Source organism: Propionispira arboris, from assembly GCF_900109225.1.
GTDB classification, from domain to species: Bacteria; Bacillota; Negativicutes; order Selenomonadales; family Selenomonadaceae; genus Propionispira; species Propionispira arboris.
Genome location: NZ_FNZK01000002.1, coordinates 57,672 through 288,357 on the forward strand (window position 1 = coordinate 57,672; position 230,686 = coordinate 288,357).

At 36.9% G+C, this 230,686-nt stretch carries 229 protein-coding genes and 1 pseudogene (2 of these 230 only partly in view); 191 read left to right on the plus strand and 39 right to left on the minus strand.

The annotated features are described in order from the left end of the window. Nucleotides 1–1,058 carry the 3' portion of a phosphoethanolamine transferase family protein gene (locus BMY14_RS02175; protein ID WP_091828810.1) on the plus strand. It extends 655 nt beyond the left edge of the window, so only the last 1,058 of its 1,713 coding nucleotides appear in the window; its start codon lies off the left edge, out of view; the stop codon is at nt 1,056–1,058. Nucleotides 1,059–1,111: 53 nt separating this feature from the next. On the opposite strand, the gene BMY14_RS02180 is transcribed toward BMY14_RS02175, so the two are convergent. Further along, nucleotides 1,112–1,897, minus strand: coding sequence for a tRNA 2-thiocytidine biosynthesis TtcA family protein (locus BMY14_RS02180; protein WP_091828812.1), 786 nt, complete (start codon nt 1,895–1,897; stop codon nt 1,112–1,114). Between the two features lie 166 nt (nt 1,898–2,063). Between BMY14_RS02180 and BMY14_RS02185 the strand changes: the two genes are divergently transcribed. The 9 genes from BMY14_RS02185 (at nt 2,064) to BMY14_RS02225 (ending at nt 13,412) form a co-directional block, all read left to right on the plus strand. Further along, on the plus strand, nt 2,064–3,710 hold the full coding sequence (locus BMY14_RS02185) for a putative manganese-dependent inorganic diphosphatase (protein WP_091828814.1): 1,647 nt from the start codon (nt 2,064–2,066) through the stop codon (nt 3,708–3,710). 129 nt (nt 3,711–3,839) lie between these two features. Continuing rightward, nucleotides 3,840–6,089, plus strand: a complete 2,250-nt coding sequence (gene pcrA / locus BMY14_RS02190) for a DNA helicase PcrA (protein ID WP_091828815.1) — start codon at nt 3,840–3,842, stop codon at nt 6,087–6,089. A gap of 42 nt (nt 6,090–6,131) precedes the next feature. Further along, on the plus strand, nt 6,132–8,123 hold the full coding sequence (ligA, locus tag BMY14_RS02195) for an NAD-dependent DNA ligase LigA (RefSeq protein ID WP_091828816.1): 1,992 nt from the start codon (nt 6,132–6,134) through the stop codon (nt 8,121–8,123). Between the two features lie 280 nt (nt 8,124–8,403). Further along, a complete protein-coding gene (gene gatC / locus BMY14_RS02200; RefSeq protein WP_019553349.1) occupies nt 8,404–8,694 on the plus strand; it encodes an Asp-tRNA(Asn)/Glu-tRNA(Gln) amidotransferase subunit GatC in 291 nt (96 codons plus the stop codon). A 22-nt stretch (nt 8,695–8,716) separates the two neighbouring features. Then, nucleotides 8,717–10,189, plus strand: a complete 1,473-nt coding sequence (gene gatA / locus BMY14_RS02205) for an Asp-tRNA(Asn)/Glu-tRNA(Gln) amidotransferase subunit GatA (RefSeq protein WP_091828817.1) — start codon at nt 8,717–8,719, stop codon at nt 10,187–10,189. Further along, entirely contained in the window at nt 10,186–11,628 is a 1,443-nt protein-coding gene (gatB, locus tag BMY14_RS02210; RefSeq protein WP_091828818.1) for an Asp-tRNA(Asn)/Glu-tRNA(Gln) amidotransferase subunit GatB, read from the plus strand. Before gatA ends, gatB begins: the two co-directional genes overlap by 4 nt. Nucleotides 11,629–11,697: 69 nt before the next feature. Then, a complete protein-coding gene (locus BMY14_RS02215) occupies nt 11,698–12,093 on the plus strand; it encodes a divergent PAP2 family protein (protein WP_091828819.1) in 396 nt (131 codons plus the stop codon). Nucleotides 12,094–12,195: 102 nt separating this feature from the next. Beyond that, entirely contained in the window at nt 12,196–12,669 is a 474-nt protein-coding gene (locus BMY14_RS02220) for a methylated-DNA--[protein]-cysteine S-methyltransferase (RefSeq protein ID WP_091828820.1), read from the plus strand. Nucleotides 12,670–12,749: 80 nt separating this feature from the next. Beyond that, entirely contained in the window at nt 12,750–13,412 is a 663-nt protein-coding gene (locus BMY14_RS02225) for an HAD family hydrolase (protein WP_091828821.1), read from the plus strand. Between the two features lie 123 nt (nt 13,413–13,535). Here the strand turns inward: BMY14_RS02225 and tatA are convergent, their stop codons facing one another. Continuing rightward, the gene (tatA, locus tag BMY14_RS02230) at nt 13,536–13,706 is read right to left on the minus strand and encodes a twin-arginine translocase TatA/TatE family subunit (protein WP_091828822.1); all 171 of its coding nucleotides are present in this window, start codon (nt 13,704–13,706) and stop codon (nt 13,536–13,538) included. 111 nt (nt 13,707–13,817) lie between these two features. After that, nucleotides 13,818–15,188, minus strand: a complete 1,371-nt coding sequence (locus tag BMY14_RS02235; RefSeq protein WP_091828823.1) for an MATE family efflux transporter — start codon at nt 15,186–15,188, stop codon at nt 13,818–13,820. Between the two features lie 306 nt (nt 15,189–15,494). Between BMY14_RS02235 and BMY14_RS02240 the strand changes: the two genes are divergently transcribed. From BMY14_RS02240 to rlmD, 5 genes are all read left to right on the plus strand, one after another. Next, nucleotides 15,495–16,520: a molybdopterin-binding protein gene (locus tag BMY14_RS02240; protein WP_091828830.1), complete on the plus strand. Its 1,026-nt coding sequence runs from the start codon at nt 15,495–15,497 to the stop codon at nt 16,518–16,520. A 167-nt stretch (nt 16,521–16,687) separates the two neighbouring features. Further along, the gene (locus BMY14_RS02245; protein ID WP_091828831.1) at nt 16,688–17,122 is read left to right on the plus strand and encodes an MOSC domain-containing protein; all 435 of its coding nucleotides are present in this window, start codon (nt 16,688–16,690) and stop codon (nt 17,120–17,122) included. A 12-nt stretch (nt 17,123–17,134) separates the two neighbouring features. Further along, nucleotides 17,135–17,623 (plus strand): MogA/MoaB family molybdenum cofactor biosynthesis protein, encoded by a 489-nt coding sequence (locus BMY14_RS02250; RefSeq protein ID WP_091828832.1) that lies wholly within the window; start codon nt 17,135–17,137, stop codon nt 17,621–17,623. Between the two features lie 43 nt (nt 17,624–17,666). Then, on the plus strand, nt 17,667–18,737 hold the full coding sequence (gene mobB, locus BMY14_RS02255) for a molybdopterin-guanine dinucleotide biosynthesis protein B (RefSeq protein ID WP_091828833.1): 1,071 nt from the start codon (nt 17,667–17,669) through the stop codon (nt 18,735–18,737). Between the two features lie 242 nt (nt 18,738–18,979). Beyond that, a complete protein-coding gene (gene rlmD / locus BMY14_RS02260; RefSeq protein ID WP_425438901.1) occupies nt 18,980–20,350 on the plus strand; it encodes a 23S rRNA (uracil(1939)-C(5))-methyltransferase RlmD in 1,371 nt (456 codons plus the stop codon). A 370-nt stretch (nt 20,351–20,720) separates the two neighbouring features. Here rlmD and BMY14_RS21155 read toward each other — a convergent pair whose 3' ends face one another. Further along, nucleotides 20,721–20,798 carry a putative holin-like toxin gene (locus BMY14_RS21155; protein ID WP_425438907.1) on the minus strand — a complete coding sequence of 26 codons (78 nt, stop codon included), beginning with the start codon at nt 20,796–20,798 and terminating at the stop codon, nt 20,721–20,723. Between the two features lie 320 nt (nt 20,799–21,118). On the opposite strand from BMY14_RS21155, the gene BMY14_RS02265 reads away from it, so the two are divergent. The 10 genes from BMY14_RS02265 (at nt 21,119) to BMY14_RS20455 (ending at nt 25,869) form a co-directional block, all read left to right on the plus strand. Then, nucleotides 21,119–21,658: a DUF6933 domain-containing protein gene (locus tag BMY14_RS02265; RefSeq protein WP_177177441.1), complete on the plus strand. Its 540-nt coding sequence runs from the start codon at nt 21,119–21,121 to the stop codon at nt 21,656–21,658. Between the two features lie 419 nt (nt 21,659–22,077). After that, nucleotides 22,078–22,428 (plus strand): GIY-YIG nuclease family protein, encoded by a 351-nt coding sequence (locus tag BMY14_RS02270; RefSeq protein ID WP_091828836.1) that lies wholly within the window; start codon nt 22,078–22,080, stop codon nt 22,426–22,428. Nucleotides 22,429–22,430: 2 nt separating this feature from the next. Next, nucleotides 22,431–22,703: a DUF2087 domain-containing protein gene (locus BMY14_RS02275; protein ID WP_091828837.1), complete on the plus strand. Its 273-nt coding sequence runs from the start codon at nt 22,431–22,433 to the stop codon at nt 22,701–22,703. A 9-nt stretch (nt 22,704–22,712) separates the two neighbouring features. Next, nucleotides 22,713–23,384: a flavodoxin family protein gene (locus BMY14_RS02280; protein WP_091828838.1), complete on the plus strand. Its 672-nt coding sequence runs from the start codon at nt 22,713–22,715 to the stop codon at nt 23,382–23,384. A 642-nt stretch (nt 23,385–24,026) separates the two neighbouring features. Beyond that, nucleotides 24,027–24,257: a DUF6088 family protein gene (locus BMY14_RS20980; RefSeq protein ID WP_143063130.1), complete on the plus strand. Its 231-nt coding sequence runs from the start codon at nt 24,027–24,029 to the stop codon at nt 24,255–24,257. Continuing rightward, nucleotides 24,248–24,631, plus strand: a complete 384-nt coding sequence (locus BMY14_RS20985) for a DUF6088 family protein (protein WP_091828840.1) — start codon at nt 24,248–24,250, stop codon at nt 24,629–24,631. Before BMY14_RS20980 ends, BMY14_RS20985 begins: the two co-directional genes overlap by 10 nt. 538 nt (nt 24,632–25,169) lie before the next feature. Further along, nucleotides 25,170–25,376, plus strand: a complete 207-nt coding sequence (locus BMY14_RS02295; RefSeq protein ID WP_143063131.1) for a chorismate mutase — start codon at nt 25,170–25,172, stop codon at nt 25,374–25,376. A gap of 44 nt (nt 25,377–25,420) precedes the next feature. Continuing rightward, a complete protein-coding gene (locus BMY14_RS20450; RefSeq protein WP_177177442.1) occupies nt 25,421–25,573 on the plus strand; it encodes a hypothetical protein in 153 nt (50 codons plus the stop codon). Between the two features lie 29 nt (nt 25,574–25,602). Continuing rightward, nucleotides 25,603–25,698 (plus strand): hypothetical protein, encoded by a 96-nt coding sequence (locus tag BMY14_RS21160; RefSeq protein WP_425438902.1) that lies wholly within the window; start codon nt 25,603–25,605, stop codon nt 25,696–25,698. 3 nt (nt 25,699–25,701) lie between these two features. Beyond that, nucleotides 25,702–25,869 carry a hypothetical protein gene (locus tag BMY14_RS20455; protein WP_177177443.1) on the plus strand — a complete coding sequence of 56 codons (168 nt, stop codon included), beginning with the start codon at nt 25,702–25,704 and terminating at the stop codon, nt 25,867–25,869. 41 nt (nt 25,870–25,910) lie between these two features. On the opposite strand, the gene BMY14_RS02305 is transcribed toward BMY14_RS20455, so the two are convergent. After that, the gene (locus tag BMY14_RS02305) at nt 25,911–26,813 is read right to left on the minus strand and encodes a DUF6685 family protein (RefSeq protein ID WP_143063132.1); all 903 of its coding nucleotides are present in this window, start codon (nt 26,811–26,813) and stop codon (nt 25,911–25,913) included. Between the two features lie 287 nt (nt 26,814–27,100). On the opposite strand from BMY14_RS02305, the gene BMY14_RS20460 reads away from it, so the two are divergent. The 17 genes from BMY14_RS20460 to BMY14_RS02380 all read left to right on the plus strand — a co-directional run bounded on the left by BMY14_RS20460 (nt 27,101) and on the right by BMY14_RS02380 (nt 44,004). Beyond that, entirely contained in the window at nt 27,101–27,448 is a 348-nt protein-coding gene (locus tag BMY14_RS20460; protein ID WP_091828844.1) for a hypothetical protein, read from the plus strand. A 23-nt stretch (nt 27,449–27,471) separates the two neighbouring features. Then, a complete protein-coding gene (locus tag BMY14_RS02315) occupies nt 27,472–28,131 on the plus strand; it encodes a helix-turn-helix domain-containing protein (protein ID WP_177177445.1) in 660 nt (219 codons plus the stop codon). A 58-nt stretch (nt 28,132–28,189) separates the two neighbouring features. Continuing rightward, nucleotides 28,190–28,582, plus strand: coding sequence for a transposase (locus BMY14_RS02320; protein WP_091828846.1), 393 nt, complete (start codon nt 28,190–28,192; stop codon nt 28,580–28,582). Nucleotides 28,583–29,217: 635 nt separating this feature from the next. Then, nucleotides 29,218–31,383 (plus strand): hypothetical protein, encoded by a 2,166-nt coding sequence (locus BMY14_RS02325; protein WP_091828847.1) that lies wholly within the window; start codon nt 29,218–29,220, stop codon nt 31,381–31,383. A gap of 615 nt (nt 31,384–31,998) precedes the next feature. Beyond that, the gene (locus tag BMY14_RS20990) at nt 31,999–32,124 is read left to right on the plus strand and encodes a hypothetical protein (protein WP_281246411.1); all 126 of its coding nucleotides are present in this window, start codon (nt 31,999–32,001) and stop codon (nt 32,122–32,124) included. A 197-nt stretch (nt 32,125–32,321) separates the two neighbouring features. Beyond that, a complete protein-coding gene (locus BMY14_RS20300) occupies nt 32,322–32,453 on the plus strand; it encodes a hypothetical protein (RefSeq protein WP_281246412.1) in 132 nt (43 codons plus the stop codon). Between the two features lie 105 nt (nt 32,454–32,558). Continuing rightward, nucleotides 32,559–33,473 carry a hypothetical protein gene (locus BMY14_RS02330; protein WP_091828848.1) on the plus strand — a complete coding sequence of 305 codons (915 nt, stop codon included), beginning with the start codon at nt 32,559–32,561 and terminating at the stop codon, nt 33,471–33,473. A 694-nt stretch (nt 33,474–34,167) separates the two neighbouring features. Next, the gene (locus BMY14_RS02335) at nt 34,168–34,464 is read left to right on the plus strand and encodes a hypothetical protein (protein ID WP_177177447.1); all 297 of its coding nucleotides are present in this window, start codon (nt 34,168–34,170) and stop codon (nt 34,462–34,464) included. Between the two features lie 498 nt (nt 34,465–34,962). Next, the gene (locus BMY14_RS02340) at nt 34,963–35,466 is read left to right on the plus strand and encodes a cysteine hydrolase family protein (RefSeq protein WP_091828849.1); all 504 of its coding nucleotides are present in this window, start codon (nt 34,963–34,965) and stop codon (nt 35,464–35,466) included. A gap of 103 nt (nt 35,467–35,569) precedes the next feature. Further along, a complete protein-coding gene (locus BMY14_RS02345) occupies nt 35,570–36,520 on the plus strand; it encodes a helix-turn-helix transcriptional regulator (RefSeq protein ID WP_091828850.1) in 951 nt (316 codons plus the stop codon). Between the two features lie 50 nt (nt 36,521–36,570). After that, nucleotides 36,571–37,149: a type 1 glutamine amidotransferase family protein gene (locus BMY14_RS02350; RefSeq protein WP_091828851.1), complete on the plus strand. Its 579-nt coding sequence runs from the start codon at nt 36,571–36,573 to the stop codon at nt 37,147–37,149. 29 nt (nt 37,150–37,178) lie between these two features. Then, entirely contained in the window at nt 37,179–37,838 is a 660-nt protein-coding gene (locus BMY14_RS02355) for a GyrI-like domain-containing protein (RefSeq protein WP_091829245.1), read from the plus strand. Nucleotides 37,839–38,137: 299 nt separating this feature from the next. Next, a complete protein-coding gene (locus tag BMY14_RS02360; protein ID WP_091828852.1) occupies nt 38,138–38,677 on the plus strand; it encodes a GNAT family N-acetyltransferase in 540 nt (179 codons plus the stop codon). A 124-nt stretch (nt 38,678–38,801) separates the two neighbouring features. Next, nucleotides 38,802–39,416 carry a TetR/AcrR family transcriptional regulator gene (locus BMY14_RS02365; RefSeq protein WP_091828853.1) on the plus strand — a complete coding sequence of 205 codons (615 nt, stop codon included), beginning with the start codon at nt 38,802–38,804 and terminating at the stop codon, nt 39,414–39,416. Between the two features lie 250 nt (nt 39,417–39,666). Beyond that, a complete protein-coding gene (locus BMY14_RS02370; protein ID WP_245741226.1) occupies nt 39,667–39,891 on the plus strand; it encodes a TolC family protein in 225 nt (74 codons plus the stop codon). Continuing rightward, nucleotides 39,866–40,975 (plus strand): efflux RND transporter periplasmic adaptor subunit, encoded by a 1,110-nt coding sequence (locus tag BMY14_RS02375; RefSeq protein ID WP_091828855.1) that lies wholly within the window; start codon nt 39,866–39,868, stop codon nt 40,973–40,975. Before BMY14_RS02370 ends, BMY14_RS02375 begins: the two co-directional genes overlap by 26 nt. Continuing rightward, nucleotides 40,972–44,004, plus strand: a complete 3,033-nt coding sequence (locus BMY14_RS02380; RefSeq protein ID WP_091828856.1) for an efflux RND transporter permease subunit — start codon at nt 40,972–40,974, stop codon at nt 44,002–44,004. Before BMY14_RS02375 ends, BMY14_RS02380 begins: the two co-directional genes overlap by 4 nt. A 243-nt stretch (nt 44,005–44,247) precedes the next feature. On the opposite strand, the gene BMY14_RS02385 is transcribed toward BMY14_RS02380, so the two are convergent. Continuing rightward, nucleotides 44,248–45,102, minus strand: coding sequence for a LysR family transcriptional regulator (locus BMY14_RS02385; RefSeq protein ID WP_091828857.1), 855 nt, complete (start codon nt 45,100–45,102; stop codon nt 44,248–44,250). 253 nt (nt 45,103–45,355) lie between these two features. Here BMY14_RS02385 and BMY14_RS02390 point away from each other — a divergent pair, with 253 nt between their 5' ends. Both BMY14_RS02390 and BMY14_RS02395 read left to right on the plus strand, forming a co-directional pair. Further along, nucleotides 45,356–45,766, plus strand: coding sequence for a nucleoside recognition domain-containing protein (locus BMY14_RS02390; protein WP_091828858.1), 411 nt, complete (start codon nt 45,356–45,358; stop codon nt 45,764–45,766). A gap of 17 nt (nt 45,767–45,783) precedes the next feature. Next, nucleotides 45,784–46,251, plus strand: coding sequence for a nucleoside recognition domain-containing protein (locus BMY14_RS02395; RefSeq protein WP_091828859.1), 468 nt, complete (start codon nt 45,784–45,786; stop codon nt 46,249–46,251). Nucleotides 46,252–46,334: 83 nt separating this feature from the next. Here the strand turns inward: BMY14_RS02395 and BMY14_RS02400 are convergent, their stop codons facing one another. From BMY14_RS02400 to BMY14_RS02410, 3 genes are read right to left on the minus strand one after another with little or no spacing between them, the layout of a single operon-like run. Next, entirely contained in the window at nt 46,335–47,033 is a 699-nt protein-coding gene (locus BMY14_RS02400; RefSeq protein ID WP_091828860.1) for a hypothetical protein, read from the minus strand. Further along, nucleotides 47,027–47,725, minus strand: a complete 699-nt coding sequence (locus tag BMY14_RS02405; RefSeq protein ID WP_091828861.1) for an ABC transporter ATP-binding protein — start codon at nt 47,723–47,725, stop codon at nt 47,027–47,029. Before BMY14_RS02405 ends, BMY14_RS02400 begins: the two co-directional genes overlap by 7 nt. Nucleotide 47,726: 1 nt before the next feature. After that, nucleotides 47,727–48,095 (minus strand): GntR family transcriptional regulator, encoded by a 369-nt coding sequence (locus BMY14_RS02410; protein WP_091828862.1) that lies wholly within the window; start codon nt 48,093–48,095, stop codon nt 47,727–47,729. Nucleotides 48,096–48,467: 372 nt separating this feature from the next. Here BMY14_RS02410 and BMY14_RS02415 point away from each other — a divergent pair, with 372 nt between their 5' ends. From BMY14_RS02415 to BMY14_RS02430, 5 genes are all read left to right on the plus strand, one after another. After that, the gene (locus BMY14_RS02415) at nt 48,468–49,034 is read left to right on the plus strand and encodes an acyloxyacyl hydrolase (RefSeq protein WP_091828863.1); all 567 of its coding nucleotides are present in this window, start codon (nt 48,468–48,470) and stop codon (nt 49,032–49,034) included. Between the two features lie 483 nt (nt 49,035–49,517). Continuing rightward, nucleotides 49,518–51,800, plus strand: coding sequence for an ATP-binding cassette domain-containing protein (locus BMY14_RS02420; protein ID WP_091828864.1), 2,283 nt, complete (start codon nt 49,518–49,520; stop codon nt 51,798–51,800). Beyond that, nucleotides 51,782–52,240: a MarR family winged helix-turn-helix transcriptional regulator gene (locus BMY14_RS02425; RefSeq protein WP_091828865.1), complete on the plus strand. Its 459-nt coding sequence runs from the start codon at nt 51,782–51,784 to the stop codon at nt 52,238–52,240. Before BMY14_RS02420 ends, BMY14_RS02425 begins: the two co-directional genes overlap by 19 nt. Next, a complete protein-coding gene (locus BMY14_RS21165) occupies nt 52,233–52,334 on the plus strand; it encodes an HAD hydrolase family protein (protein ID WP_218144860.1) in 102 nt (33 codons plus the stop codon). Before BMY14_RS02425 ends, BMY14_RS21165 begins: the two co-directional genes overlap by 8 nt. A 99-nt stretch (nt 52,335–52,433) precedes the next feature. Then, nucleotides 52,434–53,870: a nicotinate phosphoribosyltransferase gene (locus BMY14_RS02430; protein WP_091828866.1), complete on the plus strand. Its 1,437-nt coding sequence runs from the start codon at nt 52,434–52,436 to the stop codon at nt 53,868–53,870. Nucleotides 53,871–54,119: 249 nt separating this feature from the next. Here the strand turns inward: BMY14_RS02430 and BMY14_RS02435 are convergent, their stop codons facing one another. Beyond that, on the minus strand, nt 54,120–56,849 hold the full coding sequence (locus BMY14_RS02435) for a sigma-54-dependent transcriptional regulator (RefSeq protein ID WP_091828867.1): 2,730 nt from the start codon (nt 56,847–56,849) through the stop codon (nt 54,120–54,122). Between the two features lie 477 nt (nt 56,850–57,326). Here BMY14_RS02435 and BMY14_RS02440 point away from each other — a divergent pair, with 477 nt between their 5' ends. The 13 genes from BMY14_RS02440 to BMY14_RS02500 all read left to right on the plus strand — a co-directional run bounded on the left by BMY14_RS02440 (nt 57,327) and on the right by BMY14_RS02500 (nt 71,345). Continuing rightward, nucleotides 57,327–58,688 (plus strand): S-layer homology domain-containing protein, encoded by a 1,362-nt coding sequence (locus BMY14_RS02440; protein ID WP_091828868.1) that lies wholly within the window; start codon nt 57,327–57,329, stop codon nt 58,686–58,688. 91 nt (nt 58,689–58,779) lie between these two features. Next, complete coding sequence (locus tag BMY14_RS02445; protein WP_091828869.1) at nt 58,780–60,099, plus strand: PTS sugar transporter subunit IIC; 1,320 nt, start codon at nt 58,780–58,782, stop codon at nt 60,097–60,099. 118 nt (nt 60,100–60,217) lie between these two features. Beyond that, nucleotides 60,218–60,532: a PTS sugar transporter subunit IIB gene (locus BMY14_RS02450; protein ID WP_091828870.1), complete on the plus strand. Its 315-nt coding sequence runs from the start codon at nt 60,218–60,220 to the stop codon at nt 60,530–60,532. A gap of 42 nt (nt 60,533–60,574) precedes the next feature. Continuing rightward, nucleotides 60,575–60,913 (plus strand): PTS lactose/cellobiose transporter subunit IIA, encoded by a 339-nt coding sequence (locus BMY14_RS02455; protein ID WP_091828871.1) that lies wholly within the window; start codon nt 60,575–60,577, stop codon nt 60,911–60,913. 13 nt (nt 60,914–60,926) lie between these two features. Next, a complete protein-coding gene (locus BMY14_RS02460; RefSeq protein WP_218144861.1) occupies nt 60,927–62,210 on the plus strand; it encodes a glycoside hydrolase family 140 protein in 1,284 nt (427 codons plus the stop codon). A gap of 155 nt (nt 62,211–62,365) precedes the next feature. Continuing rightward, complete coding sequence (locus BMY14_RS02465) at nt 62,366–63,124, plus strand: ChbG/HpnK family deacetylase (protein WP_091829247.1); 759 nt, start codon at nt 62,366–62,368, stop codon at nt 63,122–63,124. A 64-nt stretch (nt 63,125–63,188) separates the two neighbouring features. Further along, complete coding sequence (locus BMY14_RS02470) at nt 63,189–64,538, plus strand: prolyl oligopeptidase family serine peptidase (protein WP_091828873.1); 1,350 nt, start codon at nt 63,189–63,191, stop codon at nt 64,536–64,538. A 477-nt stretch (nt 64,539–65,015) separates the two neighbouring features. Next, on the plus strand, nt 65,016–65,663 hold the full coding sequence (locus BMY14_RS02475) for a response regulator (RefSeq protein ID WP_091828874.1): 648 nt from the start codon (nt 65,016–65,018) through the stop codon (nt 65,661–65,663). Between the two features lie 41 nt (nt 65,664–65,704). Next, nucleotides 65,705–66,421, plus strand: coding sequence for an ABC transporter ATP-binding protein (locus BMY14_RS02480; RefSeq protein ID WP_091828875.1), 717 nt, complete (start codon nt 65,705–65,707; stop codon nt 66,419–66,421). A gap of 1 nt (nt 66,422) precedes the next feature. After that, nucleotides 66,423–67,556 carry an FtsX-like permease family protein gene (locus tag BMY14_RS02485; protein WP_091828876.1) on the plus strand — a complete coding sequence of 378 codons (1,134 nt, stop codon included), beginning with the start codon at nt 66,423–66,425 and terminating at the stop codon, nt 67,554–67,556. 331 nt (nt 67,557–67,887) lie between these two features. After that, complete coding sequence (locus BMY14_RS02490; RefSeq protein WP_091828878.1) at nt 67,888–69,120, plus strand: sensor histidine kinase; 1,233 nt, start codon at nt 67,888–67,890, stop codon at nt 69,118–69,120. Between the two features lie 290 nt (nt 69,121–69,410). Continuing rightward, nucleotides 69,411–70,370, plus strand: a complete 960-nt coding sequence (locus BMY14_RS02495; RefSeq protein ID WP_091828880.1) for a DUF535 family protein — start codon at nt 69,411–69,413, stop codon at nt 70,368–70,370. A gap of 102 nt (nt 70,371–70,472) precedes the next feature. Next, nucleotides 70,473–71,345, plus strand: coding sequence for a lysophospholipid acyltransferase family protein (locus tag BMY14_RS02500; protein WP_177177448.1), 873 nt, complete (start codon nt 70,473–70,475; stop codon nt 71,343–71,345). 28 nt (nt 71,346–71,373) lie between these two features. Here BMY14_RS02500 and BMY14_RS02505 read toward each other — a convergent pair whose 3' ends face one another. After that, nucleotides 71,374–71,733: a cupin domain-containing protein gene (locus BMY14_RS02505; protein WP_091828884.1), complete on the minus strand. Its 360-nt coding sequence runs from the start codon at nt 71,731–71,733 to the stop codon at nt 71,374–71,376. A 327-nt stretch (nt 71,734–72,060) separates the two neighbouring features. Here BMY14_RS02505 and BMY14_RS02515 point away from each other — a divergent pair, with 327 nt between their 5' ends. The 3 genes from BMY14_RS02515 to BMY14_RS02525 all read left to right on the plus strand — a co-directional run bounded on the left by BMY14_RS02515 (nt 72,061) and on the right by BMY14_RS02525 (nt 74,862). Further along, nucleotides 72,061–72,636, plus strand: coding sequence for a GNAT family N-acetyltransferase (locus tag BMY14_RS02515; protein ID WP_091828886.1), 576 nt, complete (start codon nt 72,061–72,063; stop codon nt 72,634–72,636). 331 nt (nt 72,637–72,967) lie between these two features. Beyond that, complete coding sequence (locus BMY14_RS02520) at nt 72,968–74,440, plus strand: MFS transporter (protein WP_091829249.1); 1,473 nt, start codon at nt 72,968–72,970, stop codon at nt 74,438–74,440. A gap of 221 nt (nt 74,441–74,661) precedes the next feature. Continuing rightward, the gene (locus tag BMY14_RS02525; RefSeq protein ID WP_091828888.1) at nt 74,662–74,862 is read left to right on the plus strand and encodes an alpha/beta hydrolase; all 201 of its coding nucleotides are present in this window, start codon (nt 74,662–74,664) and stop codon (nt 74,860–74,862) included. Between the two features lie 168 nt (nt 74,863–75,030). Here BMY14_RS02525 and argR read toward each other — a convergent pair whose 3' ends face one another. Further along, the gene (gene argR / locus BMY14_RS02530; protein ID WP_091828890.1) at nt 75,031–75,504 is read right to left on the minus strand and encodes an arginine repressor; all 474 of its coding nucleotides are present in this window, start codon (nt 75,502–75,504) and stop codon (nt 75,031–75,033) included. Nucleotides 75,505–76,077: 573 nt separating this feature from the next. Here argR and arcA point away from each other — a divergent pair. The 15 genes from arcA to BMY14_RS02605 all read left to right on the plus strand — a co-directional run bounded on the left by arcA (nt 76,078) and on the right by BMY14_RS02605 (nt 91,773). Then, nucleotides 76,078–77,364, plus strand: coding sequence for an arginine deiminase (gene arcA, locus BMY14_RS02535; RefSeq protein ID WP_218144862.1), 1,287 nt, complete (start codon nt 76,078–76,080; stop codon nt 77,362–77,364). A gap of 28 nt (nt 77,365–77,392) precedes the next feature. Next, nucleotides 77,393–78,394 (plus strand): ornithine carbamoyltransferase, encoded by a 1,002-nt coding sequence (gene argF / locus BMY14_RS02540; RefSeq protein ID WP_091828891.1) that lies wholly within the window; start codon nt 77,393–77,395, stop codon nt 78,392–78,394. A 277-nt stretch (nt 78,395–78,671) separates the two neighbouring features. After that, nucleotides 78,672–80,102, plus strand: coding sequence for an arginine-ornithine antiporter (gene arcD, locus BMY14_RS02545; protein WP_091828892.1), 1,431 nt, complete (start codon nt 78,672–78,674; stop codon nt 80,100–80,102). Nucleotides 80,103–80,158: 56 nt separating this feature from the next. After that, nucleotides 80,159–81,097, plus strand: a complete 939-nt coding sequence (gene arcC / locus BMY14_RS02550; RefSeq protein ID WP_218144864.1) for a carbamate kinase — start codon at nt 80,159–80,161, stop codon at nt 81,095–81,097. 759 nt (nt 81,098–81,856) lie between these two features. After that, nucleotides 81,857–82,666 (plus strand): TrmB family transcriptional regulator, encoded by an 810-nt coding sequence (locus tag BMY14_RS02555; RefSeq protein WP_091828893.1) that lies wholly within the window; start codon nt 81,857–81,859, stop codon nt 82,664–82,666. A gap of 557 nt (nt 82,667–83,223) precedes the next feature. Continuing rightward, a complete protein-coding gene (locus BMY14_RS02560; RefSeq protein ID WP_091828894.1) occupies nt 83,224–84,012 on the plus strand; it encodes an SDR family oxidoreductase in 789 nt (262 codons plus the stop codon). Nucleotides 84,013–84,047: 35 nt separating this feature from the next. After that, nucleotides 84,048–85,160 carry a DNA alkylation repair protein gene (locus BMY14_RS02565; RefSeq protein ID WP_245741228.1) on the plus strand — a complete coding sequence of 371 codons (1,113 nt, stop codon included), beginning with the start codon at nt 84,048–84,050 and terminating at the stop codon, nt 85,158–85,160. Nucleotides 85,161–85,253: 93 nt separating this feature from the next. Further along, entirely contained in the window at nt 85,254–85,844 is a 591-nt protein-coding gene (locus BMY14_RS02570) for a TetR/AcrR family transcriptional regulator (RefSeq protein WP_091828895.1), read from the plus strand. A 60-nt stretch (nt 85,845–85,904) separates the two neighbouring features. Beyond that, on the plus strand, nt 85,905–87,110 hold the full coding sequence (locus BMY14_RS02575; protein WP_091828898.1) for a multidrug effflux MFS transporter: 1,206 nt from the start codon (nt 85,905–85,907) through the stop codon (nt 87,108–87,110). 179 nt (nt 87,111–87,289) lie between these two features. Next, complete coding sequence (locus tag BMY14_RS02580) at nt 87,290–88,408, plus strand: alpha/beta hydrolase family protein (protein WP_177177450.1); 1,119 nt, start codon at nt 87,290–87,292, stop codon at nt 88,406–88,408. A 386-nt stretch (nt 88,409–88,794) separates the two neighbouring features. Continuing rightward, nucleotides 88,795–89,010 carry a methyl-accepting chemotaxis protein gene (locus BMY14_RS02585; RefSeq protein WP_091828900.1) on the plus strand — a complete coding sequence of 72 codons (216 nt, stop codon included), beginning with the start codon at nt 88,795–88,797 and terminating at the stop codon, nt 89,008–89,010. A gap of 241 nt (nt 89,011–89,251) precedes the next feature. Continuing rightward, complete coding sequence (locus tag BMY14_RS02590; RefSeq protein WP_091828902.1) at nt 89,252–89,860, plus strand: LysE family translocator; 609 nt, start codon at nt 89,252–89,254, stop codon at nt 89,858–89,860. A gap of 79 nt (nt 89,861–89,939) precedes the next feature. Further along, complete coding sequence (locus BMY14_RS02595; protein WP_091828903.1) at nt 89,940–90,368, plus strand: MarR family winged helix-turn-helix transcriptional regulator; 429 nt, start codon at nt 89,940–89,942, stop codon at nt 90,366–90,368. Between the two features lie 103 nt (nt 90,369–90,471). After that, complete coding sequence (locus BMY14_RS02600) at nt 90,472–91,125, plus strand: flavodoxin family protein (RefSeq protein WP_091828910.1); 654 nt, start codon at nt 90,472–90,474, stop codon at nt 91,123–91,125. Nucleotides 91,126–91,140: 15 nt separating this feature from the next. Beyond that, nucleotides 91,141–91,773 carry a DJ-1/PfpI family protein gene (locus BMY14_RS02605; RefSeq protein ID WP_091828911.1) on the plus strand — a complete coding sequence of 211 codons (633 nt, stop codon included), beginning with the start codon at nt 91,141–91,143 and terminating at the stop codon, nt 91,771–91,773. On the opposite strand, the gene BMY14_RS02610 is transcribed toward BMY14_RS02605, so the two are convergent. Next, nucleotides 91,692–92,255 (minus strand): flavodoxin family protein, encoded by a 564-nt coding sequence (locus BMY14_RS02610; RefSeq protein ID WP_091828913.1) that lies wholly within the window; start codon nt 92,253–92,255, stop codon nt 91,692–91,694. The genes BMY14_RS02605 and BMY14_RS02610 overlap by 82 nt on opposite strands. 123 nt (nt 92,256–92,378) lie before the next feature. Here BMY14_RS02610 and BMY14_RS02615 point away from each other — a divergent pair, with 123 nt between their 5' ends. The 8 genes from BMY14_RS02615 (at nt 92,379) to BMY14_RS02650 (ending at nt 99,122) form a co-directional block, all read left to right on the plus strand. Further along, nucleotides 92,379–92,717, plus strand: a complete 339-nt coding sequence (locus BMY14_RS02615; protein WP_091828915.1) for a winged helix-turn-helix transcriptional regulator — start codon at nt 92,379–92,381, stop codon at nt 92,715–92,717. Nucleotides 92,718–92,806: 89 nt separating this feature from the next. Further along, a complete protein-coding gene (locus tag BMY14_RS02620) occupies nt 92,807–93,394 on the plus strand; it encodes a TetR/AcrR family transcriptional regulator (protein WP_091828916.1) in 588 nt (195 codons plus the stop codon). A gap of 70 nt (nt 93,395–93,464) precedes the next feature. Further along, nucleotides 93,465–94,211, plus strand: a complete 747-nt coding sequence (locus tag BMY14_RS02625; protein WP_218144865.1) for an SDR family oxidoreductase — start codon at nt 93,465–93,467, stop codon at nt 94,209–94,211. Between the two features lie 62 nt (nt 94,212–94,273). Next, nucleotides 94,274–94,624, plus strand: a complete 351-nt coding sequence (locus tag BMY14_RS02630) for a cupin domain-containing protein (RefSeq protein ID WP_091828917.1) — start codon at nt 94,274–94,276, stop codon at nt 94,622–94,624. A gap of 703 nt (nt 94,625–95,327) precedes the next feature. Then, nucleotides 95,328–96,182, plus strand: coding sequence for a PhzF family phenazine biosynthesis protein (locus BMY14_RS02635; protein WP_091828918.1), 855 nt, complete (start codon nt 95,328–95,330; stop codon nt 96,180–96,182). Between the two features lie 203 nt (nt 96,183–96,385). Then, on the plus strand, nt 96,386–97,210 hold the full coding sequence (locus tag BMY14_RS02640) for an AraC family transcriptional regulator (RefSeq protein WP_218144866.1): 825 nt from the start codon (nt 96,386–96,388) through the stop codon (nt 97,208–97,210). Between the two features lie 102 nt (nt 97,211–97,312). Next, complete coding sequence (locus BMY14_RS02645; protein ID WP_091828921.1) at nt 97,313–98,518, plus strand: multidrug efflux MFS transporter; 1,206 nt, start codon at nt 97,313–97,315, stop codon at nt 98,516–98,518. Nucleotides 98,519–98,531: 13 nt separating this feature from the next. Next, nucleotides 98,532–99,122 carry a hydrolase gene (locus BMY14_RS02650; protein ID WP_091828923.1) on the plus strand — a complete coding sequence of 197 codons (591 nt, stop codon included), beginning with the start codon at nt 98,532–98,534 and terminating at the stop codon, nt 99,120–99,122. A gap of 17 nt (nt 99,123–99,139) precedes the next feature. On the opposite strand, the gene BMY14_RS02655 is transcribed toward BMY14_RS02650, so the two are convergent. Continuing rightward, nucleotides 99,140–99,472: a winged helix-turn-helix transcriptional regulator gene (locus BMY14_RS02655; RefSeq protein ID WP_091828926.1), complete on the minus strand. Its 333-nt coding sequence runs from the start codon at nt 99,470–99,472 to the stop codon at nt 99,140–99,142. A 116-nt stretch (nt 99,473–99,588) separates the two neighbouring features. On the opposite strand from BMY14_RS02655, the gene BMY14_RS02660 reads away from it, so the two are divergent. From BMY14_RS02660 to BMY14_RS02700, 9 genes are all read left to right on the plus strand, one after another. Then, entirely contained in the window at nt 99,589–100,257 is a 669-nt protein-coding gene (locus BMY14_RS02660; RefSeq protein WP_091828928.1) for a flavodoxin family protein, read from the plus strand. After that, nucleotides 100,244–101,056, plus strand: a complete 813-nt coding sequence (locus tag BMY14_RS02665; protein WP_091828929.1) for a nitroreductase family protein — start codon at nt 100,244–100,246, stop codon at nt 101,054–101,056. Before BMY14_RS02660 ends, BMY14_RS02665 begins: the two co-directional genes overlap by 14 nt. Nucleotides 101,057–101,591: 535 nt before the next feature. After that, nucleotides 101,592–102,992 carry an anion permease gene (locus BMY14_RS02670; protein ID WP_091828930.1) on the plus strand — a complete coding sequence of 467 codons (1,401 nt, stop codon included), beginning with the start codon at nt 101,592–101,594 and terminating at the stop codon, nt 102,990–102,992. Nucleotides 102,993–103,346: 354 nt separating this feature from the next. After that, nucleotides 103,347–103,640 (plus strand): DUF4990 domain-containing protein, encoded by a 294-nt coding sequence (locus BMY14_RS02675; protein ID WP_143063138.1) that lies wholly within the window; start codon nt 103,347–103,349, stop codon nt 103,638–103,640. A 57-nt stretch (nt 103,641–103,697) separates the two neighbouring features. Further along, nucleotides 103,698–104,408, plus strand: coding sequence for an EFR1 family ferrodoxin (locus BMY14_RS02680; protein ID WP_218144867.1), 711 nt, complete (start codon nt 103,698–103,700; stop codon nt 104,406–104,408). A gap of 563 nt (nt 104,409–104,971) precedes the next feature. Continuing rightward, nucleotides 104,972–105,727, plus strand: coding sequence for a hypothetical protein (locus BMY14_RS02685; protein WP_091828932.1), 756 nt, complete (start codon nt 104,972–104,974; stop codon nt 105,725–105,727). A 225-nt stretch (nt 105,728–105,952) separates the two neighbouring features. After that, a complete protein-coding gene (locus BMY14_RS02690; RefSeq protein WP_091828934.1) occupies nt 105,953–108,004 on the plus strand; it encodes a methyl-accepting chemotaxis protein in 2,052 nt (683 codons plus the stop codon). Between the two features lie 360 nt (nt 108,005–108,364). After that, entirely contained in the window at nt 108,365–109,609 is a 1,245-nt protein-coding gene (locus tag BMY14_RS02695) for a dicarboxylate/amino acid:cation symporter (protein ID WP_091828937.1), read from the plus strand. A gap of 214 nt (nt 109,610–109,823) precedes the next feature. Further along, nucleotides 109,824–110,585 (plus strand): sugar phosphate isomerase/epimerase family protein, encoded by a 762-nt coding sequence (locus BMY14_RS02700; RefSeq protein ID WP_091828940.1) that lies wholly within the window; start codon nt 109,824–109,826, stop codon nt 110,583–110,585. A 119-nt stretch (nt 110,586–110,704) separates the two neighbouring features. On the opposite strand, the gene katG is transcribed toward BMY14_RS02700, so the two are convergent. Next, the gene (gene katG, locus BMY14_RS02705) at nt 110,705–112,900 is read right to left on the minus strand and encodes a catalase/peroxidase HPI (RefSeq protein ID WP_091828945.1); all 2,196 of its coding nucleotides are present in this window, start codon (nt 112,898–112,900) and stop codon (nt 110,705–110,707) included. 293 nt (nt 112,901–113,193) lie between these two features. Further along, on the minus strand, nt 113,194–114,060 hold the full coding sequence (locus BMY14_RS02710; protein ID WP_091828947.1) for a Cof-type HAD-IIB family hydrolase: 867 nt from the start codon (nt 114,058–114,060) through the stop codon (nt 113,194–113,196). Nucleotides 114,061–114,360: 300 nt separating this feature from the next. Between BMY14_RS02710 and BMY14_RS02715 the strand changes: the two genes are divergently transcribed. The 4 genes from BMY14_RS02715 (at nt 114,361) to BMY14_RS02730 (ending at nt 119,165) form a co-directional block, all read left to right on the plus strand. Continuing rightward, nucleotides 114,361–115,386 (plus strand): ABC transporter substrate-binding protein, encoded by a 1,026-nt coding sequence (locus tag BMY14_RS02715; RefSeq protein WP_091828949.1) that lies wholly within the window; start codon nt 114,361–114,363, stop codon nt 115,384–115,386. 152 nt (nt 115,387–115,538) lie between these two features. Next, a complete protein-coding gene (locus BMY14_RS02720) occupies nt 115,539–117,092 on the plus strand; it encodes an ABC transporter permease (protein WP_245741230.1) in 1,554 nt (517 codons plus the stop codon). 53 nt (nt 117,093–117,145) lie between these two features. Then, nucleotides 117,146–118,174, plus strand: a complete 1,029-nt coding sequence (locus BMY14_RS02725; protein WP_091828953.1) for an ABC transporter ATP-binding protein — start codon at nt 117,146–117,148, stop codon at nt 118,172–118,174. Nucleotides 118,175–118,523: 349 nt separating this feature from the next. Further along, entirely contained in the window at nt 118,524–119,165 is a 642-nt protein-coding gene (locus BMY14_RS02730) for a Vat family streptogramin A O-acetyltransferase (protein ID WP_091828955.1), read from the plus strand. A 108-nt stretch (nt 119,166–119,273) separates the two neighbouring features. On the opposite strand, the gene BMY14_RS02735 is transcribed toward BMY14_RS02730, so the two are convergent. Further along, nucleotides 119,274–120,992, minus strand: a complete 1,719-nt coding sequence (locus BMY14_RS02735; RefSeq protein ID WP_091828957.1) for a methyl-accepting chemotaxis protein — start codon at nt 120,990–120,992, stop codon at nt 119,274–119,276. 438 nt (nt 120,993–121,430) lie between these two features. Between BMY14_RS02735 and BMY14_RS02740 the strand changes: the two genes are divergently transcribed. The 18 genes and pseudogenes from BMY14_RS02740 to BMY14_RS02830 all read left to right on the plus strand — a co-directional run bounded on the left by BMY14_RS02740 (nt 121,431) and on the right by BMY14_RS02830 (nt 137,666). Next, nucleotides 121,431–123,416, plus strand: coding sequence for a BglG family transcription antiterminator (locus BMY14_RS02740; protein WP_143063134.1), 1,986 nt, complete (start codon nt 121,431–121,433; stop codon nt 123,414–123,416). A gap of 25 nt (nt 123,417–123,441) precedes the next feature. Then, entirely contained in the window at nt 123,442–123,879 is a 438-nt protein-coding gene (locus BMY14_RS02745) for a PTS sugar transporter subunit IIA (RefSeq protein ID WP_091828961.1), read from the plus strand. 14 nt (nt 123,880–123,893) lie between these two features. Continuing rightward, complete coding sequence (locus tag BMY14_RS02750) at nt 123,894–124,169, plus strand: PTS sugar transporter subunit IIB (protein ID WP_091828964.1); 276 nt, start codon at nt 123,894–123,896, stop codon at nt 124,167–124,169. A gap of 14 nt (nt 124,170–124,183) precedes the next feature. Beyond that, nucleotides 124,184–125,458, plus strand: a complete 1,275-nt coding sequence (locus BMY14_RS02755; protein ID WP_091828966.1) for a PTS ascorbate transporter subunit IIC — start codon at nt 124,184–124,186, stop codon at nt 125,456–125,458. Between the two features lie 71 nt (nt 125,459–125,529). Continuing rightward, entirely contained in the window at nt 125,530–126,339 is an 810-nt protein-coding gene (locus BMY14_RS02760) for a transketolase (RefSeq protein WP_218144874.1), read from the plus strand. Then, nucleotides 126,339–127,271 carry a transketolase family protein gene (locus BMY14_RS02765; protein ID WP_091828972.1) on the plus strand — a complete coding sequence of 311 codons (933 nt, stop codon included), beginning with the start codon at nt 126,339–126,341 and terminating at the stop codon, nt 127,269–127,271. Before BMY14_RS02760 ends, BMY14_RS02765 begins: the two co-directional genes overlap by 1 nt. A gap of 273 nt (nt 127,272–127,544) precedes the next feature. Then, the gene (locus tag BMY14_RS02770; protein ID WP_091828975.1) at nt 127,545–127,970 is read left to right on the plus strand and encodes a MarR family winged helix-turn-helix transcriptional regulator; all 426 of its coding nucleotides are present in this window, start codon (nt 127,545–127,547) and stop codon (nt 127,968–127,970) included. Nucleotides 127,971–128,001: 31 nt separating this feature from the next. Next, complete coding sequence (locus tag BMY14_RS02775; RefSeq protein ID WP_177177451.1) at nt 128,002–128,493, plus strand: GNAT family N-acetyltransferase; 492 nt, start codon at nt 128,002–128,004, stop codon at nt 128,491–128,493. A 606-nt stretch (nt 128,494–129,099) separates the two neighbouring features. Further along, nucleotides 129,100–129,885, plus strand: a pseudogene (locus BMY14_RS20815) (Cof-type HAD-IIB family hydrolase). A gap of 313 nt (nt 129,886–130,198) precedes the next feature. Beyond that, nucleotides 130,199–132,103, plus strand: coding sequence for a BglG family transcription antiterminator (locus BMY14_RS02790; protein ID WP_091828983.1), 1,905 nt, complete (start codon nt 130,199–130,201; stop codon nt 132,101–132,103). A 9-nt stretch (nt 132,104–132,112) separates the two neighbouring features. Beyond that, nucleotides 132,113–133,243: an amidohydrolase/deacetylase family metallohydrolase gene (locus tag BMY14_RS02795; protein ID WP_091828986.1), complete on the plus strand. Its 1,131-nt coding sequence runs from the start codon at nt 132,113–132,115 to the stop codon at nt 133,241–133,243. After that, the gene (locus tag BMY14_RS02800; RefSeq protein WP_091828989.1) at nt 133,240–133,599 is read left to right on the plus strand and encodes a hypothetical protein; all 360 of its coding nucleotides are present in this window, start codon (nt 133,240–133,242) and stop codon (nt 133,597–133,599) included. The genes BMY14_RS02795 and BMY14_RS02800 overlap by 4 nt, the downstream gene beginning before the upstream one ends. Before the next feature lie 20 nt (nt 133,600–133,619). After that, nucleotides 133,620–133,982, plus strand: coding sequence for an SFCGS family glycine-rich protein (locus BMY14_RS02805; RefSeq protein ID WP_019552662.1), 363 nt, complete (start codon nt 133,620–133,622; stop codon nt 133,980–133,982). A 23-nt stretch (nt 133,983–134,005) separates the two neighbouring features. Next, nucleotides 134,006–134,344, plus strand: coding sequence for a DUF4312 family protein (locus BMY14_RS02810; RefSeq protein ID WP_091828991.1), 339 nt, complete (start codon nt 134,006–134,008; stop codon nt 134,342–134,344). 24 nt (nt 134,345–134,368) lie between these two features. Further along, nucleotides 134,369–135,151: a DUF4311 domain-containing protein gene (locus BMY14_RS02815; protein WP_091828994.1), complete on the plus strand. Its 783-nt coding sequence runs from the start codon at nt 134,369–134,371 to the stop codon at nt 135,149–135,151. After that, nucleotides 135,151–135,813, plus strand: coding sequence for a DUF4310 family protein (locus BMY14_RS02820; RefSeq protein ID WP_177177452.1), 663 nt, complete (start codon nt 135,151–135,153; stop codon nt 135,811–135,813). The genes BMY14_RS02815 and BMY14_RS02820 overlap by 1 nt, the downstream gene beginning before the upstream one ends. A gap of 15 nt (nt 135,814–135,828) precedes the next feature. After that, complete coding sequence (locus BMY14_RS02825; protein WP_091828996.1) at nt 135,829–136,944, plus strand: DgaE family pyridoxal phosphate-dependent ammonia lyase; 1,116 nt, start codon at nt 135,829–135,831, stop codon at nt 136,942–136,944. Nucleotides 136,945–136,946: 2 nt separating this feature from the next. Then, nucleotides 136,947–137,666, plus strand: a complete 720-nt coding sequence (locus BMY14_RS02830) for a KDGP aldolase (protein WP_177177453.1) — start codon at nt 136,947–136,949, stop codon at nt 137,664–137,666. 234 nt (nt 137,667–137,900) lie between these two features. Here BMY14_RS02830 and BMY14_RS02835 read toward each other — a convergent pair whose 3' ends face one another. The 4 genes from BMY14_RS02835 to BMY14_RS02850 all read right to left on the minus strand — a co-directional run bounded on the left by BMY14_RS02835 (nt 137,901) and on the right by BMY14_RS02850 (nt 140,458). Further along, nucleotides 137,901–138,344: a Dabb family protein gene (locus tag BMY14_RS02835; RefSeq protein WP_245741232.1), complete on the minus strand. Its 444-nt coding sequence runs from the start codon at nt 138,342–138,344 to the stop codon at nt 137,901–137,903. Next, entirely contained in the window at nt 138,313–138,654 is a 342-nt protein-coding gene (locus BMY14_RS02840) for a nuclear transport factor 2 family protein (protein ID WP_091829000.1), read from the minus strand. Before BMY14_RS02840 ends, BMY14_RS02835 begins: the two co-directional genes overlap by 32 nt. A 23-nt stretch (nt 138,655–138,677) precedes the next feature. Further along, nucleotides 138,678–139,475 carry an SDR family oxidoreductase gene (locus tag BMY14_RS02845; RefSeq protein WP_091829003.1) on the minus strand — a complete coding sequence of 266 codons (798 nt, stop codon included), beginning with the start codon at nt 139,473–139,475 and terminating at the stop codon, nt 138,678–138,680. Nucleotides 139,476–139,540: 65 nt separating this feature from the next. Then, nucleotides 139,541–140,458 carry a helix-turn-helix transcriptional regulator gene (locus tag BMY14_RS02850; protein WP_091829005.1) on the minus strand — a complete coding sequence of 306 codons (918 nt, stop codon included), beginning with the start codon at nt 140,456–140,458 and terminating at the stop codon, nt 139,541–139,543. Nucleotides 140,459–140,540: 82 nt separating this feature from the next. Here BMY14_RS02850 and BMY14_RS20465 point away from each other — a divergent pair, with 82 nt between their 5' ends. Beyond that, on the plus strand, nt 140,541–140,678 hold the full coding sequence (locus tag BMY14_RS20465) for a hypothetical protein (RefSeq protein WP_177177454.1): 138 nt from the start codon (nt 140,541–140,543) through the stop codon (nt 140,676–140,678). A 90-nt stretch (nt 140,679–140,768) separates the two neighbouring features. Next, complete coding sequence (locus tag BMY14_RS02855) at nt 140,769–141,932, plus strand: DUF362 domain-containing protein (RefSeq protein WP_245741234.1); 1,164 nt, start codon at nt 140,769–140,771, stop codon at nt 141,930–141,932. Nucleotides 141,933–142,308: 376 nt separating this feature from the next. On the opposite strand, the gene BMY14_RS02860 is transcribed toward BMY14_RS02855, so the two are convergent. After that, nucleotides 142,309–143,106: a DeoR/GlpR family DNA-binding transcription regulator gene (locus BMY14_RS02860; protein WP_091829008.1), complete on the minus strand. Its 798-nt coding sequence runs from the start codon at nt 143,104–143,106 to the stop codon at nt 142,309–142,311. 290 nt (nt 143,107–143,396) lie between these two features. On the opposite strand from BMY14_RS02860, the gene BMY14_RS02865 reads away from it, so the two are divergent. The 13 genes from BMY14_RS02865 (at nt 143,397) to BMY14_RS02925 (ending at nt 157,648) form a co-directional block, all read left to right on the plus strand. Further along, nucleotides 143,397–144,149 (plus strand): ABC transporter ATP-binding protein, encoded by a 753-nt coding sequence (locus BMY14_RS02865; protein ID WP_091829010.1) that lies wholly within the window; start codon nt 143,397–143,399, stop codon nt 144,147–144,149. 76 nt (nt 144,150–144,225) lie between these two features. After that, complete coding sequence (locus tag BMY14_RS02870) at nt 144,226–145,767, plus strand: ABC transporter permease subunit (protein ID WP_245741236.1); 1,542 nt, start codon at nt 144,226–144,228, stop codon at nt 145,765–145,767. Nucleotides 145,768–145,874: 107 nt separating this feature from the next. Continuing rightward, entirely contained in the window at nt 145,875–146,885 is a 1,011-nt protein-coding gene (locus BMY14_RS02875; RefSeq protein ID WP_091829013.1) for an extracellular solute-binding protein, read from the plus strand. A gap of 29 nt (nt 146,886–146,914) precedes the next feature. Then, nucleotides 146,915–148,012, plus strand: a complete 1,098-nt coding sequence (gene phnW / locus BMY14_RS02880; RefSeq protein WP_091829016.1) for a 2-aminoethylphosphonate--pyruvate transaminase — start codon at nt 146,915–146,917, stop codon at nt 148,010–148,012. Further along, nucleotides 148,005–148,826 carry a phosphonoacetaldehyde hydrolase gene (gene phnX, locus BMY14_RS02885; protein ID WP_091829019.1) on the plus strand — a complete coding sequence of 274 codons (822 nt, stop codon included), beginning with the start codon at nt 148,005–148,007 and terminating at the stop codon, nt 148,824–148,826. The genes phnW and phnX overlap by 8 nt, the downstream gene beginning before the upstream one ends. Next, nucleotides 148,810–150,165: a (R)-1-hydroxy-2-aminoethylphosphonate ammonia-lyase gene (pbfA, locus tag BMY14_RS02890; protein WP_091829022.1), complete on the plus strand. Its 1,356-nt coding sequence runs from the start codon at nt 148,810–148,812 to the stop codon at nt 150,163–150,165. Before phnX ends, pbfA begins: the two co-directional genes overlap by 17 nt. A 561-nt stretch (nt 150,166–150,726) precedes the next feature. Further along, nucleotides 150,727–151,572, plus strand: coding sequence for a dimethylarginine dimethylaminohydrolase family protein (locus tag BMY14_RS02895; protein WP_091829025.1), 846 nt, complete (start codon nt 150,727–150,729; stop codon nt 151,570–151,572). Between the two features lie 105 nt (nt 151,573–151,677). Then, nucleotides 151,678–152,472: an ABC transporter permease gene (locus BMY14_RS02900; RefSeq protein ID WP_091829027.1), complete on the plus strand. Its 795-nt coding sequence runs from the start codon at nt 151,678–151,680 to the stop codon at nt 152,470–152,472. Next, complete coding sequence (locus BMY14_RS02905; RefSeq protein ID WP_091829029.1) at nt 152,469–153,305, plus strand: ABC transporter ATP-binding protein; 837 nt, start codon at nt 152,469–152,471, stop codon at nt 153,303–153,305. Before BMY14_RS02900 ends, BMY14_RS02905 begins: the two co-directional genes overlap by 4 nt. Nucleotides 153,306–153,425: 120 nt before the next feature. Continuing rightward, nucleotides 153,426–154,442 (plus strand): ABC transporter substrate-binding protein, encoded by a 1,017-nt coding sequence (locus BMY14_RS02910; protein ID WP_177177455.1) that lies wholly within the window; start codon nt 153,426–153,428, stop codon nt 154,440–154,442. A gap of 83 nt (nt 154,443–154,525) precedes the next feature. Then, a complete protein-coding gene (locus BMY14_RS02915; protein ID WP_091829033.1) occupies nt 154,526–155,764 on the plus strand; it encodes a hydantoinase/carbamoylase family amidase in 1,239 nt (412 codons plus the stop codon). A gap of 100 nt (nt 155,765–155,864) precedes the next feature. Further along, nucleotides 155,865–157,061: a PucR family transcriptional regulator gene (locus BMY14_RS02920; protein ID WP_091829036.1), complete on the plus strand. Its 1,197-nt coding sequence runs from the start codon at nt 155,865–155,867 to the stop codon at nt 157,059–157,061. Nucleotides 157,062–157,105: 44 nt separating this feature from the next. Beyond that, nucleotides 157,106–157,648 (plus strand): flavin reductase family protein, encoded by a 543-nt coding sequence (locus tag BMY14_RS02925; protein WP_091829039.1) that lies wholly within the window; start codon nt 157,106–157,108, stop codon nt 157,646–157,648. A 548-nt stretch (nt 157,649–158,196) separates the two neighbouring features. Here the strand turns inward: BMY14_RS02925 and BMY14_RS02930 are convergent. Further along, nucleotides 158,197–159,120, minus strand: a complete 924-nt coding sequence (locus BMY14_RS02930) for an NmrA family NAD(P)-binding protein (protein ID WP_091829042.1) — start codon at nt 159,118–159,120, stop codon at nt 158,197–158,199. Between the two features lie 264 nt (nt 159,121–159,384). Between BMY14_RS02930 and BMY14_RS02935 the strand changes: the two genes are divergently transcribed. Then, nucleotides 159,385–160,314 carry an AraC family transcriptional regulator gene (locus BMY14_RS02935; protein WP_091829045.1) on the plus strand — a complete coding sequence of 310 codons (930 nt, stop codon included), beginning with the start codon at nt 159,385–159,387 and terminating at the stop codon, nt 160,312–160,314. Nucleotides 160,315–160,496: 182 nt separating this feature from the next. Continuing rightward, on the plus strand, nt 160,497–161,270 hold the full coding sequence (locus BMY14_RS02940; RefSeq protein WP_091829047.1) for an AAA family ATPase: 774 nt from the start codon (nt 160,497–160,499) through the stop codon (nt 161,268–161,270). Between the two features lie 247 nt (nt 161,271–161,517). Here the strand turns inward: BMY14_RS02940 and BMY14_RS02945 are convergent, their stop codons facing one another. Then, on the minus strand, nt 161,518–162,453 hold the full coding sequence (locus BMY14_RS02945) for a DUF1848 domain-containing protein (RefSeq protein WP_091829049.1): 936 nt from the start codon (nt 162,451–162,453) through the stop codon (nt 161,518–161,520). A gap of 370 nt (nt 162,454–162,823) precedes the next feature. Next, nucleotides 162,824–163,603, minus strand: a complete 780-nt coding sequence (gene scpB, locus BMY14_RS02950) for a methylmalonyl-CoA decarboxylase (protein WP_019552673.1) — start codon at nt 163,601–163,603, stop codon at nt 162,824–162,826. A 364-nt stretch (nt 163,604–163,967) separates the two neighbouring features. On the opposite strand from scpB, the gene BMY14_RS02955 reads away from it, so the two are divergent. The 8 genes from BMY14_RS02955 to hxlB all read left to right on the plus strand — a co-directional run bounded on the left by BMY14_RS02955 (nt 163,968) and on the right by hxlB (nt 170,309). Next, nucleotides 163,968–164,339 (plus strand): DUF4143 domain-containing protein, encoded by a 372-nt coding sequence (locus BMY14_RS02955; protein ID WP_218144868.1) that lies wholly within the window; start codon nt 163,968–163,970, stop codon nt 164,337–164,339. A gap of 215 nt (nt 164,340–164,554) precedes the next feature. Continuing rightward, the gene (locus BMY14_RS20470; protein WP_177177457.1) at nt 164,555–164,704 is read left to right on the plus strand and encodes a hypothetical protein; all 150 of its coding nucleotides are present in this window, start codon (nt 164,555–164,557) and stop codon (nt 164,702–164,704) included. 241 nt (nt 164,705–164,945) lie between these two features. Further along, the gene (locus BMY14_RS02960; protein ID WP_091829053.1) at nt 164,946–165,950 is read left to right on the plus strand and encodes a LacI family DNA-binding transcriptional regulator; all 1,005 of its coding nucleotides are present in this window, start codon (nt 164,946–164,948) and stop codon (nt 165,948–165,950) included. Between the two features lie 149 nt (nt 165,951–166,099). Next, nucleotides 166,100–166,822, plus strand: a complete 723-nt coding sequence (locus BMY14_RS02965; RefSeq protein ID WP_091829058.1) for a sugar phosphate isomerase/epimerase family protein — start codon at nt 166,100–166,102, stop codon at nt 166,820–166,822. Then, nucleotides 166,819–167,772 (plus strand): sugar kinase, encoded by a 954-nt coding sequence (locus tag BMY14_RS02970; RefSeq protein WP_091829061.1) that lies wholly within the window; start codon nt 166,819–166,821, stop codon nt 167,770–167,772. The genes BMY14_RS02965 and BMY14_RS02970 overlap by 4 nt, the downstream gene beginning before the upstream one ends. Before the next feature lie 63 nt (nt 167,773–167,835). Then, nucleotides 167,836–169,098, plus strand: coding sequence for an MFS transporter (locus BMY14_RS02975; protein WP_091829064.1), 1,263 nt, complete (start codon nt 167,836–167,838; stop codon nt 169,096–169,098). Continuing rightward, nucleotides 169,098–169,736 (plus strand): orotidine 5'-phosphate decarboxylase / HUMPS family protein, encoded by a 639-nt coding sequence (locus BMY14_RS02980; RefSeq protein WP_091829067.1) that lies wholly within the window; start codon nt 169,098–169,100, stop codon nt 169,734–169,736. Before BMY14_RS02975 ends, BMY14_RS02980 begins: the two co-directional genes overlap by 1 nt. Nucleotides 169,737–169,757: 21 nt before the next feature. Next, complete coding sequence (gene hxlB / locus BMY14_RS02985) at nt 169,758–170,309, plus strand: 6-phospho-3-hexuloisomerase (RefSeq protein ID WP_091829069.1); 552 nt, start codon at nt 169,758–169,760, stop codon at nt 170,307–170,309. A gap of 241 nt (nt 170,310–170,550) precedes the next feature. Here the strand turns inward: hxlB and BMY14_RS02990 are convergent, their stop codons facing one another. Then, entirely contained in the window at nt 170,551–171,363 is an 813-nt protein-coding gene (locus BMY14_RS02990) for an alpha/beta hydrolase (RefSeq protein ID WP_218144869.1), read from the minus strand. A 256-nt stretch (nt 171,364–171,619) separates the two neighbouring features. On the opposite strand from BMY14_RS02990, the gene BMY14_RS02995 reads away from it, so the two are divergent. From BMY14_RS02995 to BMY14_RS03055, 14 genes are all read left to right on the plus strand, one after another. After that, complete coding sequence (locus tag BMY14_RS02995; RefSeq protein ID WP_177177458.1) at nt 171,620–172,090, plus strand: MarR family winged helix-turn-helix transcriptional regulator; 471 nt, start codon at nt 171,620–171,622, stop codon at nt 172,088–172,090. A 212-nt stretch (nt 172,091–172,302) separates the two neighbouring features. Next, nucleotides 172,303–172,623 (plus strand): hypothetical protein, encoded by a 321-nt coding sequence (locus tag BMY14_RS03000; protein ID WP_091829077.1) that lies wholly within the window; start codon nt 172,303–172,305, stop codon nt 172,621–172,623. Between the two features lie 84 nt (nt 172,624–172,707). After that, nucleotides 172,708–173,211 (plus strand): YbaK/EbsC family protein, encoded by a 504-nt coding sequence (locus BMY14_RS03005; RefSeq protein WP_091829079.1) that lies wholly within the window; start codon nt 172,708–172,710, stop codon nt 173,209–173,211. Between the two features lie 448 nt (nt 173,212–173,659). Continuing rightward, on the plus strand, nt 173,660–174,286 hold the full coding sequence (locus BMY14_RS03010) for a LysE family translocator (protein ID WP_091829081.1): 627 nt from the start codon (nt 173,660–173,662) through the stop codon (nt 174,284–174,286). Nucleotides 174,287–174,492: 206 nt separating this feature from the next. After that, nucleotides 174,493–174,624: a hypothetical protein gene (locus BMY14_RS20995; RefSeq protein WP_281246413.1), complete on the plus strand. Its 132-nt coding sequence runs from the start codon at nt 174,493–174,495 to the stop codon at nt 174,622–174,624. 500 nt (nt 174,625–175,124) lie between these two features. Continuing rightward, nucleotides 175,125–176,846 carry a methyl-accepting chemotaxis protein gene (locus BMY14_RS03015; RefSeq protein WP_091829084.1) on the plus strand — a complete coding sequence of 574 codons (1,722 nt, stop codon included), beginning with the start codon at nt 175,125–175,127 and terminating at the stop codon, nt 176,844–176,846. 462 nt (nt 176,847–177,308) lie between these two features. Further along, nucleotides 177,309–177,866, plus strand: a complete 558-nt coding sequence (locus BMY14_RS03020; protein ID WP_091829087.1) for a GNAT family N-acetyltransferase — start codon at nt 177,309–177,311, stop codon at nt 177,864–177,866. A gap of 511 nt (nt 177,867–178,377) precedes the next feature. Then, entirely contained in the window at nt 178,378–179,673 is a 1,296-nt protein-coding gene (locus tag BMY14_RS03025; protein ID WP_091829090.1) for an RNA-binding domain-containing protein, read from the plus strand. A gap of 225 nt (nt 179,674–179,898) precedes the next feature. Next, nucleotides 179,899–180,345 (plus strand): GNAT family N-acetyltransferase, encoded by a 447-nt coding sequence (locus tag BMY14_RS03030; protein WP_091829092.1) that lies wholly within the window; start codon nt 179,899–179,901, stop codon nt 180,343–180,345. A 49-nt stretch (nt 180,346–180,394) separates the two neighbouring features. Further along, a complete protein-coding gene (locus BMY14_RS03035; protein ID WP_218144870.1) occupies nt 180,395–180,739 on the plus strand; it encodes a YbaK/EbsC family protein in 345 nt (114 codons plus the stop codon). A gap of 554 nt (nt 180,740–181,293) precedes the next feature. Continuing rightward, a complete protein-coding gene (locus tag BMY14_RS03040; RefSeq protein ID WP_091829094.1) occupies nt 181,294–182,010 on the plus strand; it encodes a hypothetical protein in 717 nt (238 codons plus the stop codon). Nucleotides 182,011–182,031: 21 nt separating this feature from the next. Continuing rightward, on the plus strand, nt 182,032–182,268 hold the full coding sequence (locus BMY14_RS20820; RefSeq protein ID WP_342741755.1) for a GNAT family N-acetyltransferase: 237 nt from the start codon (nt 182,032–182,034) through the stop codon (nt 182,266–182,268). 895 nt (nt 182,269–183,163) lie between these two features. Further along, nucleotides 183,164–184,771 carry an AlwI family type II restriction endonuclease gene (locus tag BMY14_RS03050; protein ID WP_091829096.1) on the plus strand — a complete coding sequence of 536 codons (1,608 nt, stop codon included), beginning with the start codon at nt 183,164–183,166 and terminating at the stop codon, nt 184,769–184,771. 346 nt (nt 184,772–185,117) lie between these two features. Continuing rightward, nucleotides 185,118–185,525, plus strand: coding sequence for a very short patch repair endonuclease (locus BMY14_RS03055; RefSeq protein ID WP_091829099.1), 408 nt, complete (start codon nt 185,118–185,120; stop codon nt 185,523–185,525). A 219-nt stretch (nt 185,526–185,744) separates the two neighbouring features. Here BMY14_RS03055 and BMY14_RS03060 read toward each other — a convergent pair whose 3' ends face one another. Continuing rightward, nucleotides 185,745–186,110, minus strand: coding sequence for a hypothetical protein (locus BMY14_RS03060; RefSeq protein WP_091829103.1), 366 nt, complete (start codon nt 186,108–186,110; stop codon nt 185,745–185,747). A gap of 526 nt (nt 186,111–186,636) precedes the next feature. Here BMY14_RS03060 and BMY14_RS03065 point away from each other — a divergent pair. After that, a complete protein-coding gene (locus BMY14_RS03065) occupies nt 186,637–187,689 on the plus strand; it encodes a DNA cytosine methyltransferase (RefSeq protein ID WP_091829105.1) in 1,053 nt (350 codons plus the stop codon). Nucleotides 187,690–187,989: 300 nt separating this feature from the next. Here the strand turns inward: BMY14_RS03065 and BMY14_RS03070 are convergent, their stop codons facing one another. The 3 genes from BMY14_RS03070 to BMY14_RS03080 form a co-directional block, all read right to left on the minus strand. Beyond that, the gene (locus tag BMY14_RS03070; protein WP_091829108.1) at nt 187,990–188,361 is read right to left on the minus strand and encodes a helix-turn-helix domain-containing protein; all 372 of its coding nucleotides are present in this window, start codon (nt 188,359–188,361) and stop codon (nt 187,990–187,992) included. A gap of 446 nt (nt 188,362–188,807) precedes the next feature. After that, on the minus strand, nt 188,808–189,035 hold the full coding sequence (locus BMY14_RS03075; protein WP_091829110.1) for a helix-turn-helix domain-containing protein: 228 nt from the start codon (nt 189,033–189,035) through the stop codon (nt 188,808–188,810). Nucleotides 189,036–189,328: 293 nt separating this feature from the next. Then, a complete protein-coding gene (locus tag BMY14_RS03080) occupies nt 189,329–189,649 on the minus strand; it encodes a helix-turn-helix domain-containing protein (protein WP_091829113.1) in 321 nt (106 codons plus the stop codon). Between the two features lie 227 nt (nt 189,650–189,876). Between BMY14_RS03080 and BMY14_RS03085 the strand changes: the two genes are divergently transcribed. From BMY14_RS03085 to BMY14_RS03130, 10 genes are all read left to right on the plus strand, one after another. Further along, entirely contained in the window at nt 189,877–190,086 is a 210-nt protein-coding gene (locus BMY14_RS03085) for a helix-turn-helix domain-containing protein (protein ID WP_091829116.1), read from the plus strand. 93 nt (nt 190,087–190,179) lie between these two features. Beyond that, nucleotides 190,180–190,608, plus strand: a complete 429-nt coding sequence (locus tag BMY14_RS03090; protein ID WP_091829119.1) for a PTS sugar transporter subunit IIA — start codon at nt 190,180–190,182, stop codon at nt 190,606–190,608. A 14-nt stretch (nt 190,609–190,622) separates the two neighbouring features. Continuing rightward, nucleotides 190,623–191,102 (plus strand): PTS sugar transporter subunit IIB, encoded by a 480-nt coding sequence (locus BMY14_RS03095; protein ID WP_019552691.1) that lies wholly within the window; start codon nt 190,623–190,625, stop codon nt 191,100–191,102. Between the two features lie 56 nt (nt 191,103–191,158). Further along, entirely contained in the window at nt 191,159–191,959 is an 801-nt protein-coding gene (locus BMY14_RS03100) for a PTS mannose/fructose/sorbose/N-acetylgalactosamine transporter subunit IIC (protein ID WP_019552692.1), read from the plus strand. Nucleotide 191,960: 1 nt separating this feature from the next. Beyond that, nucleotides 191,961–192,782, plus strand: a complete 822-nt coding sequence (locus BMY14_RS03105; RefSeq protein ID WP_019552693.1) for a PTS system mannose/fructose/sorbose family transporter subunit IID — start codon at nt 191,961–191,963, stop codon at nt 192,780–192,782. 39 nt (nt 192,783–192,821) lie between these two features. Then, on the plus strand, nt 192,822–193,481 hold the full coding sequence (gene rpe / locus BMY14_RS03110; protein WP_091829121.1) for a ribulose-phosphate 3-epimerase: 660 nt from the start codon (nt 192,822–192,824) through the stop codon (nt 193,479–193,481). Nucleotides 193,482–193,506: 25 nt separating this feature from the next. Next, nucleotides 193,507–194,331 carry a class II fructose-bisphosphate aldolase gene (locus BMY14_RS03115; RefSeq protein WP_091829123.1) on the plus strand — a complete coding sequence of 275 codons (825 nt, stop codon included), beginning with the start codon at nt 193,507–193,509 and terminating at the stop codon, nt 194,329–194,331. Between the two features lie 16 nt (nt 194,332–194,347). After that, nucleotides 194,348–195,040, plus strand: coding sequence for a triose-phosphate isomerase (locus BMY14_RS03120; protein WP_091829125.1), 693 nt, complete (start codon nt 194,348–194,350; stop codon nt 195,038–195,040). Between the two features lie 3 nt (nt 195,041–195,043). Then, nucleotides 195,044–195,559: a YjbQ family protein gene (locus BMY14_RS03125; protein WP_091829127.1), complete on the plus strand. Its 516-nt coding sequence runs from the start codon at nt 195,044–195,046 to the stop codon at nt 195,557–195,559. An 83-nt stretch (nt 195,560–195,642) separates the two neighbouring features. Then, nucleotides 195,643–196,113: a LysR family transcriptional regulator substrate-binding protein gene (locus tag BMY14_RS03130; protein ID WP_245741238.1), complete on the plus strand. Its 471-nt coding sequence runs from the start codon at nt 195,643–195,645 to the stop codon at nt 196,111–196,113. 67 nt (nt 196,114–196,180) lie between these two features. Here the strand turns inward: BMY14_RS03130 and BMY14_RS03135 are convergent, their stop codons facing one another. The 5 genes from BMY14_RS03135 to BMY14_RS03155 all read right to left on the minus strand — a co-directional run bounded on the left by BMY14_RS03135 (nt 196,181) and on the right by BMY14_RS03155 (nt 201,343). Further along, nucleotides 196,181–197,431, minus strand: a complete 1,251-nt coding sequence (locus tag BMY14_RS03135) for a dicarboxylate/amino acid:cation symporter (protein ID WP_019552725.1) — start codon at nt 197,429–197,431, stop codon at nt 196,181–196,183. A 328-nt stretch (nt 197,432–197,759) separates the two neighbouring features. Then, nucleotides 197,760–197,960 (minus strand): hypothetical protein, encoded by a 201-nt coding sequence (locus BMY14_RS03140; RefSeq protein ID WP_019552726.1) that lies wholly within the window; start codon nt 197,958–197,960, stop codon nt 197,760–197,762. 261 nt (nt 197,961–198,221) lie between these two features. Further along, nucleotides 198,222–198,680, minus strand: a complete 459-nt coding sequence (locus tag BMY14_RS03145) for a chemotaxis protein CheX (protein ID WP_019552727.1) — start codon at nt 198,678–198,680, stop codon at nt 198,222–198,224. Beyond that, the gene (locus BMY14_RS03150; RefSeq protein WP_019552728.1) at nt 198,671–199,531 is read right to left on the minus strand and encodes a response regulator; all 861 of its coding nucleotides are present in this window, start codon (nt 199,529–199,531) and stop codon (nt 198,671–198,673) included. Before BMY14_RS03150 ends, BMY14_RS03145 begins: the two co-directional genes overlap by 10 nt. Nucleotides 199,532–199,672: 141 nt before the next feature. Beyond that, entirely contained in the window at nt 199,673–201,343 is a 1,671-nt protein-coding gene (locus BMY14_RS03155) for a sensor domain-containing diguanylate cyclase (protein WP_177177459.1), read from the minus strand. A 385-nt stretch (nt 201,344–201,728) separates the two neighbouring features. On the opposite strand from BMY14_RS03155, the gene BMY14_RS03160 reads away from it, so the two are divergent. Beyond that, complete coding sequence (locus BMY14_RS03160) at nt 201,729–202,739, plus strand: potassium channel family protein (protein ID WP_091829130.1); 1,011 nt, start codon at nt 201,729–201,731, stop codon at nt 202,737–202,739. 2 nt (nt 202,740–202,741) lie between these two features. Here BMY14_RS03160 and BMY14_RS03165 read toward each other — a convergent pair whose 3' ends face one another. The 3 genes from BMY14_RS03165 to BMY14_RS03175 all read right to left on the minus strand — a co-directional run bounded on the left by BMY14_RS03165 (nt 202,742) and on the right by BMY14_RS03175 (nt 204,591). Continuing rightward, nucleotides 202,742–203,194, minus strand: a complete 453-nt coding sequence (locus tag BMY14_RS03165; RefSeq protein ID WP_091829132.1) for a hypothetical protein — start codon at nt 203,192–203,194, stop codon at nt 202,742–202,744. Between the two features lie 14 nt (nt 203,195–203,208). Next, the gene (locus BMY14_RS03170; protein ID WP_091829134.1) at nt 203,209–203,520 is read right to left on the minus strand and encodes a hypothetical protein; all 312 of its coding nucleotides are present in this window, start codon (nt 203,518–203,520) and stop codon (nt 203,209–203,211) included. A gap of 171 nt (nt 203,521–203,691) precedes the next feature. Beyond that, on the minus strand, nt 203,692–204,591 hold the full coding sequence (locus BMY14_RS03175; protein WP_091829136.1) for a PhzF family isomerase: 900 nt from the start codon (nt 204,589–204,591) through the stop codon (nt 203,692–203,694). A 290-nt stretch (nt 204,592–204,881) separates the two neighbouring features. On the opposite strand from BMY14_RS03175, the gene BMY14_RS03180 reads away from it, so the two are divergent. The 16 genes from BMY14_RS03180 (at nt 204,882) to BMY14_RS03255 (ending at nt 223,981) form a co-directional block, all read left to right on the plus strand. Continuing rightward, nucleotides 204,882–206,933 (plus strand): sigma 54-interacting transcriptional regulator, encoded by a 2,052-nt coding sequence (locus BMY14_RS03180; RefSeq protein ID WP_091829137.1) that lies wholly within the window; start codon nt 204,882–204,884, stop codon nt 206,931–206,933. 341 nt (nt 206,934–207,274) lie between these two features. Beyond that, nucleotides 207,275–208,414, plus strand: a complete 1,140-nt coding sequence (locus BMY14_RS03185; protein WP_091829139.1) for an acyl-CoA dehydrogenase — start codon at nt 207,275–207,277, stop codon at nt 208,412–208,414. 33 nt (nt 208,415–208,447) lie between these two features. After that, nucleotides 208,448–210,007 (plus strand): acyl CoA:acetate/3-ketoacid CoA transferase, encoded by a 1,560-nt coding sequence (locus BMY14_RS03190; RefSeq protein WP_218144871.1) that lies wholly within the window; start codon nt 208,448–208,450, stop codon nt 210,005–210,007. A 14-nt stretch (nt 210,008–210,021) separates the two neighbouring features. Further along, nucleotides 210,022–210,810, plus strand: a complete 789-nt coding sequence (locus BMY14_RS03195; RefSeq protein WP_019552737.1) for an enoyl-CoA hydratase-related protein — start codon at nt 210,022–210,024, stop codon at nt 210,808–210,810. 80 nt (nt 210,811–210,890) lie between these two features. Then, complete coding sequence (locus BMY14_RS03200; RefSeq protein WP_091829141.1) at nt 210,891–211,670, plus strand: electron transfer flavoprotein subunit beta/FixA family protein; 780 nt, start codon at nt 210,891–210,893, stop codon at nt 211,668–211,670. An 11-nt stretch (nt 211,671–211,681) separates the two neighbouring features. Next, nucleotides 211,682–212,617, plus strand: coding sequence for an electron transfer flavoprotein subunit alpha/FixB family protein (locus tag BMY14_RS03205; protein ID WP_091829143.1), 936 nt, complete (start codon nt 211,682–211,684; stop codon nt 212,615–212,617). Between the two features lie 25 nt (nt 212,618–212,642). Then, a complete protein-coding gene (locus BMY14_RS03210) occupies nt 212,643–213,926 on the plus strand; it encodes an FAD-dependent oxidoreductase (RefSeq protein WP_091829145.1) in 1,284 nt (427 codons plus the stop codon). Further along, nucleotides 213,923–214,210 carry a ferredoxin family protein gene (locus tag BMY14_RS03215; protein WP_091829147.1) on the plus strand — a complete coding sequence of 96 codons (288 nt, stop codon included), beginning with the start codon at nt 213,923–213,925 and terminating at the stop codon, nt 214,208–214,210. Before BMY14_RS03210 ends, BMY14_RS03215 begins: the two co-directional genes overlap by 4 nt. 29 nt (nt 214,211–214,239) lie before the next feature. Beyond that, a complete protein-coding gene (locus tag BMY14_RS03220) occupies nt 214,240–214,956 on the plus strand; it encodes a CoA transferase subunit A (RefSeq protein WP_091829149.1) in 717 nt (238 codons plus the stop codon). A gap of 134 nt (nt 214,957–215,090) precedes the next feature. Next, the gene (locus tag BMY14_RS03225) at nt 215,091–215,750 is read left to right on the plus strand and encodes a 3-oxoacid CoA-transferase subunit B (protein ID WP_091829151.1); all 660 of its coding nucleotides are present in this window, start codon (nt 215,091–215,093) and stop codon (nt 215,748–215,750) included. A gap of 190 nt (nt 215,751–215,940) precedes the next feature. Next, the gene (locus tag BMY14_RS03230; RefSeq protein ID WP_091829153.1) at nt 215,941–217,329 is read left to right on the plus strand and encodes a short-chain fatty acid transporter; all 1,389 of its coding nucleotides are present in this window, start codon (nt 215,941–215,943) and stop codon (nt 217,327–217,329) included. Between the two features lie 34 nt (nt 217,330–217,363). Next, on the plus strand, nt 217,364–218,317 hold the full coding sequence (locus BMY14_RS03235) for a 3-hydroxyacyl-CoA dehydrogenase family protein (protein ID WP_091829155.1): 954 nt from the start codon (nt 217,364–217,366) through the stop codon (nt 218,315–218,317). A 140-nt stretch (nt 218,318–218,457) separates the two neighbouring features. Then, complete coding sequence (locus BMY14_RS03240) at nt 218,458–218,955, plus strand: NADH-quinone oxidoreductase subunit NuoE family protein (protein WP_091829157.1); 498 nt, start codon at nt 218,458–218,460, stop codon at nt 218,953–218,955. Nucleotides 218,956–218,968: 13 nt separating this feature from the next. Continuing rightward, entirely contained in the window at nt 218,969–220,240 is a 1,272-nt protein-coding gene (locus tag BMY14_RS03245) for a complex I 51 kDa subunit family protein (RefSeq protein ID WP_091829159.1), read from the plus strand. Further along, nucleotides 220,233–221,981: an NADH-dependent [FeFe] hydrogenase, group A6 gene (locus tag BMY14_RS03250; protein WP_091829161.1), complete on the plus strand. Its 1,749-nt coding sequence runs from the start codon at nt 220,233–220,235 to the stop codon at nt 221,979–221,981. Before BMY14_RS03245 ends, BMY14_RS03250 begins: the two co-directional genes overlap by 8 nt. Before the next feature lie 32 nt (nt 221,982–222,013). Beyond that, the gene (locus BMY14_RS03255; protein ID WP_091829163.1) at nt 222,014–223,981 is read left to right on the plus strand and encodes a methyl-accepting chemotaxis protein; all 1,968 of its coding nucleotides are present in this window, start codon (nt 222,014–222,016) and stop codon (nt 223,979–223,981) included. Nucleotides 223,982–224,150: 169 nt separating this feature from the next. Here BMY14_RS03255 and BMY14_RS03260 read toward each other — a convergent pair whose 3' ends face one another. Then, entirely contained in the window at nt 224,151–224,795 is a 645-nt protein-coding gene (locus tag BMY14_RS03260) for a helix-turn-helix transcriptional regulator (protein ID WP_091829165.1), read from the minus strand. 176 nt (nt 224,796–224,971) lie between these two features. Between BMY14_RS03260 and BMY14_RS03265 the strand changes: the two genes are divergently transcribed. The 5 genes from BMY14_RS03265 to BMY14_RS03285 all read left to right on the plus strand — a co-directional run. Beyond that, nucleotides 224,972–225,355 (plus strand): RidA family protein, encoded by a 384-nt coding sequence (locus tag BMY14_RS03265; RefSeq protein ID WP_091829167.1) that lies wholly within the window; start codon nt 224,972–224,974, stop codon nt 225,353–225,355. Next, a complete protein-coding gene (locus tag BMY14_RS03270) occupies nt 225,352–226,446 on the plus strand; it encodes a threonine synthase (protein WP_091829169.1) in 1,095 nt (364 codons plus the stop codon). Before BMY14_RS03265 ends, BMY14_RS03270 begins: the two co-directional genes overlap by 4 nt. Nucleotides 226,447–226,638: 192 nt before the next feature. Continuing rightward, the gene (locus tag BMY14_RS03275) at nt 226,639–228,459 is read left to right on the plus strand and encodes a sigma 54-interacting transcriptional regulator (RefSeq protein ID WP_091829171.1); all 1,821 of its coding nucleotides are present in this window, start codon (nt 226,639–226,641) and stop codon (nt 228,457–228,459) included. Between the two features lie 384 nt (nt 228,460–228,843). Then, a complete protein-coding gene (locus BMY14_RS03280; RefSeq protein WP_091829173.1) occupies nt 228,844–229,863 on the plus strand; it encodes a zinc-binding alcohol dehydrogenase family protein in 1,020 nt (339 codons plus the stop codon). 64 nt (nt 229,864–229,927) lie between these two features. After that, nucleotides 229,928–230,686, plus strand: partial view of an amidohydrolase family protein gene (locus tag BMY14_RS03285; protein WP_091829175.1) — the 5' portion only. Its footprint extends 105 nt past the window's final position; 759 of the gene's 864 nt are visible here — the first part of the coding sequence; it begins with the start codon at nt 229,928–229,930; its stop codon lies off the right edge, out of view.

Below are 230,686 nucleotides of genomic sequence, written 5' to 3' on the forward strand. Positions count from 1 at the left end.
CATTGACGTCTAAACTCAATACGGATATCGCGATAACAGAGAATAAAAGTAAAATTAGAAATATTGTGTTTATTTTAGGTGAATCCACCAATCGGAATCACATGCATCTTTATGGTTATAATGTCCCTAATACACCGAATTTGGATGCATTGAAAGCCAAAAATGAACTTAGTGTCTTTACGGATTGTGTGAGTCCCCATTCGACAACCATAGCTGTTTTGAGCAAATTGTTTACATTTTGTGATTATGAATCGGATAAAGACTGGTATGAATATAATAATTTAATTGATGTTATGAATGCAGCCGGGTATAAGACGTTTTGGCTGTCTAATCAGGAAAGTTCCGGGGTTTGGGGTAACGTAGCTCAGATTTATGCGGAACACAGTACGAAACATGAATTTACAAGAATTCGCGATTCACGGGAAGATTATGGGATTGTTGATGGTGAATTGTTTCCACTGGTAGATCGGGCTGTACAGGAAAAAGCCGATAAAAATTTCTATGTAATTCATCTTATGGGTGGGCATGGTCTCTACTATAATCGCTTTCCGTATAGCTTTTCTAAATTTACGAAAGACGATATCAAACTCAATATACCAAATGAGAAGAAAGAAGTTATCGCCCAATATGATAATGCTCTCTACTACAATGATTATATTGTAAGCGGAATTATTGACAAATTTCGCGATGATGAAACAATTGTGATTTATGTGCCGGATCATAGTGAAGCAATTTACGATGAAACAGGTGGCTTTACCGGACATATTGAAGAAAATCCAACGCGTCAGATGATCGAAATTCCTGTTATTATGTGGGCTTCGGATAAATTTAAGGCGAATTATCCCGATAAGTGGGCACAAATTCAGGCGGCTGTCAATAAACCTTATATGACGGACGATATGATCCATACCGTGCTTGAAATTGCCGACATCAAGACACCAGAATTTGATCCAACGAAAAGTATCATTGATGAAAAATTTGATGCTACTCGCAAACGAATTTTTGGCGGTAAAGACTATGATGCAGAAATCAAAACCGGAAAAGTTCAGGAAGAATAGAGTTTATACAAAACGCCAGAAGGTTTATCCTTCTGGCGTTTTGTGCGAGAATCTTAAATGTCTCCATACATATAGGCAGCATAGATCTCTTTCATTTGATTGCGATTTTTGCTTTCCGGCCAAAGTTCTCCCAGTGAACTTTGGCGCATACCCGCAGCGAGATGTTCATACAGCCTGGGGTTATCTTGGCTGAGTTTTACAATGAGCTCTTTGACATCTTGCCTGGTCGTATGTCCATCTAGTGGGCAAGGTGAAGGTACGGGCTTGAAACCGTGAATGGAAATGGTATCGCGAATTTCTTGTTCACGAAAATAGATAAGTGGTCGAATCACGGTCAGATCCGTGCGGCTAAGATATGTATTTGGTGAAAAGGTTTTTAATTGCCCCGAATAAAATAGACTCATAAGAAATGTTTCCACAGCATCATCGTTATGATGGGCATAGGCAATTTTATTATAATTATTCTCTTTGGCAAAGCGATTTATCGCACCACGGCGAAAAAATGCACACGTAAAGCACGGATCTTTGCCAGCTTGATCTTTTATGGTTTGAGCAATGTCGACCGCATGAGTGTAATATGGAATCGAAAGTTCTTGGCAAAAAGCGGCAATACGAGTTGTATCGAAAGTTTCCGTAAACATCGGATTAATGGTGAGTGCACCAAGGGTGAATTTTTTTTTCAAGCGTTTTTGCATGCAAGCTAAGGCGTACGTTAAAAAAATACTGTCTTTGCCGCCGGATAGACCAATTAAAATATGATCATTTTCTTCGATGAGATTAAACTCAACAATAGCACGCATCAAACGGCTGAAATGGGCTTGGGGTAAATTTAGTTTCATACTGCACCTCGAATTAATTAAAGATTATGGATGTATTATAACGCAAATTAAGAAAAATATACACTAACCTCTTTTCTAAGTAGGGGGATTTGTCGTATAATATTAAATAGATACTAAAACATTCCTATTTTGTGAATGTAGAAATATAAATACTTGGAGGTATTCGATGAAAGCAACAAAGCCTATTTATATAATCGGGCATCGTAATCCAGACACGGACTCCGTTTGCGCAGCAATTGGTTATGCACATTTAAAAAAAGCATTGGGAGAAAATGTGGTCTCGGCACGAGCTGGAAAAATAAATGCTGAAACGAAATTTGTTTTAGAGCATTTTAATGTTCCAAGTCCAATGCTGCTTACCGATTTATATCCACGAGTAAAGGATATTGCGCTTAATTGTCGGACGGTTGTAAAAGCAACGGACAGTTTGAGAAAATTAGGTGCACTTATGCGGGAGTATTCCTTAAAGTCCGTACCGGTTGTTGATGAAACACAAAAAATTGTGGGGATTGTAACGGTAAGTGACTTAGCAAAACGATATTTTACGGAACTCAATATGCAGAATTTGGCCGAATCCGGGATTACATTTCGCTCGATTATTGATGTTGTTGATGGCGATGTAATTATTAGCGGTGATGCAGGACAAATGGTTAAGGGAAATGTGCGGATTGCAGCAGGCAGCTTGAAAACAATTCAAAAAATCATAAAGGCACATGATATTGTTCTCATTGGTGATCGTAGTGATGATACAATTCTTGAGTGTGTCAAACAGGGCATTGCTGGTCTTATTGTAACAGGGAATGGTCGTGTTGCCGCTGATGCAATTGAAGAAGCTGAAAAAAGACATATGTTTATCATTAGTTCACCCTATGATACATATACTTGTGCCAGACTGATCAATCAGTGTGTGCCAGTTAGTAAAATCATGCAAAAAGACGTGACGACTTTTAAACCGATGGATATGCTTAGCGATATCAAAGGCTTAATGGAATCAACCAACTATCGGAATTATCCAGTCGTCGAAAATGACTGTTTGTTAGGTGTTGTAAGCCGTGATCAACTGATGCTTCCTGAACGGGAACGGGTTATTTTAGTCGATCATAATGAACGTGGCCAAGCCATTGAGGGTATTGAGGAAGCACAAGTTATTGAAATTATCGATCACCATCGTTTGGGTAATATTCAAACGAGTGAACCGATTTTTACCCGTCAGGAACCTGTGGGTTCGACTTCAACAATTATAGCGAATATGCATTGGCATCGCAATGTTGAGATGCCAAAAGAAATTGCGGGAGTCCTTGTCTCGGCGATTCTATCCGATACGGTCTTATTTAAATCCCCAACGTGTACACCTTATGATAGACAAACTGCTGAAAAATTAGCAGCTATTGCCGGTATCAATATTCAGGAATATGGTATGGCAATGTTAAAAGCTGGTTCAGGTATCGGGGATATGACACCTATGGAAATAGCGAAAAATGATTTGAAAGAATTTCAGATTGGGCAATTCCGCATGATTGTCAGCCAACTGTCGGTTATGGATACAGACGCGGTTATGGCAATGAAAGCAGATTTGCTAATAAGTATGGACCTGATTTGCAAAAAGGAAGGGTACGATATGAGCCTTGTCATGATTACGGACATTATCAAAGAAGGTACATATCTTTTGTTTGCCGGCGATCCTAAGACTTTGATCGGTGAAGCTTTTAAGAAAAATGCCAGTGACAACGTGCTTTATCTTCCAGGCGTTATGTCGCGCAAAAAACAAATCATTCCACCTTTATCAGAAGCTGTAAAACGATATAAAGCATAAGTTATGTGAATTATAAACATGTAAATTTGAGAAGACTTAACCTCTGCTGGCTTTTGTCAGTAGAGGTTAAGTCTTCCTTATAAAAGAATTTTAAAAGCAATATAGTTTTTAATTTAGTGGAGGAAAAAATTGGATATTTTTGAAGGCTTAAATCCGGCGCAGGTTGCGGCGGTAGAACATACAACGGGACCATTACTGATTATGGCAGGCGCTGGTTCGGGAAAAACGAAAGTATTAACGTGTAAAATAGCCAATTTACTGGCGCAGGGAGTGGCACCATATAATATTTTGGCGATTACGTTCACGAATAAAGCCGCAACGGAAATGCGGGAACGCGTGGATCGGATGATTGGACCCAAAGCGAAAGATGTATGGCTTAGTACATTTCATGCTTTTTGTGCGCGCTTTTTGCGTCGCGAAATTGAAGCATTAGAAGGATATAAGCATAATTTTGTTATTTACGATTCAAGCGATTCACAAACAGTTATCAAGACTTGTTTACGTGAATTAAATCTTGATGAAAAACAATATACACCAAATAGCATTCAGGCAGCAATTTCAAATGCCAAAAATACATTGCAAGGACCGCGGGCGTTTGAACAATCGGCAGATAATTTCTTTAAGGAAAAAGTGTCAGATGTCTATAAACTGTATCAGAAAAAATTACGAGCGAACAATGCGCTTGATTTTGATGACTTATTGATGATCACGGTTGTGCTTCTTGAAGAACATCAAGATATTTGTGCCAAGTATCAGGCTCGTTTTAAATATATTATGGTGGATGAGTATCAAGATACAAATGGTGCCCAGTATCAGCTGACGAAATTATTAGCTGCACAGCATCATAATCTGTGTGTGGTCGGTGATGCGGATCAGTCGATTTATGGCTGGCGTGGTGCGGATATTCGCAACATTATGGATTTTGAAAAAGATTATCCAGAAGTGCAGACAATCAAATTGGAGCAAAATTATCGTTCAACCAAAACGATTTTGGCTGCGGCGAATGCCGTTATTGAAAACAACATTGATCGTAAACCAAAAGAACTTTGGACGGAAAATGCTGGCGGCGAAAAGATCACGTCATATTTAGCGAATGATGAACGTGATGAAGCCCAGTTTATTGCAACAACCGTTATGAAACAAAAAACGATTTTCAATTCATCCTTTGGTGATATTGCAATTTTATATCGTACCAATGCGCAGTCGCGCGTACTCGAGGAAGGGTTCATGCGGGCGGGCATTCCTTATACGATGGTTGGCGGTTTGAAGTTTTATGATCGCAAGGAAATCAAAGATATCCATGCCTACTTACGAGTGATCTTTAACCCAGCGGATACGGTAAGCTTGATGAGGATCATCAATGTGCCAAAACGTGGTTTAGGTGATGCTACAATTGCCAAAATGAATGAATTTGCGGCTATGAATGATATGACTTTATTCGATGTTGTATCAAATCCGGCACAGGTTCCGGGGCTTACAGCGCGCGTAAAAAAACCACTTGAAATTTTTGCTGAGTTTGTTTTTAAAATGATGGCCTATCAAGATAATCTTTCGGTGCATGATCTCATTGATCGTGTTATGAATGAATCGGGCTATATTGCAGAATTGGAATCAGAAAAAAAACCAGAAAATGAAACGCGCCTGGAAAACTTGAAAGAACTTTTGAGTGTGGCCAAAGACTTTGAAAAAGGTGATGAAATTCCTAATTTAGAGAATTTCCTGAGTCAGGTTGCCTTGGTGTCTGATATTGATAATGCGAATTTAGAAGAGGATCGTGTTACGTTTATGACACTTCATTCAGCGAAAGGTCTAGAATTTCCAATTGTGTTTATTGCTGGGATGGAAGAGGGACTGTTTCCACATTCGCGGACACTGATGAATGAATCGGAACTAGAAGAAGAACGCCGGGCTTGTTATGTAGGGATTACCCGGGCTGAGCGTAAACTGTATTTGACAAATGCGCGCGGTCGGATGATTTATGGTCATACCGTATCCTATCCCCAGTCACGTTTCTTAAGTGAAATTCCGGAAGAATATATGGAACGACTTGTCGTTCGTCAAAATGCCTACGGCTTTGCAAACTCCAGTGTTGTTCAGCAGCGTGGCTATGGCAGTGCATTTCGGCCATCCGTTCAAATGCAGCAAGCATCGGGTCATGGTACGATTACGACACCAGTTATGCAGCAAACAGGCACGGCCATCCGCCCCGATACCAATGTGAATTGGCATGTAGGCGATAAAGCAAAACATGGTAAATGGGGGACCGGTACGGTTGTATCGGTGCGCGGCAGTGGAGAAGAAGTGGAACTTAAGATTGCGTTTCCAGGACAGGGAATTAAAGGACTTATGCAAAAATATGCGCCGATTTCCAAAGAGTAGAATCAGTTGGAACAGCATGATTTTGTTTAAGGGGGATTGCTGATGAATCGTAAAGAGCAAATACAAACATTAAAAGAAAAAATTTTTTACCATAATAAGCGTTATTATGATAATGATGATCCGGAAATCACGGATTTTGAATATGACCAGTTAATGTCTTCACTCAGGCAGCTGGAGCAGGAATACCCGGATCTTTTGACGAAGGACTCGCCCACACAAACTGTTGGCGGGGCGGCAAAACGGACTGCTGGTGTTTTAGTCAGGCATGATGTACCAATGCTTAGTTTGCAAGATGTTTTTGCCAGGGCAGATGTGGTCCAATTTGTTGAAGCGATCCAAGCGGAATTTACCAATCCAGAGTTTGTCGTAGAACATAAAATTGACGGCCTTTCGCTGGCACTTCGTTACGAAGCAGGTCAATTGAAGGTTGCCGTTACCCGTGGTGATGGCATTGTTCAGGGCGAAGATGTCACGGAAAATGCGAAAGTCATTAAAGATGTGAAAAAAAAGCTCAAAGAAGCTGTGCCTTACTTGGAAATTCGTGGAGAAGTCTATATGTCAAAGCAGGCCTTTGCGGAAGTGAATGAGGCGCAGGAACTGCTTGGCAAAAAGCTGTTTGCGAATCCCCGTAATTGTGCGGCCGGTACACTGCGGCAGCTTGATAGTAAAATCACCAAGGAACGCAATCTTTCTTTGTTTATATTTAATGTACAGGCGGCCAAAGGTATTGAGTTTAAGACACACACACAAGCGTATGATTTCCTTAAAAAACAAGGGATTAAGGTTATTGACGATTATAGAATATGCAAAACAGTCGAGGAAGTCTGGGCTGCGATTGAACAAATTGGTGAAAACCGTGGTGATTTGCCATATGACATCGATGGTGCTGTAGTCAAACTCAATGATTTAGCACAACGGGATCAATTGGGCACAACATCGAAAGTGCCAAAATGGGCCATTGCCTATAAATATCCACCGGAAGAAAAAGATACAAAACTATTGGATATTGAATTATCTGTTGGCAGGACGGGACGAATTACGCCAACAGCGATCTTTGAGCCAGTGCGATTATGTGGTACCAGTGTAGAGCGGGCAACGCTGCATAATCAGGATTTTATTAATGAACTAGATATTCGTATTGGTGATACGATACGGGTTTATAAATCGGGTGAAATCATTCCCAAAATCCGTACAGTGATCAAAGAAAAACGGCCGCTGGGAACAGAGCCGTTTATCATTCAACCGATTTGCCCAATTTGTGGTGCTCCGGCAGTAAGGGAAGAAAATACCGCAGATATGAAATGCACGGGGGTCAATTGTCCGGCACAACTGGAACGGCATATTGTCAATTTTGTCAGTCGGGATGCGATGGATATCAAAGGGTTTGGTATCGCTTATGTCAAAGAGCTCATTGCGCAAGGCTATATCAATACGGTTGCCGATATTTATCGACTCAAAGACCATAAAGCTGAGTTGATTGAAAAAGGGATTATCGGCAAAGAAAAAAACACAAACAAATTGCTGGAAATCATTGAGCAGTCTAAAAGCAATGAACCGCAGCGACTCATGACAGGACTCGGTATTGCGAATGTTGGTAAGGCGGCAGGCCGTGAATTGATGAGGCACTTCAAGGATATTACAATATTAGCAAAGGCAGATATAGAAGCCATTAAAGAGGTACGCGATATTGGTGAAGTCAGTGCCCAGGCTATTTTTGATTATTTTTCGAATACAGAAAATCAATTGGTTCTTGAGGCTTTAGCGGCAGCCGGTGTTAATATGCAGTCACATGACGATGGCGGCGATGACCGGCTTGCCGGACAGACCTTTGTTATTACGGGAACGCTGCCGACCTTAAGCCGCGATGAAGCGGCCAAACTTATTTATCTTCATGGCGGCAGAGTTTCCGGGAGTGTTTCGAAAAAAACAGACTTTGTGTTAGCCGGGGAATCTGCCGGCAGTAAGCTAATAAAAGCACAGGACTTAGGTATAACAATTTTACAAGAAGCAGACCTGCTAAAGATGGTGGAATGATTCTCAAATTAATAGAACATTTCGCTTTGTCGTGCTATAATGATATTTAGTTTGGTTTATAGATATGCATTAAATATTTTATATCCCATTTTTGGCAGACGGATAGACTCGATGCAATTTCTTTAATGCATGATATATAATATAAATGATTAAAATGGAAAGCAGCTAAAATTGAAAGTAAAGCAGCGCAAAAGGACGAAGTGGTTCTTTTGGGAACAATCTCGCGGCTTGACTTTCAGTTTTTAACTTTTCGTTAATTTTATAAATGGATGGTGAAATAATGAAAGTTACAGCTAAAGATGTTGAGAGTGTAGCGATATTATCGCGTCTTGAACTTAAAGAAACAGATATGGAAAAATACACGAAACATTTAAACGCATTTCTTGAATATGCGGATGTGATGACCAGCTTGAATACCGATGGCGTAAAACCGACAGATCACGTACTTCCTTTGCAGAATGTTTTCCGTGAAGATGTGGTTAAACCTTCCTTGGATCGAGAATTAGCCCTTTCCAATGCGCCGCAGCGTGAAGATGGCTATTTTAAAGTACCAAAAATTCTGGAAGATTAAGCAAAGAGCAGGAGGAAAAAACGTGAGATTATTTGATAAACCAGCACATGTTTTACATGATATGCTTGTGAATAAAGAAATTACAGCAGTGGAACTTCTCAATGATGTCTTTTTACGCATAGATGAAGTGGAAGATCAGGTTAAAGCTTATTTAACCCAGACCCGTAAAACGGCTCTTGAACAGGCCCGGCTTGTGGATGCGAAAATTGCGAAAGGCGAAACGATTGGTTTTCTGGAAGGTATTCCGGGCGCCATTAAAGATAACATTTGCACAATGGGTGTGAAAACAACTTGTGCTTCGAAAATGCTGGAACATTTTGTACCGCCTTATAATGCAACGGTAGTGGAAAAACTACAGACGCAAAATCCGGTTATTTTAGGAAAAACCAATATGGATGAATTTGCCATGGGTGGATCAACCGAAAATTCCGCTTATTTTCCAACTCATAACCCTTGGAATCTTGATTGCGTTCCCGGTGGTTCGAGCGGTGGATCGGCAGCGGCTGTAGCAGCTGGAACGGCTATCTGGTCAATTGGTTCGGATACGGGTGGATCCATACGTCAACCAGCTTCTTTTTGTGGTATAGTTGGCATAAAACCAACCTATGGTCGTGTATCACGTTATGGACTGGTTGCTTTTGCATCTTCGTTGGATCAAATTGGTCCTTTGACACGTGACGTAACAGACTGCGCACATTTACTCAATATCCTTTGTGGTTATGATGCAAAAGATTCTACTTCCATTAATGCTGAGGTGCCAGATTTTACAAAATCCTTAGTTAAGGATATCAAAGGACTCAAAATTGGTCTGCCCAAAGAATATTTTGTAAAAGGGATGGACGCAGATGTTGAACGTGCTATCCGCACGGCTATTAAAAAGCTCGAATCCCTTGGGGCTGAAGTAGTTGAAGTATCGATGCCGCACACAGATTATGCAATTTCAACGTATTATTTATTGGCACCGGCCGAAGCAAGCTCCAATTTAGCCCGTTATGACGGCGTAAGCTATGGTGAACGTGTTGATGGTATCGACATTGTTGATATGATGAATAAAACACGCAGTGCAAAATTTGGTGAAGAAGTCAAACGCCGCATTATGATTGGTAGTTATGCCTTGAGTGCTGGTTATTATGATGCCTATTATGTAAAAGCGCTAAAGGTCCGTACTTTAGTAAAACAAGATTTTGATGAAGCTTTTGAAAAAGTAGATCTTATCGTCGCACCAACCGCACCAACACCAGCTTATAAAATTGGTGAAATGAATAGTGATCCACTCAAGATGTATTTGCAGGATATTTGTACGATTCCGCTCAATCTGGCAGGACTTCCTGGCATCTCGATTCCTTGTGGTTTTACAAATACAAAAATGCCGGTTGGTCTTCAGCTCATCGGTAAACCGCTTGATGAAGCAACCATTATCCGTGCTGCTTATACATATGAACAAAGCAATGAATTTCATAATAGTATTGCACCACTTGGGGAGGATAAAAAATGAGTTACGAAACAGTCATTGGGCTTGAAATCCATAGTGAATTAAAAACAAATACAAAAATATTCTGCGGCTGTGCCACTACGTTTGGTGCTGAACAAAATACAAATGTCTGTCCTGTCTGTCTTGGACTGCCAGGTGTACTGCCGGTTATAAATAAAAGGGTTGTCGAATTTGCAATTAAGGCGGGTATTGCTTTAAACTGCAAAATTAATAATTTCAGTAAATTTGATCGAAAAAATTACTATTATCCAGATTTGCCAAAAAACTTTCAGACTTCACAGTTTGATTTGCCGATTGCAGAATTTGGTTATGTTGATATTGAAGTCGATGGCAAAGTGAAACGAATTCGTATCACGCGTATTCATATGGAAGAAGATGCCGGGAAACTGGTTCATTCCGGTACTACCATTAAAGATTCTGCTACATCAAATGTGGATTACAACCGTACAGGGGTACCTTTAATTGAAATTGTTTCAGAACCAGATATATCAAGTCCGGCAGAAGCAAGAGCTTATATGGAAAAAGTGAAATCTGTTTTGGAATATCTTGATGTTTCCAATTGTAAAATGGAAGAAGGAAATCTTCGTGCGGATGTCAATGTATCACTGCGTAAAGTTGGTGCAACGGAACTTGGTACAAAAGCAGAAATGAAGAACCTGAACTCCTTCAAGATGATTGAAAATGCGTTAGCATATGAAATTGAACGTCAGGAAGAAATTCTCGATGATGGTGGTCACATCGTCCAAGAAACCAGGACTTGGGACGATGCCAAGGGCATTACACTTTCCATGCGTACAAAAGAAGCAGCGCAGGATTATCGGTATTTGCCGGAACCGGATCTTTTACCAATTATTACAACGGATGAAGAAATCGAAGAATATCGACGCGGCTTACCAGAACTTCCGGATGCCCGTAAAGAACGTTTTATGGAAAAATTTGATCTTTCTTCGTATGATGCACTTGTGCTTACGACTTCTCGTCAAATGGCCGATTATTTTGATGCGGCAGTAAGAAATGGTGCGGATGCAAAGCTCGTTGCCAATTGGATCATGGGAGATCTTTCGAAACATCTTAACTCGGAAAACAAGGATATATCAGAAAGTTTAGTGACCGCGGAAAATCTTGCGGCAATGGTGACTTTGATTAGCAAGGGAACGATTTCCTCGAAAATTGCTAAAACTGTTTTTGAACAAATGTGGAAAACAGGCGATGATCCTGAAAAAATCGTTAAAGAAAAAGGACTTGTCCAGATTACGGATACAAAAGCGATTGAAGAAATTGTGGATGCTGTGATTGCAGCCAATCCAAAACCGGTTGAAGATTATAAAGGCGGGAATGCAAAATCAATCGGATTTTTAGTAGGACAAGTCATGAAACAAAGTAAGGGTAAAGCAAATCCAGGTCTTGTAAATGAACTCTTAAAAGGAAAATTGGACGCATAATAAATTGCATAAAAAACAAATAAGGCTGCACAGTATGCAGCCTTATTTGTTTAGAAAGAGGTATACACCTTGAAATTTATCTTACTGCCATTCGTTGCCTGGCTGGCTGCCGGTTTTTTGAAATTCAGTATTCATTATTTGCGTTACGGCGAGATGAAATTTAGCGAAATCATCGGCTATGGTGGTTTTCCAAGTACGCATACTTCTATTTTAGCCTCAGCCGTATTTTCACTGGGACTTTATCAAGGGTTTTTCACTCCCCTGTTTTCTTTTGGTCTTGCTAGTTTGATGGTTTGCATGATTGATGCGCAGGGGCTTAGACGCCATGTGGGGCGGCAGGCTGTTACGGTTAATAAGCTGGATAAAACAGCAAACTTGCAAGAACGTATGGGGCATACCTGGTTTGAACTTAGCGGCGGATTGATTGTTGGCATGATCGTTGCTAGTTTGTTTTACCTTATATAAAACAATAAAAACGTATTTTAGGGCAAGTTTCTCGGAAGAAGAATAAACCAAATGGATTTGGGTTAGTTTACGTTATTTTTAACATTATAGGAGTGACTAACTATGAAAAAAGGTTTTTTTTATCAAACAGCACTGGGAACTTTTTATATTGCCGAAGAATATGCCGCGATTACTGATATGAAATTTGTAACCGCAACGATCGAAAATGAAGATGAGATTGTCGAAACACTGCTTATTCGTGAAGCTTTCATGCAGCTAAAAGAATATCTAAACGGTTTGCGTCAGCTATTTACATTGCCGCTTAGACCACAGGGAACTGTTTTTCAAAATGAAGTTTGGCAGATTTTAAAGACGATACCGTATGGTGAAACCCGTTCTTATGGACAAATTGCCACAGCAATCTGCAATCCGCATGCCAGTCAAGCCGTGGCAATGGCCAATAATAAAAACCCTATATTATTTTATATTCCGTCGCATCGTTTAATTGCGGCGAATGGAAGCTTGAATGGCTATACGGGTGGGGCAGCCATGAAAAAATATTTATTAGAATTTGAGCAGCTGCATAAAAATAAATAAAGTAAAAGCAGGAAAACATAATAATTTTGACGAAATGGATAATAATGTTTTCGAGTATAAAGAAAGATGAGGTACGTTTTATGCAGTACAAGGCGGTTATTTTTGATTTGGATGGGACTTTAATAGACTCTCTGGCAGACCTGGCCGACAGCGCCAATATAATGCTTACTGAATATGGTTACCCGACACATGAAGTGAAAGACTATCGATTGATGGTAGGAAATGGTTCACGAATGCTTATGAAACGCTGTTTACCAAAAGAGACTTCAGAAAAAATTATTGATGAAGCTTTGGCAAAATATAAAAAAATATATGAAAGCCGTTTCTTGGAAAAAACAAGATCATATGATGGGATTTTAGAATTGCTTAAAGAATTAAAGGCTGATGCAATACCTTTGGCTATTTGTACAAATAAACATAATAAAGCGGCACACACAATTGTTGAAGTTTTATTTGAAAAGCAGACATTTGATTATTTAATTGGTGAACGGGAAGGAATTCCTCGTAAACCTGATCCGACGGCAGTACTCGAAATAGCGCAGGACATGAAGATTCGTCCCGAAGAAATTGTCTACATAGGTGATTCCATGATTGATATGAAGACAGCTTTAAATGCCAATATGCTGCCAGTCGGTGTTTTATGGGGATTTCGTGATCAAAAAGAACTTGAAGAAAATGGTGCAAAAGTTCTTTTAGAACATCCAGCAGAACTTTTAGAAAAAGTTGAGTTTGTTAAAAATTAAATGATTGAATTTTTAAGATGACGAAGTAAATGATATTGTCTGTGGATGGTCAAATTTGTTTATTAGTTTACTTAAAAAAATACATAAAAAAGGAGCTTTGCATTTTGCAGAGCTCCTTTGTGCTTATTCTTTTTTATTGTCATTTTTGGGGTCCGTTGTTTTTGAAAATGCTTTTTTTAATTCGTTGACGCCATTGCCTAAGGCTTTACCAAGCTCTGGTAATTTACCTGGACCGAAAACAATTAAGGCGATAAACGCAATAATTAATAATTCTGGAATGCCAATACCAAACATTATATCCTCCCATAAATTACATGTTGTCTTTATTCCATTGTATCATAAACGAAGAGAATAAACAGCTGTTAATTTGGTGGTTCTTCTTATGATTTGTCGAAAATGAAAGGCTTATATTTCATGATGTGGTTGCAGGCTTGGCTGCCAGTAGGGACTTTGTTTCATTTGCTTCATTTTACGGAAATAACTGATTGTGACGAGTAACATGGCGCCAGCCCAGGAAATTGGATTGGAATAACAAATTCCCAAAAAACCGAACATATTGGTAATGTACAGCGCAGAAAAACAGCGAAGGACCAATTCGATGATACAAGCAATAAAAGGAATTCTTGCATCGCCCATACCTTGCAATGTATTGCGGAAGATAAATAATTGACCGAGGAAAAAGTAGCAGGTTGAACTAATCATCAGGTAGGTTTTCGCAATAGATAAGACTTCGGGTTCGGCATTACTGATAAAAATTGCAATGAGTGTTTCACCAAAATTATAGATTATGAACCCCATAAAAAGACTAATTGCAATTGAAATACCAGAACAGCTTAAAACTCCCTGGCGAATACGATCTAATTTACGGGCACCGTAATTTTGGGCTGTATACGTTGCCATGGCAATTCCGAAGGATAACATCGGCTGCGTAGCAATTTGTTCAATTCGAATGGCGGAGGTGAAAGCGGCTATGGTATTTGGACCGAAGGTGTTGCAGACACTTTGTATAATGAAAATACCAATGGCGATGATAGAAAACTGTAAAGCCATGGGCAGCGCAAGCTTTAGATGCTGCATAGCAAAAGCATAGTCAAGTTTCCAGTCCTCCCGTTTTAACTGCAAAATAGGAAATTTTTTCATAATATAAATGATGCAGCATAGCGACGAAATAGCCTGGGCAATGATTACCGCAATAGCCGATCCGGCAATACCCATGCCAAATACGCAGATAAAAAGTATCGCCAGAACAATATTGATTAACGTTGAAAAAATCAAAAAATAAAGCGGAGTTTTACTATCACCTAAGGCACGGATAATGCTCGATAACAGATTATACGCCATCATGGAAATTAAGCCGTAAATTATGATACTGATATAATCATAAGCGCCCTGAATCAAAACAGCAGGTACGTTCATTACAGCGAGTAAGGGTTTCAAACAAAGAATACTGAAAATAGTTACCACAATTGTTGCCAGTAAACTGATGCAGATAGATACCGTTACCGAACGGCGGACACCAGATTCATCTTTTGCCCCGAATTTTTGGGCTGTAATAACGGTGAGTCCGCCAGTCAGGCCATTACTCAGTGTTAAAAGAAAAAAGAAAATTGGCGATGCTGCACCGACCGAAGCTAACGCATCCACACCGATTGTCCGACCGACGATGATGATGTCAGCTATATTATATAATTGTTGAAAAACGTTTCCAATGAGTAAAGGTATAGAAAATGCTAAAATTAATTTAATCGGATTCCCGATTGTCATGTCACGAATCATCTATAAAAACTCCTTTTTTATGTACTAGGATTACGATAGTCGAAAATAAAATATTTGGCAATAGTTTTCTGAAAAAGATTGATTTTTTAATGAATATATTTATGGGATAGAGGTCTAGACGTTAGCTATGCTTATACTTTATAATAGAGACTATTACGATGAGATCGATGTAGTAAAAAGTGAATATGCTCCGTGCGAAAATATCTACGAGCATGACCTTAGATATTGAGCCTGCATAATTCTTTGGATTGTTCACGGGGTAATGAGAGAAATTTCATTGCCTTCATAGTTGAGAGGAAGAACAAAATGAATGTCATTAACACAATCGATGCCTGTGGACAGGTGCTTTGCCATGATATTACGCAGATTATCAAAGGTGTAACGAAAGATGTACGCTTTAAGAAAGGCCATGTAATTCAGCAAACAGATATAGCGGTGCTGCTTTCTTTAGGCAAAGACCATCTTTATGTATGGGAGAAAAACGAAACGCTGCTCCATGAAAATGAAGCAGCTGAAATATTGCGTCAGATCTGTCAAAATGACCATATGATCCCATCTGAAGTTAAAGAAGGCAAAATTGAGCTCATGGCAGCTTGCGATGGTATATTGAAGATTGATGTGGAACGATTGAATAAAATCAATGATCTCGATGAAATCATCATTGCTTCAAGGCATAATAATACTCCAGTAAAAAAAGGTGACAAACTAGTGGGTACTCGAGTCGTACCACTGGTTATCGATAAAGAGAAAATGCAACAGGCACAAACGATTGCCGGTGATAAACCGATTTTGCAGCTGCTTCCCTATAAAAAATGGAAAGTTGGTGTTGTGACGACTGGCAATGAAGTTTTTCATCATCGTATCAAAGACACCTTTACACCTGTGATTGAACAGAAATTGACTCAATACGATTTAAAAATGGATGGACATCGGATTGTCAATGATGAATCTGTTAATATTACGCGGGCGATTAAAGAACTGATTGCTGAAGGTATGGAAATGATTATTTGCACGGGCGGAATGAGTGTTGATCCGGATGATATGACCCCAGCGGCCATTCGTGATACAGGAGCTCAGATTGTAACCTATGGTGTACCGGTTTTGCCAGGGGCGATGTTTCTATTAGCCTATTATAATAAGAATGTGCCGGTAATGGGATTACCAGGCTGCGTTATGTATGCGAAAATAACGATTTTTGATTTGGTATTTCCGCGGATTGTGGCTGGTGAAAAAATCAAAAAATCAGAACTGACAAGTCTTGGCCATGGTGGGTTATGCCTGGACTGTGATGTTTGTACCTATCCGGCTTGTAGTTTTGGCAAAGGGGTGTAGTCAATGGTCCGGCAAATTATTTCTCGCTGCCGAAATTCAAAGAGGAACTATCATGTTTTTGAGGCAGGTCATCAAAAAACATATTTATAAAAAACCGCTGGGACATCATTTTTATGATGAACGCAACATGTTCCAAGTTGGTGGTTAAGATAGAGGAGCGATACAAAATGGGCAATGTAATGGCGGTATGTAAAAGTGAAAAAAAAGGCACACAAAAACAAAATATTAGCAAAGGGTTTTTTAAAGTAGATCATGGATTGGTGGGGGATGCTCATGCTGGAAACTGGCATCGTCAGGTGAGTTTATTATCATTTGATAAAATAGAAGATTTTCGTGCCAAAGGTGCCGAGGTCGAGCACGGTGCTTTTGGGGAAAATCTTGTTGTGGCAGGTATTGATTTTAAAACATTGCCAATTGGCACACACTTGCGCTGCAATGAAGTTGAAATGGAAGTTACACAAATAGGTAAAGAATGTCATTCACATTGTGAAATCTATAAAGTAATGGGTGATTGTATTATGCCGCGGGAAGGAATCTTTGTAAAAATATTGCATGAAGGTGAAATAACGGTTGGCGATACGTTGCAGGTCGTTGAAGAATAGGAGGATCTTATTATGTTTGAAGTGGCTATTATTACAGCAAGTGACAAAGGCTCAAAAGGGGAGCGAGAAGATATAAGCGGGCAGACAATCCGTGAAATTCTTATGGCAGCTGGCTACAAAATCCATAGTCAGATTATTTTGCCGGATGAAAAAGAGTTATTGGCAGATAAAATGCGAGAACTTATCAAACAGGATGTTGCCTTGATTTTAACGACGGGCGGAACGGGATTTTCGCAGCGTGACGTTACACCGGAGGCAACGCTCGCGGTCATTGAACGGCAGGTACCCGGTATTCCCGAAGCGATGCGTTATTTGAGCCTGCAGATAACAAAACGGGCGATGCTGAGCCGCGCTGTTGCGGGAATTTGTCAAAATACCTTACTTGTAAATTTGCCGGGAAGTCCAAAAGCGGTCAAAGAATGTTTGAGTTTTGTTTTGCCGGAACTCGAGCATGGACTCAAAATTTTACGCGGTGAAGCAAGTGAATGTGCCAGAACCTAAATAAAGTCGGTGCAATAACCGGATTTTAAAAGGAGGACTGCTTATGGAACTGGGGCTTATTATTCTGGCTGGTGGCAAAAGTTCGCGGATGGGGCGCAATAAAGTCTGGTTAAACTGGCAGGGGCAAACTTTTTTAGAAAATATGATTCATAAAGCAAAAGACTATGGTTTTACGGATATCATTGTCGTTGCAAATGATGCGGCTGAACAATATAAGGCACTGTCAATCAAATTGACTAAGGATGTTTATGCTGACTGTGGACCTCTGGGTGGAATTCATGCCGGCCTGAGCTTCGGCAGCTTGCCCTATTACGTAGTGGTCTCATGTGATATGCCATTGCTGGACTTTCACTTTGTAGAGGGACTTACAGCCTGCTTGGATGGAATAAATCAGGCAATTGTGCCGCTTACCAAAAAGCATCAACAGCCTTTAGCTGCCATTTACCATCGGGATTGTGTTCCAGTCATTGTTCAACTCCTCGAACGAGGTGAGCGAAAAATTGATTTATTATTGCAAAATGTAGAAACGAAACGGGTACAGATGTATGATTTTTCGCGAAGCTTTTTCAATGTGAATACACCAGAAGAAATGGTGATTGCCAAAGCCAAAGCCATAAATGGAAAGCGCCGCATACCGATTGTTTCGATTGTTGCCGGTATGTCAGGCTCGGGTAAAACTACCTTTATAACGAAACTTCTTCCGCTATTGAAACAAATGGGACTGCGCACGGCTGTTGTTAAAAGTGATGGACATGGCTTTGATCTTGACCAGGAGGGCAAAGATACCTGGCAATTCAGTCAGGCTGGTGCCGAGGTGGTAGCGATTGTTTCCCCACAGCAATATGCAATTATTGCGAAGACACAAGAAAAAAAGAGTTTACTAGAAGTAGCCGCTAAAATCGATGATGTGGATTTGATTTTGATTGAAAGTCGACAACATGGAGTTTTTCCTATATTAGAAATTTTTCGGGGCGATATCCATAATGAGTTGATTACGCCAAGGGAAGATTTAGCAGGAATTCTTACAGATCGGTTGAACGTAGATACAAGAATCACGGTATTACCACTTGATGAACCAGAAAAAACAGCGCTGTTTATTCAAGAATTGTTTTAAATAAAAATATATTTCGTGTAAATGAATCGGCTTTCGCTTAGAATATTAGGGCAGCGGGCAGGCAATATAAAACTAAATTCATTTAAAAGGCAAAACCTTCATTTACAAGCTATCCAAAACAAGATATAATAAAAAGTAGACAGCGTTTCGTTATTCATATGGAACGTACCTGATGCGTGAATAAAGCGTGGCGACGGCCGCGCTTTTTATATTTATAAAGGCGCAAGAATGGAGTAAAAATTTTGAAAAAAGAAATACCAGTAAACAGAGGGAAAAAATATACAATTGATATCGTAAGTATGGGGCATAGCTGTGAAGGTGTCGGAAAATATGAAGATTTTACTGTTTTTGTGCCATATGCTTTGATCGGTGAAACCGTAGAAGTCGTAATTACTGAAGTGAAAAAAAGTTATGCCAAAGGAAATATCAAAAAGATAATTACGGCAAGTCCTCAGCGTGTGGCGGCAAAATGTGCGATTTATGATGCATGTGGTGGCTGTCAGATCCAGCACATTGATTATCAAGGACAACTTGATATAAAACATCAGCAGGTTGTAGACGCTTTGAAACATATTGGTAAGCAGTCGGAAATTTTAATCCATCCAACTTTAGGTGCGGAAAACCCTTGGAATTATCGCAATAAAATGCAATTCCCAATCGGTAAAAAAGATGATAAAGTTATTGTTGGTTGTTTTGCTCAAGGCTCACATACAATTGTTGATACCAAAAACTGCCTGATTCAAGACGAAGCAAACAATAAAATTGCGAATGTAGTTCGGGATATCATAAAAGAACTTGATATTAGTGTTTATGATGAAACGTTGCAAAAAGGTGTTTTGCGCCATGTAGTCGGCAGAGTAGGTACTGCCAGTGGTGAAGTTATGGTCGTACTCGTTATTACAACGAAAGTACTGCCAAAAGCAGATCAGTTTGTTAAACTTTTGGAAAAACGCATACCAAAGCTGGTAAGTGTTATGCAAAACAGCAATCCAAATGATACCAATGTGGTTCTTGGAGAGCAGACGAAAAAACTTTGGGGCAAAGCAACCATTACGGACAAAATCGGTGATTTTGATTTCATGATTTCGGCGCGCTCATTTTTCCAGATAAATACCAAGCAGGCCGAAGTTCTTTATAATAAAACATTAGAATATGCGAAGCTTACAGGTGTGGAAACCGTTCTTGATGCATATTGTGGTACAGGGACCATTACGCTCTTTTTAGCAAAACATGCGAAAAAAGTAATTGGTATTGAAATCGTTGCGCAGGCAATTCGTGATGCGAATAAAAATGCGAAAAACAACAATATTGACAATGTTAAATTCATTGTTGGTGATGCAACTGTCTTAATGCCTGATCTGCATAAAAGAGGCGTAACTCCAGACGTTATTGTAGTCGATCCACCTCGTGTGGGTTGCGAACAAAATGTACTGGAAATCTTCGCTCAGATGAATCCAGATCGTATTGTCTATGTTTCCTGTAACCCGGCCTCACTCGCTCGCGACGTGGCTATTTTAGATGAACTTGGTTATAAGGCCGTAGAAGTACAACCGGTAGACATGTTTGCCCAGACAAGTCACGTGGAAAGTGTTACCCTGTTAGTCCGCAAATAATAAGGGTTTGTTGATGCTGATTATTTGGCATTTCATCCAACTTCCAACATTATTCCAACGGTAAATTATTCTAATATATATAAGCAGCCAATGCAGGTACAGAAATGTACAGCATTGGCTGCTTTTTTCGGTTATCCTAACACTTAACAAAGGATGTTTAAAAAGCTAGTGAACACAGTTGAAATAAAGGTTGAAGTTCTTTACCAAGAAAAACTTGACACATACCAGCGAGTGATATCCATTGATAATTTATCAAGATTTTGTTATAATATAAAAAGAGATAGTTGATGTGGGAAGCGTCGGCTCTCCTCGAATTTAGAATTCTTTGAAGAAGACCGCTCGCAACCGCTAGGCGGTTTTTTTCATGCCGTTATTTACGGGATGAAAGAATGGCTACGATCAGTATACCGAAACTTATCATTAACGATAAGGCTTCAAAAACTGTCATAAAACCACCCCCTACTTCTAGGAGTAGGAAAAACCGACACCATCAACTATCTCCAGACAATATTATAGCACAATGCAGGCAGATTAGAACCTACATCACGTGGCGTTTATGTACTTCCAGATGTGTGGGAAGATGAGTTCGTGAATCTTCAAAGCCGCTATACTGGAGCATTTATTGGAACGCGTTTGTGAATATCGATTTATTTGTTTGGATGTGTTCATTACAACATCTGTACAATACCGGTTTTTATTTAAATCAGAATATAGATTTGTTCCAGTTGAGGCATTGCGAGAAGAAATAAAAATAAGATTGAATCATTTATGATTATGGGATTGGAGGTCTTGATTTTGCAGTATGGTATTACAGTTAAATTGCAGACATATCTCAAAATGAAGAATCTGGCTGCTCCGGTCAATGAAGAACTTGCATTTTGTTGGGACATACAAAAACTGCGAGTGCAGAATCGGAATGTTTTTGTGGCCATCAATACGAGCAGTCGTTACGGAGTAGTAGCGGCTGGTATGAAGTTGGCTGATGTAAAGGACATGCCTGTTTTTATGAAAAAGATGATATCCATGGGGATGTATTGCATAGGTTATGATATGAAACAGATTGAATGCTACTTTCAGATAGCTGGGGATGCAGTATTGACAAAAACACATGGACGAAAAGCCGTCGGGGATATGAATCGGGCAATTATGGATATGGGATTTTTTGATGATACGTTTTTTAGTGACGAGTATTACCAGCCAGAATTCAGTAGTTACATTAATAGGGATATCTGTAAGCCCGCGGGGTTTGATACATATGGCTATCCAGAAGAGTTTTTTAAGTCAGATATGGAGCGGTTAAAAATATGATGTTATAGCAGGACTTTTGCCATAAGTTAGATATGTTTCCACAAACAGACAAAATCAGAAAAATGGCTCGAAATACTGATTATTATCGACAAGATTTTTCTGATGCAGTTCGGTTGATTATGGAGACAATGAGTTGGTCACCAACGCGGAGTTAGAAGGAACGGTGCACCCTAGTGATTTGAAAAAATCGCTGGGGTGTTTCTTTTTGCTTAAAGAATGTATAAATTTGCTTTTATATTGATGTGTTGGTAACTGACCGTAATTATTCATACGAAAATTTCTAAACTAACATATAGATTTGTAACTCTACGGAGCGTTTATTGAACCATGGCTGAAGTTTCGTTATAGTTATTCTACGGGGGTAAATATTATCCGTAGCGTGCTTTAAACGAGTTTCTAAAAAGGGTGGTGATTAATTGATGGACAAGCTATCAAAAGAAGATTTGAAAGAGCAGTATAAAAGCAGAGTAATTATTGGGGGAATATACTGCGTGAAATGCAGTCATATCGATAACATTTGGATTCGATCAACAACAGATATGCAAGGAGCGGAAAATCGTTTTGCATTTTTAGTATCGACTAATTCTTGCCCTGAAATGTGTATGATTGAGGCATGGAAAAAGTTTGGAGCAAATGCATTTTCTTTTGAAATACTGGAAAAAATAAAAAAGAAAGAAACACAAACAACACGTGAATTTTCCGATGATGTAAATACTTTGCTAGAACTTTGGATTGAAAAACGAAATGGCGAACGGAATGGAGAAAATTAAAATTGGAACAAATAATTGATATAACGAAATTTCTTGATAATTCCGGAAAAATCACACAGTTATCTCAAAAAAAAAAATTTAGAGTTGCGACGCTCTGCTATTTAGCGGAGAAATTTGAATTAAATCACAATTACACTGAAAAAGAGGTAAATGCCACCTGCGATGAATGGCATACTTTTGGAGATTATTTCGTACTAAGACGAGAGCTTGTTGATAACGGGTTATTATGCCGTGAATCAAACTGTTCTCGTTATTGGAAACCGAAAAATGACTAGGAGAATAAAATGAAATTTATAATATTTAATGGAAGCCCTGCCGGGGCAAATAGCAATACACATGTGATTGCAGAAGCGTTTTTGAGCGGTGCAAAAAGAGCTGATGCCGACACAGAAAATGTGTTTTTAATTGATAAGAACATTGGACACTGCAAAGGATGTTTTACCTGCTGGTTTAAAACACCAGGAAAATGCGTGATGCAAGATGATATGACAGAGCTTTTGGACAAATATAATGCCGCTGATGTAGTGTGCTTTGCTTCACCTATTTATACATGGAATATGACAGCGGCTCTCAAGAACTTTGTCGACAGACTCGTACCGCTGAAAAGTCCTCTGATTGTAAATTCGGGCGGGAATTTTGACCTTGCAGATTCCAAACCTAAAACGCAACAATTTGTGGTGATTTCAAACTGCGGCTTTCCGGGCAACAACAATTTTGAAACCATGAAAGTGGTGGTTGCTTCCTGCAAGCCTGTCCTTGAGATTTATCGTAACTGCGGCAAACTCTTAAAAAGCAAGGATGAGAAAATCAAAGAAATCGTAAATGAGTATTTGCAAGTTGTCGAGCAGGCAGGATATGAAATGGCAACGCAAAATTACGTATCGGAAGAAACAAAATCAAAACTTGAAATGCAGCTCATGTCGATACCTGATTATGTGAAATACATCGGGATGTAGCATAGAATATGAACAATTTGTAGACGGAGTGACGGTTTTCTTTGTCTACAGATATTATCGTCGTAGACCTACCACGCGTAGGCTGCGACAAAGTCGTCCTGGAAAAATTCCGCGCATATGCTCCCGATGCATCTCCTGTAATCCAGCTTCTCTAGCTATAAATATTGCAATATTATCAGAATTTGGCTATCCAGCCAAAAAAATTCAACCAGTCGACATGTTCGGGGAGACAAGTCATATTGAAAGTGTGATCCTATTAGTCCCCAATAATAAAGGCTGGTTGATACTTCTTAGCAGGAATATCATTCGACTTCCAACATTTTGCCGACGGTAAATTATTTTAAATATATCTAAGCAGTCCATGCAGGTACAGAAGTGTACGGCATTGGCTGCTTTTTTCGGCTATTCTAACATTTTACAAAGGACTTTTTAAAAAGCTAGTGAACGCAGTTGAAATAAAAGTTGGATGTCTTTACCGAGTAAAACTTGACACATACGGTTATGTTATTAAATTTGACAAATGACAAAATTATAGATATAACATTTTGTCATTTGACTACATGATAGTTGGAGTTGTTCTTAAAGGTTTTTATTGAAAAAAATGTCGCAAATAGTATATGATTTTTACGACAGGAGGCGATAATGATGGACTCATATACAAAAAAAAATTTTGATAAAATACAAACTCATGGGAACGGTACGGGTTTTACAGCGTCTGACTTTACGGATATTGCAGATTACAAGGCTGTCAGCAAAAGCTTAGAACGGTTTGAAGATGCAGGTGTGATTCGGCGTGTATTGCGTGGTGTGTATGATTATCCACGTTATAACGATCTTCTACAAGAGTATGAAGCACTTCTCCTTTGCAAATAGCTCAAGCTATTGCGAGAAATTATAATTGGACAATTATTCCTAGTGGACAGATTGTTTTGAATCAGTTAGGGTTATCTACACAAGTTGCAGCGAATTGGATATTCATTAGTGACGGCCCATATAAAAGCTATCAAATCGGTAATATTGAAATTCAGTTTAAGCACAGTAGCAATAAAAATATTACGGGGATGTCATATAAAACAGCGATGATAGTTCAAGCACTAAAAGAATTGGGAGAAATGTATATTCAGGATAATGTGATATCGAAGCTAAAAAATTTCCTTACATCAGAAGAAAAAGAACGTCTTTATAAGGAAACTTTAAAAACAACGATTTGGATGAGACCGATTATTAAGTCGATTTGTGAAAAATAAGGAGTAATATGATATATGTACAATATTGTGAAGGCTAATAATGGAGAGAGACAGACTTTGTTTCGTAATACAGCGCAAAAAATGGGGATAACACTTGATAGATGATGTTGACGTACTATCTGTTTTTGCTTACAATAAGTGTAAGTTTACAATTTAATAAATAAATCATAGAGTGGGAAGAGTAAGTGTATATACTTTTGCGCAGCGAGTCGATGACTGAATATCCAGAGGTGTGATGATCGACCAAGAGTGTATAATGAATGGGTCCTAGAGCTCACCGAAAACTTATACCATAGTGAGTAGGCTGAGACGGAATCCACCGTTATAGGGAAGGGCATGAGAGAAATCTTGTATCTGAAAAGAGTCGTTTGTTTTACAGGTGGAATAGTTGATGCATAGGATGAAATTTTCGTAAAATGAATTTGAATAAGGCTGGTACTGCAAACTCCATTTCGCCACGGTATAATGAAATATTCTTATACGAGGCCGAAATGGAGTTTTTTGATGGGAATGAAAATAAAAAGGGATGATGAAAAGCATGAAGATGGATGAAAATTGTTCAAGCGGCGTATTTAAAGTGAATGATGCGGATGTCTGGGCTGAAAAACGTGTGGAAAAGGTAATTGAAAAAGTCAGGAGAAAGGCTGAATTATATGGAGCAGATTTAGATTTAGTGGAAATGCTATATAGAGATATGATTGCCAGATTTATACAGATAGAGCAGAAAAAATTCAGAGAGAAATAGAATGAGGAGGATTTTTACAGAAACTGTATTTTAGGCGGGCAAACATGGCGATTGATATAGAAGCATCTTTGAGAAAACAGGATTTTGTATTTGAAGTGATTCACAATGAAAAAACGATTTATATGGCACAAGAAGGAGCTGCGTATTTTCAAACTGATTTAGCACAAATAGCACCGACCTTGATTTTAAAGAGTTAAAACACATACTTCATTACCACAATGTTCGAATGGCAACAGAGCGTGAAATTATAAAGGTTATAAGATTTTCTGCAGGGAACATTCCGATGTTCGGATTAGACACAGAACGGTTGCTATTAAGCTAACTAATGAAGAATATGCTATTAAACGGGCTTGAACAAGTAAAGCCAAAAGCACAGGAAAGTGCCAAAGAAGTACCGATTCTTACTAAAGCGGTTAAGGAACCGTCAAAAATATCGCCATTAGGCACGAGTTGGCGCGATGCTATGAGATGTCCATTATGGATATCCTCATAGTGTAGACAAAGTTATTAATGTTAAAATAGTAATCCCACTATTTATTTTAGATAGTAGTTTTCGATTTCATTATTGAGCACGAGAAAGTTTTTATGCTTTGATAATATTTCTGCTACATGATTATTAAAAGTTTCAGACTTCTTTAGGTAAAGTATATAAGATTTTTTTAAATTATAGTTTTTTCGGTGACTTACATCAAATTTAGCAATATCCTCCTTTTTGTCATGTGGAAATAGCTGGCAATATTGCCCGTAGAGATTACTTATATTCTCTCGATCAGAAAATACTAGCCAAAAATCATTAATTATATGTCTTACAATTTCTTTATTAATTGATATAAATTCAATTTTTTTTGCTGGTAGGGTGTATTTTTTATTTTGTTCTCTGCATTGGCGATATATAGCTGCTAATCTATGAGCACCATCAGCGTTATAGACAAATATCCTTTTATCCCACTCTTGTTGTAATAATTTCAACTTACTAGTATTATTCCATAATTCGTCCATGTTACGACAGTTATTGATAAAATCTTCTTCAGTGATGAATCTATTGTATCCATTTATATTTCCTTCTGGTGATAAGTATAAAGAAAACTCATGAAAACTATTAAAATCCTTTAGAGGTGAATGAGAATCATGTATTCCAGAAATTTGAGATATATCAATTTGAGGAGCAGAGGAGCATATTTCTTGAATTGAATTTGCAAAATAATATTCATATTTCTCCAAAAAGTAGATTAATTCAAGATATTCGTCGTGATATATATATGAAGATTGATTCCATAATTTCGGGTAGTCTGTAAAAATAGTATTTTTAAGATAACTTGAGATATACTTTTTTTTATCTAGTTGATTAATATCTTTTTTTATTATTTTTTTTAATAGTTGATAGAGTTCTTTGAATTTGCCTTTCATATTTAACCTCCAGTTTTTTTTATTAATCACTCGTATTACTCCTGTAAGTATTTTTATTTAGCTGTTTTATTTAATTTACCTCTATATTATACTTTTTGGCAAGCATAATAATATTATAAGCGCATTTGCTAAACTGAGTCTGAATGTCAATGAAAAAGTGGTTCTTTCCATAGTTAGTTGAAAATATGTTCATTTCTGGTAAAATAAAAGAAAAGAAAAACGGAAATGAGATAAAACGATGGATGAATTTATAAAATTGCTGGATGAAAGCTTAAATTGTGTAAGCCATGAAATCATAGGCGATACAATTTTCATACATGTTGTTTCGAATCGCCCAACGGTTATCTGCCCTTATTGTGAAAAGCCATCTGCAAAAACTCACTCACATTATGAAAGAAGATTTTAGGACATGCCGATGGCAAGGAAAGAAAGTGCAAATCATGTTGCATAATAGAAAGATGTTTTGTGATAATCCAGAATGCAAGTATGCTACATTTGATGAAAGATTTATCTTTCTTCCGGCCAATGCCAAGAAAACCCAAAGGCTAAAAGATGAAATTATTAATATCTCCATAAATGTTAGTTCGATAACTGCAGCGACCTTGTTAAAAAACCACATTGCTGATATAGGTAAAAGCACAATTTGCAATCTCTTAAAAAGGTAATCCGGTTATTAATAATAAATAAATTGTTAGAATTTGTATTGATGATTTTGCTAAAGGATTATTGTAAAGTTTTCTTAATGAATTATCTTCACACAAGAATAACCATTGAAGCAGATTTTGTAGAAAATGTGAATTTGGAAGAAAAGTCTCTTCAACTTCAAAACAGGCTATTAACACTGGAATCTAAGATGGAAAAAGCGAAGGAACTACTGCAAGCGGGTCTTAACAAACACCAAATATATAAACAATTAAGCATTGGCTTTTACGTATTTAATAAACTAATAGGAATGGCTGAGGATGAGCAGGAAGCCTATTTTAAAAATTCAGGACAAGCAAAACATGAAGAAAAAACTACCCGAAAACTTATATTAATAGATGAAGTAAGGAAGGCCCATAATTCTGGTCATTCAATGAGACAAATTGCAAAAAAATTTGAAATATCGAGGCAAAATGTATCTCGGTATTTAAGAGATGATGTAATCGTGATTCATGGTTCTTATGGTACTAAGCGGAAAAGTATTTTAGATTCATATTTGAATGGGATTGATGTATTAATAAATCAAGGATATACCTGCAATAGGATTGAAAAAATAATTCGTCAAAAAGGATGTACAGGTTCCAGTACACTCCTGAGACACTACCGGTCTAAATTAAAAAAATTTTATATGAAAAACATTATATGAAAAACAAAACAACAACTGTGACAAAGTTCAAAATACAGAAACCCTTAATTGTAGTTTATTGCTTAAAGCTTTATATAATCCGGTATCCAAAATCAAGAATTTGTCATCAGAACAATTAGAGAAAGTTTACGATAAATATCCTATGCTTGAAAAGATCGTTGATTTAGTCAATAAATTTAAAACTGTATTAAAATGTCAGCATGTAGAAAGCCTCGATAAATGGATTAAGGATGCAGTTATTTTAAAAAATAGAGAAGTTTGTTCATTCATCAATGGCATAACCAGGGATTTTACAGCAGTAAAAAATGCAATTCAATACGATTATAATAATGGCTTAGCAGAAGTAAGTGTCAATAAATTGAAAGCTATCAAACGAATTATGTATGGACGATGTAGTTTTGAAATGTTGCGCAAGAAAATTTTACGACGCGAAAATTGCGTATTCAACTAACTATGGAAAGAACCTAAAAAATCCACCACCTTTTCGGCTAAGAGTTGGATAGGTAGAAAAGGAATCACCCTGATCTTAAACGTTGACCGCCCCTCGCAAATAAGCATTCACCTGTGAAAGTCTGGTTGTTGGGAAAAACACTTTCGCCCAGGTATGAAACATCGTGTAAGCGGCATTTGACGAAGAAGGCAGGCGTCAAGCTTTTTAAGCAGTCACCATAAGATGCTGTAGAAAGTGAAAGCCGTAACCTTTGCTACAGATCACTAAAATCTATTGTAGCATCAGAACTTCTTAATAAAATAGTTGAAAATAAAAAATAAGCTTTGTAAGTTGGCGGATATCTGCTTGCAAAACTTATTATACGAGCAAAGCTGACACCCAAAATGCGGACAGGCAGAACGAAGAACTTTAGGGCAAAGACCCTGATCTATGGGGGGCTGCCGCAGGAAATTGGGTTACCATAGGCCATGAAAAAACAAACCGAGGACGTTCTGTTTGCTGTACCGAAAAACCTGTAATTTAGTATAAGATGTATATTAATGGCGCACGAAGCATTTTGAATTTCTTTGAACTACTGAGAAAAAGAGAGACTTTAGGAGAAAAACCTATAGTTATATGGGGAGGAGACAGTATAAATGGAAACTATTCAAAATATAGCAAGTAAACTTTCTATAGAAGATATAACAGAAAATGAACGAATATTAGTGAAATGTCCAAGTAAAATTTCAAAATCCGATCAGAAATCTTTGAAGAAAATAATATTAAAAGGGGGAAATGAACAGACTGTTTACGGTTCGCTCATTTTATATGTTTATTATCTAAGTGATGAGGGAGTCCATGAACTGCGAAAAGAAGGTTTCTTTGGGTATTGGAAAAATGATAGGGATAAAATTCAGGTAAAAAAAGCAACCTCTATTTTATTGAATCATGAAAAGATTATCCAGCTATCAGAAGAAACAAAGAACTATCTTCAAAAAAAACAGAATAATGCATGGTTGGGGCAATATTTCTGCATGACACAACTAGAAATTGATCAAATGATAAAAAGTCATCATGATGACCGAAAACAGGAATTTTATAACAGCCAGATAATTGAAACATCGTTATTGCGAGAATTGATTTCTTATATAGATTTTTTATTTATGATAAGAGATAAGAATGCCACTGAAGATGATATAGATTTGGATGACTTCGCTAGTTATCCAAACGAGGAAGTAGCTTCTGCAGTGTCATTTTTGATTTATCGCTATAATAACTTGATTGGAATAAAGAATGTAAACTCAAATAGTTTTATGGATGCGGATTATGTTTTGTCCGATGAGTTAGAAAGTTTAATTCTAATAACTTGTAAATTTCTGCGTTTACGTGAATGGGAATTTTATTGGGATCGGTATGGATATGATATTTTAGAAGATGGTTGCTTTTACTCACCAAATCCGACGTTGGAGAAAAGTATCAAGCTTGGATATATCAATACACAAGTGCAGGAAGTATTATTTTTTAACAATATAAGTGCACAATTAGTAAATGAAAATTATCCATCGTTATTCGAGTATAAAAAAATGTTGGAGACACATGAGGATATGGCTTCATATCTGACAATAAAGACTGGAACAGGTTTTTTTGAACGATATGCATTGAAAAACATTCTGGAAGTATTTCAACACATAGGAGGATCTAACGCAGAAAAATATTATTTATATTTGGAAGAAATTGCTGTGCTTAGGTATATGGAAAAGGAACTGGTAACTCCTGCCCAAAAATTGCTAGAAAGGAAGTTTGAAGAATATGCAACGATGAAGGATGCTATTCTCTTCCCAAGACTATTTTTTCTGAATCGGATGCACTATCAATACATTTTAAATCATGGAGGCGATACGAAAGCAGTAATTCGTTCTATGGGGCAGATGATTCATTACTCCGATATGGAGGCACTCATCAATACACAAATCCATGATATGAAAAAGACAAGAAACTTGCTGAATTTTTATACTTATCAAGGAGGAATATATGACATACAATATACGCCTCTTCTAAAAATAGGAGATCACTATTGTTGTCCAACAAATATATGTGCAGTATCGAATTTTATTCGAAACTCTATAGCGTACTCTTACCAAATGGGAAAGAAGAGCCTGTTTTTGGAAAATACGGGGGAGGATTTAGAGAAACTGTGTGCAGATGCTTTTAAACAATACCCGAAGCTATTTCGAGTAGAGCAAGGAAAAAAATATCAATACAAAGGACATAAAGGGGAAATAGATCTTTTTGTCATTTCGGATGATATTTTATTGTTCATCGAATGCAAAAATCCATTCCTCCCAACGAATGCATTCAGCATGAGAACTAGCTTTGACTATATAGAAAAAGCAACTAAGCAACTGAATCATGAAATGCAAGCATTTTCTGATGAAAAATTTCAGAAAATTTATTTAGAATCTATTCATATTCCATATAAAAAAAGAATCCTGTGTTCCTGTATTATCATGGGAAATCGTTTGTTTTCCGGCTATACAGGGGCTGGTCATTCGATTCGATATATCCATGATTTACTGGCATTTTTGAAGTTCGGGAAAATTAATCTATTATGCCAAAATCGTGTAATTGTCAAGTCTATTTGGAAAAATGAGCAATTTACAGTTCAGGATCTTAAGGTATACTTATCCGATGATGATTCGCCTTCGAAGAAATTTCAAATGGGTGCCATGATGCCTTATACACAAAAAATGTCTTGCGGTACTCATATTGTAGGGTTCAAGACATATAAGATTGTCATACCTGAACTCAAGGAAGAAGTTTGAGCTATGATGGTTTGCATATGCCATTAAGTGTTGTTGTTCAGTGCAATCGGAGTTTAGAATCGCATCAAAAAGGAATTTTTCCATAATGTATCGTGTTGCTGCTTGCAGGTTTTGTCATTGCAGTATCAAGACATTTGCCACACCATACTCACATGTACGGCTTAAAGTAAGCTTCTTGTTTGGCTGTGAGCTCAATAAGCTGTGTGTACAGACTTTGTTGATTGCCTTGGCGGATATCAGGAATATTTGTAGATTTCATCTACTACCTTATCCGTAAAGATTTCTTCATTGTTACCAGTATAGGTTGGCTGGACATTCATAGGTGTCTCTGTCTGCGATCGGTCAAACGCCGGAAGTTCACATTTCAGGTCTATACGCTGCCGGACAGCAGCATAAGACTGCAGGTTCAGCTTACCCGATAGTTCGTTTTGCCCTACGAGGGATGAGCACTATGGGATTGTGTTCATCCATTTGATAGTTCAGCATGAACTGGATCTCTTCCTGTGTTTTACGTTTTAACAGAAGTGCTTCATCAAGGATGGTGACGACTTTCTTATTTTTCGCTTGCCGCATTCGAGTTGCTGATGCAGGCTGAATTTGGCATCGTTGCGATAGATGTTTCAGTACCAAGCTGTTGCAGTAGGCCATTGTAGAACCAGCGCGGTGCAAGTTGCGAATCCGAAAGATACAGCACCATATAGTTCTCCGGATCTAGGCTACTTGCAGCCTAGATCCGGATGAGTGTTGTCTTGCTACAGCCTGTGCCGTCACCACTACAAAGAGCTTGCTGGTGGTTGGTCGCATAACATAAAAAGTCCTTCGCTTACAGCATCGGAAAGAAATAGGTAATCCGTGAGGATGCAACGTATGATTCAGCGAGAAGGATTCTTCATACATGAACATCCAGCTCCTTTCCGTTCGGGCAGGGCTTTAAGGATATGAGCCTTTCGACAAAGAAATTGGCTGGAAACATCAAGCCAAATAAAGAAAAATCCACAGAGAAGATTGACGGTGTCGTGGCCACGCTAATGGCAGTCGATCGGGCAATTCGCTGCGAAAATGATAATTAAGAAAGCGTGTATAATGGGCGTGGCATTCTGCTGATATAAATACACGTCATTTTCAAATATGTTATAATTATATGGTATTATGTTCTAGAAAGTGAGTGGTTGTAGATGGTTGCATCAAGAGAATGTCCGAATATTCCTGAGATGAAATTTGCATTTAATGAAGAATATTTTTGTAAGATATTAGAAGAAATTGATAAGGAACTGCAAAAGGAAGGCGTAGTTCCGAGAATGCGTCTTTTCTTGGCTTTGAAAAAGATTAGAGAAAAAATCCCTGAAGTTGGACGGGTTCCGATATTATCGGGAGGAGCAAAGAATGTAACTGCTATAGGATATACTTCTCATAATTTGGCAATAAAAATTTCAGAATGGTTTAGTTTAAAATATGAACAACGTATGCAAATGGGAGACAGTGTTGTTTATGGTAGGATGATTATAATGGTCGAAGGAGAGCCTTATACAATAGATATGACCGTAAATTTTGGTTCAATACAAATCATCTGGCAAGCTGATTACAAGCAATATCCAGATAATATATTAAATTTACCTCAGAAAATGAAACTTTCAAAAGTAATAGCTGGCAATATTTCAAGGGATGATATTAATAAATTATGTATGGTATATAAAAGGACATATGATGCATTTTATAAGTATCATGAAAGCGGTATGGAGTATGTATTGGAAGCTTTGGAAGATGAACGGAATGCGATAGATGGTATAATACAATCAGAAAGATATGGACAATCTAAGTGGGCTAGTTTGCAATTTACTGAAAAATTAATAAAAGGAATATATTTTCAAAAGGCAGGAAAGAAAGCACCATATAGCCATAAATTAGTAGAATTAGGAAAGTTGCTCTCACCATATAATTTATTTATTGATGAAGATGTTTGTCGAAAAATTGATTGTAAGCCGGGTATTCGTTATGGAGAGGATGGAGAAGTTAGTTGTCATGAAGCACTCGATGCACATATTGCCTCGATGAAGGTTTTTAGGTTTCTTACGTCAAAATTACATACGTAATATGTTTTTAGTTGGGATATCGACAGGTATGCTCATTTTTTATGAGGTGATATTAATGAACTTTTTCACAAATTTTATGGAGCTGGCGGTTAAATCCTTGTCGTATAAATAAGCCTTCTTGCAGATAATGGATATTTGAAATAGATCGATAAAAGCCCCCATTTTCATGCCAGGATTTGTAGACATTAAGGAATATTTTTTTCTGACAAACTTATAGTTTTCAAAGAGCTTAGTACATCATCCAGAACCTAAAAAACCCCAACAAAAAAACATGATTTTCGTAATAAAAAAATCATGTTTCAGCCTATTTTTACTTGCAATCGTTACGAAGTGTAATATAATTAGAGATAGGTGGAAATTAAAAAAGTCGCCGTGTCCTGAGAGTGTCTCACCACTCGCAGGCACGAGCAGGTGAACCAGCACCTACACGTAACAGCTAGCTGTCTACGACGACAATTTATTATACCGTGATTTCCCTTGAGTGACAAGGGAGATGGTTTGTTCGGTATGATGTGATTGGAGTTTTGACAGGAGCTTGCGTCTGCATGCAATTAAGATATAGCAAAGCGCATGTGTAGGTTGAATAAACCCGCGCATGCGCTTTTTTGATTTCCCCTGAAACAAACTGTAGGGTGGGTTCCTTTATTGGATTACAATAGAGAAACCCCTTGCAGAATGAGGATGGGGGATATAAATGATGATGAAAAATGTATTTGATTCGTTGGCTGCTACGAAGGAACAGGAAATTTTGGTTGGCTTAGATTTAAGAAAATATTCTAGTGAATATTTTCATGCCAGCGAAAAAGTCATTACGTATCAGGACAAAATCAAAAATGCATTACCCTTGGATTTGCAGGAAACCTTGGAACAACTTGATGATGAATATAATTGTATGATGCTGAGCGGAATGGATGTATATTATCGACAAGGTTTTTCCGATGCAGTCCGGTTGATTATGGAGACAATGAGTTGGTCACCAACGCGGAGTTAGAAGGAACGGCGCACCCTAGTGATTAAAAAAAAATCACTAGGGTGTTTCTTTTTGCTTGTTTTTTTATGTCTTTATTTTGGTTAAATTTGTGGGTTACATATACTTGCAGGTGATGAGCAAAACTGTATTCTATATGTAACATAAATTATTTCATTCTAACTTTTTGAAAGTTAAAATGAAATAAATAAAGTTAAATACAGGACTGGTGGTCTTTATGAGTATTTTGAAAGATGGATTGGATTTGAAAATTAAATGGTTCTATAATAAATGTTGGAATAAAATGAATAACTCGGTTACAATTAAAGTTATCAGACACTGACCGAACGGGGCTATCACTTAGCTGATACGAAATGTAGTAATATTTATTAGGGTCTTATTCATAGAAGTCCAATTTAAGTCCGGCTAAGGAATCGGTATAGTTTTTCATGAAATAATAGGAAAAGTGATAGGGCGTCAGGGGAACAGCTATGATGAAGCAAATGAAGCGGAGGTATTTTTATGAACGATTTAATTTTGATTATAGATATGCAAAACGATTTTATTGATGGGAGTTTGGGAACCAAAGAGGCACAGGCAATTGTACCGCGCGTTCAAAAGAAGCTTTTCACTACTGACAGTGTTATTATGTTTACGCAAGATACGCACGGACAGGATTACCTGGATTCGCAAGAAGGAAAGAATCTGCCGATCAAGCATTGTATCAAACCTGAAAAAGGCTGGGAGATTTGTGATGCACTCAAGCCATACGTGAAGGAAAGCAATGTTTTCGAAAAACCGACATTCGGCTGTACGAAACTGATTCAGGCTGTAGAACCTTATGAATCTATCACACTTGTTGGACTCTGCACGGATATTTGCATCATTTCCAATGCGCTATTGCTCAAGGCGTTCTATCCAGAAAAGATGATCATAGTCGATAGCAAGTGTTGTGCTGGGGGTACACCAGAAAGTCATGAGAATGCATTGAAGGCAATGCGCAGCTGCCAGATAAAGATTATATGAGTGTAGGTTGTTTAACTTAATCAGATAACCTGATTTGCCAAAATTTGTTGATGTTTATATACGTTTAAATTTTTAGAGTAATACTTACAGAGGTGCAAAAAAATTGAAAATAGAACGATTAGTTGCGATTCTTTCTATTCTTGCGAATGTAGATCGAATTACAGCGAAAGAACTGGCCGATCGCTTTGAAGTGTCGAAAAGGACAATTCTTCGGGATCTGGATACACTCAATGGTGCGGGGATTCCGATTATATCTTATCCTGGTATTGGTGGAGGGGTGGGAGTATCGGAAGGTTATAAGATAAATAAAAATATTCTCTCTACAAGTGATCTAGAAAAAATATTTACTGGACTGAGTGCGCTAAACAGTATTCAGCAAGATCATGCGATAACAAATTTGCTTGCGAAACTTCTGCCAGACATGAAAGAAAAAACAGATTTTCAAAGTGATTATGTAATAGATTTATCTTCTTGGTTTTTTGATAATATGATAACTAAAAAAATATCTGATATTCGACAGGCGATTATACAAAGAAATTGTATTTGTTTGGAATATATATCCATTCATACCAGGATGGAGCGTGTAATAGAGCCTCATCGATTAGTTTTTAAGCAATCGAATTGGTATGTTTATGCTTTTTGTAGGGAAAGAAAAGAATTTCGTCTTTTTAAAGTCCGGCGAATTGCATCTTATAAAATTTTGGATGAAACTTTTGAATTTCATGCTTTTGAAAAGATAGAAGTAGGTAAAGCATATGGAAATAATGTTTTTTGTCCGTCGGATCAAGAAAAACAATTCAAAATTATCTTGGAATATGATATATTGAATGAATTTTTTTTGACGGATAGAGTGGATGCTTCTTTGTGTAAAAGATCTCTGGACGGTGATGCAACGGTTGGGACAATTTGTTTCTCTGCTTCGGAATTGACGTGGGTAGCCGATTTTGTTTTCGGTATTTTGGATAAAGTGAGGGTTATCGCTCCAGCGGAGTTGAAAGTTGAAATAAAACAAAGATTAAATAAAATAAATTCTCTATATAAAGGTGACATATAGGTGTCACCTTTTCTGCTGTAAAATAAGCAGTAGAAGGAGAGTGCTAGGAAATGAAAAAAGAAGTGCTTGTATTCATTTTTGATGGATATGCTGATTGGGAAAGTGCCTATGTTTGTGCAGAACTGAATGCACCAGATACACAATACACAATAAAAACACTCAGTTTTGATAGAAAGATTAAAGTATCAATGGCAGGATTTAAGGTTTTACCGGATTATTCCATAGAAGAATTACCAGATGATTTTAGCCTGTTGATTTTAACTGGAGGATATGCCTGGATGAAGCAACTAAATAACGCAGTACTACCGGTTGTCGAATATGCAGTTAAAAGAAAGATTCCCGTAGCTGCCATCTGTAATGCAGCGAATTTTATGGCACAGCATGGATACATAGATCAAATTCGTCATTCTGGAAATACACTTTTATTTATGAAAGAACAAGCTCCAGCCTATAAAGGGGAAAACTATTTTTTAGAAAAACAAGCGGTTTGCGATAAAAATATCATCACAGCCAATGGTAGTGCATCTCTTGAGTTTGCAAAGGAAATTCTGCTTTTGATGAAAGCAAAACCAGTGGCAGACGTTTTAAAGTGGTATACGCTGCATAAAGATGGATTTTATCCAGAATGATGAAGCAAAATGATGGGAGTTTGTTTTCTATGGAGAAAATAGATTATAAAAAAGTATGTAAAGAATTATATCAACCAAAAACAAAGCCCGAACTTGTAGATGTTCCCCCAATGTGTTTTCTTCAAATTGGAGGACAGGGCGACCCGAATGATGCGGATGGAGAATACCAGCGGGCGGTAGAAATATTATATACATTGTCTTATACAATAAAGATGTTTCCTAAAAAAGGCGTACTACCAAAGGGATATTTTGACTATGTCGTTCCACCTTTGGAAGGTTTGTGGTGGATGAAAAATGAACAAAATTTTGATTTTTGCAAAAAATCAGAGCTCTGTTGGATTGCTATGATTCGTCAACCGGAATTTGTGACAGAGAATCTACTTTCCGTAGCAAAGCAGCATGTAGAAAAGAAAAAATCAAGCCTCAATTTGTCAAAAGCTTGGTTGCGTAATTTTTCTGAAGGGTTATCTGTACAATGTATGCATATGGGAAGTTTCGATGAAGAATCACTCACGATTGATAAAATGAGAAAGTATGCTGCTGCCAATGGATATGTTTTTGATTTGTCCATGGAACGACGTCATCATGAGATTTATTTGTCTGATCCGCGAAAAATTGCAGAATGTAAAATGAAAACAGTTCTTCGTTATCCGATTAACACGTTGGCTGTGTTGGGGGAATTTGTATAAAATAAAATCGATACGGAGGTTGGAAATTAATTTTTAAGAGACCCTGACTTGGTCACTAACGCGGAGTTAGAAGGAACGGCGCACCCTAGGAATTTTAAAAAATCATTGGGGTGCGCCCTTTGGCATAAGTGGGGATTTTTATTGATGTTTAATTCCGTTAGGGCGCATCACTTAACTTTTTCTTGACATTACAAAACTTATTTTATAAAATAATACTGACCTCGGTCAATTGGCGAGGCTAATACTTTATTAATCAATAGACAATTTGTAGTAATATACATATATAGGAGGTAAAAGTTATGATACAAGCTAGCAGGGAAAATACAGTTACGTTAGAGGTTGTAAATAGAGAAGAATTAACAAAATTTAAGAAAGATCTGCAAGAAGCATTTGCAGTTGCAGTGGTTGAGACATTTGGTTCTAAATTAGATAAGCCGATTCCTTCTGATGAAGATCTAGAAAAATCTTTCAATGCTGATGGAGCTGTTGTTTATCATATTTTATCAAATGGAAAAAAGACAGGCGGCGTTGTACTTATTATCAATGCAATAACACAACATAACTCGTTAGACTTTTTCTTTATATCAGTAGCTGAACACAGTCGTGGCATTGGCTTAAAAGCTTGGAAAGCTATTGAAGAAAAGTACATTGAAACTAAAGTTTGGGAAACTCATACACCATACTTTGAAAAACGTAATATTCATTTTTATGTAAATAAATGTGGCTTTCAAATCGTAGAATATTTCAATAAACATCACTCTGATCCGCATGCAACAAGTGACGAGGACTTCCCGGGAGGCGAAGATTTCTTTAGATTTGAAAAGGTCATGAAACAATAAATTTTACTTATTTATTGACAGCGTGGTTTGTTAACCATATGATTGACTGAGCTAGTAATGAAGTGATATATGGAAGCAAGTCGTTTTATTTGCAGATTTTACCCAGTTAGGAGGTAATAGACATATGAGAGTTAGAAAAGATCCAAAAGTTCGTCAAGAAGAGCTGATTGATGCGGCTTTAGCATTGTTTAGTTCTGCTGGTTATAAAAAAACAATGATTGTTGATATAGTGAAGCGGGCTGGTGTAGCCAAGGGAACCTTCTTTTACTATTTTTCTACCAAGGAAGCCGTTTTAGAAGCCATATGTTCGCGCTGGGCGATTGAGATAGCAGCTTCTTATCAGAGGAAAAGTAAAGCACACACGGCAATAAAAAAGCTACAGAGTTTCATTTCAGAATTAATGCTTCCTAGTCAAGTAGATGAGCTGATTGACAAGCTTTGGGATGAGAAGGAGTTTAATCTAGTTTATACCATTTGGCAGCAACAGGTGGAGAGCATTTTCAACCCGCTTTTGCATGAAATTATTGAGCAGGGTAATCAAGAGGGAAGCATGCAGGCACCCCATATAAAAGAAACGATTGCTTTTTTCTGGAGTACAGTGGACTGCTTATTTGACGTTGCTTTTTTAAAGGAGCCAGAGGAGGTCTTTCTTATTAAAGTGAAAATTGCTGGATCTGTTTTGGAACGAATTTTGGGAATAGAGGAAGGAAAACTCGAATTTATCGTTTCCAAAGTCTAAAATTTTAAGCTGTGTAGAAATGGACATCTTTTTCACCACACAACTGACCAAGGTCATTAATTCACAGGAGAAATGTATTGTAGTTATGATGATTCGGGCTATTTTTTTCCTTCCAACTGACCTTGGTCAGTTGTCGCAAAACGGCTTCTTGTTACGACAGTTTGAAAAGAGATTACAGGTTAGAACCTATTCATCATAAATTTTGCTTAAAATTTTGTAATAAAAAATATGGGTAGATAAGCCTCTTAGGTTGTCACTAAAGAGGAGGAGGATACATGATCGCGGGCAGGTTCGTTACCAGCCTGGTATCGCCACCAATCTGGATGTGATTGATGCACAGGGCGCATTGACCACAGCGAAATTTAACTATATTAATGCCCGTTATGATTACAATAAATATACGGTGCAGTTAGCACAAGCTATAGGGACGATTACGGAGGATGATATACATGATAAAAAAGAAGCCGCGCGTTAGAACTTTAATGCTGATATTGATGTTGATACTGTTTATCGGTACGGTTGTTTGGCGGGTTTATAGTGCTCAGCAGCAAGCAGAGCTCGATATCCAACCTTTAGCGGTTACAATGGCAGCAGTAAGCTGGACGCAAAAGCCCAATACCCTCAATTTGACTGGTACGGTAGAGGGCATAACCTCAGCTATTATCAGTAGCCGTTTTGCAGGAAAAATCGAAGAAATACGTGTCGAGGACGGTCAGGCAGTTTCAACTGGTACAGAGCTTTTGAGACTAGACACGGTTGAATTAGCGAATGCGGAGCGGATTGCCCAAAATAACATTCGTCAGGCGCAGGCAAACCTTAATACGGCGCAGACAGATTATCAGCGTTACTATAATCTCTATGCACAACAAGCTGTTACCAAACAGCAACTAGAAAGTGCGCAGGCTAAAATGATTACCAGCCAAGTGGAGGTTGATAATGCCTATGCCAATCTGAATAATGCCCAAAAGCAAATCGATGACGGTAGTCTTAGAAGTCCGGTAAATGGTGTAATTGCCAATAAAACAGTCACTGTCGGTCAAGTCGTCTCACCGGGTACTGCCCTTATGACGGTAGAACAAATCGATCAAGTGTATGTCGTGGTCAACATTGAACAAAAGGATATTGTCACTGCAAAACTGGGAACTGCGGTAACCGTTAAAGTAGATGCATATCCCGAGGAATCTTTTGCTGGCATCATTGCGGTTATCAACCCCGTAGCAGGCAGTGAGAGCCGGATGTTTCGGGTTAAAATTAAGGTTGATAATGCTGGCCAGTTGTTAAAGTCGGGGATGTTTGCCCAAGCTGCCTTAATCTCGGGTCAAACGAAATCTGTTCTGGCGGTACCGCGTGCTGCGATGATGACGCAAAAGGGTTTGCATTATGTCTATGTTGCTGAAAATGGTCAAGCAAAAAAAACATTGGTAGAAATCGGTGATTTAATTGGTGATTTGCTTGAGATTAAAGCGGGCATCGAGGAAGGTCGGGCAGTGGTAATCGACAATCTGGATAAAATTAAAGACGGTGATGCCTTAGTGGGTGAAGGAGGGGACAGTCGATGAGATTACCGGAGATCAGCATCAAGCGTCCTGTCTTTGCTACAGTTACGTTGCTTGCCTTGATTCTATTGGGAATTGTCAGCTATTTCCGTATGAACGTGGATGAAATGCCGGACACAAGTTTCCCTTATGTATCGGTTAGTATTACTTATGAAGGTGCGCAGCCGGAACAAATTGACACGCAGGTTACTAAAAAAGTGGAGGAAGCAGTCGGCGAGGCTAAAGGGGTGAAACATATCCGGTCGGCATCCCGTGAAGGTATAGCCGAAATTGGCGTTGAGTTTAATTTGGATATAGATCCAGCGATCGCAACGCAGGAGGTGCGGGACAAAATCAGTGCCATTCGCAGCGAATTGCCTGATAAGATTAAAGAACCCGTAATTGCACGTTTCGATATGAAAGCAGCGCCTGTCGTTGCGATTGCTTTTACCAGCGATAGCATCAATCTACGTGAATTAAGTGTTTTAGTGGATGATGTGATTAAACCTCGTCTGCAAAAAATTACTGGTGTTGGACAGTTGAAAATAACGGGGCTGCAAGAACGCGAGATTCAGTTGCTGATGGATCGAGATAAAATAAATGCGTTTCATTTTTCCATACCCGAAATTACCCAGCGGCTGCAGCAGGAAAACCAAGATATTCCTGCAGGTAAGCTTACGACAGGAAACCAGAATTTATCTGTACGGACTGCGGGTAACTTTAAAGATCCGCAGGATTTCCTCTCCGCTGTAATCGGTACCAGAAATGGCGTGCCAGTCTATTATCGTCAGATTGGTTCTGTTAAGGATACGATTAAGGAAATCGAAACGCTTGCGCGTTATGATAACAAACCAGCCATCGGTCTTGAAATCGGCAAGCAATCCGGTGCCAATGCCGTGAACGTAGCCAAACAAGTAAAAGGTGAACTGGAAAAAATCCAGAAAAATCTACCCGAGGGAATTACCCTGCATATGGTTCGCGATGATGCAGAGCGTATCGAGGAATCTATTCATGAAGTTTGGTTTGACCTTATCATCGGAGGCTTCTTTGCAGTTGTTACGGTACTATGGTTTTTGGGTGACTGGCGCAGTACCCTCATCAGTGCCTTGGCGATTCCAGCTTCGATTATCGCTACTTTCTTTTTTATGAAATTAGCTAATTTCTCTATCAACAGTATGTCGCTTTTGGGATTGTCGTTGTCAGTCGGACTCTTAATCGATGATGCCATTGTTGTCATTGAAAATATTATTCGTCACCGCCAAATGGGCAAGCTGGCTATTCAAGCGGCTGCTGACGGAACCAAAGAAATCGCCTTAGCGGTTATGGCGACGACCTTTACCGTAGTCGCAGTGTTTTTTCCCGTCGGGTTTATGTCTGGTGCCAGCGGCCAATTCTTCAAGGAATTTGGTTTGTCGATTGCGTTTGCCGTCTTGGTATCTCTTTTCATATCTTTTACCTTGACACCGATGATGGCAGCTTTGTATCTGCCCGTTGGCTTGCAGCATACTGGAGGGCGTCTGGGACAGTGGTGGTTAAAGTGGAATGACTGGTTTGAGCATTTTGCGGATACTTATGCTGATTTGCTGAAAAAACTGCTCCAGCAATACCGAAAGAAAGTCTTGACTGGCGCCTTCGCTTTGTTTATGCTCAGCATGATGCTGTTTCAATATCTAGGTTCTTCCTTTATTCCAAACACCGACAATTCACAGTTTAGTGTAAAAATCAAAATGCAGGCGGGTTCAACTGTAGGAGCGCTGGATGAGCATGCGCAAAAGATGCTGGAAGCACTTCGCCCGCTTTCTGAGATTCAGCATATTTATAGTACATCGTCTGATCAAGAACAGACTTTCTTTATCACCTTAGTGCCCAAAAAAGAACGACAGCGCAGCCAAACTGAGGTTATTGGCGAAGTACGTCAAATCTTAAACAATATTCCAGGAGTTCGGGTGGATATAGAGCAAGGTGACGGTAAGCCGGTTACTGTTTCAATCACAGGTGATTCCGTAGAAAAACTGGAGGAAATCTCCAATGAACTGCAAAAAAGAATGGAAACTGTACCGGGGGTAAAAGATCTTGTGACGAGTCATCGGCCTGGTACTCCAAATCTAAATATTGCAATCAAAACAGAACGGGCAAATGATTTAGGCGTTTCCACAGAAGCCATCGGCAGCAGCCTGCAAACGATGCTGGCAGGAACGGTCATCGGTAAATATAGTGACAGCGATGAGCGTGTGGATGTCCGTGTCAGGCTGGCAGAGGTGGATCGCAGCCGCCCCGAAAGCTTGAATACGATTTATGTACCAAGCGAAAAAGCAACAACTGACGGACGAAAAATGCTTATTCCTCTATCGCAAACAGCCGACTGGCAGTATGAAACCAGTCCAGCAGAAATTAATCGTTATGACCGGCAAAAGGAAATCCGCCTGACCGCCAATTTAGAGAAAACGACTCTTGGTGATTTTAATGATCAATTTTACCCTGGTGTGCAGGATATTCTTTTACCAACAGGCTATCAGATCAATGCTGCAGGGGTATCAGATGACATGGATGAATCCTTCTCTAGTATGGGCATTGCCTTAGCGCTTGCGGTATCTTTCATCTTTATGATATTAGCAGCGCAGTTTGAAAGCTATAGTGAACCGTTTGCTATTATGCTGTCTCTGCCTTTAGCCATCATTGGTGCGTTGCTCGGACTGTTTTTGGCAGGCAGTGATTTAAGTTTGATTTCAACAATCGGCATTATGATGCTTATGGGGCTGGTTACCAAAAATGCGATTCTTTTAATCGATTTTGCCAAACAGCGAATGCGAGAGCATGTCTCTTGTAATCAAGCTTTGATTGAGGCAGCCCGCATCCGTCTGCGTCCGATACTTATGACTAGTGTTGCCATGATTTTTGGCATGCTTCCCATCGCATTAGGTTTTGGACCGGGCTCAGAAGCCCGCGCTCCTATGGCACATGCCATTATCGGTGGTCTGATTACCTCAACGCTGCTTAGTTTGGTAGTTGTCCCAGTCTTTTATTCTTTGATTCATGACTGGAAAAATCGTTAAATAAAGAATGTATAAAAAATAAGATGGAATAATGGGCTGATATAGTTAGATTTAATTTATTATTGCATTATTAGGGTAGAAAGTGGTCTCAAAAAAGCAAAGCAAAACACCGATTGCCATATCGAGAATGCAATCGGTGTTTTATAATTTCATTATTTTATCTCATAACAAAAAAATGCCTGTATATCCAGAACGGCGCACCCTGGTGATTTGAAAAATCACCAAGGTGTTTCTTTTTGCGTATTATATAGATTTTAATAATAAGTCCAAAAACAATTGTTCTTGAACAGAAAAATGTTTGTTTTTAAAAAATCCTAAGGTTAATGTAACAAATGTGTTTGGTTGGCAGGGTAATTCAATTAGTTGGCCAGAATTTAGATAATCTTTAATAAGTAAATTAGGCAAAAAACTAAGACCAATATTATTTAAGACAGCATCTCTTACAGATTCGGAATTACTACATTCCATTATTATATTAGGAAGTTTAGGGAGTAGGTGTTCATATTTTTTTCGGTAAGTACAGCCTTCTTTAAATGAAATCAATGGATAATCAAATATATTTAAAGATTGATTATGTTGGAGATACAGTGCTTTGCCTACAGTCCAAATCATTTTTTCTTTACTTAATTCAATTTTTGTTATTTTTTCGCTTTTTATATCCGTATGACAAATTATAAAGTCAAATTTATTTTGTATTAATCCATTTAAGGCGCTATCGGTATTTGAGCAAATTTCTAAAGAGATATTTTTGAACTCATTTTGTGGTGATAAAATTGGAGTAACTAGATATGATGCGCAAAGCGTAGAGACACCTATATTAATCAATGAGGAATTTTTTTTGCTTGATAAATATATGTCTTTTTTTAATGAATTATATTCAAGTAGTATATTATTTGCATGTCGCATAAATATTTTTCCGTTTGGTGTCAAATATATTTTGCCTCCAATTCGTTCAAATAAGGCGGCGTGCATTTCTTTTTCTATTAGTTTTATTTGAGCGGTAATAGCTGGTTGCGTGAAGTTTAAAATTTCTGCAGCGTGAGTTATATTTTTACAATTTGCAACAGTAAGAAAAGTTTTAAATAAATTTATATCCATAAGCGACCTTCTTTAAAAATAATAAATCACGAAACATGATATTCATACCGAACGGATATATTATAGCATAATTCATAAAATTTTTTTTGGAAATCAAAAAAAATGGTGATTTTTAAGATGGCGTGATTTGCAATATAATAAACGATGTAGGTAGCACGAATATAGAATAATAAATAGGGGAATTGCTTAATAAAAGCCGGCTTTTAGAGTGGATTGCTTAAAAAAATATATTTATTATGTAGGAGAAAATTATATGAATGTTTTCTTTTCAGGATTTTTTAATGGAATTAAAATGATGATAAGTTTATCAAAAATTTTGGTTCCAGCAATTTTAATTGTTAAGATATTAGAATATACTTCTGCTTATAATTATGTATCAAAATTATTTGTCCCGCTTTGTGATGTAGTAGGGTTGCCAGGAACTGCAGCAATTCCTTTTTTTATGGGAATCGTTAGTAATATTTATGGCGGCTTAGGTGGAATGTTAGCATTAAATTTAGATTACAAAGAGATGACAATTTTAGGTACTATGATAGCTATTTCTCATGGAGGAATAATAGAAAATAGTATTGCACTAAAAGCAGATATTAGTATGGGATTGATTTTTTTTGTTAGACTAATAGTAGCAATCCTTTCTGGAATGATATTGAAATTGGTTTTATGAAAGGATGGTGAGGGTATATGGAAAATATATATTTTTTTATTTGTTCAACTATAAAAGACTGTATTTTGCAAGTACTACAATTAGCAATTGTTATTATTCCAATATCAATATTGGTTGAAATATTTAATAGATTTGGAATAATAGATAAAATATCTTTAAAAACAGAGAAAATAACAAAATTATTGAGTTTACCAAAAGAAGCAGCAATAACATGTTTTGCAGGTATCTTTTTGGGGATATTATCAGGTAGCGGTATTATTTTAGGTACAATAAAAGAAAAAGGATTGGAAAAACATGAAGTAGAAACAATTTTTATCTTAGTAGGTATCTGTCATTCAATAATCGAAGAAAATATTATTTTTATAGGTTTTGGCGGTAATGTCTTGATTATAGCTCTTGTAAGGTTTTTTGCAGGAGTATTAAGTGCATATGTATGGCAACTTATTTTTATAAAAAATCATAGCCTTTTATTGGTAAAAAAATGAACTGCCTCTGGTTTTTAATACCAGAGGCAGTTCATTTAAATAATTCAAGTAAGAAACAAAATATAGTAGTGATAGAAAAAGTTTCAGGCCAGATTTAAACGATGACTTAGAATATAATTTGTGATGATGAAAAAAATGCCACAGAGGAGTAATGAGGTGACGTAGTAGTTTGCACCAAGTATAAAAGAAAATATCTGCCCAAAAATGAAAAGCCCAAAAAAAGCTGCGAAAGCACAGAAGATACTATGCTCACGGGAGAGATGACCGATGGACACCGAAGCGTAGATGATAAGTATCGCTGTGGCATCATACATAAGTGTTCCGTAGATAAAAGCAGCAAAGTGTGTCGTGAGGTTAAGCATATCATCCGGTGTGATGGTACTGAAAGGAAACTGGACTCCCGCAAGAAGATCCGGGTTTATGGTGACAAATAGGAAAAAAACGGTAGCAAATGTTAGCAGCATACCAGTGAAAGCAAAGAGAAGTGCTGCGATGAGCTTACTTATAATGAGCTCCCAAGTCTTTACGGGCAAAGTGAAGGTCAGATAACCTTCATTGGAAAAAAAGTTACTGTAAAAGCGGCGCGTGATGACAACCAGCGTAAAAACCATGACCGCGGCAATGATGAGAACATGGAAAAGCGCCGTAAAGGACATGATTGTCGGCATCTGCATTATATAGAAAACTTTTTCAAGCAAAGCAAATAGAATAAGCGCAGCATAGAACGGAAGTAGTTGACGAAATATAGATTTTATTTCATATTTAAAAAGATGGATTAACATTTAAATTCCTCCCTAAATAGTGCATCAAGTGATACACCTTTCTTTTCACGGATTTCATCGACAGAGTCATGGAGAATCAAATTGCCCTGTTTGATAAGAATGGCTTCATCAAGAATGGATTCAATTTCAGAGATAAGATGTGTCGAGAGGATGATGGAGGCCTTCTCCTGATAGTTCGTAAGGATGGTTTTTATTATATAGTCACGAGCGGCCGGATCAACACCACCGATTGGCTCATCGAGCAGATAAAGGTCAGCTTCGCGGCTCATGACAAGGATGAGCTGGACTTTTTCTTTTGTACCCTTTGACATGTTTTTAAGTTTATCGTCAAGGCCAATCTGCAGATTTTGCAGCATATCGTGTGCCTTATCTATATTGAAGTCTTTATAGAAGTCACTGAAGAATTCAAGTATTTCTTTAACGCGCATCCAGTTGTTGATGTAAGTGTGTTCCGGTAGATAGGAGACGATTTTTTTTGTTTCTGTGCCGATCGGGTGACCGCCGATCGTCAGTGTGCCGCTTGTCGGAACAAGCAGGCCCGTGCAGAGTTTGATGAAGGTCGTTTTACCGCTACCGTTCGGGCCTAGTAGTCCGATGATGCGTCCACGGGGAATATCCAGCGTGAGATCGTTCAGGCCGCAGGTGCTGCCGTAGTGTTTTGTGAGGTTTTGACATTGTAAAATGGAATCCATATTATTCACCGTCTTTCGTAAATGTTGTTAATAATTGAAGAGTTGCTTTTCGGTCGTAACCGATCGCAGCCATTTTCTCAAGAAAATCGTTCATTTGCAAGCGTGCAGTTTCTTTTTTTTGTTTATCCAGCATCGTTTTATCCTCCGTAATGAAACGCCCGTTTGTGCGTTCTGCATAAATAATCTCTTCCTGCTCGAGTTGTGCGAGGGCACGCTGCATCGTGTTTGGATTGACGCCGGCCTCCATAGCAAGATCACGTACGGGTGGTAGTCTGTCACCAAGATTTCGTTTGCCGACAAATATTTGATTCTTGATTTGTTCGGCGATCTGGGTGTAGATCGGTCGATCTTTTGTAAAATCCCAAGCCATAGTGAATGCTCCTTTACATTGTATTATTGTATTAATTACATAGTACAATAATACAGAGAGAGTGTCAAGCAGTATTTATAAATTCGGTAGTAGAAGGCATTATCTTTGAAATTACTAATGAGAATAGATCATGACGTGATTGGAAAATAAGACAGTCAAGCTGGTTTTTTTCGCTACATTGTTTGAAGAAATTTTTTTACCTTTGTATTAATTTGGCAGGAACTTTGATTTTGCGTGAGGAATAAAATTAGTAAATCGTATTTTATCCAAGTTAGTCATGTCCTATTTGTTTGTTATGAAGAAAATAGGCAGTACGGTCACACGCTATAGGTTTGACAGTATAAAAAACTCAATTAAGGGGATGTCAATATTTTGCGTAGATTAATTGGTTTAGTATTTGCTATGACTGTTTTATTGGTTTTCATACCGGGAAAATCATATTGCCATACGGCTCCATCTAAAGTAGAAATAGATTCGGACTACTTGACGCATGTAAGTTTCAAAAATCGTTATATTAATACGGTATCAATACATATACTCGAAAATATTTCAGAAAAACATAATAGATCTTTATATAGGGGAATTACAATTACTCGACCATATGGGCACATAATAAATGATAATGGACAGACTAAAGACAGTTCGGCAGTTGGTATCGGGCCTGTATACATGATTCGTAATGAAAAAAAACTTTCAAGAAAGTTATATGAAACGTTAGATATGAGCGGTGGATTGATTATATATGATAAAGCATTTCCGACAGACGGAAGATATTATAATTTTATGTGGCGGATTGGCCCCCGATTGGTTTATAAAACGGGTGAAAACTCTTCGATAAATATTGGGTATACGTTCATGCATGTTTCTAATGGTTTTAGGACTCATAATCCTGGATATAATGGGCAAGGTCTTTCAGTTAGTTTCGAACAAAAATTTTAAATTAGAAAATTTAACGTGAGAGTACCATAAAGTAGTAGATATTAAATTCTTGTTTGTGATTATGATGAGAGTGTAGTGCGTTTTATTAAATATAGGATCAAAATATCTTGAAAATCATAAAAAAAACTATAAAAATAAAGTCTATAGCCTGGAATGATTACCAATTTCTAGATTATAGGCTTCATTTTATTCAGGGCAAATATTAAGCTAAGGTATTTCACTTTTATAAAAAACAGAATACTTCTATCGGTATGTTGGATAGAAGTATTCATGGGGAGAAGTTCTTTTATGAATGGCAATTTACTTATAGTTTTTTTCTGAATTGATTTTTATGGGGATTAATACAAATTTTGATCAGTTATTGTTTTTTTCACAATTTTATATAAATAGCCTATTGAAATTAAGAAGTAAAGAAAGTAAAATATAGTTGAGTTGGTCATATATTCACCATGTCATCTAAATAAAGACAATAAGGAGAAATTTATGTTAGACAACTGTATTTATGTTTCGGGAGCAAGAGAACGAAACCTTAAAAATATTCATATAAAAATACCTAAAAAAAGAATTACTGTTTTTACTGGCGTATCTGGTTCGGGAAAATCGTCATTAGTGTTTGATACAATAGCTGCGGAATCTCAAAGACAGTTAAATGAAACATACAACAGTTTTATTCGTCATCGTATGCCTCATTATGGTAAACCTGATGTAGATCGTATCGAAAATTTATCGGTCGCCTTTGTTATGAATCAAAAACGGTTAGGGGGCAATGCAAGGTCAACAGTAGGGACAGTAACGGATATATATTCTTTATTACGTCTTTTATTTTCACGAATTGGAAAACCATTTGTTGGATATTCTGATGTATTTTCATTCAATAATCCGGTGGGGATGTGTAATACATGTCAAGGATTAGGTGAAATCGAAACAATCGATATCGAACGTCTCTTAGATAAAAACAGGTCATTGAGCGAAGGTGCTGTCCGCTTTCCAACTTTTGAACCGGGTGGTTGGAGGCTGACTCGTTATATTTATTCCGGATTCTTCGATAATGATAAAAAAATTCAGGACTATTCCAATGAAGCATTGGATTTATTGCTTTATGCTGATAAAATTAAAGTAAAAAATCCCACTACTGAATGGCATAAAACTTCATTGTATGAAGGGCTGATTCCGCGTATCCAAAGAAGTTTCTTGAAAAAAGAAGATGGAGAAAAAGTAAAATACAGTAAAGATATTAAGAACTTTGTTATAAAACAAAGTTGTCCCCTTTGTCATGGGGCACGTCTAAATGATAAAGTACTGTCTTGCAAAGTACATGAGAAAAATATAGTTGAATGTACCGACATGCAGGTGGTCAATCTTTTAGAATTTGTTCAAACAATTCATGTTCCTGTAGCCGCTACAATTATTTCCGAGCTTATTAATCGATTAGAACATATGGTTACGATTGGATTAGGTTATTTAAGTTTAAACCGAGAAACCGCTACTCTTTCAGGTGGAGAATCACAAAGAATTAAAATGGTAAGACAACTGGGAAACAGCTTAACCGACCTTACTTATATTTTTGATGAGCCGAGTATAGGGCTACATCCATACGATATTAGTAAAATAAATACTTTGATGAAACTTTTGCGGGACAAAGGCAATACGGTGCTTATTGTAGAACATGATCCAGATATAATAAAAATTGCTGATCATATAGTCGACATGGGGCCGGGCGCAGGAACGCAAGGCGGACAAATCCTATATGAGGGCGATCTGAAAGGTTTAGAAGAAGCGAATACATTGACTGGACGTTATTTGTCATATCAACCGAAATTAAAACAAAGTGTACGCATGCCAAAGGGCTGGCTTTCCATTCAAAATGCAAAATTACATAATTTGAAAAATATTTCAGTAGAAATACCAAAAGGAGTAATGACGGTAGTAACTGGAGTAGCTGGTTCAGGTAAGAGTACATTGATCAATCAAGTGTTGCCACAATTTTACCCTGAAATTATTTTCATTGATCAAAATGGAGTACCAGCATCAAAGCGTTCTAATATTGCAACATATACAGGTATTTTTGATATAATTAGAAAGCTATTTGCAACGCAAAATGGTGTTAATGCATCTTTATTTAGTTTTAATTCAAAAGGGGCTTGTCCTGCTTGTAAAGGCTTGGGTGTTACCTATACGGATTTAGCTTTTATGGATACAATCGTTACAATGTGCGAGGAATGCAATGGAAATCGTTTTAATGACGAAGTTCTTCAATATAAATTAAGAGGGAAAAATATAAGTGAAGTTCTAAAAATGACTGTAGGTGAGGCTTTGAACTTTTTTTATGAAAAAGCCATTAGCAAGGTTATAAAACGACTCTCAGATATTGGAATTGATTATATTTCTTTGGGGCAGCCGTTGAACACTCTTTCAGGAGGAGAACTACAAAGAATAAAACTCGCATCCGAACTTGAAAATGACGGACAGATTTATGTATTGGACGAACCATCAACGGGGATGCACATGGCTGATATAAAACAGTTGATAGGCGTACTAGAACATCTTGTTGAACAAAATTCTACTCTTATTGTGATTGAACACAATTTAACTGTTATTTGTCAAGCAGACTGGATTATTGATTTAGGGCCTAATGCTGGAGGAAATGGTGGCAGAATTATGTTTAGCGGCCTGCCAAAAGATTTAATTGAAAATCACGAATCACTTACAGGTCGTTGTTTGGCACAATATATTAAGGAGGAGTGCAAATGTCCACAAAAGAATTAGAAAAAAATTATTTGCCTTTTCAATGTTTGATTATTGCTTGTTCTAATCGCTTTAATGTCGAGGGTGTATCAACAGCACAATACTATATACTTGATGTTTTAGACAAGCAAGGATCAAAGACCACAAAAGAAATGGCTGAACTAAAGGGAATATCACAATCGGGCATTTCAAAATTAACAAAACGATTGTTGGAAAAAAAATATATAGATCAAGAACGACAAGAAAAGGATCGGCGTTCTTATAAAATTGTAATTACACAAGAAGGAAAAGATTTTTTAAATCGTGTAGAGGATTTTGGCAAGGAAATAATGGACTTGATTGAAAAAGCCTTAACGTCAGAAGAAGTAAAGGGATTTTCTGAAATGTGCAAAAAAATTACGAATTTACATGCTGAAAAAGAAAGAAAAGGTATAAAATTATGGAGGAATGAAGATGTATAAACTCATAGCCATAGATATGGACGGAACGCTTTTAACAGAAGACAAGAAAATTACGACGAAAAAAAGCAAATATTGTATTTCCATCAGATTTTGATAGAATGTAAGGATATGTTAAACGGAATAGGGGGAAGGCGAGTTCTATCATAAGAGAGAACTCCATGGTAAATAGCAATAGATGAGAGAGGATAAAAAGATGGAAAATAAAACGTTGATGACAGATTTTTATGAATTGACCATGGCACAGACCTATTTTGACCAGGGGGAAAAAGATAAGAAAGCATATTTTGATGTTTTTTTTAGGGAAAGTCCTTTTCATGGAGGTTATGCTATAGCCGGAGGCCTGGATGGGCTGGTTGAATATATTAAAAAATTTTATATTTCTGAGGAAGATATAGCCTATTTAAGAAGTCTGGGGAATTTTACAGAAGATTTTCTTTCCTACTTAAAAGAATTAAAATTTAGCGGTGATATCTATTCAGTCGAAGATGGAACACCGGTATTTCCGAATGAACCTGTCATTACAGTGAGGGCAAATGTGATAGAAGCACAACTCATTGAGACGGCTTTACTTGCTAATTTTAATCATGCAACTTTAGTTACAACAGCAGCGAAAAGAATCACCACGGCGGCAAGTGGAATTCCAGTTATGGAATTTGGTGCCAGAAGAGCACGGGGAATTGATTCAGCAATTGAAGCCAGCAAATATTCTTATGTTGGAGGCTGCATTGGAACAAGCAATGTGCTTGCAGCAAAAATGTATGATATCCCAGTCTTGGGAACCATGGCACACAGCATGATTTGTGATGCTGACAATGAATATGAAGCATTTCTTGCTTATGCAAAAAGTAATCCCAATAACTGTGTTTTTCTCGTAGATACGTTTGACACTTTAAAAAGTGGAATTCCTAATGCTATAAAAGTGGCAAATGACTATCTGATTCCGAATAACTATCCGTTTAAGGGGATACGGATTGACAGCGGGGACTTGGCCTATTTGTCAAAGCAGGCAAGAAAATTATTGGACGATGCAGGCTATGCAGATGCAGGTATCTGTTTATCCAACGGTCTTAATGAAAATACGATTAAATCTCTCATTGATCAGGGAGCCTATATCAATTCTATTGGTTGTGGGGATAATATTGCAGCTTCACTGGAACGAATTGGTGGTGTATATAAATTGGTAGCAGTAGAAAGAGAAGCTAAGCTGATTCCGAAGATTAAGGTCACGAACGATATCATGAAAACAATTAATCCGGGATACAAAAAAGTATATCGGTTTTATGATAAAAAAACAGGCTATGCCTTGGGAGATGTATTGGCACTGGCAGATGAAGTGATTCCAGAAGATGGATATACCTTAATAAGCCCTACAGAAGAATGGAAAAAAACCTATATATCAGGTTATGAAGTCAAAAATCTTCAAGTTCTTGTTTTCAAAAATGGCAAGCAGGTTTATGAAGTACCAAGTATTCAAGAAAGAAAATTATACTGTGAAGAACAGTTTAGAACAATTTATCCAGAAATTAAGAGAAGTGTAAATCCCCATGAATATTATGTGGATTTAACCGAAAATTTGCTGGGGTTAAAAAAGAAGTTAATTAGAAATTCAATGAATTTTGTCCATTCGTGAATTTGAATATTTATAGTCCGTCTTTTCTAGAGACTACTCTAGCCGTTTGCCGATTAAAACTATATAGCGTTTCGCTATAAAAAAGAATAGCCCCGCAAAATATGCGAGGCTATTCTTTTTGTCCAAATTACATATGTTTTATTGTTGATTTTCAGGGCAGTCTTTTTTACAAGTGATTATAAAAAAGTAACTAAGTAATCGATTTGTGCGTGTTATAGTAGTTTCACTTATGTATAGGGTAGCATTTTTTTAACTCAAAGTGTTTTCTATTATTTGAAAAATATACCATATTTCATCATCAGAAAAAGAGATTTGATAAAATTTCTCCATTTTTTCAATGCTACTTTTAATGATTGCAAATTCGAATGAGTATTGTTCTTCTAAATGATTTTTGTAAATACAAGTTGGTGAGGCCTCTTGTCGATGCATGCGGCTGATTGCGCAAATTAAGTGCATAATGAGGCCAATCGTTACATCAGAATCATTGTGCATATTTAATTTTTTTTGTAATTTGTTTAAAAAATCAAAAAAAATGTTTCTGTAATGGTTAATATCCATTTCTTGAAATTCGGATTGCATGGCAGCAAAAACTTGTTCATAGGCATCACTATTAGTCTTAATTTTACTGATAGCTGCAATTATATTTTGTAAACCGTATTCATTAAATATTTCTGCGATAGAGAAAAAAGGAATATTATAAAGTTTTGGGTTAATACTGCCGACTACGGCAATAATATTTTTTTGTTTGGAAAGACTGTTGATTTTACTAGTTAGTTGATTTTTATCATTGATTGACATGGGGAGTACCTGAATGTTTTTTTCATCGAGATGAAGTTTGTCTTCAAGGAGAGTTTTTATCTTTAGGGCGCTGCCTTCACCAGTAGTACATAAAGCGATGATAATATTATCATTTTTTAATGAGAGGGTATGTGTAATACTATCTGTATATTTTGAAAACAGCAGTTTATTGGATTTGATATCTTCACAAATATCAAAAATATTTGTATCAATGACTGATTTTCGGGCACATTCAATAACTAATAATGTAGAGACCATATCTAAGGTTTGGATTTCAAAACCAGTCTCTTCACGAAGTAATTCTCCAAACATAGTTAGTGCCCCCATATCTACGAGCAGGATAATACCAGCACCCTGATGTTTTTTTATGATTAAGTTTTTAATTTCTTCATAAGCGATGGTGGGAGATTTGTCCATAGCCATGTCATATGCATACAGATTATCAACCTGTACTAAATTAGCGGCTACTTCAACCATAGAACTAGCAGTACTTCTTCCATGCGTAGCAACAACAATAATAGGGAGGGCAGAATTAAGTTCTGAGTTTGTATTATCGATAGACAAAAACATAGTGATGAAGCCAACTTCATCAACAGGAACATGAATATTATAAATTCTTCCCAGTTCTTTTGAAAAATCTAAGGCGATTTTATATTCGACGGGGTTTTTATCAATAATTTGGCCAATATTATGATTGATAATGGGCTTGCTTTGCTTAATCCGTTCAATACTTGAATTAATATGGAGGCATAGTCCATAAAAAACTTTTGCTGAAAAAGCCCGGTGCAACTCAAGGCTGCTAGTTTTAAAAAATCTTTTAATTAAAGAGATAAGGGATTCATCAACAAGTTGTGAAAGTTCATCTGTATTAAAGGTATCTTTAAAATTCCGGATGAATTTTTTGAAATAATTTTCGATGTCGAAAGACATAGTGAATTTTATATCGTTTTCATCAACCCCTTGTTTTTGTAAATATTGAATTCGCTTTTCAATTTGTTCATAGAAAGTATTTAATAGAAAGTCATCATGCTTAACAATAAGTGACTTGGATTTGTTAGGCGTAAAAGAAGTTTGACCATCCCCTTTAACTAAACAATCAATGATTAATGATTCTTTTTTATATAATAATAAGCCTTGTTTCACATGACTTGAAAAATCAGACATATGAACGTCTAAAAACTTTTTTTTGCTAGATATACATTTTAAAAATGCATTAGCACAGCCAAATTGGATATCACTTTTTAATTGACCAACATTCCCCTTGCAGACATATAACAGCAAGGCTCGTAGAACATTAGCTGATACTAAGATTTCACGTCCAATGCGTCGGGATTCGGTTTTGAAAAATTCATAAATGAGATGAAGTCGTTCTTCATGAGTTCGGTCTTTCAATGCGGGAATAAAAATATTCATTGGAATTCTGCGGGTAAAGGTTGTTAAGAGGGATTGTTCAATGTCTTCAGTGGTAGAACAAATAATAAGCAGGTCGCACGTTTTTTTATTATCAACATCGCCTAAGGGACTGTATAGACCTTTATCAATTAAATAGAAAAGCATTTCTTGCCCCTCTGGCGGTAAGCGATGAACTTCATCCAAAAATAAAATACCACCATCAGCTTTTGCTACAATTCCAGGTTTATCTCGATCGGCCCCAGTAAAAGCTCCTTTTTTACAACCAAAGAGATATGCAAGCAGGAGCTGTGGATTATTGGCATAATCGGCACAATTAAAAGCAATAAAAGGAGCCGATGAGGGGAAAATATTATTTTCAATAGAAAAATGATACATCATTTCGGCAAACATAGTTTTTCCAACGCCAGTAGGACCTAAAATAATTGTATGAAGACCTCGTGGTGGGTATAGTATAGCGGCTTTTGCTCTTTGAATACATTTTTGTAGGCTTTTATTTTTTCCGATGAGCATATTAAAATTTAAAGGCTCTTCTGAAAGTGTTTCAGTGGGGAGCGATATTGTATGAGGAGGAACAGCGTATAAAACAGGACGACTAATTGATTTAATTAATTTACCACTTTTGTGAAGTGAATTGAGTAGAGCACTGATATTTGAACGTTTTATACCGAGTGCCGCTGCAATTTCATTCGTAGAGCAGCCGGTTTTGCCTTGCTTCTCCGCACTTTTTTCTAAATATTCGATGATTAAGACTTCGTTTTTTCTTCCCATATAATTTTTCACCTCATGATAGATAAGTCTTTTTCATATTAAAGGCGATATTAGCACATTTCTAATAAATAATCAATAGATTTCAAATAATTAAACAATTCTTCAATGATAGTGAACTTTTTGCTAAACATGCTAAAAGCAGACTTAAATAAAGTATGGTATTAGATAGTTAGTGTATGGATATCGTGATTAGTGTATTGCAAAAAGTATTAGTGTATTGGTAAAAGTATTAGTGTATGGATTTTTTTTAGAACTTTATTTTGCATAGTATAAAAATATAGTAATTTAACGCAGCTAAAGTTAGAAATATCAATGCTTTTAACAGTTGTAATTAGTTGGCACGAAACTTGCTTATTAAAAGAGTGAAAGGGTGTGAACTATTTATCTATGGATATTCAGGTGGAAATAAATGAATATTTAATAGAAAAAACAACTTAATAGGGAGATATTGAATATTAGAACTTTAGGAGGAGACTTATGAAAAAAGGGGTAATATGTGCATTGGCAGCGATGGCTGTGATCTATGCTACAAGCAACGTTTTTGCTGCAGAAAATTTGTTTGCTGATGTTCCTAGAGATCATTGGGCATATCAATCAATTACAAAATTAACGAAAGATGGTATCATTCAAGGTGATGGCACTAATTTTAATGGAGATAGGGTTCTTACACGGTATGAAATGGCAGCACTTGTTGCTAATGCGATAACAAAAGAAGACAAAGCAGATGCAGCCTCTAAAGTAGAAATTGCTAAACTGGAACAAGAGTTTAGTTCTGAATTAGCTCAATTAGGTATAAAAATAGATAAGGTTGAAAAGAAAGTAAATAATATTGGTAATGTAAAGTTTAATTTCTGGGGCCGTGTCTTAATGAACACTTATAAAGATTCGGCTACTAAAAATGCCAATATGGATAGCCAGTATCGTTATAAATTAAAAATGACAAGTCAGCTGCAGGATAATGTGTGGGTGCAATCAAGTCTTGGCTATGATCAAGGCTACAATACAGGCAGTACATCTAATTCATCTAATAGTGTAGCTTTGCAGACGATGTATATAAAAGTGAAAAGTGGAAATTGGTATTATAATTTTGGACGTCAGGGATCAAACGCATCAAGTCCAGTTGATATGCTGGCTACCGGTATGACGATGGCGGCAGGCACTAATTTTGATGGTCTATCAACCTATTACGTTGATCCTAAAAATTCAAATAATAAATTTTTTATCGGTCAATTTAATAAAGCTGTGTATTATACGAATGCTGCGTCAAATAGTGTGAGAAATATTACTATTTTGAATGCAAATTATGATATTTTGCCAAAGGTAAATTTAACAGCAGCCTACTTTAAAGATGGGGGCCGCCGGGGGATTGATGATAGTTCATTGGCTGAAATTACTACAATTGGTGCGACTTATAAAATCTCACCAAAGTATACATTAGTCGGTGAATATGGTAGAAATCAAAAAGCAAAAGAAGCAGCAGCAGCAGAAGGTGTTAGATATAATGGTTCAAATGATGGTTGGGATGTTTTATTGCAGTATGGACACTCGAATATTGAGAAACCGAAAAGTTGGGATGTCAGTGTTGATTTAAGAAGAATGCAGCCTGGTTTTGAACCCTATGCAGGGACGGAATGGCTAGGAGGCGTATATTCTCCAATAAATGTTGGTGCAACCAGCAATGTCGATAATGTGAAAGGTGTTGGCGTATATTGGGGCTATGTTCCTTATAAAAATGTTTGGACACAACTCAGCTGGTATTATTTGGCTCCGGTTGAAAAAGGACAAAATGATGGGAAATATAGACAAGGTGTACGTTTGATGGTTGATTTTAGATATTAAAAGCAGGATCACCATTATAAAATGATAGTGGTGATCCTTATGATTTTGGGGAAAATATAAAATTAATTTATATGATTAGAAGGCGGTTATTATGCAAAAAATGATGAGGAAATTGGAAGACTCTCTCAATAAGTATTTGTTACCACTATCCGATATAGTCAATAGAAATCAAATTATTACCGCAATAAAAGAAGGTATGATTGCGACATTGCCGATCATTTTATTATCATCAACAGTGTTTATTTTAATATTTTTTCCATATTTAAATCAATTTGCGCCAGCATTGGATGCTTTCTTAAAGCAGGTGTTTCGCCCGTTGATTCCGGTTACGCTGGGTATAATAGCCTTGTTTGTTATTTTGAGTACGGCAAATAGTTATTCGCGTTTAAGGAAAATTGATTCGTTATTTGGTGTTTTTGTTGCTGTTGCTTCATTTATGCTTATTACGCCATTTTCAGTAAAAACTGAGGTTATGGTTGAAGGACAAAAAATTCAGAATGCCATGGTTTCTGGGGTTATTCCTACGGCGAATTTAGGAGCAACTGGGATTATTACGGCTTTGATTATAACGATTCTCTCGATTAAAATTTATTCTTATATTTATCATAAAAATATGATTATTAAAATGCCAGAATCAGTTCCACCGGTCGTATCAAAACCGTTTGAATCGATCATCCCAATCGGACTTACCTTGTTGATTTTTTTAGGGGCGCGTTTGTTGATTGAACAAACTGATTTTGGAACATTACAGAATATGATCTACACCTTATTAACGAAACCACTGCTTGGCTTAGGTGGAAATATATGGGTGGTATTATTCTTATTTGTTATTTCTCAGATCTTATGGTTCTTCGGTATTCATGGCACTAGCGCAGTGATTGTGCCGATTTGGAAACCGGTAGCTACCGTTATGATGGTTGAAAATTTGGACGCTTTTAATGCAGGGCTTCCATTGCCGTATTTAATGACTTATGCATTTATGGCATTGATTGCTCATTGCCGCCTTTCACCGATTTTAGCATTAACTTTTTTAGGTAAGTCAAAACAGGCGAAGTCCATTGGTAAAGTATCACTTATACCCGCACTATTTAATATTCACGAACCATTTATTTACGGACTGCCGATTGTATTGAATGTGCCCCTTATGATTCCATGGATTATTGTAGAACCGTTGCAAATTGGACTGGCATATGGCTTGGCTGTATGGACCGATTGCATACCGGTTCTTCAGATGCCATTTACTTTACCACCAATTTTGCAGGGATTATTGGCGACGAATTTTAATCTATGGTCGATTGTGATTACTCTTGCCGTTTTTGTTTTTGGCTTTATTTGCTGGTACCCATTTATTAAAATTTTGGATAAGCAGATGCTGCTAGCAGAACAATCTAATTCAGACCGTGAGGTGTAAAGGAACTTTTATAAATTAAATAGATATACTATGTTTAAACGCTTTTTTTACAGGTTGTTTTTATATACAGTCAATGATTTGAGCTGCATCATTATGATAAATAAAGGGAGGACACTAGATGAATATTTTATTGGTTTGTGCTGCGGGAATGTCAACGAGCTTAGTGGTAGCAAAAATGAAAAAATTTTTAAAACCGGAAGAAGCTGATTGGGTTATTAGTGCTATTCCATCGGAAGAACTTGCCCAGCAAGTAGATAAATATGATGTTGTGCTATTGGGACCACAATTAAAATTTAAAAAAGAGATATTGGAAGAAATTACTGCACCGAAGGGAATACCATTAGAAGTTATTAATATGATGGATTACGGTACAATGCGTGGTGATAAAATTTTAGAATTTGCTAAGATGCTTTATAATAACAAAAATCGTTAAACAAATAACGGTGCAGGTGCACTGTTTGGGAGGCAAAGAGATATGGAAGTTGGAGAAGAAGTTATTTTTAAACTTATCACGCATTCAGGGAGCGCACGCAGTAATGTTTTTGAAGCATTTCAGTTTTGTCAAGTCGGTGATTATGAGGGTGCTAAGAAACTAATGAAAGAAGCCGATGAAAATATTCTAGAGGCACATAAGGCGCAGACCAAGTTAATACAAAAAGAAGCTTCTGGGGAAGTGATGGAAGTGAGGTTATTGATGGTTCATGCGCAGGACCATTTGATGACGTGTATTTTAGCAAAAGAAATTATGATGAATATGATGAAAATACAAGAAGAATTAAATGAAATTAAAACGCACTTATCATTGAACAAATAAACGAGGAGATGAGATGATGGGGGAAATAACTATTTCAAAAAACAAGAGACATTTTCAAAAAGGCGATCGGAATTTTTTCTATTTAGCAGATACGGTATGGAGTGCTTTTACCAATGCTTCTTTTTCGGAGTGGCAGGAATATTTGGATTATCGCAAAATGCAAGGTTTTAATGCATTGCAAATCAATATTCTTCCGCAATGGGATGCCAGTGGATCAGATATTGATATACAAGCTTTTGTGGTGAAAGCAGATGGAACTTTTGATTTTTTTAAATTAAATGAAGCTTATTTTGATAGAGCGGAAAAAATGATTGCGATGGCTGTTGAACGTGGATTTTTACCAGCATTAGTCTTGTTGTGGTGTAATTTTGTTCCCGATACTTGGTCTGATAAAATTAAAAAATGTGATAAAATGCCTTTATCAGCAATAGAAAATTATGTAAAATGTGTGGCGGCTACATTTTCCAAATACAATCCGATTTATATAATCAGTGGGGATTCAGATTTTCCAACGCAGCTTGCAAAATCATATTATGGGAAAGCTTTGGCATTAATCAAAAAACTATCACCGGAATGCTTAACAACAATGCATATACAGGGACGTTTAATGGAGTTGCCGGAAGAATATACAAAGGAAGACGGAATCGACTTTTACATGTATCAATCAGGACATAATACGGATTTTCGCCATATGGCGTATGTTATGGCAAATCATTTTTATCATAAAAAGAATATGAAACCGGTGCTTAATTCAGAGCCTTGCTATGATCAAATGGGATTTAGTCGACGTATATACGGTCGATTTACAACATTTGATGTAAGAAAAGCTGCATGGCAAAGTGTTTTGTCTGGAGCTAGTGCTGGAATTACTTATGGTGCACATGGAATTTGGAGCTGGCATAAGCCGGGAAAAAATTTTGGCGCTACCGGTGAAGGTTTTGATAAACCTTATTATTGGCGAGATGCACTGAAGTTTGAAGGAGCATGGGACTATTCTTTTTTGAAGTGGATTTTTGAAACGTATGATCTATTTGATCTTAAACCACAAAATTTAATTGCTAATACAACGGAAGAAATTCGAATGGCAATGAAAACAGATCGAAGCGTAGTACTTGTTTATATGCCTTCAAATACGACGCTGACAATTAATGATGATTTGTCGGAATATAGTTTTGATATTATCGATTTAACGACAAAACGGTTTGCAAAACCAGTTATTCAATATATAAAGGGGCAAACTATTATGCAGATGCATAATTTTCATGCAGATGTATTATTTTTGGGCACGCGAAGATAATTTAGTCAATAAAACAACTTGATTGGAATAGTGATGCTTATGGATATTTACAGGACTGAAGAGAATTACAGGAAAAAAACGTTAGAGCAGCTTTGAACGATATCGCCTATCAAATTGCTGGAATTGTAAAATTAAATGAGGTGATTTTAAAGTTTATGGAATATAAACAAAGATTGTTGATTCGGGCAGATGATTTAGGATATAGCGAAGGGACGAATTATGGAATTGCTAAAACTGTAAATCAAGGAATTGTTCGTTCGGTGGGGTTGATGACGAATATGTCGGCAGCTGAACATGGCTTGAATTTATTTGACTTGGAAGCTATATGCTTAGGATTGCATACAAATATTTGTGCGGGTCGGCCCTTGTGTGATCCGGTCTTGATTCCTAGTCTGGTGGATGCGGGTGGGATGTTTAAATCTTCCCAAGAATATCATCAATCCAATATTGATTTTGTTGTAATCAATGAAGCTGTCCTTGAAATTGAGGCACAACTGCAACGCTTTATTGTAATGGTAGGAAGATTACCGGATTATATTGAAGGTCATGCGGTAAAGAGCTGCAATTTTTTTCAGGCACTGAAATTGGTAGCTGTGAAATTTCAATTAAAATACATTCCATTATCGTTGTCGGAAAAACCAATATTAGTTGGTGAAAAGAAAATATATGTTCATATGAATAGCATGCGGATTGATTATAATCCGTGGAAAACATTGGAAATGATAGTTGAGCATCCACATTTTGATGGTTGTGAGTCGATGATATGCCATCCAGGGTATTTGGATGAAGATATATTGAAGTACTCATCACTTACATTTCCTAGACCGTTAGAAGTTTCAATGTTATGTGATCCTAAAATATGTAAGTTTATCGAAGCACATAGAGTAGAATTAATCACGTATAATGATATTTGAAATTAGAATATTGAAGTTCTTATTCGTAACTTTGGTTAAATTGTATTGAAAGGACGGGATCGTAATGAGGAATATATATTGGAAAGTCTTGATTTTTATTGCAGTCGTGTTGAGTTGTAATTTTTCAGCAGGATTGGCTAAGCCAGTAGAAGCAACGTATCGTAGCGTTATAGATGTAAATGATTGGGGGCCGACGATTTCTAAAGTTATTGTGGATATAGGGAGCGAAGTCGATGAAGGAGCAGTAGATAAAGAAACTTTTAAGGTTTATGTAAAGCGAAGTGTTCCTCATAAGGAATCAGCTGGAACCAGCATGGATCTCTCTCAAAATTCATCAACGATAACAGAGGAACCCAAAATTCTGGGGGATCGTGAAGGATATCGTGAAATAAAAAATGTTTATGTATCTGATAAAAATGGACAATCTGCTAAAAAAGGACATTATATTGCGATTGAGATGCAAGTTGGACCTAAAATAACTTTAGGATTACCATTGAACTTTGATTTGAAAGCAAAACAAAATAAATGGATTGATTGCACCTATACTATTACGCAGCAGAAACCGATAAAATCTGCGCACCGTAATGTTGAAGGCCTTATTGTAACAAAGTTTGCAGGCAGCATAAAATCAAGTATAGATGCGTTTACATTTGATAAGGTAACGTACAATGATATAACATTGTCTTATGGAAGTTTTGAACCAAAGGATAAAGAAAAACATCCTTTGATCATTTGGCTGCATGGAATGGGTGAAGGTGGGACAGACGCCTCTATTGCAGTTGCAGGTAATAAAGCGGTTAACTTCGCTGATCCTAAGATTCAAGCTTATTTTGGTGGAGCGTATGTCTTAGTACCACAAGCAAAGACTTTTTGGATGGATGGGTTTCATGAATTTGGTGATGGAACCTCTAAATATGAAGATTCGCTTATGGCGCTGATTAGAAATTATGTATCGCTGCATAAAGAGATTGATTCAAACCGTATATATTTAGGTGGGGATTCAAATGGAGGGTATATGACGATGTTATTGATTCGTGATTATCCGAAAGAATTTGCTGCCGCATTTCCAACATGTGAAGCATTGAAAGACAGTCTTATCACGGATGAAGATATTGAAAAAATGAAAACTGTTCCTATTTGGTTTACAGCGGCTAAAACAGATGAAGTGGTTCCTCCTATTGAATATGTGATTCCAACTTATCAGCGCCTTGTATCGGCTGGAGCAAATGTACAGTTTAGTTTTTTTGATAATGTTAGCGATCGTACGGGTTTATATAAAAAAGCTGATGGTACACCTTTTGAATATAATGGACACTGGTCTTGGATTTATGTCTATAATAATGATTGCATAGTGAAGGTAAATGATAAACAAATCAGCCTTATGGAATGGCTGGCAAAACAACAACGTTTTTAAAGAGACCTAATAATTTGACTATAACGTACAGATAGACTTTTTGGGAAATTATCAATTATAGATCATGGGTTATTTGTATAAGCATAGCAGTCGTTCGATGGATATTCATATTCTGAGTATATATCAACGGCTGCTATTTTTATACACACTGTTTAATATGTACTTTTTATTGACAGAAGTATCAGACAACCAAACGTTCAATGCAGCAGACTCAATAGCTGATAAGCGAGGAGCGTTTTAGCTGCAGGTTGACTCAATCTCGTATAAAGTGATATGCTATACTACATAATAGCATGAAAATAGATGGTCCGCAGACCAGTCATGTGGGAGAATGCGTTCTGTTGAGGTGGAGAACTTTATAAAAAATTATTATCTGCCCGAGAGTCGGAGCGACTTGTGTTTAAAATATTACGTGGTATGTTCAATATGTTACCGAATTAACAAATTACATCAACTTACCGCTGAAGGAGAAACAGCATGCAGACGAATATCATGATCGTAGATGATCAACTGTTATTCAGGGAAGGATTAAAAGCTGTCCTGGATTTGGAAGAGAGCATAAATGTTATATCTGCAGTGGGAAGTGGCAAAGAAGCACTTTTGGGACTTGATCAAAATGCTACTTTAGATTTAGTATTACTCGACATAAGAATGCCTGAAATGAATGGTGTGGAGACTGTTAAACTTATTAAGGAAAATTATCCTGAGCTTAAAGTCCTTATGCTAACAACGTTTAATGATGAAGAATATATAATGGAAGCTTTGGCTAATGGAGCTAATGGATATGTACTTAAAGATATTGAAATTGAAAAATTAGTAGAAGCCATTCATGATGCGATTGGGGAAAAAATGATTCTACCTCCTTCTGTAGCGTCTAAGCTTGCCCAAGGCTTGCTGAAAGTTTCTCCCCCAAAAAAAAGTTCAGCATTAGCTGAACTTGAGCTGTCTGAACGAGAAAAAGAAATTGCCATTATGCTAACACAAGGTTTTTCGAATAAGCAAATTGCGATAGGTCTTTTTATTTCAGAAGGAACGGTTCGTAATTATATCAGTAATATATATAGTAAGATTGGTGTTAATGATCGGACTAATGCTGTGATATTCTTAAAAAGTTATGGTTTATAAATTAAGATGATTTTAATGAGTTTAATGCTAAGGAGACAGATATGTTAGAGGCACGAGATTTAAGTCTTATTTATTGCAATGAACGAAATGATGAGTTTTACGCGATTCATGATGTCAATTTTTTTGCAAACCGAGGCGAAATGATTGGAATCGTAGGTCCTTCTGGGAGCGGAAAAAGTTCGCTTTTATATATACTGTCTGGATTAAAAAAGCCCACGGTTGGTACGGTATATTATCAAGAACATGCATTAGAAGTCATGTCATATAATGAGTTGGCGGAGATTCGCAGAAAAGAATATGGATTTATATTTCAACGGCATTTCCTTATTAATTATTTAACCGTACTCGACAATGTTTTGTCCGTGGTTAATAGAAACGATAAATTTTGGCGTAATACGGCTATTAACCTCCTTGAAACGTTGGGGATTGCTGATTTTGCCAATCAAAAACCTTATAAAATGTCAGTTGGCGAACGTCAAAAAGTTGCTATTGCCCGTGCTTTAGTAAGTCAGCCTAAAATTATTTTCGCTGACGAACCTACGGCATCTCTTGATCACAGCAATGCTAGAATGGTGATGGATATTTTTGCGAGTTTAAAAGGAGAGATTACTATTTTGGTAGCAACACATGATGATTCAATTTTAGATCAAGCTGACAGGGTGATCCATATGTGGGATGGGCGCATTGCTAAATCTTCTATTCCAGTAAGCGCAATTGAAAATATAAAGCAATCTAATCCAATCATGCATAGGAGCTAAAATGATAAAACCACTTTCTGTTTGGAAATACTACAAAAATAATCAAAGGAAAGTTGTAGCGGTTTTCTTGGTAACTTTTCTTTGTGTTTTTTTACAATCCGTTTTGCTGGCTTTTGCAACAGCTATGATTAATTTTCAAAAAGCAACAACGCTCGGACTTGTATCATCGCTGGGCATAATTGCTACTGAACAACTGTCTCCGGAAAATCGACAATGGTTAAGGCAATCCCTTGAGCAAGGGCAAGATGTTTCTCAAGTTATACCATCTGCGATCAGAATTACATCACTGTATGGTCTCAATAATGCTTATATCCTTTTTTTACATTCAAAAGATACGGAAGCTGTAATGAACTGTTTAAATCTTTCACTAATTGATGGACAGCTTCCTACCCCCGGATCCAATGATGTCGCTTTGCACTGGAAAATTGCCGCCAATAAGGGGTTGAAAATCGGCGATCATTTTGGTAGAAAAACATCCAAAACTGAATTATTAATTGGGGATTGCCGTTTAGTAGGTCTTTTGGAAGGAAGTGCAGCTATCGGTATTGCTGATTTTGATTGCCCTGAACAGAAACTAACTGAATCGGAACTCGTAAACGTGATTATTCCTAAAAAGGGGCAGTTTCTTCAAGTTAAAAACTATATAGCACAACTTATCCAAGAAAATGACGATTTATGGTTCTATAATAGCGATGCAGAAGAATCTTTTTATCGCAATGAAACGAATAGTATTGTTATGATTTTAAACATTATTTATTTAGTAATCACAGGCATTGTAATCATTTGCGTAAGTTTTTTGTTTTATATTTATTTTTATCAAAGGCGTTCTGAATTCGCCTTATTGGAAGCGTTAGGACATTCCCGGCAAACTATTATCGGCAAGGCGTTTTTAGAAATTGCAGGCATCAATTTGCTAGGATTTATTGCTGGAATACTCATCGCAGCAGTCTGCGAAGGGGCTTTGAATCATTTTATTTTATTTGATCGCGGTCTGTCCTTGGCGTTATGGGATAGCAGCTATGCGTTTAAACTATTATCCACGCCATTGGTTATTACTTTCACTAGTTTGTTACCAGTCTGGCGTCTGCTAAAAAAAGTTGATCCACTGTCTATTATCGAAGGGGACATTGAATAAAAACCTTATTGTGAGTTCATAAATTATCGATTCTTGTCATATGACATATGTCATTTTACTTATTACTCAAAACATGATTTGAGTGAATGGTAAAATGACATTTTTTAATTTATTATTCATTATTGCATCATATTCATTCAACTTGTATCTATATTTTATGCATGGTAAAATTATAATGGATATACCATGCTAGCGGTGCTTAAGTACTATCATTATAGGAAATTCATGCCTTCTAGCAATTTTGCTAGTTTTTTTATATAAAAACTAGTTATGTGGTGCTTGTAGTAATAAAATATTAAATGATGTTAAATCGTCGTTATGAGGCAGGAAAATGAGCTCTTCGGATAGTAATTTGACTATGGATGAAAAAACTGAAAATACGATTACCCGATTAATATATTTAATATTATTAATTGGGATAGTTTTGGTTGTTATACAAAACCAAGAGCAAAGATGGCTGCTTTTTTCTATTTCTACTTTGATGGCTATATCAATAACGGTTCGTAGAGCCATAATTTATGATTCATTCCGGTATTTGTATATCGGAAAAATCAATATTATCTTTGATATGATATTGATTATTATAATTAATTATTTTGATCAAAGTTTTCTTTCCTATATATTTTTTCTGGTACTAATTATTGATGCTTCCTTATCCTATTCATCTGGTTTCACTGCTAAAATAACGCTACTGGGATATATTATACAGGGAGTTGAAAGATACTTTCAACTCCCTGACTTTAATGTTTTCGTTTTACAAATGTTAGCTGATTTTGTGACTTTTATTGGCATATATCTTTTGATGACCTTTATTCGTTACCAAATCCAACAGAAAGAACAGTTACGCCAAGTGATGGTTCAATTGAAAATTCAAGCAAAAGAATTGGAGAAAGCTTATCAAAAACTTAAAGAAACCTCTATGGATTTGGAGGATATTACCGTCTTGAGGGAACGAAACCGAATTTCTCGAGAAATTCATGATACAGTTGGGCATACATTGACCACTGTATTAGTAGAACTAGAGGCTGGAGGACGTTTAATTGCGATTGATCCAGTATCGGCGACAACCAAAGTTAATTTAGCTAAAGGTCAAATTCGTAAGGGACTGAAAGACATTCGTAATTCTGTTGAATTGATTAACTCTGGTAAGGACATGTTAGAGTTAACTTCTGCGATTAAATTATTAATTAACGAAACAATATTACATGGCAATGTACATATACATTACCGCATTGACAAATTACCTCAACTTACCCTTGATGCGGAAAGAGCAATCTATCGTGCTCTGCAAGAAGGCATTACGAATGGAATTCGTCATGGGAAAAGTACCACTTTTGTATTTAACCTGAAATGTACAAAGAAATCAATTGAGTTCATTCTCCAGGATAATGGTATTGGTACTAAAAAGATCATTCCTGGTTTTGGATTGACAACCATGGAGGAACGAATTAAAAGTCTGGGTGGAATTTTTAATATTTATGCAAAACCAGAGGAAGGTTGTCTCATTCGTATTTCAATTCCATTGGAGGAGGAATTGAATAAGAGATTTATTGTGGCTCCCTGAATTATATTTTTGTCATATGACATATGTCATTTTACTTATTACTCAAAACATGACTTGAGTGAATGGTGAAATGGCTTTTTTTTATTTATTATTAATAGTGTCTTGGGGCAGTTAACCATAAAAAACAATTTAAGTGCAGCACTTTATTTATCGTAAGCGTCAACAGGCAATGAGTGGAATGAAATAAATTATATATAATAGTCGTTTATAAGAGTAAAAAAATCGCTTCAGGAAAAATGGGTTAAATTCATTTTGAGTCTTGAATTAAGCGAAAGAAAAGGATATTGAGGATGAGAAGAAAGGATACGGATGTACTATTTTATACAAATTCTTTTACAAAACATTATATTCGTTTTATTTGTACAATAGTTACATCCAAAGGTCAATGGGGAAATGGAATAAGACAATATTGGCGTAAGTTTCTGTTTGTTGTTTGCAGTTGTGTTAATTACCAAACTATGGTTAACTTTATAGAATTTTTGACCGCACCTCAAAATAAACAAATACATATTATGGTTATGAATCAAACATTCATTCTTGAGCAAGTTACGCGGGCATGGTTATATTATAGGGCATCAACAGAAGATAGAGTGAAGGCATCCATAGCACACTTTACATTTTTTCAAAGGAAGTTGACTCCAGCGGCTTTTGAACATATTTACAATAAAAATGGCATTACCATATGGGAACAGCAATTTAAAGATAACCTCCTTACAATAAAATTAGATTATGGAAGATTTTATCGTAAAGAAGGGTTAATGGCGATTTCTCTCAACTTAGGTACATTGAGGGTTTACTCTATATCTTTTTGGATGGATTTTGACTCAAACAAACAGTTAGCATTGTGGATTGGTAGTATACAAGGATCGAAAGGTGAATTAGATGTTATTCGTTCTTTAACAAAATGTTTTTATGGTTATCGTCCCAAAAATCTAATGATTCATGCTGTACAATCTCTGACACGTGCGTTGCAGATAAAAAATATTTTTGCTGTATCCAATTATGGTTCCTATGTCAATACCCGTATTCGTAAGAATAGAAAACTAAAAACCTCTCTAGATAAATTTTGGATGGAAATAGGTGGAATGGTTAGCACGGATGCCCGTTTTTTTAAACTCCCGATTATAGAACATAGAAAGCAAAACGAAGAAATCCCTGCGCATAAACGTAATTTATATCGAAAACGTTTTGCTCTGTTAGATAACGTTGATGAAACAATTAAAGATGTAATGAATAAAATTTGCCACTAGAAAGTAATAGCTCATTGTGATCTAGTTAAATATTTAGGTATCCTTGAAGCCCGCAGTAGTATGTTGAGAGAGGAGAATGAAATTTATATAAGGAGGAACCGCATGCATTTTTTTGCGATGAGTATAAGTCGATGGTTCTTATTGCTTCCTAAAAATAGCCAGATGTTAATAACAAAACTTGTAGGTTTAGCTGTTTGGCTAGCAGTATCGGGCAGCAGAAAAAACATGATGATTAAAAATATCCGTAAAACTTTACACGTAACAGAATGTGAAGCTTATAAAATTGGAAAAGCAAGTATTACAAGATTTGGTGGTATATTGACAGATTTATTGAAGTATCCACGTTTCTCAAAAAAAAATATCAAAAATTTTGTCGACTTTCAAGGGTTGGAAAATTTAGAAAAGGCTCTTTCTTACGGTAGAGGCGTTGTTATGGTTACAGGGCACTTAGGTAACTGGGAACTTCTTGGAGCAGCATTAGCTTATCAAGGGTTTCCGATGGTTGCTGTGACAAGACGCCAGAGAAACCGCAGTTTTGATAGTTTTATTAATGTGTTTCGTCATATACCAGATGGAGGCACTGTTTTATATAAAGATAACTTACGAGCTGTCATTCGCGCATTAAGAAAAAATAAAATACCTTTAATTTTTATTGATGTCGACGGGCATGATACGGGTATTTTTGTTGAATTTTTTAATCAATGGGCTTCTACTCCACCTGGTGCAGCGGTTCTGGCCAGAATGTGTGGTTGCCCAATAGTACCTGCATTTATCAGTCAAGTTCCAAATGGAAAACATCACATTATAATAGAGGCACCTGTTTGGATAGATAAGTCCATTGACAAAAAAATGGCTATATATGACACAATACAGAGATTGTCTTCTATACTAGAAAAACATATTTGTTGCTCGCCAAGTGAATGGTTTTGGCTCCAGGACCGTTGGCGCACTAAACCTGCTAATAAAAATCAATAGATCTTTAAGGCTTGTTCCAGATAATATTTTAGATCCTTTTTAGCTTTTCTATAGTTCTTTCATTTATAACATTGCCTGTATTTAAAGTGGTCTTCGATTCTATAAGCATTACATGAACTTCTTTCTCAGCAATTGGCATATGTTCAATTCCTCTAGGTATTATAATGCATTCTCCTTCATGGATTTGTACATCTTTTTCTCTGAATTTAATGATTAATACACCTTTCACTACATAAAACATTTCATCCTCATTTTCATGAGTATGCCATATAAAATCGCCTTTTAGTTTGGCTAATTTCAAGTAGGATTCGTTAACTTCACCAATGATTTTTGGATTCCAATATTCATTAAAAAGGCTAAGCTTTTCTTCAATATTAATTTTTTCCAATTCAAATACCTCCAATTTTTAAATGTGATGTGACGAGACTAGAAAATTCTTTTTAATATCACTAAAAGAGAAAATACATAGTATAATATATAGTATAAATTATTATAGTTTATTTTCGTTGTCAATTACAGTCTATTTGCTATATACATTATGTTAATGCAAACGAAAGAAAAAATTATTATTATGGATGGGATATTACGATGAATTATAATCGTCTTGGGAAAATAGTTTTGAATTATCGGAAAAAAGGAATGACAATTTGTGAGTTTTCAGATTTTGCAGGAATAAGTACATTTCTCATAAGCCAGATTGAGAGGGGGCAGTAAAATGGAAAAAAATATAATCAGACTGGTACAAGAAGCAGATACCGAAGAAATTTTGAACATATATGAACCTTATGTAAAAGAAACAGCGATAACTTTTGAATGTGAAACTCCTTCGATTGATGAATTCAGAAATCGTATTAAGGAAATATCAGAGGACTATCCTTATATAGTTTACTTGTCAAACGGAAAAATTGTTGGATATGCATATGCACATAAACAAATGGAACGAGCAGCATACCAGTGGAATGCTGAGCTGTCGGTTTATATTGATAAATCTCACCTGCGTCGTGGAATTGGCAAAACACTTTACAGTGTCCTTATCGAAATATTGAAGTTACAAAATGTCAGAAATATTTATGGCGGAGTTACATTTCCGAATGAAAACAGTGAAAGATTGCATCAATATTTCGGGTTTAACAAATTAGGCGTATATCATAATACGGGATACAAATGTGAAGAATGGCATGATGTTATGTGGTTTGAAAAGACGATTGGAGATTATAATCTCGAACCTGGGTCGTTCGTGTCAATTAAAGAAATTGACACGAACATAATTACGAAAATTTTACGGTTATAATAACATGTTTCAATATATTTAACTGCCAAAATAAACCACCGGCTTAGCCGGCGGAATCGACGGTTTTAATCAGACATTAGTTTTTACATAGGATAATGGTTTGCAATTTTGAATGAAGTGGGAGTAATGTCCGTAAGGTGTATCGTTGGTACTGGCATCCGTCTTTTTATTAGAAAGAACAAAATATATATTCTGCTTTTATATAGATTTGATTGTAAATTGTGATATACTGAATGACAGTTGTATAGAATCGTATTATATTTTTGCTGTAACGCATTTTTTTACGTTACGGCTTTTATTTTTAGGTGATATTAATTTTAAGGGGATTTTTATGAGTAAACGAGGAATTTTTATAGTAACAATGGGACTCTTATTATCAAATGCTATGGCAGGTTTGGATGGAACAATAATCAATACAGCTTTGCCATCAATTATAAGTGATTTACATGGTATTCAATATATCGGTTGGATTATAGCTGCTTTTTTGTTAGGAATGGCAGTGGCAACTCCTCTTTGGAGTAAACTTGGTGAACGAATTGGGAATAAAAAAGCCTATCAGATAGCCACCTTATTATTTGTTCTTGGGTCAATATTTCAAGCATTGTCCAATGACATTACTTTTTTTGTAATTGCAAGGGCCGTTATGGGAATCGGTGCAGGTGGAATGAATGCGCTACCGTTTATTATTTATGCAGATTTATACACAAACTTAAGAAAACGAAGTGAAGTCATCGGGTATGCTACGGCAAGCTTTAGTGCAGCGTCAATCATTGGTCCATTGCTAGGAGGCTGGATCGTAGATTCTTTTAGCTGGCACTGGGTATTTTATATTAATATTCCTATCGCATTGTTTTCAATTTTGAGTATTCAAATTTTTTTCAAGGAACCCGTACGCATTGCTACAGGTAAAAAAATAGATTCTTTAGGCGCTTTTTTGATGATATCCGCGTTGGTTTCACTTTTAACTGGAATTCAAATGATTGGGACAGGTTCACCTGTGCTTGTTGTTGCATTGATGCTTACTGGTCTGCTTTTGTTGGTCGTGTTATTAAAAGTTGAAAAGGAAGCTGCAGATCCTATAATTCCTAACAGACTTTTTAAAAATGTTCCATTAGTAATTGATTTTTTGATGTTTGCTCTTCTATGGGGGGCATTTATTGCTTTGAACATCTATATACCAATGTGGGCACAAGGGCTATTAGGACTTAGCGCTTTAATAGGAGGAGTAACTCAAATCCCCGGCGCTATTACAAATTTTATAGGTTCTGTGATTGGGGCCAGAATACAAGGGCAGTTAGGTAAATACCGTATGGTTACTTTTGGAACCTTAGCTTTTTTAATTTCTTTTTTTTGCATGGTATTCGCTGGGGTTGATATACCATTTTGGTTTCTATTGATAGTTGGTGCATTTGAAGGTCTTGGATTAGGTTTATGTTTTAATATTTTGCAAATTAGTGTGCAGCAAGATGCTGAAAAAAGAGATATTCCTATTGCAACGTCATTTGCATTTTTATTACGGATTTTAAGTCAAACGTTTATGTCTGCTATCTATGGCGTGGTTTTGAATCATGCCTTGATGAAAGGCGTTGCAGAATCTAATGGAGAAATTTCTATTGCTATGTTGAATAAGTTGAGCAACTCGCAGAATATGACAGAATTGCCTGCAGCTTTGTTACCTGAAATGAGACAAATTATGTATGGCGGGTTGCATCATATTATGTTGATTGCACTGATTTTATTGATCATAGCCTTCATCTTTAATCTTGGAATGCAATCTAAAATGAAGCAAAGGAGAACAATTTAATGACTTTATACATCGCGTATTTTTTATGCGAGTAAAAAATAGTGGATAACATGGACAGCTTGAAACAGAATCTTTTGAGCTAAAGTAAAATTAAAATTTTATAGTAAATATATTTCTTGACCTGAAGTGTACTCCGTAGAGTAGGATAAAGTATTAGAAAAATCTTATTTTGATGGAGAGTTGGGCAGTATCATCTATAGGTCTTGGCTGTACGGGATTGAATGAACAAACCACGCCCATTGCTGTTCATTGCTGGTCAAGAAGCTCATTCATTAGAATTCAGCGAAGATGCTTATGCAAAAGCAGCTGAACCGAAAGAATTATACATTATTCCGAATGCAGGGCATGCGGATTTATATGATCGTACGGATCTCATTCCTTTTGATAAACTCATAAACTTTTTCAGTAAATACTTGAAATAAAAATAGTTTGAAGGTATTGGAGTACCTTGTTCTTTTTGTGACACTATAACTTAATCGTCATTCTTCTGTATTGTAAATATGGTAGAGTGACGATTTTTTATGTAGAAAATCTTTGTGCCCTCAGAAGACCTTCTATCATTTTGTGGTAGGAGGTCTTTTGTGTTTAAATTAAAAAATTTTAAGTGTTTGATTTTTTTGTAAATTTTGTAATTTTTCGATAATAGTTGTTGTGCTTTGATTTGTTTTAACAATAATGAAAATGGTGTTGTTGCCAGCTAGTGTGCCAATAATTTCAGGCCATTCGACATAGTCAATCAAACAAGCAACCGCTTCTGCTGCACCGGGAATTGTGTGGATGACGATGATGTTTTCGCTAAAGTTTATAGATAAAATGGAATCTTGAAATATACGCAATCTTCCTTTGACATAAGCATTATGGTCTGGATCTGGTTTGCTTACATACCGATACCGTCCATCGCCGAGAGGGATTTTCATAATCATCAAACGGTTGATATCACGAGAAATAGTAGCCTGGGTTACATCGAATCCTTCTTGATGCAGCGCATCTAACAGTTCATCTTGCGTATTGATTTCTTGCGTGGCAATAATTTGTTTGATTTTTTCAAGCCGTACATTTTTCATAAAATCACGCTCTTTCTGTTCTGCAAAAGTTGATATAAATTAAACGGAATTTCTTCTAATCATATATCCAATATTATATATTCGTCAATAAAATTATATACCATATAAGGTATATAATACTATAGTAGTTTATCTGAATATTAAAAATAAATAAAATGAATATTTAGAAATTATATTTTAGATAAATACTAATAATGAATATAACTATTGATTTTAAAGTGAATATTATGCATTGATACATTGATTTTTATTCTTTTGTATTATTTTACTGCTAAAAAATATTGATTTTTTATTTGACAAAACCCTTTGTGTTTACTATACTTCAATTGTAGTCACTACCTTGGTGGTTACCTATTATGGCGAACCATTAATAGCAAAGTGGCAGGAGTAAAAATTTTTATGAAAGGGAGTGTTTTTGGTGGTTTAAATAAACATTATCGATTTTTATTAGAGATCCTAAGTTGTTTGGGACGATAGCTTGCCACTGGTTCATAGTTTAGCGTTTCTTTTTTGGCTGGCTGTAAAGAAAATTCAAAATGTTCCAAACTGCTAGGCATTAGAGGAGGGCAAACTATGGAAACTGCACTTTTGAAAAAAACTTTAAATGAATCACCAGCAGCATATGCAGTACATAACGTATTGAATGTTACATCTGAAATCGGGCAATTAAAGACGGTTTTGCTGCATAGACCGGGTCAGGAAATTGAAAATTTAACACCGGAACTTTTAGAAAGACTATTGTTTGACGATATTCCTTATCTAAAAGTGGCACGTGAAGAACATGATTATTTTGCAAATGTTTTAAGAGAAAATGGAGTAAAGGTCCTTTATCTTGAAACACTTGCGGCAGAAGCTATTAAAGACCAAGGCGTAAAGACACAATTTATTAGTCAGTTTATTGATGAGGCTTCAGTTGAGAGTGAAAGTTTAAAGGAAGCATTGACAGAATATTTTAACAGTTTCTCCAATCAAGATTTAATTAATAAGATGATGGCGGGCATTCGGCGTGAAGAGTTGAGAGATTTTCATCGCATATCGCTTTATGATCAAGTTAATAATTTATATCCGTTTATTTGTGATCCAATGCCAAACTTGTATTTTACGCGGGATCCATTCGCTACAGTTGGAAATGGTATTACGATGAATCATATGCGAACACAAACAAGGAATCGTGAAACTATTTTTGCCAAATATATCTTTAAAAATCATTTGCAATTCAAAGATGCTCAAATTCCATTTTGGTTTGACCGTGAGGAAGATACTTCATTGGAAGGCGGCGATGTCTTAGTTTTAAGTGATACGACGCTGGCAATTGGAATTTCGCAGCGAACGGATGCGGCTTCGGTAGAGAAGGTTTGCCGAAGATTGTTTCAAAATAATTCTAAGTTTGAAACAGTACTTGCTTTCCATATTCCATCGTCTAGAGCTTTTATGCATTTGGATACAGTGTTTACAATGGTCGATTACGATAAATTTACCATACACTCTGAAATTGAAGGACCGTTAACCGTTTATGAAATGACAAAACATAATGGTAAAAATGGACTAAAAATTAAGATAGAAAAACAAGATATGAAATTAGAAGATATTCTTAAAAAACATTTAGGCAGAGATATTGCTCTTATTCGCTGTGGAAATGGCGATAAAATTGCTGGAGCAAGAGAACAGTGGAATGATGGGGCCAATACACTTGCAATTGCCCCTGGTGAAGTGGTTGTTTATTCGAGAAATCATGTTACGAATAAAGTACTTTCCGAAGAATATGGTGTCAAACTTCACATTATTCCTTCATCTGAATTATCCAGAGGCAGAGGCGGTCCAAGATGCATGAGTATGCCGCTTTATCGTGAAAATTTGTAAATTATTTTAATAAAAGGAGATCCTAAAAATGGGCTTTAATTTAAGAAATCGCAGCTTTTTAACATTAATGGACTTTACACCAAAAGAAATTCAATACATGCTTGATTTGGCAAGAGACTTAAAGAGAGCAAAATATGCGGGAATAGAACAACAAAAGTTACAGGGTAAAAAAATTGTTATTCTCTTTGAAAAAGATTCAACGCGTACGAGATGTTCTTTTGAAGTAGGGGCTTATGATCAAGGTGCATTACTTACGTACCTGGGTCCGACTGGCAGCCAAATTGGCAAAAAAGAATCCATTGCAGATACAGCTCGTGTTTTAGGACGTATGTATGATGGTATTGAATATCGAGGCTTTGATCAATCCATTGTTGAAGATCTAGCTAAATATTCAGGTGTACCAGTATGGAATGGTTTAACTGATGCGGATCATCCAACACAGGTTTTGGCAGATTTCTTAACGGCTCAGGAACATTTAAATAAACCATATGAAAAAATGGTATTTGCTTTTCTTGGAGATGGCAGAAATAATGTTGCGAATGCGCTGATGATTGGTTCCGCTAAAATGGGATTGGATTTCCGTATTGTTGCACCGAAAGAATTATGGCCAGATGAAGCTTTGCTTACAAAATGCAATGAAGTAGCTGCCGAAACAGGCGCTAAAATTACAGTGACTTCTGATATTGCTGCCGGTGTTAAAAATGCAGATGTTTTATATACGGATGTTTGGGTCTCCATGGGGGAACCTGATGAGGTATGGGGCGCGAGAATTAAGCTTCTTGAACCATATAGAATTACAGCACAAATGATTAAAATGACAAAAAATGACAAAGTTATATTTGAACATTGTTTGCCAGCTTTCCATAATACAAAAACAAAAGTTGGTAAACAGATTTTTGAAAAATTCGGCTTAACTGAAATGGAAGTCACGGATGAAGTATTTGAAGGTAAACATTCGGTTGTGTTTGATGAAGCGGAAAATAGAATGCATACGATTAAGGCAATTATGGTTGCTACATTAGGAGCATAAGATTCCGTTCTTTATTTAAAACTCAGTCATGCAACTACGACATGACTGAGTAAATCATATATGAATCTCACAGTGGTATTCGTTAGGCTAAGAGTAATTTATGATCCATTATGAATTGCATCAACAGTTTTTTAGAGACATTCCGTTGATTTTGTTGTTTATTATGGTAGATAAATTCATAAGATAAATGAAACAGTAGAGCTGTTTTCACTTTAGCAATTAATTTCTTGTGAGGTTCATCTCATCATAAATATAACAAAATAAAATGATAAGGGAGATGCTCTCTTTGGCAAAAGATAATAAATTAGGTATATTCGCGTTAGGTGCAATGGTTGTAGGTTCAATGATCGGTGGCGGTGCGTTTGCGCTGCCAGCGGATATGGCAAAAGGTGCCGATGCAGGTGCAATTCTGATAGGTTGGTTAATTACAGGTATTGGAATGATTGCGTTAGCACTTGTGTATCAGACGCTTTCATTAAGAAAACCTGAATTGAGCGGTGGGATTTATAGTTATGCCAAAGCAGGATTTGGTGATTATATAGGTTTTATTTCAGCATGGGGTTATTGGTTTAGTGGACTGCTTGGTAACGTATCCTACGCAGTTATGTTATTTGGTGCTCTCGGTTATTTCTTTCCGATTTTTGGTTCAGGAAATAATATCGTTTCGATTATTTGTGCATCCGCTCTTATTTGGGGCTTGCAGATTTTAATTTTGCGAGGGGTTAAAGAAGCAGCATTTATTAATGTGCTTACAACCATTGCGAAATTAGTACCGATTTTTCTATTTATTATTGTTTGCATTGTATTTTTTAAAGTCGACACGTTTTCTTTTGATATTTGGGGTGCAGCGACTCCGACTTTGGGCGGTGTTGTTGATCAGGTCAAAAGTACAATGCTTGTTACCTTATGGGTGTTCATTGGTATAGAAGGTGCCGTTGTTTTTTCGGGACGGGCGCGGAATAAACAAGATGTTGGCAAAGCAACGGTCATCGGTTTGATTGGAACGTTATTGATATATGTTTTAATCTCAGTTCTTTCATTGGGGGTTATGACACAAGGAGAACTCTCACAGCAGGCGACACCATCGATGGCATATGTCCTTGAAGCTCTTGTTGGTGAAGTGGGCGCGGCTATCATTAATGCAGGTCTTGTAGTTTCTCTATTTGGGGCACTTTTAGGCTGGTCCCTATTATCAGCCGAAGTACCGTTTGTTGCTGCTAAAGACGGCGTGTTTCCTAAAATGTTTGCTAAAGAAAATAAAAATGGAGCCCCAATTGTTTCTTTAACGATCACGAATATTTTAGTGCAGATCTCACTACTCTTAACTTTGTTTGCCAGCAGCACGTATCAGGCCCTATATTCTATTGCTAGTTCAGCTATTTTGGTACCTTATTTATTGAGTGCTTTATATGGTCTTAAACTGGCAATCACGAAAGAGACATATGATGTGAATCCTCAAGGACATACAAAAGATTTGTTTTTAGGTACATTATCTACTATTTATGCAACTTGGCTGGTATATGCGGCAGGATTACAATATCTTTTACTCATTACGATCCTTTACGCAGTAGGGGTTATTGTTTTTGTAAAAGCAAAAAAAGAAAAAGAACAGAAAATTTTCAAGGAATATGAAGCGGTACTGGCACTGTTGTTTGTGATTTTTGGTGTTGTTGCACTAGGATTAATGTCTACTGGTTCATTGGGGTAATAGAAAAAATGTTTATATTCAGGAAATTAATATACCGAAAAAGGAGGCAGATAATTATGCGAGCAATTATAGCACTGGGGGGAAATGCTTTGCAAGCGAAAGGATTTCCGGCTACAGCAGAATGTCAATTACAAACTATCAAAGATACAGCAATTTATTTAGCTAATATGATTGAAAGTGATGTCCAGATTGTTATTGTACATGGGAATGGTCCACAAGTAGGTCGACTGGTTGTGCAAAATGAATGTGCAAAAAATTTAACGCCGGCTATGCCATTCGATGTTTGCGGTGCAATGAGTCAAGGCATGATAGGATATCATATTCAACAAGCATTAGGTGAAGAATTGCATAAGCGCCATATTGATAAATCGGTCATTACGCTTATTACACAAACTATTGTTGATAAAAATGATAAAGGCTTTCAAAATCCGACCAAACCAATCGGTCCATATTATAATGAAACGGAAGCGAATACCTTACGGGAAGAAAAAGGGTATTCGATGATGGAAGATTCTGGACGTGGCTATCGGCGCGTAGTGGCTTCGCCAAATCCTTTGAAAATTGTTGAAATTGATACAATTAAAAAATTGGTGAATGATGGTGCAATCGTAATTTCTACTGGTGGGGGTGGAATTCCTGTTATTGAGTTAGCAGATGAAACTTTAGAAGGTGTGACGGCAGTTATTGATAAAGACTTGGCTTCAGCGAAGCTGGCTGACGAGCTGCAAGCCGATCAACTTGTTATATTAACAGCTGTTGATAACGTTGCCATTAATTTTGGTAAATCAAATCAAAAAAACTTGGATAGTTTGACAGTAAAAGAAGCACAACAATATATGGAAGAAGGCCAGTTTGGAACAGGCAGTATGCTTCCCAAAATACAGGCAGCAATCAATTTTGTCACAGCTAATCCTGGGAAAAAAGCAGTAGTTGCATCATTGAAAAATGCAAAAGATGCATTACGTGGCTGCTCTGGTACGGTTATTGTAGCTTGAATAAAAAGTCAAATTTTGAATGACTATGCTGTTTAAAACCAAATATATATTATATAATGAAGTAACTCGGTATTTTATCTGATACTGAGTTACTTTTTTTTGTGCACCGACATGCGTGGAAATCAGTTGTTTACACGTAATTCACGTTAGCTTGTCTCATGAATTCGGATGTTTCTAGATTTTTTTATTTAGACATTATTTTTGATTATGATCATCTTTTACAATTACTAATATTTATACATTATGGTGCAAGCTTTGCTTATTTCTAAACTAGAAATAAAATAATAAGAAAATAGGAACCAGCCCGATTAAATCGTTTTTTCAAAGAAAATGATTTAATCGGGCTGGCCTCTGTATGTTTTAAGTATATGTAAGACTATTTCGTTTTTTAATATATGTAATATTTATACGCTTTTAATTGCATTTTTTTTCAGAAAATCATATAATTATATAATATATAACACGCGTGTTGATTATCCCTCGATAATGACACACTAGGTACTATTTCTATAAAGTCGTAAATTTACGGATTACGAAAGCAAGAACATTCACATAATTACGTAGTATATGCAATCTTTTTGTTAAGAATCTACAGCTATAATGAATGTATTCTTTTGAAGCAGCTATAAATACTTTGATGGTAAAATATAGTTACTCAACAAGCGTGAATATATAAGTTATATTTTGATATTGTATTTATAAAATCAAAATATAACGGTTAATGAGCTTGTTAATTTTAATACAGAGAGAAGTTTTAGGATGAATGATAAACAAATCAATGTGGTTAACGAATTAATGAAAGTCGGTCTTACAAAGTATGAGGCTACGGTATATGTGACATTGTTAGAAAATCCAAGCATTACTGCATATGAAATTAGTAAAAGATCTAATGTTCCACAGTCGAAAATTTACTCTACAGTAAAGGCGCTTATGGGCAAAAATTTCATTAATTTAATTGATCAAATGTCACCCAAAAAGTATGTTGCTATTCCGTTAGAGGATCTTTTGGAAAATTATAAAAAAGAAACAGATTCGCGCATTAAATATATCAAAGAAAATGCAAAAAACATGAATACGGGTAGAGAGTATGATTATTTTTTACATTTTTATGGTACGGATAAGATTTTTGCTAAACTTCGGGAAATGATTCAAAATGCTGAAAAAAGTATCTATTTAGATATTTGGGCAGAAGATTATGAACTGCTTTATAGTGATTTGGCAGCCGCTGTGAAACGTGGCGTTACTATTGTTTGTGTTGCTTATGGTCCGGTGCATAAAGAATTGGGAAAAATGTATTACCATGAGATGCCAGGAATGGAAGAAGATGCCTTGAAAAATGGGCGCTGGCTATCGCTTGTTGTAGACTATTCGCAGTGCTTGTTTGCTATTTTAAAGAGTTTGGATAGTTGTGGAGTCTGGACACAGAACAAGGCATTTATGCTTGTTACAGAATGTTTTATTACACATGATATTTTAATTGCAGAAATTTACGGAAAGTTTAGACCCATGTTAAATGAAGCTTTTGGGCCTAATCTTGAAAAAATAAGAGAAAACCTGCATATTGGATGATGTTTGTATTATATTTATAATTTTTTGAATGGGAAGGGGATTTCTGGAGTAACTATTTAGATGGTCGAAGACGATTTAGTGGATTGGATTGATCTTTAACCCGGAAATCGACAAATTTGCAGTAGTTATTAATGGCTATTATAAAAGTTGAGAATAGAAAGTGATAAAAATGCAAAGACAGGTATTGTAGTTTGAAAATTATTACAACAGGTAGTGCGAAAGAATTGTGTAAACCTCCAGTGTTAGCTAAAATAAAACTAATATTGGAGGCATTTTATTTTGGTGATAGAGTCAAAAATATTACAAAGGATCACGAACAAAAATTTACGTGATTTTTCCGTACGGTTTTTTTATGGGGGCTAAATAGTTTTCATACTGTTAGAGAGGAACTTTAATGCCGTCCTGACTGAATTGTGTCAAGGAACGGCATTTTTGATCTGATTTTTAAGCGCTATTTAATTTTTTACTTTGATTTTAACACAGGAGTTTAGAGGCACCAATAGAATAAAAAGGGTAAGGTGTCAAATTACACTATAAAAAAAGGGAGTGAAACTATAATGGATTTAGGATTGAGAGACAAACCGGTTTTAGTCATGGGTTCAAGTGCTGGTTTAGGTAAGGCGGCTGCCTTGGAATTTTGTAAAGAAGGTGCAAAGGTTATGTTGTTTAGTACCAGTGAAGAAAAACTAAAAGCTGCTCAACTAGACATAAAAAAAGTAACCGGTTGCGAGCCAGCTTATACTGTAGGTGATATAACGGTTGCAGCGGATATTCAAAGAGTAGTTAAAAATACAGTTGAACAATTTGGACCTATTTATGCACTCGTGAATAACGCGGGCGGGCCACCTGCTGGTACGTTTGACAATTTTACAGATGACATGTGGCAGAAGGCGTATGAGTTGAATCTCTTATCGTATATTCGTACAATCCGTGAAGTCTTGCCGATTATGCGTAAAGCAGGGCGTGGACGCATAATCAATTATACGTCCTCATCGGTAAAGCAAGTTTTGGATAATTTAATTCTTTCGAATACCTTTCGTATGGGCGTTTTGGGGCTTACGAAAACTTTATCACAAGAGCTTGGCGGTGAAAATATTTTGATTAATGTTATGGGACCAGGAAGAATTAAAACGGAACGGATTGAAAAGCTTGATACGATTCAGGCGCAAAAATCAAATATTACACTGGAAGAAGTTTATAATAAATCTATTAAAACGATTCCATTGAGACGCTACGGTCAGCCGGAAGAATATGCAAAAATGACAGTATTCCTGTGCTCAGCGGCAAATACTTACATTACAGGTCAAACAGTTCTCGTGGATGGCGGATTAACCAAAACATATTGATCTGGAATATAAAAAATAGGGCAAATTGGAAGGAAGTGATTAAATCGGCAGAATTATTGAAAAATGTGTATAATCAAAAATTTTTGCTGGAATTTGGGAGTAAGATTCAATCGGTTTATGGTAATTTTGATACTAGAAAATTTATTGCCTCTGTGATGGACGAAAGATGGAATGATCTTCCACTAAAAACTCGAATGCGACGAATTTCTCAAACTATGGGGGCTTATTTACCTAGTCGATATGAAACTGCGCTGGATATTTTGTTTACAATTAACGATACCTGCACAGGTCTTCCCTATTTAATTTTCCCAGACTTTGTAAAAATATATGGTCAGGCAGAAAAACACTGGACACTTTCAATGAAAGCACTCGAGAACTTTACTCTGCAATCATCATCGGAATTTGCTATACGACCCTTTATTTTAGCTGATCCGGAACGGGCAATGCAACAAATGACTATATGGGCGCAGCATCCAAATGAGCATGTGCGGCGGTTGGCCAGTGAAGGTTGCCGCCCGCGGCTTCCTTGGGGAGAAGCTCTAACTATATTTAAAAAAAACCCGCAACCAGTGTTAGCTGTTTTAGAACTTTTAAAGGCAGATCCTGCGCTTTATGTACGAAAAAGCGTAGCAAATAACCTCAATGATATTGTCAAAGATAATCCTGAAATTGTACTCGAAACTGTAAGGCGTTGGCGGGGGAAAAATACCGATACGGACTGGATTATACGGCAGGGTTGTCGTACATTAATCAAACAAGCCAATGTCGAGGCTATGGAATTATTTGGTTACACAAAGTTAACAAATGAAATTGGATTTATCACAGATGCTTCCTTGTCGGTAGCAACATCTGTAATAGCATTAGGTGAAAGCTGCGAACTGCAATATAGTCTAAAAATAAGGGCAGGAGAGGCGGTGCATATTCGTCTTTGTTATGGGGTTGATTTCGTTAAGGCACGGGGGAAAACATCACGCAAAATATTCTTCTTGTTTGATAAAACACTACTTGGCGGTACGCATATTACCGGAAAACGGAAACATAATTGGTCTGATCTGACGACGCGGCGACATTATTCGGGGGAGCATCGAATTGTGCTTTTAGTGAATGGGCAAGAAGTTGCTCATTCTGTAATTAAACTTGTAATGTGACAAACTAAAATTAAAAAAAGTGTTGACGTTCTGATAAAGAATTGTTAACATGTTAGTTAGCGATAACTAACATGACTGGGGGTTACTATACAAATGGAAAACGTGTCCACCAGAGAAAAAATTCTTGCCGCTGCAACGGCATTGATTGCAGATAAAGGTTTCAAAGAAACAACAACCCGGGATATTGCAACGGCAAGCAGTGTGAGCGAGATGTCTGTTTTTCGGCACTTTGGTTCTAAAAAAGCGATTCTTCTGGCGATTATCCAGCATTATTCTTTTGAATATCCCATCGAAAATGGTCTCAAAGAGCAGCTGACCTGGGAATTGGACCATGATATACTATTGCTCGCAAAAATGCAGTATGAATTCAATCTGAAAAATGAAAAAGCAATTTTAATTCGTTTCAAGGAAAGTCGCAAGCTCGTTGAGTATGGAATTGACGTAAAGGAAAATCCGACTCGGCTTAAGAATTTTTTAATAGAGTATTTTGACGAGATGTATCGACGCGGCAAAATCATCAAAGAGGATAACGAAAAACTCGCTATTCATTTCATGAGCTTCAATTTTGGACTGTTTTGCAATAAAATGATGGACGTTTATGGACCAATTACTTTGGTGTCGAAGGAAGAAGAAATTTACTTTGGCGCCCAGTGTTTTGCACGTGGGATCGCGCTATTGTCTTGATCTTTGTGTGCAGTCAATGTTGGTTATTGTTAAATCATATTTTAGGGGGATATCATTTTTATGACAGTTAAAGATAGAAAAAGTCAACTGGTATTGACGGTTTTCTTAGGGATTTTGGCAGCACTTGCGCCGCTTTCAATAGATATGTATCTACCAAGCCTGCCGCTTATGCCGGAAGAATTCGGAGTTACTACATCCGTTATCCAGCTTACACTTACGATGACCATGGCTGGTATGGCGATTGGACAGATTTTTGCTGGTCCCATAAGTGACATGAAGGGACGCCGGATGCCTTTGGTTATCGGCATGCTTATATTTGCCATTTCGACGCTGGTTTGCATATTTGCAACGTCTATTTATGTTTTTCTTATATTTCGTTTTATACAGGGATTGGCTGGGGCGGTGGGCATTGTTATCGCTCGTGCGATTGCCCGAGATGTGTGCGAGGGACCGCAGCTCACAAAGCTCTTTTCCATGCTTATGCTGGTGAATGGTCTGGCACCAATTCTCGCACCAGTTATCGGTGGGGAAATTCTTATTTTTACCTCATGGCGGGGCATTTTTGTATTGCTCATGCTCATTGGTCTTATGCTGACTATGGCAGCACTGCTTTTCAAAGAGAGTCTGCGTCCTGAAAACCGTATTAGTGGATGGGGCTCGACTTTCAAAAGCTTCCGTGCATTGATCACAAATAAATATTTTCTTGGTCACTGTCTTATGCAATGCTTTTCTTTTGCGGCATTTTTTTCTTATATATCTGGGTCTTCTTTTATATTCCAAAATATTTATGGTGTTTCTGCCCAAGAATATAGTTTGATTTTTGGCGGCATTGGGATTGCAATTGCAATAACGGGTGTAATTCCGATGCGTTTGGCGGGGCGTGTCGCGGACGAAAACCTTTTGCGCTGGTCGCTTGTACAGTCTTTTGTAGGTAGTTTGCTGATTTTTACGGCTTGTTGGTTTAATGCACCGCTGGCATTACTCATATTGTCGTTGCTTGTCGTGATTCCGATGATTGCTATCATGGGGGCTACGAGCTTTTCACTTGCGATGCGTGCTCATGGTAAAAATGCAGGCAGCGCCTCAGCGCTTATCGGCTTTTTTTCGATGATTTCAGGAAGCATAATGGCTCCGCTTGTCGGCATTGCGGGTAGTGCGAACCCCATGCCGATGGCTGTTATCATGCTAATCGGTGAGGCTGGAGCACTTCTGTTTTTTTATGTGATGATTATGCCGTCGCATAAAAAAGTGCCTGTGACCGAATGAAATAGCAAGGAATCTTATAAATTGAAAGACAAGGCGTTCTAGCGTGAAGCCTTGTCTTTTTTGTGTGTAAAAAAAATGTAAAATTTTTGAACCAAAATGAATTTGCGCTCGTAATTATTAGTGAGAAAGTAAATTTTTTTAGAAAAGGTGATTTTTTGAAACGTATATGTTTATTACTAATGAGTTTATTGTTTGCTTTTAGCAGTAATACTGTTGGAGCGGCACAATGGGCTGGGCTGGAATTACCGGCAGTGACAGGAAACTACAGGGTTGGTACAGTAGAAGTCCCGATGATTGATTTGCAGCGCGCGGGGGTCTATGCGGACGGCAGCTCGTCTCGGCATCGGGAAATAATGACACAGATATGGTATCCGGCAGACATTGGAACGACTGGTCCAAAAAGTATATATTTGGATGAAGCTACGATGGAATATATGTTAAAAGACAATACGATTCCTGGTCTTGACAAAAACAGTCGCTTTAAGGTCAAGACACATGCAGTGTATAATGCGCCCATAGCTGGTGGTCGGCGGCAGTTTCCAGTACTGATTTTTTCACAAGGGTTTGGGACAAGTTACTTTCTGTACCAAAGCATTTTAGAAGATCTTGCTTCCCATGGTTATATTGTCGTGGGAGTTAATTCTCCAAATGTTGCAAGCATAACTAAATTTCCCCACGAGCCGAGCCGTATATTGCCAACGTTTGCTAACGATGATGATGAAAGTGCCTATTTAACAAAGCATTTTTCGGAAATTACAGCGGATTTGCGCTTTGTCGCTCGACAAATGTCGACGGTGAATGACGATTTTCGCTTGCCTCTGGCAAAGCGAGTCGATGTAAATCGGATTGGTTGTTTTGGTCATTCTTATGGTGGCGCAGCAGCTATTCAAGCTGCTAGTGAAGACTCTGAGATCAAAGCTGGGGCTAATCTTGATGGGTCATTTTGGGGTGAGGCTTTTAAGCGACCAACGGTTAAACCAATGATGCTTCTTGCCAATGAGGAAAGCTATGAAGGTGATTCAACCATGCAAACCTTTGAAGCAAATATGGGAAAAGAAAGCTGCGGTATTAAGGTAAGAGGCTTGACGGCTTTGTCACATCTAGGGTTTTCAGATTCAAAGCTGCTTATGGCATCATTAATGGGGGATGAAGAGGGGACGGTAGCGGCTGAGCGGATTATCCAGCTTACACGTGCTAGTGTTCGGACTTTCTTTGATATCAAGTTTAATAATGCGGTACCAAACGAGCTGCAGGAGTTTAAGAAAACGTTCCCCGAAGCAGTTGTTTATGAGCCTTGATAATGTTGACAATAAGATTACATTTGATCCTGTTGCACAAATTTTAGTCGAAGTTTGGATTCCGGTAGAAAAAGAATAAGTGGTTTTGTTATAAATATTCATAAGGAGTCATATGCCCCTTGAAAAGGGCGGCGATAATGTATAAAACGTTTAAGCCGCCTCTTTTTTTGCGTTATGAAAGATTGTAATCTTTAGCAAGAAACATTTAAATATTTAGCAGTGTAATTTTGTTGATTGGTAATATCAGTATGAAGGACTATTTCATATAGAATTGTTAAATTAGATGAATATGCAATATATCATACAGCTTTTGTGTGAATAAACAGGTTTTTGTACTTTTATGGTGAATAATTAATAGTTAAAGCAAGAGCAAACTGTAAGTATATATGGAGGCAGTTTTAATTTCAGATGGAAATGGTTTTGCTGTAGTTGCTGACGAAGTCCGCAAATTATCACAAAATACCCAAGATAGTTTAAATCAAACCAATAGTTCGATTCAGACTTTGTTTCAGAGTGTAGATGAAATATCGACGAAGATTAAAACAAGTAATGATTTCACCTATAAATTTCAAGATGAAATGGATCAATTTAATACGATTTAACACATGTAGGTAAGGATATTATTGATGCTGTCGACATTATAGCTGCATCGATTGAACGTATTGCTGAAACGGATTCGGCTAATAAAACAACCCAAGGTGAACTAACAAAAGTTTCAAATTTGGTTAGTTTTATGGAACGTGATGAAAAATAAGATAAATAGGATTTAGAAAATTAACTGGCATTTTACAAGAATTTAAAATTGTTATAGTAAGCATAAAACAGTAATGGAGTTAAAATATTATGGAAAACATGTTTTTTATCAAAGGAGTCATACTTGGATTTTCTATCGCAGCACCTGTCGGTCCTATCGGAGTACTTTGCATTCGACGCACCTTGTCAAATGGTTTATTAAATGGATTTATTTCAGGACTTGGTACGGCAACCGCCGATGCCTTATATGGTTGTATCGCCGCTTTTGGTTTAACCGTTATATCCACTTTTTTAATAAATAGTCAATTTTATTTACATTTAACAGGAGGACTATTTTTACTTTATCTCGGATATAAAACTTTTCAATCCGTTCCAGCCGAAATTGCGGCAAAAGCAAATGGAAAGGGGCTTTTTGGGTCGTATACGTCGGCGTTTTTTCTAACATTGACCAATCCTCTGACGATCATGTCATTTGCTGCTGTTTTTGCTGGACTGGGAATAGGAACGGCTGGTGGAGAATTTGCATCTGGTTTACTTGTTTTAGGTGTCTTTATCGGCTCTATGCTTTGGTGGTTATTCTTGAGCGGAACGGTTAATTTACTTCGTACACGGTTTGACAAAAAAAGACTGCACTGGGTTAATCAGATTTCCGGAGTTGTGATAACTGCCTTTGGAATTTTAAGTCTGTCAACTCTTTAGATTAAAATTCATTATTGACAAAGCTTATCTCCACAGCTATTATATGTATATACATATAATAGCTGTGGAGGTATTTATAATGTTAAAGTTACCAGATATGCAATCTTGTATTTGTGGAAATTTAAGAAAAACGACACGTGTGATCACTCAGTTTTATGATCAGCACTTACAATCAACTGGTCTACGCACCACACAATGTGCATTGCTTCGTAGTATTTCATTGCATAAAAACATTGCGGTTGGTGAACTGGCTGCTATACTGCTGATGGACCAAAGTACGGTTACGAGAAATATTGAAATATTGAATAAGCATGGATACATTCAGATTGTGCCTGAACAGCAGGACGCTCGAAAAAAATTAATTTCAATTACAACAGATGGTGAACACAAGCTTGAAGCAGCTATACCCTTATGGGAAGAGGCACAAAGAAAAATCGAACAAGTACTGGGAAAGCAATTTAATGGCTTTTTAGAAACACTAGACTCTATTAATAAACTTGGCAAATAAAAATTTTGACAATATATATGTATATACATATATTTAAATAGTCTATGAACATGAAATAAAACGGCAAAAATAATTGAGTATGTAAAATGGAGGTTCAAGACGGATGAGACTAACATTATTTAACGGAAGTCCAAGGAAAAATTGGAATACTGAAATTCTCTTGCAACATGTAATGAAAGGTGCAGCAGCAAATGGCGCAGAAACGGAACTCATCCATCTTTATGATTTAAATTATAAAGGTTGTAGAAGCTGTTACGCCTGTAAACGAGTGGGCGGAAAAAGCTATGGCCATTGTGCGATTCAGGATGATTTAACTGAGATCTTTAAAAAAGTAGAAGAATCGGATGCCCTAATTTTTGGTTCGCCTATTTATTATGGAAATGTTACCGGTGAGATGCGGTCTTTTTGGGAAAGATTGTTGTTTCCATACTCCGTATTTGATATGGAACGGTCATCTCTGTTTAAAAAGAAAATACGAACAGGAATCATTTATACCATGGCAGCAAATGAGATTCAGATGAAGACAATGGGGTATGAACAAAATCTTCATCTCATGGAACTGTTTATCAAGAAAATTTTTGGGGAAACAGAATCACTATTTGCTATTGATACCTGCCATTTTGAGGACTATACGCAATATGTTTCAACTTTTTTTGATGCAGAGGCAAAGCAAAAATGGCGGCAGGAAGAATTCCCCCAGGATTGTCAGAAGGCTTGGGAAATGGGAGCAAGAATTGTTCAGCCAATTTATATTTAATGGAGCGTGGTAATTATGGGGAAAATATTATGTTTTATTTACGAAGAAATGGTTGATTTTGAAATGACATTAGCGTGTCATCTGCTTAACCGAGAGATTGTTTGTATTGCTTATGAAAAGCAAGTGATAAAAAGCAAATCTGGAATATGGTATTATCCTATGGCTACAGTAAAAGATGCACTGGATTTTACCGATGTGGAGGCTTTAATTATACCAGGGGGATTTAATGATGAGCAGCGACCAGAATTAACGGAACTCATTCAAAATTTAAATAACAAAAGCATCTTATTAGCTGCAATTTGTGCTGGTACGCAGTATTTAGCGAGGGCTGGAGTTTTACAAGGGAGAATGTATACAACTGTATTAACCAAAGAAAAGCTTAGAAAGGTTTTTCCAATGGCATTAGATGACCCATTTCCGCGGGAAAGCTATATTAATAAAAATGTGGTAAAAGATCAAAATATCGTTACGGCTTTGGGAAATGCATTTGTGGATTTTGCAGTAGAAATACTTGACTATTTTAAACTTTTTAAAGAAGAAAAGGAAAAGCAGGATATGAGTAATCATTATAAGTGCCTAATTAGTTTTTCTCCATCAGTAAATGCTCTTAAGGATAATTCCTCAGATATTGCAAAATTAGAATCATGAGTTCCACAGCAATGAATACTATCCGTTAAATCCCAACCATAAAGTGCAAATACATTATTAATAAAATTAATATCATCTGCACCTATTTTAGGATCTGCACCCCCTTGAGCAAATATCGTTATTATCTTTTTACCTGGATGTCTTGGTACAAAATCTCCAAGCCCTCCAATCATTGGAAATGTACGGTCTAACCAAACTTTTGCTTGACCTGTAATTTGGTGATAATAGATTGGAGAACCAAATATAATAGCATCTGCTTCATTAATAGCCTCATACATTGGTTGTAGATAATCTTGAATAGCACAGCCATCATGTGTACGGCAATAATAGCATCCTTGACAACCACGAATTCCAGAATCATTCAAATCAAATTCAATAATTTCGGCACTTTTTGATTTGGCTCCGTTGGTCACTTGGTCTAATAGTTTTGCAGTATACCCATTTTTTCGTGGACTACCATTAAAAATAACAACCTTTGACATTTAATATCGCTCCCTTTTAGTAGTTTTATTTTAGATGTTGCTTGCATTGATTATAATATGAATGTTGTTATAATTGAAGTACGCACTTTATGGTTAGATACTCAATAAAAGGAGAGTGATTTTATGAAAGATGGACCTATTGATCCTTTGGTATGTCCCATGTCATATACAGTATCTATTGTCAGTGGTAAATGGCAATGGGTAATATTATGGTTATTATATAACGAAAAAGTACAAAGATATGGAGAACTAAAGAAAAGGCTGGCAACTATTTCTCATAAAATGTTAAGCCAACAATTAGATTCACTTGAATTTGAGCAATTAATCCATCGTGAAGAATATCCGCAAATACCTCCTAAAGTGGAATATTCTTTAACTGAGAAAGGTGAAACATTAATCCCTATATTGAAGCTTATGGCTATGTGGGGAGTACAGCACGGTTCACAAGCATATATTGAGTAAATATCGATAACCATCAAGTGACAAAAAACAATAGTTGTCATTTGGTGATTATCGTGTTATTATAGGTTTAAGGAGATGAAATATACTTTATGGGCGATTTTTCAGGAATACTAACGAAAGAGCAGATACTTGTAACAACGGAAGAAGCGCTCAGACGTTTCGGGGTGGCAAAAACCTCTGTGATAGATGTTGCCCGTATATTGAATGTAAGTCATGGAACGATTTATCGACACTTCAAAAGCAAGAATGAGCTTCTTGAAGGCGTTACTGAAAAATGGCTTGACGAAAAAATCATTAAGCCGTTAACAGCTGTTTGTAAGGACACTTCAATGGAAGGACCTCAACATTTACAAACATATCTTCGGACACTCATTGAATTAAAACACCACTATGCTCGTGAAGATGAAGAGATGTTTAAAATGTATGCAAAAGTAACCGATGAAGCTGCTGATTTAATTTATAAACACGTTAATCATATTACAGATCAAATGGGTGAAATCATTACCCGTAGTCGCATAAAATCGGAGGAACCTTCTCGCTTAGCACGAACTATTTTCTATGCTACGATACGATTCCATCACCCAGCTCATGCCTATGAATGGAAAAGTCCAACGATTTATAAGGAGTTTTTAGATGTGTGGACTTTACTGGAAAAAGGGTTTATATCTGAAAAGTGAAATACGGGGAAGCGGATGAATTTAATAACTTTAGTAACAGGTGCAAAAAATAAAGTAGAAGGAAGGTTGAATGAAAATGAAAATTTTAGAAGGAAAAGTAGCAATCATAACTGGGTCTTCGAGAGGCATTGGACGTGTTGTTGCTGAACAACTGGCTGATCTAGGTGCTAACGTGGTGATTAATTATTCCAGCAATCGCCAAAAGGCAGATGATGTGGTGGAAGGCATTCTTAAAAAAGGAGGCAAAGCGGTAGCACTTCATGCTGATCTAAGTAAGTTAAATGATGTTAAAGAATTGTTTACAAAAACAATTGATGAGTTCGGTAAAGTGGATATTCTGATTAATAATGCCGGGCTGATGATAACCAAACCTCTTTCGGATGTAACGGAAGACGATTTTGACAAACAATTTGCCGTAAACGTGAAAGGTACTTTCTTTGCATGTCAGCAAGCATTGAAACACATGGAAAACAACGGAAGAATCGTGAACTTCTCGACGTCTGTAGCCGGGCAAATGTTTCCGACGTACAGTGTATATGCTGGCACAAAAGGTGCAGTTGAACAATTCACGCGTCAACTTGCAAAAGAATTCGGCTCCAAACAAATTACAATTAATGCAGTGGCGCCTGGACCTGTAAACACTGAGCTTTTTAAGTTGGGAAAAACAGAGCAGCAAATCGACGCTATGAAAAAGATGAATGCTTTTGGCCGGATTGGTGAACCAGAAGATATTGCAAATGTCATTGAATTTCTAGTAAGCGATCAATCACAATGGGTAACGGGTCAAACCCTGCGTGTAAATGGTGGATTTATTTAAACAAGTTACTCGTAAAAAGCCTTCATTCTATGCACTTTTATTGATTATAGGAGGCGCTGCTAGTGAAAGATTTTCCAGAATTTATGAAAAATGAGAAGAATCATATTGATAGCAATCAACAAAATACAAAAGATATTGATGGATACTTTTTTACAGGTGCTGATGGTAGTCAGATGGCTTTTTGGACATGTTATTCTGATAGAATCTCTAAAGAACATAAGCATCCATTCGATGAATATATGGTATGTATTTCTGGGAAATATATTGTTACCATGAATGGGCAAAAAATCATTTTGAATCCCGGTGATGAACTTTTTATTCCCAAAGGAACGGCACAAGGTGGGAGTTGTATTGCAGGGACAAGGACAATCCATGTTTTTGGTGGAAAGAGAATTATTAAAGAAGTAAAATAATTTCAAGAAACATATATATTTAACAGTCATCCGATTTGGGTGACTGTTTATTTATGTGGTTCGTGTTATAGGGAAAGAGCATACAGAACTGACGGCGTGCTTTTTGTATAAAGATAAAATATAATATATAGGTAAAAATATAGTATTTGGTATTTGATAAAACGCAGTTAGGTTTAAATACAGTAGTCTGTTCACCAAGAAAAATTAAGTGGTAGGGGACTGATTATCAATGGATGGAAAGAACAAAAATCATTTATGATATATGGTTTGTTTGGTTTAACGATGGTTGAAATTGGCAAATATTTATCTGTTACAGTAAGTAGAGCTGTTGTAGGTATTGATACGTTAGTGCTTATTCTATGCATTATAAAAGATTAGAAAATTTTAAAAAAACTTGGATTGTGCGGATACTTTTGTATATTAGCGGGCCTGATTTTTGGATTGATAGGGTTAATCTTTTTTGTTGTCATTTTGGATATTCCGTTAACATTGGGTTAGGTAGAAGAAGATAGAATAAAATCATTTGATGAATAGTTTTTGTATTTATGTTATGAATATATCGTGTTACAATTATATCCAAGAATGGTACGTGATTATGATGAAAGAAAACATTGTTATGATGACTATGTGGGTTGAGTTCTGGTTTGTTACTCTAACTTTTTATAATACGTTTTAGAATTAAATCAAGGGGAGTTAATAATAAATGAAATATTTTCACGTAGATGTGTTTTCAGAAAAATCTTTAAGTGGTAATGGCTTAACGGTTGTGTTTCCTGATAAGAAAATTGACCATCAAACATTATTATCTATTACACAAGAATGTAAACAGTTTGAGACCATTTTTATATATCCATCCGTTGAAGAACAGTATCCAGTCAGAATTTTCACGGTAGAGGAAGAATTGAATTTTGCTGGTCACCCTATATTAGGCGCAGGTGCCGTTATACATAAAAATTTTTATGCCAATAAAAATTCTGTGAATATTGATATTACAGCAGCTGGCAGGGTGATTCATTTAACATCAGAAAGACGTGATGATGCTTTTCAGGTTGTCATGGATCAGGGCGAGCCACAATTTATCAAGACAGTTTCATATGAAAAATATCAAGTGATAGCAGCTGTTTTGAATCTTGATATTCAAGATTTCCACGAAGAATATCCTATAGAGATCGTATCTACAGGTTTGCCATATATGCTAATTCCCCTGAAAAAAAACTTAGGAAAAGCTAAAATCGTTATCCCGAATTTTGACGAAGTACTTGCTCAATTTGGTGCAAAATTTGTATATCTATTTGATCCTAAATCACTGGAATGCAGAACTTGGGATAATGAGGGCAATGTGGAGGATGTTGCTACAGGAAGCGCAGCAGGACCATTATGTGCATATCTAGTTAAAAATGGATTCAAACAATCAGGTGAAGTGATTAATATTTATCAAGGAAAATATGTTAACAGACCGAGTAGGATTCAAGGCTGGGTATCAGAGGGAAAAATAGGCAAAAAAGTATTTATACGCGGTGAAGTAGCATTTTTTGGAGTGGGAGAACTATTCATATAGCCATAATACATTCAGGCAATGTTCTGTTGTTTGGCAAAATCTAAAAGGGACTGATCTAATTTGCAATTCGATCAGTCCCTTTTAGATTCAACTTGTACACATTGACTTTTAGGAGCGATAATACCAGTAGTATGGTTATAATTATGATAAAATAGACGTTCATAAATTTATTAGAACATATCATATAAATTATGGAGGAAAACATGAGTAATTTATTTTTTCATATTCATTACTGCAAGTGCAGACAATTTAATAAACCAGAAAAACCGTTACCTAAAATCATTAGAAAAATTCAACATCATGAAATTATTTTTTTTACTCGAGGAAAAGGTGTTCTGAAAATTGGGCAAAAAAGATATCTGGTTAAAGAAGGTATGCTATTCTATATTTGCCCTGATGTACTACATTCTCTCGATTTGGATACGGAAGAGTCTATAGGCTTTTTTTCAGTACATTTTAGCTATACGCACGTAAGTTTTGATGACAGCACTTGGATTATTAGCGGTGAAGGGAAAATGCTTTCATTGAATCAAGGACAAGAATTAAAAGATTACTATCAAATTGAAGATATATTTAAAAAATTAGTTTGCACTTGGAATGCAAAACAACCAGGTTATGAGTTTATTACGAAGACGTTTCTTCAGCAATTATTAATTGCAATTTACCAAAAGGTGACAAAGCAAAGCAAAAATTACTCAATCACCTTAAAGGTAGAAAAAATTATCCAATATATGCATCAAAATATAAATAATAGAGTGACTTTGACTGAATTATCAGAGTTGATAAAGCTGTCACCTACGTATCTATCAAAGGTATTCAAAGAAACTACGGAATATTCCGTTATTGAGTTTTTTAATAAGATGAAAATTGATAAAGCCAAAGAACTTATTATTGAAGGTAATAAAAAGGTCAGAGAAGTAGCGCAAATACTTGGTTTTACGGATGAATTTTATTTTAGCAGGATATTTAAAAAATTTGAAGGAATAAGCCCTTCCGAATATTATAGCAAAAATGTCCATGAAGTTTAATATAATGCATGGTATAAAGCTAATCTGAAGGTTATTATGAGGATAGTATCGTTCATGTTTTTATACGATAATGAATAAACAGCAGAAAAAAGGAGGACATGCATGCCGATTTGGAAAAGCAATTTAATTGTCTGTTGGTTTGGAACATTTGTTGCAGCGATAGGAATGAGTCAAATAGTTCCTATTATGCCTCTTTATATAAACCAACTAGGCATTCAAAATACATCTACAATTGAGCAGCTATCAGGAATTGCTTTTGGGATTACATTCATTGCATCAGCAATTTTTTCACCAATATGGGGCTATGCGGCGGACAAGTTTGGCAGAAAACCCATGCTGCTACGGGCAAGCTTTGGAATGGCTATTGTAATTGGCAGTATGGGATTCGCACAAAATGTATATCAATTGATTGGGTTAAGATTACTTCAAGGTGTTATAACTGGGTATAGTACAGCTTGTCTCACACTTATAGCAACTCAAACAGAAAAGGAACATGTAGGATGGGCTATGGGGGTATTTTCAACAGCTACAGTTACAGGTTCGCTGCTTGGACCATTACTTGGTGGATATTTAGATGAAATATTAGGTCTGAAATTTGCATTTTTTCTAACGGGAGGACTGATGTTTGTTGCGTTTTTTGCAACTTTGTTATTTGTTAAAGAGGAATTTGTATCAGGGAAGAAAAAAGCTTTAAGCATGAAAGAAGTGTGGAAACAATTACCGGATTCAGGTCTTATTATAAGTATGTTTGTAACTTCCTTTGTATTTCAACTTGCCTACTATACAATTGAACCGATTATCACTGTATATGTAATGGACATATCAAACAATGCAGCTCATATTGCACTTATTTCGGGTATCGCATTTTCAGCTTCTGGACTTGCCAATATAATAGCGGCTCCCATACTTGGAAAATTATCAGATAAGATTGGACCTCACAAAGTAATATTTACAGCACTTATTGTGGCAGGGCTTTTATTTATACCGCAGGCCTTCGTAACAAACCCATGGCAGTTAATCGGATTGCGGTTTTTACTTGGTTTTGCGACAGCGGGCCTTGCTCCATCCATTAGTACGCTGCTCAAAAAGATAACACCGGATGCTCTGACCGGCAGAATATTTGGCTTTAATATAGCTGCATTTTACCTGGGTATATTTTTTGGCTCTGTGTTTGGCGGACAAATAGCAGCCCATCTGGGTATCCGATATGTGTTTTTTATTACAAGTAGTTTACTTCTTTTAAATGCAATCTGGGTTTATTGTAAAGTGTATAAAAAAATAAATATCTTACAAAATCAAAGTAAATAAGGGGACAATAAAAATGAAAAATTTAAAATTAACAGAAACTGAATTAATGAAAACAGAAAAAACAGCTCTTGTAGTTATAGACTTGCAAAAGGGAATTGTAAATAGGGAACTTTTACCTTATACTGGTGTGCAAGTTGTTGAGAATGCAAGCCGACTAGTTCATGCATTTACAGAGAAGGGAGCTTTTGTAGTTCTTGTAAGGGTTTCCTTTGTAGATGGAAAAGATATGGTTAAGCCAAGGATAGATTCGAAAATGAATCAGGGACAATATCCAGAAGGCTGGGACAACCTTGTGCCTGAACTGAAAAATAGTAAAAACGTTCATGTTATTACAAAAAGACAATGGGGCGCGTTTTATGGTACGGACCTTGATTTACAGTTACGGCGCCGTGGAATTGATACGATTGTATTATGCGGTATTTCTACTGGAATTGGCGTGGATACCACAGCAAGAGAAGCTTTTCAACATGGTTATAATCAAGTTTTTGTAGAAGATGCGATGACAGCTTCTATAAAAGAAGAACATGATTACGTTTGCAAATATATTTTTCCAAGAATCGGTCAAATTCGCACAAGTAAAGACGTAATTTTATCATTAAGATAAACAGTTGATGACGTTTATTACACTTCACCGGGCTTATTTTTTTCTCCCCAACTTGACATAAGCTGCAGTATGGGAATGAGTGTTTCACCTTTTTCTGTTAAGGAATATTCAACTTTAGGCGGAACTTGATGATATTCGTTTCGATAGATCAAATTTTCGGCTTCTAGTTCTTTAAGCTGCTGGCTTAACATCTTATGTGTAATTAACGGTATTGTTCGTTTCAACTCGCCGTAGCGTTGTACTCCATTTTCAAATAATTTATAAAGTATAAGCCATTTCCATTTACCTCCGACAACGGACAATGTATATGTAATAGAACATTTACATTCATTTGGTGACCATTTTTGCATTATTACTCTCCTTTTTGATAGTATCTACCATAAAAGTGCATACTTTTCTTTTTGATAATATCATATACAATTAGAAGCAAGAAAGCAATTAGATAAAAGAAAGGTGACTTTACGTTATGAAAAAAGTAATAGCTATTAATGGCAGTCCAAGGAAAAAATGGAATACGGCTACTTTATTGAATAAAGCACTCGAAGGAGCGGCTTCACAGGGAGCAGAGACAGAGCTTATCCATCTTTATGATTTAAAATATAAAGGCTGTATAAGTTGTTTTGCTTGTAAACTAAAAGATGGGAAAAGTTACGGAAAATGTGCCTGTAAAGATGATTTGACGCCAATTTTTAAAAAAATTGAACAAGCAGATGCACTCATTTTAGGATCTCCTATTTATTTAGGGGTGGCTACTGGCGAAATGAGGTCATTTTTCGAACGGTTGATTTTCCCTTATTTTGTTTATGATGAAAACTATTCCTCGCTTTTTGATAAAAAGATACCAACTGGTTTTATTTATACGATGAATGTAACTGAGCAGCAAATGAAAGACAGCGGATATAATTCTAATCTACAAATAACGGAGTGGGCTTTGAAAAGTGTTTTTGGCGCGTCAGAATCGTTGTTTGTCACTGATACCTATCAGTTTCAAGATTATTCCAAGTATGTTGCACCGAAATTCAATGCCGAGGGAAAAGCGAGACGGCGCGAAGAAGAATTTCCCAAGGATTGTGAAAAAGCCTTTGCAATGGGGGCTAAATTTGCGGCAGGGGTGAATATAGATGGAATTAATTGAGGTAAATCTAGAAAAATGTGTTAAATGCGGGATTTGTATAGACGCATGCCCGACTCGGGTTTTGGTTATGGGAGAAGATGGTCCGGAGTCAAGGCAGCCGCAGAACTGTAATGAGTGCGGGCATTGTGTTGCCATATGTCCACAGGAGGCAATTGACAATAAAAAAGCCCCTTTAGCGAATCAACCTGCTGTACAAGAATTTCCAGTTCTAAATGAAAAAACTGCGCAACAATTTCTTAGGTCTCGCAGATCAATACGCTGTTATAAAAATGTTGCTGTTCCAAGAGACACATTATTAAAATTAGTTGAAATTGCTCGCTTTGCACCTACTGCCAGTAATCGACAGGGTGTGTCTTATCTTATTATCGAAGATAAGGAAATTCTTAAAAAGATTACTGAGATAACAATAGAGTGGATGGAAGCAGAAGTTTTAAAGGACGCACCATCGCATTGGAGTTTTCCTATCCACATTCGTGCTTATAGGGAAAAGGGGATGGATAATATTTTGCATGATGCACCTCATTTGATTTTAGCCATGGCATCAAATGATTTATCAAATGGAAGAGAGAACACGATTTTTTCGCTTGCTTACCTTGAACTTTTTGCAACGTCACTTGGATTGGGTTCCTGTTGGGCTGGACTCATTGAAATGTGCGTATTTGCAAAATATGGTCCATTGCTGGAATTATTTAAAATTCCTCAAGATAAAGTGATAACAGGAGCTGTAATGCTGGGTTACCCTAAATATAGTTTTAAAAGACTGGTTGATCGTAATCCATTAGATGTGACTTGGTTGTGATTAAGATTCACATGGTGAAGCAATAAGTAAATACGATTCATGGTACGTTGTTTCTATATAAAAATAGACGTAGAACAGACTAGCTAATTGAGTAGTCTGTTTTTTTATTGCATGGGGGTAAGAAAAATTTAGGGTAAATATGTTTAATTACAGACAAATACTATAAATAGATAACTGCTATAAGTATTGGATAGATTAATTTTACTTATAGCAGTTATCTATTTATTTTGTTATACAAATGTATACATTGAGTATATAGTAAATACTTATAAAGAATGCACAATGCTATAAGTATTTTTAATATAAGGTATGGTTTTCATAAAAAAGAGCCCTTTCGAACATATTGTATAAAAATTTATATGAGGGCGATTATAAAAATGAATAAAGTAAGATATCTTACAGCATTGAATCTTTTATGAAGTAGGAGTGGTATTTTTAATGGAAATAACGGTAAAAAGCAATTGGGTAGATTTTGGGGACAATATAAACGATCCTCCAAATTCATGGGACTTTTTGACAAAAAGAGGTGTGATCTGTGAATAATTTAACACGTGGTTTATTGGTTTTGTTACTTGGAATTTTAATTTGGTTTTGTCCTGTGCCAAATGGATTACCACTAGAAGCCTGGCGACTTTTTGCTATATTTGTATCGGTTATTGCCGGTTTTATTTTGCAGCCGCTGCCAATTGGGGCGATTGCTTTTATTGGATTAACTTTTACGACATTTGCTAATATCTTGAAACCAGAGGAAGCCTTATCTGGTTTTAGTGGTGACACGATTTGGTTGATTGTATCGGCTTTTTTGTTTGCGAGAGCTTTTACAAAAAGTGGTTTAGGCCGGAGAATTGCTTATTTATTAATAAAACGAATTGGTGATAGTACCTTGAAAATAGGCTATACATTAGCACTGACGGAGCTTATTATTGCTCCGGCTACACCGTCTAATACAGCTCGCGGGGGCGGCATCGTTTATCCGATTGCCCGCAGCCTTGCAGCAGCATTTCAATCAGAACCTGGTGCTTCGGCAAATCGGGTTGGATGCTATTTAATACAAGTTGGATATCAGGCAAATATCATTACTTCTGCTATGTTTATGACATCAATGGCAGCAAATCCATTGATTGCACTTTTGGCAGCACAGACTTTGCATATTGAACTTACTTGGGGCATGTGGGCTGCAGCGAGCAGTGTGCCGGGAATCTTGTCGCTGTTAATTATTCCTTATTTTTTATACAAGGTGTACCCGCCTGAAGTTACCCATACGCCGGAAGCGAAGATTTTGGCTGAGAAAGAATTACAGAGCATGGGCAGTATGACTTTTGCTGAAAAAGTAGTGGCGGCAGTTTTTGTGGGGGCACTTTTGCTTTGGGGTACAGCACAATATACAGACTTAAACGCGACGGTTGTTGCTATGCTGGCGGTTTCAGTCATGCTGATGACGAAGGTTTTGGAATGGAAAGACGTACTCGAAGAAAAGGGTGCTTGGGATACATTTATCTGGATGGGCAGTTTAATTAGTTTGGCGGACTATTTATCAAAACTAGGTTTTATTCCTTGGGTGGCAAATGTTGTCAGTGCAAGTATGCCAGGGATTTCTTGGGTGCCAGTTTTCTTTTTGGTTGTGGCAATCTATATGTATGCACAGTACGGTTTTGCTAGTATGACAGCACATGTTGTTTCAATGTATGCGGCTTTGGTTTCAGTAGCCGTGTGCGCTGGTGCACCACCTTATTTAACAGCACTGGCACTTGGTTTCGCATCAAGCTTATGCGGGTCACTCACGCACTATGCTGCAGGTTCTGCACCTATTTATTTTGGTTCTGGCTATATTACGCAGAGCACCTGGTGGAAACAAGGCTTCATTGTTTCAGTGATTAATCTCATTATTTGGCTTGGCATCGGTGGCGTTTGGTGGAAAGTTCTTGGCTTGTGGTAAATATTGAAAGAAGAAACAAATAAGTGATTTAGTTTAAATTGGAATTCACTGGCTTGTAAATAGAAAGAAGGTATCTTTTTTGCATAAAGTATATACTCGTTAATTGCTCATTTACAACTTGTTATGATGTAGTTATACTGACAATAAGAGATAAAATTTACCAATACATGTTTTTCTGTAAAAATTTTTTGGAGAAATTTATGAAGACTTTATTGAAAAATTTTGAGTTGTATTTCATGATAATTGTATTCATTGCAGGAATGGGTGCCTGCGTATCAGTCCATCAATAGGAAATACAGATGGTTTTGGTGCCCATGGTGATGGGGTTACATTTAAAGAATGTCGTGCTTTACGATGCTTGAGTGTTTAAGCATCGATAACCTTATTGATATTCCAGGAACAAGAGAAGTATTGCATCATAATCTTGCTTATAAAAGTAATCAATTGGACAAAGCGAACCTTCCCGAAGAAAATAACACAGAAAACTCTTGGAATGTAAATGAATCGGATATTTCGGCAAATGATTTTCTGAGTTTGGATATTAGTCAGTTGGCTAAGCCGAGAGAAACGAAAGGAGAATTGCCAGATATAACATTTATGAAGTTGATTAAAAATAGCAGACTTAAAGGCTTGGGCTATTTCAAGTAAATGAAGCATATCTTTGCGGCGTTCTTTAAAATTTATGATTGGAAGTGCAATTGGACAATGAAATATCAACAATTGCAGATGCTTTTTTTTAGTGGAACGGGTAATTCCTTTCGTGTGGCAGTTTGGTTAAAAGAGCTTGCTATTGAAGATGGAATGAAGGCACATATTGCACCTGTTGAGGAGATAAAAAAGTTACAAAATATTGGAAAAGGCTTAAACCTACTGATTGGCATAGTATTTCCAACCCATGCTTTTACAGCCCCCTGGCACTTGCTTCGTGCGCTTTTTCAATTACCACATGGCAATCAGGTTCCTTGTTTTGTTATTGCGACGCGAGCCGGAACAAAAATAGGACCTTTTGCTTTTCCAGGGATGGAAGGGACAGCAGCATATTTAATTGCTTTGATTTTTGCTATAAAAGGCTATTCAGTTTGCGGTGTTCTAGGACTGGATATGCCGTCTAATTGGCTGTCACTGCATTGGGGATTAAGCCAGAAGAATGCGGAATATATTAGCAAAAGAGCGAAATATAGGATCGTGAATATTGCGGAACGGATTCTTTCAGGGAAATGTTACTTTAGCGGGTTTATATCATTGACGCTAGGCCTGTTACTGTTACCAATAACTCTTTCTTATTTGGTATTAGGTCGTTTTTTTATAGCCAAACTTTTTTTTGCGTCTTATCGTTGCACAGGCTGTGGGGTTTGTGCTAAAAATTGTCCTATCGGAGCTATAAAGATGAGTGGAAAAGCAAAGCCCCGTCCTTAGTGGAACTTTTCTTGTGAAAGTTGTATGCGATGTATGGGGTTCTGTCAGCAACACGCTGTCGAAGTAAGTCATTCCTTTGCTGTGATCTTATATTACATAATAAGCGTGCCTGTTTTAGTTTACCTGCCCAATTTACTTGTAGAATCGTCTGTAAAAGGGTGGGTTCAATTATTTTTTCTAGCTTGTTATGTACCATTATCCATTTTTATAGCTTATATGATTTTTCATTATAGTGTCAAAATCCCCCTGATAAATCGTCTGTTTACCTTTACAACTTTGACTCATTTTTATCGACGATACCATGAGGCAGACACACAGTTAAGTGATTTGCAAAGAAAAGAATAGACTTTTTGCAAATTAACATTACAAAGAGCAACGGCAATTTATAAGTGATGACGAAAAAAGCACTAAAGTTGAGGTAATCAAAGGAATTTATTTAATTTAGTACTTTTACACTAAATGATGGCTTTAAATGTTGATTTATGAGAAAATTCTTACATTGCAAAACAATACGTTTATAGTAAACTTATTGTAGACATGGATGCGAAAGGAAGCGGGATGCAATGGTTGTTTCTGGGAAAATTAACACTCGTGGGAAAATTTCTACTCTTACCCCGGCACATCAAGATACTAAATTTATAAATACGGGGAAAACAACGAAAGGTTCTGGAGTTGCGGCAGTTTTTCGAAAGAGTACTTTAGCGGATTATAACGATAAAGAATTAAGTCAGCTGCAAAAAAGTATGCTGAATTTGCAAGACCAAATAGGGAAAATTCAAGATAATGACGATATTGACAGTAAGACCAAAAAAGAATTATTAGAAAACCTGAACAGTCAATTGGAAGAAGTAAAGGCTGAATTGGAGAAAGCCTCAGCTGCCACCACAAGTAAAACAGATGACGACAACAATAAAAAGTCGACTGCGAAAGACTCGAAACCGACAGAACAATCATCGCAAGATGATGTAGTATCAATGGGATCAGATTTAAAACAAGTCAAGGCAGCCAGCAGTACCTCCGTGAAGCTTAAAATGGAAGCTAAATTGGAGAAAAATGAACTTAATCGTGCTATTAATGATCCAAATGAACATTTACGACTAACAGTTTCTGACATCATTACTAAGCGTCAAGATGAGATAGATCGTAAAAATGATTCTGTGGAAACGTTAAATTCGCTTATTCAAGATGTAGAAAAAAACTCGAAAACAAAAGTTAATAATACTAAAAAAGATCCTAAAATAGGGGGTAGTAATACGGAAATAGTTTCTGCGTCTGATAATGGGAATTCAGATGAAAACGCTAAAAAAATAGTGCTGTAGTGCGTAAAGTAACAAAGTTAAATCTATGAAATAAAGAATAGCCGTTGATTTATATGCATATTATGGATGTAAATCAATGGCTATTCTTTTATATATAGACTTTGTTATTGTGAGAGGGATTCAGGTCAGTGTTGGCGAAGTGTATGTAAAGATTTTGTGTTTGAAATGATATATATTAAATGAATAGGTAGAGCTTTGCAATACAATATTTTGGGAGGGTATGAAATGACGAATAAATCAGGGTCATTATTTTTAGCTCCAGGAATCAAAGTAATGCAGCGTTTAGAGTTTTTGCATAAAATACTAGTTTTGCTTGTAATTTTATTGATCCCTATTCTTTTGTTATCATATGCATTTCATGGGGAAATTCGCAAAGTAACGGATTTTGCAGCCAATGAACGGCAAGGACTAAAATATGTTTTGCCGTTATCAGAACTGTTGATAGAGGTAAGTCAGGATACAGCGGACACTTTCAATTTGAATAATAGTGTGGAACTAATTAGTCGCATCGATCAAAATGATGCAGAACTTGGCAAACAATTAAAAACAACAGATCGTTGGCTTGAACTTAAAGCGATGCTCGAACACAAAAGTGTTACAACACGGCAGCAAGTTATTGATAAAACTACGGATTTGATTGCGATCGTTGGTGATTCATCGGGGTTAGTCCTTGATCCAGATATTGATAGTTATTATATAATGGATACAGCTATCGTGCAATATCCAGAGTTATTAAAAAAGACCAATCAAGCAGCAACGGCAGCGATCAAAGATTTATCAAAAACAAATAAAACAATGGATGAGCAAATAGAAATACCGATGCTTGCCGGATCTATTCAATCGACAATTGAAGGTGCGGAAATAGGTGTTAACAATGCTGTCAAAGCAAACACATCCTTAACAAGCGGGTTAGAAGCTTTTGCTGCATCGAAGCGTGCAACAATGAGTCTATTGGAAGAAGTAAATCATACATTGTTGAAAAGTAGTGAAGAAAAAGGTACGGATGTAAATCGGCAATTGATACAAAATCAGTTAAAACAAGTAAATGATCAAAGTGCAGCAGCGTATCGTTTATATTTAAATCAGCTTGATACATTGCTTTTACAGCGTATCAATACGATTACAACCCATGAAAAATCAATTTTATGGGGGATATTTTTTGTTTTTATTATTGCGTTTTATTTGTTATTGGCATTGTATTATTCTTTAAAACAGTCTATTATGTCAATTTTCGATGGGACACACAATTTTTCACAGGGAGATTGGCGTAATTCGATTCAAATTGTATCAAATGATGAGTTTGCAGAAATTACGGATTCATTAAATAAAGTTCGTGAAGGCATACGACCGATGATTCAGAGCATTTTGAATTCAACACAGCAATTAACATCATTGGCTGGTGAACTGACGACGATATCGACACATTTAGAACATGTAGCAGATATCATGGTACAATCTGTTTCTTTGGTTGATGGGGGCGGAAAACAGCAGCTGGGGGCAGTTCATAAAAGTTTGCAGGCCATCGAAAAGATGTCGACCAATATTGAACAAATTACAAATAATACAGTCGTTGCCAAGACTTCTTCTGAACAGACGGCGAATGCCGCTCAAAAAGGAACTGTTTCTATTGATATGGCGGTGGAACAGATGTCAAATATTGAGCGAACAGTTCTTGATTCAGCAAATATTGTAAAAACTTTAGGTGAGCATTCACAAAAAGTTGGACATATTATCGATACCATTTCGGCAATTGCCGATCAGACGAATTTATTAGCTCTGAATGCTGCCGTTGAAGCGGCTAGAGCCGGCGAGCATGGTCGAGGTTTTGCTGTTGTTGCTGAAGAAGTTCGGAAATTAGCGGAACAATCGCAAGATGCGACAAAAGAAATTTCTCAAATCATACAAGAAATTCAACAAGAAACTTGGAAAGCAGTGGATGCTATGCAAGCAGGCACTGGCGTTGTAAAAAATGGGTCCGAGGTAGTGAACACCGCCGGAAAATCTTTTACAGAAATAGCAGATTTGGTCTATCATGTTTCAGGAACCATTCATCAGATTGCTGATACGGTTCAAATTATATCTCAGGCAAATCAAGAAATTATAGTGACTGTTGATGAAATAAAAGATATTAGTAATGAATCGGTTCTTCAAACTAAGAATGTTTCGGAAGCTACGGGAGAACAAACACTTTCGATGAAAGAGATTATCGTATCAAGTCAGACTCTATCAAAAATAGCGGATGAATTGCAGGGAACGGTGAAGTTTTTCAAAATATGATTATTGTTATTTGTTACACAAGAGATGATTTCTTTAATCTCTGGAACTGCATTTCTAATTCCGGCGGAATGGTCGAGCAATGTTGAAACTTCAATGGTGAAACTGGAATGAGAAAAATATATTTAAAAATTTTGATGAATTGGCTTTGATGAATGATATCTATTGTAGGACTACATTATCAAATTACTGTCGATGGTGCGTGGACAATCATTAAAGATTATGGTATGATAAAAAATATGTAAAAGCCACAAAAACTGTCAATGAAGCCGGATGCTCATGTTTTCAATGAAAAAATTTGTAAATATGTGTCATCTGGTTTTTTTTGCTGAAAATTCATTTAATTCAGGAGGAAAAAAATCTATGTTAGAAGAAAAGAAAAAAAAATCAGGCGATATGCTTAGTAAGCTTGGTAACTGGATCATTGTTGCCACAGTTCTAGGGGCAGTTGTTGGGCTTGTTATGGGCGAACCAGCACATATGTTTGCACCTATAGGCGATCTTTTTATGCAGCTCATCAAAATGGTCATTATCCCCATGGTTTTTTTCTCACTTGTCAGTGGCGCAGCAGCGCTGGGGAAATCGAGCAGTGCCGGCAAAATTGGTCTTGTAACTTTTATTTATTATGGGCTGACGACTGTAGTATCCGTGGTGCTGGGAATCGTTTTTGCTGAAGTCTTCAAACCGGGTGTTGGTATCAACATGCATGCTCTTTCAAGTGCAGCTGTCGATGTTGGTAATCTTGCTGAGAAGGCTGCAATGCCAGGATTTTGGGATACAATCATTGGTTTCATTCCAGCAAATCCGTTTAGGGCTCTGGTCGACGGCAATATTTTGCAGATTATTACATTTGCATTATTTGTAGGCTTTGCACTTGCAATGATGTCAAAGGAAAAGAAAGAGTTCATGTTGAAGATTTTTGATTATTTCACGGAAATATTCATTAAAATTATGCTCGCTATCATGTATATTGCGCCAATCGGCGTATTTTGCCTTATGGCAGATGCCACTGGAACCTTTGGTTATGATGTGCTCGTTAAAATTGTGTATCTCATCGTTCTTTATGTCATCGTACTTGCTATTGTCACCTATGTTATGGTCGGCGGTACGGTCGCGGCTTTCTCGAAATGCACAACCTACAAAAACTTTTTCAAGAGTATGTGGAAAGTACAGATTTTTGCATTTTCGACCGCTTCATCGATGGCCACACTGCCGCTCAATATGCGGACAACGATCGATGAATTGCATGTTTCTCGTGAAACTACATCATTTGCCCTGCCACTCGGGGCTACAATCAACATGAATGGGAATGCGGCCTACTATGCAATGGCGGCTTGTTTTCTTGCCCAAATGTATGGCATAGACCTTTCACTGTCGCAGTACATTGCGATCGTTGTTACAGCCTCTCTTGGTGCTGTTGGACAAGCTGGTGTTCCGGGACCAACACTGCTTGTTGTTGCAGTGCTTGCTGCAGCGAATATTCCAATGGATGCTTTACCTATCCTGTTTGGCGTTGACCGTATATTTGATATGCTGCGTACTGCAGTAAATATCACAGGCGATGCAGCCTGTGCAACAATTGTTGATCAGTTTCGCAAGGAAGGCTGAAAATTTTAAAAATTAATAAATTTCATATTTGAAGCATCCTTCGGGGTGCTTTTTTTGTCGGGAAATATGTAAGGCTGATGTGTGTATGTATGTTTACTTTACATTTTCATAACACAGGCGTAACAACCAGTAGCGTTCCTTTTGTTAAAATGAAAATAAAGTATGAAAATGAGGAGGAACTGCTCTGAAACAAATTTATTTTTCGTCAACTCTAATGTGGAATGCATCTGTTCAAGAAATATTTTCCCTGGCGCAAGCCTATGAAGTTGGTGGTATTGAGTTTTGGGCAGAGCAGGCGGAGCTTTTTCATTACAATACGCGTGATATTCGAGTTTTGGCACAAAAATATGACATGAAAGTTGTTGTTCATAGTAAAAGCTGGGATCTCAATTTTGCTTCTATAAATAAGAGTATCCAAAATGCATCGCTGCGCTCGATAAAAAAATCAATTTATTTTGCAAAATTGATTGGTGCCACTGAAGTGACGATTCATCCACCACGCCGGACGTTGCCAATTGAAGGCGCTTTTTATATAAAGAAAACACAAACTGGATTGGAAAAACTTCTCAACTATAGTGTGAAACAGGGGGTGCACCTTTCCTTAGAAATCATGGAAAAATTACCAAACGAAATTATTACTACTCCTGAAACATTAAAAGCAATTTTAGGTACATTGTATGAATCTTTTTTTTACACGATAGATACGGCACATTGTATCGATAAGAAAGAGCTTTTTGCGATTTTGGCGAGTATAGCTCCTGTATCGAAAATTCATATTAGCAATAAAAAAGGTAAGCAGCTCCATACGCCTCTGGATGATGGGGATTTTGATTTTCGGCAGATATTGCCTCACTTGAAAGAATATAATGTCCCATTTGTGATCGAAGGGTTAGAAGTGGAGGCTACCCATCAAGTGCTAAAAAACAATATTGAGTATGTACAAAATATTTTAAAAGAAGCAGTATTGCAATCATAAAAGGAGATAAAATAGTATGGATTTTTTCAAAATTGAAAAACCATAAGAACAGCCCTCTAATTTGATGTCTTTATTTCACACCAAATTAGAGGGCTGTATATAGTTTATGATTGTATTAATTAGGCAAGATCAAAGCGATCTGCATTCATTACTTTATCCCAAGCTGATACGAAATCCCGTAAAAACTTCTCCTGAGAATCAACAGATGCGTATACTTCTGCAATAGATCGAAGTTGTGAATTTGAACCGAAGATAAGATCTACACGAGTGCCTGTCCACTTAAGTTCACCTGTAATCCGATCACGACCCTCAAATACATTTTCATCTTCAGCTGTCGGATTCCATACCGTACCCATATCGAGCAGGTTTACAAAAAAGTCATTGGTAAGAGTTTCAGGCCTATTTGTGAAAACGCCGTGTTTTAATTGACCAAAGTTGGTATTCAAAACGCGCATTCCACCAATGAGAATCGTCATTTCTGGAGCAGTCAATGTCATCAGTTGTGCACGATCCACTAGCAGAGCTTCTGCTGGTATGGAATATTTGCTTTTAAGATAGTTGCGGAATCCATCCGCTTTCGGTTCCAACACTGCGAAAGACGGAATGTCGGTTTGTTCCTGAATTGCATCCATACGGCCTGGAATGAATGGAACAGATATATTATTGCCTGCATCCTTTGCTGCTTTTTCAATTCCTGCGTTTCCACCTAAGATGATTAGGTCGGCAAGTGAAACCTTTTTTGTACCATTCTGTGCGGCATTAAAGTCTGCCTGAATTTTTCCAAGGGTATCAAGAATTACACTCAGTTGAGCCGGTTGGTTCACTTCCCAATCTTTTTGTGGAGTCAAACGGATACGCGCCCCATTTGCTCCTCCACGTTTATCGGATCCCCGAAAAGTTGATGCAGAGGCCCAGGCTGTTGAGACTAGTTGAGAGACAGTTAATCCAGAGGATAAGATATTTCCCTTGATATATAATATATCTTGCTCGTCAATTAATTCACAATTGATTTTAGGAATAGGATCCTGCCAAATTAGTTCCTCTTCAGGAACCTCTGGCCCAAGATAACGGGATCGTGGACCCATATCGCGGTGTGTTAGCTTAAACCAGCCTCGTGCAAAAGCATCCTGAAACTCCTCAGGATTTTGCAAGTACCTCTTCGCAATAGGTTCATAGATGGGATCAAAGCGGAGAGAAAGATCTGCCGTGGTCATCATTGGGCGGTGCTTTTTCGATGAATCATGCGCATCAACCACCATATCTTCTTCATCCACGTCCTTGGCCAACCACTGATTAGCTCCGGCTGGGCTTTTGACTAATTCCCATTCGTATTTGAATAACACTTTCAAATAACCCATATCCCATTTGGTTGGATTCGGTTTCCAAGCGCCCTCAATACCGCTGCCAATTGTATCGCCGCCTTTACCACTACCGAAACTGCTCTTCCAACCAAGACCCTGTTCCTCAATACCAGCAGACTCGGGTTCAGGACCCACAGAAGTTGCCGGCCCTGCGCCGTGACATTTGCCAAAGGTATGACCACCTGCGACAAGCGCAACGGTCTCTTCGTCATTCATAGCCATACGGGCAAAAGTTTCGCGAACGTCTTGGCCGGAAGCGATTGGATCTGGATTGCCATTAGGACCTTCGGGGTTTACATAAATTAAGCCCATCTGCACAGCAGCGAGCGGGTTTTCCAAATCTCGATCACCAGAATAACGTTTGTCACCAAGCCATTTGTCTTCAGAACCCCAATAAATATCCTCTTCAGGTTCCCAAACATCCTCACGTCCACCTGCAAAGCCAAATGTTTTAACTCCCATTGATTCCAACGCACAAGTTCCAGCAAGAATCATTAGATCGGCCCAAGAAATTTTTAGTCCGTATTTTTGTTTCACTGGCCATAGTAGTCTGCGAGCCTTGTCCAGGTTAACATTGTCAGGCCAGCTGTTGAGTGGAGCCAATCTTTGCGATCCAGACCCTGCACCGCCACGCCCATCATTGATGCGATAGGTACCAGCACTGTGCCATGCCATCCGAATGAATAATGATCCGTAATGACCATAATCAGCAGGCCACCATTCTTGTGAAGTGGTCATTAGTGTATAAAGATCTTTTTTCAAGGCTTTAAAATCCAGACTTTTAAATTCTTTCGCATAAGTAAAAGAATGATCCATCGGGTTGGAAAGAGATGAATGTTGATGCAATATTTTCAAGTTCAGTTGATTCGGCCACCAATCTCGATTTGAGGTTCCTCCTCCGGCAATCGCTTTTTGAGACATACCTGTTACGGGACATTTGTTATATTCACTCATAAAATATTCTCCTTTCATCAACTACGTATAATAGTTGTTTAAATGGAATAATTATTATATACAATATTCTTTCTATATCTACAAAACCCTTTTTTGTCTGGAGAAAAGGATTTTTCTTGCAAATATTTTTATAAACTTATTTTTGGCAGGATGTTTATAAGGCAGTTGAAAGCTAACTGATAGGTCTTTTTATTATATTTTCTCCATTATACAAAGAAGTACCCTATAGAGTAGACTCTTTTTTCATTGTCTACTACTCTATAGGGTACATTTTAGAATTTCATGGAGGTATTTTATATGGTCAATGCTTTTTTGATTGCGGTACTTACACCTGAATTATTATTATCATTTGTCAAAAAAGAGGCAATTGCTTTAATTTCCGGAACGGCATTTCCCATTCCGGCAGAATGGTCGGGGAATTCTTCAAACATTGTAATATCATTTAAACCATCACCAATGACCATAACCTCATCTCTTTCAATCCCCGCATCTTTTGCAATACGTTTAAGTATCGCTCCTTTTGTTGCCGTGGCATCATTGATTTCAATATTTGTTGCAAAACTTGCCGATACAGATATACCATCGATCTTTTCCATTTGTTTTCGAAAAGCAGACATTTCTTCGGCATTATCACCAAAACTAATAAATTTGGCAATTTTAATATCACTAGCCATAAAAGCATTTATATCTTTAATATATTGCATACGACGAAAATGGGGATCGTGGAGAAGGTATCGAAAAATCTGCAGCATACTAAAATTCGCATGATAGATACGGACTCGTTTAATCATATCGCAGAACAATTGAAACATTGTACTGGAAGTATAACAACCCTTATTTGTATAAATTTCAATGGCGAACTTTTTCGTTTGCTGCATCATAGAAAATATTTTACGAGCTTTTTCCTTTTCAATATAAACACCATCAATGCAATCTCCGGCAGCATTGAAATATTCAGCACCATTCATTGTAATACATTCACATTCTAATCCATATTTATCAAGAAGCAGCTTCACATCATCATAAAGGCGTCCTGTGGCAATGACAAAGCGTATATTTTGTTGCTGTGCTTTTTTTATCATATGACAATTTTCTGCGGAAATTTCATGACGGCTGTTTATTAATGTTCCATCCATATCGGCTGCAATAAATTTAATCATTATTCAAATCCTCCTGACAAAATAATAGTAAATAATATAATAAGCGTATACCAAATTGCCACAATTGTAAATTTAATCCTAAAAAAAGCTCACTGGTATGCACGTATGCTTACTTTACATTTTCATAACACAGACGTAACAACCAGTAGCATTACTTTTGTTAGAATGAAAATAAAGTATGGAAATGAGGAGGAACTGCTCTGAAACAAATTTATTTTTCGTCAACTCTAATGTGGAATGCATCTGTTCAAAATATTTTAAAAGAAGTAGTATTGCAATCATAAAAGGAGATAAAATAGCATGGGGTTTTTAAAAAAACGAGTTTGGGCAGGTCTGCTCACTTTCTTTACGGTAGCTGTACTTTTAACAGGCTGCAGCAGTCAGAACGCAAGTGAAACTTCGCCTGATAAACTAAGCGGTAGTATAACCGTTTATACGTCACAACCGGAAGAAGATATTCAAAAATTGATTGAAAAGTTTAATGAGGAGCAGCCAGATATTAAGGTAAATGTTTTCAGGAGTGGGACTGAGGAAGTGGTCAGCAAAGTGTTGGCGGAAAAAGAAACTGGAAATGTACAGGCCGATGTTCTTTTGGTAGCGGATGCAGCGACTTTTGAAGAACTCAAAGGAAAAGATTTGTTGATGAGTTACCAATCACCTGAACTTAAAGGAATTAGTAAAGAATACTATGATGCTGATTATACTTATACGGGTACGAAAATTATATCGACAGGAATTATTTATAATAAAAACATAATTAAAATAGCACCAACTTCATATAAAGACTTAACAAAAGCAGAGTTTGAAAATAATGTTATTATGCCAAGTCCGCTTTATTCCGGCGCAGCTGCTTATAATTTGAGTGTGCTTACACGTACAAATGGTATTGGATGGGAATATTATCAATTGTTAAAAGACAAGGGAGCTAAAGTTGATAAAGGTAATGGCACAGTACAAAAAGCAGTGATTGATGGTCGTGTCGGCAGTGGTATTATTGTTGACTATATGGCATTGCGAAGTAAGAAAAAAGGTGCACCCGTTGAGTTTGTTTACCCAAGTGAAGGATCTTTAACTATTACAGAACCTGTTGGAATTTTAAAAGCTACAACACATGTAGAACTTGCTAAAGCTTTTGTTGATTTTATCTTATCGGAAGCAGGACAAAAGGTAACTGCTGAAATTGGCTATACGCCGATTAAATCTGGAGTAAAGGCACCGGAAGGATTCAAATCTGTTGATGAAATCAAAAATATAACCTACGATTTAGCGACACTTGTCAAAGCGCGGCAGGATGATAAGGAAAAATTCAGCAGAATTTTCAATTGAAATATAGGAATCACTTCAAGACTGTGGCCTATCCACAGTCTTTTTTATAGGAGACTATTATGCGTAAAATTGTAAAAGACCATCTTACAAAATCATTCCTCTATTTTACAATATTTTTTGTGTTTCTTATGCCGCTTCTCAAATTATTTTTCATGAGTTTTAGTGGGATGGATGGTATTGGCATAGAAAATTATGTTTTGTTACTTCAGGATAATCGGACCCCTGAGGCAATATACAATACCATGTTTATTGCTGTTTTTTCTACAGTGTTATCCCTTCTTTTAGGGGGACTATTTGCTTTTTTTATTGCCTATACCAATATACGAAAAAAACGGTTGATTGAACTTATGGTATTGGCTCCATTTATCATTCCGTCGTATATTATTGCTCTTTCTTGGAGTGGCTTACTAGATACTGGAGGTGTGCTCCAGATGAGTTTTACCAATTTACATATTCCAGTTCCTAATATGTATAGTATAGGTGGTATCGTTTTTGTCATGGGCCTTTGTCATATGCCGATTGTTTATTTGTCTGTTCTTAGTACCCTGCGTAAAATTTCGAAAGATTTGGAGTGGGCAGCCAGAACGTCTGGTTATACTACGTCGCAGACGCTTATGAAAATTAATTTTCCGCTTGCAATGCCAGCATTTATGAGTGGTGGCATTTTGGCATTTCTAGCAGCAATTGATAATTTTGCGATTCCAGCTTTTTTAGGAATTTCCGCTAATATACCAGTCCTTAGCACTTCTATTTATGAAAAAGTCATTAGCTTTGGACCAAGTTCTTTTAATATGGCTGCCGCACTGTCTGTAATATTATCCATTATTGCAATCGGTGGCATTACATTGCAAAATCTTTTGATTAGAGGAAGTTCTAATCAAGACAGTATGCAGGAAGATTTTTCAGCACGAATTTTTTTAAGTGAGCCAAGAAGGCGAAATTTGCAGTGGGGATGCATTGTTTTTTTAGGTAGTATAGATATGGTTCCCCTGCTTCATATGTTATTGACAGCTTTTCAAAAAAACTATGGAATGCAGATTGCAATAGACAATCTTTCTTTGTATAATTTTTCTTTTTTAGCAAATAATCATGGTGTGTATCAGGCAATCTACAACAGTGCAATATTATCAATACTTACTTGTGTTATTTGTATTATTATAGGGACAGCCTGTGCCTATGCTAAAGTACGTTACCAAAATCGTGCGGCTATGGTCTTAGAATCCGCAGCATCATTAACCTATGCGATTCCAGGCATTGTAATTGCTTTAGCCATGATTTTTCACTGGGGAAAGATTCCACATGTTTATGGATCGATCGGAATTCTTATTTTGGCGTATAGTACAAGATATTTAATTTTACAAATAAAAAATAGTACAACAGCGATTCTGGCAATTCATCCTGCCCTCGAAGAAGCCGGAAAAATATTTGGTGCCAATGAGTTGCGAATTTGGAAAACAATAGTCAGTCCTTTACTTTTACGCCCAATTTTAACAGGGGCTTTTCTGATTTTTATTTCTGCACTGACTGAATTGAGTCTTTCCTCGATGCTTGCTTCTGCTGGAACAAAAACGGTAGGACTTTTTATTTTTAATCTTCAACAAGGGGGCGACTATAATTTATCCGCCGCTTTGTCAGTACTGATTGTCCTTATTGTTTTGCTAGCTTATGGTATAGTTGAATATTTAAATCGTCAAAAAACTTGTTAAGTATAGAAGAAACTTTATGGTTATCAATTTAATAGGAGGTAAATTTAATCATTATGAGTTTAAGGATAGAACATATTACCAAAAAATTTGATGCAGCCACGGTTCTTTCAGATATTGATCTGGAAATTCGAGACGGAGAATTTATCTCTATTTTAGGTCCTTCTGGTTGTGGGAAAACGACATTATTGCGTATTATTGCTGGATTTTTAACACCGACAAGCGGCGAAATTAAGTTTAATGACAGGTTGTATGCAAGCAACAACTATTCTGTTCCTGTTGAAAAACGCAATCTGGGGATGGTTTTTCAATCGTTTGCACTTTGGCCGCATATGACGGTGAAAGAACATCTGGCATTTCCCTTACAAAGCCAAAAAGTGCAGCAGAGTAAAGACGTAGAAAATAGGATTATTGATAAAATTCTTGCGGTAACTGGGCTGGAAAAATTAGCCAACAGCCTTCCTGGAGAATTATCCGGTGGACAGCAGCAAAGAGTTGCTCTTGCCAGGGCTATGATAAATAAGCCGAAGCTTTTGCTTATGGATGAACCACTTAGTGCATTAGATGCGGACTTGAAACTCAGTATGCGACAAGAAATACAGAATATACATAAAATCACGGGTGCAACTATCCTTTATGTTACCCATGACCAAAGTGAAGCACTGGCTATGTCAAATCGCATTGTCGTCATGAAAGATGGGACTGTTGAACAATTTGGTACGCCAGAAGAAATCTACGGAAAGCCACAAACTCTTTTTGTAGCAGCTTTTGTTGGTAGACATAATATGATTTCAGGAAAATGGGATGGCAAGCAGTTTATTTGTAAAAACGGTACTGCTTTTCCGGCGGTGCCGCCAGCAGAGTGTTTCATAGAGAAAGGAATTTGTCCGCTTCGTCCCGAAGAACTTGAAGTCAATCGAGATAATATTGGAATTTGTGTTGAAATTGTCAGCAAACAATACAATGGGCGGGAGTTTCTCTATACTGCAGTTGATGCCGATAAAAAAACTTATCATTTCTATGCAATCGTCACAATGCTTTTTTCCGCTGGACAAAAAATACATTTAACAAAGAAATCTGTTTAATGTTAGCTTTGGCAATTTTAGATTCACTGCAAAGAATCAAAATTTAAAAATCATAAGAAAAACCCTCTAATTTAATGCATCTATTTCACAGCAAATTAGAGGGTTATATATAATTTTGGATCATATCAGCAGGAAAGATCAAAGAACCCTGCATTCATCCAGACTAAAAATTCATTCTGTAATACTTGTGTAAGCCTCCAATGTTAGGTAAAATAAAACTAATATTTAGAGGTCTTTGCTATGACAAATAAAAAAATAGAGTGGACTGTATGAATCAAATGCTTTTAAAAGAATTGAATCTGAATTAACGAAACGTTGATGTTGAATTTTGCGAAAAGAGGTGAACAGGATGATTGGACCGAATAAAAACATGCTATATCCTAATGAAAATATCAAGACAGTTTGTTATATTAGCAATTTGCCGAAACGGGTTAATGTTGAGATTGGAGACTATACCTACTATAGTGATAACAAAAAGTCACCAGAGAATTTTTACGATAACATAAAACATCATTATGAATTTTTAGGCGATAAATTGATTATTGGAAAATTCTGTGCGATTGCGGAAGGCATCACCTTTATCATGAATGGTGCGAATCATCGAATGGATGGTTTTACTACCTATCCATTTTATATTTTTAGTGGTGGCTGGGAAAAGGTTACACCTCAACTTGAACAGCTGCCTTTTCGTGGCAATACGGTCATTGGTAATGATGTATGGATCGGTCAATATGTGACGATTATGCCAGGCGTGAAAGTGGGGGATGGCGCAATTATCGCAGCAAATTCAACTGTTGTAAAAGATGTGGAACCTTATTCCATCGTTGGCGGAAATCCTGCTGTACCCATCAAAAAACGGTTTTCTGACGAGATCATTGAAATATTGTTGAAACTTCAATGGTGGAACTGGAATGAGAAAAAAATATTTAAAAATCTTGATAAATTGGTTTCGGCACATGACATTGCTACTCTTAAAAATTTAGTTACATAAAAAGAAGCTCCTATCTAAGGTGTTAACTTGAGATAGGAGCTTCTTGTATTATGATTGAAGCAATTTTAATAGAATATAAAGACAGTCACTTATTTTAACCGGGTTGATTTATACTTTAAAGAATGCAATTGCATCGTGCAAGGTCCTTGCCGTAGCTGCCAATTCCTGACTGGCTGCTAATATTTCTTCGATGGAAGCGGAATGTTCTTCTGTTGCAGCTGATACAGTCTGTGTTTTTCCAGCGGCTTGTTTTCCAGCGGTTTCTATTTCTTTAACGGCTGAGGAAATTTGTTGGCTGCCGGTTCTCATTTCTTCAATGGCGGCTGTTATTTCATTGCTCTGTAATGAAACATTATTAACCAGTAGAGAAATGTCTTTGAAATTTTGTCCGGCATCTTCAACGACTTGTGCACCACGTTTTACTTCCTGGCTGCCTTGATTCATTGCTGACACGGCTTTTTCTGTTTCCGTTTGGATATCACGAATCATATTACCAATTTGGTCAGCAGCTTCTTTGGACTGTTCTGCTAGTTTACGGACTTCTTCTGCTACAACGGCGAATCCTTTTCCGTTTTCTCCGGCTCGGGCAGCTTCAATTGCTGCATTGAGTGCCAATAAATTTGTTTGTCCGGCTATGCCTGAGATTGTATCGATGATTTGACCAATTTCGCTTGAACGTGCACCTAATTTTTCAACTGCTTGTGCTGACGATGCAACGGTCGATTCTATGCTGTTCATTTGTTGGTGAACCGACTCGGCTGATTGTGATCCGGTAGTAGCGGCCGTGACCGTTTTAGCAACGGAATCCGTGACCGTGGCAGAGCTTGCGGCAATTTGCGTTATAGAGACTGCTAACTGTTCCACGTTCCGTGACGTTTTATCAATAACGGCGGATTGGTTTTCTGCATTTTGTGCTACTTCCTCAACGGCTGTAGCAATTTGTCCAGTGACGTTGGTGGCATCTTCAGCACCTCGTGTTAAATCCTTTGAAGAAGAGGCGACTTGTGCCGAGGCTGCGGCAATATTTTTAACCAATGATTGTAGCTGATTTGCCATAAGGTCAAATTCTTTTGTTAGTTGACCAACCTCATCTTTATAATATACTTCATGAACCTTGCGGCTTTTAAGATCTCCCTGTGCTAATCTATGTACTTCTTCTAATAAGCCTGCCAATGGTGTGGAAATAAATCGGCTGATTATCCAGCCAAAGCCGGCGGAAAGCAAGACTGCTAAGAGTGTTATTGTCATGCTGATTCGATCGTTGTATATGGCTATTTCTTCACTTGCTTTCTCGTCTTCTTCTGCTTTTTGTTGATTATATTCGACAAGGTCATCAAGCAGTTTATTGATTGTTTCTAAATGATTGAAAGCATTTTTGAGAAAATAAGCATGGCCGGCTTCATTGTTTCCAGCTATAGCCATATCTAAAGATTTTTGCCATTCGTTGCGATAAATTTGTGTTTCATCTAAAAGTTGAGCAAATGTTTGCTGCTCGGTTGAATCAAGCTTTCCTTGCTGATATTGATTCAGCAGGGAAATGTATTGTTTTTTATGTGTATCAAGTGTTTGTAAAAGAGTCTGCTGTTGTGATTTGTCTTTGCTTAAAAATATGGATAGCGTTAGAGCTTCATTTCTACGACTTTCTGCTCGGCTTGCATTGAGCCATTCAATTGGCTGCAGTCGGTTTTGATACATATTGGTCATTTTTTCTGCTAAAGTTCCAGCTGCATAATGTCCAACATAGCCAACAATAGCTAAGAAAAAAGACATGAACAAAATTAGCAATATAATTTTCCCCATGGTTTTGATATTACGTAAATGCATCATAGTTTATATCTCCTTACAGGATACTTGGGTAGAATTAAAATAGTATAAATTCAATGCGACAGCAAAGAAAACTAAAAAAAATAGCACCCCAAAGTCCTATTTTTACTTACTGCTATTTATTATAATACAAACATAGTCAGTGTACAATAATGATTTTGAAAATCATTATCTTATTTATGATGAAAAAACTATAATATTTACGGTAATGTAGTTTCAGTGACAAGGGCTTTATGGAATGTGGTATTATCTGAAAATTTGGTAAAGCAGGATAATATCTATCTAACGTGTATAGTGCAATAAAATTAAATTTTGCATGAATAATCTGACAAATCTTGTTCTTGTTGTGCACTTGTGCAGTCTATATAATGAAATCATGCACAAGAGAAAAAACAGAAGGAGAGGCGATTTTCAATAGTTATCAATGAAAGAAGGCAGGAATTGTTGAAGGTATTGGAAACAGCCTTTTATGATACACCGCTGACAGTAGAAAAAATTGCCGGTCTGCTCAATACATCACCGCGGACTGTGCGCTATGATCTTGATTCATTGGAAGGGGAGTTCAAAAAGCGGAAGTGGAAGCTTTATCGCAAAGCTCATCGTGGTGTATGGATTGAGCTTGCAGCTGAATCCGAAAAGATAGTCGGGGAGCTAACGAATGATGCGTACATATATAGCAAAGAAGAGCGCTATAATAGTATCATTGTGAATCTATTGGATGGTGAGGATAGCATATCTATCGATTCTTTGGCAAATAAGCTAAAAGTCAGTCGAAATACACTGCTTATGGATCTTCGGGAAGTGCGGCGGATACTGCAAAACCGGAAAATTGAGTATTACTCGAAGCGTGGTCTTGGTATTTGGGCTGAGGGAGATGAACAATCCGTGCGAGATATGCTCATTCATATCTTTGCCAAAAGGCTGCATGATTTTAAGAATTTTCCGGTACGTGAGGATACGGATGAAATCTCGGCACTATTCAAGGAGTATTCGATAAATTTGCCAGTGAAAGATATCGCGGAGTTCTTTCTTGCACTTATGCGTAAAAATAAGATTATGGATAATGATACTTCCATGAATCGCATGATTTGTGCGTTGTTGGTACAATTCAAGCGACTTCAGCAGGCGTGCGGTATCGAGGATCGCGGTAAGGTTGAATTTGTTTCAGATGAAGGAATGGCACTGCGACAGTTGTCGCAGGAGATTGCATCTCACATGAAATCTTATCATATGGGGTTTCAAGATAGTAAGGAAATATCTTTTATTATGCGTGAGCTTTTGCATAGTAAGATCTATCTTTTTCCGACAAACAAAAAGCAAAAAATATGGAAAAAAGATGCAAACATTGCTTCGATGGATCTTGCGAAGAATTTTATTGAGTATGTGCAGATGTGGTTGGGCGATATTTATATGGATGATGATGAGCTTATCTATGGGCTGGCCCTTCATTTGCAGCCAGCGGTTGAACGTGCTAGAGCCGGTATTGAACTGACAAATCCACTTTTATCTCAGATTCGTCGGCAATATAGCGATCTCTTTGATATTGCACTGAAGGCGGCAGAAAAGCTTAGCAGGAAGATGAATATCAAACTTTCGGATGATGAGATCGGTTATCTGACCATACATCTTGGAGCAGCGATTGAGCGGCGGAAAATACGTCATGTAAAGAAGCTTGAGGTTCTGCTTGTCTGTGGTAATGGTATTGGTACAGCCAATCTTTTGGCAATGACATTGGGAAACAATATGTCTTATATTCATATAAAGAAGATAATTTCGCTCTATGAGTTGGAATCATGGGATCTTTTTGATATCGACATCGTTATTAGTACAATTTCATTAAATCTGAAAGATAAGGCAGTGCTGCGGGTGTCGCCGATTCTCACGGATGTCGAGATACCAATTATCGAAAACCAGATTCAGTACTTTTATAACAAAAAATTTGCACCGGAAAAACTGGAATCACCGGTTCAAATTCAGCGACCAGGGCTTGCTGCTGTTCTTAATTTAGATGTTATTCAACTTGATGCAGTCGCTGTTGATTGGGAAGATGCGATACGGCAGTCTGGACGTTTGTTAGCTGCAAATGGTGCAATTGAGGAAAGATATATTGATTGTATGATTCGGTGCGTACGAGAAATTGGTCCGTATACCGTTGTTGGTCCAGGTATTGCAATGCCACATTCGCGTTGTGAAGACGGTGTGAAAAAGGTTGGTGTAAGCTTTCTACGATTGGTCTCACCAGTGTGTTTTGGCAATACAGTAAATGATCCTGTAGATCTTATTTTTGCTTTTAGCACAGTAGATGAAAAAGCACATTTAAAAATTATGGAGGATCTATGGGAAATCTTTACGGACAAAAATGCATTGGAATATTTGCGAAAATGCAAGACGAAAGAGGCTGTTATCAGCTTTATCCAGCAGCGGTAAGCTGCTCTTCAGGGGATGAGAAACAATGTTGGCAAACTATATAGATGAAAGATATATTCGTACGAATGTCAGCTGTAAAAGCTGGCAGGATGCCATAAGAGCCGGAGCAAGTCTTTTATTGCAAGAGGCGTGCATTGAGCCTCGTTATATCGAGGCGATTATTCGTCATCATATGGAACTTCCATATATGGTTATTGCCCCGGGAATTATGCTGGCTCATGCGCGATCAGAGGAAGGTGCGCGGGCGGTGGGGATTAGTATAATTACGCTGGCTGAGCCGATTGTCTTTGGCAGCGAACTAAACGACCCTGTGAAGCTGGTTATTACATTGGCAACAACGGATGGGAAAAAGCATATGAAGCTTCTGTCATCGCTTATGGAGTTTTTAATGAAAGAGGAGCTGGTTAGGCGGCTTATGGCGGCAAAAGAAGTTGCTGAAGCTGTTAGTATAATCAAATCATAAAAGGAGAGAAAATTATGAAAATTTTAGTATGTTGTGGTAGTGGACTGGGAAGCAGTTTCATGATTGAGATGAACATCAAGAAAGTGCTTGTTGAGCTTGGCGTTAACGCAGAGGTCAATCATAGTGATTTATCATCTGCCGCTAGTATCAAGTCGGATATTTATGTCGGTACGCGCGATATTGCATCGCAGCTTACCTCGCTTGGCGGTGTTGTTGTTTCATTAAATAATATGATTGATAAAAACGAACTTAAGGAAAAAATAGCAGAAGCGATTGAAAAAATTAAATAGGAGGTCGATTTTACATGTTGAAATTTATACTTGATATATTGAGCGTACCAGCTGTTCTGATTGGTATTGTCTCGATGATCGGCTTGATTGCACTGAAAAAAAGCACTTCGGATATCCTAAAGGGAACAATTAAGACCATTATGGGAGTTCTTATTCTCGGTGGTGGTGCTGGTGTTGCTGTTGGAGCATTAAGCTTCTTTGGCACAATGTTTCAGCAGGGATTTGGGATTACAGGTGTTGTGCCGCATAATGAAGCCATTGTTGGTATGGCACTCAAAGAATATGGCACACAGACAGCACTCATCATGGCTTTTGGTATGGTTGTCAATGTCCTGATTGCACGTTTTACACCGCTCAAATTCATTTTTCTTACAGGGCATCATACTCTTTATATGGCGTGCATGATCGCAGCAATCCTTGTCGTTGGAGGTGTGCAGGGGCCAACACTTATCATCATAGGTTCACTTATTCTTGGCTTTATTATGGCTCTTTTTCCAGCGATCGCGCAGCCGACGATGCGTAAAATCACGGGGACTGATGATGTTGCCTTTGGTCATTTCGGAACAATCGGCTATGTTTTCTCAGCTTGGATTGGTTCGATTGTTGGGGATAAATCACATACGACAGAAGATATCAAATTTCCCCAGGGCCTTACCTTTTTGCGTGACTCGTCAATTGCAATCGCACTTGTTATGCTTGTGCTCTTTTTGATTGTGGCAGTTGCTTCAGGTCCGGCTTTTGTAGAAGAAAAACTCAGTGGTGGTCAGAACTTCCTGGTGTTCTCGGTTATTCAGGCAATTACGTTTGCGGGTGGTGTATATATTATCCTTGCTGGTGTACGCTTGATCCTCGCTGAAATTGTTCCGGCATTCACAGGGATTGCCACTTCACTTGTACCGAATGCGAAGCCGGCAATTGACTGTCCAATTGTTTATCCGTATGCACCAAACGCTGTACTTATCGGTTTTCTTTCCAGCTTTGCCGGTGGTATCGTTGGCATGGTGGTCCTGCTTCTTATGGAAAAATCATTTCCTGGTTTGCCAATTATTCTGCCAGGCGTTGTACCACATTTTTTCTGCGGGGCAACTGCAGGTGTATTTGGTAATGCAACAGGTGGTTTGCGTGGCTGCATATGGGGTGCATTTGCCCAAGGATTGCTTATCACGTTCTTGCCAGTCTTGCTTATGCCTGTCCTTGGTGGTCTTGGTTTTGCTAATACGACCTTTAGTGATGCAGACTTTGGTGTTGTCGGAATAATTCTTGGCAACATTTTACAGTTTATTAAATAAATTTTTATTTATTGTGACTGCTGTGTCAGGCAGCAGTCCATTTTTTTAAGGAGGGTGCAGATTTGAATACAATAGAACTCGAAAAAATTGCGAAAAAAATTCGAATGGATACTATAAAAATGATTTACAAGGTAAAATCCGGTCATCCCGGAGGGGCACTGTCCATAGCCGATATCTTGGCTATACTTTATTTTGATGAGATGCATGTAGATGCCAAAAATCCACAAATGCCAGATCGTGACCGCTTTGTCTTGTCAAAAGGGCATGCAGCAACTTCACTTTATGCAGCACTTGCGGCAAAGGGGTATTTTGCGCGCGAAGAACTCTGGACGCTGCGCCAATATCAATCGATTCTACAGGGGCATCCGGATATGAAGGTAACACCCGGACTCGATATGTCTTCCGGTTCTTTGGGACAGGGCCTTTCTATTGCCAATGGTATGGCACTTGCAGCAAAACTGCAAAAAAAAGAGTTTCGTGTCTATGCAATCCTTGGCGATGGTGAACTCGATGAAGGACAAATTTGGGAAGCAGCCATGACAGCACCGCAGTTCAGACTGGACAATATAGTTGCTATTATCGATCAAAATGGTTTTCAAATCAATGGAACGACAGATGACGTTATGAAGGTTGCATCAATTGAAGATAAGTTTCAGGCGTTTGGCTGGAATGTGCTTTCCATTGATGGTAATGATATTTCTGCCATTAAAGATGCTTTTCAAAAAGCAAAAAACTGTAAAGACAGACCTACGGCAATTATAGCAAAAACTTTAAAGGGTAAAGGGGTTTCCTATATGGAAGACCGTTGTGAATGGCACAGTGGGGTGCCGACTGAAGAACAATATCAGCTGGCAATGCAAGAGCTGGGAGGTAATGAATAATGGGAACAACAATGCGCGAAGTTTTTGGAAAAACACTGCAGTCCATGAAAGATGATCCAAGACTTGTGGTGCTGGATGCAGATCTTGGCTCAGCAACGAAGGCACTTATGTTCAAGAGTGTCTGTCCGGAACGCTATATTGATGTTGGTATTTCTGAGCAGGATATGGTAGGTATGGCAGCTGGTTTGTCAACGTGCGGTATGATACCAGTAGCATCGTCGTTTTCTGTATTTATTACGGGCCGGGCTTTTGATCAGGTACGAAATACTGTGGCTTATGGTAATCTCAATGTAAAGCTTGTCGGCACGCATTGTGGTGTGAGTGTTGGCTATGATGGAGGTTCACATGAAGCTGTTGAGGATCTTGCAATCATGCGTGCATTGCCGAATATGACGGTGCTCTGTTCCTCAGATGCAAGGGAAACGGAAGTGATGGTCCGTGCTGCTTATGATTATAAAGGTCCAGTTTATATGCGGATTAGCCGGATTGGCGTGCCGGATTATCACAAGCCGGATTATGTATTTAAAATCGGCAAGGGTGAAATCCTGCGTGAGGGAAAGGCTGCGGCAATCGTGGCAACTGGTATTATGGTAACGGAAGCTATTGAAGCAGCACAATTGTTGGCGATGGAAGGCATTGAAGTTACTGTTATCAATATGCCATCGATCAAACCAATCGATAAGGAGCTGCTTGTGCGAGTTGCCAAAGAAACGGGCGGCATTGTCACGGCAGAAGAACATAATGTCGTTGGTGGACTCGGCTCGGCAGTCGCAGAAGTTCTTGCACAGAACACACCTGTGCTGATGCGCTTTGTTGGTATTCAAGATAAATTCGGTTGTTCTGGTAAACCAGAGACTCTGCTGGAGGAATATCATTTAAAGGCACAAGATATTGTTCGTGCCGTAAAGGAAATTGCAAAAACAGCAAAATAAACATAAACTTATTTTCAAGCAATGCTGCTTTTTATTGATAGTGATGACTATAAAAAGGCATAGGTTCCAGTGAGAAGCGTAAAATCACAGGAACCTATGCCTTTTTTCGGTTAAAAACAAGTGCAAAATTCCAATCTTATGCTACAAGAAAAATAGTTGACATTTCAACCATATAATACTATAATTTTATTAGTTGAAATGTCAACTAATAAAATTTAGGTTATAGGGGGTTGTATTATTAAGCTAGAGAATGAAGTACTTCGTGAGGTTGGTATGCTCGCCCGATGCATTCAATCGATTAGTGATATTACGTATCGGGAAATTAATTTACAAAGAGGCCAGTTCATTTTTTTGACCCGCATTTGCGAGTCTCCGGGTGTCAATCTAATTGAACTTTCCAATATTCTCAAAGTAGATAAAGCAACAACAACGAAAGTCGTACAAAAGCTGATGAAAGAAGATTACGTATTGCGAGAACGATATGAATCGGATAAAAGAGGATGGCATTTATATCCATCGGCAAAAGCACAAGAGATTTATCCATATATTATTCAAGAAGAGAACCGAAATATTGAAACATGCTTTACCGGACTAAGTCTTGAAGAACAAGATACTGTATATCAATTGCTCAAACGAATGTGCAAAAATATAGATCAGCATTGGAAAGCAGTAAAACATCACAAAGACGAGTCATTGTAACTATTTATTAAGGAAGGGAGAGATATAACAGATGATTGAAGATATTGTTATAAAAAAATTTACAGAAGACTATAAGGATGAAGTGATTGATTTAATTCTGGATATCCAGCAAAATGAGTTTAACATTCCAATAAATAAAGAAGATCAACCGGATTTAAGTGATATCCAGAATTTCTATCAATCGGGGCATGGAAACTTTTGGGTAGCTCTTTATAATGGTCGGGTTGTTGGAACAATTGCCTTGATAGATATCGGAAATCATCAGGGAGCATTGAGAAAAATGTTTGTGAAACCTGCTTTTAGGGGAAGTAAGTATAATACAGCAAAATTATTATTATTGCAGGTAATTACATGGGTCAGAGAATATGACGTTCATGATATCTATCTAGGAACTACTGAACTTTTTTTAGCGGCGCACCGTTTCTATGCGAAACATAAATTTGTTCAAATAAAGAAAGAAACACTGCCAGATACTTTTCCTATTATGAAAGTTGATACAAGGTTTTATCAGCTTAAACTTTAATAAATAAATAGATAATATGTATTTACATATTGAAAATTGTAAAGTTAATCCATTTATCGACTTCAAAATGAGATCGTTATTTTACCGCGCTGGTCTACCCAGTGCGGTTTTTTTGCCTTTTGCCTTAGTGTAAAATAGTTCTCGGTAGAAGTTGCAAAATAAACATAAACTTATTTTCAAGCAATGCTCTAACATATAAAAACATATGAAAACTATTTGTGGCGATGGGAGGCAGATATAATAAAAATAATTTAAAAAAATAACAAATAAAATTTTAGATATATATCTTAATAACACTTGGCGATTAGAAAGCTAAAGGCTGCTGGAATTGTGCATAACTGCAGCAATACAGTAATAAGTTCATAAAACTAAATTGAAAATTTGCCTGGAGATATGTTTCTGGGCGAATTTTTATGGTGGAATTTAGTGGAAAAATGAAGCCGGTTAGAAAATAAATTATTGAAGTGATAAAGGAGATGGTATATATTGGTACTATAATACAATTCTTTTCTAAGCAATAGCAAAAATAGTAAGAAAAATTATAAAAGATTTTATTGGACAAACAGTTAAAAGCAGGCTAATAAATTTTTAGGAGGAAAATGGTTGATGATAAAATTATTAGCATTAGATATGGATGGAACTTTACTTGATGATGATAATAAAATACCAGAAAGCACGGTGGCGGCAATAAAACAAAGTGTGGAGTCTGGTATCAAAGTGATTTTGGCATCGGCTCGTCCGGTCTGCGCGATGCTCCCATATTATAAGCAGCTTTCTTTGAATTCTCTTCCAATTGTTTCTCTTTGTGGAGCGTACATACTTGATATAAAAAATACAAAGGAACTTTTTGCGTGCAGTCTTTCTGAAGGGATGTGCCAAAAAATCTATGATCTGTTTGAAAGGCACTATATAAAAAGTTATGGAAAAAACACTTTATATGTGAATGAAATAAAGGCGGAGACCTTGCGTTACGCTGAAAATTTTTAAGTGGATTATCATAAAATAAAAATTAATCGAGACACAAAAATTCCAGAGGAAATATACCGTATATTTATTCCTGATTTGTCAAATAATGAAATAGAGGAAAGCTTGAACTTGATCAACAGAGGAGCTGATCAAGTGGCTGGTAAGTTGGAACAGGGTATTGAAATATTACCACCGCACGTCAACAAAGGGATGGCAGTGAAATTTCTATGCCATCAATATGGAATTACCCGCGAGCAGGTTATGGCAATTGGCAATGAAAATAGTGATATTTCTATGGTTAAATTTGCTCGAATCGGTGTTGCTGTTGCCAATGCAAATACAGATTTAAAAAATGTTGCGAACGAAATAACGGCTGCTAATACACAGTTGGGGGTTGAGCTTATGATAAAAAAATATTGTCTATAATATTTTTTAAAAGCGAATTACTGAAACGCATTGTTTTCATTTTTTGCCTGTGCGCCGATGCAAGGATTGATGGTTTTTTATTTAATGGGTATAAGTTATAATAATTTTAAAGACAAAGCAGTCTGTTTATGAGAATTTACAGATGGCTTTGTCTTTTTTTTGTAGCTATATTGTTGTATCTTTAGCAGAAAAAACTTTATTTGCCTGTTTAGTGAGGCAAACAATGCATGTTTTAAATTTATTGTTTTGCTACTATAATAAGTATAGAAAATTACAATAATTGCGACAATTTATATGGAGAGGAGAATGGAAAATGCTTACGGTTCGTTGCTGTAAAATAATGAATGATTTATTGACTGCATCCTATCCAATCAGCAAGAAGGCACTAATGGAAAAATATCATGTAAGTGATCGCAGTATTAAATATGATATCAATAACTTGCGCGGTTGGTTAGAAGATGAAGCATCAAATATTTTAGTGCAATATATACCAAAATGTGGTTTCAAACTTTCTGGCAGTGCAAAGGATATTTGTGAGTTGCAGCAATTGTTTAGCAAAGAAAAAGAAAAGACCAGAATTTTTTCTACTGAACGTACTCGATATATTATACTGATGCTTTTGACAAGTAGTGAATTTATTACAATACAGGATTTTTCATCAAAGTTAAACGTGAGTAAAAATACAGTAACGAGAGATATCGATACAATCTCAGATATGCTGGCGATCTGGGATATTTATCTGGACAGAAAAGCCCATTGGGGGTTTAAGATAAATACTACAGAAACTAAAAGACGGCAGGCTATCGAGTATTTTATTTTATCTATGTTTGATGTAAGAGCGATTGAAGAAATTTTACAGGGGTTACGGCAATGCTTTTTGCCAGAATTTTTTAAAAAAGTCATGTGCCAGTATCTGATAGAAGACCAGGATGTGGGAAATTTATGTAAATTATGTAAACAACTTTTAGAGAATATTTACAAGATGACAGATGTGCTCGACGATAAAGGGAGCATTGAAGTGTTCATTCGCATTTGTGTTGCATTACATCAAATTCGGCATAAATCTGGGATTGGAGATTTAGTAAAAATTGCTGCAATATCAAATGACACAGATCACTTTTTCCGTATTGAGTTAAAAAAAATGTTTGGACATTTTAATATAAATATAGAGGAAGCTGAACTCAATTGGTTGTTGTTGCCTTTTACAAAAGATAATTCCATTAAAACGACGATTGATATTGAAAAAATAACTTTACAGATTATACAAAAGACAAGTCATAGTACTAAAATACCTTTTTCAGCAGATTGCGAATTGTATGAAAATCTTCTTATGCATATAAAAAGAGCTTTTGTAAAAAAGCAGTATCATATGGTTAATGTTAATCCGTTGCTGGATGATATACTGCATCATTTCGGTCAATTATTTAATGTTGTAAAGCAGATTTGCTATGATGTTTTTGGCAGATACAATATATATCTTCGTGATGAAGAGATTTCTTATATAGTTCTATATTTCCAATTGAGTTATGAAACATTGTTTGGTAAAGAAAGAATACGAACGATTGTTGTTTGCAGCACGGGAATATCTTCGGCCAAACTTTTGATGGCCCAGCTTAAAAACAAATTTGATGTATTGCAGATCGTTGGTTGTTGTTCTATTTTGCATGCGGAAACATTTATTGCCCATAATCCGATTGATCTCATCATAAGCGTATTGCCAATGCAAACAGAAACGCCTTGCATTGTAGTCAATGCTTTCTTGCAAAAGGATGATATAAAAAAGATACAAAGTGTATTAGACAATTTCAAATTAACACCATCGGTTACGAGAAATTTAAAAAAAGTAGAGCCTAAAATTGCTGGCAACTGGCATGGTGCTGATTTTAGTGATATGGCAAAGATTGAAAAGTTTACACAGGAAGTGATTAGCAAAGGTTTTAACTTGACGATGGCACTAAAGGAAAGTTTGGGAAAGTATTTAACAAGACAAAGTGAAACTGGGTTGATGTTTCATTGTTTATTGATGGCAAATCGCTTTGCCTGTGGAGCACCTTATGCCAATATCGTGGATGCAGGCAATGATACTGTCAATATCGTAAAAGTTAAAGAAAAAATAAGAGAGGCTGTCAGTAACTACTACGAAGATGTACCAGAGAGTGAGATAATTGCTATTTTGAATTATTTCACTCTAAATCAAAAATTTCATAAAAAGGAGTAATGGCTTTAAATGAATATGAAATCGTTAGATTTGCTTATCGTAAATGGTCTTCTTCTGGACCCTTTTACCGGAGCTGAAGGAAGATATTCTATTGGTGTTCAAAATGGAAAAATTGCAGGTGTTTACCCTGAGCAGGCAATACTTCCACGTTATAACAATTTACTTGATTTGGCGGGGGCTTATATAACGCCAGGCTGGATTGATTTGCACACGCATGTAGCTTATAAAGAAGCAGTGATCGGCATCGAAGCCGATTGTATTGGTATTCAGCAGGGTGTAACAACGGTGGTTGATGCTGGTAGCAGTGGAAGTAAAAACTTTTTACAATTTGAAAAAAACATTATAAAAAAAGCAAAAACAAGAGTTCTTTCTTGGCTGAATATTTCTGCAGCAGGCTTATATGAAGGCAGGTCTGAACTAGAAGATCTTGCATCGATTGATGTGGAAGCTACAAAAAAACTTATTAGCAGTAAAGCGGAAATTCGCGGTATAAAAGTAAGGATGAGTCATTCTGTAGTAAAAGAAACCAATACCGGGGGGTTGAAAATAGCAAAAAAACTGGCGTCTCAATTGCATGTGCCTTTATTTGTTCATGTTGGGAACTGTCCGCCAGTTCTCGGGGATATACTCAACCTTTTGGAGCAGGGCGATATTGTTACCCATATATTTCACGGGAAAGCAGGTGGTTGTCTTGATGCAGAAGGGTACATTCTTCCCGAATTAAAAGCGGCAATAGACCGTGGCATTTATCTTGACCTGGGGCATGGAACGGAAAGTTGTTCTTTTTTCCGCTTTAAGAATGCCAGAGAAAAAGGCATTTGCATTGATAGTATAAGTACGGATTTATATAGTCAAAATTATTCCGGACCGGTATATAGTTTAAAACATACAATGGAGAAATGTATGGCACTGGGAATGTCTTTTCGCGAGGTTATTACTGCAGTAACGCTTAAACCGGCAATTATGCTCAATATGCCCGAACTTGGGCGGATTAAAGCAGGAGCATTGGCTGATATGACTTTTTTTGAGAAAGTTGAAGGTGAGCAAACCTATATAGATGCAGATGGTAACGAGATTACTGGAACTCAGCAATTGCAGGTTAAAGGAGTAGTGCGTGAAGGGAAGGTAATCTGGCGATGAAAACAAAAGTCTTGCAGCAAATTTTACGGGATGCATCACTTGACGCAGAAGGAAATGTTTTACTAAAAAAAACACTTGACGATATTGAAGAGATACTGATTGATACGAGAAATTGCATTCCGGATGAACGGTATTTGGCCGTGGGGCATCATATGGCAGAAGTGATTAAGCGAGCTCAGAGGGGGGAAGTGTTAGCAAAAATTGATCAGGATACAGAAGATCAGATTGAAGGCTCTTACAAAGAAAAAAGTAGGAATATTCTTACTTCGTTGAAAAGCTTGGGAGATACGACGACGAGTTCTTCAGAAATAATTCTTTTGGCAATTCATTTACAGTGTGCCTCAAATGGTTTTTAAATAAAGGAGAGTGATTTATTATGGAAAAAATAAAAGTAGTAATTGGAGATCGCCTTGGTAAAGGTAAAAGAGTAGCAGCTGGTGTTGAGGCAGCAGGTGCAGAAGCTATATTAATTCCAGGTGTTGGCGCGGACATGAAAGTCGGAGACTATATGAACCAAAATAAAGCAGATTTTGGCATTTCTTTTTGTGGAAGCGGCGGTGCCGGTGCGATTACGGCAAAGTCAAAATATGGTTATTCAGCTGAGTTTGGGCTCCGATCCATTGAGGCGGGAATTACTGCAATAAAAAATGGTGCACAGGTTGTCGGTTTTGGTTTCATGGATCTTGAGGAATTGGGACAGAGATTAGCCGAAGCCTTTATTAAAAAAAGTAAAGTGTGACATTGTAAGGAGGTGGAAGTAGTATGTTCATCGTTCATGAGGAAGTTTTGCAAATAGAAGGTACAGGTGAGACTGAGAAAGAATCTTTTCAAGACATTTTTAGTCGTATTAAACCAGAATTGGAAAAAAAGTATCCGGGAATATTGCTGCAGATAGAACCAAAGAAAATGGACATAAAGGATGCGGTGATTTCGGTTCATACAGAACGATTTTTAGGTATGCTGTTTCCACGTAAACGTAAATTATACAAGATAACAGCGGAAATTACGGTAAAACTCAGTGTTTTTTTGACAGATACAATAAAATATCGTCACGAAGAGGAAAAATTATCGGTAGTTCAACATATATTGGAAATGAGATAAGACTCATAGGAAAGGGGTTAAAATATGGACTTTATAGAAATTCTGATGAAATCTGTTATTATTGGTGCCTGCATGGGGTTTGCTGTAGGTGCAGGAGCTGCTCGAATGTTTCATGCGCCGCAGGCACAAGGAATGGGAGCTTTTCGCACCTTGGGAGAATTGAACGCTTGCGAAGGTGATCCCATTGCACATTTTTCGTTTGGATTGGGTTTTTTGTTTAATTCATGGGCGTCTATTGTCGGCACAGGAGCTTTTACACAGGATGTAGTGCATCGCATTATCCCGAACTGGTCTGCCGCTGTTCTTTTGATGCGTAACAAGAATATAGCAGAAACTTTACATAACCCGGCGAAAATGGCATTAACGGGAGCTGTTATAGGTGCAGTAGTCATTGGTCTTATGAATTCGACGGCGGTTGCTATACCACCAGCTTTGCAGCTTATTGCAACAAAAGTGCTTGTACCGGCAGCAAATTGGCTGATTAACCTTGTAATGCCGATTGTATTTTGGATGGCAGCTCTTGATGCTGGAAGAAGAACCGGAGTTTGGGGCACGATACTGGGGGGGCTGTCGCACCTTGTTATGGGAAACGCTGTACCGGGGATTGTTTTGGGCATTCTGATTGGTAAAGGCGTTGATGATGGTGGTTGGAACCACATTACCAGAATTTTAGTAGTAGCAGTGGTATTGCTATTTGTTTTAAGCGGATTTTTCCGGGAATTTGATATAAAACTTCTTACGGAATTTTACGTTGATGTTCCAGACGGACTTAAAGCATTTCATGCATTATTTAAAGCAGGAGCGTGATGATAGTGGATAATAATGAAGATTTACAGACAGGGTTTTGGTTATCTGAGTGGGCCTTTCCTATTTTTACAGCATTTTTGGCAGCTGGTGTATTTGCTGGTACACATATGTATTATGTATATCATATCGGTGCATTCAATGAAATTGCAATTGTGGCTATGCTCGAAGCGGGGCTTAAGGGTGGAAGCTTTGGAGCTGCAGCGGCTTTTGGTGCCAGTTTTCTCTTTGCCCGCATTTTGGAAGGTCCGCTAGTAGGGATATTGGATATTGGCGGCTCTATTATGACAGGAGTAGGTATCGGTATTCCGGCGATTTTTTTGAGTATGGGAATTACAGGACCTTTAGAGTCGTTTCCGTTGGCACTTTTGACGGGAGCGGTTATTGGACTTGCCATAGGCTGTATTATTATTATTATTCGAAAATATACAGTTGCTTCCAATGAATCTACTTTTGGTGCGGATGTCATGATGGGAGCTGGTAATGCTTCAGGCCGATATTTAGGACCGATGATCGTTATTGCGGCGGCAATGGCGTCCATTCCAGTGGGAATCGGGGCAACCATTGGTGCTGCTGTGTTTTATGCATGGAAAAAACCAATTGCCGGTGGGGCTATTATCGGAGCTATGATTTTAGGGGCGCTTTTTCCAATTATGACAAAATAAGAAGGAGATAAAAAGATGAGTGTTTTTGAACAGTATGGTCCACGTAAAGTTATAAATGGCTGTGGAAAAATGACGGTTTTAGGTGCTAGTGCGGTTGATAAGGATGTTGCAGATGCCATGGCGCAGGCTGCCATGGACTATGTTGAAATTGCAGAACTTTTACCATCAGCTGGAAAGTTTATTGCACAAGCAACGGGGGCGGAAGATGGCTGTCCAACTTGTGGTGCGGCTGCGGGTATTGCTATCAGTACAGCTGCTGTAATTAGTGGTATCAATCTTGATATTATAGAAAATTTGCCAGATAGTGAAGGCCTTAAAAATGAAATTATCCTGCAAAAAGGGCATGCCGTCAACTTTGGAGCCCGTGTGACTCAGATGATGAAGCTGGGAGGCGGGAAACCGATAGAAGTGGGAACAGCTAATCTCGTTGTTGCACAAAACATTGAAAATGCCATAAATGAAAAAACAGCAGCCCTTTTTTATATTAAGTCACACCATGCTGTACAAAAAGGTATGGTATCAATTGAAACGATGCTGGATATCGCACACCGGCATAAATTGCCGCTCATTATTGATGCAGCTGCCGAGGAGGATTTACACAAATATATAAAATTAGGAGCCGATCTTGTTATATATAGTGGCGGTAAAGCACTGGAAGGGCCGACTTCCGGTTTTATTTGCGGGCGCAGTGATCTTTGTCGGGCTTGCCGTATGCAGTATCAAGGAATAGGTCGTCCTATGAAAACAGGCAAAGAAAGTATTATTGGACTACTTACTGCACTGGGGAAATATGCGGCAAAAAAACCAAATGCAGAACAGCAAAAAAAACGCATGAAACTGCTTTTAGCTGAATTAAAAAATATTCCGGGGATTACAGGAAGTATTGCACAGGATGAAGCTGGCAGAGAAATTTATCGGGCAAGACTTGATATTGATGCCAATATCACAGGGATCAGTGCAACGGTGATTGCTCAAAAATTAGAAACAGGGAATCCAGCCATTCATACAAGAAATTATTGCCTGTCACAGGGACAAATCTTTATAGATCCGAGGCCTTTGCTGGAAGGACAGGAAAATCTTATAGCAGATCGTTTTAAAGAAATTTTAGCACAAACAAAGGGGAATAAATAAAAATGGCAACAATAAAAATAAATGTACTGGCAGCAGATGCACAAAATGCGAAAGAAATAGTAGAAGCCACCAATGGAAATGTTTATATTGGTGTTATGGTAAAACCTTTTCCAACGGCAGAAGCAGCAGCAAAGACGGTTAGAGAAATGCAGCGCTTAGGTATACCCGTGTCGGTTGGGCTTGGCGGAGCAGATCCGTTGATGTGGCATAAGGTTGTAGAAACAGCTGTTTTGACAAAACCAGCACATGTAAATCAAGTCTATCCTGGAGCTGGCTATACGCTTGCCGCACTTAAAGCTGCAGGAAGTGAAGATACCATTGTCAATGCATTGATCAAGCCAAGCGGTATAACGGGGAAAGTATCTATTCTTACGGGACCAGAAAGTCAGGCTTTTGATGAATATATTAGTTGTGAGGCAGCAGCAGCAGCCTTGAAAGAGTTACATATTCCTTCGGTAAAATTTTATCCAATAGGTGGAGCCAAACATCTCGATGAAGTTGCGGCCATGGTAAAGGCGGCTGTAAATGCTGGTATTACTATGTTTGAACCAACGGGCGGGATTGATGCTCAATCTATAGAAGCTGTTGTCAAAGTTTGTTTGGAAAACGGCGCACAAACCATAGTTCCTCATGTTTATACTGCTTTTGTCGACAAAAATACAGGAAAAACAGAACCATCTCAAGTAAAAAATTCACTGGAAAAGCTTTTAAAGTTACTCTGAGATAAACTTTAAAAAATGCGATATGAAATCGATGATAAAAACACTAGTTAGGTGCTTTTATTATACAAAACAAGAAGTTATGTAGAAAAGAATCAATGGAGTTTTGTTTGTAATGCAGGGTCAACTGGCCCTGCATTATTTTAATTTGTTCTCCAAAGAAAATCAAAAGGTAAGATATTATGTTAATAAAAATATGAACTTATGTCACTTTTTATTTTTGCAAATTTTTGTTTTTTATTTTATCTCATAGCAAAAAGATGCCTGTGTATCTAGAACACCACCTATATATTTAGCAACTTCCAAATGTGCCGGATGTGTAAGGTATGCATCCAAATCTTCTAAAGATGCATATTTCGTAATCAGAAGCAGATCATAAGTGCTTTTTCCAGGACGTACGTTCTCTTCAACTTGTATGTCCTGCAAAATATTTATTTTTCCTTTCATGCTAAGAAGAACACCTTGCGCTTTGTTTATATTGTTCTTATCCTGATTTTTTAGCTTTAATAGTACATTGTTTACAATCATGATTTTGACCTCCAGTAATAATTTTCTTTGTGCAGCCAAATGATGCCAACGCTTCATTCTTAGCTTTGCGAATAAGGGGATGACAGCCTCCCAGAATAGAAATTCACCAACTTCTAAATGTTTAATAAATTGATAATTCGATAATTTTATCATCCTTTATACTGAAATGGAAATCCAGTAGTAAAGGATCCGGTAAACCATTTTTATTGTAATCTCCATCTAATTTAAAAGTAATAATTATTTCATTCGAATCCCATTTAATTTGCTTGGGCTCCAGTCTTACGTTTAATGCAAACTGATTTTCGTCGCTCCATTTTTTTATAGCAGATTTTCCGTATTTTTTTTGACCTTCATCAAGAACTATTGCATCCTCAGCAAAACAATCTAAATATGCGTCCGCATCAGGTTTGTTAGTAGCCGTGATAAAATTGTTAATCACTTGCGGTATTTCATTTAAATTCATATTTTTAGACTCCTTTTAAAGTGCTAAATCGTGCGGATGATTCCGCCGTCAATGATATGCTCACTACCTGTGATATAGGAAGCTCTGTCTGATACGAGAAAGGCAACAAGTTCCGCAATTTCTTCTGGTTTTGCCGGGCGTCCCAGTGGTATACCGCCGAGAACATTCATTAATTCTTGTCGGGCTGCATTATAATCACTTTTTGAGTTTTCGGCCATCCTTTCAATCAGGTGTTCTGCTGCCTTCGTCTCGGTAAATCCGGGAGCGACAGTATTTATGCGAATGCCTTCTGAACCAAACTGAGTTGCAAGATTTTTACTGTAATTAGTCAGAGCAGCCTTGGCTGCGGAATATGCCATTGTCATTTTTCCGGGAAGTCTGCGCTGAATAGATGTTATATGAATAATAACTCCCTTATGTTGTTCGAGCATAGATGGTAAAAAACCTCGATCCAAACGTACAGATGAAAAAAGATTCCCATTAAAATTTGTCAGCCAGTCTTCATCACTTAGTGCTAAAGCTCCTGCAGTAGAGGTTGATGAACCGCCTGCATTATTAATCAAAATATCTAATCCTCTGAGCTTTTTCAAGGTTTCCTTAATTATTTTTTCAGTACCTTCAGGTGTTTTAACGTCAGCTTGAATGAATCCTACGGATTTTGGTAAGTTGTCAGGAATTGTTCGTGCTGTAGTTATTATGGTTGCTCCCGATTTTAGCAAACGATTAACAATAGCCTGACCAATCCCTTTGGTTCCACCCGTAACAAGTATCCGTTTGCCTTCGAGTTCCTTGCTGAAATCTAATAAATTTTGATTTTCCAAAATGTATTCCTCCCTTCAATTGAGTTACATGTCTAGTATATCCAATAAAACTTGACTACAGTACGTCAGGTTATGGGTGAATATTTATTTGCCATGTTTTTAATGCGAGTTTTCATCTCTAAACGTATACTCGGAGGTTCTATAACTTCAAGCAGCGGCCCAAAAGAAAAAAGGTAATTGAAAATCCATTCACCACTCGGCATAGAAGCATTGACAGTATAGGAGCCGTCTTCATTTTTTATAATATCTTTTTCAGAGAAATCATCATATACCCGGTAAGCTCCCTTTGCTGATATTTTAAGTTTAAGGGAAATGGCAGCAGGAGCAGCATCATTTGATGAGACTGTCGCAGGCTGTTCCTGTGAAGCGGCATGGCTGCAAGGGTCGCCTGTAGGTTGAACATCTGACATACGTGTTATTTTAAAAGTTCGACAGGACATTCGTTGTAGGCAGTATCCTTTCAGATACCATGATTTATCCTTGAAAAGCAGCTTTATAGGTTCAACACGGCGATCACTTTTTTCACCAGCAACATTGAAATAGGAAAACGCAATGACTTGCTGTTTCAGTATGGCGTTTTTGAGCAGGCTGAATACCTCTTTTTGCTTTTGATCACTTCCCCAGGACGAAAATTCTACTTCTATCCAGTTAACGTTGCTTTTTAAAAATAAGTTGCTTAATTTTAATAATATATCATCGAATTCTGGATATCTGACAGCGGCTAAGCTCTGTAAAGCAATCAAAATTTCATCCTGCTCTTTTTCAGAAAGAAGAGACTTATTGAGGATAAACTTTTCAGTCAGAGAAATTCCACCGCCTTTGCCCTGGTTTGCATAAATGGGAATTCCAGCTTGGCTTAATGCATCAACATCTCTATAGATCGTCCGAACAGATACTTCAAAACGTTTGGCTAGCTCGGGGGCAGTTACTATACCTTTTTCAAGAATGATATATATAATTTGAAAGAGTCTGCTAATTTTCATTTTATCACCTCCATTTAAGTATAAAACATATAACTTGACAATAGTATGTCGAGTTATATGTTTTATACTTAAATATTACAAGGTGGAAACTTATGGAGAGCTGAAAAAAGATATTGGATGGATTTTAAGAAAGTTGTGTGAAGATAAAAGTGGAGAAATTATCGAGGAAAAAGCTTGGCAAATGAGTGAAATCCGTTGGAATAAACAAAATTTACTATAATTTTACATGGATACCATTTAAAATGGCAATATTTTCTTCTGTAAGAAAGTGATATACTAATAGAAAATGAGATGAATGGTGGAAGAAATCATGGAGAAAATCATGGAAGAGGTCATTCTTAAAAAGTGTAACTCTTATGATTATAAAGAAGTAGAAACGGCTGTTTTTTCTGGTATGGAACATTGCTCTGCTTTAAAAACAAAGGAAAAAAAGACAGGGAAAGCTTTAATCAAGGTGAACTTATTGAAAAAAAACGAACCGGAAGATGCGGTGACAACACATCCTGCGGTTGTCGAAGCAGCCGTCAGATATCTGCAAAAATTAGGCTGGAACGTTATAATTGGCGATAGTCCGGGTGGCCCTTTTTATAAAAAACGTTTGGAAGAAATTTATAAAGCAAGTGGAATGGCAAAGGTTGCTGAAGCTACAGGCTGTGAATTGAATTATGATATAAATTCGGTCGAAGTAAAAAATGAAAAAGCGGAAAAGTTGAAATCAATGAAAATTATTCGTGTGGTGACCGAAGTAGATCTGATTGTTTCCATTGCCAAATTTAAAACACATTGTATGATGTCGTATACGGGTGGGGTCAAAAATTTATTTGGCGTTATACCCGGACTGACGAAAGCCGAATATCATTTTAAAATGCATACGGCTGAAAACTTTGCAGATCATTTAGTTGATATTTGTGAATATGTCCGACCAGATTTTACCATGATTGATGCGATTGAAGGTATGGAAGGGAATGGACCTTCTTCAGGAACAAGCCGGCATGTTGGACTATTGCTGGCGGCTGAAAATCCTTACGCGCTCGATACAGTTGGTACTTACATTATGGGGATGGACCCGCTTACAGTTCCAACCGTTCAATCTGCTAAAAGACGCGGATTATTTTCTGGTGAATTGGCGGATATAAAAATAGCAGGTGATGATGTTAAAACGATTCCGATCGTTCCATTTAAACGACCAGATTCTATTAAAAAAAGTTTGATCAGCGGGCTTGTCCCACGTAAAGTGGAAGAATTTTTTATCAAGTCATTACGGCCAAAACCAATTTTTCATCATGAAAAATGTATTTCCTGTGGTGATTGCCTGCGGGGCTGTCCGGCAAAAATAATTGAGATGAAAAATGGAAAACCAGTTGCTAATCTGGAAAAATGTATTAGTTGTTTTTGTTGTCAGGAATTGTGTCCGGAAAAAGCCATTGATATAAAAGTACACTGGCTGCATAAGCTATTATTTGGCAATACATGATAAAATTTATTATATGGATAAGTCCGCAAGGTCAGTCTATATACTTTTTTATAAAATTGTTGGAATAAAAAATATCCAACAATAGATATGAGGGGTAATCGTATCCTGACTCTTATATTTATAACATCGATCATAATGGGATAAATCGGATTGAATATGAAGATACAGAGCATGTTACTATACCTAAAAATTTTTTTAATCATTATAAGATGATGCTTAATGAACTTATGAAGTTGGATGAATAGTAAATTTACGATTCCATTCATGGAACTAGCGTATTACTTTTATGATATTAAAAAGACCGTTAAAACGCATTTATGCGCTTCGACGGTCTTTTCTTTTTGATAGTGGAAAAATAAGTTTTAGTGATTCAGTATTAAAGGGCGTCGCTTTTTGTTTTTTTTGTAGAGAAGGTTTCAGCCAAAATAAGGTTGGTAGTCGTTTTTTTAAAACTGTTGACCGTATATTTACTTAGGCCTGAATCCGTAATAATATAGTTGATTTTATTTAAGGCAGCGATGCTTATGGTAACATTTCTATCAAATTTACTGCTATCAGCAGCCACAAAGACCTCGTTCGATCGTTCGATGATTATTTTTCTTGTAACGGCTTCTTGCATATTGAAATCAGAAATTCCATTTTCCACAGTGATGCCGCCAGCGCAAATAAAACTTTTTTGAATGTTTAGCTGGGAAAAGTCAAAAATATAATCGTAGGTAACAATGGAACTTTCATCGTGACGAACTTTCCCACCAATAATAATGATTTCAAAATCAGTGGACATTAATTCATTCACTACGGGCAGTGAATTTGTGATGATGGTGAGATTTTTTTTTGTTTTTATATATTTAACGATTTGAAATGTGGTGGAACCGCTATCGATAAAAATACAGTCGCCATCTTTAATAAAATCACAGCATTTTTTCCCAATGGATTCTTTTTGCAACAGATGATAAACCAATCTGCTTTCCATGGTAGGTTCAGAGAATGTAGAAATTTTAAGCTTGGCTCCGCCGTAAATTTTTTGAATACGATTTTGTTTTTCTAAAATCGTTAAGTCGCGGCGTGCGGTTTCTATCGATATTTTGAATTCCGTCATTAATTCTGGAATAGTGACGACATCTTTTGTCGATAAGAGGTCTAAAATCTTTGTATGTCTTTCATTTGGCAGCATGCATATCATCCTTATCCAATTCTATTTGTTAATATATACAAAGTGTAGCATAAAAAATGACAATGTTAAAGAAAAATATTAATAATATATTAAAATATTGTCAATTATTAAAAGATAATTATTAATAATGTTGTAATAATATTATCAATAATGATGATGTTTTAACAATGTGTTAACAAATTTATAACAAAAGTTGGGCGGAAGATGTGTATAGTAAAGACGTAAAGCGGTGTTTCGCTTTATTGATCAAAATAAAACAGCTTATTGAAATAGAAAGGGGGAGAACTATTTTGTTGAAATTAAAAAATATAAGTAAGCAATTTGCAGGAAAAGTTATATTAGATGAAATTAATGTTGAAATTGAAAACGGCGAGATTGTTTCGATGCTGGGACCAAGTGGCAGCGGTAAAACCACATTATTAAATATAATATTAGGTTTGACGCCTATGGATAGCGGCACTATTATTTTTAATGACAAAGACATAAGCCAGACCTCGATGAAAGAACGTGGTTTTAATATTGTTTTTCAAGATTATGCACTGTTCCCCAATCTCAATGCATATAAAAATATTATTTATGGACTCAAAAACAAACCAAAGTTAATAAGCTCTGACGAACTTGATAGTTTAATTGAATTTTTAGAGTTGAAGCCGCATCTGCTAAAAGGGATTGATCAGTTATCGGGTGGGCAAAAACAACGGGTCGCACTTGCTCGCACGTTAGCCGTAAAACCGAAGATACTTCTTTTGGATGAACCATTAAGCGCTTTAGACGGGGTTATAAAAGAAACGATTAAAGAACGAATTAAAGCCATTACCCAAAAATACAAGTTGACTACCATTATCGTAACCCATGATCCAGAAGAAGCTTTGACAATGTCGGATAAAGTATTGATCCTCGAGCAAGGTAAGGTTTCTCAATTTGGAACACCAAAACAAATTATTCATCAACCCAATAATAACTTTGTGGAGGAATTTATATTGCGTCAACTTAAAATAAAACGAGACAATATTTATGATTTGTTTGAAGGCTGCCATGCTTAAACAAAAGCTGGAAATAAAATTCATTTATATCGTACTAACCCTGTTTTTTGGAGTCTTTCTGTGCGCTCCCTTACTCATGCTGTTGCTGAATTCTTTTAAAAGCGGACAAAACGTGGGACTTGCCAATTATATTACAGTTATTGGGGATAAGGACATTTTCCTGGCAATTCAGCACAGTATCTATATATCAGCTCTTACAGCATTCATCGCAACTAGCTTAGCTTTCGTTTTAGCATATGCTGTAAATTGTACTAACATCCATAAATTGTTAAAACTTATCATACGAATTGGGATTTTGATTCCAATGCTTTTGCCTACCATAACATATGGTTTTGCCATTATTTATTCCTTTGGCAAACAAGGCTTACTGACTCATTTTTTTGGCAGAGAATTATTTTCGATTTATGGCTTTAATGGACTTTTAATCGGCTATGTTATTTACACTTTACCAGCGGCGTTTTTATTAATTCATAATTCGTTTGGTTATGTTGATAAAAAATACATCATTGTTTCAACATTGATGGGGGATAATTTTTTTAGGAATTTCATCAATACAATCCTTCGTCCGCTCATCGGTACGTTAGGAGGAGCGTTTGTCATTTCGTTCATCTTGAGCTTTACAGATTTTGGCATACCTGCTTCGGTTGGAGGTACGTATGGTGTCATTGCCGGGCAGCTGTATCAGGTGATGCTGGGATCTATTCCAAACTTCAATAGTGGTTCGGCTATCGCGATGCTGATGCTGTTGCCGGCCATTATGGGGGTTTGGTTTTTGAATTATCTTGAAAAATTTAATTTTTCTTATGATAAATTCACCCAAACAGATTTACTTAAAAACAGGTTTCGTGATATTTGCTGCGCGATCATATCCATTAGCACCGTTCTGGTTATTGGGATGGTTTTTTTGGTAATGTTTGTAACGCCGTTTGTAAATAATTTTCCTTACGATATGCATTTTACCACTGATTTTTTTAGACGCACACTTTTTTCGACCCCGATATTAAATGTATATGAAAATTCATTGCTCATAGCAATCCTGACAGCAGGACTGGGTACGTTACTTTCTTATAGTGCAGCCATCATAAATGCCCGTACCTCGATGAATAAACGAATCAAAATGAGTCTGGATGTCTTCGCGATGATAACAAATACGGTGCCTGGTATGGTGCTGGGGCTGTCTTATTTGTTACTGTTTAATCATAGTGATTTAAAGGGAACTTTCACTATTATCGTTATTTGTAATCTGGTGCATTTTTTTACTACACCTTATTTGATGGCGAAAAATTCACTGCTTAAAATGAATCAAGCTTGGGAAATTACCGGTTTGTTAATGGGGGATACTTGGTTGCAGACGATTATGCGCGTTATTGTTCCAAACTCCACAACAACTTTGGTGGAAATGTTTTGTTATTATTTTATAAATTCCATGGTTACAATTAGTGCGATTATTTTTTTAGTGACGGCGCGAACGGCGGTTGTAACCAGTAAAATAAATGAGTTGCAGCATTTCGCCAGCTTTAATGAAATATTTGTATTATCCATACTTATTTTTGCGACCAATTTATGTATGAAAACTTGCAGTGAATTTTTTAATAAAAAACGATCATTCACGAATTGACGTGAATGTAATGATAAAAATTGGCTTACGTTAAGTTTTACGTGTTTTTATTGAAAATCAAGGGTCAAGAGAATTAAATTATTTTTTGCAAAGGGGAAATATAAATTATGAAAAAAATACGAAAAAGTCTTCTGTTATGTTTTATTTTGGCTGCAATGGTTATGAGCTTGAGCGGCTGTGGGCAAAGTAATAACAATGATGCAGGTGCTGCAACGGCCCAAAAGGTTGTGATTTATACCAATGCCGATAAGGAAGCTGTAGATGCCATGCAAAATAGTCTTAATGCCGCGGGGTATGAGGGGGAATATGTACTGCAAACGATGGGAACATCAGAACTTGGTGGTAAACTCATTGCTGAGGGGGATAAAATTGAAGCCAATTTAGTAACAATGAGTTCATACTTTATTGATAGTGCACAAAAGCAGCATAACATGTTTGTTGATTTGGATTTTGATACGAAAGCATTGGACAAATATCCAGCCTATTATACGCCAATCCTGGCGAATACGGGAGCGATCTTTGTTAATACGCAAGTGCTTACAGAGAAAGGGCTGCCTATGCCAAAGTCGATAAAAGATTTAACGAAAGATGAATATAAAGGGCTCGTTTCCATTCCTAACATAATGAATTCATCAACGGCATGGCTATTGCTGCAGGCTATTATCAGTGAATATGGAGAGGTTGAAGGTAAGGAGATTTTGCATAAGTTGATTGAAAATTGCGGCCCACACATCGAAGCTTCCGGATCGGGACCAATAAAAAAAGTTAGAATTGGTGAAGTGGCAGTAGGATTTGGACTCCGCCATCAAGCGGTAGCAGATAAGGCTGCGGGAAAGCCGATTGATTATATTGATCCAATAGAAGGTAATTATACGCTTACGGAATCCATCGCAGTTGTTAAAAAAGAAGATACAGCGACGACAAAACTTGCAATGGAAATGGCAAAAGTCATCATTGAAAAAGCCAGACCTGAATTGATTAAAAGTTATCCGGTAGCTTTATATCAAGGCGAATCGATAACGGATTTAAATAAGGCTGGTAATCCAAAAACCTTTAATGAACCCTTGACAGTAGAACTTCTTATGGCACATCAAGCTTTTTTCAAAGCGGCACAATAATAATGGGATAAAATGGAAGGGACCTATATATGGAAAATTATAAACTTTTGACCCCCGGACCGTTAACTACAACAAGTAGTGTTAAAGAGGAGATGCTCTTTGATCGCTGCACCTGGGATGATGATTATAAAAAAATGACACAACAGATTCGCCGTCGTCTTTTAGAGATCGCCCTTGTATCACCGCATACATATACAGCGGTTTTACTGCAAGGAAGTGGAAGCTTTGGCGTAGAAGCTGTTTTGGCAACATGCATTCAACCAGAAGATAAATGTCTTATTATTGTCAATGGTGCGTATGGAGAAAGAATGGTAACCATGGCAAAATATATTGGGATAAATTATGTTGTTTATAGTGTCCCATATGACAGGATACCTGCAGTGAATGATATAGCTGTGATGCTAAAAAATGATCGCTGTATCACGCATATTGCAATGGTACATTGCGAAACGACAACGGGTATACTCAATCCGCTTGAAGAGATAGCAAATATTTGTAAAAAGAATAATATAACTTTTATTGTTGATGCTATGAGCAGCTTTGGTGGTATAGAAATTAAGGTTGAGGATTTAGCGATTGATTATCTGATAAGTAGTGCAAATAAATGTATTCAAGGTGTGCCAGGTTTTTGTTTTGTGGTGGCTAAAATTGAAAAATTGTTAAGCTGCCAGGGAACTGCAAAAAGTTTATCGTTGGATTTATATGATCAGTGGAAATGTATGGAAAAAGAAGGGAAGTGGCGATTTACTTCGCCCACCCATGTTGTAGCAGCTTTTTCTAAGGCACTTGAAGAATTAACCGCAGAAGGCGGTGTTCTTGCACGCTATAAACGCTATCGAGAAAATAATAGGGTGCTTAGAGACAAACTCAAAGCTATGGGCATTACTGCATATATAAGAGAAGAAGTTCAATCTCCAATTATAACGACCTTCCTGTTTCCCGGTATAAAGTTTGACTTTGCTGATTTCTACCAGTATGTTAAAGCCAATGGGTTTGTTTTATATCCCGGGAAGCTCACTGATGTGAATACTTTTAGAATTGGGAATATCGGTGAAGTCTATAAACAAGATATTGTGCAACTATGCGATATAATCGAAAAATATATGGAGGAGAGAATCAATGAATAAAGTTGCTGGTGTAATATTTGACTGGGCGGGAACAACCGTCGATTTTGGCTGTTTCGCGCCGGTAAATGTATTTGTTAAGATCTTTAAAACAGTAGGAATCAATGTAACAATTGCTGAAGCCAGGCTGCCTATGGGAATCCTAAAAAGAGACCATCTCAAGGTTATGCTGGAAATGCCAAGAATCAGTAAAAAATGGCAAGAACAATATGGCAGATGTTTTAATGAATACGATATTGATGAATTGTATTTGAAATTTGAGTCAATGCTGTTGTTGTCTCTTGAGGAATATACACAGCTGCTGCCAGGAGTAATAGAAACGGTGAGCAAGCTTAGAAAAAACGGATTGAAGATTGGGTCAACGACGGGATATACGGATACTATGCTAAACATAGTAAGGCAAGGCGCTAAGACACAAGGTTACGAACCTGATTTTTGGATTACACCTGATTCAATAAATGGCATGGGACGACCGAATCCATATATGATATTTAGAAATATGGAGGCTCTAAAATTAACAGCACCATGGCAAGTTGTAAAAATTGGGGATACGGAGGCAGATATAAAAGAAGGATTAAATGCTGGCGTATGGTCAGTGGGCGTAGCAGTTGGAAGTTCACAAATGGGACTTAGCTATGACGAATTTATTGGATTATCGGATAGCGAACAAAAAAGCTTCATAAGAAAAACAGAACAGACATTTTTAAATTATGGTGCGAACTTTACCATTGCGACTATGGAAGAAATCCCTGAGCTGCTTAAAAATATTAATACACTGCTTGCAAAAGGAAAAAGGCCTTATGCTCTATCAAACTGATTTCAACCGTGAAGGTGATGTTAATTTTAGTCCGTTAAGAAAGAATTGGCTTGATACGATAGGTGGAGAAACCATCGAGGTATTAAAAGCGGATGAATCTATATTCATGCGACAATCCATGTCAACTCCCTGCTTGAATGTTATCGTAGATGCGGTCGGTGCCTATATAACAGATAAAAATGGCAAAAAATATCTGGATTTTCATGGAAACAGTATTCATCAGGTCGGTTATAAAAATTCAGCAGTCATTGCAGCGGTTAAGAAACAATTTGATGAATTGCCTTTTATCCCGAGGCGATATACTGCTAATATTGCAATAGATGCAGCACAAGCATTGAACGATAAAACAACATCAAAAGATTACAAAGTTTTATTTACACCATCTGGTAGTGCTGCTGTAGGAATTGCCCTTAAAATGACCCGTAAAATTACTGGCAGACATAAAGTGATCTCTATGTGGGAGTCTTTTCACGGAGCAGGGCTGGATGCTATTTCGGTGGGAGGTGAATCTGTTTTTCGGAAAGATATGGGAGCTCTTATGCCAGGTGGCATAAGAGCAATACCATACAATGCGTATAGGAATCTTATACATAGCAGCTGTCCGGAAACTGTCGCAGCATTTTGTCTGGATTATATTGAATATATCATTAAAAATGAAGGGGCTATAGGAGCTATATTACTTGAACCCATTCGCGCAACAGACATTCATATTCCACCGCGATCCTATTTTACAAGGTTGCGAGAAATCTGTGATGAAAATGATATATTGTTAATTTTTGATGAGATTCCAACCGCGTTTGGTAGAAGCGGAATGTTTTATGTACACCAAAATTTTGGCGTTGAACCAGATATACTTGTACTTGGTAAAGGGATTGGTGGAGGTATTGTACCGCAGGCCGCGGTTCTCGTTAAATCCAAGTACGATTGTGCACAGGATATCTCGTTAGGACATTATACGCATGAGAAACCAGCAGCTGGCTGTGCAGCTATTTGTGCAACTATAAAATATATAGATGAACATAAACTCTTGGAAAACTGCCGAAACCAAGCTGCATTTGCCTTACAGTATTCGGAAAACCTTTATAACAAGTATCAATGTATCGGTGATTTTCGGATAAAAGGTTTATTGATGTCCTTTGAACTTGTTACCGATAGAGTTTCAAAGGGGAAAAATGATAAGCTTGCGGAAGCGATTCTCTATTATTGTCTGGAACATGGATTGTCCTTTAAATTATCAGCGGGAAATTGTATCACGTGGCATCCACCGCTCATTGTCACCACGGAACAATTGACTTTTGCCTTTCAATTGTTAGAAGAAGCGATAAAAAACAATTGTTGAACAAGGAAAAAATATTTATATTTTGCTAAATATTTTTCGCATTTATGGAAAACTAAAAAACTGCATATTGTTGAATACCCCCTTTGGATAGACAGTTAACTAATAAAACTGTCTGAGCAAAGGGGGTATCTTAATCTCTATAGTGCTTTAAGTTATTTTGGGAACAACATATAATTATTGAATCTTTAAATTTAAAATATTAAGCAAATTTGCAACTATTCAGGTGTGTTCTGAAATATAAAAATTGGTAAATGTTTTAAGAGAGATGAGAGTAGGTCTTTCAAAACCATCTGTTTCTGAATGCGGGCAGGATAAGTTTAGAAAAAACTGAATGGCTGTTGGTGCAAAGGCCCTGATACATGAGTTTTTTAGTTGTGCGTGCCGCATAGAAAATGCATAAATTATTGGGCGGGAAATATATTGTTAAGAACAGTATTTATGCCTATAATAAATACATGAAAAGAATTTACAGATAAAGCTGTATGGCAAAGGCGCCATTTTTGCAAGGAATTTGCAAAATGTTGCTTTTGCTGTACAGCTTTTTTTATGGGGGATGAAGGTATGAGTTATGTCAAAAATGCTACAAATACGTTAAAAAAGGTTTTATTGTGTCCACCTACTTATTTTGAATTTGAGCCAATCAACGTAATTACGGAAGAGTGGCTTAGGCAGGGGGAAAGCGTAAATAAAGAAGCTTGCCTGAGAGAGCATGCAGATTTTGTACAGGCATATAGGGAAAATGACGTAGAGGTTGTTCTTATGGAACCAACACCGGGTCTGACCTATGAAGTTTTCGCCAGGGACTTTGGTGGTTGTGTAGCAGAAGGTTATATTATGGGTAAATTCAGGGAACCCTGCCGTGTCGGAGAAACGGAAAAATATGAAGCCAAAATGAAAGAACTTGGAATTGCACCGATTGCACGTTGTACGTCGGGAGCCTTTGAAGGCGGTGATTTCTGGCTTCTGGATGAATACACGATTGTCCATGGGATTATTGCTAGAACGGATCAGGATGGTTATATAAATATTAAGCGTCAAATGCAGACATTGGGTTATACGATGATAGGGATACCCTGCAATAGAGAAAATCTTCATTTAGATATGTGTTTTAACATTGTTGCTGATAAGGTTGCGGTTGTATGTAAAGCTGCATTGCCGGATTTTTTCTTAAAGATGTTAGAAAAGAGACATTTTACATTAATTGATGTTCCGCAGGAAGGCGTATTCAGGCATTATTGCAATTTACAAGCATTAGGTGCAGGACGGGTTATCTCTTTTACGGACAATAAAAATGTTAATGAAAAAATGCAAACTTTGGGACTTAACGTGATTCGAGTAGATCTTGTGGAAATTCTAAAGGGCGGTGGAGGTCCTCACTGTATGACATTTCCTCTGCTGAGGGTATAACGTATAAAAACATATATGTTCATTAAGCAAGGGCGCTTAATTTAGAATGAATGCCCTTGCTTTTTTATTGTGAATTTTAATGAGCCGTAGATAGGAGAAAAAGAAATGAAAGATGACTTTAGGCTGCGCCAGAGTATTAACAAAAAAACATATATGATGATTACAGCAGTTACTTTTATCATATTTCTTGTTTTTTGGTATGTTGTTACAGCAGGCGGATTTGTAAAAGCTATGTTTTTACCGGCACTTACAAGTGTTTTGAAAAACCTTGCAGAAGGAACAGCGGACGGGAGTTTGGGGAGCAATACGGCTATAAGTATTTACCGCATTACAATGGGCTTTGCGGCAGCTGTTGCATTAGGGGTTCCCATTGGTATTTTATGCGGTTGCTTTCAGAAAGTAGAAGCGGTGATTAGTCCACTCTGTGAATTTATTCGTTATATGCCAGTTCCAGCATTTGTACCTCTTGTTATGGTGTGGGCTGGAATTGGCGAGATGGCAAAAATTATTGTGGTATTTATAGGGACCTTTTTTCAGATGATTTTGATGATTGCTGATGATGCCAGACTGGTTCCAGAGGATCTTTTATCAGCAAGCTATACTTTAGGAACGAAACGATGGAGTACGATTTTCAAGGTATTGATTCCGGCGATGGGACCTAAAATTATGCTTACATTGCGGGTGATGATCGGCTGGGCATGGACGTATCTTGTCGTTGCTGAACTTGTGGCATCGAATTCAGGCTTGGGTTATACAATTCTTAAAGCACAGCATTTTTTTAAGACAGATGCTATTTTTTCAGGCATTCTTGTTATTGGCTTTTTGGGACTGATTACCGATCGCTTTTTTGCTTTGCTGATTAAGCGGATGTTTCCGTGGGATGAAAGGAGCAATCCATGATGCAAAAAACAGCAGCAGATGATATGGAAGCAGCTTTTGCGGTAAATGCCGCTGCCAATAAAATTATTCTTCACAATGTTGGAAAATCCTATAAAATAGGCAAGGGGAACTTTACGGCAATTGCAAATGTGAATATAACAATTCAGGATAATGACTTTGCTTGTATTGTCGGACCATCCGGCTGTGGAAAATCAACTTTGCTGCATATGCTGGCAGGTCTTGATTTTCCCACACAGGGAGCAATATGGATCAATAATAAAAAAGTGACTTCTCCAGGAGCAGACCGGGGGATGGTTTTTCAGACTTACACGCTTTTTCCCTGGATGACAGTGGAGGATAATATCCAATTTGGCTTAAAACTGAAAAAAATGCCCATAAAACAAATAGAGGAAATTACAGATAAATATTTAGAGGATATTAAGCTTACAAAATTTCGAAAGAGCTATCCTAAGGAATTATCAGGAGGTATGAAGCAACGTGTTGCTATCGCCAGGGCTCTGGCAAATCAGCCCGAAGTCATTTTAATGGATGAACCCTTCGGCGCGCTGGATCAATATACGAAAAACAGGATGCAGCTTTTGTTACGGGAACTTTGGCAAAAAGAACAATCGACGATTGTATTTGTTACGCATGATATTGATGAAGCTGTTTTTCTGGCTACTAAGATTTTTGTTATGGATGCGCATCCCGGAAAAGTTAAAGAGGTTGTGAATATAGGGATAGGTGAGAACCGAACGCTGGAGGTAAAGGATACTTTTGAATTTATTCAACTTCGCAAATATATCAATGAACTTCTTTATGATCATCAGGACGATGATGAAGAAAATATATAGCGAGTTTTTTACATAAAAACAGAATATCTGGATAAGTATTTTTTATAGGGTGAAAAGTGAAGACCGCGCATTTTTTCTAAAAATTATATTGTTGGCGGGGACGATAAAATGGAGGGTATTATGAAAAAAAATAAAGTGATCATTTTCTTTTTTATAGGGGCTTTGACAATATTTTTCCTTGTTGGCTGCGGCAATACAAAAAATGCAGAGCAGGGCAGTGGTGGACCAAAGGGGCTTACAAAAATAAGTGTTGGGTTTACTTCATGGCCGACGAATATGATGATTTATTTAGCACAAGAGAAAGGTATTTTTGAAAAGAATGGTCTGGATGTTTCATCAGAGGAGTTTTCGTCGACGACAGAAAGCAGCAATGCTTTTCTGGCCGAAAACTTGGACATGTGCACGTATCCGGCACCAGATATAATTGCACCCATCAGCCGGGGAGCAGATTTTAAGGTTATTATGATGACAGACAAGTCACTTGGATCAGATGGATTAGTTGTAAAACCTGCGATTCAGCGAATTGAAGACCTGAAGGGTAAGACGATAGCAACACAGCTGTATAGTGTTGATCATATGTATTTATTGACTTTATTGGATGGAGCCGGAATGTCATCGGATGATGTAAATATTGTTGATATGAGCATGTCGGATGCTGGAAATGCTTTTTTAGCAGGACAGGTAGATGCAGCTTCGATTTGGGAACCGTATTTAAGTAAGGCTGTTGCTGGTGGTGGAAAATTATTGTATTCAACGAAAGACAATCCAGATTTAATTACAGATTGCATTGCAGCTTCCCATAAATTTGTAACAGATAATCCAGAAGCAGTCGCTGCTTTTGTAAAAAGTTGGGATGAAGCTGTTGCCTATTGGAAAGAACATCCGGAAGAATCGGAAGCTTTGATGGCTAAAAAAATGAATGTTTCCGATAAGGAATTTCACGATATGATGGGTACATTGTATATTACGACGGTACAAGATAGTGTAAAAGGATTTTCCAAGGCGGAAGATGCGAGTTATTGGGGTTATACACAGCAAAAAATTGTTACATTTCTAAAAAAACTAAATGTTATTGAAAAAAAGATAGATGCAGGTTCTATAATTGATAGTACTTTTGTTAATGAGGCAGCAAAATAAAAAATTCGGCGCTTTCTATATAAAAATGAAAGCGCCGTGCTTTTTATGTTATGTCTTACTGAGAGGAAAATGGAGGAAATTATATGAGAAAATTTGATTTAACAAGTGCGGCACAAGATGTTGTTGCTGAGCTGCGGGAACTGGCAAGTCTTACTTCCAATGAAAATGGGGCGCAGCGTATCGCTTGGACACCAATTTGGGATCGGTCCATTGAATGGTTTAAGGGCAAAATGCAGGCAGAAGGCGCGGAAATCCATATAGATGCTGCACATAATATATGGGCAAAGATTGAAGGCGAGATGGAGGATGCTGTTGTTATCGGCAGCCATCTGGATTGTGTGCCCGATGGCGGCTGGCTGGATGGTGCATTAGGAATTGTTAGTGGTATGGGGATTTTAAAGCAATTCGGTAAAAATGGAAAAAAACCAAAACATACAATCTATATTGTATGTTGGGCAGATGAAGAAGGCGCACGCTTTGGTTCAAGCTGCGTGGGTTCGGCAGCGGTAAGTGGTTCGCTGCATATTGAAGAAATTAAAAAACTTAAAGATAATGACGGTATATGTTTTTCTGATGCGTTAAAGCCATATCATATGAAATTGGAAGATTTTCCGAAAGCAAGAAAAGAATTTTTAAAAAAGCATATAAAAGCATATCTTGAACTTCATATAGAGCAAGCTCCACTGCTCGAATCGCAGGGGAAATCCGTTGCCAGCGTTTACGGTATTACTGGCTGTGAACGTCAGTATATCATATTCACAGGGCAATCTGCTCATTCCGGTGCACCGCTTTCAATGCGGCGGGATGCTTTTCTCGCAGCAGCGCAGGCGGTTTTGGAATTTCGCAAGATTGGTTTACAGTACGATGCCTACTGCACAGTGGGAAAAATAATTGTGGAACCAAATGTTGTAACGATTTTCCCAGGAAAATGCAAGATATCATTGGATCAACGTTCTATTCAGCCGGATATGCTTAAAATAATTTATGAAGAAGCACGAAAAGCTTGCGAGAAAGCAGCAAAAGCTAATAATGTATCTGTGTCGTTTGAACATGTATGGTCCAATCCGCCAACTGCTTTTGATGAAAATTTGATAGCCGCTTGTGAAGCTTCAGTGTGGGAAGAAACAGGAGAAAACACAAGCATGTTTTCCGGTTCACTGCACGATGCTGCCGAAATTGCCAAAATTGTACCGTCGGTCATGATGTTTGCAATGTCCTCAGCAGGATTATCACATTGTAAAGAAGAAAATACACCTGATGGTGATTTGGAAACAGCGATACGAGCATTTTTTCGTCTGGCAGAAAAAGTGATTCAAGGATAGTCAAAAGTGTGTACTTGTGAATCTATTATTCCTGGTTAAAGTCACAAATATAAAAAGATTTGTCAGATGAGGCTTTGATACTTTATAGGAGGCGCTGAATTTGTTTTATGCGGATATTATGAAACTTCCTCAATTAAAGGAACTTGTCCTGTTAGGCGGGGCAAAAGGGATTCATCGACCAATTCGCTGGTTATATTTTGCTGATTGCATGGAATGTCTGGAAAACTCGGATAACCTGGGAGACTGGATTCATGGAGGAGAACTCATTATTGTAACCAATATAAGTATTACCCGAAATATAAAAAAGCTGAAGCAATTTATGTATGCGGCAGATAAAAAGAACGCAGCAGGGTTTATTATTAACGTCGGGCAGATTTCTCCAGAGATTATTCAGGTGGCGGATACGCTTGCCATGCCTCTTTTTGAGCTTTCTTTGTCGATTAAACTGGTGGATTTATCGCAACTTGTCTGCAAAAAATTGATTGAACAAGAAAACAGAGAAAATGCTTTAGACCGTTTTTTTGCCGATCTTTTATACACGACGTATAAATCCGATATGGAAACTATTTACAAAGCACAATATTATGGCATTGATTTGCAGAAACCAGCTTGCATCGCTATATTTAGGCTGTTTAGCGAAAAAGGGACAGTAAATGAAGCCGAACAAGAGGAATATAGAACTAATTTGCAGAAGGCTATTCAATATGAATTTTATAATCAGGGAAGTAAAAATTTGCTGTTGCTTACGCAAAATAATGACATCATTATTCGTATACCTTTATATACATTGCAAGCAGACATAAAAGAAGTTTTACAGCATATACGAAATTATTTTGCCCGATTTTGCAAGCTTTCCTTTTGGGTAGGTGTTAGTGATACTTGTGATACGGTAGAAGGTTTAAAGGCTGCAGTAAAAGATGCAGTCAAAACGATAAGAATTTCCCAGATCATGGATAAAAAAGAGCTATTTTACAAAGAAATGGGAATTTATTCTATATTAACCAATGTAGAAAATGAAAGTTTACTCGTTGATTATTATAAGGATCGTTTAGGCTTGCTGATCGATTTTGATAAGCGACAGGATAAAAATTTATGCGATACATTGGAGACGTATTTGGAGTGTGACTGTAATGTCAGGAAGACCTCAAGTGTTTTATTTGTCCACCGTAATACGTTAAGGAATAGGCTGGATAAAATAGAGAATATTTTAAACCAAAAAATAGAGGGACTTTCTTTTTGTATGGAATTGCAATTTGCTTTCAAAGTAAAAACATATTGTGATATGTTTTTACTATAAAATTTCACTGAAAATAAGAGCATTTTCAGGTGGGAGGCAATGAAATGAGAGAAATGGATATTGGGAAAGCTTTTACTTTTTTAGAATCTGGACCAGTTACGTTGGTTACAACCTTTGACGGAAAGAAAAACAACATTATGACGATCTCATGGCATATGATCATGGATTTTAGCCCACATATTGCTATTTCTACAGGACCATGGAACACGTCTTTTGAAGTGATGATGAGGACAAAAGAGTGCGTTATTGCTGTTCCGGGAGTTAATTTGATTGAAGCTGTTATTGGGATTGGTACTGTTAATGGAGACATCGTGGATAAGTTTGATAAATTTTCTTTAACATCGCTTGCGGCTAAAACAGTTAAGGCACCTCTTATTAAGGAATGTCTGAAATGTATTGAATGTAAGGTGATTGACTATGTAGAGAAACATGGTTTGGTTATTTTATCAGGAGAAAGAGCTTGGATAAATGAAACGGCTGTTGAGCAACGAACATTTCATGCTGTGGGAGATGGAACTTTTATAGTGGATGGAGAAATGATGGAATACCGGGCTATGATGGGAAACCGTCTGCCACCGGGAGTATGATTTTGAAATGTTTTCGATTACACAGAAGATCACAAGATCAAATGAAGGAAAATCTCTAATACCAATTCTTGATTTAATGTATCAATGGGGAGAAAAACATATTATCAAATAATAAGTATTTTAATGTGCTTTAAGAATATTAGGTTCTATAATAAATGTTGGGGTAAGCAAAAAAACGATGCGAAATTTTTTTCTTTTCTGCTTCAATTTGTATTAGTGACACAATAATTTCTCCCCTAATATACTTTGATTTAAGCATGGTATAATTATTTTTGTTATACATTTAAAACATCTAACGGTTCATTATTATAACACTAAAAAAATCAATAAAATATCGAATAGTTATAATCTTTATTTGTAAAGGAAATTATTTGCTAATATATAATGCCATTATGCAACAGTAATAAGCTGATTCCTGTTCAATACAGAAATCAGCTTATTACGTTTATTGTCCTTGATAAAGGATACCTGTTATTCTAATATTACATAGTGATTTTACTGAAAATTGAAGTTGTCCGGGTTAGGTCCCCAACGATAATTTTGCTATTTTATGACGTTATAGTAAGGTGTAACTGCTTTTTTAACTTATACAGAGGCAACCATTCTTCTCTGACAAACATTTCGAAAGATATAGGAGCCGAATTGTCTTCTGAGTGAGGCTTCAACATTCGTATATAGCCTGAGTTCATTGCATCTGCCACTTCGAGAATAAGCTTAATGATATGCTCGGAAAAATTAAGTTCCAGCAGGTCATTCCGAGTCTTAACTTTCGAATCCTGGATATAGGCAAGAGCAGGATTATGAATTGCTTTCCCTATAATTGCGGAAACTTCGTGCATTGTCAGATCTTGGCTTCCATGAAGTTCACGGACCTGTTTGCCTTGGAAATCAAGCTTCAATAGAGCCTCTCCCACGGCAAGGCCGATGTCGTGCGTGGCGATAAACGGAAACTTTACATTTGGACTAAATGGACCGGCTGCCGTACCACGAGTTAAAATTGTATCGACTAGAGAAAGCGTATTTTCCATAAAATAGCCCGCGCGTAGATGAAGGACATTCAAATCTGCAATACGGTTTAGTCGTTGCTCAAGCTGGTGCAGGCCGACGACAGGACCTGTTCCTTCCGATTTATCCGCACCCCAACTGCTTAATGATACGACATATTTTACCTGTGCTTTTTCCAAAGCGGGTATAATTGCATTCATGATTCGGTCTTGATGGGCTCGAAAGTTGTTGCTTGTAGCAATATAATTAGGCTGAAGCATGACATAGACTGCCTTTGCCCCAATAAAAGCCTCGGTTAACGCTACCTGATCCGTAGGCTCGGCGACAAAAGCGTCAGCCCCTTTGCTTGTGAATGGTTTTAGGCGTTCTGCATTTCGGCCAATTACCCGTACAGACTGTCCTTGCTCTAATAAGTAATTTGTAACCACGCTTCCTGTTCTGCCAGTTGCACCTATAATAACATACATGTGATTTCCCCCCGATCTAATTCTTGTCAAATTTGCGTTTACATTCCGAGTAGATCCTTTCGTTTTGTTCTGGTAAATAGCCCAAAGGCTTTGTTTAAATGATCACAGGTTTCCTTTCGTACTATATTCATTATCTAACAATCAGGGCTTTATCTGGTAGACTATTATGCGCAAATCATTGCCTAATTCTCTCAGGTATGCTAAAGTCAAAATAGAGTTAAGGAAAGTTTAGTGGTGTATGTCGAAAGCAGGAGTGAATTAATTATGGTAAGAACTAAAGAAGATGATAAGATTGTAGAAATACAGGCAGAGTTGGTTCAACTTATCGAACGAGGTGCTAAATGTGATGGAACTCATTCAACTGCTATTCCTTCATTGTATTTTTCACGCATATCATATAAAGAAGGGCCTGTCCACGCGTTTCAGGGACCCGCCTTATGTATCATTGCCCAAGGAGAAAAAACATTTATGCTGTCTGAGAGCAGTTATTACTATGATCCTTTTCATTATCTTGTGGTTTCTGTGGATTTGCCACTTTCCGGACAAATTATCCAGGCAACTCCACAAACCCCGTTATTATGTTTGAGTCTGAATTTTGAACCGGAATTGATTTTCGACATTATCCAAAATTCCGGGTTATCCATTAATGTAAAGAAAAATTCTCAGCGGGGGATGTTTGTGGGCGAAACGAATTTGCCTCTTCTGGAGGCAGCCTTAAGACTGGTTGGTCTTTTGGATGAACCACAGGATATCCCTGCACTTGCACCTTTGGTGATAAGGGAAATATTTTATCGGATTCTCCAAGCTGAAAAAGGGGGTTTCTTAAAACAAATTGCGATCAATGGCAGCCATGCCCAAAGAATCATTGAAGCCATTCGTCTCATTAAGCAAGATTTTGCGAAACCTTTACGTATTGAAAAATTAGCATCGGCTGCAAATATGAGTATTTCCTCTTTACATCGCCATTTTAAACAAGTAACTGCAATGAGTCCCTTGCAATATCAAAAGCAATTGCGGCTGCAGGAGGCACGCCGCCTTTTGCAGTCCGAAAAGACAGATGCCGCTGATGCAGGCTTTCAGGTTGGTTATGAAAGTCCTTCACAATTTAGTCGTGAATATTCACGTTTGTTTGGCTTACCGCCGATCAGTGATATGAAGCGTCTGCATAACGTTTCAAAGAGCAGCTCAATATAGCTAATCGATTCACTAACAATTAGTGCATTTACTCATATTTGTGTTATAAGCATCAAAGAAATTATTGCGGTAGGAAGAACTGAACTAGCGTAGCAATACGAAAAGTGAGCCATATGAGAGTCATACCTATTATCCTGCATTCCTGAAATATTTATAACAAGGAATACAGGGCTTCAAAAAGAATGACTAACAATAGATATGAGGGGGTAATTAAAGTAAACGTCTTTAATACGAGTCAATATATATTAGAAGTAGCTTTAAATAGAGACAAAGTAGAGTCATTTAATGAGTATCCTTTTTCTATACCTGCCATCGTAAAACTAAATGAAATTGAATTGCATCCCCATGTCACTTTTTTTGTTGGAGAAAATGGATCAGGTAAATCAACTTTAATTGAGGCTATAGCGGTAGCCTTTGGGCTTAATCCTGAAGGTGGGTCTAAACACTTCACCTTTTCAACGGAAAATTCTCATTCAGAATTGCATAGATACCTGGTCTTGCGCAAAGGGATCAAACGGCCGAGAGATTCTTATTTTTTACGCGCCGAGAGCTTTTACAACGTAGCAACGAATATTGAAGAATTAGGCATAGGATATGTATATAGTGATAAGTCTTTACATCACCAGTCGCATGGCGAATCCTTTATGTCGTTATTTTTGCATCGTTTTTTAGGCAAAGGGCTCTATATCCTTGACGAACCGGAAGCGGCGTTATCTCCGATGAGACAATTAAGTTTGATTAGCCGAATTCATGAATTAGCTTCAAATAATTCGCAATTCATTATAGCGACACATTCGCCAATGCTGTTATCGTATCCTAACTCTTATATTTATAACATCGATAATAATGGGATAAATCGGATTAAATATGAAGACACAGATCATTTTACTATAACTAAAAATTTTTTTAATCATTATAAGATGATGCTTAATGAACTTATGAAGTTGGATGAATAGTAAATCAAAATTCAATTACAAGAAAAGTATATTAATGAATTGCCCCCTGTCCATTGGACAGGGGGCAATTCATGTGGAGATGGGTGTTTTTTTGCCATTCCATTCTATTGGAAAAATTAATGCAATTTGAACTGAAACGTTAATAACGGACGTTATAGTGCTGGATACAATGTGAATATTTAGCAAAAAAAGACAAAAAAAGCCTCTCTGCTAGTGCTTTTAGAGGACAACCGTATATAATAAAGCGTTATAAAAGCTGGCACTGCCAATCTTTAAAAGATCGAACCGTACGATCTTTTATTTCATCAGTGGGTCCAATTTCGCCAAATAAAAGTGGTGAGCTTGGATTATGGATTGCAAAATTTTTTGTTACGGTACTGTTGTTATAGTTTGCATAGCAATATAAGCAGCCGTTTTTACAAGTATTATAAGTTCCAATATCAATACTGGAACTACAGCCGCATTCAGGTCTTTGATTTTTGTCTTTTGCAATGTCTAGTTTATAGTTCCCTATTTGTTCAAATCGATTTTTGTCAATACAATGGGCATGAGCAATGCCAAAGACATCAAGGTTAAGTTTTTCGGCACATGTATCCAGCTTAATCCCAAACTCTTTTGCTATTTTTGCAAAACGCTGCATTATTTCAATTTGCTGTTGCTGTGTTTCGGGATTTATATTGAGGCATTGCATATTATGGTGAGTGTTTTTATATAAATCAAGAAAACTTACGGTGCATTTTTCGGTATAATTGTGGAGCTTTTCTGCAAGGACTTTAAAATATTTACAGTGATATTCCATTGTATACGTTTTATTAAAAAAAACAGGGTCGTACCGCCATATGATTTTATCTTTGCCAATCAAAGAAGAAAGTTTTTGAAAAGAAGGGATAATAACATGGCTTTTTGATGGAACATTTGGTTCTACATCTTTTCCATACGCAGTAAGAGTGAATTGGAAATAATACGTGTAGGCATCTAAGTCTGAAAGTCGACTAAGCAGCGGAATCGGGTTTTTTGTCCAAAATACAATTCCATCGACAACGTTCGGAAGCAAATTTATTTTGCTGATCTGATGAAAATTCATGGGGTTTCGAACAAGAACATACCCTTCTTTGATTCGATTAAAAAACCATTCGGAATAGTACGTTGGAATGTCTGTCCGACGGCTGGCACTGATAATCATAGGAGACCTCCTTTGTAAGTTAGCTATTTTAATTATAAACGCTGCAGCGTAATAAGTACCGTTTTTGATGTGGATCGGAGTGTGTTATTATGAAATATTTGAAAAACATCTTTGTATGTGACAAATTTGATGGAAATGACAAAAACAAAACTTCCCAATTGTATTCAAGATACCTTTTGGTATACAGATGCATATAAGACTAGGCGATAATTTTCAAAGAGCAGCGGGGCGGGGATCTTGTCTCACATAATTCTAAGAACGAAAAAGGGATTTTCGAGCTATAGTGGCATCGAAAATCCTTTTTTCGTAGCAGTTGTTATAAATCATAACCGAAGCAAATACAACAGGTGTATTTCATTCAGTTTTTGGTTTATTCCCCTTTAAAATTGGCAGGCCGTTTTTCTAAAAAAGCAGTGATTGCTTCTTCATAATCATGGCTGTCATAAACTTTTCTACGCAAGCCTTGCACCCGTTCAAAAGCAGACGGCGTAATTGCATATGCTTTTGATAATACACGAAATTGTTCTTTGATTACTTCTATAGACAAATGTGATCGCGTACTAATTGTCGCAGCTAATTTTAGCGTAAAAGAAAATAATTCGGATTCTTCGACTAAATGATTGATGATTCCTACACTTAAGGCCCTGTCAGCATCCATCAATTCAGCCGTGAAAAACATTTCTTTAGCGATATTAATCGGAAGACGATTAATAAAATGCAAGATGCCTGTCGAATTATACGGAACACCAAGTTTTGCTGGAGTCATGGCAAATTTGGCAGTTTTATCGGCAATTACCATATCACAAGTCATGATCAGATCACAGGCACCGCCCCAAACACTACCATGTATCATAGCAATTACCGGGCCTGGGTATTCTTCAACAGAACGTAACAGTATTTCAAGAGAATCATAGTAGCTTAATGGATCTCTCATTTTCAATGGCAATTCTTTTACATCATGTCCGGCTGACCAAACTTTCGTATTCTCTGGGGCACGCAAAATAACGATGCGAATTTTTTCTTTTTGCAATCTATCAAGAGCTTCAACAATTTCACTGACAAGTTCAGCGCTTAATGCATTTAATTTTTTTGAATTATTCAATGTAATAATTCCTATTTTCTTTTCTGTTTCAATTTGTATTAATGACATAACAATTTCTCCCCTGATATACTTTAAATTAAGCATATATAATTATTTTTGTTATATATTTTTAAAACATCTAACGGTTTTTTATTATAGCACTATACAAAAGATCAATGAAATATCGAATAGTTATAATCTATATTTCTGAAAAGAATTATTTGGTAATGATATTTCGTAAATTGCTAAATATGATTTACGAAAACTGCTAATTGTAAATACTGAAAAGTGCTGAATGGAATTGACGTAAACTGCTGAATGAAGTAAAATTTGGTTAGAAATATGGCATGGAAGGGCGTTTTGTTATGGCATTAACCAGGCCCGCTTATCGGCAGAGAATCGTAGACGATTCAACCCGATTGTTACTGGTGAAGTGGATTTGCGCCATTTGATTGATTTAACGGTTCGGGGCGGCTGGCCTGGAAGTTTAAATTTAAAAGTACCTGTTTCGACAGAGCTGGCAAAATCTTATCTTGATACAGTGGTTTATGAAGATATGTATAAAGTGGATGGCATCAAAAGAGATTATAAAAAAGCGATTTTATTGCTACGATCTTTGGCACGTAATGAATGTACAATTGCGGGTAATGCGAAACTAGTCAAGGATATACAAGAATATGATGGTGAATCCATAGACAGAAATACCGTGAGTAATTATTTGGAGATATTCCAGCGACTTTTTATTTTAGAGGACCAGCCCGCATTCAGTCCAAATCTTCGTTCATCCATTCGGGTTTTTATTTGAGACTTTATGCGAGCGTGATTTGCGTATTTACGCGGAGACGAATAGTAAACAGAAATTGAATTTCGTGAAAATTTTAGAAGCATGCTTGAATTGTGACACTTAATACGAAAAAAATGACAAATGGGTGAAATCTATTGGAATAAAGAAAACATACTGTATTGTAGGTTTTTATAAGGCAATTGAACGGCTGGATAATATGGTTCCAGTCGTTTATTTTGCGTTGTGAGAAATGTAAATATTTAGAAGATGCCAACAAACAAATGTATGCAATGCTGCTCTGTTGTAAGAATTTACGGGCAATTGTCGCTGAATTGCAGAATGCATCAAATGATAGCACTTGTTTTGCAGTAAATTGGAATATTTGAAGCATTGCTCAATCGACAACTCCCCGTATTTTTAACTGAAATTACGAAAGTAAATTATTCAGATAATTCCATATTATTAAAAAATTGAGAATAAAGAAGAAAATAGAACAAAATCATAGAATAATAAATAAAATCCGAAATATTCATCTATTTTTGAAGATTGTGATAATATACTTTTTTTGTTATTATTTGACCAAAAGAGTATGTTAATCGATTGCGTAAGTAAGGGAGCTGTAGCATAGTGGAAAAAAAAGATCATGTAACAATTTCTGATGTAGCAAAACGTGTGGGTGTTTCAACGACTACAATTTCTCGTTACTTAAATGGAAAATATGGATTCATGTCAGAGGATTCACGAGCTAGGATTGCATCGGCAATTGAGGAAGTTGGGTATCGTCCAAGTGGATTGGCTCGAGCTCTTAAGTTTCAAAAAAGCCGCACTTTGGGCTTGATTGTGGCTGATATTACAAATCCCTTTTCAGCAATTTTAGTTAAGGGTGTTAATGACAGATGTCAAGAATTGGGCTATAGCTTAAATATTGCAAATACCGATGAAGATCCTGAAAGAGAAAAAGCATATGTGCAATCTATGATTGATCAGAGAGTAGAAGGCTTAATTATACATAATACCGGGGAGAATAATTTGTTTTTTCAAAAAATTGCGACAGAACAAATGCCGATTGTGTTAGCAGAACGACCTATTGGGCAACCTCCAATATTAGATACTATCAAGACAAATGATATGGAAGCTATTCATAAAGTGATGAAATATATAAAAAAACATGGTTATGAACGAATAGGATTTTTTACGGAACCGCTCAAAAATATTGAAACACGAATTCAACGTAGTGCAGCTTATCATAATGTTTATCCAGAATTGTTTAATAGTGAAGCAGAGGAGTATGTGCTGACTTCGCATGAACCTGAATTTGTGCAACGTATGTTGCAGTCGTTTTTAGAAAATTCAGGGCGAAAAAGCATTTTAACAGGGAATGGTGTTGTGACCTTGAATTTACTTAAAGCAATTAAGGCTATGGGCCTTTCCTATCCGGATGATCTGGGTATATGTAGTTTTGATGATTGGGAATGGATGGAATTGGCTGATGTTACGGCAATTACACAACCATCATATGAAATTAGTATAGAATGCGTGAATCGTTTGATTGAACTGATTGATAACAAAGGTAAGGGAGTGCCGAAAATAAGAGAAATTCCTTGTAAAATGGTAGTTCGCAATTCAATTTAAAATTATTTTATGTTTTTAGCAATCGATTAACACAAACAATCATAAAAAATGAAACAATATGAGGTGTGGTGCGGATAAATCGTCGCCACATTCTATTTTATAGTTTTAGCAATCGATTAACATAGAATTTTAAGAAGGATGTGAGGAAAATGGTTAAAGTGATATTACCAACGCTAGTTTTTTCGACTCCAATTGCAGTAGAAAAAGAAATAAATGAAATTAAGTCGTATGGAGCTGATGGAATTGAAATTAGACGCGAACGACTTATACCGACACAAGAATTATTGCAAACAATGAAAACCTATATTGATAAGGTAGACTTATCTCCAGTTATTTATTCAGTGCCAGAGGATCTTTGGATGGCAGATGGTAGATTAAATGATAAATTTGCTACTTTTTGTCGCGAAGCAGCATGGGTATCAGCAAGTTATATAAAATTTTCTTTGGGAAACTTTTCGCTAGAAAAAGCTTGTTCTGAATCTGTATTGAAACAAAATCTGCAAAAAATTCCGGGAAAGCTTTTAGTAGAAAATAATCAAACAAAAGAGGGAGGGAGTTTAGCTGGTTTCGTAAGATTTTTTAAATGGAACAAAACCTTACCTGTTTCCATGACTTTTGATACAGGTAATTGGATAACGGTTAAGGAAGATGCCGAGCTGGCTTATGAAATTTTACGGGAGCATATTGAATATATGCATATAAAAGACACTATTTGGCGAGGCAAGTATGAAAGCATTCCTGTAAAAATAGATAGTCCTTGGTTTATAAGGGCTGCACAACATCAGATGGCGGCAGTAGAATTTCCATTCTCTGCACCAGCTGATGAAGGTCCTAAGTGGGTACAATGTATAAAAGGGAGTGGTATGAAATGAAAAAGTTTATTACATTTGGCGAGGCAATGGTTATGTTTGTTGCGCAGCAAGAAGGTGAGTTAGCACAACAACAAGATTTTAAAAAATTTATGGCAGGTGCGGAAACAAACGTAGCAATTGGTATGGCACGTTTAGGTTATAACAGTACCTTTATCAGTCGTGTTGGTAAAGACTCTTTTGGAAAATTTATTGTACAAGATCTTGAGCGAGAAGGAGTCAATACGGATCAGGTTGTTTTTGATGATGTATGGCCAACCGGATATCAAGTAAAATCGAAAGTGAGTACAGGTGATCCACAAATCGAATATTATCGAAAATTTACACCATTTCGTCAAATTTCCAAAGATCAAATGAATACGGATTGGTTGAGTCAAGCCGATCATCTCCATACAACAGGAATTCCATTAGCACTTTCGGTATCAACTTATGAATATGGAATAGAAATAATGAGAAAAGCAAGGGAAAATCAGCTAACAATTAGTTTTGATCCCAATTTACGACCAACGCTGTGGAGCTCTACAATTAAAATGCGTCAATTTATTAATGAAGCAGCTGGCTTAGCGGATTGGATTTTACCGGGACTATCTGAAGGACAATATCTGACAGGTTTAGAAAAACCACGTGAAATAGCTGATTTTTATTTAAATAAGGGAGTAAAACTTGTTGTAATTAAGCTTGGGAAGGAAGGTGCTTACTATTGTGACTCTGGAGAAAATGAAGGAATGATAAAAGGAATTCAAGCAGTAAAGGTTATTGATAGCGTTGGAGCTGGTGATGGATTTGCAGTTGGAATAATTAGTGGATTATTAGAAGGATTGACATTAAAAAAGTCTGTCGAACGAGGAAATGCAATCGGCGCATTAGCTATAAAATCGCAAGGGGATCATGATGGATTGCCTAATAGAGAGGTATTAAATAACTATATAAAAGAAAATTATCATAGACAGTAATAGAAAATGAGTTTTGTAAACCAAGTCATTTGTTTGCAAAATTGTGATGAGGAGAGAACAGAAATGGAAAAAACTCTGAGTATCAAAAGATGGTATCGTTTAATGCCAATTGTTTTTATCACGTATAGTCTGGCTTATCTTGATAGGGCAAATTTTAGCTTTGGTGCAGCGAGTAATATGGCACATGAATTAGCAATTACTCCCGCCGTTTCTTCTTTATTGGGAGCACTTTTTTTCTTGGGATATTTTTTCTTCCAGGTTCCAGGCGCAGCTTATGCGGAAAAGAAAAGTGCAAAAAAACTTGTGTTTTGGTCTCTTTTGCTTTGGGGCGGCTTTGCAGCATCAACGGGGGTGTTATCGGATCCGTACCAACTAATGATAGTACGTTTTATGCTGGGAGTAGTAGAAAGCGTTGTTATGCCAGCAATGTTAGTATTTCTTTGTCATTGGTTTACAAAAGGTGAACGTTCTAAAGCAAATACAATTTTGATCCTTGGCAATCCAGTTACAGTTCTTTGGATGTCTATTGTTTCTGGTTATTTACTTGATATTTGTGGTTGGCGGATGATGTTTATTTTAGAAGGAATACCACCACTCATATGGGCATTTTTTTGGAATAAAATGGTCAATAATCATCCACATGAAGCAACCTGGCTGGATAAACAGGAACAGATGGATTTGGAACTGGCACTTCAGGCAGAACAAAAGGGTATTAAGCCAATAAAAAACTATGCAGAAGCATTTAAAAATAAAAAAGTAATTCTTTTATGTGTACAATATTTTTTATGGAGTATTGGTGTATATGGGTTCATGATGTGGCTGCCGTCTATTTTGAAATCAGCACCGAATATGACAATGGTGTTAACCGGATGGTTGAGTTCTGTACCTTATTTATTGGCCATTATTGGCATGATATTAGCTTCATATTTTTCAGATAAGTTTTTGAATCGACGCGATTTTGTATGGCCGTTTCTTTTTCTGGGAGCCATTTGTTTTTATGCATCTTATCTTGTGGGTACGCAAAATTTTATGCTTTCATATATCTTGTTGGTTCTTGCAGGAGGAATGATGTATGCACCTTATGGACCGTTTTTTGCCATTATTCCAGAACTTTTACCATCTAATGTGGCCGGTGGAGCGATGGCTTTAATTAATAGCTTTGGAGCTTTAGGTAGTTTTACGGGTGCCTACGTGGTAGGCCTGCTTAATAGTTATACTGGCGGCTATGGAGTGTCATATATGTTGATGGCAATATCTCTTTTGTTAGCGGCTGGAATTACTTATTATGTTTGTACTGTGAAGAAGTCTGAGGGGGAAGTTCAGTGATGGATAAATATTTTATACAATTGGCGTTAGATCGAATGAATATAGAAGAGGCTATTCGGCTGACTCAGAAAGTAGAAGAAAATGTGGGATGGATTGAAATTGGTACATCTTTGATAAAAGAATTTGGCATGAAAAGTGTACGGAGTTTTCGCAATGCCTTTCCTGAAAAAATGTTGCTTGCCGATATGAAAATTATTGACAATGCACGCTATGAATGCGACCTTGCCTTTACAGCTGGAGCAAATGTTGTAACTGTTATGGGTTGTGGTCCGCTGATTACAGTGCAGCTTGTGGCGGAGACAGCAAGAAACGCGAATCAAAATTTTATGATAGATTTATTGAATACGACAGAAAAACAACAAATACTTTTACGGGATACGTTTCCAGATGCAATCTTTTGTTTGCATACAAGCAAGGATCAGCAAGAAAGAACTGGTGATACATTTCGTTCAAACGACATTGGCTGGAATGGTCGTCGAATTGCGGTAGCAGGTGGATTAAATGAAGAAACTTTGCCACCGATCATTGTACAGTTACGACCAGAGATATTTATTATTGGAAGCAGCATTACAAAAGCAACTAATCCAGTTGCAGCGATTCGTACTTATCAGCAGATTATAAAAGATAATCAATTTTAAAATGAGGAGGAAATATTACAAATGTCTATAATGGAAACGATTTTAAATGAAATTCATGGTGTTATCAAAGAAATAAATGAAACTGAAATAGATCAAGCCGTTACAAAATTGTTAACTGCAAAACGAATTTTTGTGATTGGTGAAGGCAGAAGCGGTCTTATGGCAAAGGCATTCGCTATGCGACTCATGCATTTAGGTGCAGAAAGCTATGTCATTGGTGAAACGATTACACCAGCAATTCACAAAGAAGATATGTTGGTGGCGATTTCAGGGTCAGGCAGTACACATCATGTTGTTTGGACAGCCCAAAAGGCCAAGGAGGAAGGTGTTGTTGTACAAGTGATTAGTGCAACAAAAGAAGGAGAATTGGCTAAATTTGCTGATTCATTAATTTTTGTGCCAGCGGCAACAAAGTTTCGGCATAAAGGAGAAGCATCAAGTATGCAGCCTTTAGGTTCTTTATTTGATCAGAGTGCTCATATTATATTTGATGCATTATGTATGAAGTATGCTATTGAAAAACAGGTTAGTCAATCTGAATCTTTTAAAATGCATAGTAATTTGGAATCTTAATATGTCAGCAATGATAAGTTTTAAACTTAAATAATGGGAAGTCTCATAAATGGAACTAAATAAATTTCGCATTTATGGAAAACTAAAAAACTGCATATTGTTGAATACCCCCTTTGGATAAACAGTAGTTAATAAAACTGTCTATCCAAAGGGGGTATCTTAATCTCTATCGTGCCTTAAGTTATTTGGGGAACGGAACAACATATAATTATTGAATATATTCTGAATATTTATGTGGAAATCAAACATTTATCCTCTTCTTAATCCATGAAATGATATCTTTCATGATCTCATGTCTGGCTGGCTCATTCAAAATTTCATGATACAGTTTCGCGTATATTTTTAGTTCTTTATCTGTTGAAGCAATATCACCGTAAAAATCACGCGAGTCCTTTTCCATTACTAATTGGTCATCGCAGCCATGAAGAATGAGCGTCGGAGCAACAAAAGAGTGGGTATTGTTCTTCAGCCATTGAACCCCGTTGTCAATTTCATAGAATAAACCAGCACTGATTTGAGTTAATACCAAGGGATCATTTTGATACGCAGCAACTACGGACGAGTCCGTACAAATCAAGTGTCCCAATTCGTTAGGCAAATAGTCTGTAACAGCAAGTCCTTGTGGAACACTACGGATTAGCCCCTTATTATCGTTGGTAAGTGCTCCCGAGAGAATAATACCGTCGGCCTTATTGGGATACTTGCTACCGAAACCAGCAGATGCAAATCCCCCCAGACTATGCCCCAGAATAAACAAAGGAACTTGAGGATGTTCATTCCTCGCCATTTCAACAATAAACTTTACATCTTCAATTATTACGGTGAAATTGCTAAAATAAGCCCTTTGTCCTTCCGATTTACCATGACCACGAAGATCAAAGCGATAAACCGCAAAATTATTCTCCGCAAATGTATTTGCTAATTCATCATAGCGCCCTAAATGTTCGGCTAACCCATGTACAATAACAACCGTAGCCTTTACTGTGGCAGGAATTAACGTAGAAGCATAAAGACTGGTACCGTCAAATGATTTTACCATTTTCTCTGTTTTCACATAAATCATCTCCGTTTGAATTTTCAGATTTTTTATTTGACATTATTGTATCCTTGGGACACAATAATGTCAAATACTATTTTCAAAATAATATTTTGTCAACCATAACGGGAGAAAGAGACAGCGTAATCCGAGAAGTGTATATATTGGCAAAAACAAAGTTTTTATGCATTATTATTGCTTTATGCTATACTTAAACTTGACATTTAATTTGGTTTATTAAGGAGTTGTCTGATTAACTATGGAGCTGGAATGGATGAATAAGCACCGTCAACTTGTTGAAAAAATCATTAAATTTGGAAATGCTTATGCACACATTTATAATAAGCAAATGAATTATCATGCGGATATTGATTTTTCTGCCGCACAAATTCAGGTAATGGAATATGTATTGGAAAACGAGGATCAGAACATGTCGGAAATTGCTAAGCGGTTAGGAATTACACGTAGTGCATTTTCAAAAAATGTAACAAAATTAATGAATAAGGGGCTATTGGAAAAATTTCATTGTAATAACAATCAAAAGCAATTTTTTTTGAAAATAACGCCACGAGGAGAAATGGTTTATAAAGAATACTCTAAATTTATATTCGAAAAAATTTTTAAAGAAATGTTTGCGTTAATAGATCAAATACCACAACAACATGAAGTAACGATGGCGAAAATGTTGGATGTTTTTGCGGAAAAAATTATTCTCTTCGAAAATGAAGAAAATAAGAGAACTTAGACTCTGGTGCACCGTTTAGTGTAACCTATCCAATCTCTATTGTGGAGTTCTTGACGATGGGCGCGTTTTCGGATTGCCAGAGAATGCAATAAACGTTCAGGGCGGCGGTGAGGTACACTTAAGTGTACCTCAAAATATATAAGGGAAGTTTATTTTTATATCGTGATGAATCATTCAGGATGAAGTATGTTTAATAAGGGAGTGCGTAAAATTTGATATCAAGAACATGGCATGGAATCGTTCCTTTAGCAATGAAAACAGGATTTGAAGCTTATGAATATGAGACTGGTGTAAAAGATACTTTGGCAATCAAAGGAAATTGTGGTGCTTATTTAAAAATTGTTAATCAAGGAGCATATGCGCATTTTTTTCTTTGTACGAAATGGGATTCTTGGGAAAGCATGGTTGACTATGCGGGGATTGAACCAGAAATTGCAGTAACGTATCCAGAAGATGAAAAGTATGGTCTTATATCTGATCCGATTGTTATTATTCAAGAGGTTACGGACAGTAAGAATCCTTTCGATAATTAAATATGCAGCAGATTTTTGCTTGACAGCCTGAGTAAAACACAGTGATTGGCGACATGTAAATATTTACCAGGAGACGAAATGAAAATGGATGTTTTACGCGAGTTTTTTACGGCACAGGATATTATTGATTTTTTTAATGAACAAAATATGCCTTTTGAATTTTATCAACATGCGCCAGCCTATAGTATTGATGATTTAGAAGCATTGGCTATTCCGCATAAAGAGGATATTGTAAAAAATCTTTTTTTGCGTGATGATAAGAAGAGAAATTATTATTTAGTGACACTTCCAGGACATAAAAAGATAGATTTGAAGATGCTTAGTGAGAAAATCCCCAGTCGCAGGTTGAGCTTTGCTAGTGAAGAGCTGTTATATGAAAAACTGCTTTTGAAAAAAGGAAATGTGACACCACTCGGGGTGCTGAATAACAAAGAAAAAAATGTCATCGTAGTATTCGATAAAAATTTACAAGGCAAAACGATAGGGGTTCATCCAATGGACAATAGCAAAACAGTTTTTTTGCGTTTTGAAGCACTTATTGAATTGATTAAAAACAATGGAAATCCCATTATCCTGTGTGATATTTGAACGGTTGTTACAAACGTTCTTAGATAACTTTAGGCCTAGGTGATGTTTATCCTAATCTCTATTTTTATCTTGCAATCATGGGATGAAAGTTTTAAAATTATACAGTAATTGAATATTTTTGAATAAATTTAAAATGTAAGTTTTGTTGATTTTTATGTCGACGTCAATAAGTCTTGTAACGCTTGAAGTATGGAACTGTTTGATTTTTATAAGTCGACTGAACGGTTCGATAGTATGGTTTCAGTCGTCTGTATTTGCGTTGTGGGAAATGCAAACATTTAGAAAAAGATGACAAAAAACAAACGATCTCATTGTTTCTCAATAAAAATTGATATCTAAAAATGTCTATTTAATTAGGTTTGTTTAGTGCGGATTTTTCGGGAGCTGTTTTCAGAATAACATTCCCATTGACGTTTAGCAAAATAAATAATGAAGAGGTGTTTTCTATATGGAAATGACTAATATATATCTATTTATTTCTGTATCGTTTATTCTCCTTATATCGCCTGGACCAAATACAATATACGTTGTTACGAAGGGAATGAATGAGGGACGTAAATCCGCATTTAAGGCAGTGATGGGAGCATCAGCCGGAGATTTGGTTCAAGTATTAGCAGCATCTCTAGGTTTGGCAGCATTATTACAAGTATCTGCGTTGATGTTTTTTATCGTCAAAATGTTTGGTGCTAGTTATTTATTTTATGTCGGAATACAGTGTTTTCTAAATAAACAGCGGATGCTGGTAAACTCATCAGAGAAACCAACTAAAGGTAAAAAACTGTTTTTCACTGGATTCTTAACCTCCGCATTAAATCCGAAGACGACATTGTTTTTTGTGAGTTTCTTACCTCAATTTATTGATAATCAAAGTGTTTATGCTCAACAGCAAATGATTTTGCTTGGTTCAAGCTTTGTTATTATGGGCTTTTTTGTAATGAGCATGTATGCTGTCTTAGCTGGAAAATTACGCTTTTGGATTGGAAAAAATGATAGAATACAGGCATATTTCAATTGGGTAACAGGGGCAGTTTTTATAGGTTTTGGATTGCGGGTGGCTTTTTCAGAACGGAAATAGCCATAACTAAATTATGATAGGTATCAATAAACTATATTTAAGAAAAAGTTGTGTGCCTTAAATATAGTTTATTGAGAAAAGATACTAAAAATAATACGAGAAACATTTTTTCTTGTGCTTAATTGAAATCATAGGACAAAAAGTTTATAATTGTATAAAAATTAATTCTTTTGAATAAAGTCAAAATGTAAGTTTTGTTGATTTTTATGTCGACATCAATAAGTCTTGTAACGCTTGAAGTATGGAACTGTTTGATTTTTGTAAGAAAATGCATGGCAATCGATACGAAAAGAAGTAGCGAAATGGCAGATGTTTGGCAAGTGGATGAAATCCGTTGAAATAAACAAAATTTACTATATTTTAGGTTTTTATAAGGCGACTGAACGATTCGATAGTATGGTTTCAGTCGTCTTTTTTTGCGTTGTGGGAAATGAAAACATTTAGAAAAAGATGACAACCCCCATTGTCTTTCATGTCAAGCCGTGGAACTTGTTATTGTCTTTGATAAAGAATCCACTTTAATGTTATAAAATGTAGGATTTACCTCTTTTTTTATTTTAAGAGAAAAAAGTTAATTTTAAATTATAATAATATTTAGAATTTTTTTACAATATTAAAAGGATTTTCCAATAAAGTACAGAATGTTTTTTAATAAAGTGAATAATAAGTGTTAAATAATAATTATCGTGAAATTATTCAAAGGACTTTTCATCGTAGAGAGCCTTGGTGTAATTAACGAATATAATTATATTATTGAATTAACATTGTTTGATTTGGTTGTATATTGCTTATAGTATGAAATACTTTATCTATAAAATGCTACAAGGAGCGATGTAAAATGGAATGGTTTAAGAATTTAAAAGTTAAGCAAAAACTTAGTGTTTTGATCATTGTTTTTAGTTTTGCTATTATTTTGGTGGGGTCTATTGGATATATTAATTTGAAGCAAAGCAGTGAATACACGGATAAGATATACGAGAACAATTTAACAGAAATGCAATTATCATATGAAAGCCAACTTTATGTACGAAAAGTTCGAACCGATGTATTAGATCTCATGATTACGACAGATGCGAATGAAAATAAGAAATTATCCGGTCAAATAACAGATTCCAGAAAATTATTAGGAGAAACTTTAGCAAAATATGATTCATTACCATTATCACAAGAACAAAAAAATAATGTCAAGGAGTTACAAAATAATATAACGCAATACCGTGACGGTAATAATATGGTTGTTGATTTAGCATCGAAAAATAAAAACAAAGAAGCATATACATTATATAAGACAACGGTAGAGCCTTTGGCTGATATAACATCTAAGACATTGCAAACGATTATAGATGTATCAAAGAAAAATGCAGAGCAGATGAACCAGGCATCAAAAGACAATTTTGTTAAAGCGAGTATGATGTTTATACTTATTACAATTTTTGCTATTATTGTGGGCGCCGGTCTAGGAATTTTGATTATAAAGCAAATTATGAAACGTTTAGGCGAATCAGTAAATTTCTTAGGCGGAATTGCCGCGGGCGATTTTTCACAAAATGTTGAAGAAAGCAATATGCAAGATAAAAGTGAATTTGGTATCTTGTCAAAAGCCGTTGACCGAATGAACCGGAATATTCGGGCGTTAATTAAGCAATTACTAAATACATCCGAACAATTGGCGGCAGCATCAGAGGAATTAACCGCTAGTGCAGAACAATCAGCACAGGCATCTAATCAAGTTGCAGAGACAATTACAGAAGTCGCCAAAGGTGCGGAAAAACAGTTGGAAATGGCTGTTAAGACAAATCACATTGTCGAAGAGATGGCAAAGGGGATTCACCAGGTGACCGAAAATACCATTGAAGTGGCTCGGTCGACAGATAAGACATCAACGGCTGCTATAGAAGGTAGTAGGGCTATTGAAAAAACTGTTTTACAGATGGAAACTATTGAAAAACGAACGGATGACACGGCTGATGTCATTGGTGAATTAGAGGGGAAATCAAAACAAATTGATACCATTGTCGGATTAATTTCAAATATTGCAGCGCAAACGAATTTATTATCTTTAAATGCGGCTATTGAAGCAGCTAGAGCTGGTGACGCTGGCAGGGGATTTTCAGTAGTTGCGGACGAAGTCAGAAAACTGGCTGAACAATCAGCACGTGCGACAAAAGATATCACGGAACTAATTGTTGATGTACAGGCCAAAACAAAAACCGCCGTCAACTATATGAATGAAAGTAAACGTGAAGTCAAAATGGGATCGGAACTTGTTGATTTGGCGGGTAAGAATTTCAATGAAATATTGTCGATGATTAAGGGCGTAGCTGATGAAATCAATGAAATATCGGCAGCGACCGAAGAATTGACGAGTGGAACTGAAGATGTTGTTGCTGCGGCAAATAGTATTAGTGGAGAAACGAAAAAAACAGCTGACGCTACGCAGACTGTTTCAGCTGCAACAGAAGAACAATCCGCTTCAATGCAGGAAATAGCATCAGCAAGTACGCACTTGTCAAAAATGGCAGCAGATTTACAAACTGAAATACAAAAGTTTAAAGTGTGATTAGACTTACTAACTTAATGATAGAATAAGTTAAAACTTTGCTGTTGTTTTTGGCTTTAACGTAATTTTTGCAATAGATCATAATAAAATAGTATATAAGAAAGAGGCCCCATGATGAAATAAATATCCATCATGGGGTCTCTTTTTACTGAAACAAAAAAACCTGTCCTTGATAAAAAAAAGAATCTCTAGGCTCAATCATAGAGAGAATAAAGACAATCTTCAGTGAATCAACATCTTGAGTATAGCACATTTACCAATAAAAGGGGTAAATGAAATTTATTCTATATATTAAAGGTGAAATTATGCCCATAGTTACAACTCCATTATGAAAAAAACTATCCTAATGCCACTTATTTTTATGCGATCTAACGTTGACACTAATACAGGGAAAACCAAGTGTGGTATTATTGATGGAAAGCAACGCTTACAAACTATAACGGGAGTCAAGGAGGTCTTTTTATGCCAAGATTATTAGGAAAGAATATTATGCTGCGTGAGTACCAAGCAGAAGATTTATCTTTTATGCGGGCATGGGTAAATGATGCAAATATAACGGATAATTTGTCTGATCTATTTTTACAGCCACATTCTCAAAAAGATACGGAGCGGTATTTAAATTCTATTTTGAATCATGAATACTCTGATCAAATCCATTTTGTAATTGCTGAAAAAGAATCAGATAAATATTTAGGGCAAGTTGATATTATTCACATTGATTGGAAAAATCGATTCGCTGAATTTGGAATCGTAATTCCTGCCGAATCAAATCAAAATAAGGGAATTGGGTCAGAAGCTATTCATCTTTTACAAGATTATGTTTTTAGAAAGTTAAACCTCACTCGGCTTCAGTTAAATTTGCACGAGTATAATCTGCGAGCCTATAATTGCTATAAAAAGTGTGGTTTCATTGAAGAAGGTCGGCTGCGAAAACATTTTTTTACGAACGGTCAATATTGGGATACGATATCGATGAGTATTTTAAAAGATGAATATTTGCAATTACAGTTAAGCGATTAATACTATAGCAAATTAACGGTGGAGGAAATACGCTTTTTGTGTGCCACTTGAAATTCTAGGACAAAAGATTTTTAATTGTATAAAAATTAATTTTTTTGAATAAATTTAAAAATGTAAGTTTTGTTGATTTTTATGTCGATATCAAGAATTCTTGTAACATTTGAAGTATGGAACTGTTCAGTTTTTGTAAGGAAATGCACGGCAATCGATACGAAAAGAAGTGGCAAAATGGCAGATGTTTGGCAAGGAGATAAAATCCGGTGGAATAAACAAAATTTACTATATCATAAGATTTTTATAAGGCGACTGAACGGCTAAATAGTATGGTTTCAGTCGTCTATTTTTGCGCCATGAAAGATCTAAATATTTAACAAAATAGGATAAAAAAATAAGTATGTTGAGAACGCTAACTGTATTAATAAATTTTATATTATCTACCACTATTCTACCTGTATTGTGGTACAATGGTGGTAGATAACTAGTAGAATATCTGGGAAAGGAAATAGATACTATGAATTTTATAGAGAGTCAGACCGTTGAATTAAAAGAGAAGGTTGTAGATGATATAAAAAAAGAAGTCATTGCATTCGCAAATAGTGATGGTGGAACTCTATACGTAGGGATTACGGATGATGGCAATATTGCTGGGGTGGATGATCCAGATGCTAATATGTTGCAAATATCTAACATGATTCGTGATGCAATTAAACCAGATATAACCATGTTTGTTGAATATTATATAGAAGAAATAAAAGATAAAAAGATCATTCGGGTTTATGTACAGAAAGGCACGCATTCACCATACTATTTAGTTGGAAAAGGCATTCGCCCAGAAGGGGTTTATATAAGGCAAGGAACATCCGCAGTTCCAGCCTCAGAAGAAGCGATTCGACGTATGATCAAAGACACGGATGGGGAACATTTTGAATGTATACGTTCGTTGACGCAATCGTTATCTTTTTCAGCACTTGAAGCAGAATTTAAGTCTAGAAAAATTATGTTTGGTGAGAATCAATTAGTCACATTGGGTATTAAAACTACGGAAGGCATTTATACAAATTTAGGATTGCTTCTTTCAGATCAGTGTGTTCATACAATAAAGGCTGCTGTTTTTGAAGGGGAAAAGAAAGCTGTATTCCAAGATCGTAGAGATTTTTCTGGTTCGTTATTACAACAGATGAACGAAGCATATAACTTTATTGATTTGAATAATAAGACAAAAGCAACTTTTTTAGGGCTTCATCGAATAGATCAACAAGATTATCCAGAAGAAGCTGTTAGGGAAGCATTGCTTAATTCACTGGTGCACAGAGAGTATTCTTTTAGTGGCAGTACTTTAATTAGTATTTTTTCCGATCGCCTAGAGTTCGTTTCTTTTGGTGGATTGGTAAAAGGTCTTACTATAAATGATATATTATTGGGAATATCTCAATGCCGCAATGAAAAGTTAGCAGCGATATTCTATCGATTAAAATTAATAGAAGCTTATGGAACAGGAATACCTAAAATTATGGAAAGTTATGAAGGAAGTCCATATAAGCCCCAAATTGAATCATCAGATAATGCCTTTAAAATTATATTACCAAACAGAAATTTTGCGGTAGGAAATTTAATTGATGTTACAGATCAAGAAAAAATTATTTTGGAATTGGCTAAGGAAAAAAAGAAGTTATTGCGTCGGGACATAGAAGAACGTTTGAATATTTCTTCTAGTAGAGCCGGGGTTCTTCTTAAGCAACTGGTGGAACATAATTTGTTAGACGCAGTTGCAAATGGACGAAATAGATTTTATATTGTAAAAAAATAAAAAGAGAAAAAGCAATTTAAAATCGATTGTTATTATTCAAGAGGTTACGGACAGTAAGAATCCTTTCGACAATTAATTATGCAGCAGATTTTGTTTGACAGTCTTCGTGAAACAATTTTTAGAAGTGCTTTTATTATGGAACGACTCGATTTTGTAAGAAAAAGCGACTGAATGAATCGCCTTGATCGAGTTCAGACGCTTATTTTTATGTTAGGAAGATGTAATATGAGAATAGAAAAGATTTTTTCGAATAAAAAGAAATTTATTGATTTGCTTTTGTTGGCGGATGAACAAGAATCGATGATTGATCGATATCTAGAATCTGGTGATATGTTTGCTTTATATGATGATGATTTAAAGTCAATTTGTGTTGTAACAAAAGAAACAGAAGAGACTTATGAATTGAAAAACATTGCTACTTATGAGAAAGATCAGGGAAAAGGCTATGGGAAGAAACTAATAGAGTATATTTTCGAATACTATGCTGGGAAATGTAAAATCATGTTGGTTGGTACAGGTGATAGTCCGCGAACCATTTCGTTTTATGAACATTGTGGATTTACAATATCGCATCGTATTAAAAATTTTTTTGTGGAAAATTATGACCATCTCATCTTTGAAGCAGGAAAGCAGTTGGTCGATATGGTTTATTTAAAAAAACTTTTGAAATGAAACACAGTGATTGAGCAATAGGTAAATATTTACCGGGAGGTAAAATAAAATGGATGTTTTACGCGAGTTTTTTACGGCACAGGATATTATTGATTTTTTAAATGAACAAAATATTCCTTTTGAATTTTATCAACATGCACCAGCCTATAGCATTGATGATTTAGAAGCATTGGCTATTCCTCATAAAGAGGATATTGTGAAAAATCTTTTTTTGCGTGATGATAAGAAGAGAAACTATTATTTGGTGACACTTCCAGGACACAAAAAGATAGATTTGAAGGAACTTAGTGAGAAAATCCCCAGTCGCAGGTTGAGCTTTGCTAGTGAAGAGCTGTTATATGAAAAACTGCTTTTGAAAAAAAGGAAATGTGACACCACTCGGGGTGCTGAATAACAAAAAAAAATGTCATCGTAGTATTCGATAAAAATTTACAAGGTAAAACGATAGGGGTTCATCCAATGGACAATAGCAAAACAGTTTTTTTGCGTTTTGAAGCAATTATTGAATTGATTAAAAACAATGGAAATCCCATGATCCTGTGTGATATTTGAGGTGAAATCCGTTGTAATAAAAAAGCTTTACTATAATCTTAAGATTTTTATAAGGCGACTGAACGGCTAGATAGTATGGCTTCACTCGTCTATTTTTCATTGTGAAAGATGCAAATGTTTAGAAAAAGATGAGAAAAAAACGTCACTGTTGGCGTTCTGCTAAAGTTTGTATTAATTAGGCAGGGGTTTTGTGTTTTATATTGAAATTTATAATTTAGAAATGTATAGGGCTAACTCAAGGAACCCTTTTCGGTGAGTCTTATGATAAAACAAGGATTAATTGCGTGAGCGAGATTGGTGAATCCTTTTTCAGATATTGATCAGCCAATTGGAAATGCAATTCAGCAGATTGCTCTAAATTAGAGTTGAAATACAGGCTTGGGGAGATGATAAACAATGATTTTAAATATTGCGAATGGTAAAGAATTGCAAGCCTATTTAACAAATAAATGTGATGTAGATGAAGATATTATGGCTTTCAATGAATCAATGGTTACAGGGGAAAGCAACGAGAAGATTTTTAGTGATGCTTTTTTTCATGTGCGAGCAAAATCTTTAAACATTAATTATGAAGAGTATTCTGCAATTTCGATTATGGAACTAGATAAATTATTAAATAAATCATATGCCAAAGTTATCTTGTGGTTTGATGAGGATATGTTTTGTCAAATTAATTTGCTGACTTTATGTGCATATCTAGACTATAGTAAATACGGTGGGATAGTATTATTAAATATTATTCGGAAAGATTTTTGGCAATATGACAAGCTGGATAATATAGTAATTAAATCTTACAATATAAATCTAAGTGGCTATTATTCAATATATCAAGATATCCTTATCAATAAAGTATTTACAAGAAATGATTACCTTGTTTTCGAAGAATTACGAGAAGGCATTAAATTATATAAGAATTATACTTCTGGCAATAGCGAAATTAGGTCCGCTATAAGAGCAATGATCAAGGATAAAAAGAGTAAAGAAGATATAATAAAAGTTATAATTGAAGCGTATCCCCAATATGGTATAGGTGATTATAATATCAAATTATTGTATCAACTGGAGAAAGACGTTATTGACGGATATAATCCCGGTTCACACCCCCAATATTAAAGTCTGGATAGGTTACACTAAATTGGGTCAGAAGCTATTCATTTTTTACAAGATTATGTTTTTAGAAAGTTAAACTTAAATCGGCTTCAGTTAAATTTGCACGAGTATAATCTGCGAGCATATAATTGCTATAAAAAATGTGGATTCATTGAAGAAGGTCGGCTGCGAAAACATTTTTTTATGAACGGTCAATATTGGGATACTATATGGATGAGTATTTTAAAAGATGAATATTTGCAATTACAGTTAAACGATTGATACTACAGCAACTTAAATGTGGAGAAAATACGCTTCTTGTGTGCCACTTGAAATTATAGGATAAAAGGTTTATAATTGTATAAAATTAATTTTTTTGAATAAATTTAAAATGTAAGTTTTGTTGATTTTATGTCGATATCAAGAATTCTTGTAACGCTTGAAGTATGGAACTGTTTGTTTTTGGTAAGAAAATGCATGGCAATCGATACGAAAAGAAGTGGCGAAATGGCAGATGCTTGGCAAATAAATAAAATCCGTTGGAATAAACAAAATTTACTATATCGTAAGATTTTTATAAGGCGACTAAACTGCTAATGGGTATAGTCGTCTGTTTTTGCGTTATGGGAGAATGCAAATGTTTAAAAAATATGACAAAAAACCAAAAAATAAAGGGTTATCGACAGTGCTTTTTCAACAATGTCGATAACCCTTTATTTCCCCTTTTCACCCGGATTTCAAAGGATCGTCAGTAAGCTTTGCTTATAAGAGAAGATGGCTAAATAGTTAATGTGGAGTACAAGTAAAGGTCTTATTACTAAATCAATATTCATATAGCAACACACTCCTTGGAGTAAAAAGTTAAGAACGGGTTTGATTAAAAACCAGCCTGTCATCATCAGCACAAGGTAGCCATCTCTTGTGAACATTGTTATGTTTCGACCAAACTATTATATCACATTTTTTTTGTTGTCAAGATACACTTTTGATCAAAAAGTTATTTTGTGATTTTTGTTTATTTTAGGGAAAAATATACAAAAAATAGTTGAAATGATATAGTAAGAGTTATAATATAATGAGATAAAACATGAATTAAATGAGTTGCAGACTATAAGTAATTACTGTTGCTTTTTTGCCTGTGGCAAACTATAGATGATGTATCAGAGGAGAGTGGCGAATGCTCAATTATTGGTGGGTAACACGGCCTAAACGAAAATTAAATTCAGTTCCAGATGTTTTAGCGGTCTTTGCAGAGCAATCTTTGGATCAGGTGTGGCAAGGACAGCGTGAATCACATTTATCATTGGAAGATGCTTTAGAAAGTAGTGGGCTGAAACGAGAGGGAGATAGGCGCGATCAAACTGGTGGTGGTGCCAGAACATATAAAGCATGGCTGCTAAGTTTAGGCCTTATTTTTTCTCAGCAGGAAACAAATCAACTTCGTTTGACTCTGGCCGGAGAAGCGATTATGAATGGTGCATCGCCAGTTCATATTTTAACTAACCAAGTTTTAAAATACCAATTTCCGTCCGCTTATTCTTTAGGACGTGGCGTACAGGTACATGAACGTTTTAAAATTCATCCTTTTTGGTTTTTGCTAAAACTTTTGATAGATGACAGACTTAGGTGGCTGTCACAGGAAGAAATTGCAAAAATCGTTTTAGTTGAAGCTGAAAATGAAAGTGATCAATCTTACGAACAGATTGTAAAGAGAATTTTACTGTTTAGAGAAATGGGTGATAGGTGTCTATCAAAAGATTTTTTCACATTATATAAGCCGTCAAAAGGCGATGTTAATCCAGAACATCCCTTTTCTCATTTAGAAGATACGGCCAATACAATGATTAACTGGATGGAATATACACAGTATGTTTTTCGAGAAGATGGGAAACTGCGGGTGCTAGAAGATCGCTATGATGAAGTGAAACAGATTATTAGTAAGCGATTGCCATTTATTGATCGTCCGGGAGACCATGAGTTTTTTCAGCGAAAATATGGTTTAGATCCGGCACATCGCAAAGATACGAGAAATCTTAGTCAAACAGAAACGGTTACGGCCGATATGATTGCTGAATATCGAGTTAAGCAGGCGTTTGTATCACTTTCGTTAAAAGAACCAATTGGCGCTATTAATGCGGCTGTGGTGGATAAAATTGCAGAATTAGCAGGGATCTCAGCAAAATTTGTTGAAGAAATTCTGCAAAAAAAATATCCGCATGGTTCGATTGGCGCTTTTATGGCTAATTATTTTGAATTGGCATTTAATGGCCGTGAAGATTGCCGAAAATTTGAAATTGCAACGGCAGAAATTTTTAAAAATGTGTTTGGTTTTACATCGCATCATATTGCGGGTGGTGCAAAGGAGGTGCCAGATGTTTTGTTGATTGCTGAAAATGCTGGATACCAAGCCATCATTGATACAAAAGCATACAATAGGTACGATTTAGGGGCGACGCAGCGTGATCGTATGATTTATCATTATTTGCAGGATATTCAAACGTATAGTTCTAGTACTCTGCCGGTAGGCTTTTTTTCGTACATAGCAGGTGGATTTTCTAATAATATTGCTTCACCGCTTTGTAAAATTGTGAATGCTACTGGCGTAAACGGTTCCGCAATGCCAGTAGCGGCTTTTATTAAAATGGCAGAGCGGCAAGGAAATAGTCCTTACACGAAAGACGAGATATGTCAGATCTTTTCTGTGAATCGAAAAATAGAACTCAGCGATTTAGATATATGCAGCTCTCTTATGGTAGCCGAAAACTCTATAAAATATGGGAAATAACCATGAGAAAAAAGAAATGTAAAAAGTAGGAAATGTTTAAAGGCATTAGAACCATGGCTTACTAGCTGTAATCCAGAGATTGGTGATAAGGTAAAAGTGAGACGGGTAACGGATACTGAAATTGAATTGACGCTTCTCACATATCACTAAAACCTGCAATCCCGCTAACTCATAACGAGGATTCTTATACATCCAATAAAATCAGCACTTTGAGTGATTATAATACTTCAAAATGTATCGTTATGTTAAAAATACGTAACGAGTTAGCTTTCTAGTAGTTATGCGGGTTAGAGATCACCTTGTTATGTGTTTCCGGGAATCTAGGCTAAAAGGTTGCGTGAATACTATGGATAATCTTACATCTTCCCAGCGACATAAAAATATGAAACATATAAAAAGTCAAGATACAAAGCCAGAGGTTCTTCTTCGTAAAGCTCTTTGGAATTATGGTATACGCTATAGAAAAAACTATAAAAAGTTGCCGGGAAAACCAGATATTGTTTTGATAAAACAGAAAATCGCTATTTTTGTAGATGGCGATTTTTGGCATGGCCGTGATATGGGGGGGATTCGTCGGCAGGTAAAAACAAATAAAGCGTATTGGCTGCCCAAAATTGAACGCAATATAGAACGAGGAAAAGAAGTCAACGATGCTTTACTGAATGAAGGTTGGCTCGTACTTCGTTTTTGGGAAAGCGACATAAAAAAAGATCTTGCCGGGTGTGTAAAAACGATATTAAGTTATTTGGCATAGGCTGTTATTTATTAAGTAATAGGTTTGGAGATATCTTTACTTTTGTTAGTTAGGCTAACGATAAAACGTGTTGAAGTATTTACGAATAATCATAGTTGCAAAATAAAAACTCGCACTAAACCAATTTTAAAAATAAGGTTTGGTGCGGGCTTTTCGTATTTACATATAGGGACGGGGGATAACCTCTTTTTTCAGAAAGTTTAGTGATTGTAGCATACTTTAGTTTGTGCATTCGAGCGTAATCCTGACGCTTGTAGCTGTGACCCAAGTGACGCGGATCGTATCTCCAACTTGAGCATGCAATTCATCTATAAGATAATGCCCTAATAATGTTAAATCTCCGCGGCTTTCTAAATTCTTTCCATATTCATGGCATGCTCCTTGTGATCCACCAGGAAATACATAAAAAGATTGTCCTTCAACTAGGTAATCAGGACCTGTTTTTAAAAGTTGTAATCTTCTTGCCGTAGGCATATCAATTTTTATATAGGCTTCATATGGATTGCGTTGATAGTTTGGACGATTTCCCCAGTGCACATGAACATTTTTTAATGGTGCAGTGAAATAATCATTTATTTGCGGCATAATAGCACTCCCTTTAATATTAAGTTCCTAAATTGTACCATATTTATTAAGAAAAGTGAATTTAACAAGATATGAAAAATTTCTTGATCATGAAATTAAAATTCTGCACAATCATTAAAAGTATGATATAATACATAATAAATCGAACGTGTATTCTCTTGTGTTACGAATTTTATGTGAATATGAAAAAAGATGATTGTAAATCAAGGTTTCATGAGAATAGTGCAAAACCTGTTTTTGGTAGATGTTTATATAGAGAAAACAGTCCTTTGTTGAAAGCTATTTATTGCAAAAATTCATAAGTTGAATTAAGTATAGATTTAAAATCTGTTGGAATGTATAATGTTATTTATGAAAAATAGTACGATATACGTTACTGTTATGTTTTTATCATATATGAGTTGAGGCAGAGGCGTTTCCGCTGCTTTATTTCTATTGAAATTTTTCTGAATTTATTATAATAATCACGATAAAGTGAAATAAATAAAATATGAATATTATTTAAGAAGTTGAGGAGTATATTAGTATGATTTTTAAATTAGGTGAATTATTTTGTGGACCTGGAGGAATAGCATTAGGTGCAACAAAAGCTGATATAGGATTAGATGATTTTAAAATAATACATGAGTGGGCAAATGATTATGATAAGAGTACATGCGATACATATGTAAATAATATTTGCCGAGAACATCCCGAGTCGGTTATTTGTGGCGATGTTCGAACGTTAAATATTGAATCATTATCGCCAATAGATGCTTTGGCGTTCGGTTTTCCGTGTAATGATTTCAGTGTAGTGGGAGAGCAAAAAGGCTTTGATGGAACATTTGGTCCTTTGTATACATATGGAGTGAAAGTTCTCAAATGTTTTCAGCCACAATGGTTTTTAGCTGAAAATGTTGGCGGATTGCGTAGTGCAAATGGGGGAGACGCATTTGATACAATACTCGCAGATTTAAGAGATGCTGGATATAGAGTTTATCCACATTTGTATAAATTTGAGGAATATGGAATTCCTCAAGCACGGCATCGTGTTATTATTATTGGCATTCGTAATGATTTACCGCATGAGTTTAAAGTTCCGAGTCCAGAAATTTATGCAAATATAGACAATTCTTGTAGAAAAGCATTAGAAGATCCACCTATTCCAGAAAATGCTTATAATAATGAAATAACAAAACAATCTAGTACGGTTATTGAACGGTTAAATCATATTTTACCAGGGCAAAATGTTTTTACAGCTGATCTTCCTGAACATCTAAAATTAAAAATTAAAGGTGCTAAAATTAGTCAGATATACAAACGACTTGATCCAGAGAAACCTGCATATACAGTTACAGGATCTGGCGGTGGTGGAACACATATGTATCATTATGATGAACCGCGAGCATTGACAAATAGAGAACGAGCCCGCTTGCAGACTTTTCCGGACTGGTATGAGTTTCTTGGTTCAAAAGAAGCTGTAAGAAAACAGATAGGTATGGCTGTTCCACGTTTAGGTGCTCAAATAATATTTGAAGCAGTATTGAGGACTTTTGCAGGTCTGGAGTATCCCAATATAGTTTGTAATATAAAAAAATAAGTGGAAGCATATACAACCATTAATGATTTCGAAAAGGTAAGCGAAAAGCAAATATAGAAAAAGTAAAAATTTGACGGTTTATTCATAGATGTACAAGAAAAATAATTTCCAAAAACCATGGAATGGGTAGTCTTCGAATATTCGAAGGTGTATACTTGTTGTCGATATCTTTACGAATATGGTTTATTTTTAAAATCTTGTTAGTTATACTGATTTTGAGTAAGTGTTGCAAGAATGTAAAAAGACGATATAAATTAGGCAATTACAAGCCCAATCTATATCGTCTTTTTTGGTGCATTTTTATTTTTCAGTGGGGTAATAGTCTGCAAACGCTTTCTGTAATTGAATTTTAGCCCATATTTGAAGTTCTGGGTTTGGGTCATTTAAAAGTTTACGAGGCACATCCAATAATTGTTCAATTTCGGCATCTTTAATAATAGTTTGTGGGGATTTTGCAGGGTCTTGGACGCCAGTTAGTAACCAATCAAAAGATACATGGCAGTTTTCTACTACCGCAAATAAATATTTAAGACTAGCTTTCTTACCTCTTTCAGTACTTTTTACATAAGATACAGATAATTTCATCATATCAGCTAGTTTTTGCTGCGTTAAATTGGCATTTTTTCTTGCTTGCTGTAAGCGTTTACCTATATCTATATCGTTTGGTTCCATAAAAACACGTCCTTTAGATGCATATTTACAACTTTTATATTGACTGGATGTATATAAGAGACTATAATGAAGACGTAAGATAAATAGTTATAAAAATTTGCTATAGAAAAGAGGGGAAGAGATCTTATTTAAAGACTATTCGTCTTTAAATTAAATTGATTAATATTAATATGATTTGATAGATGCTTTCTAAAATTGGTGATTGAGAAAAACCTATCAAGTGATATAAAACGAAAATCAAATTTTAAAAAAATTTAAAGTATCTTTAAACGATATTTTAGAAAAGGTTTAGCTGTCAGTATTATTAAGTCGCGTTCTATATATCTATAACTAAATCATTATATCACGAAGAAAAATTTGTTTAAATGTAAAGTACAATGTTCATTCATTTTCTAGATGCGTATTGAAAGAAAGATAAGAGAGCAGCGCGTGCATATGTTATTTAGTTATCTTCGTTTTTTAATATCACTTATACCAACCAGATAGTCGAGAGAAACATCAAAATAATCTGCAATCGCTGCAACTGTATCGAGAGTTGGTATCCGGTCACCTAATTCCCAACGACTTACAGTTTGCTTTGTAACTTCAAATTCAGTAGCAAGTTGTGTGGTTGTCATCTTTTTATCTTGTCGTAACTGTCTTAAGCGTTGGCAAAAAATTTCTTTTTTAAACATATAAAAATCTCCTTAACGTCACCATTTAGGTGATTTATAATAAGGATATAAAGTCACCTAATCGGTGATGAATGAAAACTTAATATGATATTAAAATCAAAGCAAGTTACTGGAGACCATGTTTTTAGCAATATAAATTAAAGCACATTTCTATTATGTGAGGAAGAAAGTTAAATTTGTTTGTATTAAATTATTATAACATGGTCTAACTTGACGAAAAATAGAAAAGGATAATTCTATTTTTCGTCAAGTGGTAGTAGTGGCTGTCAAGAGCCATATGATTTTTACAAAGGCTATTTTTTATCAGAGTTATTAACTTTGATAACGGTATCAACTATTTCTCGTTTGTCAGGTGACAGGTTTTTGATTTTTTGTAAAAGGGTAATATCATCTTCAGATATTTCTAGATGTGAAGGTCTGGATTTTATTTCATCAAGTCCTAAAAGGTAATCTGTCGTGACCATAAAATAATCAGCTATTTTTTTCAATGTCTCAGTATCGATACTGCGCTTGCCAGTTTCCCATTGAGATACTGTATTCTGTGCAACATTAAAGATCAGACTAAATTCCTTTTGACTTATCTTTTTTTCTTTTCGTAATTCAGTTAGACGCATCTAAAATCACCCTTCCAATATTTTGATTATCTCAAAAAGCGATATAAAATGAAAGGAAATAGATGCTTATATCTCAAAATGAGTTGACAAGTAAACGAAAAAGTAATAATATCTCATTGAGAGATATTATAGAAAGGCAAAAGATGGAGAGACCGTTAAAAAAATTAGATTGAAAAAAATTAGCTGAATGTGGATATAAGGAAAATTAAAACATCGAGGTGAGGAACGTGATACGGGACTTGGTACTTTATATCAAACAGGAACGTATAGCACAAAATCTTACCATGAACGAATTGGCTTTGAAAAGCAGTGTCAGTCAAAAGCATATATCCAATATTGAAAATGAAAAAGTGATACCAACGATTGAAACATTAGAAAAGCTGGCTAAGGCATTAGGCTTTGAGATTGCCCTGCAGGTAAAAGTCCGCAAATCGTAAATTTAAGTCGGAAAATTCTGTTAATAAAAGGAGGTGGTGTGGAATTCAGGGATGTTTGAGAGTTTGGAAAATCAACGGAAGGAGGTGAATAACGTGATTGGTATTATACTTGCGACACATGCGGATTTAGGACAGGAACTAATTCAGGCAATCACACTGATTTTGGGTAAACAGTCGAATTTAAAAGCCATTGGTTTAAAACACGGGGACAGCATTGAGACCTTTGAACAGAAATTGCTTGGCTTATTCGATGAAATCGATACAGGGGATGGTGTATTGGGATTCTGTGATTTTCTGGGTGGTACGCCAGCTAATACGCTGATGCGGTGTATGAAAAAGAAATATTTCCCCTGCATCACGGGCGTTAATATGCCAATGCTGATCGAAGCTCTCACAAATCGAGAGTCTATTTCAGTAGAGGAATTAAAGGATCGTTGCATCATCATCGGCACCAATAGTATTTTGAGCTTGAAAAATGTAATCGAAGAAGCTGCACAACAAAATACGGAAGAAGAATTTTAAGGAGGTCTTTTATCATGTATATAAGCGGAATTGTCTTAGTGCGGATTGATGATAGACTCATTCACGGACAGGTTATGACTTCGTGGTTAAATTATACGGGAGCTAATAAAATCATGATTATTGATGATGAATCTGCCGTTGATCCGTTTATGAAAAGTGTATTTAAAACGTGTGTGCCGGATGATGTTAAGGTAGCAGCCTTCACGGTTGCAAAAGCGATTCCTCGTTTGAAAAAAGGTTTTCAAAAAGATAAGTGCATTATACTGGTGAAATTTCCGAAAACTTTGTATGAGTTAATGGAAGCTGGCATTATTTTTGAACATATTAATATAGGTGGTATGGGAATTCGCGGGACGAGAAAGAAATTTTATAAGAATATTTCAGCTTCGGAGGAAGAACGCGGCATGTTAAAAGCATTAATAGAAAAAGGTTCAAAAGTTTCTGTACGAATTGTCGCGGATGATACGGAAACCGATGTTGCTACGCTGGTATAGTTTTTGGGAATACTTCGTTTAGCGAAACATATTTTAATTAAAATGGAGTGATAAAAATGACAATTGAATTTTGGCAGGCAGCCTTAATTGGCGTATTCTATTATTTAAGTCAAACTGGATCACTGTTTTTTGGCTGCATCGGCAGTTTATCCATTCTTTATAAACCACTGGTAGCTGGTACCATCGTAGGATTTATTCTGGGTGATCCAGTTAGCGGTTGTATCATTGGGGCAGCGATTCAACTGCCGTATATCGCCTTTATATCTGCCGGAGGCTCTCAGCCGATGGACCCAGGACTTGCCGGATATGTCGGGACGGCCTGGGCTATGGTTGCCGGCGTATCTCCGGCTGCGGCAGTAACCATTGCCTTGCCTTTGGGATTGTTGGGAACTATGATTTGGATCGCCCATATGACGTTAGATGTTACGTTTGTGCATATGGCAGATAAAGCGGCTGAAAAAGGTGATTTGGATAAAATTTGCTTTTTGCATGTTTGGCCGCCGCAGATTTTACTGTTTTTTCTTAGTGTGATTCCAGCGACGATTGCTGTTTATTATGGTGCGGATGCAGTCGCTGATATTATTGCTAGTTTATCAAGTACGCCTTTGCATGTTTTAGAGGTTATTGGTGGTTTACTTCCAGCACTTGGTATTGCGATGAATCTTAGAGCTATTGGACGTACGGGAACAATACCGTTTTTCATTTTAGGGTTTATTTTTATCATTTATTTCAAATTGCCTATTACGGCAGTCGCTGTTATAGCGGCAATTATCGCTTTTTTCTATACGCAATTAAGTCATCCGGCAGAAGAAGCTTTGGCCAGTGCCGGGGATAGCACGGAAGAGGAGGACTTTTAAAATGATTGAACAGAAAAGTTTATCCAAAAAGGATTTAGTGATTGCTTATTGGAGATGGATACTTTTTTCAAATTGCAATTACAATTATGAAAGATTAATGGCAACAGCGGTTGTATTTTCATTTAAAAATGTATTCAAAAAGCTGTATGGGGATAACAAAGTGGAATATAAAGCCGCATTGAAACGGCATATGCAGTTTTTTAATACAGAACCGCATTTTGGCAGTATTATACACGGCATTGTTTTAGCGATGGAAGAACAGCGTGCGCAGGGGAAGCCTGTTACGGATGAGGCTATTAATGGTATAAAAACAGGGTTAATGGGGCCATTTGCCGGAATCGGTGATACGTTGTGGCAGGGGACTTTGACACCAATTCTTTTGGCATTTGGTCTTAGTATGGGGTCACAGGGGAATTTGATGGGCCCACTTGTTTATTCCGTTTTGATGGCGTGTATTATGTTTCCAATCGGTTACATGTGTTTTATGAAAGGTTATGGACTTGGTCGTGAAGGAATTGAAAAAGTGCTGGGCGGGAATCAGATCAAAAAAGTTATTACGGGAGCTTCGTGTATGGGGGCTGTTGTTTTGGGTGCATTAGCCGCGCAATTTGTTACCGTATCTTGTCCGCAGACGATTCAAATGGGTGCGTTAAGCATGGGGATGCAAAAAGAAGTGTTTGATAAACTATTTTTGGGAATTTTGCCATTAGGTGCTACTTTATTGACTTTGTACATGTTGAAAAATCGTCAAATGAAGCCGACTCTTGTTACCGGAATCATGGTTCTGGTTGGCATGGTTGGCGGCGTATTCTGGATTTTGTAATCTTGGCAGGATAGAAAAAGGAATAGAAGGTGTTTTTTTATGATACAAATATCACCATCCATACTGGCGGCAGATTTTTCCTGTTTGTCGCATGAGGTGAAACGGACAGCAGAGGCTGGCGCAGATTCGATTCATATTGATGTGATGGACGGACATTTTGTTCCCAGTATCACGATTGGGGCAATGGTTACCGCTTCTTTGCGGGATAAGGTGGATATTCCCTTTGATGTCCATTTACAAGTGATGGCACCGGAAAGGCAAATTGCAGCATTCGCCGAAGCAGGCGCTGGTATATGCACGTTTCAGGTCGAAACAGCATCCAATATGTATCAAATCATCGAAAATATAAAGAAATTGGGTATGAAGGCAGGTGTTGCTCTTGCACCGGGAACGTCGTTAGCTTTTATTGAAGAAGTATTGCCGACCGTAGATCGTGTATTGTTATTGTCGGTAAATCCGGGTTACGGGGGACAAAAATTTTTACCATTTGTACTTGCAAAAATTCGCATGCTGCGATCACTGCTGACTGCGCAGTCTTTAGCGACGGAGATTGAAGTGGATGGCGGCATTGATTTTGTGACAGCCAGACAAGCGATTCAAGCAGGTGCAACTATTTTGGCAGTAGGAACAACCGTGTATAAAGCACCGGATATGAAAGAAGCAATTCAAAAATTGAAAAGGGCGCAAGATTTGCAATGAAAGAAATAGGGAGATGCATGGAACAATGCTTACAGGTTCAAAAGAATTTTTACTTCAAGCGAAACAAAATAAATATGCGATACCAGCTACTGATTTTGTGGATCAGTTGTCGGCGGAGGCTTACACGGAAGTTAGCAGTGAATTGCAATTGCCATTGATTTTATCATGGGCAGAGTCGCATTCGACGTATTTATCATTAGAGGAAGCAGCTATGCTGGGGAAATTTTATGCACAAAAAACAAATGCTCCCATTATATTGCATTTGGATCATGGTGTGACCTTTGAGACGATCACAAAATCGATTGATTATGGATTTACGTCGGTCATGATTGACGCATCTACCCAGCCATTCGGGCAAAATATAAAAACCACTAAAAATGTTGTGGAATATGCACATAAGAAGGGGGTCACGGTAGAAGGCGAAATTGGTCATGTGGGAGTTGGACTCAGTAAAACGGATGAATCTTTTTATACATCGGTGGAAGAAGCTGTGGAATTTGCACAAAAAACGCAGGTTGATTCGCTGGCGATTTCTATCGGAACCTCTCATGGCGTTTATAAAGGCAGCCCCAAACTTAACTTTTTACGACTAAGTGAAATCGCGGCAAAGGTCGATATCCCTCTGGTTTTGCATGGCGGGTCGTCTTCTGGTGATGAAAACCTGGAAAAATGTGCGCAAAATGGGATTAGTAAGATCAATATTTATACAGATTTTATTTTAGCGGCGAATTCGGCAATGAAAATGGGTCAGCTAAAGGATTATTTTGCTGTAAAATCTTTAGCAAAACAAGGCATGAAGAGTGTACTCAGACGCTATTATAAGGTTTTTCATACACAAGCAATAAAATAGTAAAGGAGCGGTTTACATGAAACCAATCAGAAAACCTTTTTTTATGGTGAACCCTAAATCCTATTTATGTGGTAAAAATTTGTTGAATTTGGCACTTGCTGCGGATGCTGCGGCAATGGGAAAAGACTTTGATGTTTTTTTTACGGCGCCCTTTGTTGATATTACAAGGATCGCGGAAAACACACAAAATCTTATCGTGACGGCACAGCATATGGAGAGTATAAAAATGGGGCGCGGCATGGGGCATATTGTTCCGGAAATGTTAGTGGGAGCCGGAGCGAGAGCGGTATTTTTGAATCATGCCGAAAATTCTTTAAAATTGGTCGATTTGGTTCAAACAATGGAACGGGCAAAAGAGGTTGGCTTATATACCATTGTGTGTGCAGATTCTATTGCTGAAGCGAAAGCAATCGCGGTGCTGAATCCAGATATTTTACTATGTGAACCAACCGATCTTATCGGGAAAGCGACGATCAGCCCGACGAGTTATATCCAGCAGACAATTCAGCAGATAAAAGCAATTAATCCGGACATTTTGGTGATGCAGGCAGCGGGTATTCGTACGGGTGAGGATGTTTATCATGTGATTATGGAAGGCGCGGAAGGCACTGGTTGTACGAGTGGTATTGTATGTGCCGACAATCCGCAGGCGATGTTAAGGGAAATGATCGATGCTGTAGAAAAGGCAGGAAAGGCTGGAGGAAAATAAAAAATGGCAGTTTATCAGGAAGAGATTGAAGTGGTATCCAATGGTAATCGGGTTTCGTATCATGAAGTCACCAAAGAGGTTCGTGAAGCTGTAGTAAAAAGTAAGATTCAAAATGGAATTGTCGTTATTACAACGCCGCATACAACGTGTTCGGTGATATATGAGGAATACTCACATGATCGTGATTTTTGTGGTGATGAGTATCTACAGGTTGATTTAAATGAAACGTTGGAAAAAATATTACCACGCTGTGTTACGGAAGGGCAATACCATCATCCAGGACCAGAACATGTTGCTTTTGGTGAAAAAGATTGTGATGCTGCCCTAGTACCAGATAGAAGATCCTTGCTTAATACTGAAGCGCATTTAAAAGGATCATTATTAGGCGAAAGTGTGACTTGCGCAGTGAAAGAGGGGGTCATTCAAATCAATCAGGTTACGGGTTATTTTTATTTTGTGGATTGGGATCAGAATCGTCCACGCACCAGAAAATGCAATATCGTTGTTATGGGCGAATAATCATAAGTATAGAAGCAAGCGTCCTGAAGCCATTGCTTAGGTAAATCAGGACTGATTCATGGAAAAATGAATACAGAAAGAAAATGGCCAAAAGTGCAATCTGGGAAGATCCCTTCTTATTGGTGACGCAAAAAGATCATTTTTTAAAAAAATATGCTCAACAAGATTCAGGGAGTGAATATCCTAAGATTGATTTGGCATTGTTTAAAAAGGAACCGTTTATTTTATTAAATGAAGGACAAAAAATACGGCAAATATCCGATTTGATTTTGCAGGAGGCTGCGTTTGAACCAAATGTAATTTTAATAACAAAAAGCTTTGAAACGGCGAGACGGTTGAGTAGTAAAGGGTTGGGAGTTAGCTTTATTCCACGACAATATATAGGGATTTTTCCGAATGCTTATGAGGCAGATTACTATTATATCGATCAAAAATATATGCCTTATTGGACTTTGTGCGTTAAGGCTCAGCAGCATGCTTATATGTCAAAAGCCGAACGATTGTTTATTCGGATGCTGGGCAGTCAGTTTGGGGCAAAAGGTCTGATGGACTGAGCGATCTAAATCGGAGAATAAGAAAGGCAGACGTAATCATTACGTCTGCCTAAATGCATTATTAAAATTAATCGTCGTAATCTTGTTTATAAGCGATCTGAAGTACATCGTCAGGTAATTCTTTTTCCCAGCGAGCCACAACAACGGCGGCAATACAATTCCCGGTAACATTGCAGGCTGTACGTGCCATATCAAGGATTCTATCTACGCCAAGAATAATGGCAATCCCTTCCACGGGAAGACCAAAGGCGGCAGCTGTGCCAGCAATAACGATCAGGGAAGCACCCGGTACGGCGGCGATTCCTTTTGTTGATAACATCAAAGTAATCAGCATCAGGACTTGTGTTTCAATTGGAAAAGGCATTCCATACACCTGAGAAATAAATACGACGGCTAAAGCACTATATAAAGTAGAACCATCCAGATTGAAGGTATAGCCGAGCGGCAGCACAAAAGTTACAATGTGTTTTGGTACACCGAATTTTTCGAGCTTGTCCATTGCAATCGGTAAGGCAGCTTCACTGGCAGCTGTTGAAAATGCCAGAATAAGCGGTTCTTTCAATGCACGAAGCAGGTGAAAGAAGTTGACCCGTACCGTAATGGAAGCTATTACAATGACAAGTGTAATAAAAATAATTAAAGCTAAATATAAAGATAGGATCAGTTTTCCTAAAGGGAAAAGCATTTCTAATCCATAGGTGCTAACGGTATAGGCAATCGAACCAAAGATTCCGATCGGTGCCAATAACATAACATAATGTGTAAACTTAAACATTACGTTTGCGACAGTCGTAGCAAAATCAATGACAGGACGGCCATTTTTGCCAATCGCAGCGGCAGCTACACCAAAGAAGCAAGAAAAGACAATAATTTGCAGCATATCTTGACGTGCCATCGCATCAATGATATTTGTGGGAATAAGGTTGACCAGCATATCAATGTGATTAATGGATTTTTTTGCAGCTTCAGCAATTGCATCACTGTTGCCATTCGTTATAACAACACCGAGACCTGGTTTTAAGACATTTACAACGACTAAACCGACAACCAGGGCTAAAGTGGTAGCAAATTCAAACCATAAAATTGCTTTACCGCCTAAACGGCCTAGTTTTTTAAAATCACCAGTACCGGCAATACCCATGATCAATGAGCTGAAAATTAATGGAACAACGATCATTTTGATCATGCGGATAAAAGCATCGCCAAGTGGTTTTAAATTTTTCCCGTATTCAGGGAAGAAATAACCGAAAGCAATACCTAAAATAAGTCCAATAAAAATTTGTGTTGCAAGCCCTAGGCCTTTTTTTTGTTCTGACATAAAATTTAAAAACCCCTTTTATTCATTTTTAATGAGACAGTCCTTTGTAACGGGACATCAATTGTGATAATGTAACTACACAACTATAAAAGATTCGTTATAAAATGTCAATAGGAAAGTCGTTTTATAAGAGTTGTGTTCACTGCAAAAACACAAAGAATTTCTATAAATGGATTTTACGGTGTAAAAGTATATAGTTTCTTTCGTACATAACAAAACATTCTGGGCTGCAAAAGTTTTTATCAGTAAGATAATGGGGTGTGTTGGCACACTAAAAAAGCAAGTATAAAATGAATTTATACTTGCTTTTTATATTTACTTTTTAGTATTAGGTGTTTTTAGCGATAAGTGCTCCAACTACAGCACCTACGATACCGGCGGTATTAACTTCACCTTGTGAATGAGTGTCTTCTTGTGATTGGTCTTCGTGATAACGATGATGGGCTTCAGAAATACCACCAAAAAGACCGGCAAACATTAAGCTGCAAAGTGCAAGTGAAACAATTTTAGTTGATTTATTTTTCATCATGAGGAAAGCCTCCTTATATTCTCTGGAACAAATTCTCTACAAGTCATAGTATAAGGTTTTATTATTTGAAATAGGTTTGATTTTGAAATATATGTAAGGAATATTTTATTTTTATTTAACAATTGAAGTGACAACTGCGAGGCGACAGGGCTATAGCGTGATTTACAATATAAAAAAGGCAGATTCTCGAGGAATCTGCCTTTTGCTTGTGCAAAAATTTTGTTAGGCGGATTTGCGGCTGCTATGAAAGACGGAGGTCTGTCAGGCGAGTCCAACATAAATTTTTACGTCAATATTGTCGCAGGTGAAATCTATGATAATAGCTTGTGGAACAGGCAGTGTAGCCTGACCTTGCCCCATCATAAGTGTTGGTGGTGAAATATCCAAACCGCCTACGTCGATTTTACTAAATTGTGTGCAGGCATTCGCACAAACCATATTTCCCATTTCGGAAATAGCACTTTGGGCTAATTTGTCAAATTCAGCTACTTCCATGCCCATCATCATTTTAGAAGCGAAGCTTTTGGCATCATCAATACTCATGCCAATTAAAATTACACCTTTTATGGAACCGATCATAGCAATGTTGAGCAAAATGCCATCATAATCAAAGGTCGAACCAACAAGGGCAATCTTCTTTTTTTCAATTTGCTGAAAACCGATTTGCGGTAGTATTTCTGTAAATGCGGATAAGATTGGGTTTATAATGTTTACATCCATAAAGTCGACCCCTTTTTAAAACCAACGCCTAAGAAGATTACGCCATACTCTGTTTGGGCTAAAGATTTGTGTATTTTAACGCTAGGACTTACAAGCTCAGCTGAATTGCCATGGAACATGCTTGGCGGTGATACACGCAGACCCAATGCTTTTTCTCTTTTATTGAGCATTGAACAGGCAATACCGCCGATAATATTCGCAAGTTCAGAAACCATAGCCAGTACTTCTTCAGGATTTTTGGCGGGGCGCCGTAAGATCGTTTCAGCAATTTTTTCAGCAACTTCAAATGATAAATCCAAAATCATGGTCCCGGTGTATTGACCGATAATACCAATGATTGTAGTGACACCTTTCGATTGATAAGGGTCGTCAATTTCGGCATCTTCAATGAAACTTACGGATGTTTTGGCCATGCGGGTAATGTTTTGCGACAAAGCTTCCTTGAACGTATCCAATCCACGAGATAGCAATTCTTGGAAAAGTGTATCTGGTGATAAGACTTTACGGATTACTTCAAATAAATTATCTGCTTCTACTGGTTTTTGAACGTAGCCGGAAATGCCAACACGTTTTGCCTCTAGTTCCGTTTCTTCGTCTTTCATCGAACTTGATAGGATGATCTTGGCTTTCGGATCATTCCTTAATAGGGCGCGGCTTACCTCAAAGCCATCTGCTTCGGGCATAGCTATATCCATCGTAACAATATCAGGTTTCGTTTTATTATACGTTTCGAGCGCCGTTTCTAGTGAATCAGCTTCACCAACAACTTCATAACCTCCATCTGTTAAAGTTTCGGCAATAATTGTTCGTGAAAATGGAGAATCGTCAACAATCATAATTTTAATCGCCATACAATTCACTCCTTTTTATATTATATTTAGTATCTTTTTATAAGATTCGACAAAAAATATTAAAACCTTTCAAAATAAAATAGCTTTTTATGAGGATATATGTAAGAGCAGCCTTAGTATATTGTAGTTGCTGTTTTTCACTTAACGAATAACGACTCTGTTGCGACCCGCTGTTTTTGCTTCATATAATGCTTTGTCAGTGCGTTCAAATAACGCAGCTTCATTATCTTGAGCAGTAAGTGTTGAGATGCCGATACTTACTGTAACTTGAACGGTTTTTTTGTTTGTGGGTCTAAATGTTTTGGCAGCAAAATCACGACGAATATTTTCCGCGATTTTGCTAGTTTCGACTGCGTCAAGATTGGGGAGTAAGATAACAAATTCTTCACCACCAAAACGAAATGCGAGTTGAGTATCATTCAGGTTCTTTAATAAAACGTTGCTAAAGCCTACCAGTACCTGATCACCCTGCCAATGCCCGTAAGCATCATTATATTTTTTAAAAAAATCAATATCCATGATCATAAGTGAGAGTGAGATACCTTCGGTGAGTGCCTGACTGATTTCTTTTTGCATTTTACTATTCAGGCAGCGGCGATTATATAGTCCGGTTAATGCATCCGTCAAACTTAAATCACGATAATAATGTAAATTGCGAGTCAGTGTCAACTGTGTAATCCGCAAATCACGGAAGCGTGCGGATAACGCAAGTGACAACAAAATAGATTCTAGTGCAGTTGCCAGCATGAGTACATTGGAGCTTGTTGTACGATCTGGGAGGAAGATCCAGCCCAAAATTCCACAAGATAGAATCCCCCAGGCGAGAAGATAATAAATGGCCGGGCGAAATCCATTGCGAAATCGGTAGAATGCTAAACCTATGAAAACTAGTGGCTGGATAAGTCCTAATCCATGAGACAGCCAATTTGCGGGAATTGAGCAGCCTGGTATTCCCAAAATACCAATGAGAATTGACAGGAGTAGAATTAAATTAAAGATTCGTTTCAAAAATATCTCATCTGAATGTATTTGTAAAAATTTAGCGGAAAATAAAGCAGCGAACGAAAATGCGGCTGATAAGCAGAACCAAAATAGAGCATTGTAAAGTCGATAATCGATATCCAGCCATAACCTTAAATGCCCATGTGAGTTGAATTGATAGATCAGCATGAAAGCGATATATAGGACATAAAATAAATAGGTTCGATCTTTGAGTACAAAAACAATAAATAAATTATAGAATACCATGGAAAGCAAAATGCCATAAAATAGCCCGTAGGCGATGTTTTTCAGTAAAGCAGCATGGATAAAATCTTTTTCCTGCCAGATCATAACGGGCAGGTTCATAACAGAAACACTTTGCAGGCGTAAATAAATATACTTGCCTTGAATATATTGATGCGGCAGAGAAAATGTCCAGTCAGCGTCCCAAATCTCGCGTGCTGTACCAGGTCGCTCTGCGCCAGCTTGTTTTAGAATGTAGTTTCTGCCTTTAGCGATTGTCGAGTCTTTAACAGGAATATACACATCTAGTTTATTGATGCTGGGATTGGTAAAATTCAATAGGAGAGGATCGGATTCATCAAAATAATTTTCTGCCGGGGGAATAAAACGTACCCAAAAAACAGAAGGCGAGATGCCCAGTGAAATGTTTTCCTGCACATGCTGGTGAAAAGCTTCATCAAAATCAGGTGAGCTTACGGTAGAAAAATCGTATTGTCCATCGACATCTTCCAAAATTTCAAAATTTTTTATTGTAAAACTGCTGGCTTCAGGCGATTTTACTTCGGCTAAAGTTGTAGCTGTGTTCAAAATAAATAAAAGGGAAAGAATTGCGAATATCTTCTGTAGAGATCTCTGCATATAATCCACCAACTGACATCGTATTTAATGCATTGTAGTATATTTAAACTTCACAGCTAAAGGTGTTTCTATAGCTAAAAAATCTCCAAGCACTTTGGTCTGAAATCGTATGAAGCAGAATAACTGGCATTTATGCAAATTATAGCACAAAAGTACTAGATTACAAAAGTTATTTTATGCAGGTTAAGCTAGTTATGAGGCTAATTTATTACAAAAAAAGGATACTTAGATATAAAATCTAAAGTATCCTTTTTTTGTTCCATTTATGGTATATTTAGTATACTTGTATTTTTATTGGGCAAGTATACTAGATTATCTTAGGATAATAGGGGAGATGGCCATTATAGCTGTATTGCAGCATATGAAATTAGCAATTATACTTTTAGCCTGTGTCATTGCAGGCGGTGTTTCTGGATATATGGCATTGGAGGATTTATCAATTTATGATGCCATATACCTTGTGGTGACAACGATTTCTACGGTCGGATATGGAGATATTACACCGAAAACTATAGCTGGTCGTATTTTCACAGTTTTCTTGATTATTTTTGGTGTTGGTATTGTATTTTATACTTGGACTTTAGCCGTGAGCCTGGTTGTTGAAGGACGTATGAAAGATATTTTTGGGAGGCGTGAAATGAAAAAGCGAATTGGAAAATTAAGTCAGCACGTTATTATTTGCGGTGCGGGAAAAGTTGGGTCGAATGCGATTCTTCGCTTGCAGCAAGAAAATGAAAAATTTGTCGTCATTGACAATAATCCAGTAATTTGTGAACGATTGGAACAAGAAAGAGTTCCGGTTATCCAAGGTGACGCTACGATGGATGACGTTCTCTTAGAAGCAGGTCTGTTACAGGCAAAAGGTGTTATTGCGGCATTGTCGGGAGATGCAAATAATGTGTATATTACTTTGACTGCCAGAAACATACGCCCGGATATTTTTATTGTAGCTAGAGCGGACCGCCCTGAGGCAGAAGACAAAATGCGTCGCGCTGGAGCAACATCGGTTGTTTCGCCAGCGGTGATGGGGGGGCGCCATATGGTCAATGCCTTGACAAAACCTTTAATTATGGATTTGCTTGAAAATGTCTTTTATAATCAGGAAATCCATCTGGATATGGCTCAGATCACCATTCACAACGGTTCAAGTCTGGTTGGTAAAGATTTGACAAATAGCGGGATTAAGACCGTATATGGTGCTATTGTTATTGCGATCCAACGTGGCACCGAAATGGTGGTAACACCAACGGCAGAAGAAAAAATTCGCTGTGATGATGTTTTAATTTTAATGGGAGAACGTGAAGCTCTGAATAAACTCAATCAATTGGCTGGTAATGAAGCATAAAATTAATTTTCATAAAGCCATTCGAAGATAGCCGCATAGGTTTTGCTTTGAATTGAATTCGCGCTGACCACACTTTTGTTTTCATCGTTTATTGTCGCGATCAGATTATTGTCACCATCGAAAAAACGATAATTTTTTGACAACAGGGTTTTATCTTTTTGATTATAGACCGTATAGATAACGCTGTACTTGATTTTATTCCAGTTGGCTGTATCATAGCTGGCTTTATACTTGGTCATTATTTCTTGAAGCATCGTTTGTGATAAATCTGTTTTTAAATCTACACTAAGGATATCAGGAGAACCAATGGTTTTAACGGTGTTTGTATCGAAATAAACTGTGGCATCATTGTCCTTATAAGCTGTTTGCCAATTTGATTGTGTGTCTGCCGCCGAAGCGGTCGTGAAAAACAACATAAAGAGACAAGTAATTAATAATAGATTTCTTTTTATCATAGTAATAATCTCCTTTATTTTTCGCTTCCAATGTTATGGGGACTATACAAATTTATCATACGGATATCATTCGTATTTTGTTGTACCTGCATGGAAAGGGTCGATAGTTTCTGCTCAATCGAATCCGTTTTTGATTTAGAGTTTGTGTAGGTTTGCAGGGCTGCTGTTTGTGTTTGCAGATCAACAATACTGGACTCAGTATCTGATAACCGCTTTTCAACGGCAGACATATCATGCTCGGCAGAAAGTTCTGTCTGAATTTGTTGTATTGTGGTATTTTGCTGCCAGATCACAATACTTAAGGCAATAATAATGATAAGAAACAAACAGTTTTTTATTATGTTGAAAATTTTAATACTAACACGACCTTATCTGTTGATAATAGATGCGGGGGCTTATTTTTGCTATATGGGAAACTACTGAAAATATTATAGCATATCATCTGCTGGATTACATGCATCGTTGTATAACGGAATGTAGTTTATGCAAGCTGGTTTTTATAGTGTTATTTGTGTTTTAAAAGCAATAACTGCTGTTCCGCCTATTTGCACTTGCGTTGGTTCATCATTTTGGATTTTTACTTTTACATGTACTGTGCCTTCACGCAAAATGGTTTCTCCTTGTATTCCGGTAAATACAAACATAGAATTATCATGTTTTACAATTTTGTGTTTAACCAGGTAGGCCCCGAGGGGACCGTTGGCATTGCCGGTTACCGGATCTTCTTCGATACCAATTGCCGGGGCAAACATTCTGCCATGGGTTACTATTTCAGGGGTGTCATCATCCAGCGTAAAAACAAAATATCCATTACAGGCAATCTGTGTACTAAAATTACGCAGCATACCCATGTCAGGAGATAGTGTATTGAGCTTGGCACGTGACTTGATGCCAATCATTACTTTAGAGTGCCCGGTGGAAACAATTTGTGCTGGGCAGCGTGGGTCCATATCAGCTTTTGTTAAGCCTAATGCGGTCAATAGCTGTTTTTCTTCTGTGGCTGAAAACAGTTCAGAAAACTCAATCTTTCCCTGTGTCATCCAGATGATATAATCCTTTGCTTTTATAATATTTACAGGCAAAAGACCAATGCCAATTTTTTGTGTGAGCTGGCAGGAGCAAAGCTGCTTTTCAACGGCACGAGCATAGTGAGCGGCAATTGTAGCATGACCACAAGACGGAACTTCAGTTGTTGGCGTGAAATATCTAAGCTTGACGTCATGTGAGGAATCTTCGGGTGCGAAAATAAAGGCTGTTTCCGAGTTGTTTAGTTCGCGAGCAATCTTTTGCATTGTTTGTTCAGATAATCCATCAGCATTTGTGATAACGCCGGCAGGGTTTCCTTTGAACTTTTCCGTAGTAAATGCATCAACTTGATAGATGGTATAGGTTTTCATTGAACAGGTCTCCTTATAAAACAAATAATTATGGATTTCTCTTCTGTTATAATAGTGCAAAACTTAGGATAAGTAAAAGAAAATTTATAGATATGATAAAAATGCAGCTTGCTTTATTTGTGATAAATTTTATTTATGATATAAAATGCTTTTGATTATGCATTATATTTGTTAGAATGTACATATTAAGAAATATAATAGATTGTAAAAAAATAATAGAGCTGCATTTTGAATTTGATATAAAATTTGTGACGGAATGCGTGATTTTTAAGTAAGGGAGAGAAATTGGTATGTTAGTACGAGACTTTATGACGCCGAATCCTCATGTTTTGGACAAAAAAGCAAAATTAAAAGATGTTGTAAATTTATTTTATAAGTACAAATTGGAAGCTGTTCCTATTTTAGATGAAGCTGGAAAATTGTGCGGTCTTGTAACGAGAACCGATATTATTGATACGATGGTAGACCAACTGTCAACGTCGATTAGTATTGAGTGTATTATGACCAAAAGTGTAGTTACCGTTCATCCTGACAATACACTGGAGGAAGCTTGGCAGATACCGATCACACATTTACCAGTTGTTGATTATGATGATAAAATTATAGGTTTATTAAACAGACAGGATTTTGTTGAAATCTTTTATAAAGAGCTGAGTAAATATAAGAATTCGGTACAGCAGTTAAGTGAATTATCATATAGCGGCGTTATTGGCATTAACCTCTATGGAATAATCAATCAGATTAATTCGGTCGCCGCGTGTTTGCTTGGTGTAACGCAAGAGTGTGCTTTGGGAAAATTTATCCATGATATTATTCCGAATACACGACTTATGGAAGTTGTACATACGGGCAAAAAAGAATTAGGTGCCACTATCGAAATTAATGGACAAAAATTGACGGTGAATCGAGCTCCTATTTGTGAAGGTTATAAAATTGTTGGTGCAGTCGTAATTATTCAGGATGTCTTTCCCAAGAATACGCTTGAAAAAGAAAATTTACTTAAATTAGAGGCAAAAGCAGAGGTATTGGAGCAAGTCTTTAGTAGTTTAAAACAAGGATTAATTATTGTTGATACGGATAACATCATTCGTTTTGTTAACGATGCTTATGAAGAAATAATGGGGATTCCCCGTGAAAAACTGTTGAATCATAATGCGCAGGAGGCAGTTGAAAATTCAAGGATGCATATTGTATTGAAAACGGGAATTCCTGAGCTGGATGCGATGCAATCCGTGCAAGGTCGTCAAATTATTGCGGATCGTGTACCATTTTTTAAAAATGGAAAAGTGGTTGGTGCGATTGGCGAGGCGATTTTTAAGGACATTAGTGAGGTTGAACAATTATTAAAAAGAAATAAAAGACTGATGGAAGAAAATCCAGCGAATAAAAGGATAAAGAGTAATGATTTACAGCCAAAATTGATGACTTTTGAGAATATTATTGGGCAATCAAGGAATATGATCCAGGTAAAAAGTCTGGCAGCTAAAATAGCTGCAACGGATACAACGGTGTTAATTCAAGGGGAGAGTGGAACGGGTAAGGATCTTTTTGCTCAGGCCATTCATAATGCCAGTAATAGAAATAATAATAAATTAGTAGCAATTAACTGTGCGGCAATTCCGGCAGATTTACTTGAATCAGAATTGTTTGGCTATGATGAAGGGGCTTTTACCGGGGCAAAGAAAGGTGGGAAAAAAGGTAAGTTTGAAATTGCTGAAGGTGGAACTTTATTTTTGGATGAGATTGGTGATATGCCAATGGTTATGCAGGCGAAATTGCTTAGAGTTATACAGAATAAAACATTCGAGCATGTAGGCGGGGAAAATGTCCATGTTTGTAATGTACGATTTATTGCTGCAACAAATAAAAATTTACAAGATTTAGTAAAAAAAAGGTTATTTCGTGAAGATCTGTATTATCGTTTAAATGTCGTTTATTTAAAAGTTCCGCCACTTCGGGAACGGAAAGAAGATATTCGTGAAATCATTGAAATGATGATGCCGGTTATCTGTAATAATTTAAATATAACAATTAAGCAATTTTCAGAAGAAGCAATCGATAAAATGCTTTTATATAAATGGCCGGGAAACATACGCGAATTGATTAATGTATTGGAACAGATTGCTGCGACCGTTAGCAGCATGATCATTCAAGTCAAAGATATTCCAGCCTTTGTTTTGGAAAAAGAAAAGAGTGAGTATTTCGAAAATGAAAATATTGATGAGGCCTCACAGTTGCGGTCTGTTTTGGATAAAACACATGGAAACAAAGCATTAGCCGCTAAAATGCTGGGGATTCATCGGTCAACATTATATGAAAAATTAAAGAAGTATGAAATATGATATATATATAATATTTAATGCAACTTATTTAGAAAGCGTATTTATTTTTAAAAGTGTTGGGAAAGTGTCGGAACAGACAATCACTGTCTGTTGATCCGACACTTTTTTTTATTTGAAGTGTCGGCATTACGTGCGCCTCAAAAAAATAACCATAACTTTTTTTTATAATAAAATAACCTTTAGACATCAATGGTTTGATGTTTTTTGATAATTTAATTTGATAAAAAGATAAGGTTTGGCATGTGAGTTGCATTAACAAAAGATGACACGGAAACGCAATTCAATGTTCAAGGTTATATAAAAACGTGTCGGTTATAAAAAATTATTGAGGAGGATTTATTATGGATTTTCAACTTACAGAAGAACAAACGCTATTACAACAAAGTGCCAGAGAATTTGCTGCTACATACTGTGAACCAATTGCAGCAGAAATAGATAAGACTGGCAGGTATCCGGCAGAAACAATTGAGCAATTGGCAAAACATGATTTTATGGGGATGCCTTATCCAGAAGAATATGGTGGAGCTGGTGCTGATTATCTGAGTTATACGCTTGCTGTAGAGGAAATTTCAAAAGTATGTGCTTCAACAGGAATTATTTATTCTGCGCATTGCTCTTTAGGATTATGGCCAATTTATAAATGGGGATCGGAAGATTTGAAGAAAAAATATCTTGTTCCTTTATGTAAAGGCGAAAAATTAGGAGCTTTTGCATTAACTGAACCTGGTGCAGGGACGGATGCAGCATCCGGAACTTGTACGGCGATATTGATGAATAATGAATATGTCTTGAATGGGACGAAATGCTTTATTACAAATGGTGGATTGGCCGATGTCTATATCATTTTTGCTTTAACGGATCCATCGAAAGGCATAAAAGGGTTAAGTGCTTTTGTGGTAGAAAAGGGTCTGGTTGGTTTCGAAATTGGCAAACACGAAGATAAAATGGGGATTCGTGGTTCACAGACAACAGAATTGATTTTTAAAGACTGTCATGTAGCGAAAGAAAATCTTATTGGCGAAGAAGGCAAGGGTTTTAAATATGCCATGCAGACTTTGGATGGTGGTCGTGTTGGTGTTGCTGCACAAGCAATCGGCATTGCTCAGGGAGCGTTGGATGCGGCCGTTAAGTTTGCAAAGGAAAGAGTTCAGTTTGGTAAGCCGATTGCTACAAAACAGGCGATTCAGTGGATGCTGGCAGATATGGAAACACAGATACAAGCTGCTCGTTTGCTGGTATATAATGCTGCTGCAGCAAAAGACAGAGGGGAATCCTTTAGTAAAGAAGCGGCCATGGCGAAATTATTTGCTGCGGAAACAGCAGACTATGTTTGTACAAAAGCAATTCAGGTTCATGGCGGGTATGGATATATTAAAGATTTTAAAGTAGAACGTTGTTATCGTGATGCAAAAATTTGTTCATTGTATGAAGGTACGAGTGAAGTACAACGAATGGTTATTTCTGGAGCGTTATTACGCTAATTTATAGCTGAAGAAAATAAGGATGTGATAAGATTGAAAATTATTACGAAAGAAGCAGCGATACAACTGATAAAAGATGGTTCTTTTGTTGGTTTGGCTGGGTTTGTTGGATGCGCGCATCCTGAAACTTTAACGGCAGCCTGTGAAGAAAGTTTTTTAAAAAATGGGCACCCTAAAAATTTGACGATTCAATTTAGTGCTGGTATTGGTGATGGTAAAACAAAAGGATCAAATCATTTTGGAAATGCAGGAATGGTTAAGCGAATTATTGGTGGTCATTATGGTTTGGCACCGCGCCTGGGTGAATTGATTTCCAAAAATCAAACCGAAGCATATAACCTTCCACAGGGGATTGTCGCGCATCTTTGGCGTGCGGCGGCTGGCAATAAACCAGGTGTTCTGAGCAAGGTTGGTTTAAAGACTTTTATTGATCCTCGCTTAGAAGGCGGTAAGCTTAATGAAAAAACAACAGAAGACATTGTAAAACTGATGCCGATTGATGGGGAAGAGTATTTGTTTTATAAGGCGTATAAACCAGATGTGGCTTTAATTCGTGCAAGCACGGCGGATGAAAACGGAAATTTGACGATGGAACGCGAGTCTGTGATAACCGAAGCTTTTGCTATTGCTGGAGCAGCAAAGGCAAATGGTGGTATTGTCATTGTGGAAGTGGAACGAATTGCGGTAAAGGGAACTTTGAAACCGATGGATATAAAAATTCCAGGGGTACTGGTTGATTATGTAGTTATGGGAGATAAAGACAAATTCTTGCAAACAAATGGTGAATATTATAATCCTGCTTATACAGGCGAAGTGAAATTTCCGTTAGGAAATGTCGTTCCACTGCCGCTTACAGAACGCAAGGTCATTGCCCGCAGGGCAGCAATGGAATTAAAGCCTCATTGTAAGGCAAATCTGGGTATCGGGATGCCGGAAGGTATCGCAACGGTAGCTGCTGAAGAAGGATTTGGTGATACGTTGACAATGACAGTTGAATCCGGTGGCTTTGGTGGAGTACCGGCTGCTGGGGCAAGCTTTGGCGCAACGGTAGATGCAGAAGCGATGATTTGTCAGACTGATATGTTTGATTTTTATGATGGAGGGAATTTGGATGTTACTTGTCTTGGCATTGCTCAGGTTGATAGCTTTGGCAATTTAAATGTCAGCAAGTTTGGACCGAAAATTCCCGGCTGTGGTGGATTTATTAATATTTCGCAAAATGCAAAAAAAATTGTTTTTTGTGGAACTTTAACGGCAGGCGGACTTAGGGAAACAATAAAGGATGGCAAGCTGGTTATTGAACAAGAAGGCAGATCTAAAAAATTTGTTCAAAAGGTAGAGCAGATTACGTTTAGTGCAGAATATGCAAAATCGATTCACCAACCCGTGATCTTTATTACGGAAAGAGCTGTTTTTGAATTGCAGGATGAGGGACTTGTATTAACGGAGATTGCCCCGGGTATGGATTTGCAAAAAGATATATTAGGGCAGATTGATGCTAAGGTGAAAGTGGCGGCAAATCTTAAAGTTATGGATGAAAGAATTTTTAAAGAGAAAATCATGGGCCTGGCGGCTGATATGATAAATGCGTAGAGGAGTGGATGGAAATGAAAGAATATAATAATGCAATCGTAGAGATAGAAAATGGAACAGCAGTCGTGACCCTGAACCGGCCGCAAGCTTTGAATGCTTTGAATGATGAGTTAATGTCAGAAATTAATGACATTTTTACAGATTTAAATCAAGATAACAGTGTAAAGGTTATTATTCTTACTGGTGCTGGTGAAAAATCTTTTGTTGCTGGTGCAGATATTAAAGAAATGAAAGATTTAAATGCGGATGAAGGAAGACGCTGGGCGGAAAAAGGTGAAACGACTTTCTTAAAAATAGAACAGTGTGAAAAGCCAGTGATTGCAGCAATTAATGGTTTTGCCCTTGGCGGTGGCTGTGAAATTGCAATGGCTTGTGATATTCGAATTGCCGCAGAAAATGCAAAATTTGGGCAGCCTGAGGTTGGATTGGGTATTATCCCTGGCTTTGGTGGAACACAGCGCATGAGCCGTTTAGTTGGGCGTGGTATGGCGAAATATCTTATTTATACAGCCAATATGATTAAAGCAGATGAGGCGTATAGAATCGGTTTAGTACAAAAAGTAGTTCCTCTGGCAAGTTTATTAGAAGAAGCTAAAAGTTTAGCGCAGACAATTATAAAAAAGAGTCAGACGGCAGTTTGTTTTGCTAAAGATGCAATTAATCGTGGTGCAGAAATGTCTATGGCAAATGCTATGGCCTATGAAGCTTATATTTTTGGTATGTGTTTTGGCGGTGAGGATCAAACGGAAGGTATGAATGCTTTTGTTACTAAAGCAAAACCAAATTTTACAGGGAAATTTTAAAAGAAACAGTGCTGTTGCAGCCATTGAAAACAGTATTTTCTGATAATTGTGGCCGAGCAAAGCCAGAGGAGTTGAATCACATGGATATAGTTGCCTGTTATAAATGGGTATTAGATGAACAAGATATAAAAATTGTCCCGGGAAGTCTTTTATTGGATACGAGTCGGGCTAAAGGGAAAATCAGTGACTATGACAAAAATGTCATTGAAGAAGCTGTACTTCAGGCAGAGAAAGATGATACTGTCACGGTAACAGCACTTACTTTTGGTAATGCGAAAGCGAAACAGTCCTTAAAGGATGCTTTATCGCGTGGTCCGGTAAAAGGATATTGGGTGAATGATGCAGCAGCCGATATTGCAGATGGATTTGTAACAGCAAATGTACTGACTGCAGCACTCAAAAAAATAGGGGCATATGATTTAATTTTATTTGGTGAAGGATCTTCTGATGCATATGGTCAGCAGGTTGGCCCGCGTGTTGCCGCTTTATTGGGAATCCCGGTAGTTACGTTTGTAACGAAATTAGAAATTTCAGAGGGGAAGGTTATGGCTGCGCGGAAAATCGGTGATTGCACAGAAGATGTAACGGTGAATCTTCCGGCAGTTATTACCCTGTTGCCAGAAGTATGCAAACCTCGTATTCCAGGATTGAAGCAAGTTTTAGGTGCTTCAAAAAAACCTGTTCAAGAATTTAAATTAGCCGATTTAGATCTTGTTGCAGAGAATACACTCCCTAAAAATAAAATAAAATCAATTCAGGGATATGCTATGGATCGTAAAAATGAAATTTATACCGATGGTACGGTTGATGAAAAAGTAAATACATTAATAGCAAGTCTTACAAAAGAAGGACTGTTATAGGGGGTGGAAGTATGAATGGGATTTTTGTATATTCAGAAGATATAGCCGTGACCAAGCAATTGCTGAATATTGGGCGCAGCCTGGCTGATGTATTGCAGGTAAATGTAACGGCATTGGCTTTGAATGAAACGGAAACGGATACAGCGGGTTTGATCGCATGCGGTGCAGAAAAAGTTATTGCATTGAGTGGCAGCAATCCATGGGTGGAAAGTTATGCCGAATCCATTGCCGAATGTATTGCAAAAGAAAATCCGTTGCTTGTACTGATTGGCGGTACAATGCGGGGTAAAGATGTTGCAGCAAGGATTGCTGCCTGGCATAGCCATGGTTTGGTAAATAGCGCCATGTCGATTGAGGTCGTTGAGCGTAAGCTGGAAACAAAACGAATGCTGTATGGCGGGTTGGCTGTTTGCAAGGAAGAACTCAGTGAAGGCTGTATCGTTACCATTGATCCACGGACTTATGAGGAAGCCGCAGCAGATCCGCTGCGGAACGGTGATGTGGTTGCCTGTACAGCACAGTCCAATGATGCAGTGCTTGTTGGTGGTGTTTGCCCTATTGTTCGAGAACGAGCAGATTTGGCAAATGCTGAAAAAATAATTTGTGTAGGCCGGGGGCTTAGTTCACAATCCGATATGAAACTAGTGGAAGACCTTGCAGAAAAAATTGGCGCAGAAATTGGCTGCTCACGGAGCATCGCCGAAGATTATCATTGGTTACCGACTGAATCTTATATTGGCCTTTCCGGGCAAAAGGTAAAGCCGCAATTGTATTTGTCTATCGGTATATCGGGGCAGGTACAGCATATTGTCGGTGCACGTGATGCAAGAGTTATTGTTGCAATTGATAAAAATGAAAAAGCACCAATTTTTTCTGCAGCTGATTATGGTATTGTCGGTGATTTATATGAAATTGTACCAAAGCTTATTGAAAAATTGGGGAAATAAGTTAGTGACCGGGGAGATGTGAAAAATGGAAGATGAAAAATTTGATGTTATTATCGTTGGCGCCGGTCCGGCAGGGAGTGCCTGTGCATATATTCTGGCTCGTGAGGGCAAGTCGGTTTTAATGATTGAACGCGGTGATACAGCTGGTAGTAAAAATGTCACGGGTGGTCGTCTGTATACGTATGCTTTGGAATTAGTTGAATCTAATTTGTATAAAGAGGCCATATTAGAACGTGCTGTTGTGCGAGAACAAATTATGATGCTCTCTGATAAAACGGGTCTTACAATTGATTATTTCGCCGGGACAAATATGGAAGAACGTATGCCGCAGTCCTATACGATTTTACGGGCACCATTTGATGAATGGTTTGCTGGCAAGGCCGAAGAACAAGGAGCAATGATTGCGGCTGGTATCTTGGTAGATGAACTGATCGAAAAAGATGGTAAAATTGTTGGCGTAAAAGCTGGTGGTGACGAAATGTATGCGGATCTTGTCATAGCAGCCGATGGTGTTAATTCGTCTATGGCAAGGCAGGCTGGGTTGAAGAAGGAATGGAATGGACATGAGGTCGGTATTGGGGTAAAAGAAGTCATCGAATTAGATCCGGAAACAATACAACAGCGGTTTAATATTGGACCGGATGAAGGCGTTGCACGAGCCATTCTTGGTGGCACAGATTCTGTAATGGGCGGGGGCTGTTTGTATACAAATAAGGATACTATTTCATTGGGGGTTGTCTTAAGTCCGGCATCTCTTGCGGCACAAAAGCGTTCTATTGCTGATATATATCAAGATTTTAAGATGCATCCTGCCATTTATCCATTGATAAAAGATGGAACGACCGTAGAATATAGCGCTCACCTTGTACCGGAAAACGGATGGAACAGTGTACCAAAAAAATTGTACCGTGATGGTTTTTTAATGGTGGGGGATGCTGCTGGATTTGTCATAAATACCGGGACAATGATACGAGGTATTGATTTGGCTATTGTTAGCGGCGTAGCAGCAGCACGTGCTGTTTTGAAAGCCGCTGCACCAGCTGATGTCGGGCAGCTTTATATGAAAGAATTAAATGAGCTGCAGCTCATTTCAACTATGCAGTTATTTGCTGGCTGGCCGCAAATTACGGGGCTGCCTCGTATGTCTTCTGTGTATCCGGATTTGGCCAACGAAATGATAGGGTCATTGTTTTATGTTGATGGTAAACTTCCCAAACGCATGGATAAATCAATGCTGCAGATTTTGAGAAAACATGTTGGCATTGGCCAGGTTTTGGCGGATGCATGGAAGGGGTTTAAGGCACTATGACAGTACAAAAGCAAGGAACAGATGAACTATTAGGTTTGGATAAATTTACGGTAGATGAAGAAAATGCGCATATTGTGCTGGATAAAACGGCTTGTGCTGTTTGCAATGATAAACCTTGTCTGGTCGTTTGCCCAGCCGGGCTTTACAAATTAAATGACAAAGGTGAAATCCTTTTTGATTACGCGGGGTGTTTGGAATGTGGTACTTGCAGAATCATGTGTCATCAACTTAAACAATGGAAATATCCAACCGGAACTTTTGGCGTATCATTTCGATTTGGTTGATTTAAAATTGGAAGGAGTGGAATAATGTTATGAATAAAGTAATGGAACTAGATCAAGTAATGGGGAAAGTTCATGATGGCATGAGTATTATGTTTGGTGGATTCTGCGGTGTTGGGGCGCCACTCACTTGTATCCAAAAGATCGCTGAGTCAGGAGTTAAAGACTTAACGGTGATGGCAGTTGTTGCTACATATCCAGGGGGGCACTTTGACTTGGCTCCTCTTTTTGCAAATAAACAAATAAAAAAATTCATCTGTTCTCATGTGGGAACTTCGCCAGAAGCTGTACAAGCCTTAAAGACAGGTGATTTAGAAATTGAATTTTTCCCACAAGGCAGTTGGATAGAAAAAGTACGAGCTGGTGGAGCTGGCTTAGGTGGTGTACTAGTTCGTACGGGCTTGCACACTATGGTAGAAGAAGGCAAAGAAAAAATTACAATTGATGGAATAGAATACTTGATAGAAAAACCACTTCATGCGGATATGGCTTTTATTAAAGGTTATCGTGCAGATAAATGGGGGAATGTTGAATATCGCTATACAGCTATCAATAGTAACCCGACGATTGCTACGGCTGCTGATTTTACTGTGGCGGAAGTTAACGAAATTGTTGAAGTCGGCGATATTGATCCACAAAGGGTGGGCACTCCGGCAGTTTTTGTTAAAGCAATCATACAAGGAAATACATTTAAAGAGCATAAGGCTGTTTACCACGATATATGGGCGAGCACAGGCCAACTTAAATAATATGAGCTTGTTGTTAAAATAAGTAAAAATTTTTTTCTTTGTCATAGATGAAAGAATTGATTTATCTATTATTGCGTGTAGAAATGAAAAGATGTTATGTGAAAATAGAATTATATAAGGAGGTATCTTTTGATATGAACGCAAAAGAAATGATTGCTCGTAGAGCGGCCAAAGAATTGTCAAATGGAGAAGTTGTAAATCTTGGTTTTGGTATTCCAACTACTGTGGCAAATTTTGTTCCTGAGGGCGTGGAAGTTCTTTTAGAATCAGAAAATGGTGCACTTGTATTTGGTGCTGCACCAAAGGATGGAGAAGAAGATCCGGATCTTGGTAATGCGGGTGGTTTGCCTATTACAATGATACCAGGTTCTGCTTGCTTTGATGAAGCTACATCTTTTTGCATTATTCGTGGCGGTCATGTTGATACGACTATTTTAGGTGCGCTTGAAGTGGATCAGGAAGGCAGTATTGCTAATTGGGCCACACCGGTTGCACCAGGAAAATGGAGTCCTGGCATGGGTGGTGCTATGGATCTCGTAATGGGAGCTAAAAAAGTTATTGCCACCTTTGTTCATACACTCAAAGGCGCTCCTAAAATTCTGAAAAAATGTTCTCTTCCTATTACGGGTAAAGGCTGTGTATCTAAGATTATTACCGAAAAATGTGTTTTAGAAGTTACGCCAAAAGGTCTTTTACTTGTAGAATTGGCTGAAGGGGTAACGATTGAAGAACTTAGAGCTTGTACAGAAGCAGAGTTTTTGGTAGCGGATGAAGTAAAACCATATCAATTATAAATTAATAAAGTAGAATAGAGTTATAGTTGTTTTAAAATATGGGCGTTTAATAGTGCAAAAAAATATCATGGATGAAGAGGTTGTGCTATTGCAGAATTAAAAGCTTACAAGCATAACCTTTTTATGTTTTATTAATTTTTTTAGTTAAAGCATTCTGCTATAGATGGAAATAGAGGGAGATGGATTTTGTATGAGCAGTCATGATCTAAATCAATCAGGTAAAAAAAAGATAACAGACTATTTTACGGAATTTGCGGAGCGCTGGGTTCCGGATTCGTATGTTATTGCTCTTGTTTTAAGTGTTGTAGCCTTTGGACTTGCGGCGATTTTTACACCAAATAATCCATATCAAATCGTACAGGCATGGGGAAAAGGGTTCTGGACACTACTAGAATTTTCGATGCAAATGTCGTTAATTGTTATTACGGGATATGCTTTGGCGACAACACCTCTTTGTAAAAATTTAATTGCTGGTGTTTGTAATAAGCCGAGCACAGCACCACAGTTTTATGTGTGGGCAGTTATTATTTCTTCCATTGGTTATTATCTTAATTGGGGGTTTGGCTTGGTTTTTGCAGCACTCATTACAAAAGAATTAGCCAGGCAGGCAGCCAAGAAAGGGATTTTAGTTGATTATCGTTGTTTATGCGGTGCCAGCTGGACAGCATTTTATATTTGGCATATGGGACTTTCCGGGTCAGCACCGCTGTTGGTTGCTACTGCAAATCATTTTATGGTGAAAGAAATTGGCATTATTCCAATCACACAAACCATTTTTCATCCATATACTTTAATTTTACTTGGTATTTCCGTGCTGGCAATTGTCATATTATTTTGGAAAGTGTTGCTACCAACCGACGCTGGCAAAATTAAAACGTTTGCGGATTTAAGGCCTGATTTGGCAATTGATGAAAAGGTTGAAGTCGTTCAAAATAAAAAAATAACCACACCAAGTGAATGGTTTACTTATACACCATGGTTTTCTTATATTATTGGTATCATGTTTTTAGTATATCTGTATTATCATTTTGTTGAACTGGGCAAATCGCTCGATATTAATGTGCTGAATTTTATCTTTTTGATGTTAATTATCTTTTTGTACAAAAAACCAGCTGATTTAATTAAAGCAATTAAGGCCTCTACATCGGCATCGTGGGGGGTTATTTTACAGTTCCCATTTTATGCTGGTATATTTGGCATTATGAAATATACTGGACTGGTGGATACTCTTTCACAATGGGTTATTAGTTTTAGTACAGAGTTCACTTTCCCCGCAATTGCAGCAGTACTGACGGCAGGAATCGGATATTTTATCCCGTCTGGTGGAAGCAAATGGGTTATAGAGGCACCATTTCTTATTCCGGCAGGTCAGGCATTAGGGGTTCCGGATGCAAAAACAATTATAGCATATATGTTTGGTGGAGATTTAGTGGCATTAATTCAACCATTTTTCGCAGTACCATTTATGGCCGTAGCGGGGCTTGAATTTAAAGATTTTGTTGGTTATTCATTTGCTGCATTTATTGTTTTGGGCATCATCATGGTTTTAGGGTTAACTTTTATCCCATTTGCACTATAAATAAAATAAAAAGATAAAGGAAAGAGGCTATTTTATGAAAATGGAAGATATTAAAAATATTTGTAACTTAGGAACGGGAACCATGGGGTTTGGTACAGCGCTGCTATTTGCTAAAAAGGGTTATAATGTGCGGATGTTTGGACGCTCTGACGCGAGTGTTGAACGAGGCTTTCACAGTATAAAAGCTACATTGGAAACATATAAAGAAAATCAATTGGTAACAGAAAAAGAAATACCAGAAATTGTAGGCAGAATTAAAGGTTGTACAACTATCGAAGAAGCAGTGCAAAATGCGGATTTTGTTATAGAATCTATTGCTGAGGATTTGGCTATAAAAAGAGAAGTATGGAAAAAAGTTGAAAGTTTGAGTGGTCCTGATACTATTTTTGCAACAAATACTTCCGGTCTCAGTCCAACTGATATTGCTGAAGCATTGACAAGAAAAGATAAATTTGTTGTTGCTCATTTTTGGAATCCACCTCATCTGGTACCGCTGGTGGAAATTGTACCTGGGAAATATACTTCACAGGAAACGGTGGATGTGACCTGGAAATTAATTGAGAAAATTGGTAAGAAACCAGTAGCGTTAAAACGTGAAGCCCTTGGCTTTATTGGTAATCGTTTACAGCTCGCCTTACTGCGTGAAGCCTTATATATTGTTGAATCAGGGATTGCAACACAGGAAGCCGTTGATACGGCTGTAAAATATAGCATTGGTCGCCGCTTGTCAACAACGGGACCATTGGAAACAGCAGATCTGGGCGGGCTGGATATTTTTCATAATATAGCAGCTTATTTGTACGCTGATTTATGCGATGTAAAAGAACCTTCTGAACTATTAAAGAAAGCAATGAAGGAAGGAAATCTTGGAGCAAAAACCGGTACGGGACTTTATGACTGGACGCCGGACGGGCTGCAAAAAATCAAGAAGACTCGAGAAAATATTTTAATTGAATGGTTACAAAAAGATAAAATCATGACGTTCTGATTTTAGAATGTACAATCGCTTTTCGTAGAAAGACAGTATGTCATATCCTTGGTAGTTGAGGGGTGATGTACTGTCTTTTAATATATCAAGAAAATTTAGAGTTGGTGGAATTTCAAATGAGATTTGAGGGGGTTATTTTTATGTCAGAAAATATACTGGAAAGAGTATTAACAAGAGAATTAGCACGGCAAATTGATGGAATTTTAAGTAACTATCAATATGATGCATCGTGTTTGATCGGAATTTTATTGGATATACAGCAAATTATACCTAAACATTATATTCCAGAAGAAATAGCTTATTATTTAGCACAAAAACTTAATGTAAAAATTACCAATATTTACGATTGTATCACTTTTTATAGCTCAATCTATAGTAAAGCCAGAGCAGAGTATCCCTTGCAAATTTGTAATAGCATTGTTTGCAAAGTGAAAAAAGGGGAACGATTAGCGATGAATCTGAAAAAAATTTTGAAGGTAGAAATCGATCAAGCAACTGCAGATGGTAAATTTATTATTGAAATGGTACCTTGTTTTGGTGCCTGTGATGTGGCTCCAGCAGTCAAGGTAAATGGGAAAATATATGGTAATTTAAATAATGAAGAAAAAATCAAAGCAATGCTTCAAAAACTTGTGTAAAGGAGATAAAACGATGACGATGGCAGTTAAGTTTATGACGAAAAATTTTGGCCGTTATGATATCCGTTCGCTTGCTTCTTATATGGAAATTGGTGGATTAACAGCCTTAAAAAAAGCGATTCAGATGCCAGGCGCTGATATAGCAGCATTGCTTACCGCAGCAGGCATTAAAGGACGGGGTGGAGCCGCGTATCCAATGGGAAAAAAATGGCTGCAGGCAAGAGCTGTAAAAGCGGCAGAAAAAGTGATCATTTGTAATGCCGATGAAGGGGAACCTTGTACATTTAAAGATAGAACTCTTATTCAAAATGATCCTTTCAATTTGTTGGAAGGTATGATTATTGCTGGATATGTCATTGAGGCACAACATGGTTATATTTATTTGCGTGAAGAATACAGCTATTTGAAATCTATCTTGTTAAACGCAATCAAGCAGCTTACGGAAAAAAACTTTTTGGGAAAGAATATTCTTGGTAAAAAAGGCTTTGATTATGAATTACATCTTTGCAGTGGTGCCGGGGCATATGTATGTGGTGAAGGGACGGCGCTGATTGAATCTATAGAAGGTAAAAGCGGCAGGCCTAGAATGAAACCACCTTATATAAAACAGTGTGGTTTATATAATCATCCGACATGTGTACAAAATGTTGAGAGTTTATCACTTGTTGCAGCTATTGTGAATGATGAAAATAACATATATCAGACGTATGGAACGAAAGGAGAAAAAAATTCCATTGGAACGAAACTGATTAGTGTTGCCGGGAATGTAAAGCAGCCAGGCGTTTTCGAAATTCCTTTTGGAATAACAATAAGAGATATTATTTATGGACTTGCCGGGGGGCTGGAAGGTCAGCCAATCAGTCTTATCCAATTTGGCGGAGCATCTGGTAAAGTTGCTAGTAAAGATATACTCGATACACCATATTCTTATGAACATTTGATAAAAGCTGGTGTGGGTGTGGGTTCAGGGGCTATCTTGGTTGTCGATGAAAGTACAAGTGTAATTGATTTTTTAATTACAACACAGGCGTTTTTCAGTCATGAAAGCTGTGGACAGTGCGCTCCCTGCCGTGAAGGCAATCGACATATTCGGTTATTGCTGCAAAAGATTAAAGATGGAGTACATACGCAGGCAGATATTGAAAAACTTAATTCAATTGCAGATATTATGACAGTATCTTCTTTGTGTGGACTGGGACAGGCATCGCAAAATGCTCTTAAAACAGCTATGAAAGTATTTCCTGATGCATTTAAAATCATGGAACGAGGTGTGAAAATTGGCTAAAATCAATGTGAAAATTAATGGAGTTCTGATTGAAGTTGAATCAGGCACCCGAATTATTGAGGCGGCAAAACGTTTAAATATAGAAATTCCTCATCTATGCTATCATCCGGACCAAAGAATCAAAGCATTATGTCGTATTTGTTCAGTGGAAGTTGTTGGCAGTAAAAAAATGTCAGCGGCCTGTTCAACTTATGTATGGGATGGGATGGAAATTCTAACGAACACCAAGAAAGTGTATGATACACAAAAAGGTATTCTGGAAATGATTTTGGCCAATCATAAACAGGACTGTTTGTCTTGTTCAAGAAATGGAAATTGTGAGCTTCAGAATCTTTGTAGGAGGTTTGGAATTCAAAGGCAGACGCTGGATAAAACGATAAATCCTGTTTATTTAGATGATAATCCCTGTATTGAACGTAATATGGATAAATGTGTAAAGTGTGGCCGCTGTGATAAGATTTGTCGCGACGTGCAGGGGGTGAGTGCTATAACCTGGGCCGGACGATCTGAAACATTTATGTTTACAACAGCCTATAACAAGTCCTTGATGGATACGGATTGTGTGCTTTGCGGTCAATGTACGACGGTATGTCCTGTCGGTGCTATTGTAGAAAAAGATAATACGCAAACAGTTCGGGAAGCCATACAAGATTCGGGGAAACATGTTATTGTTCAAGTAGCACCTGCTGTTAGAGTGGCTCTTGGTGATATTTTCGGGTTGGAGAAAGGAACTGTTGTAACTGGCAAAATGGTGACCGCCTTGAAACAGCTTGGTTTTGATAAAGTGTTTGATACCGTATTTGCTGCCGATGTGACTATTATGGAAGAAGGAAATGAGCTATTGGATAGAATTCGTAATAATGGAATATTGCCAATGATTACTTCTTGCAGTCCAGGCTGGGTAAATTATATGGAAAAACATTATAGTGATCAGATTGATCATTTGTCTACAGCTAAATCCCCACAGCAAATTTTTGGTGCAATCGCAAAATCTTATTACGCTGACAAAAACAATATGAATAAAAAGAACATAGTAACGGTATCTGTTATGCCTTGCGTTACAAAAAAATTTGAGGCGGCGAGACCCGAGATGGCAACCGATGGAGTAAGAGACGTGGATATTGTTATTACGACGCGGGAACTTGCAAAAATGATTCAGTATGCTGGAATAGATTTTGTCGCTTTAGCAGAGTCTGAATTTGATAGTCCGTTGGGAGAAGGAACTGGTGCGGGTGTTATTTTTGGGACAACGGGGGGAGTCACGGAAGCTGCTGTCAGGACCGTATATGAAGTGGTAATGGAAGATGAACTTGAAAAACTCGAATTTAAAGATGCAAGAGGTTTGCAAGGAATTAAAGAGGCTGAAGTTGATTTAAAGGGTAGAAAATTGAAAATCGCAGTAGCACATGGACTTGCTAATGCCCAAAAAATTATGGAACAAATCAAAGCGGGAACAAGTCCCTACACGTTTATTGAAATTATGGCTTGTCCAGGCGGGTGTATAGGTGGAGGTGGCCAACCGCTTAACACAACAATTGACGGCAAGAAAATGCGTATGGATGCAATTTATGAAATTGATTGTAGTAAGAAGATTAGAAAATCGCATGAAAACCCAGAAGTGCAAAAACTATATCAAGAGTTTTTGGGGAAACCGCTTAGTGAGAAAGCACATGAATTATTGCATACACATTACCATAAGATGAATAGACGTTATGATTTTTCTTATTTAGGTGAATCATAAAAATTTAAAATAAGGAGGTCGCTGGAATTTATATGAGAAGTATTCAATCTATTTTTGTTATATTAATGATTGCAATTTTAGTGGTTACGGCTGGTACCTTAACAACGATTCACTATATCAAAACGGAAATTGTTTTGGTTGATGGCATAGAACAACATTTAACGGATACGACCAGAGAAGCAGCGGGAAATGTTGATTCTTGGCTGCAATTGCGTATGTCGGAATTGGAGGGCTTGGCGAATTCTCCAGTCTTACGTAGTGGTGATGAAAAGGCAATTAATACATATTTGCTGCAGGAAAATAAAAGACTGCCAATTTATAGTGCTTTTTGGGTATCTGATCCGGATGGAAATTGGTATTCGCCAGTTGGCTCATCGGGAAGTATTCAAGAAAGAGCTTATTATAAACAGGTTTTAACAACGAAAAAAACCGTAATTTCTGAGCCTTTGATTGGAAAAGCAGATGGGAAAATGGCAGTTGTTGTTGCTGTTCCGGTGGTCAAAGATGGGCAGTTAGTAGCGATTTTGGGCGGTAATGTAAAAATGGATGAATTGATGCAATTGATTTCTTCTATTAAGATTGGGCAGTCGGGGTTTGCTACATTGTATCAATTTGATGGTACTGTCTTAGTGGATCGAGATTCGAAAAAAAATTTGCAGTATAATCCATTACAGGAGGCAGACAGCCCCTTGTCTGGAGTTGTAAAAAAACTACAAAATGCACAATCGGGTATTGAGGAGATTGTGGAAAATGGAGAGGCTGAATATGTGTCTTATGCCCCGTTGAAGAATGTAAACTGGGCAATTACAGCAACAGCTTTCGTCCATGAATTTAAGAATCCGCTGATTACCATTCGCTTATGGTCCATTATTTCTGCTATTATTCTTGTTGTTTTAGCAGCATTGGCGGTATTGTTCTTTACAAGACGTCTTATCAAGCCTTTAAAACAGTTGCAGGTGGCGGCTGAAAAATTGTCGAATGGTGATTGTACAACGGTTATAGATATACAAGAGAAAAATGAAATTGGCAAATTGGCAGAGTCGTTTAAAATAATGATGCAGAATATTCAAGGTTTGGTTGGACATATCAAACAATCCGCCTTACAAGTAGCTTCATCATCTGAACAGTTAACTTCTAGTGTAGGACAATCGGCTGAGGCAGCTAACCAAGTTACTCTTGTTATTGCAGAGGTTGCTAAAGGAGCAGACATACAGGTCAAGGCTGTGGATACAGCAACTCTTATTGTAGAAAAAATGTCTGGAAATATTCAACAGGCAATTGATGGTGCAGCTAGTGTAGTTCATGTTACCAGCAAAACATCTCAGGCTGCCGAAACGGGGAATAAAGCGCTGCAATCTGCCTCAGATCAGATGAAAAATATTGAAATTGCAATTGAAAAAGTAGCTGAAGTTGTTGGAAAATTGGGTGAACGTTCCAAGGAGATTGGACAAATAGTGAGTGCTATTTCAGGAATTGCCGGGCAAACTAATTTATTGGCACTTAACGCTGCGATTGAGGCTGCTCGAGCTGGTGATCAGGGACGTGGTTTTGCGGTGGTGGCAGAAGAAGTGCGCAAACTAGCCGAACAATCGGAGGGGTCGGCCAAAAAAATTGCGACTCTTATTGGTGAAATTCAGTCTGATACAGAATGTGCGGTCATTTCTATGGATGCGGGAACTCATGAAGTAATCTGTGGTACAGAAGTTGTCACTTCAGCTGGCTTGACCTTTAAAGAGATTGCTGAATTGGTTAAACAAGCAGAGTCCGAAGCTCACGGTATTTCAGCTGTAATTGGGCAGGTGTCGGTTGACAGTAAAAATTTGGTTTCTGATATTGAGTCAATAAATCATATTAGCGGAGAAACATCAGGACAAACGCAGACTGTTTTAGCATCAACGGAAGAACAATCTGCTGGTATGCAAGAAATTGCATCATCTAGTCAGGCTTTAGATCAGATGGCTGAGGAATTACAGCATGCGGTTAGTAAGTTTAAAATCTGATTCAAGAAAAACTTATTTATATAGGATCAAAATACAATCGGACTGCAGAAAAATTCTGCAGTCCGATTAGTTTATAAGGAACATTATATGATGGATTGAACTTTTAAAATTGAGGTCATGACTTCGTCAGCAAGTCGGTTTTGCTTGATATATCAGGAGTAAACCCGGTTTACTCATTTTCGCTCTTTTTTATAGCGTCAAGATAGCTGTAAACCGTAACCTTGGATATATTTAATTTTTCGGCAACTTTTTCTATTGCTCCTTTGATTAGAAAAACACCTTTTTTGTCCATAAATTGAATCAATTCGATTTTATCTTTTCGTTTTAAAGTTGTTACAGAGCTATTGCCAATCATTTTATTTATAAGATCTTCTACGATTTCGATAACGTTATCAAAGGGTTCTACGTTGGCTTCGATTTTTTCTTGCTGTGTGTCCATAAATTCATCTAATAATATTTTCATATCGTTTAATGGGCTTAAATCGTAATTTACACACAAAGCACCTATTACTTCACCCTTAACATCGCGAAGAAGTGCCGTGGACGATTTGATTTTTTTCCCAGCAATGGTCGTAGTTCTGTAATTTGCGGTACAATCGTTCTCAAAATTTTTGGAGAGCAAAACGTCTTTTATTAAATGTTCAAATGGTTGTCCGACCTGACGTCCCGTGACGTGGTTATTAACGGTATATACCACTGAATTTTGAGGAATTGATAAATCATGGAGTACTACTTCACAATTTTTGCCGAAGGTTTGCGCTATTAAATTTGCGATGGGTATGTAGGTTTCTAATGCTTTATTTTTACTAGTCACTTAAATTTTAGCTCCTTTTGTATAAAAAAATCTATAAATACCTTGAATTTGTATAATTTTTTATATATAATATAGAAAAGAGGTAGAATATACTATTTATTATATATTTTTTTATATGATAGTCAAATATTTTACTTTGAAAATTTATATGTTAGCAAAATGAAAGGGTACATATTATGGAAAAAATTATACCCGGATATGCTTCTGAAAACAAAGGACATTATACCCCGGGAATTATTTCAAATGGAATGCTGTATATTTCGGGACAACTATCCATTGATCCTGATACACACAAAGTGGCAAATGGTGGAATAGAAGAACACGCAAGGCTTGCTTTGGCAAATCTTGATCATATCTTAAATGAATCAAATTGTTGTCGCACAGATGTTATCCAGTGCAGAATCTATATTTCGGATATTGAACAATGGGATGCGGTAAACCGTGTTTATATGGAATTTTTTGAGGAACACAAGCCAGCTCGGATCGTTGTGCCTGTAGGCCAGCTTCATTTTGGCTGTCTTGTGGAAATTGAAGCGATTGCTGAGGTGAATGGAAAATGAAATACATTTGTTCTCAATGTGGAAAAGCGATACCAGTAACAACCAGAAAGTCAAAATGTGATTGTGGTGGACTTTGGAAGCTTGATTATAAACCGCCGAAATTTGATCTGTCTTTGATTGATCGTGATACGTGGAGCCTTTTTCGTTATCGAGCATTTATGCCAATTTTTGACGAACATTGGCGTGAGGTTACTTTAGGAGAAGGTATGACACCTGTAATAGAGTTTGATGAGAACGTTCTATTGAAAATGGAGTATTACATGCCGACTTTATCTTTTAAAGATAGAGGGGCAGCTGTATTGATGGCTCATTGTAAATCGATTGGAGTAGATTCTGTTGTACAAGACAGCAGTGGGAATGCTGGAAATAGTGTAGCGGCTTATTGTGCAAAAACGGGTATTACCTGTGAGATTTTTGTTCCTGAAGGAACATCACAAAAAAAGATTCATATGATTGAATCTCATAAGGCTCGGGTGAATATTGTCTCGGGGTCGAGAGATCACTGTGCCGATGTCTGTCGGGCGAAAGTAGAATCAGAAGGAATGTATTATGCAAACCATGTTTATAATCCATTCTTCTATCAAGGAACAAAAACTTACATTTATGAAGTTTTTGAACAGTTGCATCGAATACCCCAAAACATTTTTGTTCCGTTAGGTAACGGAACCTTGTTTATTGGTATTGTAAAGGCGTTGGAGGAACTTATGGATAGTGGGATTATTGAAAAATTTCCTAATATTATTGCAGTTCAAAGTGAGTGTTGTGATCCTTTTGCGAAGGCCATGCGTATTGGGTCAAAACATCCAGCTATAGTAACTCCTTCACCGACAATGGCGGAGGGAATTGCAATCGGCATACCGATGCGCGGTGATGAAATATTGGAATATACCTATAAGTATCATATAAAAATAATTACAGCTCCTGAAAATCAAATTATGGAAGCTAGAATGGCACTGGCGGCGAAAGGGATTTACTGTGAACATACGACAGCTGCCACGTATGCAGCATATATGAAATATTGTGAGTTAAATGGCAAAACAACGGATTGTTTGCTTCCTATGTGTGGAGCTGGTCTTAAATCAGATCATTAATGGCAGTAAAAAACTATATAAATAATGAATTAAAAACAACTTTCTATGATAAAATTATAGGAAGTTGTTTTTATTATGTCATGTCCGTCGCGGTTATATTTAGGTAGAGGTCGATCATTTGTGATTTGAACGGAAGATGATGATTTTTGTAGTATACTCATAGAGGATTTGGATTAGAAGAGGTGTATAAATATGGAGTCAATTTTATTTGTTGCTCCGTTTAAAGAAATAGCGGATGTTGCGAAACGTGTTATTTTAGAAATGGAACTATCAATACCAGTTATCATTGCCAATAATGAAACAGCCTTGTCGGCGATCAAAGAGTTCCCCGACGCATCTGTATTAATAAGTCGTGGCGGGACGGCGAATGATTTGAAAGTTTTACCAGAAAAAACAATTGTTGAAATTAATACATCATTTACGGATATTTTGCTGATCATTGAAAAAGCTTTGTGTAAAGGCTATAAACGTATTGCAATCGTAACGAAGGATAATATTATTGATAATATAGAAACGGATTTTAACTTTCTTGGAGTAAAGATACAAGTGCGCCCTTGCCATACTGATATTGAAATCGCGACGATGGTCAGATCTTTAGACAAAGACGATATTGATTGTATTATCGGCTGCAAGCGAGCTGTCGAAGCGGCAGATGCCTGTGGTATTGATCATGCTTATATTGAATCAGGGGAAATATCCATACGCAAGGCGATTAAGGAAGCACAAAATATCGTTTATTCAAAAGGCATTGCCACACTTCAACTGGAAAGAATGAACGCCATTATTAATAATATTCAGGAAGGGGTTGTGATTCTGGATCGTGAACAAAAACCAATTTTTTCGAATCGGATTGCCAATGAAATATTAAATACTGAAAATGATTTTGACTGGCGGCAGGATATATTGAGAAAAATAGAAGGGGTTCATAAGGAGAAGATAGTTGAAATCGGTGATAATCAGATATTATTAAAAAGTATTTCGCTGGAGGTATACAATCAATATAAAAATGATGTGTGGATCTTTCAAGAAATAAGCCGTATCGAAAAAAACGAACGAAAAATAAGGCTGTCGATGTATAACAAGGGTTTTTATGCAAAATGGCATTTTGCGGATATTATAACACGTTCTCCTGTTATGAAACAGGTTGTAATGACGGCAGAAAAATTTGCAGCAGTAAAGTCGAATGTCTTGATTTATGGTGATACGGGAACTGGCAAGGAGGGACTGGCTCAAAGCATACATAATGCGAGCCAGCGAGCTCAGGAACCATTTATATCCGTGAATTGTGCATCCTTGCCGCCTAATTTGATTGAAAGTGAATTGTTTGGCTATGCGGAAGGTGCTTTTACAGGAGCGCGTAAATCAGGAAAGCGTGGTCTTTTTGAACTAGCCCATAAGGGGACAATATTCCTCGATGAAATTGGTGAAATGCCACTAGCGGTTCAGAGTCGGTTACTGCGTGTCTTACAAGAACGTGAGATTATGCGCATTGGTGATGACAAAATTGTGCCGCTTGATATTCGTGTTATTTGTGCAACGAATAAAGATTTATTAAAATTATCGCAAGCGGGAAAATTCCGTTTTGATTTATATTATAGGATTAATGTATTAAAGTTACAGCTGCCTTCATTGAAAGAACGACAGGAAGATATTATGCCGATTTTTAATTATTATCTAAGAAAATATCATACCGATGAAAATGATTTTCCCAAGCTGGATGCAAAAAGTGAAAAAATTTTAATGGAATACAGCTGGCCGGGAAATATTCGTGAGTTAAAAAATGTTGCAGAGGTTTTGGCTTTTGAAAGTGGAGTTATTGATGCCAGACAGGCGGCATCAATTTTAGAACCCATTGTAGAATCCGAAGGGTTAGACATTCATTTATCGACCAATCTATCTCTCAAAGAGATGGAACGTGAAATTATTCGACATTTATTAAAAACACATACAGCAGAAGAGGTGTGTGCAAAAATGGGAATTAGTCGTGTAACTTTATGGAGAAAAACAAAATAGTTTCAAAAATGAAATATATGTAATTCATTTTTGAAATAAAAAAGTTAAGTTGTGAGAAAAATCAAAATAAAATTCTTCAGATAAAATCCGCTCATAAATTTTTTTGAGCGGATTTTATCGCGAAATACATAGCTTTAGGCATACCATATTCAGAAAATAATGAATACGCAGTAAAAGTTGGCATTGTTATTGCTTTGTATTATAGTGTGATAATTTTTATGAATGGAGTTTAGCATATATAGGAACTCATTGCTGTTATAAATTACGTTACATAAGATTTGAAATGGAAAACATGTATTTATTTCTGAATATACTGTGTTTGGTATGTAGACGATTTATAAATGTTTTTTTATCACAATAAATAAAAAAAGAGGGTCTGTCAAAATGAAAAGCATAATAATTAATCAACCTGGTCGTGTAGAAATTCATGAAGTAGAAAAACCAGTACCCAAAGAAGGTGAAGCGTTATTGAAGGTTTTGTATGGCGGGATTTGTGGCAGCGATCTTGGGACGTATCGAGGTACTTTTGCATATGCTTCTTATCCAAGAATTCCGGGACATGAATTTTCAGCAGAGATTATAGAAATAGGCGCAAATCATCAGGGACTTAAAACGGGAATGATTGTAACCTGTAATCCATATTTTAATTGTGGTAAATGTTATTCTTGTGAACGCGGGCTCGTGAATTGCTGTACAAGTAATGAGACACTAGGGGCACAAAGGGATGGGGCTTTTTCTGAATATATAACGATGCCGATTGAACGTATCTATGATGGGAAAGGGCTTCCGGCTAAAACATTGGCTTTGATTGAACCATTTTGTATAAGTTATCATGGTGTTAGTCGTGCCAATGTGCAAAAGGAAGATAAAGTTTTAGTAATTGGTGCTGGTACAATTGGCGTCTTGGCGGCTGTCTCTGCCAGAGCCCTGGGGGCGAAGGTTTATATAGCAGATATAGCGAAAGGCAAAATAGAATATGCGGTAAATACGTTTGAACTGGCAGGTGGTATCTTAAACGATACTGCAGAAAATTTTACAAGGAAAATAGCAGAGTGTACAGAAGGTAAGGGCTTTGATGTTACGATTGAAGCGGTTGGTTTACCGTCAACATTTCAAAATTGTATTGATGCTGTAGCTTTTGGTGGTAAAGTTATCCAAATTGGTGTTGGTAAGAAAAATCTTGATTTTGACTTTACTTTATTGCAGAAAAAGGAATTAAATGTTTTTGGTTCCAGAAATGCATTAAAAAAAGATTTTCTTGCTTTGATTGATTTAGTAAAAAGCGGGAAAGTTGATTTAGAAAAAATAATTACGAATACCTATAAAATGGAAGATGCGGCAAAGGCTTTTGACGACTTTGATAAAAATGCGGCATCAATGCTCAAAGTTGTGCTGAAGTTTTGAAAGGAAAAATAGAAGATTCGTATATTTATGGAGTATGGTATAAAAGAATTGGTGGGGTTTACTCATGGGTGCAGAACAAAAAATTATTGACACACATAATCATTTATGGAAATTGAAGGGAGAGCATTTTTCCTGGATTACAGAGGAAATGGATTTAATTCGAAGGGATTTTTCGTTTGTTGATTTAAAAAAAGTGCTTTCGACGAATCATGTAAATGGGTCCATTTTAGTACAAGCCATTCCGACAACGGAAGAATCAGAAGCATTGTTGAAAATTGCGGATGACAATGAACTGGTTAAAGGCGTTATTGGCTGGTGTGATATTCGTAAAGGTGCAAGGGTCCAACAGGATATTGATCATTTGAAACAAAGCGGTTCGCTGTTGAAGGGCATTCGTTTTATGTCACAGGGCTTGCCAGCAGACCATTTACTGAAACCGGATTTTATCGAAGGTTGTCGTACGGTAGGAAAGAACCGACTTGTCTATGAACTACTAATTATAGCAAAACAACTGCCCGAAGCAATCGAACTGGTAAAGCAGTGCCCAGATGTAACTTTTGTAATTGAACATATTGCAAAGCCTGCGATTAAGAAACAGGAGATTTCTTTATGGCAGGAAAATATGATGAAAATGGCACAGGTATCCGATAAAACTTATTGCAAAATATCAGGTATGGTGACAGAAGCTGATTGGAAAAAATGGCAGCAAAAAGACTTTGAGCCATATATCGATAGCGTCTATCGGGCGTTTGGACAGGATCGAATTATGTTTGGTTCTGATTGGCCTGTTGCATTGGTTGCAGCTGAATATGAACAGGTGGTA

What these genes read in the sequence shown, in the direction of transcription:
- BMY14_RS02325 (WP_091828847.1), top strand. Translation starts at nt 29,218, where the DNA reads ATGGAAACTATTCAAAATATAGCAAGTAAACTTTCTATAGAAGATATA.
- BMY14_RS02675 (WP_143063138.1), top strand. Translation starts at nt 103,347, where the DNA reads ATGCTTGAGTGTTTAAGCATCGATAACCTTATTGATATTCCAGGAACA.
- BMY14_RS03120 (WP_091829125.1), top strand. Translation starts at nt 194,348, where the DNA reads ATGAAACCAATCAGAAAACCTTTTTTTATGGTGAACCCTAAATCCTAT.
- BMY14_RS02625 (WP_218144865.1), top strand. Translation starts at nt 93,465, where the DNA reads ATGAAAATGAAAATTTTAGAAGGAAAAGTAGCAATCATAACTGGGTCT.
- BMY14_RS02610 (WP_091828913.1), bottom strand. Translation starts at nt 92,255, where the DNA reads ATGTCAAAGGTTGTTATTTTTAATGGTAGTCCACGAAAAAATGGGTAT.
- BMY14_RS02765 (WP_091828972.1), top strand. Translation starts at nt 126,339, where the DNA reads ATGGGAACAACAATGCGCGAAGTTTTTGGAAAAACACTGCAGTCCATG.
- rpe (WP_091829121.1), top strand. Translation starts at nt 192,822, where the DNA reads ATGATACAAATATCACCATCCATACTGGCGGCAGATTTTTCCTGTTTG.
- ligA (WP_091828816.1), top strand. Translation starts at nt 6,132, where the DNA reads ATGAATCGTAAAGAGCAAATACAAACATTAAAAGAAAAAATTTTTTAC.
- BMY14_RS03020 (WP_091829087.1), top strand. Translation starts at nt 177,309, where the DNA reads ATGCCAAGATTATTAGGAAAGAATATTATGCTGCGTGAGTACCAAGCA.
- katG (WP_091828945.1), bottom strand. Translation starts at nt 112,900, where the DNA reads ATGAGTGAATATAACAAATGTCCCGTAACAGGTATGTCTCAAAAAGCG.
- BMY14_RS02900 (WP_091829027.1), top strand. Translation starts at nt 151,678, where the DNA reads ATGAAAGATGACTTTAGGCTGCGCCAGAGTATTAACAAAAAAACATAT.
- BMY14_RS03175 (WP_091829136.1), bottom strand. Translation starts at nt 204,591, where the DNA reads ATGAAAACCTATACCATCTATCAAGTTGATGCATTTACTACGGAAAAG.
- BMY14_RS02410 (WP_091828862.1), bottom strand. Translation starts at nt 48,095, where the DNA reads ATGGCTTGGGATTTTACAAAAGATCGACCGATCTACACCCAGATCGCC.
- BMY14_RS02390 (WP_091828858.1), top strand. Translation starts at nt 45,356, where the DNA reads ATGAATGTTTTCTTTTCAGGATTTTTTAATGGAATTAAAATGATGATA.
- arcD (WP_091828892.1), top strand. Translation starts at nt 78,672, where the DNA reads ATGCTCTCTTTGGCAAAAGATAATAAATTAGGTATATTCGCGTTAGGT.
- BMY14_RS02640 (WP_218144866.1), top strand. Translation starts at nt 96,386, where the DNA reads ATGAGTAATTTATTTTTTCATATTCATTACTGCAAGTGCAGACAATTT.
- BMY14_RS20980 (WP_143063130.1), top strand. Translation starts at nt 24,027, where the DNA reads ATGATGGACTCATATACAAAAAAAAATTTTGATAAAATACAAACTCAT.
- BMY14_RS02385 (WP_091828857.1), bottom strand. Translation starts at nt 45,102, where the DNA reads ATGGATATAAATTTATTTAAAACTTTTCTTACTGTTGCAAATTGTAAA.
- BMY14_RS02755 (WP_091828966.1), top strand. Translation starts at nt 124,184, where the DNA reads ATGTTGAAATTTATACTTGATATATTGAGCGTACCAGCTGTTCTGATT.
- BMY14_RS02615 (WP_091828915.1), top strand. Translation starts at nt 92,379, where the DNA reads ATGAAAGATGGACCTATTGATCCTTTGGTATGTCCCATGTCATATACA.
- BMY14_RS21155 (WP_425438907.1), bottom strand. Translation starts at nt 20,798, where the DNA reads ATGACAGTTTTTGAAGCCTTATCGTTAATGATAAGTTTCGGTATACTG.
- BMY14_RS03280 (WP_091829173.1), top strand. Translation starts at nt 228,844, where the DNA reads ATGAAAAGCATAATAATTAATCAACCTGGTCGTGTAGAAATTCATGAA.
- BMY14_RS21165 (WP_218144860.1), top strand. Translation starts at nt 52,233, where the DNA reads ATGTATAAACTCATAGCCATAGATATGGACGGAACGCTTTTAACAGAA.
- BMY14_RS02500 (WP_177177448.1), top strand. Translation starts at nt 70,473, where the DNA reads ATGCATTTTTTTGCGATGAGTATAAGTCGATGGTTCTTATTGCTTCCT.
- BMY14_RS02520 (WP_091829249.1), top strand. Translation starts at nt 72,968, where the DNA reads ATGAGTAAACGAGGAATTTTTATAGTAACAATGGGACTCTTATTATCA.
- BMY14_RS02435 (WP_091828867.1), bottom strand. Translation starts at nt 56,849, where the DNA reads ATGGGAAGAAAAAACGAAGTCTTAATCATCGAATATTTAGAAAAAAGT.
- BMY14_RS02265 (WP_177177441.1), top strand. Translation starts at nt 21,119, where the DNA reads ATGATTATGGGATTGGAGGTCTTGATTTTGCAGTATGGTATTACAGTT.
- BMY14_RS02965 (WP_091829058.1), top strand. Translation starts at nt 166,100, where the DNA reads ATGGTTAAAGTGATATTACCAACGCTAGTTTTTTCGACTCCAATTGCA.
- BMY14_RS02585 (WP_091828900.1), top strand. Translation starts at nt 88,795, where the DNA reads ATGGAGGCAGTTTTAATTTCAGATGGAAATGGTTTTGCTGTAGTTGCT.
- BMY14_RS02330 (WP_091828848.1), top strand. Translation starts at nt 32,559, where the DNA reads ATGGTTGCATCAAGAGAATGTCCGAATATTCCTGAGATGAAATTTGCA.
- BMY14_RS02445 (WP_091828869.1), top strand. Translation starts at nt 58,780, where the DNA reads ATGCAAAAAATGATGAGGAAATTGGAAGACTCTCTCAATAAGTATTTG.
- BMY14_RS02405 (WP_091828861.1), bottom strand. Translation starts at nt 47,725, where the DNA reads ATGGATTCCATTTTACAATGTCAAAACCTCACAAAACACTACGGCAGC.
- BMY14_RS02490 (WP_091828878.1), top strand. Translation starts at nt 67,888, where the DNA reads ATGAGCTCTTCGGATAGTAATTTGACTATGGATGAAAAAACTGAAAAT.
- BMY14_RS02365 (WP_091828853.1), top strand. Translation starts at nt 38,802, where the DNA reads ATGAGAGTTAGAAAAGATCCAAAAGTTCGTCAAGAAGAGCTGATTGAT.
- hxlB (WP_091829069.1), top strand. Translation starts at nt 169,758, where the DNA reads ATGTCTATAATGGAAACGATTTTAAATGAAATTCATGGTGTTATCAAA.
- BMY14_RS03275 (WP_091829171.1), top strand. Translation starts at nt 226,639, where the DNA reads ATGGAGTCAATTTTATTTGTTGCTCCGTTTAAAGAAATAGCGGATGTT.
- BMY14_RS03095 (WP_019552691.1), top strand. Translation starts at nt 190,623, where the DNA reads ATGTATATAAGCGGAATTGTCTTAGTGCGGATTGATGATAGACTCATT.
- BMY14_RS02735 (WP_091828957.1), bottom strand. Translation starts at nt 120,992, where the DNA reads ATGATGCATTTACGTAATATCAAAACCATGGGGAAAATTATATTGCTA.
- BMY14_RS02895 (WP_091829025.1), top strand. Translation starts at nt 150,727, where the DNA reads ATGAGTTATGTCAAAAATGCTACAAATACGTTAAAAAAGGTTTTATTG.
- BMY14_RS02905 (WP_091829029.1), top strand. Translation starts at nt 152,469, where the DNA reads ATGATGCAAAAAACAGCAGCAGATGATATGGAAGCAGCTTTTGCGGTA.
- BMY14_RS02855 (WP_245741234.1), top strand. Translation starts at nt 140,769, where the DNA reads ATGGAGAAAATCATGGAAGAGGTCATTCTTAAAAAGTGTAACTCTTAT.
- BMY14_RS02250 (WP_091828832.1), top strand. Translation starts at nt 17,135, where the DNA reads ATGTTTGAAGTGGCTATTATTACAGCAAGTGACAAAGGCTCAAAAGGG.
- BMY14_RS02460 (WP_218144861.1), top strand. Translation starts at nt 60,927, where the DNA reads ATGATGGGGGAAATAACTATTTCAAAAAACAAGAGACATTTTCAAAAA.
- BMY14_RS02470 (WP_091828873.1), top strand. Translation starts at nt 63,189, where the DNA reads ATGAGGAATATATATTGGAAAGTCTTGATTTTTATTGCAGTCGTGTTG.
- BMY14_RS02945 (WP_091829049.1), bottom strand. Translation starts at nt 162,453, where the DNA reads ATGATTATCAGTGCCAGCCGTCGGACAGACATTCCAACGTACTATTCC.
- BMY14_RS03080 (WP_091829113.1), bottom strand. Translation starts at nt 189,649, where the DNA reads ATGCGTCTAACTGAATTACGAAAAGAAAAAAAGATAAGTCAAAAGGAA.
- mobB (WP_091828833.1), top strand. Translation starts at nt 17,667, where the DNA reads ATGGAACTGGGGCTTATTATTCTGGCTGGTGGCAAAAGTTCGCGGATG.
- BMY14_RS03220 (WP_091829149.1), top strand. Translation starts at nt 214,240, where the DNA reads ATGAATAAAGTAATGGAACTAGATCAAGTAATGGGGAAAGTTCATGAT.
- BMY14_RS02185 (WP_091828814.1), top strand. Translation starts at nt 2,064, where the DNA reads ATGAAAGCAACAAAGCCTATTTATATAATCGGGCATCGTAATCCAGAC.
- BMY14_RS03200 (WP_091829141.1), top strand. Translation starts at nt 210,891, where the DNA reads ATGGATATAGTTGCCTGTTATAAATGGGTATTAGATGAACAAGATATA.
- BMY14_RS03010 (WP_091829081.1), top strand. Translation starts at nt 173,660, where the DNA reads ATGGAAATGACTAATATATATCTATTTATTTCTGTATCGTTTATTCTC.
- BMY14_RS02590 (WP_091828902.1), top strand. Translation starts at nt 89,252, where the DNA reads ATGGAAAACATGTTTTTTATCAAAGGAGTCATACTTGGATTTTCTATC.
- scpB (WP_019552673.1), bottom strand. Translation starts at nt 163,603, where the DNA reads ATGTCATTAATACAAATTGAAACAGAAAAGAAAATAGGAATTATTACA.
- BMY14_RS03185 (WP_091829139.1), top strand. Translation starts at nt 207,275, where the DNA reads ATGGATTTTCAACTTACAGAAGAACAAACGCTATTACAACAAAGTGCC.
- BMY14_RS20460 (WP_091828844.1), top strand. Translation starts at nt 27,101, where the DNA reads ATGTTGTTTCGAATCGCCCAACGGTTATCTGCCCTTATTGTGAAAAGC.
- BMY14_RS02775 (WP_177177451.1), top strand. Translation starts at nt 128,002, where the DNA reads ATGATTGAAGATATTGTTATAAAAAAATTTACAGAAGACTATAAGGAT.
- BMY14_RS03030 (WP_091829092.1), top strand. Translation starts at nt 179,899, where the DNA reads ATGAGAATAGAAAAGATTTTTTCGAATAAAAAGAAATTTATTGATTTG.
- BMY14_RS02635 (WP_091828918.1), top strand. Translation starts at nt 95,328, where the DNA reads ATGAAATATTTTCACGTAGATGTGTTTTCAGAAAAATCTTTAAGTGGT.
- argF (WP_091828891.1), top strand. Translation starts at nt 77,393, where the DNA reads ATGGGCTTTAATTTAAGAAATCGCAGCTTTTTAACATTAATGGACTTT.
- BMY14_RS02825 (WP_091828996.1), top strand. Translation starts at nt 135,829, where the DNA reads ATGAGTGTTTTTGAACAGTATGGTCCACGTAAAGTTATAAATGGCTGT.
- BMY14_RS02800 (WP_091828989.1), top strand. Translation starts at nt 133,240, where the DNA reads ATGAAAACAAAAGTCTTGCAGCAAATTTTACGGGATGCATCACTTGAC.
- argR (WP_091828890.1), bottom strand. Translation starts at nt 75,504, where the DNA reads ATGAAAAATGTACGGCTTGAAAAAATCAAACAAATTATTGCCACGCAA.
- BMY14_RS02560 (WP_091828894.1), top strand. Translation starts at nt 83,224, where the DNA reads ATGGATTTAGGATTGAGAGACAAACCGGTTTTAGTCATGGGTTCAAGT.
- BMY14_RS02805 (WP_019552662.1), top strand. Translation starts at nt 133,620, where the DNA reads ATGGAAAAAATAAAAGTAGTAATTGGAGATCGCCTTGGTAAAGGTAAA.
- BMY14_RS02360 (WP_091828852.1), top strand. Translation starts at nt 38,138, where the DNA reads ATGATACAAGCTAGCAGGGAAAATACAGTTACGTTAGAGGTTGTAAAT.
- BMY14_RS03235 (WP_091829155.1), top strand. Translation starts at nt 217,364, where the DNA reads ATGAAAATGGAAGATATTAAAAATATTTGTAACTTAGGAACGGGAACC.
- BMY14_RS02915 (WP_091829033.1), top strand. Translation starts at nt 154,526, where the DNA reads ATGAGAAAATTTGATTTAACAAGTGCGGCACAAGATGTTGTTGCTGAG.
- BMY14_RS03150 (WP_019552728.1), bottom strand. Translation starts at nt 199,531, where the DNA reads ATGGCGATTAAAATTATGATTGTTGACGATTCTCCATTTTCACGAACA.
- BMY14_RS03040 (WP_091829094.1), top strand. Translation starts at nt 181,294, where the DNA reads ATGATTTTAAATATTGCGAATGGTAAAGAATTGCAAGCCTATTTAACA.
- BMY14_RS02245 (WP_091828831.1), top strand. Translation starts at nt 16,688, where the DNA reads ATGGGCAATGTAATGGCGGTATGTAAAAGTGAAAAAAAAGGCACACAA.
- BMY14_RS03055 (WP_091829099.1), top strand. Translation starts at nt 185,118, where the DNA reads ATGGATAATCTTACATCTTCCCAGCGACATAAAAATATGAAACATATA.
- BMY14_RS03165 (WP_091829132.1), bottom strand. Translation starts at nt 203,194, where the DNA reads ATGATAAAAAGAAATCTATTATTAATTACTTGTCTCTTTATGTTGTTT.
- arcA (WP_218144862.1), top strand. Translation starts at nt 76,078, where the DNA reads ATGGAAACTGCACTTTTGAAAAAAACTTTAAATGAATCACCAGCAGCA.
- gatC (WP_019553349.1), top strand. Translation starts at nt 8,404, where the DNA reads ATGAAAGTTACAGCTAAAGATGTTGAGAGTGTAGCGATATTATCGCGT.
- BMY14_RS02425 (WP_091828865.1), top strand. Translation starts at nt 51,782, where the DNA reads ATGTCCACAAAAGAATTAGAAAAAAATTATTTGCCTTTTCAATGTTTG.
- BMY14_RS02620 (WP_091828916.1), top strand. Translation starts at nt 92,807, where the DNA reads ATGGGCGATTTTTCAGGAATACTAACGAAAGAGCAGATACTTGTAACA.
- BMY14_RS02465 (WP_091829247.1), top strand. Translation starts at nt 62,366, where the DNA reads ATGGAATATAAACAAAGATTGTTGATTCGGGCAGATGATTTAGGATAT.
- BMY14_RS03245 (WP_091829159.1), top strand. Translation starts at nt 218,969, where the DNA reads ATGACGATGGCAGTTAAGTTTATGACGAAAAATTTTGGCCGTTATGAT.
- phnX (WP_091829019.1), top strand. Translation starts at nt 148,005, where the DNA reads ATGAATAAAGTTGCTGGTGTAATATTTGACTGGGCGGGAACAACCGTC.
- BMY14_RS02525 (WP_091828888.1), top strand. Translation starts at nt 74,662, where the DNA reads ATGAACAAACCACGCCCATTGCTGTTCATTGCTGGTCAAGAAGCTCAT.
- BMY14_RS20455 (WP_177177443.1), top strand. Translation starts at nt 25,702, where the DNA reads ATGAAGAATATGCTATTAAACGGGCTTGAACAAGTAAAGCCAAAAGCA.
- BMY14_RS02795 (WP_091828986.1), top strand. Translation starts at nt 132,113, where the DNA reads ATGAATATGAAATCGTTAGATTTGCTTATCGTAAATGGTCTTCTTCTG.
- BMY14_RS03065 (WP_091829105.1), top strand. Translation starts at nt 186,637, where the DNA reads ATGATTTTTAAATTAGGTGAATTATTTTGTGGACCTGGAGGAATAGCA.
- BMY14_RS02830 (WP_177177453.1), top strand. Translation starts at nt 136,947, where the DNA reads ATGGCAACAATAAAAATAAATGTACTGGCAGCAGATGCACAAAATGCG.
- BMY14_RS02570 (WP_091828895.1), top strand. Translation starts at nt 85,254, where the DNA reads ATGGAAAACGTGTCCACCAGAGAAAAAATTCTTGCCGCTGCAACGGCA.
- BMY14_RS02455 (WP_091828871.1), top strand. Translation starts at nt 60,575, where the DNA reads ATGGAAGTTGGAGAAGAAGTTATTTTTAAACTTATCACGCATTCAGGG.
- BMY14_RS02730 (WP_091828955.1), top strand. Translation starts at nt 118,524, where the DNA reads ATGATTGGACCGAATAAAAACATGCTATATCCTAATGAAAATATCAAG.
- BMY14_RS02350 (WP_091828851.1), top strand. Translation starts at nt 36,571, where the DNA reads ATGAAAAAAGAAGTGCTTGTATTCATTTTTGATGGATATGCTGATTGG.
- BMY14_RS03025 (WP_091829090.1), top strand. Translation starts at nt 178,378, where the DNA reads ATGAATTTTATAGAGAGTCAGACCGTTGAATTAAAAGAGAAGGTTGTA.
- phnW (WP_091829016.1), top strand. Translation starts at nt 146,915, where the DNA reads ATGGAAAATTATAAACTTTTGACCCCCGGACCGTTAACTACAACAAGT.
- BMY14_RS02835 (WP_245741232.1), bottom strand. Translation starts at nt 138,344, where the DNA reads ATGATAAAATTATCGAATTATCAATTTATTAAACATTTAGAAGTTGGT.
- BMY14_RS02720 (WP_245741230.1), top strand. Translation starts at nt 115,539, where the DNA reads ATGAGTTTTAGTGGGATGGATGGTATTGGCATAGAAAATTATGTTTTG.
- BMY14_RS02180 (WP_091828812.1), bottom strand. Translation starts at nt 1,897, where the DNA reads ATGAAACTAAATTTACCCCAAGCCCATTTCAGCCGTTTGATGCGTGCT.
- BMY14_RS03160 (WP_091829130.1), top strand. Translation starts at nt 201,729, where the DNA reads ATGGCCATTATAGCTGTATTGCAGCATATGAAATTAGCAATTATACTT.
- BMY14_RS20995 (WP_281246413.1), top strand. Translation starts at nt 174,493, where the DNA reads ATGTCGACATCAATAAGTCTTGTAACGCTTGAAGTATGGAACTGTTTG.
- BMY14_RS02295 (WP_143063131.1), top strand. Translation starts at nt 25,170, where the DNA reads ATGAAGATGGATGAAAATTGTTCAAGCGGCGTATTTAAAGTGAATGAT.
- BMY14_RS02660 (WP_091828928.1), top strand. Translation starts at nt 99,589, where the DNA reads ATGAAAAAAGTAATAGCTATTAATGGCAGTCCAAGGAAAAAATGGAAT.
- BMY14_RS02380 (WP_091828856.1), top strand. Translation starts at nt 40,972, where the DNA reads ATGAGATTACCGGAGATCAGCATCAAGCGTCCTGTCTTTGCTACAGTT.
- BMY14_RS02745 (WP_091828961.1), top strand. Translation starts at nt 123,442, where the DNA reads ATGTTGGCAAACTATATAGATGAAAGATATATTCGTACGAATGTCAGC.
- BMY14_RS02790 (WP_091828983.1), top strand. Translation starts at nt 130,199, where the DNA reads ATGCTTACGGTTCGTTGCTGTAAAATAATGAATGATTTATTGACTGCA.
- BMY14_RS02820 (WP_177177452.1), top strand. Translation starts at nt 135,151, where the DNA reads ATGATAGTGGATAATAATGAAGATTTACAGACAGGGTTTTGGTTATCT.
- BMY14_RS02655 (WP_091828926.1), bottom strand. Translation starts at nt 99,472, where the DNA reads ATGCAAAAATGGTCACCAAATGAATGTAAATGTTCTATTACATATACA.
- BMY14_RS03230 (WP_091829153.1), top strand. Translation starts at nt 215,941, where the DNA reads ATGAGCAGTCATGATCTAAATCAATCAGGTAAAAAAAAGATAACAGAC.
- BMY14_RS02710 (WP_091828947.1), bottom strand. Translation starts at nt 114,060, where the DNA reads ATGATTAAATTTATTGCAGCCGATATGGATGGAACATTAATAAACAGC.
- BMY14_RS02940 (WP_091829047.1), top strand. Translation starts at nt 160,497, where the DNA reads ATGACTAACAATAGATATGAGGGGGTAATTAAAGTAAACGTCTTTAAT.
- BMY14_RS02925 (WP_091829039.1), top strand. Translation starts at nt 157,106, where the DNA reads ATGAGAGAAATGGATATTGGGAAAGCTTTTACTTTTTTAGAATCTGGA.
- BMY14_RS03240 (WP_091829157.1), top strand. Translation starts at nt 218,458, where the DNA reads ATGTCAGAAAATATACTGGAAAGAGTATTAACAAGAGAATTAGCACGG.
- BMY14_RS02335 (WP_177177447.1), top strand. Translation starts at nt 34,168, where the DNA reads ATGATGATGAAAAATGTATTTGATTCGTTGGCTGCTACGAAGGAACAG.
- BMY14_RS03135 (WP_019552725.1), bottom strand. Translation starts at nt 197,431, where the DNA reads ATGTCAGAACAAAAAAAAGGCCTAGGGCTTGCAACACAAATTTTTATT.
- pbfA (WP_091829022.1), top strand. Translation starts at nt 148,810, where the DNA reads ATGCTCTATCAAACTGATTTCAACCGTGAAGGTGATGTTAATTTTAGT.
- BMY14_RS02580 (WP_177177450.1), top strand. Translation starts at nt 87,290, where the DNA reads ATGAGTTTATTGTTTGCTTTTAGCAGTAATACTGTTGGAGCGGCACAA.
- BMY14_RS02700 (WP_091828940.1), top strand. Translation starts at nt 109,824, where the DNA reads ATGTGGAATGCATCTGTTCAAGAAATATTTTCCCTGGCGCAAGCCTAT.
- BMY14_RS02440 (WP_091828868.1), top strand. Translation starts at nt 57,327, where the DNA reads ATGAAAAAAGGGGTAATATGTGCATTGGCAGCGATGGCTGTGATCTAT.
- BMY14_RS03265 (WP_091829167.1), top strand. Translation starts at nt 224,972, where the DNA reads ATGGAAAAAATTATACCCGGATATGCTTCTGAAAACAAAGGACATTAT.
- BMY14_RS02645 (WP_091828921.1), top strand. Translation starts at nt 97,313, where the DNA reads ATGCCGATTTGGAAAAGCAATTTAATTGTCTGTTGGTTTGGAACATTT.
- BMY14_RS02555 (WP_091828893.1), top strand. Translation starts at nt 81,857, where the DNA reads ATGAATGATAAACAAATCAATGTGGTTAACGAATTAATGAAAGTCGGT.
- BMY14_RS03015 (WP_091829084.1), top strand. Translation starts at nt 175,125, where the DNA reads ATGGAATGGTTTAAGAATTTAAAAGTTAAGCAAAAACTTAGTGTTTTG.
- BMY14_RS02810 (WP_091828991.1), top strand. Translation starts at nt 134,006, where the DNA reads ATGTTCATCGTTCATGAGGAAGTTTTGCAAATAGAAGGTACAGGTGAG.
- BMY14_RS20300 (WP_281246412.1), top strand. Translation starts at nt 32,322, where the DNA reads ATGAGCCTTTCGACAAAGAAATTGGCTGGAAACATCAAGCCAAATAAA.
- BMY14_RS02400 (WP_091828860.1), bottom strand. Translation starts at nt 47,033, where the DNA reads ATGTTAATCCATCTTTTTAAATATGAAATAAAATCTATATTTCGTCAA.
- BMY14_RS02975 (WP_091829064.1), top strand. Translation starts at nt 167,836, where the DNA reads ATGGAAAAAACTCTGAGTATCAAAAGATGGTATCGTTTAATGCCAATT.
- BMY14_RS02220 (WP_091828820.1), top strand. Translation starts at nt 12,196, where the DNA reads ATGAAAAAAGGTTTTTTTTATCAAACAGCACTGGGAACTTTTTATATT.
- BMY14_RS02515 (WP_091828886.1), top strand. Translation starts at nt 72,061, where the DNA reads ATGGAAAAAAATATAATCAGACTGGTACAAGAAGCAGATACCGAAGAA.
- arcC (WP_218144864.1), top strand. Translation starts at nt 80,159, where the DNA reads ATGCGAGCAATTATAGCACTGGGGGGAAATGCTTTGCAAGCGAAAGGA.
- BMY14_RS02240 (WP_091828830.1), top strand. Translation starts at nt 15,495, where the DNA reads ATGAATGTCATTAACACAATCGATGCCTGTGGACAGGTGCTTTGCCAT.
- BMY14_RS03205 (WP_091829143.1), top strand. Translation starts at nt 211,682, where the DNA reads ATGAATGGGATTTTTGTATATTCAGAAGATATAGCCGTGACCAAGCAA.
- BMY14_RS02930 (WP_091829042.1), bottom strand. Translation starts at nt 159,120, where the DNA reads ATGTATGTTATTATAGGTGCAACTGGCAGAACAGGAAGCGTGGTTACA.
- BMY14_RS02595 (WP_091828903.1), top strand. Translation starts at nt 89,940, where the DNA reads ATGTTAAAGTTACCAGATATGCAATCTTGTATTTGTGGAAATTTAAGA.
- BMY14_RS03130 (WP_245741238.1), top strand. Translation starts at nt 195,643, where the DNA reads ATGGCCAAAAGTGCAATCTGGGAAGATCCCTTCTTATTGGTGACGCAA.
- BMY14_RS03125 (WP_091829127.1), top strand. Translation starts at nt 195,044, where the DNA reads ATGGCAGTTTATCAGGAAGAGATTGAAGTGGTATCCAATGGTAATCGG.
- BMY14_RS02695 (WP_091828937.1), top strand. Translation starts at nt 108,365, where the DNA reads ATGTTAGAAGAAAAGAAAAAAAAATCAGGCGATATGCTTAGTAAGCTT.
- BMY14_RS03180 (WP_091829137.1), top strand. Translation starts at nt 204,882, where the DNA reads ATGTTAGTACGAGACTTTATGACGCCGAATCCTCATGTTTTGGACAAA.
- BMY14_RS02665 (WP_091828929.1), top strand. Translation starts at nt 100,244, where the DNA reads ATGGAATTAATTGAGGTAAATCTAGAAAAATGTGTTAAATGCGGGATT.
- BMY14_RS02280 (WP_091828838.1), top strand. Translation starts at nt 22,713, where the DNA reads ATGAAATTTATAATATTTAATGGAAGCCCTGCCGGGGCAAATAGCAAT.
- BMY14_RS02650 (WP_091828923.1), top strand. Translation starts at nt 98,532, where the DNA reads ATGAAAAATTTAAAATTAACAGAAACTGAATTAATGAAAACAGAAAAA.
- BMY14_RS03070 (WP_091829108.1), bottom strand. Translation starts at nt 188,361, where the DNA reads ATGGAACCAAACGATATAGATATAGGTAAACGCTTACAGCAAGCAAGA.
- BMY14_RS03140 (WP_019552726.1), bottom strand. Translation starts at nt 197,960, where the DNA reads ATGATGAAAAATAAATCAACTAAAATTGTTTCACTTGCACTTTGCAGC.
- BMY14_RS03105 (WP_019552693.1), top strand. Translation starts at nt 191,961, where the DNA reads ATGATTGAACAGAAAAGTTTATCCAAAAAGGATTTAGTGATTGCTTAT.
- BMY14_RS20990 (WP_281246411.1), top strand. Translation starts at nt 31,999, where the DNA reads ATGTTTCAGTACCAAGCTGTTGCAGTAGGCCATTGTAGAACCAGCGCG.
- BMY14_RS02685 (WP_091828932.1), top strand. Translation starts at nt 104,972, where the DNA reads ATGGTTGTTTCTGGGAAAATTAACACTCGTGGGAAAATTTCTACTCTT.
- BMY14_RS03195 (WP_019552737.1), top strand. Translation starts at nt 210,022, where the DNA reads ATGAAAGAATATAATAATGCAATCGTAGAGATAGAAAATGGAACAGCA.
- BMY14_RS02480 (WP_091828875.1), top strand. Translation starts at nt 65,705, where the DNA reads ATGTTAGAGGCACGAGATTTAAGTCTTATTTATTGCAATGAACGAAAT.
- BMY14_RS03100 (WP_019552692.1), top strand. Translation starts at nt 191,159, where the DNA reads ATGACAATTGAATTTTGGCAGGCAGCCTTAATTGGCGTATTCTATTAT.
- BMY14_RS02935 (WP_091829045.1), top strand. Translation starts at nt 159,385, where the DNA reads ATGGTAAGAACTAAAGAAGATGATAAGATTGTAGAAATACAGGCAGAG.
- BMY14_RS02875 (WP_091829013.1), top strand. Translation starts at nt 145,875, where the DNA reads ATGAAAAAAATACGAAAAAGTCTTCTGTTATGTTTTATTTTGGCTGCA.
- BMY14_RS02605 (WP_091828911.1), top strand. Translation starts at nt 91,141, where the DNA reads ATGGGGAAAATATTATGTTTTATTTACGAAGAAATGGTTGATTTTGAA.
- BMY14_RS02860 (WP_091829008.1), bottom strand. Translation starts at nt 143,106, where the DNA reads ATGCTGCCAAATGAAAGACATACAAAGATTTTAGACCTCTTATCGACA.
- BMY14_RS02815 (WP_091828994.1), top strand. Translation starts at nt 134,369, where the DNA reads ATGGACTTTATAGAAATTCTGATGAAATCTGTTATTATTGGTGCCTGC.
- BMY14_RS03005 (WP_091829079.1), top strand. Translation starts at nt 172,708, where the DNA reads ATGGATGTTTTACGCGAGTTTTTTACGGCACAGGATATTATTGATTTT.
- BMY14_RS02725 (WP_091828953.1), top strand. Translation starts at nt 117,146, where the DNA reads ATGAGTTTAAGGATAGAACATATTACCAAAAAATTTGATGCAGCCACG.
- BMY14_RS02690 (WP_091828934.1), top strand. Translation starts at nt 105,953, where the DNA reads ATGACGAATAAATCAGGGTCATTATTTTTAGCTCCAGGAATCAAAGTA.
- BMY14_RS02355 (WP_091829245.1), top strand. Translation starts at nt 37,179, where the DNA reads ATGGAGAAAATAGATTATAAAAAAGTATGTAAAGAATTATATCAACCA.
- gatB (WP_091828818.1), top strand. Translation starts at nt 10,186, where the DNA reads ATGAGTTACGAAACAGTCATTGGGCTTGAAATCCATAGTGAATTAAAA.
- BMY14_RS03270 (WP_091829169.1), top strand. Translation starts at nt 225,352, where the DNA reads ATGAAATACATTTGTTCTCAATGTGGAAAAGCGATACCAGTAACAACC.
- BMY14_RS03225 (WP_091829151.1), top strand. Translation starts at nt 215,091, where the DNA reads ATGAACGCAAAAGAAATGATTGCTCGTAGAGCGGCCAAAGAATTGTCA.
- BMY14_RS02970 (WP_091829061.1), top strand. Translation starts at nt 166,819, where the DNA reads ATGAAAAAGTTTATTACATTTGGCGAGGCAATGGTTATGTTTGTTGCG.
- BMY14_RS03145 (WP_019552727.1), bottom strand. Translation starts at nt 198,680, where the DNA reads ATGGATGTAAACATTATAAACCCAATCTTATCCGCATTTACAGAAATA.
- BMY14_RS03210 (WP_091829145.1), top strand. Translation starts at nt 212,643, where the DNA reads ATGGAAGATGAAAAATTTGATGTTATTATCGTTGGCGCCGGTCCGGCA.
- BMY14_RS02485 (WP_091828876.1), top strand. Translation starts at nt 66,423, where the DNA reads ATGATAAAACCACTTTCTGTTTGGAAATACTACAAAAATAATCAAAGG.
- BMY14_RS02430 (WP_091828866.1), top strand. Translation starts at nt 52,434, where the DNA reads ATGGAAAATAAAACGTTGATGACAGATTTTTATGAATTGACCATGGCA.
- tatA (WP_091828822.1), bottom strand. Translation starts at nt 13,706, where the DNA reads ATGTTTGGTATTGGCATTCCAGAATTATTAATTATTGCGTTTATCGCC.
- BMY14_RS02235 (WP_091828823.1), bottom strand. Translation starts at nt 15,188, where the DNA reads ATGATTCGTGACATGACAATCGGGAATCCGATTAAATTAATTTTAGCA.
- BMY14_RS02910 (WP_177177455.1), top strand. Translation starts at nt 153,426, where the DNA reads ATGAAAAAAAATAAAGTGATCATTTTCTTTTTTATAGGGGCTTTGACA.
- BMY14_RS02420 (WP_091828864.1), top strand. Translation starts at nt 49,518, where the DNA reads ATGTTAGACAACTGTATTTATGTTTCGGGAGCAAGAGAACGAAACCTT.
- BMY14_RS02375 (WP_091828855.1), top strand. Translation starts at nt 39,866, where the DNA reads ATGATAAAAAAGAAGCCGCGCGTTAGAACTTTAATGCTGATATTGATG.
- BMY14_RS03050 (WP_091829096.1), top strand. Translation starts at nt 183,164, where the DNA reads ATGCTCAATTATTGGTGGGTAACACGGCCTAAACGAAAATTAAATTCA.
- BMY14_RS03075 (WP_091829110.1), bottom strand. Translation starts at nt 189,035, where the DNA reads ATGTTTAAAAAAGAAATTTTTTGCCAACGCTTAAGACAGTTACGACAA.
- BMY14_RS03035 (WP_218144870.1), top strand. Translation starts at nt 180,395, where the DNA reads ATGGATGTTTTACGCGAGTTTTTTACGGCACAGGATATTATTGATTTT.
- BMY14_RS02715 (WP_091828949.1), top strand. Translation starts at nt 114,361, where the DNA reads ATGGGGTTTTTAAAAAAACGAGTTTGGGCAGGTCTGCTCACTTTCTTT.
- BMY14_RS02770 (WP_091828975.1), top strand. Translation starts at nt 127,545, where the DNA reads ATGCTCGCCCGATGCATTCAATCGATTAGTGATATTACGTATCGGGAA.
- BMY14_RS20450 (WP_177177442.1), top strand. Translation starts at nt 25,421, where the DNA reads ATGGCGATTGATATAGAAGCATCTTTGAGAAAACAGGATTTTGTATTT.
- BMY14_RS02995 (WP_177177458.1), top strand. Translation starts at nt 171,620, where the DNA reads ATGAATAAGCACCGTCAACTTGTTGAAAAAATCATTAAATTTGGAAAT.
- BMY14_RS02680 (WP_218144867.1), top strand. Translation starts at nt 103,698, where the DNA reads ATGAAATATCAACAATTGCAGATGCTTTTTTTTAGTGGAACGGGTAAT.
- BMY14_RS02225 (WP_091828821.1), top strand. Translation starts at nt 12,750, where the DNA reads ATGCAGTACAAGGCGGTTATTTTTGATTTGGATGGGACTTTAATAGAC.
- BMY14_RS21160 (WP_425438902.1), top strand. Translation starts at nt 25,603, where the DNA reads ATGGCAACAGAGCGTGAAATTATAAAGGTTATAAGATTTTCTGCAGGG.
- BMY14_RS02340 (WP_091828849.1), top strand. Translation starts at nt 34,963, where the DNA reads ATGAACGATTTAATTTTGATTATAGATATGCAAAACGATTTTATTGAT.
- BMY14_RS03255 (WP_091829163.1), top strand. Translation starts at nt 222,014, where the DNA reads ATGAGAAGTATTCAATCTATTTTTGTTATATTAATGATTGCAATTTTA.
- BMY14_RS02980 (WP_091829067.1), top strand. Translation starts at nt 169,098, where the DNA reads ATGGATAAATATTTTATACAATTGGCGTTAGATCGAATGAATATAGAA.
- BMY14_RS02575 (WP_091828898.1), top strand. Translation starts at nt 85,905, where the DNA reads ATGACAGTTAAAGATAGAAAAAGTCAACTGGTATTGACGGTTTTCTTA.
- BMY14_RS02600 (WP_091828910.1), top strand. Translation starts at nt 90,472, where the DNA reads ATGAGACTAACATTATTTAACGGAAGTCCAAGGAAAAATTGGAATACT.
- BMY14_RS02750 (WP_091828964.1), top strand. Translation starts at nt 123,894, where the DNA reads ATGAAAATTTTAGTATGTTGTGGTAGTGGACTGGGAAGCAGTTTCATG.
- BMY14_RS02475 (WP_091828874.1), top strand. Translation starts at nt 65,016, where the DNA reads ATGCAGACGAATATCATGATCGTAGATGATCAACTGTTATTCAGGGAA.
- BMY14_RS02840 (WP_091829000.1), bottom strand. Translation starts at nt 138,654, where the DNA reads ATGAATTTAAATGAAATACCGCAAGTGATTAACAATTTTATCACGGCT.
- BMY14_RS03060 (WP_091829103.1), bottom strand. Translation starts at nt 186,110, where the DNA reads ATGCCGCAAATAAATGATTATTTCACTGCACCATTAAAAAATGTTCAT.
- BMY14_RS03115 (WP_091829123.1), top strand. Translation starts at nt 193,507, where the DNA reads ATGCTTACAGGTTCAAAAGAATTTTTACTTCAAGCGAAACAAAATAAA.
- BMY14_RS02850 (WP_091829005.1), bottom strand. Translation starts at nt 140,458, where the DNA reads ATGAAAATTAGCAGACTCTTTCAAATTATATATATCATTCTTGAAAAA.
- BMY14_RS02495 (WP_091828880.1), top strand. Translation starts at nt 69,411, where the DNA reads ATGAGAAGAAAGGATACGGATGTACTATTTTATACAAATTCTTTTACA.
- BMY14_RS02450 (WP_091828870.1), top strand. Translation starts at nt 60,218, where the DNA reads ATGAATATTTTATTGGTTTGTGCTGCGGGAATGTCAACGAGCTTAGTG.
- BMY14_RS03215 (WP_091829147.1), top strand. Translation starts at nt 213,923, where the DNA reads ATGACAGTACAAAAGCAAGGAACAGATGAACTATTAGGTTTGGATAAA.
- BMY14_RS02270 (WP_091828836.1), top strand. Translation starts at nt 22,078, where the DNA reads ATGGACAAGCTATCAAAAGAAGATTTGAAAGAGCAGTATAAAAGCAGA.
- BMY14_RS02395 (WP_091828859.1), top strand. Translation starts at nt 45,784, where the DNA reads ATGGAAAATATATATTTTTTTATTTGTTCAACTATAAAAGACTGTATT.
- BMY14_RS02870 (WP_245741236.1), top strand. Translation starts at nt 144,226, where the DNA reads ATGCTGTTGCTGAATTCTTTTAAAAGCGGACAAAACGTGGGACTTGCC.